Source organism: Streptomyces sp. NPDC088762, from assembly GCF_044750905.1.
Taxonomy (GTDB): domain Bacteria; phylum Actinomycetota; class Actinomycetes; order Streptomycetales; family Streptomycetaceae; genus Streptomyces.
In genome coordinates this window covers 57,672-288,357 of sequence record NZ_JBIVKT010000009.1, presented here as the reverse complement: position 1 = coordinate 288,357, position 230,686 = coordinate 57,672, and the positions used below count along the sequence as shown (strand labels likewise).

At 71.6% G+C, this 230,686-nt stretch carries 163 protein-coding genes, 2 pseudogenes and 1 riboswitch (2 of these 166 only partly in view); of the genes and pseudogenes, 61 read left to right on the top strand and 104 right to left on the bottom strand.

Annotated features, from left to right (window positions below):
* The 10 genes from ACIP5M_RS21925 to ACIP5M_RS21880 all read right to left on the bottom strand — a co-directional run.
* Window positions 1-1,224, bottom strand: the start of a protein-coding gene (locus tag ACIP5M_RS21925; protein WP_401199459.1) for an SDR family NAD(P)-dependent oxidoreductase. 13,284 nt of this gene lie to the left of the window's left edge; only the first 1,224 of its 14,508 coding nucleotides appear in the window; it begins with the start codon at window positions 1,222-1,224; its stop codon lies off the left edge, out of view.
* 210 nt (window positions 1,225-1,434) lie between these two features.
* Complete coding sequence (locus tag ACIP5M_RS21920; RefSeq protein ID WP_401199457.1) at window positions 1,435-2,541, bottom strand: NAD(P)-dependent alcohol dehydrogenase; 1,107 nt, start codon at window positions 2,539-2,541, stop codon at window positions 1,435-1,437.
* 171 nt (window positions 2,542-2,712) lie between these two features.
* Window positions 2,713-3,495: an SDR family oxidoreductase gene (locus tag ACIP5M_RS21915; protein WP_401199455.1), complete on the bottom strand. Its 783-nt coding sequence runs from the start codon at window positions 3,493-3,495 to the stop codon at window positions 2,713-2,715.
* A 14-nt stretch (window positions 3,496-3,509) separates the two neighbouring features.
* Entirely contained in the window at window positions 3,510-5,099 is a 1,590-nt protein-coding gene (locus ACIP5M_RS21910) for an FAD-binding oxidoreductase (protein ID WP_401199453.1), read from the bottom strand.
* A 207-nt stretch (window positions 5,100-5,306) separates the two neighbouring features.
* Window positions 5,307-6,776 (bottom strand): MFS transporter, encoded by a 1,470-nt coding sequence (locus tag ACIP5M_RS21905; RefSeq protein ID WP_401199451.1) that lies wholly within the window; start codon window positions 6,774-6,776, stop codon window positions 5,307-5,309.
* A complete protein-coding gene (locus ACIP5M_RS21900) occupies window positions 6,773-6,982 on the bottom strand; it encodes a ferredoxin (protein ID WP_401199450.1) in 210 nt (69 codons plus the stop codon). The genes ACIP5M_RS21905 and ACIP5M_RS21900 overlap by 4 nt, the downstream gene beginning before the upstream one ends.
* Before the next feature lie 11 nt (window positions 6,983-6,993).
* Entirely contained in the window at window positions 6,994-8,205 is a 1,212-nt protein-coding gene (locus tag ACIP5M_RS21895) for a cytochrome P450 (protein WP_401199448.1), read from the bottom strand.
* Window positions 8,206-8,257: 52 nt separating this feature from the next.
* The gene (locus ACIP5M_RS21890) at window positions 8,258-9,025 is read right to left on the bottom strand and encodes an SDR family NAD(P)-dependent oxidoreductase (protein WP_401199446.1); all 768 of its coding nucleotides are present in this window, start codon (window positions 9,023-9,025) and stop codon (window positions 8,258-8,260) included.
* A 76-nt stretch (window positions 9,026-9,101) separates the two neighbouring features.
* A complete protein-coding gene (locus ACIP5M_RS21885) occupies window positions 9,102-11,495 on the bottom strand; it encodes an AAA family ATPase (RefSeq protein ID WP_401199444.1) in 2,394 nt (797 codons plus the stop codon).
* Window positions 11,496-11,593: 98 nt separating this feature from the next.
* Window positions 11,594-11,773: a hypothetical protein gene (locus ACIP5M_RS21880; RefSeq protein WP_401199442.1), complete on the bottom strand. Its 180-nt coding sequence runs from the start codon at window positions 11,771-11,773 to the stop codon at window positions 11,594-11,596.
* 166 nt (window positions 11,774-11,939) lie between these two features.
* On the opposite strand from ACIP5M_RS21880, the gene ACIP5M_RS21875 reads away from it, so the two are divergent.
* The 3 genes from ACIP5M_RS21875 to ACIP5M_RS21865 all read left to right on the top strand — a co-directional run bounded on the left by ACIP5M_RS21875 (window position 11,940) and on the right by ACIP5M_RS21865 (window position 14,952).
* Window positions 11,940-13,016 carry a LuxR C-terminal-related transcriptional regulator gene (locus ACIP5M_RS21875; protein WP_401199440.1) on the top strand — a complete coding sequence of 359 codons (1,077 nt, stop codon included), beginning with the start codon at window positions 11,940-11,942 and terminating at the stop codon, window positions 13,014-13,016.
* Between the two features lie 109 nt (window positions 13,017-13,125).
* Window positions 13,126-13,773, top strand: coding sequence for an NAD(P)-dependent oxidoreductase (locus tag ACIP5M_RS21870; protein WP_401199437.1), 648 nt, complete (start codon window positions 13,126-13,128; stop codon window positions 13,771-13,773).
* A gap of 285 nt (window positions 13,774-14,058) precedes the next feature.
* Window positions 14,059-14,952, top strand: a complete 894-nt coding sequence (locus tag ACIP5M_RS21865; RefSeq protein WP_401199435.1) for an NAD(P)-dependent oxidoreductase — start codon at window positions 14,059-14,061, stop codon at window positions 14,950-14,952.
* 157 nt (window positions 14,953-15,109) lie between these two features.
* Here the strand turns inward: ACIP5M_RS21865 and ACIP5M_RS21860 are convergent, their stop codons facing one another.
* Entirely contained in the window at window positions 15,110-16,279 is a 1,170-nt protein-coding gene (locus ACIP5M_RS21860) for an acyl-CoA dehydrogenase family protein (protein WP_401199433.1), read from the bottom strand.
* 200 nt (window positions 16,280-16,479) lie between these two features.
* Here ACIP5M_RS21860 and ACIP5M_RS21855 point away from each other — a divergent pair, with 200 nt between their 5' ends.
* Entirely contained in the window at window positions 16,480-17,061 is a 582-nt protein-coding gene (locus ACIP5M_RS21855; RefSeq protein WP_401199431.1) for a maleylpyruvate isomerase family mycothiol-dependent enzyme, read from the top strand.
* Window positions 17,062-17,125: 64 nt separating this feature from the next.
* On the opposite strand, the gene ACIP5M_RS21850 is transcribed toward ACIP5M_RS21855, so the two are convergent.
* The gene (locus ACIP5M_RS21850) at window positions 17,126-18,595 is read right to left on the bottom strand and encodes a flavin monoamine oxidase family protein (protein WP_401199429.1); all 1,470 of its coding nucleotides are present in this window, start codon (window positions 18,593-18,595) and stop codon (window positions 17,126-17,128) included.
* Window positions 18,596-18,931: 336 nt separating this feature from the next.
* On the opposite strand from ACIP5M_RS21850, the gene ACIP5M_RS21845 reads away from it, so the two are divergent.
* Together ACIP5M_RS21845 and ACIP5M_RS21840 are read left to right on the top strand one after the other, a co-directional pair.
* On the top strand, window positions 18,932-20,155 hold the full coding sequence (locus ACIP5M_RS21845) for a cytochrome P450 (RefSeq protein WP_401199427.1): 1,224 nt from the start codon (window positions 18,932-18,934) through the stop codon (window positions 20,153-20,155).
* A 74-nt stretch (window positions 20,156-20,229) separates the two neighbouring features.
* Window positions 20,230-20,547 carry a winged helix-turn-helix transcriptional regulator gene (locus tag ACIP5M_RS21840; protein ID WP_401199425.1) on the top strand — a complete coding sequence of 106 codons (318 nt, stop codon included), beginning with the start codon at window positions 20,230-20,232 and terminating at the stop codon, window positions 20,545-20,547.
* A 68-nt stretch (window positions 20,548-20,615) separates the two neighbouring features.
* Here ACIP5M_RS21840 and ACIP5M_RS21835 read toward each other — a convergent pair whose 3' ends face one another.
* The gene (locus tag ACIP5M_RS21835; RefSeq protein WP_401199423.1) at window positions 20,616-21,791 is read right to left on the bottom strand and encodes an acyl-CoA dehydrogenase family protein; all 1,176 of its coding nucleotides are present in this window, start codon (window positions 21,789-21,791) and stop codon (window positions 20,616-20,618) included.
* A gap of 353 nt (window positions 21,792-22,144) precedes the next feature.
* On the opposite strand from ACIP5M_RS21835, the pseudogene ACIP5M_RS21830 reads away from it, so the two are divergent.
* The 3 genes and pseudogenes from ACIP5M_RS21830 to ACIP5M_RS21820 form a co-directional block, all read left to right on the top strand.
* Window positions 22,145-27,268, top strand: a pseudogene (locus ACIP5M_RS21830) (SDR family NAD(P)-dependent oxidoreductase); the annotation flags it as partial.
* A 44-nt stretch (window positions 27,269-27,312) separates the two neighbouring features.
* Window positions 27,313-33,558 carry a thioester reductase domain-containing protein gene (locus tag ACIP5M_RS21825; RefSeq protein ID WP_401199421.1) on the top strand — a complete coding sequence of 2,082 codons (6,246 nt, stop codon included), beginning with the start codon at window positions 27,313-27,315 and terminating at the stop codon, window positions 33,556-33,558.
* Between the two features lie 220 nt (window positions 33,559-33,778).
* The gene (locus ACIP5M_RS21820; RefSeq protein WP_401199419.1) at window positions 33,779-35,326 is read left to right on the top strand and encodes an aspartate aminotransferase family protein; all 1,548 of its coding nucleotides are present in this window, start codon (window positions 33,779-33,781) and stop codon (window positions 35,324-35,326) included.
* 107 nt (window positions 35,327-35,433) lie between these two features.
* On the opposite strand, the gene ACIP5M_RS21815 is transcribed toward ACIP5M_RS21820, so the two are convergent.
* Window positions 35,434-35,967, bottom strand: coding sequence for a flavin reductase family protein (locus tag ACIP5M_RS21815; RefSeq protein WP_401199417.1), 534 nt, complete (start codon window positions 35,965-35,967; stop codon window positions 35,434-35,436).
* Between the two features lie 172 nt (window positions 35,968-36,139).
* Between ACIP5M_RS21815 and ACIP5M_RS21810 the strand changes: the two genes are divergently transcribed.
* Entirely contained in the window at window positions 36,140-36,343 is a 204-nt protein-coding gene (locus tag ACIP5M_RS21810) for a ferredoxin (protein ID WP_401199415.1), read from the top strand.
* 73 nt (window positions 36,344-36,416) lie between these two features.
* Here ACIP5M_RS21810 and ACIP5M_RS21805 read toward each other — a convergent pair whose 3' ends face one another.
* The 7 genes from ACIP5M_RS21805 to ACIP5M_RS21775 all read right to left on the bottom strand — a co-directional run bounded on the left by ACIP5M_RS21805 (window position 36,417) and on the right by ACIP5M_RS21775 (window position 56,462).
* On the bottom strand, window positions 36,417-36,833 hold the full coding sequence (locus ACIP5M_RS21805) for a YybH family protein (protein WP_401199413.1): 417 nt from the start codon (window positions 36,831-36,833) through the stop codon (window positions 36,417-36,419).
* Between the two features lie 72 nt (window positions 36,834-36,905).
* Complete coding sequence (locus ACIP5M_RS21800) at window positions 36,906-37,286, bottom strand: YybH family protein (RefSeq protein ID WP_401199411.1); 381 nt, start codon at window positions 37,284-37,286, stop codon at window positions 36,906-36,908.
* Window positions 37,287-37,423: 137 nt separating this feature from the next.
* Window positions 37,424-37,972: a hypothetical protein gene (locus ACIP5M_RS21795; protein ID WP_401199409.1), complete on the bottom strand. Its 549-nt coding sequence runs from the start codon at window positions 37,970-37,972 to the stop codon at window positions 37,424-37,426.
* Between the two features lie 27 nt (window positions 37,973-37,999).
* Window positions 38,000-51,844: a type I polyketide synthase gene (locus ACIP5M_RS21790; protein WP_401199407.1), complete on the bottom strand. Its 13,845-nt coding sequence runs from the start codon at window positions 51,842-51,844 to the stop codon at window positions 38,000-38,002.
* A gap of 413 nt (window positions 51,845-52,257) precedes the next feature.
* Window positions 52,258-54,423, bottom strand: coding sequence for a BTAD domain-containing putative transcriptional regulator (locus tag ACIP5M_RS21785; RefSeq protein WP_401199405.1), 2,166 nt, complete (start codon window positions 54,421-54,423; stop codon window positions 52,258-52,260).
* 342 nt (window positions 54,424-54,765) lie between these two features.
* Complete coding sequence (locus ACIP5M_RS21780) at window positions 54,766-55,539, bottom strand: thioesterase II family protein (RefSeq protein WP_401199404.1); 774 nt, start codon at window positions 55,537-55,539, stop codon at window positions 54,766-54,768.
* Between the two features lie 176 nt (window positions 55,540-55,715).
* A complete protein-coding gene (locus ACIP5M_RS21775) occupies window positions 55,716-56,462 on the bottom strand; it encodes a BTAD domain-containing putative transcriptional regulator (RefSeq protein ID WP_401199402.1) in 747 nt (248 codons plus the stop codon).
* A gap of 321 nt (window positions 56,463-56,783) precedes the next feature.
* Here ACIP5M_RS21775 and ACIP5M_RS21770 point away from each other — a divergent pair, with 321 nt between their 5' ends.
* Entirely contained in the window at window positions 56,784-57,440 is a 657-nt protein-coding gene (locus tag ACIP5M_RS21770) for a 4'-phosphopantetheinyl transferase (RefSeq protein ID WP_401199400.1), read from the top strand.
* Between the two features lie 36 nt (window positions 57,441-57,476).
* Here the strand turns inward: ACIP5M_RS21770 and ACIP5M_RS21765 are convergent, their stop codons facing one another.
* The 4 genes from ACIP5M_RS21765 to ACIP5M_RS21750 form a co-directional block, all read right to left on the bottom strand.
* Window positions 57,477-58,448 carry an aldo/keto reductase gene (locus ACIP5M_RS21765; RefSeq protein WP_401199398.1) on the bottom strand — a complete coding sequence of 324 codons (972 nt, stop codon included), beginning with the start codon at window positions 58,446-58,448 and terminating at the stop codon, window positions 57,477-57,479.
* 108 nt (window positions 58,449-58,556) lie between these two features.
* Window positions 58,557-59,411, bottom strand: a complete 855-nt coding sequence (locus tag ACIP5M_RS21760; protein ID WP_401199396.1) for an SDR family oxidoreductase — start codon at window positions 59,409-59,411, stop codon at window positions 58,557-58,559.
* Between the two features lie 72 nt (window positions 59,412-59,483).
* Window positions 59,484-60,572 (bottom strand): ParB/RepB/Spo0J family partition protein, encoded by a 1,089-nt coding sequence (locus tag ACIP5M_RS21755; protein ID WP_401199394.1) that lies wholly within the window; start codon window positions 60,570-60,572, stop codon window positions 59,484-59,486.
* Between the two features lie 319 nt (window positions 60,573-60,891).
* Window positions 60,892-61,257, bottom strand: coding sequence for a YybH family protein (locus ACIP5M_RS21750; protein WP_401199393.1), 366 nt, complete (start codon window positions 61,255-61,257; stop codon window positions 60,892-60,894).
* Between the two features lie 103 nt (window positions 61,258-61,360).
* On the opposite strand from ACIP5M_RS21750, the gene ACIP5M_RS21745 reads away from it, so the two are divergent.
* Window positions 61,361-62,284: a LysR family transcriptional regulator gene (locus ACIP5M_RS21745; protein ID WP_401199391.1), complete on the top strand. Its 924-nt coding sequence runs from the start codon at window positions 61,361-61,363 to the stop codon at window positions 62,282-62,284.
* Window positions 62,285-62,354: 70 nt separating this feature from the next.
* Here ACIP5M_RS21745 and ACIP5M_RS21740 read toward each other — a convergent pair whose 3' ends face one another.
* From ACIP5M_RS21740 to ACIP5M_RS21705, 8 genes are all read right to left on the bottom strand, one after another.
* A complete protein-coding gene (locus ACIP5M_RS21740; RefSeq protein ID WP_401199389.1) occupies window positions 62,355-63,920 on the bottom strand; it encodes an MFS transporter in 1,566 nt (521 codons plus the stop codon).
* Window positions 63,921-63,943: 23 nt separating this feature from the next.
* Window positions 63,944-65,365, bottom strand: coding sequence for an FAD-binding oxidoreductase (locus ACIP5M_RS21735; protein WP_401199387.1), 1,422 nt, complete (start codon window positions 65,363-65,365; stop codon window positions 63,944-63,946).
* Window positions 65,366-65,540: 175 nt separating this feature from the next.
* The gene (locus tag ACIP5M_RS21730) at window positions 65,541-66,122 is read right to left on the bottom strand and encodes a hypothetical protein (protein ID WP_401199386.1); all 582 of its coding nucleotides are present in this window, start codon (window positions 66,120-66,122) and stop codon (window positions 65,541-65,543) included.
* A complete protein-coding gene (locus ACIP5M_RS21725) occupies window positions 66,115-66,966 on the bottom strand; it encodes an alpha/beta fold hydrolase (RefSeq protein ID WP_401199384.1) in 852 nt (283 codons plus the stop codon). Before ACIP5M_RS21725 ends, ACIP5M_RS21730 begins: the two co-directional genes overlap by 8 nt.
* A gap of 51 nt (window positions 66,967-67,017) precedes the next feature.
* Entirely contained in the window at window positions 67,018-67,857 is an 840-nt protein-coding gene (locus tag ACIP5M_RS21720; protein WP_401199382.1) for a hypothetical protein, read from the bottom strand.
* Window positions 67,857-68,099: an acyl carrier protein gene (locus ACIP5M_RS21715; RefSeq protein WP_401199381.1), complete on the bottom strand. Its 243-nt coding sequence runs from the start codon at window positions 68,097-68,099 to the stop codon at window positions 67,857-67,859. Before ACIP5M_RS21715 ends, ACIP5M_RS21720 begins: the two co-directional genes overlap by 1 nt.
* Window positions 68,096-68,974, bottom strand: a complete 879-nt coding sequence (locus ACIP5M_RS21710; RefSeq protein ID WP_401199379.1) for a diiron oxygenase — start codon at window positions 68,972-68,974, stop codon at window positions 68,096-68,098. Before ACIP5M_RS21710 ends, ACIP5M_RS21715 begins: the two co-directional genes overlap by 4 nt.
* Before the next feature lie 55 nt (window positions 68,975-69,029).
* On the bottom strand, window positions 69,030-69,728 hold the full coding sequence (locus tag ACIP5M_RS21705) for a class I SAM-dependent methyltransferase (protein ID WP_401199377.1): 699 nt from the start codon (window positions 69,726-69,728) through the stop codon (window positions 69,030-69,032).
* Between the two features lie 313 nt (window positions 69,729-70,041).
* Here ACIP5M_RS21705 and ACIP5M_RS21700 point away from each other — a divergent pair, with 313 nt between their 5' ends.
* The 13 genes from ACIP5M_RS21700 to ACIP5M_RS21640 all read left to right on the top strand — a co-directional run bounded on the left by ACIP5M_RS21700 (window position 70,042) and on the right by ACIP5M_RS21640 (window position 83,999).
* Window positions 70,042-71,253 carry an acyl-CoA dehydrogenase family protein gene (locus ACIP5M_RS21700; RefSeq protein WP_401199375.1) on the top strand — a complete coding sequence of 404 codons (1,212 nt, stop codon included), beginning with the start codon at window positions 70,042-70,044 and terminating at the stop codon, window positions 71,251-71,253.
* An 87-nt stretch (window positions 71,254-71,340) separates the two neighbouring features.
* Window positions 71,341-71,802 (top strand): PhzA/PhzB family protein, encoded by a 462-nt coding sequence (locus ACIP5M_RS21695; RefSeq protein ID WP_401199373.1) that lies wholly within the window; start codon window positions 71,341-71,343, stop codon window positions 71,800-71,802.
* A 65-nt stretch (window positions 71,803-71,867) separates the two neighbouring features.
* A complete protein-coding gene (locus ACIP5M_RS21690) occupies window positions 71,868-73,040 on the top strand; it encodes a 3-deoxy-7-phosphoheptulonate synthase (RefSeq protein WP_401199371.1) in 1,173 nt (390 codons plus the stop codon).
* Window positions 73,041-73,085: 45 nt separating this feature from the next.
* Complete coding sequence (locus tag ACIP5M_RS21685; protein WP_401199369.1) at window positions 73,086-73,709, top strand: isochorismatase family protein; 624 nt, start codon at window positions 73,086-73,088, stop codon at window positions 73,707-73,709.
* The gene (locus ACIP5M_RS21680) at window positions 73,706-75,601 is read left to right on the top strand and encodes an anthranilate synthase family protein (RefSeq protein WP_401199367.1); all 1,896 of its coding nucleotides are present in this window, start codon (window positions 73,706-73,708) and stop codon (window positions 75,599-75,601) included. The genes ACIP5M_RS21685 and ACIP5M_RS21680 overlap by 4 nt, the downstream gene beginning before the upstream one ends.
* Complete coding sequence (locus ACIP5M_RS21675) at window positions 75,598-75,933, top strand: hypothetical protein (RefSeq protein ID WP_401199365.1); 336 nt, start codon at window positions 75,598-75,600, stop codon at window positions 75,931-75,933. Before ACIP5M_RS21680 ends, ACIP5M_RS21675 begins: the two co-directional genes overlap by 4 nt.
* Window positions 75,934-75,980: 47 nt before the next feature.
* On the top strand, window positions 75,981-76,844 hold the full coding sequence (locus ACIP5M_RS21670; RefSeq protein ID WP_401199363.1) for a PhzF family phenazine biosynthesis protein: 864 nt from the start codon (window positions 75,981-75,983) through the stop codon (window positions 76,842-76,844).
* A gap of 10 nt (window positions 76,845-76,854) precedes the next feature.
* Complete coding sequence (phzG, locus tag ACIP5M_RS21665; RefSeq protein ID WP_401199361.1) at window positions 76,855-77,493, top strand: phenazine biosynthesis FMN-dependent oxidase PhzG; 639 nt, start codon at window positions 76,855-76,857, stop codon at window positions 77,491-77,493.
* Between the two features lie 104 nt (window positions 77,494-77,597).
* Window positions 77,598-78,023, top strand: coding sequence for a VOC family protein (locus tag ACIP5M_RS21660; protein ID WP_401199359.1), 426 nt, complete (start codon window positions 77,598-77,600; stop codon window positions 78,021-78,023).
* Window positions 78,024-78,072: 49 nt separating this feature from the next.
* Window positions 78,073-79,173 carry a phenazine antibiotic biosynthesis protein gene (locus ACIP5M_RS21655; protein ID WP_401199357.1) on the top strand — a complete coding sequence of 367 codons (1,101 nt, stop codon included), beginning with the start codon at window positions 78,073-78,075 and terminating at the stop codon, window positions 79,171-79,173.
* Window positions 79,173-80,582 carry an aldehyde dehydrogenase family protein gene (locus ACIP5M_RS21650; RefSeq protein ID WP_401199355.1) on the top strand — a complete coding sequence of 470 codons (1,410 nt, stop codon included), beginning with the start codon at window positions 79,173-79,175 and terminating at the stop codon, window positions 80,580-80,582. The genes ACIP5M_RS21655 and ACIP5M_RS21650 overlap by 1 nt, the downstream gene beginning before the upstream one ends.
* Before the next feature lie 56 nt (window positions 80,583-80,638).
* Window positions 80,639-81,463, top strand: a complete 825-nt coding sequence (locus ACIP5M_RS21645) for a class I SAM-dependent methyltransferase (protein ID WP_401199353.1) — start codon at window positions 80,639-80,641, stop codon at window positions 81,461-81,463.
* Window positions 81,464-82,109: 646 nt separating this feature from the next.
* Window positions 82,110-83,999, top strand: a complete 1,890-nt coding sequence (locus ACIP5M_RS21640; RefSeq protein ID WP_401199477.1) for a DNA/RNA helicase domain-containing protein — start codon at window positions 82,110-82,112, stop codon at window positions 83,997-83,999.
* Between the two features lie 176 nt (window positions 84,000-84,175).
* On the opposite strand, the gene ACIP5M_RS21635 is transcribed toward ACIP5M_RS21640, so the two are convergent.
* From ACIP5M_RS21635 to ACIP5M_RS21620, 4 genes are read right to left on the bottom strand one after another with little or no spacing between them, the layout of a single operon-like run.
* On the bottom strand, window positions 84,176-86,305 hold the full coding sequence (locus ACIP5M_RS21635; RefSeq protein ID WP_401199351.1) for a DEAD/DEAH box helicase: 2,130 nt from the start codon (window positions 86,303-86,305) through the stop codon (window positions 84,176-84,178).
* Window positions 86,302-87,591 (bottom strand): BREX system ATP-binding protein BrxD, encoded by a 1,290-nt coding sequence (gene brxD / locus ACIP5M_RS21630; RefSeq protein ID WP_401199349.1) that lies wholly within the window; start codon window positions 87,589-87,591, stop codon window positions 86,302-86,304. The genes ACIP5M_RS21635 and brxD overlap by 4 nt, the downstream gene beginning before the upstream one ends.
* 41 nt (window positions 87,592-87,632) lie before the next feature.
* The gene (gene pglZ, locus ACIP5M_RS21625) at window positions 87,633-90,428 is read right to left on the bottom strand and encodes a BREX-2 system phosphatase PglZ (RefSeq protein ID WP_401199347.1); all 2,796 of its coding nucleotides are present in this window, start codon (window positions 90,426-90,428) and stop codon (window positions 87,633-87,635) included.
* Window positions 90,428-94,396, bottom strand: a complete 3,969-nt coding sequence (locus ACIP5M_RS21620; RefSeq protein WP_401199345.1) for a PglY protein — start codon at window positions 94,394-94,396, stop codon at window positions 90,428-90,430. The genes pglZ and ACIP5M_RS21620 overlap by 1 nt, the downstream gene beginning before the upstream one ends.
* Before the next feature lie 231 nt (window positions 94,397-94,627).
* Between ACIP5M_RS21620 and ACIP5M_RS21615 the strand changes: the two genes are divergently transcribed.
* Window positions 94,628-97,921 carry an AAA domain-containing protein gene (locus ACIP5M_RS21615; RefSeq protein ID WP_401199343.1) on the top strand — a complete coding sequence of 1,098 codons (3,294 nt, stop codon included), beginning with the start codon at window positions 94,628-94,630 and terminating at the stop codon, window positions 97,919-97,921.
* Between the two features lie 11 nt (window positions 97,922-97,932).
* On the opposite strand, the pseudogene ACIP5M_RS21610 reads toward ACIP5M_RS21615, so the two are convergent.
* A pseudogene (locus tag ACIP5M_RS21610) lies at window positions 97,933-98,374 on the bottom strand (ATP-binding protein).
* Window positions 98,375-98,529: 155 nt separating this feature from the next.
* Between ACIP5M_RS21610 and ACIP5M_RS21605 the strand changes: the two are divergent.
* Together ACIP5M_RS21605 and ACIP5M_RS21600 are read left to right on the top strand one after the other, a co-directional pair.
* Window positions 98,530-99,375 carry a helix-turn-helix domain-containing protein gene (locus tag ACIP5M_RS21605; protein ID WP_401199341.1) on the top strand — a complete coding sequence of 282 codons (846 nt, stop codon included), beginning with the start codon at window positions 98,530-98,532 and terminating at the stop codon, window positions 99,373-99,375.
* On the top strand, window positions 99,372-99,557 hold the full coding sequence (locus ACIP5M_RS21600; protein WP_401199340.1) for a DUF397 domain-containing protein: 186 nt from the start codon (window positions 99,372-99,374) through the stop codon (window positions 99,555-99,557). The genes ACIP5M_RS21605 and ACIP5M_RS21600 overlap by 4 nt, the downstream gene beginning before the upstream one ends.
* 60 nt (window positions 99,558-99,617) lie before the next feature.
* Here ACIP5M_RS21600 and pglX read toward each other — a convergent pair whose 3' ends face one another.
* Window positions 99,618-103,349, bottom strand: coding sequence for a BREX-2 system adenine-specific DNA-methyltransferase PglX (gene pglX, locus ACIP5M_RS21595; RefSeq protein WP_401199338.1), 3,732 nt, complete (start codon window positions 103,347-103,349; stop codon window positions 99,618-99,620).
* Between the two features lie 148 nt (window positions 103,350-103,497).
* Between pglX and ACIP5M_RS21590 the strand changes: the two genes are divergently transcribed.
* Genes ACIP5M_RS21590 through ACIP5M_RS21580 form a run of 3 tightly spaced genes read left to right on the top strand, consistent with a single transcriptional unit; the run spans window position 103,498 to window position 106,846 of the window.
* Window positions 103,498-104,028: a hypothetical protein gene (locus ACIP5M_RS21590; RefSeq protein ID WP_401199336.1), complete on the top strand. Its 531-nt coding sequence runs from the start codon at window positions 103,498-103,500 to the stop codon at window positions 104,026-104,028.
* Entirely contained in the window at window positions 104,025-105,395 is a 1,371-nt protein-coding gene (locus ACIP5M_RS21585; protein ID WP_401199334.1) for a KGGVGR-motif variant AAA ATPase, read from the top strand. Before ACIP5M_RS21590 ends, ACIP5M_RS21585 begins: the two co-directional genes overlap by 4 nt.
* The gene (locus ACIP5M_RS21580) at window positions 105,392-106,846 is read left to right on the top strand and encodes a hypothetical protein (RefSeq protein ID WP_401199332.1); all 1,455 of its coding nucleotides are present in this window, start codon (window positions 105,392-105,394) and stop codon (window positions 106,844-106,846) included. Before ACIP5M_RS21585 ends, ACIP5M_RS21580 begins: the two co-directional genes overlap by 4 nt.
* Before the next feature lie 69 nt (window positions 106,847-106,915).
* On the opposite strand, the gene pglW is transcribed toward ACIP5M_RS21580, so the two are convergent.
* The 4 genes from pglW to ACIP5M_RS21560 form a co-directional block, all read right to left on the bottom strand.
* Window positions 106,916-111,337: a BREX system serine/threonine kinase PglW gene (gene pglW / locus ACIP5M_RS21575; RefSeq protein WP_401199330.1), complete on the bottom strand. Its 4,422-nt coding sequence runs from the start codon at window positions 111,335-111,337 to the stop codon at window positions 106,916-106,918.
* A gap of 106 nt (window positions 111,338-111,443) precedes the next feature.
* Window positions 111,444-112,598, bottom strand: a complete 1,155-nt coding sequence (locus tag ACIP5M_RS21570) for a hypothetical protein (RefSeq protein ID WP_401199329.1) — start codon at window positions 112,596-112,598, stop codon at window positions 111,444-111,446.
* A 1,917-nt stretch (window positions 112,599-114,515) separates the two neighbouring features.
* A complete protein-coding gene (locus ACIP5M_RS21565; protein ID WP_401199327.1) occupies window positions 114,516-115,847 on the bottom strand; it encodes a class I SAM-dependent RNA methyltransferase in 1,332 nt (443 codons plus the stop codon).
* Between the two features lie 124 nt (window positions 115,848-115,971).
* Window positions 115,972-118,026, bottom strand: a complete 2,055-nt coding sequence (locus tag ACIP5M_RS21560) for an APC family permease (RefSeq protein ID WP_401199325.1) — start codon at window positions 118,024-118,026, stop codon at window positions 115,972-115,974.
* A 230-nt stretch (window positions 118,027-118,256) separates the two neighbouring features.
* On the opposite strand from ACIP5M_RS21560, the gene ACIP5M_RS21555 reads away from it, so the two are divergent.
* Entirely contained in the window at window positions 118,257-118,925 is a 669-nt protein-coding gene (locus ACIP5M_RS21555) for a TrkA family potassium uptake protein (RefSeq protein ID WP_215142495.1), read from the top strand.
* Window positions 118,922-119,584 (top strand): potassium channel family protein, encoded by a 663-nt coding sequence (locus tag ACIP5M_RS21550; protein ID WP_401199323.1) that lies wholly within the window; start codon window positions 118,922-118,924, stop codon window positions 119,582-119,584. Before ACIP5M_RS21555 ends, ACIP5M_RS21550 begins: the two co-directional genes overlap by 4 nt.
* Window positions 119,585-119,751: 167 nt before the next feature.
* Here ACIP5M_RS21550 and ACIP5M_RS21545 read toward each other — a convergent pair whose 3' ends face one another.
* The 7 genes from ACIP5M_RS21545 to ACIP5M_RS21515 form a co-directional block, all read right to left on the bottom strand.
* A complete protein-coding gene (locus tag ACIP5M_RS21545; RefSeq protein WP_401199321.1) occupies window positions 119,752-120,489 on the bottom strand; it encodes a DUF3159 domain-containing protein in 738 nt (245 codons plus the stop codon).
* Window positions 120,490-120,492: 3 nt separating this feature from the next.
* Entirely contained in the window at window positions 120,493-120,912 is a 420-nt protein-coding gene (locus tag ACIP5M_RS21540; protein ID WP_078626234.1) for an OB-fold nucleic acid binding domain-containing protein, read from the bottom strand.
* 25 nt (window positions 120,913-120,937) lie between these two features.
* A complete protein-coding gene (locus ACIP5M_RS21535; RefSeq protein ID WP_401199319.1) occupies window positions 120,938-121,624 on the bottom strand; it encodes a response regulator in 687 nt (228 codons plus the stop codon).
* Complete coding sequence (locus tag ACIP5M_RS21530) at window positions 121,621-124,233, bottom strand: DUF4118 domain-containing protein (protein ID WP_401199317.1); 2,613 nt, start codon at window positions 124,231-124,233, stop codon at window positions 121,621-121,623. Before ACIP5M_RS21530 ends, ACIP5M_RS21535 begins: the two co-directional genes overlap by 4 nt.
* A gap of 206 nt (window positions 124,234-124,439) precedes the next feature.
* On the bottom strand, window positions 124,440-125,210 hold the full coding sequence (locus ACIP5M_RS21525; RefSeq protein ID WP_401199315.1) for a DUF3710 domain-containing protein: 771 nt from the start codon (window positions 125,208-125,210) through the stop codon (window positions 124,440-124,442).
* A gap of 1 nt (window position 125,211) precedes the next feature.
* On the bottom strand, window positions 125,212-125,757 hold the full coding sequence (gene dut / locus ACIP5M_RS21520) for a dUTP diphosphatase (protein WP_401199313.1): 546 nt from the start codon (window positions 125,755-125,757) through the stop codon (window positions 125,212-125,214).
* Window positions 125,757-126,341: a PaaI family thioesterase gene (locus tag ACIP5M_RS21515; protein ID WP_401199311.1), complete on the bottom strand. Its 585-nt coding sequence runs from the start codon at window positions 126,339-126,341 to the stop codon at window positions 125,757-125,759. The genes dut and ACIP5M_RS21515 overlap by 1 nt, the downstream gene beginning before the upstream one ends.
* Window positions 126,342-126,399: 58 nt before the next feature.
* Between ACIP5M_RS21515 and ACIP5M_RS21510 the strand changes: the two genes are divergently transcribed.
* Window positions 126,400-126,864, top strand: a complete 465-nt coding sequence (locus ACIP5M_RS21510; protein ID WP_401199309.1) for a DUF3093 domain-containing protein — start codon at window positions 126,400-126,402, stop codon at window positions 126,862-126,864.
* Between the two features lie 34 nt (window positions 126,865-126,898).
* Here the strand turns inward: ACIP5M_RS21510 and ACIP5M_RS21505 are convergent, their stop codons facing one another.
* The 4 genes from ACIP5M_RS21505 to ACIP5M_RS21490 all read right to left on the bottom strand — a co-directional run bounded on the left by ACIP5M_RS21505 (window position 126,899) and on the right by ACIP5M_RS21490 (window position 130,402).
* Window positions 126,899-127,807, bottom strand: a complete 909-nt coding sequence (locus ACIP5M_RS21505) for a hypothetical protein (RefSeq protein WP_401199307.1) — start codon at window positions 127,805-127,807, stop codon at window positions 126,899-126,901.
* Between the two features lie 12 nt (window positions 127,808-127,819).
* The gene (locus tag ACIP5M_RS21500; RefSeq protein WP_030008769.1) at window positions 127,820-128,116 is read right to left on the bottom strand and encodes a DUF4193 domain-containing protein; all 297 of its coding nucleotides are present in this window, start codon (window positions 128,114-128,116) and stop codon (window positions 127,820-127,822) included.
* Window positions 128,117-128,498: 382 nt separating this feature from the next.
* Window positions 128,499-129,743, bottom strand: coding sequence for a sensor histidine kinase (locus ACIP5M_RS21495; RefSeq protein WP_401199305.1), 1,245 nt, complete (start codon window positions 129,741-129,743; stop codon window positions 128,499-128,501).
* 5 nt (window positions 129,744-129,748) lie between these two features.
* Window positions 129,749-130,402 (bottom strand): response regulator transcription factor, encoded by a 654-nt coding sequence (locus ACIP5M_RS21490; RefSeq protein WP_030008767.1) that lies wholly within the window; start codon window positions 130,400-130,402, stop codon window positions 129,749-129,751.
* 246 nt (window positions 130,403-130,648) lie between these two features.
* Between ACIP5M_RS21490 and ACIP5M_RS21485 the strand changes: the two genes are divergently transcribed.
* On the top strand, window positions 130,649-130,822 hold the full coding sequence (locus ACIP5M_RS21485; RefSeq protein ID WP_401199303.1) for a hypothetical protein: 174 nt from the start codon (window positions 130,649-130,651) through the stop codon (window positions 130,820-130,822).
* A gap of 77 nt (window positions 130,823-130,899) precedes the next feature.
* Here the strand turns inward: ACIP5M_RS21485 and ACIP5M_RS21480 are convergent, their stop codons facing one another.
* Both ACIP5M_RS21480 and ACIP5M_RS21475 read right to left on the bottom strand, forming a co-directional pair.
* On the bottom strand, window positions 130,900-131,703 hold the full coding sequence (locus ACIP5M_RS21480; RefSeq protein ID WP_401199301.1) for an inositol monophosphatase family protein: 804 nt from the start codon (window positions 131,701-131,703) through the stop codon (window positions 130,900-130,902).
* An 11-nt stretch (window positions 131,704-131,714) separates the two neighbouring features.
* Window positions 131,715-132,863: a ferrochelatase gene (locus ACIP5M_RS21475; RefSeq protein ID WP_401199299.1), complete on the bottom strand. Its 1,149-nt coding sequence runs from the start codon at window positions 132,861-132,863 to the stop codon at window positions 131,715-131,717.
* A 169-nt stretch (window positions 132,864-133,032) separates the two neighbouring features.
* On the opposite strand from ACIP5M_RS21475, the gene ACIP5M_RS21470 reads away from it, so the two are divergent.
* The 3 genes from ACIP5M_RS21470 to sepH all read left to right on the top strand — a co-directional run bounded on the left by ACIP5M_RS21470 (window position 133,033) and on the right by sepH (window position 137,130).
* Window positions 133,033-134,286 carry an MFS transporter gene (locus tag ACIP5M_RS21470; protein WP_401199297.1) on the top strand — a complete coding sequence of 418 codons (1,254 nt, stop codon included), beginning with the start codon at window positions 133,033-133,035 and terminating at the stop codon, window positions 134,284-134,286.
* Window positions 134,240-135,565 carry a D-arabinono-1,4-lactone oxidase gene (locus ACIP5M_RS21465; protein ID WP_401199295.1) on the top strand — a complete coding sequence of 442 codons (1,326 nt, stop codon included), beginning with the start codon at window positions 134,240-134,242 and terminating at the stop codon, window positions 135,563-135,565. The genes ACIP5M_RS21470 and ACIP5M_RS21465 overlap by 47 nt, the downstream gene beginning before the upstream one ends.
* Window positions 135,566-136,104: 539 nt before the next feature.
* The gene (gene sepH, locus ACIP5M_RS21460) at window positions 136,105-137,130 is read left to right on the top strand and encodes a septation protein SepH (protein ID WP_401199293.1); all 1,026 of its coding nucleotides are present in this window, start codon (window positions 136,105-136,107) and stop codon (window positions 137,128-137,130) included.
* A 70-nt stretch (window positions 137,131-137,200) separates the two neighbouring features.
* On the opposite strand, the gene ACIP5M_RS21455 is transcribed toward sepH, so the two are convergent.
* The gene (locus ACIP5M_RS21455; protein WP_401199292.1) at window positions 137,201-138,046 is read right to left on the bottom strand and encodes a sulfurtransferase; all 846 of its coding nucleotides are present in this window, start codon (window positions 138,044-138,046) and stop codon (window positions 137,201-137,203) included.
* 176 nt (window positions 138,047-138,222) lie between these two features.
* Between ACIP5M_RS21455 and ACIP5M_RS21450 the strand changes: the two genes are divergently transcribed.
* Window positions 138,223-139,026, top strand: a complete 804-nt coding sequence (locus ACIP5M_RS21450) for a VOC family protein (RefSeq protein WP_401199290.1) — start codon at window positions 138,223-138,225, stop codon at window positions 139,024-139,026.
* Between the two features lie 6 nt (window positions 139,027-139,032).
* On the opposite strand, the gene ACIP5M_RS21445 is transcribed toward ACIP5M_RS21450, so the two are convergent.
* Both ACIP5M_RS21445 and ACIP5M_RS21440 read right to left on the bottom strand, forming a co-directional pair.
* Window positions 139,033-141,417, bottom strand: a complete 2,385-nt coding sequence (locus tag ACIP5M_RS21445) for an MDR family MFS transporter (protein WP_401199288.1) — start codon at window positions 141,415-141,417, stop codon at window positions 139,033-139,035.
* Between the two features lie 87 nt (window positions 141,418-141,504).
* Window positions 141,505-142,551: a M4 family metallopeptidase gene (locus ACIP5M_RS21440; RefSeq protein ID WP_401199286.1), complete on the bottom strand. Its 1,047-nt coding sequence runs from the start codon at window positions 142,549-142,551 to the stop codon at window positions 141,505-141,507.
* A gap of 128 nt (window positions 142,552-142,679) precedes the next feature.
* Between ACIP5M_RS21440 and ACIP5M_RS21435 the strand changes: the two genes are divergently transcribed.
* The 5 genes from ACIP5M_RS21435 (at window position 142,680) to ACIP5M_RS21415 (ending at window position 147,742) form a co-directional block, all read left to right on the top strand.
* A complete protein-coding gene (locus ACIP5M_RS21435; RefSeq protein ID WP_401199284.1) occupies window positions 142,680-143,447 on the top strand; it encodes an RNA polymerase sigma factor in 768 nt (255 codons plus the stop codon).
* Window positions 143,444-144,265: a hypothetical protein gene (locus ACIP5M_RS21430; RefSeq protein WP_401199282.1), complete on the top strand. Its 822-nt coding sequence runs from the start codon at window positions 143,444-143,446 to the stop codon at window positions 144,263-144,265. The genes ACIP5M_RS21435 and ACIP5M_RS21430 overlap by 4 nt, the downstream gene beginning before the upstream one ends.
* 73 nt (window positions 144,266-144,338) lie before the next feature.
* Complete coding sequence (locus tag ACIP5M_RS21425) at window positions 144,339-144,887, top strand: hypothetical protein (protein WP_401199280.1); 549 nt, start codon at window positions 144,339-144,341, stop codon at window positions 144,885-144,887.
* Window positions 144,888-144,939: 52 nt separating this feature from the next.
* Window positions 144,940-147,300 carry a bifunctional polysaccharide deacetylase/glycosyltransferase family 2 protein gene (locus ACIP5M_RS21420; protein ID WP_401199278.1) on the top strand — a complete coding sequence of 787 codons (2,361 nt, stop codon included), beginning with the start codon at window positions 144,940-144,942 and terminating at the stop codon, window positions 147,298-147,300.
* 85 nt (window positions 147,301-147,385) lie between these two features.
* The gene (locus ACIP5M_RS21415) at window positions 147,386-147,742 is read left to right on the top strand and encodes a hypothetical protein (RefSeq protein WP_401199276.1); all 357 of its coding nucleotides are present in this window, start codon (window positions 147,386-147,388) and stop codon (window positions 147,740-147,742) included.
* A 46-nt stretch (window positions 147,743-147,788) separates the two neighbouring features.
* Here the strand turns inward: ACIP5M_RS21415 and ACIP5M_RS21410 are convergent, their stop codons facing one another.
* From ACIP5M_RS21410 to ACIP5M_RS21395, 4 genes are all read right to left on the bottom strand, one after another.
* Window positions 147,789-148,439: a thymidine kinase gene (locus tag ACIP5M_RS21410; protein ID WP_401199274.1), complete on the bottom strand. Its 651-nt coding sequence runs from the start codon at window positions 148,437-148,439 to the stop codon at window positions 147,789-147,791.
* Between the two features lie 67 nt (window positions 148,440-148,506).
* A complete protein-coding gene (locus tag ACIP5M_RS21405; protein WP_401199272.1) occupies window positions 148,507-149,721 on the bottom strand; it encodes an alkaline phosphatase family protein in 1,215 nt (404 codons plus the stop codon).
* A complete protein-coding gene (locus ACIP5M_RS21400; RefSeq protein WP_327737837.1) occupies window positions 149,721-150,320 on the bottom strand; it encodes a DUF5998 family protein in 600 nt (199 codons plus the stop codon). Before ACIP5M_RS21400 ends, ACIP5M_RS21405 begins: the two co-directional genes overlap by 1 nt.
* A 51-nt stretch (window positions 150,321-150,371) precedes the next feature.
* On the bottom strand, window positions 150,372-153,116 hold the full coding sequence (locus ACIP5M_RS21395; protein WP_401199270.1) for a GNAT family N-acetyltransferase: 2,745 nt from the start codon (window positions 153,114-153,116) through the stop codon (window positions 150,372-150,374).
* Window positions 153,117-153,300: 184 nt separating this feature from the next.
* Between ACIP5M_RS21395 and ACIP5M_RS21390 the strand changes: the two genes are divergently transcribed.
* Window positions 153,301-153,582, top strand: coding sequence for an HPr family phosphocarrier protein (locus tag ACIP5M_RS21390; protein WP_401199268.1), 282 nt, complete (start codon window positions 153,301-153,303; stop codon window positions 153,580-153,582).
* A 271-nt stretch (window positions 153,583-153,853) separates the two neighbouring features.
* Here ACIP5M_RS21390 and ACIP5M_RS21385 read toward each other — a convergent pair whose 3' ends face one another.
* From ACIP5M_RS21385 to ACIP5M_RS21370, 4 genes are all read right to left on the bottom strand, one after another.
* Complete coding sequence (locus ACIP5M_RS21385; protein WP_401199266.1) at window positions 153,854-154,531, bottom strand: GntR family transcriptional regulator; 678 nt, start codon at window positions 154,529-154,531, stop codon at window positions 153,854-153,856.
* A 207-nt stretch (window positions 154,532-154,738) separates the two neighbouring features.
* Entirely contained in the window at window positions 154,739-155,536 is a 798-nt protein-coding gene (locus ACIP5M_RS21380) for a M23 family metallopeptidase (RefSeq protein WP_401199264.1), read from the bottom strand.
* 12 nt (window positions 155,537-155,548) lie between these two features.
* Window positions 155,549-155,708, bottom strand: a riboswitch (cyclic di-AMP (ydaO/yuaA leader).
* Window positions 155,709-155,938: 230 nt separating this feature from the next.
* Window positions 155,939-157,306, bottom strand: coding sequence for a M16 family metallopeptidase (locus ACIP5M_RS21375; protein ID WP_401199475.1), 1,368 nt, complete (start codon window positions 157,304-157,306; stop codon window positions 155,939-155,941).
* Between the two features lie 20 nt (window positions 157,307-157,326).
* Window positions 157,327-158,676 carry a M16 family metallopeptidase gene (locus ACIP5M_RS21370; protein WP_401199473.1) on the bottom strand — a complete coding sequence of 450 codons (1,350 nt, stop codon included), beginning with the start codon at window positions 158,674-158,676 and terminating at the stop codon, window positions 157,327-157,329.
* A 216-nt stretch (window positions 158,677-158,892) separates the two neighbouring features.
* Between ACIP5M_RS21370 and ACIP5M_RS21365 the strand changes: the two genes are divergently transcribed.
* Window positions 158,893-161,346: a DNA topoisomerase (ATP-hydrolyzing) subunit A gene (locus ACIP5M_RS21365; RefSeq protein ID WP_401199262.1), complete on the top strand. Its 2,454-nt coding sequence runs from the start codon at window positions 158,893-158,895 to the stop codon at window positions 161,344-161,346.
* Between the two features lie 101 nt (window positions 161,347-161,447).
* Window positions 161,448-163,514 (top strand): restriction endonuclease, encoded by a 2,067-nt coding sequence (locus tag ACIP5M_RS21360; protein ID WP_401199260.1) that lies wholly within the window; start codon window positions 161,448-161,450, stop codon window positions 163,512-163,514.
* On the opposite strand, the gene ACIP5M_RS21355 is transcribed toward ACIP5M_RS21360, so the two are convergent.
* Window positions 163,511-164,581: a CobW family GTP-binding protein gene (locus tag ACIP5M_RS21355; protein ID WP_401199258.1), complete on the bottom strand. Its 1,071-nt coding sequence runs from the start codon at window positions 164,579-164,581 to the stop codon at window positions 163,511-163,513. The two genes, ACIP5M_RS21360 and ACIP5M_RS21355, sit on opposite strands and share 4 nt — an antisense overlap.
* Window positions 164,582-164,770: 189 nt before the next feature.
* Entirely contained in the window at window positions 164,771-168,145 is a 3,375-nt protein-coding gene (locus ACIP5M_RS21350; RefSeq protein WP_401199256.1) for a BTAD domain-containing putative transcriptional regulator, read from the bottom strand.
* A 119-nt stretch (window positions 168,146-168,264) separates the two neighbouring features.
* On the opposite strand from ACIP5M_RS21350, the gene ACIP5M_RS21345 reads away from it, so the two are divergent.
* The 5 genes from ACIP5M_RS21345 to ACIP5M_RS21325 all read left to right on the top strand — a co-directional run bounded on the left by ACIP5M_RS21345 (window position 168,265) and on the right by ACIP5M_RS21325 (window position 172,475).
* A complete protein-coding gene (locus ACIP5M_RS21345; RefSeq protein ID WP_401199254.1) occupies window positions 168,265-168,987 on the top strand; it encodes a hemerythrin domain-containing protein in 723 nt (240 codons plus the stop codon).
* A 51-nt stretch (window positions 168,988-169,038) separates the two neighbouring features.
* Window positions 169,039-169,470, top strand: coding sequence for a DUF4267 domain-containing protein (locus tag ACIP5M_RS21340; RefSeq protein WP_401199252.1), 432 nt, complete (start codon window positions 169,039-169,041; stop codon window positions 169,468-169,470).
* 15 nt (window positions 169,471-169,485) lie between these two features.
* Window positions 169,486-169,983, top strand: a complete 498-nt coding sequence (locus ACIP5M_RS21335; RefSeq protein ID WP_401199250.1) for a cupin domain-containing protein — start codon at window positions 169,486-169,488, stop codon at window positions 169,981-169,983.
* A gap of 141 nt (window positions 169,984-170,124) precedes the next feature.
* A complete protein-coding gene (locus ACIP5M_RS21330) occupies window positions 170,125-171,750 on the top strand; it encodes an ATP-binding protein (protein ID WP_401199248.1) in 1,626 nt (541 codons plus the stop codon).
* Window positions 171,751-171,788: 38 nt separating this feature from the next.
* Window positions 171,789-172,475: a response regulator gene (locus tag ACIP5M_RS21325; protein ID WP_401199471.1), complete on the top strand. Its 687-nt coding sequence runs from the start codon at window positions 171,789-171,791 to the stop codon at window positions 172,473-172,475.
* Window positions 172,476-172,502: 27 nt separating this feature from the next.
* Here the strand turns inward: ACIP5M_RS21325 and ACIP5M_RS21320 are convergent, their stop codons facing one another.
* From ACIP5M_RS21320 to ACIP5M_RS21310, 3 genes are all read right to left on the bottom strand, one after another.
* On the bottom strand, window positions 172,503-174,095 hold the full coding sequence (locus tag ACIP5M_RS21320) for a cation acetate symporter (protein ID WP_401199246.1): 1,593 nt from the start codon (window positions 174,093-174,095) through the stop codon (window positions 172,503-172,505).
* Complete coding sequence (locus tag ACIP5M_RS21315; protein WP_401199244.1) at window positions 174,092-174,577, bottom strand: DUF485 domain-containing protein; 486 nt, start codon at window positions 174,575-174,577, stop codon at window positions 174,092-174,094. Before ACIP5M_RS21315 ends, ACIP5M_RS21320 begins: the two co-directional genes overlap by 4 nt.
* A gap of 138 nt (window positions 174,578-174,715) precedes the next feature.
* Window positions 174,716-176,836, bottom strand: coding sequence for a type IIA DNA topoisomerase subunit B (locus tag ACIP5M_RS21310; protein ID WP_401199242.1), 2,121 nt, complete (start codon window positions 176,834-176,836; stop codon window positions 174,716-174,718).
* A gap of 447 nt (window positions 176,837-177,283) precedes the next feature.
* Here ACIP5M_RS21310 and ACIP5M_RS21305 point away from each other — a divergent pair, with 447 nt between their 5' ends.
* Window positions 177,284-177,520: a hypothetical protein gene (locus ACIP5M_RS21305; RefSeq protein ID WP_330298965.1), complete on the top strand. Its 237-nt coding sequence runs from the start codon at window positions 177,284-177,286 to the stop codon at window positions 177,518-177,520.
* 186 nt (window positions 177,521-177,706) lie between these two features.
* Here the strand turns inward: ACIP5M_RS21305 and ACIP5M_RS21300 are convergent, their stop codons facing one another.
* The 7 genes from ACIP5M_RS21300 to ACIP5M_RS21270 all read right to left on the bottom strand — a co-directional run bounded on the left by ACIP5M_RS21300 (window position 177,707) and on the right by ACIP5M_RS21270 (window position 188,209).
* Window positions 177,707-178,633, bottom strand: coding sequence for a serine protease (locus ACIP5M_RS21300; protein ID WP_401199240.1), 927 nt, complete (start codon window positions 178,631-178,633; stop codon window positions 177,707-177,709).
* A 98-nt stretch (window positions 178,634-178,731) separates the two neighbouring features.
* Window positions 178,732-180,321, bottom strand: coding sequence for an RNA polymerase sigma factor (locus tag ACIP5M_RS21295; protein WP_401199238.1), 1,590 nt, complete (start codon window positions 180,319-180,321; stop codon window positions 178,732-178,734).
* Window positions 180,322-180,689: 368 nt separating this feature from the next.
* Entirely contained in the window at window positions 180,690-181,577 is an 888-nt protein-coding gene (locus tag ACIP5M_RS21290) for a FadR/GntR family transcriptional regulator (RefSeq protein WP_401199236.1), read from the bottom strand.
* Window positions 181,578-181,768: 191 nt separating this feature from the next.
* On the bottom strand, window positions 181,769-183,562 hold the full coding sequence (locus tag ACIP5M_RS21285; protein ID WP_401199234.1) for an ATP-binding cassette domain-containing protein: 1,794 nt from the start codon (window positions 183,560-183,562) through the stop codon (window positions 181,769-181,771).
* A gap of 155 nt (window positions 183,563-183,717) precedes the next feature.
* Window positions 183,718-184,464, bottom strand: a complete 747-nt coding sequence (locus ACIP5M_RS21280; RefSeq protein WP_401199232.1) for an NUDIX domain-containing protein — start codon at window positions 184,462-184,464, stop codon at window positions 183,718-183,720.
* A gap of 155 nt (window positions 184,465-184,619) precedes the next feature.
* Window positions 184,620-186,608, bottom strand: coding sequence for a glycogen debranching N-terminal domain-containing protein (locus tag ACIP5M_RS21275; RefSeq protein ID WP_401199230.1), 1,989 nt, complete (start codon window positions 186,606-186,608; stop codon window positions 184,620-184,622).
* Window positions 186,609-186,946: 338 nt separating this feature from the next.
* Window positions 186,947-188,209, bottom strand: coding sequence for a DUF4192 domain-containing protein (locus ACIP5M_RS21270; protein WP_401199228.1), 1,263 nt, complete (start codon window positions 188,207-188,209; stop codon window positions 186,947-186,949).
* A 464-nt stretch (window positions 188,210-188,673) separates the two neighbouring features.
* On the opposite strand from ACIP5M_RS21270, the gene ACIP5M_RS21265 reads away from it, so the two are divergent.
* On the top strand, window positions 188,674-190,290 hold the full coding sequence (locus ACIP5M_RS21265) for an alpha/beta fold hydrolase (RefSeq protein WP_401199226.1): 1,617 nt from the start codon (window positions 188,674-188,676) through the stop codon (window positions 190,288-190,290).
* Window positions 190,291-190,312: 22 nt separating this feature from the next.
* Here ACIP5M_RS21265 and ACIP5M_RS21260 read toward each other — a convergent pair whose 3' ends face one another.
* Window positions 190,313-192,472, bottom strand: a complete 2,160-nt coding sequence (locus tag ACIP5M_RS21260) for a RecQ family ATP-dependent DNA helicase (protein ID WP_401199224.1) — start codon at window positions 192,470-192,472, stop codon at window positions 190,313-190,315.
* Between the two features lie 373 nt (window positions 192,473-192,845).
* On the opposite strand from ACIP5M_RS21260, the gene ACIP5M_RS21255 reads away from it, so the two are divergent.
* A complete protein-coding gene (locus ACIP5M_RS21255; RefSeq protein WP_401199222.1) occupies window positions 192,846-193,475 on the top strand; it encodes a hypothetical protein in 630 nt (209 codons plus the stop codon).
* 213 nt (window positions 193,476-193,688) lie between these two features.
* Here ACIP5M_RS21255 and ACIP5M_RS21250 read toward each other — a convergent pair whose 3' ends face one another.
* The 3 genes from ACIP5M_RS21250 to ACIP5M_RS21240 all read right to left on the bottom strand — a co-directional run bounded on the left by ACIP5M_RS21250 (window position 193,689) and on the right by ACIP5M_RS21240 (window position 195,769).
* Window positions 193,689-194,378: a hypothetical protein gene (locus tag ACIP5M_RS21250; RefSeq protein ID WP_401199220.1), complete on the bottom strand. Its 690-nt coding sequence runs from the start codon at window positions 194,376-194,378 to the stop codon at window positions 193,689-193,691.
* Window positions 194,379-194,386: 8 nt separating this feature from the next.
* A complete protein-coding gene (locus ACIP5M_RS21245; protein WP_401199218.1) occupies window positions 194,387-195,097 on the bottom strand; it encodes a ribonuclease HII in 711 nt (236 codons plus the stop codon).
* Window positions 195,098-195,166: 69 nt separating this feature from the next.
* Window positions 195,167-195,769, bottom strand: a complete 603-nt coding sequence (locus tag ACIP5M_RS21240) for a TetR/AcrR family transcriptional regulator (RefSeq protein ID WP_401199216.1) — start codon at window positions 195,767-195,769, stop codon at window positions 195,167-195,169.
* Window positions 195,770-195,911: 142 nt separating this feature from the next.
* Here ACIP5M_RS21240 and ACIP5M_RS21235 point away from each other — a divergent pair, with 142 nt between their 5' ends.
* Window positions 195,912-197,465 carry an MFS transporter gene (locus tag ACIP5M_RS21235; protein ID WP_401199214.1) on the top strand — a complete coding sequence of 518 codons (1,554 nt, stop codon included), beginning with the start codon at window positions 195,912-195,914 and terminating at the stop codon, window positions 197,463-197,465.
* A gap of 71 nt (window positions 197,466-197,536) precedes the next feature.
* Here the strand turns inward: ACIP5M_RS21235 and ACIP5M_RS21230 are convergent, their stop codons facing one another.
* From ACIP5M_RS21230 to nrdR, 8 genes are all read right to left on the bottom strand, one after another.
* On the bottom strand, window positions 197,537-199,258 hold the full coding sequence (locus ACIP5M_RS21230; RefSeq protein ID WP_401199212.1) for a DUF4153 domain-containing protein: 1,722 nt from the start codon (window positions 199,256-199,258) through the stop codon (window positions 197,537-197,539).
* A gap of 174 nt (window positions 199,259-199,432) precedes the next feature.
* Window positions 199,433-200,347 carry an ADP-ribosylglycohydrolase family protein gene (locus ACIP5M_RS21225; RefSeq protein ID WP_401199211.1) on the bottom strand — a complete coding sequence of 305 codons (915 nt, stop codon included), beginning with the start codon at window positions 200,345-200,347 and terminating at the stop codon, window positions 199,433-199,435.
* A gap of 59 nt (window positions 200,348-200,406) precedes the next feature.
* Window positions 200,407-201,066, bottom strand: coding sequence for a histidine phosphatase family protein (locus ACIP5M_RS21220; RefSeq protein ID WP_401199209.1), 660 nt, complete (start codon window positions 201,064-201,066; stop codon window positions 200,407-200,409).
* 73 nt (window positions 201,067-201,139) lie between these two features.
* Window positions 201,140-201,745 (bottom strand): YdbC family protein, encoded by a 606-nt coding sequence (locus ACIP5M_RS21215; RefSeq protein WP_401199207.1) that lies wholly within the window; start codon window positions 201,743-201,745, stop codon window positions 201,140-201,142.
* Between the two features lie 136 nt (window positions 201,746-201,881).
* A complete protein-coding gene (locus ACIP5M_RS21210) occupies window positions 201,882-202,628 on the bottom strand; it encodes a DUF2071 domain-containing protein (RefSeq protein WP_401199205.1) in 747 nt (248 codons plus the stop codon).
* Window positions 202,625-202,966 carry a metalloregulator ArsR/SmtB family transcription factor gene (locus ACIP5M_RS21205; RefSeq protein WP_401199203.1) on the bottom strand — a complete coding sequence of 114 codons (342 nt, stop codon included), beginning with the start codon at window positions 202,964-202,966 and terminating at the stop codon, window positions 202,625-202,627. The genes ACIP5M_RS21210 and ACIP5M_RS21205 overlap by 4 nt, the downstream gene beginning before the upstream one ends.
* Before the next feature lie 134 nt (window positions 202,967-203,100).
* Window positions 203,101-205,989 carry a vitamin B12-dependent ribonucleotide reductase gene (locus tag ACIP5M_RS21200; RefSeq protein WP_401199201.1) on the bottom strand — a complete coding sequence of 963 codons (2,889 nt, stop codon included), beginning with the start codon at window positions 205,987-205,989 and terminating at the stop codon, window positions 203,101-203,103.
* A 138-nt stretch (window positions 205,990-206,127) separates the two neighbouring features.
* A complete protein-coding gene (gene nrdR, locus ACIP5M_RS21195; RefSeq protein WP_401199199.1) occupies window positions 206,128-206,640 on the bottom strand; it encodes a transcriptional regulator NrdR in 513 nt (170 codons plus the stop codon).
* A gap of 468 nt (window positions 206,641-207,108) precedes the next feature.
* On the opposite strand from nrdR, the gene lexA reads away from it, so the two are divergent.
* On the top strand, window positions 207,109-207,900 hold the full coding sequence (lexA, locus tag ACIP5M_RS21190) for a transcriptional repressor LexA (protein WP_401199197.1): 792 nt from the start codon (window positions 207,109-207,111) through the stop codon (window positions 207,898-207,900).
* Between the two features lie 169 nt (window positions 207,901-208,069).
* On the opposite strand, the gene ACIP5M_RS21185 is transcribed toward lexA, so the two are convergent.
* The 5 genes from ACIP5M_RS21185 to ACIP5M_RS21165 form a co-directional block, all read right to left on the bottom strand.
* On the bottom strand, window positions 208,070-210,040 hold the full coding sequence (locus ACIP5M_RS21185) for an ATP-dependent DNA helicase (protein ID WP_401199195.1): 1,971 nt from the start codon (window positions 210,038-210,040) through the stop codon (window positions 208,070-208,072).
* A 52-nt stretch (window positions 210,041-210,092) separates the two neighbouring features.
* Window positions 210,093-211,949, bottom strand: a complete 1,857-nt coding sequence (locus ACIP5M_RS21180) for an IucA/IucC family protein (protein ID WP_401199193.1) — start codon at window positions 211,947-211,949, stop codon at window positions 210,093-210,095.
* 116 nt (window positions 211,950-212,065) lie between these two features.
* Window positions 212,066-212,764: a GNAT family N-acetyltransferase gene (locus ACIP5M_RS21175; protein ID WP_401199191.1), complete on the bottom strand. Its 699-nt coding sequence runs from the start codon at window positions 212,762-212,764 to the stop codon at window positions 212,066-212,068.
* A 31-nt stretch (window positions 212,765-212,795) separates the two neighbouring features.
* On the bottom strand, window positions 212,796-214,817 hold the full coding sequence (locus tag ACIP5M_RS21170; protein ID WP_401199469.1) for an IucA/IucC family protein: 2,022 nt from the start codon (window positions 214,815-214,817) through the stop codon (window positions 212,796-212,798).
* Between the two features lie 1,198 nt (window positions 214,818-216,015).
* Complete coding sequence (locus tag ACIP5M_RS21165) at window positions 216,016-217,293, bottom strand: diaminobutyrate--2-oxoglutarate transaminase family protein (protein ID WP_401199467.1); 1,278 nt, start codon at window positions 217,291-217,293, stop codon at window positions 216,016-216,018.
* Between the two features lie 363 nt (window positions 217,294-217,656).
* Between ACIP5M_RS21165 and ACIP5M_RS21160 the strand changes: the two genes are divergently transcribed.
* Window positions 217,657-218,826 carry a trypsin-like serine peptidase gene (locus ACIP5M_RS21160; RefSeq protein ID WP_401199190.1) on the top strand — a complete coding sequence of 390 codons (1,170 nt, stop codon included), beginning with the start codon at window positions 217,657-217,659 and terminating at the stop codon, window positions 218,824-218,826.
* Window positions 218,827-218,947: 121 nt separating this feature from the next.
* Here the strand turns inward: ACIP5M_RS21160 and hflX are convergent, their stop codons facing one another.
* The 6 genes from hflX to miaA all read right to left on the bottom strand — a co-directional run bounded on the left by hflX (window position 218,948) and on the right by miaA (window position 227,078).
* Window positions 218,948-220,453, bottom strand: a complete 1,506-nt coding sequence (hflX, locus tag ACIP5M_RS21155; RefSeq protein ID WP_401199188.1) for a GTPase HflX — start codon at window positions 220,451-220,453, stop codon at window positions 218,948-218,950.
* Between the two features lie 154 nt (window positions 220,454-220,607).
* Window positions 220,608-222,053 carry a M1 family metallopeptidase gene (locus ACIP5M_RS21150; RefSeq protein ID WP_401199186.1) on the bottom strand — a complete coding sequence of 482 codons (1,446 nt, stop codon included), beginning with the start codon at window positions 222,051-222,053 and terminating at the stop codon, window positions 220,608-220,610.
* A gap of 222 nt (window positions 222,054-222,275) precedes the next feature.
* Window positions 222,276-224,357 carry a RelA/SpoT family protein gene (locus ACIP5M_RS21145; RefSeq protein WP_401199184.1) on the bottom strand — a complete coding sequence of 694 codons (2,082 nt, stop codon included), beginning with the start codon at window positions 224,355-224,357 and terminating at the stop codon, window positions 222,276-222,278.
* Window positions 224,358-224,497: 140 nt separating this feature from the next.
* Complete coding sequence (gene dapF / locus ACIP5M_RS21140) at window positions 224,498-225,373, bottom strand: diaminopimelate epimerase (protein ID WP_401199182.1); 876 nt, start codon at window positions 225,371-225,373, stop codon at window positions 224,498-224,500.
* Between the two features lie 76 nt (window positions 225,374-225,449).
* Window positions 225,450-226,013 carry a hypothetical protein gene (locus tag ACIP5M_RS21135; RefSeq protein ID WP_401199181.1) on the bottom strand — a complete coding sequence of 188 codons (564 nt, stop codon included), beginning with the start codon at window positions 226,011-226,013 and terminating at the stop codon, window positions 225,450-225,452.
* Between the two features lie 126 nt (window positions 226,014-226,139).
* Entirely contained in the window at window positions 226,140-227,078 is a 939-nt protein-coding gene (gene miaA, locus ACIP5M_RS21130) for a tRNA (adenosine(37)-N6)-dimethylallyltransferase MiaA (RefSeq protein WP_401199179.1), read from the bottom strand.
* A 253-nt stretch (window positions 227,079-227,331) separates the two neighbouring features.
* Between miaA and ACIP5M_RS21125 the strand changes: the two genes are divergently transcribed.
* Window positions 227,332-227,490, top strand: coding sequence for a gliding motility protein (locus tag ACIP5M_RS21125; protein ID WP_401199177.1), 159 nt, complete (start codon window positions 227,332-227,334; stop codon window positions 227,488-227,490).
* Window positions 227,491-227,514: 24 nt separating this feature from the next.
* Window positions 227,515-227,781, top strand: a complete 267-nt coding sequence (locus ACIP5M_RS21120; protein WP_401199176.1) for an antitoxin — start codon at window positions 227,515-227,517, stop codon at window positions 227,779-227,781.
* Between the two features lie 147 nt (window positions 227,782-227,928).
* Here the strand turns inward: ACIP5M_RS21120 and ACIP5M_RS21115 are convergent, their stop codons facing one another.
* Window positions 227,929-228,666: a hypothetical protein gene (locus tag ACIP5M_RS21115; RefSeq protein ID WP_401199174.1), complete on the bottom strand. Its 738-nt coding sequence runs from the start codon at window positions 228,664-228,666 to the stop codon at window positions 227,929-227,931.
* Between the two features lie 184 nt (window positions 228,667-228,850).
* The gene (miaB, locus tag ACIP5M_RS21110) at window positions 228,851-230,371 is read right to left on the bottom strand and encodes a tRNA (N6-isopentenyl adenosine(37)-C2)-methylthiotransferase MiaB (RefSeq protein WP_401199172.1); all 1,521 of its coding nucleotides are present in this window, start codon (window positions 230,369-230,371) and stop codon (window positions 228,851-228,853) included.
* A gap of 95 nt (window positions 230,372-230,466) precedes the next feature.
* On the opposite strand from miaB, the gene ACIP5M_RS21105 reads away from it, so the two are divergent.
* Window positions 230,467-230,686, top strand: partial view of a TAXI family TRAP transporter solute-binding subunit gene (locus ACIP5M_RS21105; protein WP_401199170.1) — the start only. The gene runs 776 nt beyond the window's last position; the window shows 220 of its 996 coding nt (coding positions 1-220); its start codon is at window positions 230,467-230,469; the stop codon falls past the right edge of the window.

Below are 230,686 nucleotides of genomic sequence, written 5' to 3'. Positions count from 1 at the left end.
GCCCGCCAGCAGCGGCCGGTCCGCCTGCGGCCAGGCGCCGGGCTCGGTCTGGACGTGGAGGTTCAGCTCGGTGAGGGGGATCTCGGGGTTCGGGGTCTCGTGGTTGAGACTGGCCGGGAGGGCGCGGTGCTTCATGGCGAGGGCGGTCTTGATCAGGCCCGCGATGCCCGCGGCGCCTTCCAGGTGGCCCAGGTTGGTCTTGACGGAGCCGACGTGCAGCGGCTGGTCCGCGTCGCGGGCGCCGCCGAGGACGGCGCCGAGGGCCGCGGCCTCGATCGGGTCGCCGACGGGGGTGCCGGTGCCGTGCAGCTCGACGTACTGGACCTGTCCGGGCTCGATGCCCGCGCGCTCGTAGGCACGCCGCAGCACGTCCTCCTGGGCCGTGCGGCTCGGGGTGGTGAGGGAGTCGTCGCTGCCGTTGTTGACGGCGCTGCCCTTGATGACGCAGTAGATGTCGTCACCGTCGGCGAGCGCGCGGGCCAGCGGCTTGAGCAGGACGGCGCCGCCTCCCTCGCCGCGCACGTAGCCGTTCGCCCGGCTGTCGAAGGTGTAGCAGCGGCCGTCCGGGGAGAGGCCGCCCCAGCGCGCGGAGAGCTCGGTGGTCTCGGCCAGGATGCTGAGGTTGACGCCGCCGACGATGGCGGTGTCGGCCTCGCCGTTGCGCAGGCTCTCGCAGGCCAGGTGGACGGCGACCAGCGAGGAGGACTGGCCCGAATCCACGATCAGGCTGGGGCCGTTGGTGCCGAGGAAGTACGAGATCCGGTTGGCGATGATGCTGCGGTGGATGCCCGTGGTGGTGTGCTGGGTGGCGCTGTCGACACCGTCGCGGTAGATGAGCTTGGCGTAGTCGTCCCAGATCGTGCCGACGAAGACGCCGAGCCGGCTGCCCTTGACGTCCGCCGGGATGACGCCGGCGTCCTCGAGGACCTCCCAGGCCAGTTCGAGCATCAGGCGCTGCTGGGGGTCCATGTAGACGGCCTCGCGGGGCGAGATGCCGAAGAACGCGGGGTCGAACTCGTCGATTCGGTCGAGGAAGGCGCCGTGGCCTTCGCCGGCCCAGCGGTCCGCCGGGATTCCGGTGACGGCGTTCCCGCCGTTCTTCAGCAGCTCCCAGAAAGACCCCGGAGTCGGCGCCTGCGGGAAACGGCAGGCAATGCCGACCACTGCGATCTCGTCATTCTGATCGACTGAGTCGCCATTTACGACGGATGCAGCGTCCATCATCTCTCAACCTCACCACTAACCAAATCGACGGCATTTTCAAGAGCTCGCGCATTGCTCGCTCTCGGGTTTGACCCTAACGATCAACGTCCCTCTTGAGAGCCCCTAAAGTTCCCCTAGCCGCACCGGAGACGCTCCCGGAAGCGGGCAAAAGCGGAGGGCGCGGCACCGTTGTTGCGGTGCCGCGCCCCGTGGGAAATGTGGCGGAAACATTCAGACGACAAGTACCGGCTTCACGGTGCGGCCGTCCTCGGCGTCCTTGACGGCCTGCTCGATGTCGTCGAAGCCGTAGGTCCGGATGAGCTTGTCGAACGGGAAGCGGCCTGCCCGGTGGAGCCGAATGAGCTCCGGGATGAGCAGGGCCGGCACGCAGTCGCCCTCGACGACCCCCTTGACCGTGCGCCCGAAGAGCTGGGAGATCCCGAGCGAGGCCTCCTGGCCGGCGCCGGCGGAGCCGACGACGGCCGCCGTGCCGCCGATGCCGAGGACGGCGACCGCGGTGCGGACGGTCTGCGGCAGGCCGACGGCGTCGACGGCGAAGTCGGCTCCCTGGCCGGTGAGCGCGAGGATGTCCTCGACCAGGGAGTCGGAGTCGGCACGGAAGGTGTGGGTGGCGCCGAGTTCCCGGGCCAGTTCGAGCCGGCTGTCGTGCAGGTCCACGGCGATGATCCGGCCGGCGCTGACGATCCCCGCGGCCATGACGGCGGCCAGGCCGACGGCTCCCGCGCCCAGGACGACGATGCTGCTGCCGGCGGAGGGCTTGAGGGAGTTCAGTACGGTCCCCGCTCCGGTCTGCAGGCCGCATCCCATCGGGCCGAGCAGTTCCAGCGGTACGTCGGCGCAGTCGTCGGGGATCCGCACGACGCTGCGCTCGTTGACGACGGCCTGCGTGCTGAAGGAGGACTGGCCGAAGAAGTGTCCGCGCAGTTCCCCGCCCGCGGCGTCGCGGTAGGCGGTGCTGCCGTCCCGGCGGCTGCCCATCAGGTTGACGCCGAGGAACGAGGAGCAGTGCATGGGGTGTCCGCTGTGGCAGCCGCGGCAGCGGCCGCAGCTCATGGGGGCCAGGACGACCCGGTCGCCGACGGCGACCGAGGTGACCGCGGCACCGACGGCCGTCACGACGCCGCTGCCCTCGTGGCCGAGTACGGCGGGGGCGCCGGGCGGCAGGACCTGGTCGCGGGCGAGCAGGTCGGTGTGGCAGAGGCCGGTTCCGACGATGCGTACGGCGACCTCGTCGAGGCGCGGTACCTCCACCTGGATCTCCTCGATCCGGAACGGCCCTCCCTTCTCCCTGACGATCGCCGCCTTGGTAACAGCCATGCGGTGGTTCCTTCCTGCGTTCACGGTGGATGAGACGGTTCGAACGGTCGGCACCCCCGGCGGATCCGCCGGTGTGTGCCCACGGTTCCGCCCGGGCCCGGCTGAGCCGGGCCCGGGCGGGCGTGGTCGCTCCGGGTGGAGCGGTGGAGCGGTGGAGCGCGGTGGCGGAGGTCAGGCCGTACGGACGGCGCGTACTCCGCCGTTCTCGAAGGCGAGGTTCCGCTCCTGCGGGACGGGCAGGTCCGCGAAGGCGAACGGGGCCAGGGGGCGGTCGGCCATGACCAGCCAGGCCAGTCCGGTGCGCGGGTCCGCGAGGACGGTTTCCAGGGCGTCCACGACGCTCTCGGCGCTGGAGACCGCCATCCCCGCACGGGTCAGCTCGGCCATGCGGTCCGCGATCAGCGGGGTGTCGACGAGGCCGGGGCACAGGGCGTTGACGGAGATCCCGTCGGCCTCGAGGACCGGCCCGAGGGAGCGGACGAGGCCCACGACGGCATGCTTGCTCGCCGAGTAGAAGACCTCGTACGAGGGCCGCATCCCGGTGGCGCTGGCGGTGACGACGATCTTGCCGCCGGTGGCCTTGAGCGGGGCGTGGGCCGCCTGGATCCCGTACACGACGGAGTCGAGGTTGATGGCCAGCAGCCGCCGGTACCTTTCGGGGTCGAACCCCTCCCCGATCGACGTGCTGCTGATGGTCCCGGCGTTGAGGTGGACGACGTCCAGCCGGCCGAACCGCTCGACGGCGACGGCCACCGCGGCCTCGTTGTCCGCGAGGTCACGGACGTCGGTGCGGACGAAGTGGGCGCCGGTCTCGGCGGCGAGGGCCGTTCCCCGCTCGGCGTCCACGTCCGCGATCACCACGGAGCTGCCGTTCCGGGTGAACCGGCGGACGGCCGCGGCGCCGATGCCGCCGGCTCCGCCGGTGACGAGGACGACGGGCTTCTCGGTGTTCACTGGCTGCTCCACGCTCAGGCCGGGAGCTGCACGGACAGCTTGTGGCGGAAGATGTCCTTCGGGTCGTACTTGGCCTTGACCTGCTGGAGCTTGGCGTAGTTGCCCTTGTAGTACAGGGTCGTCCACGGGACGCCGGAGGTGTTCCAGGCCGGGTCGGCCAGGTCCGTGTCGGGCCAGTTGACGAAGCAGCCGTCGTAGCGGTCGTTGGGGACCGGGACGCCGCCCGTGTCGGCGTACAGGTCGCGGTAGAACTCGCGGTTCCACGTCTGGTGCCTGGCGTCGTCGGCGGGAACGTCCCAGCAGCTGAAGACCGAGGCGAGCATGATCGCCGAGCGGTGCACGGAGGCGCTCGCGTTCTCGGCGACGGCGTTGATCTGGCCGCCGAAGGACCCGAGGCTGAAGCTCGACGCCGTGTGGGAGTACGTGGTCGACGTCAGCTTCGCGTAGATGAGCGCGGCCTGCTCGTCGGTGTAGCGCTTGCGCAGCAGCGCGCCCTTGGTGCGGGAGCGCGGCGGGCCCGTGACGCCCATGGCGACGGCCGTGTCGGCGGCGTTCACGGTGGTGTACTGCCACGGCTGGCGGCCGGTGTTGATCATGGTGGCGCGCGGGGTGACGTTGGCGGTGAGCGCCGTCATGAAGTCGTTCAGCAGCGTCTCGTTCGCCGGGTCGGCGGGGTCGGCCTGGGCGGAGACGAAGATCTTGCCGGCTTCCTTGCGGGGGGCGATCAGCGAGGCGTAGAGCTGGTTGCCGCGCTGGCCGGGGGCGCTGTACTGCTCGTGCCAGGTGCCGAAGTTCTTCAGCAGCTGGATGAACGACACCTGGTCCATGTCGGCCCAGTTCCAGATGGCGCGCGCGGTCATGATGGCCTGGGGGCGCCGGGGCAGCTGGTCCTGCGGCTTGGTGGAGGTGACGTTCGGGCTGCGCAGCCAGAAGCGGCTGACGACACCGAAGTTGCCGCCGCCACCGCCGGCGAAGGCCCACCACAGGTCGCGGTTGGCGTCGGCGGGGTCGCGGGTGGCGACGACCGTCTTGACCTCGCCGGCCGCGTTCACGTGGACGACCTCGACGGCGTAGAGGTGGTCGGAGACCAGACCGTGCTGGCGGGACAGCGCACCGACGCCGCCGCCGATGATGTGGCCGCCCGCGCCGACGGCGGGGCAGGTTCCGGCGGGGAGGGTGACGCCCCAGCCGTAGTCGAGGTTGCGGTAGATCTGGCCGAGCGTGGCGCCGGGCTCGATGCAGAAGGCCGCCATGGTGTCGTCGTACGTCACCGAGCGCATCTCGGAGAAGTCGATGACGACCTGGTTGGCCGGGTCCTCGACGAGGCCGGCGAGGCCGTGGCCGCCGGAGCGGACCGCGATCCGCTTTCCGGCGGCGTAGGCGTCGGCGACGGCCCGGTTCACCTGGTACGGCGTACGAACAATTCGGAAGTATTCCGGATTGGCCTTGTACAGCTTGTTCCAGTTGCGCAGCTGCAGTTCCCCATAACGGGGATCCGACGACGGGACGACGACCGACGGGCTGTTTTCGATCTTTCCCGAAGGCGGCGGCGACGTCGGGTCGATGGCGTGGGCCACCTGGGGCACGGCGAGGCCTGCGGCCACCGCTCCGGCGCCCACTATGACACTTCGTCTGGCGTAAACGGACACAGCAAAGTCCCCTTGATGCATGGAATGCGGGAAGGTTGGAGTGATTTCCTAGGGGAGGTTATCGGCCATCGCCGGCAAATAACTCCCCTAAGAAACCCCAACCGTCGCCCGGCAGACCACCGCGGACTTCACGCGTTCACGGCCGCCGGCGCCGGTGTGGCACTACTCCTGAGCGGCGGCCTCGGGCCGCTTGGGCCGCACGTTGATGAGCGTGCCCGCGACCACGGCGCCGACGAGGGCGACGCCCGCCGCGACCGCGCAGGCCAGGGCGAGTCCGTGGACCGCCGCCTCCTGCTCCGCCCCGGCCGCTCCCGCGTGCGAGGCGAGGTAGGTCGCGGCAGCGCTGGTCGAGACGGTGTTGAGCAGGGCCGCGCCGACCGAACCGCCCACCTGCTGCGAGGTGTTGACGACCGCCGAGACGATGCCCGCGTCACGTGGTTCGGCCGCGGCCATCGCCGTCTGGAAGACGGGCACGGCGAGGTTTCCGACGCCCAGCCCGAACAGGAGCAGGGCGGGGAAGACGCCGGTGAGGTACCCGCTGTCCGGGGTGAGCCGGGTCAGGACGAGCAGCCCCAGGGCGGAGATGACCAGCCCTGCCGCGATCATGACGTTCGGCCGCAGGCGCAGCAGGAGCTTGCTGGCCACCTTGGTGGAGTAGACGGCGGCGGTGATGATGTAGGCCAGGAAGGCCAGGCCGGTCTTGAACGGCGAGTACCCCATGACGGACTGGAGCTGGTACGTCATGCCGAGGAACATGCCGAGCATGCAGAAGGCCGAGATGCTCATGGCGAGGAACGCGCCACCGCTGTTGCGGTTGGTGAGCACCCGCAGGGGCAGCAGCGGCCGCTCCGACTTGTGCTGTACGAGGACGAAGGCGCCCAGCAGCACGACGGCCGCGCCGAGCGCCCCGAGGATGACGGGAGAGTCCCAGCCCTGCGAACCGCCCTCGCCGAGACCGTAGATGAGCGCCAGCATGCCCGCCGTGGCGAGGATCGCACCGGGGACGTCGAGCTTGGTGTCCGGGTTGCGTTCCGGGTTGACCAGGGCGAGGAAGCCGCCGATCAGGATGGCCGCGGCGAAGAGGATGTTGATGTAGAAGCACCAGCGCCAGTCGAGGTAGTCGGTGAGCGCGCCGCCCAGGATGAGGCCGGTGGCGCCGCCGGACATCGAGATGGCGGTGAAGATGCCGAAGGCCTTGGCGCGTTCGGCGGGAACGGTGAAGGTGCTGCTGATCAGGGAGAGGGTGGACGGGGCGATCAGGGCGGCGAAGACGCCCTGCGCGGCCCGTGCGCCGATCAGCATCTCCGGCGTGGTCGCCGCGCCGCCGAGGGCGGAGGCGAGGGAGAAGCCGATGACACCGATCATCAGGGAGCGCTTGAGGCCGAGGACGTCGCCGACGCGGCCTCCGAGGAGCAGCAGGCCGCCGAAGGTGAGGGCGTAGGCCGTCACCGTCCACTGGCGGGAGGAGTCGGTGAGGCCCACGGCCTCCTGGGCGGAGGGCAGGGCGACGGCGACGATCGTGGCGTCCAGCCAGACCATCAGCTGGGCCAGCGAGATGATCACCAGCCCCCACCAGCGGGTGTCGCGCCCGCCGGTCTTCGTGGCCGGGGCGCCGGCCAGGGTGTCGGTCACGTGTCGCTCGTCTCGGTGAAGGTGATGGCCCGCGAGGGGCACAGGTAGGACGCCTCGCGCACGAGTGCCCGCTGGTCCGTGGGGACCTCGTCCTCGAGGACGATGACGGTGCCGTGCTCCTCCTGGTCGAAGAGGTCGGGCGCGGTCATGACGCACTGGCCGGCGCCGATGCAGACGGCGGTGTCCGCCGTGATGTGAAGGGTCATGGTGGGCTCCGTTACCAGGCCACCGGCAGTTCGGCGAGGCCGAAGACCAGGCCCTGCTTGACCTCGATCTCCTCCACGGGGGAGGCGAGACGCAGGGTGGGGACGCGGTCGAACAGGGTGCGCAGGGCGACGTCGAGTTCGACGCGGGCCAGGTTCTGTCCGATGCACTGGTGGATGCCGAAGCCGAAGCTGAGGTGGTTGCGGACGTTGCGGTGGATGTCGAGCTCGTTGGCGCGCTCGAACTGGGCCTCGTCGCGATTGGCGGCGGGGTTGAGGAAGAGGATGCCGTCGCCCTCGCGGATGGTGACGCCGGCGATCTCGATGTCGGCGGTGGCCACGCGGGAGAGGCCGCCGGTGAGGGAGAGGAAGCGCAGCAGCTCCTCGACGGCGTTGCGCCACAGTTCGCCGTCGGCCTTGAGCTCGGCGAGCTGCTCGGGGTGCTCGAGGAGGGTGAGGACGCTGAGGGCGACGGTGTTGGCGGTGGTCTCCTGGCCGGCGATGACCAGCACCAGGGCGTAGCGGACGAGTTCGTCGCGCTCCAGGGTGCCGTCCAGGACCTGGGTGACCAGGTCGTCGAGGAGGCCCTCGCCGGGGGCGGTCTCCTTGGCGATCAGGAGCTTGCCGAGGTAGTCGGCCAGGTCGCTCATCGCGTCGACGACCTGCTCGGGGTCGAAGCGGCGGTAGGTGAGGTCCTCGAAGTAGTTGCGGTCCTCGTACGGGATGCCGAGGAGCTGCGAGAGCACCATGGCGATCAGCGGCTTGACGTAGACCTCGAGAAGGTCGGCTGAATTGCCGGAGGCAACCATCTCGTCGGCGAGCGCGGTCGCGGTCCGCTCGATCTCGGGCTTGATGTTGGCGATCTTCTTGAGGGTGAAGCTGGGCAGGACGTCGCGCCGCTGCTTGGTGTGCAGGGGCGGGTCGGTCCTGATGAGGGCGCCGATGGCCGCCGAGCGCGGGGTCTGGAGCTGGGTGAGCGCCGGGATCGGCATGGGGAAGTTGGGGTGGAACCGGTCGACCGACATGGCCGGGTGCGACATGAGTTCACGGGTCTCGGCGTGTCCGGTCACGGCCCACAGGGGGCGGCCGTCCCACTGGCGCACACGCGTCACGGGACCGATCGCGCGCAGGTCCTCGTACTCGGCCGGCGGGTGGTACGGGCACGTGCGGGTCATCGGCAGCTCGGGCAGCGCTTCCGTCGTTTCGGACGCGAGCGTCTCCGTCATCGGGAAAGGTCTCCAGTCTGGGTGGGTCGTGGTCGGGTCGAGGGCACGCCGCTCACGGGGCGGGCGTCAGGAAGTGGCCGTCGACGCGGACGAGTTCGCCGGTGACGTTGCTGTTGGCCGCGGAGCCGAGGAAGACGACGGTGTTGGCGACGTCCTCGGGGGAGGTGTTCCGCTTGGTGGCGGCGGCTTCGGCCGTGAAGTTGAGCAGGCCCTGCGACATGGGCTTCTCGCCCGGGGTGAAGCCCGGCAGGACGGCGTTGGTGAGGATCCCGGCGCGGCCGAGCTCGCGGGACATGACACGGGTCAGGCCGTGCAGTCCGGCCTTGGCGGCGGCGTAGGCGGAGCGGCCCGGGTAGCCGTCCTCGGCGAAGGTGGAGGAGATGTGCACGATGCGGCCCCACTTGTTGCGCCTCATGCCGCCGACGACGGCGCGGCTCAGCAGGTACGGACCGAGCAGGTTGGCCTGGAGGGAGGCCGCGAAACGCTCGGCGGGCTCGGTCTCGAAGAGTTCGCCGTGGCCGGGGAAGCCGGGCATGGCGACCGCGTTGTTGACGAGGACGTCGACGCTGCCCCAGCGGTTGTCGACGGCCGTCAGGAAACGCGTGATGGAGGCCTGGTCACCCTGGTCGAGCTGCTCGGCGACGACCTCGCCTCCGGCGAGTCCGGCCCGGCGCACGGTCTCCTGGGCCCCGCCCGGGTTGCTGTGGTAGGTGGCGACGACACGGGCGCCCTCGGCGGCGAAGGCCACCGCCGCGGCGCGGCCGATCCCCCCGCTGGCGCCGGTGATGACGACGACCTTGTCCTTGAGTCCGAATTCCATGAGTTTTCCTCTATTTGTTCTTTTCATCGGGACAGGCGTGAGCCGCCGCGGACGTCGCGGCGGCTCACGCCTGGGTTCAGCCCAGCCGGGAGCGGAGCTCCTGGCGGTCGGCGAGCTGGAGTTTGCGGTAGGTGCGGGTCAGGTGCTGTTCGACCGTGCTCACCGTCACCGACAGCTCGCGGGCGATCTTCTGGTTGGACACGCCCTTGGCGGCCAGCACGGCCACGCGCCGTTCCGAGGGGCTGAGCTGCTGGAGGCACACCGTGTTGCGGTCGTAGATCTTGTACCGCGGTACGTCGCCCTCCATCCCGGAGAGCAGCCCGCCGCTCTGCAGTCCGGCGGCGACCGTGGCCAGGCCCGGCGTGCCGATGGCCTCCCGCAGCTGTTCGAAGATCGCCTCCCGGGTGTCGAAGCGGCTCTCTCCCGCGTCCGTGGCGGCGGCGAGCAGCCCGGGCCGGTCCAGCGCCTGCACGATGTACTCGACGGACTTGCTGTAGTCCCCCATGGCCATGTAGGCGGCGGCCGCGGACAGCCGCCAGGGGATCCGCCGGTCGCGGTCGAAGCCCCAGTCGGCCAGGATCCGGCCGCAGCGCAGGAAGTCCGCGAGGCCGAGCAGGTGGTCCCCGGTGGCCAGGTGGTGGTGGCCTCGCGCGTACAGGTAGCCGAGCCCGTACCGGGTCTCGAACATGGACTCCGGCAGCCGGCGCCGCAACAGCACGGCCCCCTTGGCCGAAGCGCCGGTGAGGGTGTGCGCGTGCAGCAGGGTGGCCAGCGGTCCGCCGATCCGCACGCCCCACCGGGAGGCGGGCAGCATCCGCAGGGCGAGTGCCGCGTCGCTGACGGCTTCGGCGTGGTCACCCGTGCGCAGGGCCGCTTCCGCCCGCAGCGCGGTGAGCGACGCCCTCCACGGCATGACCTGGCGGTGCGTGGTGTCGGCCAGGAAGCGGTCGCACCAGGAACGGGCCTGTTCGGGCCGCCCCCCGAGCACGTGAGCCCAGAGGGCGGCGAGCGTGGCGGGCGCCATCTCGTCGGTGAAGATGCTGCGTTCGAGCGCCTGGTCGGCGAGCTGGGCGGCGTGCGCGGGGTCGGTGCGGCCGGTCAGCGTCCCGGCGAGGGACCAGGCGGCGGCGTACCGGGCCCCCTGGACCGAGGTGGTGTCGATCCGCTGGCGCGGGGCCCGCTCGTCGACGGCCTGGCGCAGCAGGCCCGGGAACTCGGCGGCGACCAGGAGTTTGCCGCCCTCCAGGTCCATCAGCCGCAGGTCCTCGCGGGCGGTCAGGTCGTGGATGCCCTGATCGATGCTGCCCAGGATGTCGCGGGCGTCCCACAGGGTTTCGAGCCGGCGGCCGGAGATCCGGAAGTCGTCCCCGGTGCTGCGCTGGGGCGCCGGCGGCGGCACGGGGCCGTTGTGGAAGGACTCCAACCACCGGGCGGCCTCTTCCGCCGATGCCCCGTCGTCCTTGAGCGCGACGGCGGTCTGCTTGCCCAGGGTCACCCGGCGCCGGCGCGGCATGTCGCCGAGGATGGCGCCGCGCGCCATCTCGTGGCGGAATCCGCCGGCCGCGAGCAGGCCCGCCGCGACGAGCTCGCACGTGGCCTCCTGGACGACGGCGATCTCGTTGCCCGAGATCTCGGCGATCAGACGCGCCGACTCGTGCTCGCCCGCGGCGGCGATCGCCTCCGCGATCTCCCGTATCTCGGGGTCGAGGCGGTGCAGAGTCTCCAGGACGGCGCGCGCGTACCCCGGCCCGATGGGGACCTGGGCTCCCTCGCCGGGAGCCGGGTAGCGGTCCCGGTCCGCCGCGAGGTCGCGCAGCAGCGCCGTGGTGACCAGCATGTTGCCGTTGGAGAGCCGCAGCAGCCGGGACGCGGTGTCCGCGTCGATACCCAGGCCGAACTCCGCCTCCGCCAGCGCCACGAGCTGCTCGGGCAGCAGCGAGGTGAGAGAGATCTTCCGGAACGTGGAGCGGCCGGTCAGCTCCTGGGCGAGCCAGTGGTAGCCGTGCGGCGAGCCGACCCGGTCGGTGGCCACGACGAGGACCGGCCGGTCACCGATGGCGGAGGCCAGCCGCGACAGGAAGCCGGCCGACGCCGGGTGCGCGTGGCGCAGGTCGTCGACGCACACGAGCACGGTGCTCCGGTACGACAGTTCGACGATGTGCGCGATGGCCTCGTCGGCCTCCAGCTCCTGGTCCTCGGGCGCGAGACCGGAGTCGTCCGTGGACTCGGGCTGCGTGCCGAGCAGCCGGCGCGCCAGGCCGAGCGGACCGGCCGGCGTGAAGCGCGAGCAGTCGGCCCGGAGCACCATCACCCCGCGCGCCGCGGCGTATTCGGCAAAGGAATTCAGAAGCGTCGTCTTGCCCGCTGCGACCGGACCGGTCACCAGAGCGGTTCTTCCGTACCCCGCGGTCGCGTCGGCAAGAATGTCGCGGAGCACTTTCCATCCGAATGCATTGTGGATGGAAGTCATCAGGTGTATCCCCCAGTTTGCGTCATTTCAGGCTGCGCCCCCTGCGCCCCCCGTGGCCTGCACAGCGTCGCGGGACCCGGTCCCGCGTGCGCGGTGGTTCAGCCCCACCCCTGGTCGTCCGGGTGCGTGTCACCCGGGCCCGCTTCCGCCCCGGCGACGAGCCCCGTCCGGTCCACGACGTGGTCGCCGCCCGCGCTCACTACGAACAGCCCGGCGAGGACGGCACCGACCAGAGCGAAGTTGGCGAAAGTACGCATGTTGAAATGCACGAGCGTCATCAGTTCCCCCAGAACAATGAGCGGTACGCATGGAAAGAACGGCGGGCAACTCGCTGGTCCGCGGCGTTCCCCCCGCTGTCGGCAATCATCACAGCCCCGGGGCGGCGGGCTCGTGAATGCGTAGGATCCACTTGGCGACTGGCTGAAAGTGGAGAGGATCCAAATCGTGGCAACCAATGACATACCGGACGCCTCCAGCGTTCCCCAAGCGGATACGGTCACCCACCGGGTCTACTCCTACGCGGTCCAGCGCGTGTGCATCGAGGTGTCCGCGTGCGCCGAGGACCTCAGCCTCCCCTTCGGCCAAGTCGAGTCAGCCGTAGGGGAATTGGCCAAGCTCCGGCTGCTCCGGCCCGCCGGGGACGGGCGCGGTCAGTTCGTCGTCGTCGACCCCGCCTCCGCCTCCCTCCAACTCCTCTCCCCGTACGACGAGGAACTGCGCGCCCGCCAGCACGCGGTGGAACAAGTACGCCAGCAGCTGCACAGCCTGCTGCCGCTCTACCGCTCCAGCACCTCGGACGGTTCGCGCACCTCGGGCATCGAGCGCATCGACGACCTCGACGCGGTGCGCGGGGTCCTGGGCCGGCTGGCGGACGAGTGCCAGTCGGAGGTCATCACCTCCCAGCCGGGCGGCGCCCGGAGCCCGGAGGTCCTCGAGGAGACGGCCCGCCGCGACAGCGTCATCCTGAACCGCGGGGTGCGCATGCGCACGCTCTACCAGCACACCGCCCGGTTCGACCAGCCCACCCGGGACTACGTCACCAGGATCACCGGCAACGGCGCCGAGGTGCGCACCACCGGCAGCGGCTTCGCACGGGCCATCGTGTACGACCGCACCACGGCCGTCATCACCCTGCCGGACAATCCGCACGGCGCCGCGCTCATCCGCAACCCCGACGTCACCCAGTTCGTGGTCCAGTCCTTCGAATACGCCTGGGCCACCTCCGAGCCGTTCAATCCCGAATTCGACCGGAGCGAGATCCGGTCCATTTCGGATTCGCTGAATGAAGCGGTGCTCCGGATGCTCGTGAGCGGCCACGACGACAAGTCCATCGCACGTCAGCTCGGCATCTCCCCCCGCACCTGCCAGCGCCGCGTCTCGGACCTGATGCAGCGCATCGGCGCCCGTACCCGCCTCCAGGCCGGCTACCTCATCCGCCACAACGACCTGGTGCCGCTCGTCGAGAGCGAGGAGGACGGGATCCCCGGCAGGCCCGCGGGGATTTTCGGAGGCACCCCCTAAAGAACTCTGGGGTCAACTCCCGTTGCTCGTCCAAATCTCTTTGACTACCGTCATTTTCGGGCCGGTTGACGTTCCCCCGCGGCCCTTCGGTACGAGAAAGGCATCCCAGATGAGCAAGGTTGTTGTGTTCGGAGCCGGCGGCAAGGCCGGTCGTGCGGTCGTGACCGAGGCCCTGTCCCGCGGCCACGAGGTCACCGCCGTCGTGCGCGACCCCGCCAAGTACGAGGACCTGGCGTCCGCCCGGGTCCAGGTCGTCGCCGGTGACATCACCAACGTCCGCAGCGTCGCCGCCGCGGCCGAGGGCCACGACATTGCCATCAGCGCGGTCTACGACGCCTCCTCCGCCCCGGAGCCGTTCTTCGTCGGCGCCGCCCACGCGCTCCTGGAGAGCCTGCCGCAGGCCGGCGTCCGCCGCGCCCTGATCATCGGCCTCGTCTCCAACCTGGAGTTCGCCCCCGGCCAGCGCATCATGGACGGCCCGGACTTCCCGGAGGCCTTCCTGGAGTTCTCGAAGGGCCACGCGGCCGGCCTCGAGGTCTTCCGCTCCGCCACCACGGACCTGGACTGGCTGGTCGTCACCCCGCCGATGGTCCTCGACGAGGCCGAGCGCACGGGCACGTACCGCGTCGGCGGCGACCAGCTGCTGACCAAGGAGGACGGCACCAGCCACCTCTCCTACGCGGACCTCGCCGTCGCCCTCCTGGACGAGGCCGAGACCCCGAAGCACCACAAGACCCGCATCTCCGTCGCCGACTGACGCGGAAGCGCACCCCCGCGCGCACTGCCTCCCGAGCCGGGTCCGGACACCTGGCGCGGGAGGCAGTGCCCCGTTCGGGTCCGCAGAGCACTTACAAACCGGTAAGTGGGCACTTGAAAGTAAGTACTTGAACCGAAATCCCCGGTCGACAAGGCTGAACAGGCTGAGCGCCGGAGGGGCGGGGTGATCACTCTTCGGCGCTGCCGGCGCGTCGAAACGATTCACGCGGAGGGCACGGGTGCGCACACATCGCGCCGGTCTTCCCGGTAATACAGAGGAGCTGCAATGGCGGGCAACGACCGCTCACCGGTTACGGTCATCGGACTGGGACTCATGGGACAGGCGCTGGCCGCCGCGTTCGTGAAGGCGGGCCACCGGACGACCGTGTGGAACCGCTCGCCCGAGAAGGCCGATGAACTCGTCCGGCAGGGAGCCTTACTCGCGCCCACCGCCGCGGACGCGGTGAGCGCCGGCGAGCTGATCGTCGTCTGCCTGTCGACCTATGACGTGATGCACGAGATCCTCGACCCGCTGGACGGTGCCCTGTCCGGCCGGGTCCTCGCCAACCTGACCTCCGGTTCCTCGGAGCAGGCCCGCGAAACGGCCGTGTGGGCCACCGAGCGGGGTGCCGAGTACCTCGACGGTGCGATCATGGCCATTCCCGCGACGATCGGCGCGGCGGAGTCCGTGCTCTTCCACAGCGGCTCGAAGGGCGCGTTCGACAAGCACGAGGCCACGCTGAAGGTGCTGGGCGGTGCCACCACGTACGTGGGTGAGGACCCCGGCCTCGCCGTGCTCTACGACGTCGCGCTGCTCGGCGTCATGTGGGGCACCCTGAACAGCTTCATCCACGGTGCGGCGCTGCTCAAGAGCGCGAACATCGACGCCAAGGCCTTCCTGCCGTGGGCCACCTCGTGGATCGACGCCGTCAAGCACTTCGCCACGGACTACGCGGGCCAGATCGACGCCGGTGACGGCAAGTACCCGGCGAACGACGCCAAGCTCGAAACCCACTTCGCGTCGATCGAGCACCTCCTCCACGAGAGCGAGGCCCAGGGCATCAACACCGAGCTGCCCGCTTCCGTGCACGCCCTGGTGAAGCGGGTCATCGCCAAGGGCTACGCCGAGAACAGCTACGCCGCCATGATCGAGCTGTTCCAGGACCCCAAGGCGTCGTAGCGGCACCGGCCCGGTCCTCGGGCACGGCGACGTCCCCACCCGATCCCGTCCGGTCACCCGACCGGACGGGATCGTGCTGTTCCCCGGCCCCCACGGCCCTACGACCGCGCCCCGCCGGAGGGTCCGGCGGGGCGCGGTGGCGTGGTGCGCGGGGCGGCTACAGGAAATCGGTCTCCGGGTCGAGGCCGAGCAGGACGCGTCCCTGCACCTCCAGGTTGGCGTTGAGCTGCACCAGCGCGTGCAGCGACAGGCCCTCGATGTCCCGGTGGAACCGCTGCAGGTCGACGTTGCGCTGGATGACCGAACCGCTGCTCGCCCGGAAGAGCAGCGCGACCGCCTCCCGGCACAGCTCCACCGCGAAGGCGGTCTGGCCCCGTATCGCGGCCTTCTCCTCGTCCGTGGGCTGTTCGCCGGCGTCCGCTCGCTTCTGGAGCACGTCGAGCCACCGGGTGGAGAGTGCCTCGGCGGCATCGATCTTGTTCGCCGCGGTGGCCACCTGGACCTGGGTGAGCGGGTACAGGCCCTGCTCGGTCCAGTTGGTGTAGGTGATGCCGCGGCCGGGCAGCCGCTCGACGAACAGCTCGTACGCGCCGCGGGCGATGCCGATGAACACCGACGCGACGTCCGCGAGGATGTACCCGAGGAGCCCGTAATTACGGCCCGTGGCACCGGTGTTGGAGCGGTTCGCGGTGGTGCCGATCATCGCCTCCTCGTAGGAGACCACGTGGTGCGCCGGCACGAAGACGTCCTTGGCCACCGTGGTCGCGCTTCCGGTGCCGGCGGCGGCCGAGACGTCCCAGTCGTCGACGACGGTCAGCCGGTCCATCGGCACCACGGCGATGACCTCTTCGGCCGAGCCGTCGGGCCGCTGGACCATCCCGGCGACCAGGTTCCAATGGGCGCCGCGGCAGCCGGAGTTGAACTTCCAGGTGCCGTTGAGGGTGTATCCCCCCTCGACGGGGACGAGCGTTCCGTTCGGAGCGAAGACGATGGAGACGCGCACCGAGCCGTCGGCGAAGACCTCCTCCTGGGCCCGGTCGGAGTAGAGCCCCGTCGCCCAGGCGCTGGTCACCCACACCATGGTCAGCCAGCCGGTGGAGGGGCAGCCCCGGGAGATCTCGGCGATGACCTTGCTCTGGTCGGCCACGCCGAGCTCGAGACCGCCGAACCGCCGGGGCACCGCCATGCGGAAGACCCCGGCGCTCTCCAGCAGCTCGATGTTCTCCTCGGGGATCCAGCGCCGGTCCTCCGCCTCGACACCGTTCTTGCGGAGCGTGGGAACGATGTCCCTCACCGCATCGAGCAGGGATATCAGCTCGTCATTCATGGGCACTCCGGCTCCTCGGCATTGCTGAATTTGTTCGGGGAACACGCTACTGACCGACAGGGAGTGCACAGTCATGTGACGGTAACTCCGAATATCGGCACGACCGGCCGGTGATCTCGATTACCGGTCGATTACCGGCCGGTGATTCCTCTGTGGGTGAAGCGGACATGGAAAAGACCCTCCGATGGCAGCATGAACCGGTGACTACCTTGTGGCCCGACCTCGTAAGCGAAGCGACCTCTTTCAGCACCGGCGTCCTCGACAAGTGCACGGACCAGGACTGGTCCCGCCCCGCCGGAGAACTGGAGTGGAGCTGCTATCAGACGATCTCCCACCTGTCCCAAGCCGTGTTCGGATACTCGGCTCTGCTCATCGCCCGGCCCACCGACCGCTACATCGGCGTGCGCTTCTCCGTCGAGGCCGGCACGCCGCCCGAGCTGGCGGTGGAGGGGATCCGGATCGGGGGCACGCTCCTGCGCTCTACCCTCCGGGAGACCGGCCCCGAGGTCCGCGCCTTCCACCCGTGGGGCACCGCCGACGCGGCGGGGTACGGGGCCATGCACGTACTCGAGGTCCTGGTGCACAGCCGCGACATCGCCCAGGGCTTCGGGCTGGACCAGCCGCTGCCCGACGACCTGTGCGAGCCGGTCGTGCAGCGGCTGTTCCCGCAGGCGCCGTCGGGCTTCCGGCCCTCCGAGACCCTGCTGTGGTGTACCGGCCGGGCCGCGCTGCCCGGCCTGGAGCGTCAGCGGGACTGGCGCTGGTACGCGGACGTCCGCTGAGAGGGAGCCCCGCCCGTGTACGGACGGCCCGGCCGCGCGCGTGCGCGGCCGGGCCGTCCGGTGATCAGGAGAGGTAGGGCTGCACCTGCTTGACGGCTCGCACGCCCGACTCGAGCGCCCCGTCGATGTAGCCGCTCCAGCCGTTGGCGGCGTCGCCACTGGCGAACACGACCCGCCCGGTGTCCGCCAGGACGTTCGGGTACAGCGAGGTCAGCTGGCCCGGGTTCCGGAAGCCCCAGGCACCGAGGGCGTACTCGTCCTTGCCGTAGTCGTGACCCTTGACGGAGATGATGTCGAGGTCGACACCGAGCTGCTGCACGGCCGCCTTGAGCTGGGTGACGTTGTTGACGTCGAGGTTCGGGTCGACGCTGAAGCCCACGTAGAGCTGTCCCTCGGAGGTGGCCGGTCCCGCCTGCAGCCACGGGATCGACGGGCCGCCCTCGGCGCCCTGCGCGTAGAACCGGCCCTGCCCGGTGCGGGCGTGGATCCAGAACTTCTTGCCGTGCTCCGTGCCGCCCGCGTTCTGCGTCGTCGCCGCGGTGTGCGCGGCGGGCATCGACGGACTGAACTTGATCGTCTTCCACACGTTGATGGGCGCCGCCACGATCACGGTGCGTCCGGCGTACCGCACGCCGGCCTTCGTGGTCACGTACTGGATCCCCTTGCCGCCGTCGGCGACCGAGGCGGCGGGCGAGTTGAGGCGCAGGGTGGCGCCGGAGTCCTTCATCATGGCGTTCAGCAGGCCGGAGGTGCCCTGCTTCATGCTCCAGCGCACCGTGTTGTTCCAGCCGGTTTCGGTCCCGCCCGCGAGCTGCCACTGCTGGGCCAGCATCGTCAGCGCGCCCTGCGCGCTGGTGCCGCCGGCCAGCAGCGCCGTCTCGCCGTTGATGAGGATCTCGTCCGCCGGCGAGAGCGCGAGCTGGTTCAGCCGGTCGCGCAGCGACAGCTTGTCGACGCTCTGCAGCAGGTCCAGCCGGTGCAGCGGCTCGAACGGTCGGTCGAAGTACTCGGCCGACCCCTCGAAGAGGGAGGCGCGCAGCGCGCCGATCTTCGCGAAGCCCGCGGCCACGTCGAACTCCTTGGGGCCGCCGGCGGTCGGCAGGATCAGGCGGTCGATCGACCCCTCCTCCTGGAGCTCGATCCCGTACCGCTTGATCTCCGCGCCGATGTGGGGCTGCGTGGCCGGGTCCACCCAGGTGCCGCCCATCTCCACCTGCTGCCCGCCCAGGGTGCTGGTCCAGGTCCGTCCGCCGATCCGTCCGCGGGCTTCGAGGACCAGGACCCGCTTGCCCTGCTTGCCCAGGTCGCGCGCCGCCGTGACGCCCGCGAACCCCGCCCCGATGACGATGACGTCGTACGTCCCCCCGGGCGCCTCCTCCAGGGCCCGCGCGGGAGCCGAGAGCCCGAGGGCCGCCGAGGCACCCACGGCGGCGGCTCCGGCCGCCTTGAGGACGGTGCGGCGGGACGTCGTGCGCGCGGTGCCCGATGCCGAGCCGTCATCGGCGGCATTGAATCGATCGCGTCGGATGTTCATGATGTACGGATTCCCCCATCGAAGTCTGAAATGAATGCCGACCGAAATGCGGAGCAGGGAGGCGAACCTTCGGAACCTGGCTCGGCAATTGGGCCACTGCCAGTGTCCAGCCAAACCCGAGCGAAGAGCCACCGATTGGCCACCGAATGGCCACCGAATGGCCACCGACCGGCAATGGGACGGCCACGGGTGCGTAACCGGTGGGCCATCGCGTGCCGAATCGGCGAATTACCATGCCATGGCCACTTCCTTGACGGCGCTGCATAGGATTCCACCCGGTCTCATTCAGGACCGCATCGGGAGTTCACTCCCATCCGCCAAGCAGGAGGCCGGCCCATGGTTACCTCGTCACCCCCGAGCGCGCTCTTCGAAAGCGACTACTACCAAAACCCCTACCCCGCGTTCGCATGGCTCCGCGACAACTCCCCGGTCCACGAATTCAATTTCCCCATCGGGGACTTCCGGTCCTGGATCGTCACGCGGTTCGACGATGTCCACGCGCTGCTCGGCGACCCGCGGTTCAGCACCAATGCGGGGGACTACGCGAGTCCGGAGTTCCAGAAGTCCGGAATGGTGCTCGGTGCGGGAACCGTGGTGGAGCGGATCCTTTCCACGCTCGACCCGCCGGACCACACCCGTCAGCGCAAGCTGGCCATGGGGTCGTTCACCCCGCGGCGCATCGCCCAATGGCGCGAGTCGACCGAGCGGATCGTCGAGGCCGCTCTCGACCGGCTCGGGAAGCAGGAGAATCCCGATCTCATGGATTACGCGGGCGCCGTTCCCGCAGAGGTGATCGGAAACATCTTCGGTATCTCACTGGACCGGTACAACGACATCATCAACGCCATCGACCGGGCCTTCCACCCCGATGACGAGACCGAGAACGTCACGAGCGCGTTCGAGGACATCGCGCAGTACGGCCGTGAACTGATCGTCGAGAAGCGCAATTCCCCGGGTGACGACCTGCTCACCAGCCTCATCGAGGCGCGTGACGGGAACGACCGCCTGACCGAGGACGAGCTGGTGGCCATGCTCGCCCAGATGATCATGGCCGGCCTCGACACCACCAGGAACCTGATCGGCTCCGCCGTCCTCGCCCTGCTGGACAACCCGGACCAGCGGCGCCTGCTGGCCGAGCGGCCCGAGCTGGCCCCGCAGGCGATCGACGAGTTCCTCCGCTACGAGGGCGCGTTCACGATGGGCCTGTTCCGGTTCGCCAAGGAGGACCTGGAGTTCGGCGGGGTGTCCCTGCCTGCGGGAGCCCCCGTCATCGCCACCATCCTGTCCGCCAACCGCGACCCCCGGCGGTTCACCGACCCCGACCGGCTGGACATCACCCGCGAGGGTCCGCGCAACCTCGGGCTCGGGCACGGGCTGCACAACTGCATCGGAGCCGCCCTCGCCCGGCTGGAGGCGGAGATCGCGATCCCCGCGGTGCTGCGCCGGTTCCCGCAGATGGAGCTCGCGATCCCCCGCGACGAGATCACGTACAGCGAGAGCTGGCTGCTGCGCGCCCTGACGAAGCTCCCCGTCGACCTGCATGCCGGCGGTTCGCGCTGAAGCGACGACCGAGCCCGCCGAGCCCTTCCCCTCCCGGACGCCAGTCGATCCGGGAGGGAACGGCTCCGTACGGCGTGATCGCCGCTCTCGGCCTCGTCGGGAGCAAATGGAAGGCGCTCATCCTCTGGGAACTCCACCCGGGCCACCGGAGGTTCGGTGAACTCAGGCAGCGGCTCCACGGGGTGAGCGACAAGGTGCTGAGCGAGAAACTGCGGCAGCTGGAAGCCGACGGCGTCATCCGGCGCGAGGTGTGCGCCACCGCCCACGGGCCCGTGCAGCAGCACGTCCGGTACTCGCTGACGCCCCTGGGCCGCTCCCTCGCCGACGCCCTGCGGCCGGTACGCGACTGGGGGGCCGCGCACCTCGCGACCGCCGGCCGCGACCGGCTCTGACGACGCTCGCCGGGCCCGGGGCCTGATCGCTCCCCGGGCCCGGCTTCTGCGCGTCGACGGACGTGTGCTCAGAGGATCGTGGTGTCCGGGCTGAGCCCGAGCAGTACCCGGCCCTGCAGTTCGTGGTTCACGTTGATCTGGGTCAGGGCGTGCAGGGAGAAGCCCAGGAGGTCGCGGTGGTAGCGCTGGAAGGGCACGCTGCGCTTGATGACCGACGCACCGCTCGCGGTGTAGAGGAGCTCCACCGCCTCCTTGGCCAGCTGCGCCGCGAAGGAGGTCTGCCCGCGGACGACCGCCTTCTCGGCGTCCGTCGGCTGCACGCCGGCGTCGGCGCGTTCCTGGAGCAGCCGCAGCCAGGTCTCGGAGAGGGCCTCGGCGGCATCGAGCTTGTTCGCCGCGGTGGCGACCTGCACCTGCGTGAGCGGGTGCTGGGCCTGGTCCTCCCATGAGGTGTAGGTGATCCCCCGGCCGGGAAGCCGGTCCAGGAACAGCTCGTACGCGCCGCGCGCCGCGCCTATGGCCATCGCGGCGTACAAGGACATGATGAACGAGACGACGCCGTAGTTGCGTCCGCTCTCCTCGCTGTTCCAGCGGTTGCCGGTGGTGCCGAGCATCAGCTCTTCGTAGCCGACGAGCCGGTGCGCGGGCACGAACACGTCCTTGGCCGTCGTGGTCGCGCTCCCCGTGCCGCTGCCCGCGGAGACGTCCCAGTCGTCGGTGATCGACAGTTCCGACAAGGGCACGAGCGCGAGGAACTCCTCGGACGTGCCGTCCGGACGCTCCAGCATCACCGCGAGACAGTCCCAGTCGGCCGAGTGGCAGCCGGAGTTGTAGCTCCAGCTGCCGTTCAGGAGGTAGCCGCCCTCGGTGGGGACGATCACGCCGGTCGGGGCGAAGCCGATGGAGACACGCGTCGAGCCGCCCGCGAAGACCTCCTCCTGGGCCTGGTCCGGGTACAGCGCGGCCATCTGGGCGCCGGTCAGCCACACCGTCATGTCCCAGCCGGTCGAGGGGCAGCCGCGCGAGATGTCCCGGACGACCTCGGCCTGCTCGGCCACGCCGAGGCCGAGTCCGCCGAAGCGGCGCGGCACAGCCATCCGGAACGCGCCGGCCTGCTCGAGGAGGGTGATGTTCTCGTCGGGCACCCGACGCCCCTCCTCGGCGGCCCGCCCGTTCTCCCTGAGCCGCCCCATGGCTTTCTGCACCGCGTCCACAACAGCCTGAAACTCTTCCTGCTCGGCCACTCTGCTCCTCCAGGGAATGCGTGATTCTCAACGCGGACACACTGCGCTGAAAATTACCACCGAATGCGAATTACCCGGCCTTCACCCGGTAACCGGCCGCCCCCGCTGCCGATGTGCGGTCGATTACCGGCCCCGAATGCCCGTCAAGAGAGCGGGATTACCGCTGCGTGAGCAGGTTTTAGACGCCCGGCCGGAGAGTCCACGTAAGGTAATTTGGCGGGTTTGTTGATGACTTTTTCGGGAGCTGAGATCTCGTGGCTGATGTATCGGACCTTCGTGAGTACCTCAAGCGGGCCATCGCCGATGCCCGGGACGCCCGGAGAAATCTGCGAGACGTCCAGGAGAAGGCGCGGGAGCCGATCGCCATCATCGGCATGGCCTGCCGTTATCCGGGCGGGGTGTCCTCTCCTGAGGACCTGTGGCGTCTCGTCTCCGACGGGGCGGACGCGGTCGGGGAGTTCCCCTCCAACCGCGGCTGGGACGTGGACGCCCTCTACGACACCGACCCTGCCCGGCCGGGCACCTCGTACACGCGCCAGGGCGGCTTCCTGCACGACGCGGACCTGTTCGACCCGGAGTTCTTCGGGATGTCCCCGCGGGAGGCGCTCGCCGTCGACCCGCAGCAGCGCCTGCTCCTGGAGACGGCGTGGGAGGCCTTCGAACGCGCGGGCATCACCCCGGAGTCGCTGCGCGGAAGCCGTACGGGCGTGTTCACCGGTCTGATGTACAACGACTACGGCTCACGGCCCCAGCTGCCGCCCGAGGGCAACGAGGGCTATCTCTTCAGCGGCAGCGCGGGCAGCATCGCCTCCGGGCGGCTCGCCTACACGTACGGGCTCGAAGGGCCGGCGGTCACCGTCGACACGGCCTGCTCGTCCTCACTGGTGGCCATGCACCTCGCCGCCACCGCGCTGCGCAACGGTGAGTGCGATCTCGCGCTGGCCGGCGGTGCGGCGGTGATGTCCACGCCGACCGCGTTCATCGAGTTCTCCCGGTTGCGCGGGCTCTCCGCGGACGGCCGCTGCCGCTCCTTCTCCGAGCACGCGGACGGCACGGGCTGGTCGGAGGGCGTCGGGATGCTGCTCGTCGAGCGGCTGTCGGACGCCCGGCGCAACGGCCACCGGGTGCTCGCCGTGATCCGCGGTTCCGCGGTGAACCAGGACGGTGCGAGCAACGGGCTGACGGCGCCGAACGGCCCGTCCCAGGAGCGGGTGATCCGGCAGGCCCTGGCGAGTGCGGGGCTCGCGCCGCACGAGGTGGACGCGGTCGAGGCCCACGGCACGGGCACGCGGCTCGGCGACCCGATCGAGGCGCAGGCACTGCTCGCCACCTACGGCCGGGACCGCGCCGCCGACCGGCCGCTGTACCTGGGCTCGCTGAAGTCGAACATCGGGCACGCCCAGGCGGCCGCGGGCGTGGGCGGCGTCATCAAGATGGTGGAGGCGATGCGCCACGGGGTGCTGCCGAGGACGCTGCACGCGCAGGAACCCTCGAGCCGTGTCGACTGGGACGCGGGAGCGGTCGAGCTGCTCACCGAGGCCAGGCCGTGGCCCCGGACCGGTGAGCCGCGCCGCGCGGGGGTGTCCTCCTTCGGCTTCGGCGGGACCAACGCGCACGTGGTGATCGAGCAGGCGCCCACGGCCGAGGCGGAGGCCGGGGAGAGCAGCACGCCGGACCCGGTGCCGCCGCCCCTGCCGGTGGTGCCGTGGGTACTGTCGGCGAAGGACGAGGAGACCCTGCGGCTCCAGGCGCGGCGACTGCAGTCGTACGCCGAGAGCTCCCCCGAGGCCGCCCCGGTGGAGGTGGGCCGCTCCCTGGCCACCGCCCGCACGCACTTCGAGGAGCGCGCCGTCCTGCTCGCGGAGGGGCCCGCGGAGTTCCTGGAGCAGCTGCGCCGGCTCGCCGAGGGCCGGCCGGGCGCGGGAACGGTGCGGGGCAGCCGCGCTGCGGGCAAAACGGCCTTCCTGTTCACCGGGCAGGGCTCCCAACGCGCTGGCATGGGACTGGAGTTGTACTCCGCCTTCCCGGTCTTCGCGGCCGCGTTCGACGAGGTGTGCGCACTGCTCGACCCGGCCCTGCGCGAGGTCATCGCCTCCGGCGAGGGCCTGGACCGCACCGAGTTCACCCAGCCCGCGCTGTTCGCGCTGGAGGTGGCCCTCTTCCGCCTCGTGGAGTCCTGGGGCGTACGACCCGACTACCTCGCCGGACACTCCATCGGCGAACTCGCCGCCGCACACGTCGCCGGAGTCCTCACCCTCCCCGACGCCGCCCAACTCGTCAGCGCCCGCGCCCGCCTCATGCAGGCACTGCCCGAGGGCGGCGCCATGATCGCCTTCCAGGCCACCGAGGACGACATCACCCCCCACCTCACCGACGGCGTCGGCATAGCCGCCGTCAACGCACCGCAGTCCGTCGTCATCTCCGGCGACGAAGCCTCGGCGCTGCGCGTACAGGCCCACTTCGAGGGCTCGGGGCACAAGTCGCGGCGCCTCAAGGTCTCGCACGCCTTCCACTCGCCGCTGATGGAACCCATGCTCGCCGAGTTCAGGGCGGTCGCCCGGTCCCTGTCCTACAAGGAACCCGCCATCCCGGTCGTCTCCACGGTCACCGGCCGGCTCGCCGCGCGGGAACTGACCTCGCCCGACTACTGGGTGGAGCAGGTGAGGCAGGCCGTGCGCTTCCACGACGCGCTCCGCACGCTCGACGACGCCGGCGTCACCACCTGCCTCGAACTGGGCCCCGACGGTGTCCTGTCCGCCCTGGCCGAGGGCGTGAGCGACGGCATGACGGCGGTGCCCGCCCTGCGCACCGGCCGGCCCGAAGCCCGCACCGCGCTCACCGCGCTCGCCGCCGCCTTCACCACCGGCTCCTCCGTCGACTGGGCGGCCCTCTTCCCGCCCGGCCACGCCGCGCACGGGGTCGACCTGCCCACGTACGCCTTCCGGCGGCGCCGTCACTGGCTCGAACCCGACACGTCGGCCGGGGCCGCGGGGGCCGGCGCCGGCGGCATCGGGCATCCCGTCCTGAGCGGCCTGGTGCGGGTGGCCGGCTCGGACGAACTGCTCCTCTCGGGTCGCGTGTCGGCGCGTACGCACCCCTGGCTCGCGGATCCGGCGGCCTCGGCCTCCGCCTGGGTGGAGCTGGCCGTGCGGGCCGGTGACGAGGCGGGCACCGGCGTCCTCGAGGAGCTGGCGGTACACGCACAGCTGGTGCTGCCCGAGCGCGGAGACGTGGAGCTCCAGGTCGGCGTGGGGGCGGCAGGAGACGGCGGGCGCCGCGGCCTGACCGTCCACGCGCGGCCCGCAGGGGACGACGCCCCGTGGACCCTGCTCGCGGAAGGCACCCTGGTGGCAGAAGGGACCTTGCCGGCCGAACGCGCCCTGCCCGCCGGCGCGGCCGGGACGGCCCCGGGACCGGGCGCGAGCGAGGAGTTCCGGCTCCCGGACGAGCTCGCGGAGGAGGCACCGGACTACGCACTCCACCCGGCGCTGCTCGGCGCCGCGCTCCAGGACGGCACGGCCCTGGCTCCCGCCCACTGGCGCGGGGTCCGGCTGCACGCCACCGGCGCTTCGGCGGTGCGCTCGCGCCTGACCGGGACCGGTGACGGAGCCTTCTCCGTGGTGCTGACCGACGAGACGGACGGCCCGGTGCTCTCCGTCGGGGCCCTGGAGTACCGGGCGCTCCCCGACGCCCCGTTCGCGGAGGCGGCCCAGACTCCGCTGTTCCGGATCGACTGGACACCGGTCTCCGCGGACCCCGCTGTCGCCACGTCCGGCACGGAACCCCGCGAACTGCTGCGGCACGAGCCGGGTACGGATCCGGAAACGGCGGTTGGGCGGGTGCTGGCCCGGCTCCAGGAACACCTCGCCGACGACGCCCTCGCCGACACCCCGCTCGTCGTCCTCACCCGGGGCGCCGTCTCCGTCGGCGGCGAAGACACCACGGACCTGGCAGCGGCAGCCGTCTGGGGCCTCCTGCGCTCCGCACAGACGGAAGCACCCGACCGCATCATCCTCATCGACACCGACACCGACACCGACACCGACCTGCCATCCGAAACACTCGCCGCCGCACTCACCCTGGGCGAACCCCAACTCGCGTTACGCCGGGACCGTTTCCACGCCCCGCGGCTCCACCGCATCTCCGCCCCCGCGCCCGCGCCCACCACCGCAGGCTGGAACCCCGACGGCACCACCCTCGTCACCGGCGGCACCGGCACCCTCGGCGCCGTCATCGCCCGCCACCTGGTGACCCGACACGGCGTACGCCACCTGCTGCTCACGAGCAGGCAAGGGCTTGCGGCACCGGGCGCCCAGGACCTGGCCGCCGAGCTCAGCGCACTCGGCGCCCACGTCACCGTCACCGCCTGCGACACCGCCGACCGCGACCAGCTCGCCGCCCTCATCGACAGCATCCCGGCACCACACCCCCTCACCTCCGTCATCCACACCGCCGGCACCCTCGACGACGCCCTGATCACCGCGCTCACCCCCCGGCAGCTCACCACCGTCCTGCGCCCCAAAGCCGACACCGCACGGCACCTCCACGACCTCACCCGCACCCACGACCTCACCCACTTCGTCCTCTTCTCGTCCCTCGCTGGCGTCATCGGCGGAACCGGCCAGGCCAACTACGCGGCCGCCAACGCCTACCTCGACGCCCTCGCCCACCACCGCATCCATCAGGGCCTGCCCGCCACCTCCATCGCCTGGGGACTGTGGGAGGCGGGCGGCCGGCTCACCGAGAGCGACCTCAGGCGGTTCGCCCGGGAAGGGCTGCGACCGGTTTCCGAGCAGGAAGGTCTCGCACTCTTCGACGCCGCGCTCGCGTCGGGTGCGGCCGCCCCGGTGGCGACGCCCCTCGACGTCGCCGCGGTACGGGCCTCGGGCCACGTCCCCGCGATCCTGCGCGGCCTCGTCGCGGCTCCCGTGCGCCGCAAGGCCCGGCAGGCCGGCGGTGAGTCGCCGGCCCGGCGGCTCGCGGGACTCACCGAGCAGGAACAGCACGAGCTGCTGCTGTCCCTCGTACGGACCGAGGTGGCGGGGGTCCTCGGCTACGCCGACGCCCAGGCGGTCGATCCCGAACGGGCCTTCCAGGAGCTGGGCTTCGACTCCATGACCGCCGTCGAGCTGCGCAACCGGCTCAACACCGCCGCCGGGATCCGGCTGCCCGCCACCCTGGTCTTCGACCATCCGTCGCCGGCCGCCCTCGCGGCCCACCTGCGGATCCGCCTCATGCCCGAGACGCCCGACGCCGCCCAGCCCCTGCTCGCCGAACTCGGCAGGCTCGAGGTGCTCCTGGAGACCGTCCCGGAGGACGAGGGCCTGCGCGGCACGCTGGCCGGGCGGCTCCAGGCGCTCGCGGCGAAGCTCGCCGCCACCGGGGGTGACGACGAGCTGTCCGACCGGATCGAGTCGGCGTCGGCGGACGAGCTCTTCGACTTCATCGACACCGCGCTCGGCCGCGCTGCCCGCTGACCGTTCCGCCCACGTCCACACCTCCAGGGGAGACTGATTTCCGCATGGCCAAGGCAGACAAGGCAGACACGGCCAACAAGGCCGACAAGGAAGAGAAGCTTGTCGAGTACCTCAAGTGGGTGACGGCGGACCTGCAGAAGGCCCGGCAGCGCATCGCCGAGATGGAGGCGGAGAGCACCGAACCCGTCGCCATCGTCGGGATGGCCTGCCGCTTCCCGGGTTCGGTCGGCTCGCCCGACGACCTGTGGCAGCTCGTCGCGGAGGGGCGTGACGCGATCACGGAGTTCCCCACCAACCGCGGCTGGGACCTGGAGCGGCTCTACGACCCCGACCCGAACCAGCCCGGCACCTCCTACACCAGGGAAGGCGGGTTCCTGCACGACGCGGACCGGTTCGACGCCGCGTTCTTCGGGATCTCACCGCGCGAGGCACAGTCGATGGATCCCCAGCAGCGCCTCCTGCTGGAGGTCGCCTGGGAGACGTTCGAGCAGGCGGGCATCGACCCGGCCACCCTGAAGGGCAGCAGGACCGGCGTGTTCGCCGGAGTCGTGGAGCAGAGCTATCTCGGCCTGGAGGGGCCCGAGGAGTTCGAGGGCTACCTGATGACGGGCAAGCTCAGCAGCGTCGTCTCCGGCCGCGTCGCCTACACCTTCGGCCTGGAGGGCCCCGCCGTCTCGGTCGACACCGCATGCTCGTCCTCGCTCGTGGCCCTGCACCAGGCGGCGCAGTCGGTGCGTCTGGGCGAGTCAACGCTGGCCCTGGCCGGCGGCGTCACGGTGACGGCGACCCCGGGCGGTTTCGTCGACTTCTCCCGGCAGGGCGGTCTGGCCCCCGACGGCCGGATCAAGTCCTTCGCCGCGGCGGCCGACGGCACCGCCTGGTCCGAGGGCGTCGGGCTCGTCCTGCTGGAGAAGCTGTCGGACGCGCGGCGCAACGGTCACACCGTGCTGGCCGTGATCCGCGGTTCCGCGGTGAACCAGGACGGCGCGAGCAACGGCCTGACGGCGCCGAACGGCCCGTCCCAGGAGCGGGTGATCAGGCAGGCCCTCGCCCATGCCCGGCTGGACCCGGCGGATGTGGACGTGGTCGAGGCCCACGGCACGGGCACGCGGCTCGGCGACCCGATCGAGGCGCAGGCGCTCCTCGCCACCTACGGCCGGAACAGGCCGGAGGGCCGGCCGCTCTACCTCGGGTCGCTGAAGTCCAACATCGGCCACACGGTCGCCGCGGCGGGCGTCGGCGGCGTCATCAAGATGGTCCAGGCGATGCGGCACGGGGTCCTGCCGAAGACGCTGCACGTCGACGCGCCCACGCCGATGGTCGACTGGGAGTCGGGTGCGGTCGAACTGCTCACCGAGGCCCGCCCGTGGCCCCGGACCGGCGAGCCGTACCGCGCCGCGGTGTCCGCGTTCGGCGTGAGCGGCACCAACGCCCATGTGGTGCTCGAACAGCCGCCCGCTCCCGAACCCGTGCCCTCCGAGGAGACCGGCGCCGCCCCGCTGCCGCTGCCCGTCGTTCCGTGGGTGCTCTCCGGCAGGACTCCCCAGGCGCTGGCCGCGCAGGCCGGGCGCCTCCGCTCCAGGGTCGAGGAGGATCCGGGGCTCTCCCCGGCCGATGTGGCGTACGCGCTGGCGACCAGCCGCTCGGCGATGGACCACCGGGCGGCGGTGACCGGCCGGGACCGCGGGAGCCTGCTGGCGGCGCTGCGCTCACTGGCCGAAGGGGAGCCGGCGCCGGGCGTCGTACGCGGCGTGCGGCGGGACGGCAAGACCGCCTTCCTCTTCACCGGGCAGGGCGCACAACGCGCCGGAATGGGACGGGAGTTGTACGAGACCCACCCGGTGTTCGCCTCGGCCTTCGACGCGGTCGCCGCCGAGCTGGATCCGTACCTGGACCGGCCGGTCGCCGAGGTGATCCGCACCGGCGAGGGCCTGGACCGCACCGGGTTCACCCAGCCCGCGCTGTTCGCGCTGGAGGTGGCCCTCTTCCGCCTCGTGGAGTCCTGGGGCGTACGCCCCGACTACCTCGCCGGACACTCCATCGGCGAACTCGCCGCCGCACACGTCGCCGGAGTCCTCACCCTCCCCGACGCCGCCCAACTCGTCAGCGCCCGCGCCCGCCTCATGCAGGCACTGCCCGAAGGCGGCGCCATGATCGCCATCCAGGCCACCGAGGACGACATCACCCCCCACCTCACCGACGGCGTCGGCATAGCCGCCGTCAACGCACCGCAGTCCGTCGTCATCTCCGGCGACGCGCAGGCCGCCGCGGAGGTGGCCGCCCGGCTCGCCGCCCAGGGCCGCAAGACCAAGCCGCTCGCGGTGAGCCACGCCTTCCACTCCGCGCACATGGACGCCATGCTCGGCGCGTTCCGCGAGGTCGCCGCCGGGCTGACCTACCACGCACCGGCCATCCCGATCGTGTCGACGCTGTCCGGAGAGCCGGCCACGGCCGAGCAGCTGGGCTCCCCCGACTACTGGGTGGAGCAGGTCCGCCGCCCGGTCCTCTTCGCGGCCGCCGTGCGGTCCCTGGCCGGGCTGCGGGTGACGAAGTTCGTCGAGATCGGTCCCGACGACGTGCTGACCGCCCTGACGCGGGCCACGCTCGACGGTGACGGGTACACGGCCGTGCCGCTGCTGCGCCGGGCGCGGCCCGAGACCGACACGCTGGTGACGGGCCTCGGCGAGCTGTACACCTGCGGCGGTCCCCTCGACTGGGAGGCGTTCTTCGCCGGGACCGGGGCCCGGCGGGTCGACCTGCCCACGTACGCGTTCCAGGGCGAGCGCTACTGGGTGGACGCGACCGCCCCCGGGGACGCCGCGGGTCTGGGTCTCGTCGAGACGGGTCACCCCCTGCTCGGGGCTGCGGTCCCGGTGGCCGGCGCGGACGAGCTGCTGTTCAGCGGCCGTCTCCTGGCCTCGGCCCAGCCCTGGTCGGCGGGGTCGATGGCGCCGGAGTCCGTCCTCGTGGAGCTGGCGGTCCGGGCCGGGGACGAAGCGGGTACCCCGGTCCTCGAGGAGCTGTCGGTCCGCACGCCGCTCGTGGTCCCCGCCCACGGCGGGGCGCAGCTGCAGGTCGCGGTGGGCCCGGCCGGCGACGCCGGTCTGCGGTCCCTGACCGTGCACGCCCGCCCCGACGGCACCGACGCGCCGTGGACCCTCGTCGCGGAGGGCAGGCTCGGACCCGAGCCTGGCGAGGCCCCGTTCGAACCGGACGGCGCGCCCTTCGCGGAGGTACGACTGCCGGACGACCTCGCGGCGGACGTGTCGGGTTACGGGCTGCATCCGGTCCTGCTCGACGCGGCCGTCCGTTCCGTGGCGGGGGCGCCCACGGACGGCGACCCGGCGCGGTCGGCCGCCGAGTGGGGCGGGGTCCGGCTCCACGCCGCCGGGGCGACCTCGCTGCGGGTGTGGACGGTGCCCGGTGCCGACGGCACGGTCTCGCTGCGGCTGGCCGACCAGGCGGGGCAGCCGGTGGCGAGCATCGCCTCCCTGGCGTTCCGTACGGTCGGTGCGGCAGAGCTCGCCGAGGCGCGGGTACGCAACCACGACGCCCTTTACCACGTCGAGTGGACACCGGTGCGGCCGGTGGACGGGCCCCCGGGCGCGCGGGACGCCGTACTGCTGCCGCTCGATCCGTCGCCGCCCGGCCCCGAAGCCGTCCACGCGGCGGTTGGGAACGTGCTGGCCCGGGCCCGGGAACACCTGGCGGACGACACGCTCACCGAAACCCCCCTCGTCGTCATCACCCGCGGCGCCGTGGCCACCACCGAGGGGGAGGACACGACCGACCTCGCGGCGGCCGCCGTCTGGGGCCTCCTGCGCTCCGCGCAGGCAGAGGCCCCCGACCGCATCGTCCTCATCGACACGGACACCGGCACCGAGCTCCACCCGGACACGCTCGCCGCCGCACTCGCCCTCGGCGAACCCCAACTCGCCCTGCGCAACGGCCGACTCCACACGCCCCGGCTCCAGCGCAGCCTCACCCCCCTCACCACGCCCACCGGCACCTGGAACCCCCACGGCACCACGCTCATCACCGGCGGTACCGGCACCCTCGGCGCCACCGTCGCCCGCCACCTCATCACGGAGCACGGCGTACGCGACCTGCTGCTCGTGAGCCGGCGCGGCCCGCAGGCCCCCGGAGCGGCCGACCTGGAGACCGAACTCACCGGCCTCGGCGCGCGCGTCACCCTCACCGCCTGCGACGTGGCGGACCGCGACGCGCTCGCCGGGCTGCTCGCCTCCCTCCCCGCGGACCGCCCCCTCAGCCACGTCGTCCACACCGCGGGAACGATCGACGACGCACTCGTCGCCTCCCTCACCCCCGACCGGCTCGCCGCCGTCATGCGCCCCAAGGTGGACTCCGCATGGCACCTCCACGAGCTCACCCGAGACCTGGACCTCTCCGCCTTCGTCCTCTTCTCCTCCATCGCCGGCGTCATCGGCGGACCCGGCCAGGCCAACTACGCGGCCGCCAACGCCTACCTCGACGCCCTCGCCCAGCACCGCACCCACCAGGGCCTGCCCGCGACCTCCATCGCCTGGGGACTGTGGGCCCAGTCCAGCGGCATCACCGCGGACCTGACGGAGGCCGATCGCAGGCGGATCGCACGCAGCGGTTTCAAGCCGGTCGAAACGGCACAGGGGCCGGAGCTGCTCGACGGCGCCCTCGGTCTGGGCAGGGCGGCGGTGGTCGCCACGCCGCTGGACGCGGCCGCGGTACGAAGGCAGCGGAAGGTCCCCGCACTGCTGGGCTCCCTGGTCCGCTCCCCCGCCCGCCCCGCGGCCCGGAACAGCGGCGCCGGCACCGGTTCGCTCGCCGAGCGGCTCGACGGGCTCCCGGCGCAGGACCAGCGGAGCGTCATCCTCGACGTGGTGTTCCACGAGATGGCCGGGGTGCTCGGGCACACGGGCCCGACCGGCTTCAGCGCCGAACAGCCCCTCGGCACGCTGGGCTTCGACTCGCTGACCTCCGTCGAGCTGCGCAACCGGCTGGCCTCGGCCACCGGGCTCCGGCTCGCCGCGACCCTGGTCTTCGACCATCCGACGCCGGCGGACCTCGCCGCGCATCTGCACTCCGAGGTGCTCTCGGCGGGCAGCGGGGAGGCGAACGCGCCGGGCGTGGACTTCGCCGCCGAGGTCCGGCTCGCCGACGACGTGCGTCCCGCGCCCGTGACCGTCCGGGCGGCGGTCGATCCGCAGGAGATCCTGCTGACCGGCGCGACCGGGTTCCTGGGCGCCTTCCTCCTGCGCGACCTGATGCGCACCACGCGGGCGCGCGTGCACTGCCTCGTACGCGGTGCGGACGAGGCCGAGGCGTGGGAGCGGCTCCAGGAGAACCTGCTCTGGTACCGGGTGTGGGAGGACATCGATCCCGACCGGCTGTCCCTCGTGGTCGGCGACCTGGCCCGGCCGCGCCTCGGGCTGGACGCCGCGGACTTCGACCGGCTGGCCAGGACCGTCGACGTGGTCTACCACAACGGCGCCCAGGTCCACTGGCTGCATCCGTACACGGCTCTGAAGGCCGCCAACGTCTCCGGTACCGAGGAGGTGCTGCGGCTCGCGGCCCTGCACCGCACGGTTCCGGTGCACTACGTGTCGACCGTGGGTGTCTTCAACGGGGTGGCGCAGGAGGGTGTGCCGCTGAAGGCGACCGACCCGACGGGCCCCGCGGAGTTGCTGCCGAGCGGCTACCTGCAGAGCAAGTGGGTCGCGGAGCAGATGATCGGTCTCGCCCGGGACCGCGGACTGCCCGTGTCCGTCTACCGCGTCGACGTGATCTCCGGCGATCAGGTCAACGGCGCCTGCCAGACGCGGGACTTCGTCTGGCTGAGCCTCAAGGGTCTGATCCAGGCCAAGGGGGTGCCCGCGGGCGTGGGGGGCCGCTTCCACCTGCTGCCGGTGGACTACGTCAGTGCGGCCATCACCGCCATCTCCCGGATGCCCGACAGGGCGGGCGGGACGTTCCAGCTCTTCAACGCGAGCTCGCTGAGCCTGGGCCGGTGCGCCGAGTACCTGCGCGGGCTCGGTTACCGGCTGGACGACCTGGACTGGGAGACGTGGAGCGAGCGGGTCGGGAACGACCGCGCGAACGCGGTCCAGCCGCTGCTGCACGCCTTCGAGATGATGACCTCGGACACGGACGCCTTCTACCCGCCGATCGACACCGGCGAGACGGACGCGGCGCTGGCGGGCAGCGGCATCGTCTGCCCGCCGCTGAGCCGGGAGCTCTTCGAGAAGTACGTGACCTTCTTCGTCGAGCAGAAGCACTTCCCCGCGGCCGGCTGAACCGGCCGGGCCGGGAACCGCGCGGGGCCTGCCGGTCCTGCGCGGTTCCCGGTCATCCGCCGCCCACGACCCGACCTCCACGGGAAATGACCCGGGGGTGGACGCGCACTGGAATGCGCGGAACTCACGGCCTTTAGGGTGCGGGGGCGAATCAAGAACGCACGAGAACGCAGCGGAACCGCCGGGCGGCGTTGCCTCACCCGGCCGACAAGGAGGCGACATGAATTCCGCATCCGCCCGGCTCGAACTTGCCGAGCCGTATCTGCGCGAGGTCCTGGCGAGTGCCGGGCTCGACGTCGAATACGTACGTTCCGAGGGAAACACGCTCTACCGGCTGGATGCGCAGGGCGAGGAGATTCCGGTGGCGGATTTCGCCGGCGGATACGGCTCGGTGCTGCTCGGGCACAACAATCCCGAGATCGTCGCCTACGCGAAATCGCTGCTGGACGCCGGGACTCCGATCCACGCCCAGTTCTCCCGGCACCCGTACGCCAACGATGTCGCGCGCGCCCTGAACGTGATCGTCCAGCGTGAACTCGGGGACGACGAGCCGTACTTCGCGATCTTCGCCAACAGCGGGGCCGAGGCGGTCGAGGCGGCCGTCAAGCACGCCGAACTCGACCGCGGGATGCGCATCGCGGCCATCAGGGCGGAGATCGCCGGGCACGTCGACAGCGCGCGGGCGGCGGTCCGCAGCGGCGCCGCGGTCCTGCCGGGCACCGAGGACTTCGAGCAGCTGGCTGCGGAGGTGGAACGGAAGAACGAGGAACAGTTCTCGCGGCCGCCGCTCTTCCTCGCCCCCGAGGGTTCCTTCCACGGCAAGCTGGTCGGCAGCGTCCAGCTGACGCACAACGAGGGCTACCGGGCCCCCTTCAGCTCGCTCGCCGCGCAGGCCAGGTTCGTACCGTGCGATCAGCCCGGAGAGCTCAAGCGGATCGTCGACGAGGAGCGTGCGACCCTGCTCGACCTGCACGTCGCCGACGGTGCGGTACGGGTCGTGGAGCGGGCCCTGCCGGTCTTCTGCGCCTTCGTCCTGGAGCCCATCCAGGGCGAGGGCGGCATCAGGGTGCTGAGCCGCGAGTTCACCCAGGAGATCCAGGCGGTGTGCGCCGAGATCGACTGCCCGATCGTCGTGGACGAGATCCAGAGCGGGATGGGCAGGTCGGGGGCCTTCCTCGCCAGCTCGTTCACCGGCCTGCGGGGCGACTACTACACCCTGGCCAAGAGCCTCGGCGGCGGAATCGCCAAGACGGCCGTGATGCTGGTCCGCCGGGCCCGCTACCGGCGGGAGTTCGAGATCGTCCACAGTTCCACCTTCGCGAAGGACAGCTTCTCGTCCCTGATCGCCCTCAAGACCCTCGAGATGCTGGAGGCCGACGGCGGCCGGGTCTACCGGCTCGCCGGCGAGCGCGGTGAGCGGCTGGCCTCCACCCTCGAAGCCGTCCGGGCCGAATTCCCCACCGTGGTGAAGGAGGTGCGGGGCCGGGGCCTGATGCTCGGGCTGGAGTTCCGGGACCAGTCGGATGCCGAGTCGCCGGTCATCCGGGAGATCGCGCGGGGCGGCTTCTTCGGCTACGTCGTCGCGGGGTTCCTGCTGCGGGAGCACCGCGTGCGGACCTTCCCCACGGCCAGCGCCGTGACCACCCTGCGGTTCGAGCCGTCCGTCGAGGTCTCCGACGCCGAGATCGACCGGCTGGGGGCGGCTCTGCGCGAGGTGTGCACGATCCTCCGCGACCAGGACGGAGCCCGTCTCGCGCCGCCCGCGTGATCCGGGAGCGGACCAGTGAGGGGGGCCGGCGGTATCCGCCGGCCCCCCTCTCTACTGCCGGGCGCCCTTCCTCTATGGCCAGGTGCCCTTCTCCGCCGCCCCGCGTCTCACGGGGAGCCGGGGCCGATCTGCTGGAACGCCCCGTTGAAGAAGAGCAGCGCGGACGAGGCGCGTGAGGTGGCGGCACGCACCACCCGGCCGATGAAGATGGAGTGGTCGCCGCTGTCGTGGGACTCCTCCAGTTCGCACTCCAGCCAGGCGAGCGCGCCCCGCAGCAGCGGAGCCTGCGTCAGCGGCCCCGGCTCCCAGTCCAGTCCGCTGAACTGCTCGGGGCCCAGGGGCCTGTTTTTGTCGGCGAAGTAGCGGGCCAACCGCTCCTGCTCCGCGTCCAGGACGGAGATGCCGAAACGGCGCCCCGCCGTGATCGCCTGGTGCATGACCGCGCTGTGGGACACCGAACACAGCACCGTCGGCGGTTTGAGGGAGACCGAACTGAACGCGTTGGCCGTCATCCCGTGGATGTTCTCCCCACCGACGCTGATCACGATGACGCCGGTCGCGAAGCGGGACATCGCCTCGCGCAATTCGACCGAGTCCATCGGGATTCGGTTGATGGTTTCCTCAGCGGACGCAGAATTCATGCCGGACCCTTCGAGAGACTCATGTAATGAACATAGGCTTCGCAATTCCTTGGGCACTCATCACCGAGTAACCGCTCCCTGTTCCCGGCCGGGAGTACCCGGCGATGACCGGCAGATGGAAGGCGCACGGCAAGGTGGGACCGACGGCACCCTCGACACCGAAGGAATCCACGTGACGACGCCCCTCAAGGTCGACAAGATGGCGTGTATGGGCTCCGGGCTCTGCGCCGCCATGCACCCGCGTCTGTTCCGGCTGGCGAAAGACGGCCGCGGCGAGGTCCTCGTCCGCGAACTCACCGATCCCCGCGACATCGAGTCGGCCCAGGACGTCGCCGAATGCTGCCCCGGCGGGGCCGTTCTGCTCGACACCCCCTGACGGCAGCGCGCCGCCGGCCGGCATGCACGTGCCCCCGTACCGCTTCGGTACGGGGGCACGTGTCCGTGCGCGGTTACTCGGGGAGCAGGCTGCCGGCGACCGGACGGTCGACCGCCATGAGCCAGCGGCCGTCCTCCACGCGGCGCAGCACGTCGGTGCACTTGCCCTCGATGTGCAGGGGCTTGCCGTCCGCGTCCGTGCCGTCGATGCGGAACTCGACGCCGATGAGCGCCACGTCGCCGGCGACGTAGGAATGGGTCACCTTCGCCTGGAGGGCCGGCTTCAGGGCGAGGAAATCCTTGAAGAACTTCAGGCGCTCCGCGCCGGTGAGCGGCGTGCCCGAGAAGTTCGAGATCGCGTCCTGCCGGTACAGGCGGTCGAACAGCTCGCCGTCACCCGAGTTGAACACCTGGAGGAATATCTCGTTCTGCTGGTCGGTGTCGTCGGTCAGATCCGGCTTGTCGTAGTCGATGTCAACGGTGATGGCCATGGAAAATGTCCCCTCCCACTTTCTTTGTTGTCGGCACGAGATTGACGGGTGGGCCCGGTGGGGCCGGCGGAGCTACTTCTCCTCGCCGTACGGGTCGTCGATGGCGTAGAGCCAGTGGCCGTCGGCGTTCAGGCGCAGGACGTCGACGCCGACGCCCTCCAGGTGCTCCGGGTTGCCGTCGGCGTCCTTGGTGTCGATGGTCCAGTCGACGATCAGCAGCGCGGTGTCCCCCGTGACGAAGGACTGCCGCGGCACGGCCGTCATCTTCGGGCCGCGGGCGAGGAACTCCTTGACCGCGTCGATCCGGTCCTGTCCGGACAGCGGAACTCCGGGCTCCCAGACCGCGACGGCCTCTTCCGTGTACATCGCGTTGACGGCGTCCGCGTCACCCCTGTTGAACGCCTCCACATAGATCGCGGTGTGCTGTGCGACGTCGGTGGTGAGTTTCGCCATGATGAGAATTCTCCCTTTTCCCGCCTGCCGGAATGCGCACGTCATTGTGTTGCGAAGGCAACTCCCGGGAGAATATCCGGGCCACGTCCACCGCCCACCCATTACGAAGTAATGCGATATTCGGCCGCGCGGGAAACTCAGGCCGTTCCCGCGGGGGCCGGCACCTGCCCCGCCAGGCGGCCCAGCGTCTTGATGAGATCGGCGGGCCGGCATTCCGGAGGCCAGGGCGATTCCTCGTTCAGGGCGGCGAGTACGGCGCACCCCATGAGCAGGCTGAGCACCATCGCCTCCTGGTCCGGCGCCAGGCGCCGGACCACCCGCGTCGCCGGGTGCCCCACGGGCCGGCCGGCCAGGAGCGAAGCCTGCGCGAGCACTTCGCCGCCGCGGCGCAGCAGCACCGCGCGCAGCTCCTGGTCGTGCCGTTCCCTGGGAGCGAGCGCCGCTCCCAGGGCCGTCTCGTAGCCCGCCATCACCGCGGCGACGAAGGGGTCGGAAGGCTCCGGGCCGCCGCGCCGCCCTCCGGACGTCCGCACCCTGGACTCCTGGCTCGGGGACGACGCCCGGGTGCGCAGCGCCGCGGAGCGGGACAGGCCCTCGTTGAGCACGTCGACGAATCTGCGCCCGACCGCTGCGGTTTCCCAGAGGCCGGCCTCGTCTTCCGTGCCCATGTCCATGCCCATGGCCATGGTTGGTCTCTCCTCATTCCATGTGGATCAGTCGAGGTCGTCGAGCAGTGCGAAGAGTTCCTCGTCGCTGGCCGAGTCGAGATCCGCGTCGCCGCCGGGGCCCTCGGCGCCGTTCCCGTCGCGGCCCTCCGCGAGCAGCAGCAGCTCCCGCAGCCGGGCCGCGACCCGGGTCCGCGCCGCTTCGTCCGAAGTCACCGTCTGGAGCGCGGACTTCACACGGTCCAGGTCGGCCAGCACCGGATCGGCCGCGGCCGCCCCCTGCTCCTCCTCGATCCGTTCCGAGAGGTGCCGGGCGAGGGTGGCGGGGTTGGGGTAGTCGAAGACGAGGGTGGCGGGCAGGCGCAGGCCGGTGGCCCGGTTGAGCTGGTTGCGCAGTTCGACCGCGGTCAGCGAGTCGAAGCCCAGGTCCTGGAAGGACCTGTCGGCGTCCACGGCACCGTGATCGGCGTGCCCGAGCACGGCGGCGACCTGGCCCCGGACCAGCCCGGTCAGCGCCTCTTCCCGCCCGGTCCGGTCCAGCAGGGCCAACTGCTCCACCAGGCCGGCACCTCGGCCCGGCCCCTCGGGCGCCGTCTTGCGCCGCGCTGCGGCCGGTGCGAGGTCGCGCAGGACCGGCAGGACCTCCTCGCCCTGCCGGCGCAGCGCCCCGGTGTCCAGGTACGTCGCGGCCAGGACCGGCCGCCCGGTCGTGAACGCCGCGTCGAAGAGGCCCAGTGCCTCGTCGGACGGCAGCGGCCGCAGGCCGAGGCGGGCCAGGCGCCGCAGGTCCGTGTCGTTCAGCTGCCCGCTGATCGTGCTGGCCTGCGACCACAGGCCCCAGGCCAGCGAGGTCCCCGCGAGACCGAGGGCCTGCCGGTGCTGCGCCAGCGCGTCCAGGAACGTGTTGCCCGCCGCGTAGTTCGCCTGACCGGCGTTCCCGATCAGACCGGCGACCGAGGAGTACAGCACGAAGGCCGTCAGGGGCAGGTCCCGCGTCAGCTCGTGCAGGTTCCAGGCCGCGTCGATCTTCGGCCGCAGCACGGCGTCCAGCCGCTCCGCGGTCAGCTCGCCCACCACGGTGTCGTCCAGCACGCCCGCCGTGTGCACCACCGCCGAGACGGGGAACTCCGCCGGAACCCGGGCGAGCACCTTCGCGAGCGCCTCGCGGTCCGCCGCGTCGCACGCCGCGAACACCACCTCGGCGCCCAGCGCCTCCAACTCGGCGCGCAGCTCACCGGCCCCCGGAGCGCCCTCGCCCCGGCGGCTCAGCAACAGCAGGCGCCGCGCGCCGTGCTCCGCGGCCAGGTGCCGGGCCAGGACCTGCCCCAGCGTCCCGGTGGCGCCCGTGATCAGGACCGTGCCCTCGTCCCACCGCGGCAGCCCCGCGCCGTCCGCCGCGCCGCCGCGCGTCAGGCGTGGCGTGAGCACCTTCCCCGCGCGCACGGCCAGTTGGGACTCACCGCCCGCCAGTACCGCGGGCAGCTTCCCGTACCCGTCCTCGTCTACGTCGACCACGACGATGCGGCCCGGGTTCTCGGTCTGCGCCACGCGCAGCAGCCCCCACACACCCGCATGGCGCAGATCCGGCACGTCCTCCCCGGGGACGGCGCCCACCGCGCCCCGCGTCACCACCACGAGCCGCGCCTCGGACAACCGCTCGTCGGTGAGGAACGTCTGCACGCCCTCCAGTACCCGCCCCAGGGCGGCACGGGCCGCCTCGGCGACCCCGGTGCCGTCGTGGCCGTCCTCGCGGCCGCCCGGTGTCAGGGGCCACAGGACGGTGTCCGCACCGGCCTTCGCCACCTCCTCCAAGTCCGCGTACGACGCCACCGACCGCACCGGCGGCACGCCCAGCACGGCCCAGCGCGAGGTGTCCGCCGGCCCGTCCGGCCACGGCACCTCCGACCAGACCACGGGGAACAGTCCGTCGCGTCCGGCACCGGCCGCGGCCCGCACCGCGTCCTTCGACAACGGCCGCAGCACCAGGGAATCCACCGAGGCCACCGGCACACCCGCGCCGTCGGCCACCAGCAGCGAGGCCTCCAGGGTCTCCGCCCGCGGATCCGACAGGGCCAGGCGGACCCGCAGCACCGAGGCCCCCGCCGCGTGCACCCGGGCGCCCGTCCAGGAGAACGGGAGGCGCGCCACGCCGGACGCCTCGGCGACCCCCGGCAGGAGCGTGTGCAGCGCCGCGTCCAGCAGGGCCGGGTGGAGCAGGAACCGGCCCGCGTCGTCCCGCGGCCCGTCCGGCAGGGCGACCTCGGCGAAGACCTCGCCCTCGCCGGCACCGCGCCATACGCGGCGCAGTCCTCGGAAGGCGGCGCCGTACGCGTACCCCTGGTCCGCGAGCCGCTCGTAGGCGCCGTCCAGAGCGACCTCGACCGCACCGGTGGGCGGCCACACCACCAGGCCGGCGCCCGCCGCGTGCGGCTCGGCGGGGGCCAGGGTCCCGTGGGCGTTGAGCAGCCACCCCTGTTCCTCGTCCTCGCCGGCCCGCGAGTGGATCTCGATCGTCCGGGTTCCGCCGTCGTCGGCGCCGACGGCCACCTGGATCCGGACGCTGCCGCGTTCGGGCAGCACCAGCGGCGCGGCGAGCGTCAGGTCCTCGATCCGCTCGCTGCCCGCCCGCTCGCCCGCCAGGGCCGCGAGTTCGAGGAGCCCGGTGGCCGGCAGGAGGACCGTCCCGGCCACGGCGTGGTCCGCGAGCCACGGGTGCGTCCGCAGGGAAAGGCTCCCGGTGAACAGGTACTCGTCCCGGCCCGCCCGGCCCACGGAGGCACCGATGAACGGGTGCTCCACCGCGGTCAGCCCGAGGCCCTCGGCGTCGGCGTCCGCGGTACGGGGGTCGAGCCAGTAGCGCCGGTGCCGGAACGCGTAGGTGGGCAGCGGCACCGTTTCGGCACCGGGGAAGACCGCCTCCCAGTCGGGTTCGGCCCCCTGCGTCCGCAGCAGGGCGAGCGCCGCCATGACGGTCTCGTGCTCCGGCCTGCCCCGGCGGAGGGCCGGTGCCAGTGCTCCGGCTTCGCCGGTGAGCGAGTTCTGCACCAGGGCGGTCAGCACGCCGTCCGGCCCCAGCTCCACGAACCGGGTGACGCCCTGCTCCTCCAGGTGGCGCACCCCGTCGTGGAAGCGGACGGCCTGCCGGATGTGCCGGGCCCAGTAGTCGGGCGAGGTCAGCTCGTCGTCCGTCGCGAGGGTGCCCGTCACATTGGAGACGACCGGGATGCGCGGCGCACGGAAGGCGAGCTTCCCCGCCAGCTCCCGGAACGCGTCCAGTACGCCCTCCATGTGCGGGGAGTGGAAGGCGTGGCTGACCGTGAGCCTCTTGGTCCGCACCCCCCGCTCCTTCCAGAAGGCCACCAGCTCCTCGACGGCGGGCGCGTCCCCGGAGATCACCACGGCCCTGGGCCCGTTGACCCCGGCGACGGCCACGACGCCGCCGTCCTCGCCGCGGGCGTCGAGGACCTGCCGTACCTCGTCCTCGCTCGCCTCGACCGCCGCCATGGCTCCCCCGGCGGGCGCCGCCTCCATCAGCCGGCCCCGCGCCGCCACCAGCGCCGCGGCATCGGCCAGGTCCAGCACCCCGGCCGCGTGCGCCGCACTCACCTCGCCGATGGAGTGGCCCAGGAGGAAGTCGGGTGTCAGGCCGTGGTGCTCGAACCAGCGGAACAGCGCCACCTCCACCGCGAACAGCGCCGCCTGTGTGAAGACCGTGCGGTCCAGGAGCCCTGCGTCGGCCGATCCCTCCGCCGCGAAGAGCACGTCCTTGAGCGGGCGCGGCAGGGCCGTGTCGAGGTGGGTGCACACCGCGTCCAGGGCGCGGGCGAAGACCGGCGAGGACGCGTACAGTTCGCGCCCCATGCCGAGGCGCTGGCTGCCCTGCCCGGTGAAGAGGAAGGCCGTCTTGCCGGGCCGGTCGGCGCGGCCGCGTACGACGGCGGGAGCGGAGCCGCCGCGGGCCAGGACCTGCAGCCCCTCCAGGAGCGCCGTCCGGCCGGTGGCGACGACGGCCGCGCTGTGCTCCAGGAGCGCGCGCCCGGTCGCCAGCGAGTAACCGATGGCCGCGGGCGTGAGGTCCGGGTTCTCGGTGACGTACGCGTGCAGCCGCGCGGCCTGGTCCCGTACCGCGTCCTCGCTGCGGGCCGACACGATCCACGGCACCGCGCCCGCCTCGGGGGCGGTGCGCACGGGGGCCGGCGCGGCCGGCGCCTGCTCGATGACGACGTGGGCGTTGGTGCCGCTGATGCCGAAGGACGAGATGCCGGCCCGGCGCGGACGGTCCCCGGCGGGCCACTCCCGCGCCTCGGTCAGCAGCGAGATCGCGCCCGGCTCCCAGTCCACGTGGCCCGAGGGCTCGTCGGCGTGCAGCGTGCGCGGCAGCACCCCGTGCTCCATCGCCTGGACCATCTTGATGACGCCGCCCACCCCGGCCGCCGCCTGGGAGTGGCCGATGTTCGACTTCAACGAGCCCAGCCACAACGGCTGTCCGTCGCGGCGTTCCTGTCCGTACGTGTTCAGCAGCGCCTGCGCCTCGATCGGATCACCGAGGGTCGTGCCGGTGCCGTGCGCCTCCACCGCGTCCACGTCCGCCGCGCCCAGTCCCGCGTTGGCCAGGGCCTGCCGGATGACCCGCTCCTGCGAGGGGCCGTTCGGCGCCGTCAGACCGTTGCTCGCCCCGTCCTGGTTGACCGCCGTGCCCCGCACCACCGCGAGGACCCGGTGGCCGTTGCGCCGGGCGTCCGACAGACGCTCCACCAGCAGCAGTCCCACCCCCTCCGACCAGCCGGTGCCGTCCGCCGACGCGGAGAACGCCTTGCACCGGCCGTCGGCCGACAGGCCGCGCTGCCGCGAGAACTCCACGAAGGTCGTCGGCTGCGACATCACGGTCACACCGCCCACCAGCGCCAGGTCGCAGTCGCCCGAGCGCAGGGCGTTGGCCGCCAGGTGCAGGGCGACGAGCGACGAGGAGCAGGCGGTGTCGACCGTGACGGCCGGGCCCTCCAGTCCGTAGGTGTAGGCGACGCGCCCGGAGATGACGCTGGAGAGGTTGCCCGCGAGCAGGAAGCCCTCGTACTCCCCCGGGGAGGTGATCGCGCGGGCCGCGTAGTCGTCGTACATGGCGCCGACGTAGACGCCCGTGGCGGTGCCGCGCACCGACGCGGGGTCGATGCCGGCGCTCTCGAAGGCCTCCCAGGCGGTCTCCAGGAGGAGCCGCTGCTGCGGGTCGGCGGCGGTCGCCTCCCGCGGCGACATCCCGAAGAACTCCGGGTCGAAGAGGTCGGCGTCGTGCAGGAACCCGCCGTGGCGCGTGTAGCTGGTGCCCGCGCTCTCCGGGTCCGGGTCATACAGCGCCTCCAGGTCCCAGCCGCGGTTCGTGGGGAACTCGCTCACCGCGTCCACGCCGCCCGCGACGAGCCGCCACAGGTCCTCCGGCGACGACACCCCGCCCGGATAGCGGCACGCCATGCCCACGATCGCCATCGGCTCGTCCGCCCGCACCGTGCGCCGGGACGCGGCGGCCGCGGGAGCCTTCTCCGCGACGGCCCGGCTCAGCAGGTAGGCGGCGAGCGCGGAGGGCGCCGGGTGGTCGAAGACGAGGGTGGCGGGCAGCCGCAGGCCGGTGGCCCGGGTGAGCTGGTTGCGCAGCTCGACGCTGCTCATCGAGTCGAAGCCGATGTCGTTGAACGCCCGGTCGGGGGCGACGGCCGCGGCGCCGGCGTACCCGAGGACGGCGGCGGCCTTGGCGCGGACGAGGTCGAGCGCCGCCTCCTTCCGCTTGTCCTCGGGGAGGGCGGCGATCTGCCGCGCCCAGGCGGAACCCTCGCGGCCGTCCCGCCCTGCCGGTGCGGCGCGCCGGACCCGGGCCGGGACGAGGCCCTTCAGGAGGGGGTGCGGCTCCTCCGGCCCGATCCCGGCCGGCTTCAGCGGTACGGGGACGAGCAGCGCGGCGTCCGTGCCGAGCGCCCGGTCGAAGAGGGCGAGGCCCTGCTCGGCGGCGAGCGGCGGCATCCCGGCCCGCTCCCAGCGGGCCGTCTCGGCGGCGGTGAGCGTGCCGCCCATGCCGCCCGGCACGTCCCACAGCCCCCAGGCGAGCGAGGTCGCGGGGAGGCCCTGGGCGCGGCGGTGCTGGGCCAGGGCGTCCAGATAGGTGTTGGCGGCCGCGTAGTTCGCCTGGCCCGCGGTGCCCATGAGGCCGGAGACCGAGGAGAACAGGACGAAGGCCCGCAGGTCGAGCCCACCGGTCAGCTCGTGCAGGTGCCGGGCCGCGTCCGCCTTCGGACGCAGAACGGTGTGCAGCCGCTCGGGGGTCAGCGACAGGACGGTCGCGTCGTCCAGGACACCGGCGGTGTGGACGACCGCGGTCAGCGGGTGGGCGTCGGAGACGGAGCCGAGGACCGCGGCGACGGCTTCCCGGTCGGAGACGTCGACGGCCTCGATGCGCACCTCGGCGCCCGACCGGGTCAGTTCGGCCGCCAGTTCGCGCGCACCGGGGGCGTCGGCGCCCCTGCGGCTGGTCAGCAGCAGGTGCCTGACGCCGTACGCGTCCACCAGGTGGCGGGCGAAGAGCGCGCCGAGTCCGCCGGTGCCTCCGGTGACGAGGACGGTCCCGTCGGGGTCGAGCCCGACTGGGGCGCCGTCCGGGCGGCCGGTGTCCGCTGCGGTGAGCAGGGGCACCCGCAGCTCTCCGGCGCGCACCGCCAGCTGGGACTCCCGGGTGGCGAGCGCCGCGGACAGCAGGTCGTCGGCGGCCTGCGGATCGGCCGCGGCGTCGGCGTCGAGGTCGATGAGGACCAGGCGGTCCGGGTGCTCGGACTGCACCGAGCGGACCAGTCCCCACACCGGGGCGGTGTCGAGGTCGGTGACGTCCTCTCCGGGCAGGGCGGCGACCGCGCCCGAGGTCACGACGGCCATCCGGGAGTCGGCGAACCGCCCGTCGGAGAGGAACTCCTGGACCAGGCGCAGCACGCGCAGGGTCGCCGCGTGCCGCCCGTCGGCCGACGGGGCGGTGTGCGGGCCGTACTGGCGGACGGTGATCACATCGGCCGCGTCCAGCCCGCCCAGGCCGTCCCCGGCCTCGGCCAGGGTGGGGGCGGAGTCCGGCCGCGGGGCGGTGACGACCCGCCACTGGAGCGCGTACAGCGCCTCGGGCGCACCGCCGCTGCCCGCCGTTGCCAGCTTCTCCTTGGCCACGGGGCGCAGGGTCAGCGACTCCACGTCGGCGACGGGGGCACCGGTCCCGTCGGTCAGCGCGATGCCGACGGTGTCCGTGCCCTTCGGGCTGATCCGGACCCGGAGCTCGGTGGCGCCGGAGGCGTGCAGGGTGACGCCGGACCACGCGAAGGGCAGCCGGATGCCGTCGTGTTCGCCCGGTGCGGCCGCGGCGAGGACCAGCGGGTGCAGGACCGCGTCGAGCAGGGCGGGATGCAGGCCGAAGCGGGCGCCGTCCTCGCCCGCGGCCGCGGGCAGCCGCACCTCGGCGCACAGGTCGTCGCCGTCGCGCCAGGCCTGCGCGAGTCCCCGGAAGGCGGGGCCGTAGTCGTAGCCCAGGGCGGACAGGCGGTCGTACGCGTCCTCGACCGGCTCGGGCCCGGCGTCCGCGGGCGGCCACTCGGCCGGCGGTCCGGCGTCCGGCACGGCGGGTGCCGGCGCGCCGAGGGTGCCCGCGGCGTGCCGGGTCCACCGGCGCGCCCGGTCGTCGGCCAGGTCCGGGCCGGCGTGGATGGTGAAGGGCCTGGCGCCGGCGCCGTCGGGCGCGCCGACGGCCACCTGGAGGCGCACGGCCCCGTCCGCCGGGAGGGTGAGCGGCGCTTCGAGCGTGAGGTCGTCGAGGTACGGGACACCGAGGTGGCTGCCCGCGGCGAGGGCCAGTTCGAGGAAGGCGGTGGCGGGCAGCAGCACGGCGCCCGCGATGGTGTGGTCGGCCAGCCACGGGTGGCTGCGCAGCGAGATGCGGCTGGTGAGGACGGTGTCCTCGCGTTCCGCGAGCTCGACCGCGGTGGCCAGCAGCGGATGGTCGGCGGATTCGAGCCCCAGGCTCCGTACGTCCGTCGCCGGCTGCGGGGCCAGCCAGTAGTGCTCCCGCTGGAAGGCGTACGTGGGCAGGGCGACGGGTGTGGCGCCGGGGAAGAAGCTCGCCCCGTCCAGGGGCGCGCCCGCCGTGTGGGCGCGGGCGATGCCCCGGGCGAAGGTGTCGGGCTCGGGGCGGCCCGCACGCATCAGCGCCACGGCCGTGACGTCCTCCGCGGCGCTCTGGGCGAGGGCGGTGAGAACGGCGTCGGGACCGACCTCGACGAAGACGGTGGCGCCTCGACGCTCCAGCTCCCGTACGGCGTCCAGGAACCGGACGGTGGCGCGGATCTGTCCGCTCCAGTAGTCGGGGGAGGTCAGCTCGCCGGCGGTGGCGAGCTCGCCGGTCACCGTCGAGACGAGGGGGATGGCCGGCGGGTTGAACGTCAGGGAGGCGGCGACCTCGCGGAACTCGTCGAGGACGGCGTCCATGTGGGGCGAGTGGAAGGCGTGGCTCACCTTGAGCCTGCTGGTCTTGCGGCCCCGGGCGCGCCAGCCGGCGGCGATCTCCTCCGCCGCGGACTCGTCGCCCGATACGACCACCGCGCGCGGGCCGTTGACCGCGGCGATGCCCACGGCGTCCTCGTGGCCCGCCAGCGAGCGGCGGACCTCGTCCTCCTCCGCCTGTACGGCGATCATGGCGCCGCCGGGGCGGGCGGCCTGCATCAGCCGGGCGCGGGCGGCCACCAGCGTCGCCGCGTCCTCGAGGGAGAGCACGCCCGCCACGTGCGCGGCGGAGAGCTCGCCGATCGAGTGCCCGGCGAGCAGGTCGGGGGTCGTGCCGTGGTGGGCGAGCAGCCGGAACAGCGCGACCTCGACGGCGAAGAGGGCCGGCTGGGCGTACCGGGTCAGGTGGAGCAGCTCCGCGTCGGGGCCGTCCGGTTCGGCGAACACCACCTCGCGCAGCGGGCGCTCGAGCTTGCCGTCGAACGCGGTGAAGACGGCGTCGAGCGCGGAGGCGAACACGGGCGACGAGGCGTACAGCTCGCGGCCCATGCCCAGGCGCTGTGCGCCCTGGCCGGTGAAGAGGAAGGCGGTGCGGCCCGCGGCGACGGCGCCGCCGGCGACCACGTCCGGGATCCCGTCATACGGGGCACCGCCGGCCAGCGCCGCCAGTGCGTCGAGGCGGTCCGCCATGCTGCTGCCGAAGACCGCGGCCCGCTCCTCGAAGGCGGTGCGGTGGGTGGCGAGCGCGATCCCGACGGAGGCCACGTGGGCGGACCCGACGGTTCCGGCTCCGGCATCCGCTCCGGCTCCGGATTCGGCCTCGGCTCCGGCTCCGGCATCCGCTCCGGCCTCGATCAGGTGGGCGCGCAGCCGGGCCGCCTGCGCGCGCAGTGCCTTCTCGTCCCGGGCCGACAGCAGCCAGGGCGCGGGCACACCGGCCCGGGACTCCGGTGCCCCGGCCGCGGGCTCGCCGGCGGCCTCGGCCCCGGCCGTGGCGGGGTCGTACTCGAGGACCACGTGGGCGTTGGTGCCGCTGATGCCGAAGGAGGAGACCGCGGAGCGCCGCAGCCCCGTGTCCGCGGGCCAGTCCCGGGACTCGGTGAGCAGCTCCACGGCGCCCGCGGACCAGTCCACGTGCGGCGACGGCGCGTCGACGTGCAGGGTCCTGGGCAGGACCCCGTGGCGCATGGCCTGCACCATCTTGATGACGCCGCCCACGCCCGCGGCGGCCTGCGCGTGCCCGATGTTGGACTTGAGCGAGCCCAGGTACACCGGGTTCGCGCCCTCGCGGCCGCTGCCGTAGGTGGCGATGATGGCCTCGGCCTCGATGGGGTCGCCGAGCCTGGTGCCGGTGCCGTGCGCCTCCACCGCGTGGACGTCCGCCGCGGTCAGCCGGGAGTCGGCGAGTGCCTCGCGGATGACGCGCTGCTGGGCGAGCCCGCTGGGGGCGGTGAGGCCGTTGCTCGCGCCGTCCTGGTTGATCGCGGAGCCGCGGATGACGGCGAGGACCCGGTGTCCGTTGCGACGGGCGTCCGAGAGCCGCTCCACGAGCAGCATGCCGACGCCCTCGCCCCAGCCGGTGCCGTCGGCGGCGGCCGCGAAGGACTTGCAGCGTCCGTCCTGGGAGAGCCCGCGCTGCCGGGAGAACTCGACGAACATCCCGGGCGAGGACATCACGGCCGCGCCGCCCGCGAGGGCCAGGTTCGTCTCGCCCGACCGCAGGGAGCGGATCGCCAGGTGCAGGGCGACGAGCGAGGAGGAGCAGGCGGTGTCGGCCGTCACGGCGGGCCCGATGAGGCCGAGCTGGTAGGCGATGCGGCCCGACATCACGCTGGCGGTGGAGCCGGTGAGCACGTTGCCCTGCACGCTCTGCGGCGCGTCCTGCATCCGGGGTCCGTACTCGAGGGCGGTCGCCCCCACGAAGACTCCGGTGCGGCTGCCCCGCAGCGTCTCGGGAAGCACGTCGGCACGCTCGACGGCCTCCCAGGCCGTTTCGAGGAGCAGCCGCTGCTGGGGGTCCATGGCGAGGGCTTCACGGGGCGAGATCCCGAAGAAGGCGGCGTCGAACTCACCGGCCTCGTGGAGGAATCCGCCGTACCGCACCGAGCTCGTGCCCGGCCGGTCCGGGTCGGGGTCGTACAGGTCCTCGCCCCAGCCGCGGTTCTCCGGGAAGGCGGAGACCGCGTCGGTCCCCTCGGCCACCAGGCGCCACAGGTCCTCCGGGGAGGCGACGCCTCCCGGGTAGCGGCAGGCCATGCCGATGATGGCGATCGGCTCGCCGTCCTGGGCCGTGGTGGTCCGGGCTTCGGGCCCCGCGCCGTCGCCCCCGAGCAGCGCGGCCCCGACGTACTCGGTGAGGGCCCGCGGGGTCGGATGGTCGAAGAGCAGCCCGATCGACAGGCTCAGCCCGGTCGCCCGGGCGAGGGCGGCACGGAGTTCGGTGGTCATCAGGGAGCTGAAGCCCAGCTCCTGGAACGTCGTGTCCGGGTCTGCGCGCTCACCGTTCCGGTACTCGAGGACGGCGGCGATGTGCTCGTCGACCAGCTCGGCCACGGCGTGCTTGCGGGCGGAGTCGGACAGGCCCGCGAGGCGCGCGCCCAGTGCACCGTGCGGTGGCGCGGAGGACGCATCGTCCGTGCTGTACGCCGCTTCGGCGGCGACCGCCTCCTGGTCTTCCGGCCGCACCGCGGCCGGGCCCGCCGCCCGGCCCGCCGCCGTACGCTCCGGGCCTTCGAGCCAGTGGTGGCGGCGCTGGAAGGCGTAGGTGGGCAGGTCGACGCGCCGGGCGCCGAGGCCGGCGTAGAGCGCGGCCCAGTCCACGTCGGCGCCCCGGGTGTACGCCGTCGCCACGGCCGTGAGCAGCGACTGCGCCTCGGGGCGCTCGCGCCGCAGCGCGGGTACGGCCGTCACCGCGGCGGGATCCGCCAGCGTGTCCGCGGCCAGTGCGGACAGCACGCCGTCGGGGCCGACTTCGAGGAGGGTGGTGACGCCCTGTGCCTCCAGGTACCGGACGGTGTCGGTGAAGCGGACCGCCTCGCGGATGTGGCGCGCCCAGTAGTCGGGGGAGGTCAGCTGCTCGTCGGTGGCCAGGGTGCCCGTCACGTCGGAGACGACCGGGATGCTCGCCGGGTGGTAGGTGAGCCGGGCCGCCACCTGCCGGAACTCGTCGAGCACTTCGTCCATGTGCGGCGAGTGGAAGGCGTGGCTGACCGTGAGCCGCTTGGTCTTGCGGCCGCGCTGCCGCAGCTGCTCCGCCACCTCCTCCGCGGCGTCCGCGTCGCCGGAGATCACCGTGGAGTACGGGGAGTTCAGGGCGGCGACGGTCACCTGCCGCTCCCGCCCGGCGAGCAGGGCGGCGACCTCCTCCTCCCTCGCCTGCACGGCGATCATGGCGCCGTCGGACCGCGCCGCCTGCATGAGGCGGCCCCGGGCCGCCACCAGGGACGCCGCGTCCGGCAGGTCGAGTACCCCGGCCACGTGCGCGGCGGCCAGCTCGCCGATGGAGTGGCCGGCCACGATGTCGGGACGGAGCCCGAGGGATTCGAGCAGCCGGTAGAGGGCCACTTCCACGGCGAACAGCGCCGGCTGGGTGCGCACGGTGTCGTCGAGGCCGTGGCCGGTGGCGATGGTCTGGGCGAGCGGCCGGTCGAGGTGCGGGTCGAGGGCGGCGGCCACCGCGTCGAAGGCGGCCGCGTAGACGGGGAACGCCTCGTACAGCTCCTGCCCCATGCCGAGGCGTTGGGCGCCCTGCCCGGTGAACAGGAAGGCGGTGGGGCCGGGTTTGGCCGGCGCGCCCGTCACCACGCCGGAAGCGGCGCGGCCCGAGGCGAGGGCGTCGACCCCGTCGAGCAGCCCCGCTGCGTCGGGGGCCAGGACGACGGCCCGGTGCCGGAAGGAGGTCCGGTGCGCGGCCAGGGACCAGCCGACGTCCACCGCCGACGGCGGGGCGCCTCCGGCGAGGTGGGCGTGCAGGCGCGCGGCCTGCCCCCGCAACGCCGCCTCGCCCGCGCCGGAGAGCACCCACGGGAGCACCGCGGGGGCGAGGGACGTCTCCTCGGCTGCGGTGGCCTGCGCAGTCGCGGGCGCCTCGGCGAGCACGACGTGGCAGTTGGTGCCGCCCATGCCGAAGGAGCTCACGCCCGCGATCAGCGGGCGGTCCGGGCGGGGCCACCCGGTCAGTTCGCGCTGTACGGCGAGCCCGAGCTCGGCCAGCGGGATGGCCGGGTTCGGCGTCTCGAAGTTGAGCGTGGCGGGCAACTGCCGGTGGTGGATGCCGAGGAGGGTCTTGATGAGGCCGGCGATGCCCGCCGCGCCCTCCAGGTGGCCGATGTTGGTCTTGACCGACCCGACGCGCAGCGGCTCCCCCTCGGGGCGTCCGGCGCCGAGCGCGGCCCCGAGGGCGGCGGCCTCGATCGGGTCGCCCACGGGGGTCCCCGTGCCGTGCAGTTCCACGTACTGCACGGCGCCGGCGTCGATGCCCGCACGCTCGTAGGCGGTCCGCAGGACCTGCTCCTGCGCCTGGGCGCTGGGCACGGTGAGCCCGTCCGTGGCGCCGTCGTTGTTCACCGCGCTGCCGCGGATGACGCCGTAGATCCGGTCGCCGTCGGCGACGGCCCGCCGCAACGGCTTGAGGATGACGACACCGCTTCCCTCGCCGGGTACGAAGCCGTTGGCGCGGGCGTCGAAGGTGTACGTGACCCCGTCGGGGGACAGCGCGCCGAACCGCTCCTCGGTCACGGTGTTCTCGGCGAGGAGGTTGAGGTTGACCCCGGCGGCGATCGCGGCGGTGGACTCCCCGTTGCGCAGACTCTCGCAGGCCAGGTGCACGGCGACGAGGGAGGACGACTGGGCCGCGTCCACGGTCATGCTGGGACCGCGCAGGCCCAGGTGGTACGAGACGCGGTTGGCGATGACGCCCCGGTTCACGCCGGTCATCGTGTGCTGGGTGACGGCTTCGGCGCCCCGCTGGTAGAGCAGGTTGGTGTAGTCGTCCCGCAGCGTGCCCACGAACACGGCGGTGGGGGTGGACCGCAGGGACGCCGGGACGATCCCCGCGTCTTCGAGCGCCTCCCAGGCGAGTTCGAGCACCAGACGCTGCTGGGGGTCCATGGTGGCCGCCTCGCGGGGCGAGACCGCGAAGAAGGCGGCATCGAACTGGCCGACGGCGTCGAGGAATCCGCCGCGCGTGAGGGCAGCCTGTGCGTCGGCACCCCACCGGTCCTCCGGCACGTCGGTGATGGCACTCGTGCCGCCGCTGAGCAGCTCCCAGAAGGCCGCGGGGCTCTCCGCTCCGGGAAGCCGGCAGGCCATTCCGACGACAGCGATCGGCTCATAGTGTTCGGTACGGCTGTCGACCGCCGGAGCATGCTCACTCATCATGAATTTCCGCTGCCCTTTCGTAACCGGGTTCCCCATGGCACAGGCCCCATACGCTCATTCGAGGGGAATGTGACGCAATCCCAGAAATCCGACCCTACGGGCACCCGGGAACCCATTCCCCAATGCCCGGCCACGGGTCGGTAACTGGAAAATGCGCGGGCGCACACCGCCCCGTACGAGCCCACTGCCCGGTCCGCGGCAGGGCGGACCGGGCAGGGTGGGCACACAGGGCAGGGCGCGGCGGGGGGGGCCCGCTTCTTCCGCGCGGCACGAAAAGAGCGGGCGTTGATTCCACACGCGGAATTCCGGTGTGCGTCACGGAGGTGCCGTACACCTCCCGCACACCGGCGACCCACCGGAGATGGAGGGGCGATTACCCGCAGATGAGCGCCCCGGAATTTCCGCCCCACCGGTCATCCGGTGAAGCTTTCCGTGTCCTCGCTGCGCGCGGCCGAGAGCAGGAGTTCCACGAGCTGCTCATTGCTGACCCGCTCCGGCCGGCCCAGGGTCACCGTGGTCGCGTGGCTCTTGCCCCCGGACCAGCTCGGACGGCGCAGCAGCAGCTCGGGGCCGGCTCCGGCGACCACCAGCAGCGGCCCGGAACCGGCCGTCTCCGCGAGTTCCTCGACCGCGTCGAGCACCACGTCGTCGGCGCGGTGCAGATCGTCGATGCACAGCACGAGGGGCTCCTGCCGCGCCGCCTCCTGGAGGAACTGGCCCCAGGCGTCGAGCACTTCGGTCGGGCACAGCTCCCCGTAACGGATGTCGAGGTCGGCGTCGCCCGAGGCCACCAGCGGGCGGAGCCGGGAGATCAACAGCTCCGAGGTCCGTTCCGAGTGGAACAGCGACCGCACGGCGCGGGCGAGCGCGGCGTGCGCCGTCCCCTGGTCGTCACCGGGCGCGATGCCGCAGTAGGCGTCCAGGATCTGGGCCGGGGCCCGCAGCAGACAGGCGTCCTCCCCGGGCGCGGGGACGCGAGCGGTGAGGACCCGGGATCCGCCGGCCCGCACCGTGACCCAGCGCTCGAAGTCCCGCAGCAGCCTGCTCTTGCCCGTGCCGGCCTCACCGAGGACCGTCACCAGGTGGGGCACGCCCCGGTGCTGGCCGCGCTTCACCAGCCCCCGCAGGATTTCGAGTTCGTACGCCTCGCTGCCGTCGGCCTCGGCGTGCTCCTCGTCCCGCCCGCCCAGCGCCTGCCAGCCCGCCGACGCGGGGTCGGAGAGCCAGTAGAGAACGGCGTCCTCGCTCGCCCTGCGGACGGCGTCACTGACCCGGACCGCGCCCGCGGGCACTTCGGACAGCAGCGCCTGGGATTCGTCGAGCACGGTGCCGACCACGGTCGGGGCATCCTCCGGGCTCCTGCGGCGCAGCAGCACCTCCCCGTTGGTGACCGAGCAGTGGACGGTCAGCTGCGCCGCCTCGGGCCCGGACCCGGCGGAGACGTCGAGGACGTCGCGGATCGCGAGCGCCGCGAGAACGGCCTGTCGCGCGTCGTCGTCGCCCGGCTTGTCGAGCCCGAACAGGGCGAGGGAGACGGAGCCGATGGTGGCCATCACGGTCCCGCCGAACCGCTCGACCTGCTCCCTGACCAGCTGCCCCGCACCCTCCAGCAGGGCGTCGAGGTCATGGACCGCGCCGCCGGCGAGCGAGGGGGCGAGCCGGGTGCGCACGGAGACCACGCTGACCCGGCGGCGTTCGGAGCCGGTGCGCTGCTCGGGCACGGTGATGCCGCCCCCCGGCGCCGTGACCAGCAGGCCCGGGGAGCGCCTCTCCTGCGGGCCGGCCGGGGTCACGGCCGCGACGGCGAGTGGGCCGCGCGGACCCGGCTCGGCCAGGGTGAGGGCGGGGTCCTGGACGAGGATCGCCTGTTGCAACTGCTGCAGGGCGTGGCCGGGTTCCAGACCCAGGCTCTCGACCAGGACGGACCTGACCCTGCTGTACGCGTTGAGCGCGTCCGCCTGGCGCCCGCACCGGTAGAGGGCGAGCATCAGCTGACCGCAGGACCGCTCCCGGAGCGGCTCGGCCTGCACCATCGTCTCCAGTTCCACGAGAACCGAGTGGTGGCGGCCGCAGGCCAGCTGCGCGTCGAAGTAGTCCTCCATCACTTCGAGCCTGGTGTTCTCGACCGCGGCCAGTTCGGGCCACTGGATCCCCGCCTCCACCAGGTCGGCGAGGGCGGGCCCGCGCCACAGGGCGAGCGCGTCGCTGAGCAGCGACGAAGCGGACTCGGCGGCTCCGGCGGCGAGTTGCTCGCGCCCCTGGCCCACCCACTTCTGGAACAGGTACAGGTCGACCTGGTCGGGGTCCACCCGCATCATGTAGCCCGGTGGCTGGGTCAGTAGTGCCGCGGCCCCTGGATCGCGCTCCGTCTGCCCTAAGAACAGGGCTCCGCGCAGGCCGTAGACCGCGTTCTGCAGAATCTTGCGCGCCGTGGTGGGGGCGTCGTCGACCCCCCACAGCGCGTTCATCAGCTGGCTCGTGGCCACCACCTTGTTCGCCTGAAGCAGCAGGAAGCCGAGTGTGGCCCGCTGCTTCGTCCCCCCCAGTCCGATCGTTCTTCCGTTGTCGACGACTTCCATCGGACCCAGCATGCGGAACTGCATCAAATCCCCCAACTCGATACACGAGCAATGAACGGACTCCCCAGCACGGCCTGCGATGCGCGCCGGCGCCGCGCCTGCCATATCGGCCAAGATCCGGTCACCATGGTGCACGTCGGCGGTCCAAGCACAAACAAACCCCAGGTACGAAAGGTGCGGGCACCTGCGACGTTGCTCGGATCGGGCGTTTTTTCCGCCCCCACCGCGACCGCTCCGGCGATGACCGACCAGCCAATGACGGCCGGTCATATCGGGGTCGTGGCGGCGGGGCTCCCAGGCCCTGTAGGGGGACGGGCCGGGGGAAGGCCCGTCCGGCCGCCCTCAGGTCCGTACGGGAACCTGCACTCCCAGGGCCTCGGAGACGGTCCTCGCCACGTCCTCGATGTGCGAGTCGAGGTAGAAGTGCCCGCCGGCGAAGACCTTCTTGCGGACGGGGGCGGTGGTGAAGTCCCGCCAGGCGTCGGCCTCGGCCACGCTGACCACCGGATCGCTGTCCCCGATCAGCACGGTGAACGGGATGCCGAGCGGCTCGCCCGGCTCCCACGCGTACGCTCCGGTCGCCCGGTAGTCGGCGCGCAGCGCGGGCATGACCATGGCCCGCAGCTCGGGGTCCTCGACCGCCTTGGGCGCGGTTCCGCCGAGGCTGCGTATGGTGGCGATGATGTCGGCGTCGGTCCGCAGCCGGTCCCGCGGGCCGGGTGCCGCGGCGGGGGCACCCCTGCCGGAGAGGAAGAGCCGTACGGGCGCCGCCACTCGGCGCCGCACGATGCGGCGGGCGGTCTCGTAGGCGAGCACCGCTCCCATGCTGTGCCCGAAGAAGGCGTACGGTTCCTCCCCGCTCTCCCCGAGCACCGCGTCGGCGAGGGCGTCGGCCAGCCGCCCGATGTCCGCCACGGGCTCCTCGCGCAGGCGGTCCTGCCGGCCCGGATACTGGGCGGCGAGTACGTCGACGCTCTCCGCCAGCTCCCTGGACAGGGGTATGAAGGAGCTGGCCGCGCCGCCCGCGTGCGGGAAGCAGAACAGCCGCACCCCGCCCCGCCCTGCCCTGTGCTCCTCCCCCACCGGGGCGAACCTGCGGAACCACTCACTGCCCATGCCACTCCCCGATCAACGTCACACCGTGCGGCCGGCCCGGGCCGCCGCCTCCATCCTGCGGGCCGCCCGGCAACACCCGCCCCACCCTCCGGGCACCCCCGCCCCCACTCGCCCACCACTCGCCCACCACCCGTCCACCACTCGCCCACCATCGGGCGACCACGGGCGCGGGCTGTTCACGGGGCGCAGGCGGGGAACTGCCGGGGGGTGGCGGCGGGGGGCTGCACGAGTTTCAGAGGCTCGTCACACCTGGCGGGGCTGAGGATCTCGGACTGCAGGCGCTGGAGGTCCTCCGAGGGTTCGAGGCCCAGTTCCCGCTTGAGGATCTGATAGAGCGTGCGATAGGCCTGCAGGGCCTCACCTCGGCGTCCCGCGTGATACAACGCCATGATGAGGTGGCCGTGGAACCGCTCGTGGAGGGGGAACTCTTCGACCAGACTCCGCAGGTCGGGCAGCATCTCGCGCAGCCTGCCGAGCCAGCTCTCGATCTCGATGCGCAGCTCGAGGGCGTTGATCCGCAGCTCCTCCAGCCGCGAGATCCGGCCGGCGAGCACCGTCCCGACCGGCACACCGCTCAGCACGGGCCCCCGCCACAGGGCCAGCGCACGGCTCACCTGGCGGCCCGCGCTCTCCAGCTGCCCGGCCTCGACCTCGCGTCGGGCCTGGCGGACCATCGACTCGAACCTGCTCACATCGATCTCGTCGTCTTCCACCCGGAACTCGTAGCCGGGCGCCTTGGTCACCAGCAGTTCCCGGCCCGCAGCGCTGACCTTCTGCTCCTCGAGCAGCCTGCGCGCGTGGTAGACGTGCGTCTGCAGCGTTTTGCGGGCGCTGCGCGGAGGGGGCCCCTCCCCCCACAGCTCCTGGATCAGCAGATCGGCGGGCACCAGCGCACGGGGTTGTAACGCGAGCACCGCGAGCATTTGGCAGATTTTCGGGGCGTTCGGCATGTGCGCTCTGCCGTCGTCAGCGATGATTTCGAAGGGACCGATGAGATTGAACTGCATGGCACAGACCCCAGTTCCCGGTGCTCGACACTCCATGTACATCACAGTCAACACCGCTGTCAGGACGTGTCCAACTGCTCCCGAGCAGGGCTCGACCCGGGCCAAAGCACCACAACTCGCCTACGACGACGGCACTTTCCGGCCAGCGGACGAAGAACCCGTACCGCACCCTCACCTAAGGCGAACGCCCCGAGCCGGTTCCCTGCCGCAGAAGCTCCGGGCCTTACGGCGGCCCGCGTGATCGAGACGATCCTCCCCCGCGTCGCGGTGTCCGCCGAAGCCTTCGGGGACCCCCCGGAGGCCACCCTGTACCCGGGCGAGGAGGCGATCGTCGCCCGCGCCGTCGCGAGCCGGCGCCGCGAATACACCACGGCCCGCCACTGCGCCCGCCTGGCCCTACGGGACCTGGGCCACGCGCCCGTCGCGATCCCGACCGGCGAAAAGGGCGAACCCGTATGGCCCCCGGGCGTCGTGGGGGCCCTTACACACTGCTCCGGCTACCGCGCCGCGGCCCTGGCCCCCGCCGCCCGCATCACCGCCCTGGGCATCGACGCCGAGCCCCACGTCCCCCTGCCGGACGGCGTCCTGGAGGCGGTGGCCCGCCCCGAGGAGCTGTCGCACCTCGGGGCCCTGCGGCGCTGCGCCCCCGAAGTGCACTGGGACCGCCTGCTGTTCAGCGCGAAGGAGTCCGTCTACAAGGCCTGGTTCCCCCTGGCCCGCCGCCGGCTGGATTTCACCGACGCCACGCTGCTGTTCGACTGCGCCTCGCGCACCTTCCGCGCCACGCTCCACCAACAGGGCCCCACCGTCCACGACCGCCCACTCACCTCGATGACCGGCCAATGGCTGGTGACCAAGGGCCTGATCACCACGTCGGTCGCCATCACCCCCTGAAAGGCGCCTGCCCGCTCGTCTCCGGACACGCCGGTGTCACCAGGCGTACTCCTCCGGGGCGGGCCGGTAGCCCGGGAAGATCTCGTCCAGCCGGGCCAGCACCTTCGGGTCCAGGGTCAGCTCCAGCGCACGGACGGAAGTGTGCAGCTGGTCCACGGTCCGGGGGCCGACGACGGGGGCGGTGACCGCCGGCTGGGCCAGCAGCCAGGCGAGGGCGATGTCGCCCGGCTCGTGGCCGATCTCCGCGGCCAGGTCCTCGTACGCCTGGATCGCGTCGCGTCTGGCCGCGAGCGCCGCGGCGGCCCGGGCGACGGTCCGCCGGACGCCCTCCCGCTCCTTGCGCAGCACGCCGCCGAGCAGCCCGCTGTGCAGGGGCGACCAGGGCATCAGCCCGATGCCGTACCGCTGCACGGCCGGGATGACCTCCAGTTCGAGCTTGCGTTCCAGGAGGTTGTAGAGCGACTGCTCACTGGCCAGGCCCAGGAAGTTCCGTGCCTTGGCGGTCTCCTGGGCCTGGGCCAGGTGCCAGCCGGCGAAGTTGCTGGAGCCGACGTAGACGATCTTGCCCTGGGCGACCAGGACCTCCATGGCCTGCCAGATCTCCTCCCACGGAGTGTCCCGGTCGACGTGGTGCATCTGGTAGAGGTCTATGTAGTCGGTCTGCAGGCGCTTCAGGCTGGCGTCCACGGCGCGGCGGATGCGGAGGGCCGAGAGCTTCCCGTCGTTGGGCCCGTCACCCATGTCCATGTACAGCTTGGTGGCGATCACCGTCTTCTCGCGTCGGCCGCCGCCCTGGGCGAGCCAGTTGCCGATGATCGTCTCGGTCAGTCCGCGTTGTTCCGGCCAGCCGTAGACGTCGGCGGTGTCGAAGAGGTTGATCCCCAGCTCCGAGGCGGTGTCCATGATGCGATGGGCGTCGGCCTCGTCGGTGTGCACACCGAAGTTCATGGTGCCGAGGCAGAGACGCGAGACGGTCAGGCCGGTACGGCCGAGGCGGGTGAACTCCATGGCCGCCACCTTGTTGCATCCGCTGCCGACCTGTCCATCGACGGACCGCACACGTCGGGTTCCGGCCGGGCGCCACCGGTCCGGCCGGCCCCTCGCCTCCCGCCGCCGTCAGGCGAAATCGGCGGCGTGATCGGCGGCCCACTCGGCGATGGAGCGGGCCGGCCGACCCGTGAGCTCCTCGACGGTCTTCAGCACGGGCAGCGCGCGGGAGGGGTCCGCCGCCGTCTCGGACCACTCCCGCAGCAGGTCACTGGCGATGCCCGGCCGCAGGAACTTCCCCGTGGTCGCCCGCCACTGTTCGGCAGTCAGCTCCTCGAAGCGGACCTCGCGCCCGATCGCGTCGCCGATCGCCGCGACCTGTTCCGTCTGCGAGACGGCCGCGGGCCCGGTCAGCGTGTACCGCGCCGCGTGATGGCCGCCCTCCGTCAGGGCCAGGGCGCCGACGGCCGCGATGTCGGCTTCGTGGATCAGCGGGCACGTCGCCGCCGGGTAGGGCGCCCGGACCACGCTCTCGGCGCGGACCGAGGACGCCCACCACAGCATGTTCGTCTGGAACGGTGCGGGCCGCAGGACGGTCCACTCCGCCACGCCGCTGTTCTCCAGCGCGGCCTCGGCGGCCCGGTAGCGGGGGTAGACCCACGACCCGCGATCGCGCTCCGTGTGGCCCGCCGCCCAGGCGCCGGTGAACAGGACGACCCGCTGGACGCCTGCCCGCTTCGCCGAGGCGGCGAAGTCCGGGATGGCGTCGAGGACGGGGAAGAGGAAGGCGCTCTCCACCCCGTCCAAGGCCGCCGCCAGGCTCTCCGGCACGGTCAGGTCACCCTCGACCACCGTGACCTCGGGCGGCAGGCCGGCCGTCTGCGGCTGCCTGCTCAAGGCGCGTACGTCCTTTCCCGCCGCGAGCAGGTCCTGCACCACGTGCCGGCCGATCTTTCCGGTCGCACCCGTTACCAGAATTGTCATGGCCAGATCATATGGCTCGAGGGGCGAGAACCACATGTCATCGCATTCAGGCCAGTCCGATCAACGGGCCCGTCAGACGGCCCTCTGCCCCCGTAACGCCCGGCGCGATTCCGCCACGACCGTTTCGGCCTCGGCTTTTCCGTCACCCACGGAACGGGCGCGTTCGTCCATCTGCTGAGCCGCGGTGCGCCAGCCCTCCGCAAGCTCGCGCGACACGGCCGCAACCGTGGACACCCAATGACTCGGGATGTTCTCGACCAGCTGCCTCCACTGCTCCGTGGTGAGTGAATTGAAATCCAGCAGCCGCAGCAGGAGGCGCCCCTGGTCGGTGAACCTGACCGCCGGATCGCGCTTCAGGTTCACCAGGGCCTCCCCCACCGAGGGGGAGGCGGTGCCCCTGTCGCGGATCGGCGTGGCGGCCCGCTGTTCATGGGGCTGCCGGGGCTCCGGCGGCCTGGGCGCCAGCGGGTTCTCGCTCCGCTGGACCGCGGCCCTGACGTCCCGCGCGGTCGCCAGGGACACTCCCGCACCGGCGGCGATCTCCCGCAACGTCGCGCCGGGGTGCTCGACGACGTACTCGTGGGCGAGTCGACGGGCCTTGGCGATGTCGACCGTCCGGGAGCGCCCGTCGCGGCCGACGCGCGCGTTCAACTGAGGAATGGTCTCACCTGAACGCTTGCGTATCGCGCCCACGGTCTTGGGCGAGAGACCCGCGGCGGCGGCGATCATCCGGTCCGACCATTGGGGATGCGAGTGGATGATCCGCGTTGCCGCCGCATTTCGCTCGGCCCGGGTCAGCAGCAATCCGTGACGGGCATTTTGTTTTACGGCGAGGAGGAAGGCTTCCTTTTCGCTGCCGTCGAAGTACTGGACATCGATCTCCTTTTGATGTCTCAGCGCGGCCGCTCGCCATCTGTGCGTTCCGTCGACGATACGCATCGTGGATCGGTGTACGATGACCGGAGGCAGCGGGGCATTCGACCGGGACAGTACCTCTATGTGATCGGCACTCTCACCCTCCAGTCGCGGTGAATCACCGGCCACAATGGCGTCAATAGGAACACGGACGACCGGAAGCCTGCCGACTTGGACATCCCACAGTTCGGCGGATACGCACTGTCCTTCGAACTCGACGAGGGCCTCAGGCCCGGTTTCACCCATTCCCAACAACCTCTCTTGGTGAGACGAGATAAGTCGCCTTGCGAAGACGACCGGCGCTGAACCATCGTGGACCGGCGGGGGGACACCCCTCGCGCATGCGGAATAACCGGCTCGGTCGACACCCAGCCGGACGGTTTCACCGTGTGGCAAGCCTGTGCGGCACCCTCCCCGTTCCGATCAACGCCATCGCGCCATGCTAGGCAGGTCAACTTCCTTGGCAACAGCCGCAGTTGACTCTTCATGACAGTCCGCCGGCCGCAGACCGCGCGAGCCGGCCACGGCCCCTCGCGGGCCGCGACCGGCTCCCACCGCCGTTCGATCAGCGCGTGGGCGGGTTGAACTCCGGCTGGTCGAGCAGGCGCAGCCAGGTCCCGTCGGGCTGGCGGCGGACCACCTGCGCCCGGGCACCCGAGCCGTCCTTGGGAGGCGTGGAGGTCAGGGCGATGTCGCCGCTGATCAGAGTCGGAAGCGGAGCCTCCTGCTCAAATTTCGGGGCGTGCGTCAGAACCTTCTCCCAAAGCTGGCGAATTGCCTCACGCCCCACCGTGACACTGCCCGGAGGGTAGGCCATGACAGCGGTTTCCTCGTAGAGGGCGGCGATACCGGCCGCATCACCGGCATTGGCGCGCTCGACGAACAGACGGGTGAGGTCTTCCGGCTTCAACGCCTTCTCGTTCTCCGACACAGGGGTCCTTCCGTGCATGGCTGGCTTTCGTCCATGCCAGTCTCCAACGCCGCATCTCCACAAGTCCAATCAATCAACCTGATCGGCGTTATAATGAGCAGCTATGGAGCTCAGGCAGTTGAGGTATTTCATCGCGGTTGCAGAGGAATCCAACTTCACCCGGGCCGCGGAACGGCTGCGAATCAGCCAGCCCGGGATCAGCGCGCAGATCCGCCAGCTGGAACACGACCTGGGTGCGACCTTGATCGATCGATCCGGTCGCAGCGCGAGCCTGACCTCCGTAGGAGAGGCGGTTCTCGGCCACGCCCGGGCAGCTCTGGCGGCCGCCGAGGCGGCGCGTCACGCGGTCGCGGAGGTGAACGGACTGCTGCGGGGCCGGCTCACCGTGGGCATGGTCACCGCGTGCATGGTGACCCCGCTGTTCGACGCCCTCGCCTCCTTCCACCGGGCCCATCCGGGAGTCGAGATCGCGCTGGTGGAGGACAACTCCGACGAGCTCATCGAACAGATCCGAAGCGGTGTCGCCGACCTGGCCCTGATCGGTACGGCCGACGAGCCGCCGCAGGGCCTGGAAGCCATGCCGATCACCAGTGAACGCCTGGTCGCAGCCGTTCCCTTCGGCCATCCCCTGGCCGAGCCCGTACGGGTCACGCTCGACGACATCAGCGCCTACCCGATCGTCTGCCTGCCCCAAGGCACCGGTATCCGGGCCGTGTTCGACCAGGCCTGCGCGGCCCGGGGAATCAGGCCGAACATCGCGCTGCAGGCCAGTGCGCCCAGCACGGTCGCCCATCTCGCCCAGCGCGGCCTCGGCGTCGCCGTCCTCTCCGAGTCCATGGCGGTCCAGTACGAAGGTCTGCAGACGCTCGTCATCGACGATATCCAGACACTGGCGGTGCTGTCCGTCGTCTACAACGCGGGCCAGAGCGCGGCGCTCCTGGAGCTGGTGGCCCACTGCCGCCAGGCCTTCCTCGGCGAGCCTGTCAAGCGGCAGGTTCCGGTCACGGCCGACCTGGCCGCCGGCTGAGCGGTCCCCGTACGGGCAACGCGGCCGGCCCCGGCTCGGTGAGCCGGGGCCGGCCGTACGGAACGCCGTATCAGCCCTCGGCTGCCACGGGCTGTCCCGGGGAGTCCGCCGCCGGAGCGGGCTTGGGCTGCTGGTAGGCCACGAAGTCCTTGGCGCGGATCAGCAGCAGGGCCAGCACACCGCCGATCAGGGCCAGTCCGGCCCCGATCACCAGCAGGGTGTTGATGCCGTCCACGAATCCGGACACGGCCAGCTCGTTGACCTGCTCGTGGAACCGCTCGGGGGTGGAGGCGACCGCGGCTTCGATGTCGCCGCCCCGGACCTGGGCGGTGAGGTCGGCAGTGCGCCCCGCGAGCTCCGGGGTGCCGCGCAGCCCGTCGGTGAGCTTGTCCCCGATGATGGCGGCGAAGATGGAGCCCAGCACGGCGACGCTCGCCGTGACGCCGAGCTGGCGGAAGGTGCTGTTCGTACCGGCGGCCATCCCGGACCTGGACATGTCGACCACGCCCATCGCGGTGGAAGCCAGCGGCGGGTTGACGAAGCCGGCGCCGATGCCGCCGAGGACGAAGCCGGGGATGAAGTGGGTCCAGCCCGTTTCCGCGTCCACGTTGCCCATCAGCAGGAGGCCGACACCGACCACGATGAGGCCGCCGCCGATCAGGGCCCGCGCCGGAAGCTTGCTGCTGAGCCTGCCGGCGACGTTCGAGGCCAGCAGCATCGCCACCGAGGCGGTGAGCAGCCGGAGCCCGGTCTCCAGCGAGGAGTACTGGAGCACTTCCTGGAAGTAGATCGCCAGGAACAGGAACATCGCGAAGAGCGAGCCGTTCATGGCGAATGCCGCGACGGCCCCGCCGAGGAACGTGGGGATCCGGAAGAGTCCGAGGTCGAACATCGGCTGCTCGACCCTCGACTCGACGACGAGGAAGGCGATCAGCAGGACTGCGCCGGAGATCAGGAAGGTCAGCGCGTTCGAGTCGCTCCAGCCGGCCTCACCGGCCTGGATGAGGCCGTAGACGAGCGCGGCCAGACCACCGGTGAGCAGGATGAATCCGGGCCAGTCGAGCTTGCGGGCGAAGGGGGACTTCGCCTCGTCCACCCGCAGCATCACGATCGCGGCGACCGCGATGCCGATCGGCACGTTGATGAGGAAGATGCCCCGCCAGCTGATCCCGGCGGTGATCAGACCACCCGCGACCGGGCCGATGGCGGAGGCGAGGCCGGTGACCATGCCCCAGGTCCCGAAAGCGGTGCCGAGTTCCCTGCCGCGGAACGCGCCCGCCAGCAGGGCCAGGCCGGTCGCGAACATCACGGAGCCGCCGATGCCCTGCACGATGCGGGAGAACACCAGCATGAGGGGCGACTGGGCCAGTCCGCAGAGCAGTGAGCCGAGGGTGAAGACGACCACGCCGATGCCGTACAGCCGCTTGCGGCCGAACCGGTCGGCGAGCGTTCCGCTGGTCAGCAGCAGGGAGGCGAGTGCCAGTGAGTAGCCGTCAATGACCCATTGCAGATCGGCGAAACTCGCGTGCAGATCCTCTTGGATGGGGGGCATCACGACGTACACGATCGTCGTGTCCAGCAGGAGCATGAAAGTGCCCCCGCACACCGCTAACAGTGTCCACCACTTCTTTTCCATGTCATTTCCTTCTGCCGGCCGAGCTAGCGGATGCTCTGGACATTGATCGGCGGGATGTTGTGCGTGAGGCGAAACAGGTTCGCGGGGTCGTACACGGCCTTGATTTCCGTCAGGCGCAGGTAGTCCTTGGGGTCGTAGGCCATGCGTACCTGGTCGGCGGTGGCGTTCTCGCCGTACAGGAAATTCAGGGAGCGCCCGGTCGTGACGGGTTCCAGGGCTGCGATCAGCCGGGCGTGCGCGGCGCGCGTGGCCTCGAGGTCGTCGGGAGTCACCCGGTTCAGCACGGCGAGCATGTACGCCGCGTCCCGGTTGCCGACCGCGTTGGGCACCGCCGGAGGCTGGGCCAGGGCGCCGCCGAGGTGGCGGATCTCCACGATGCAGGTGACCGGGGCCCCGGGGCCCGTCAGCTCGAGCACCGTCTTGACGGTGTCCTCGCCGAGGTCGCGGGTCATGGCGTTGGTCCCGATGTACGGGGCCGGCTGGACCGGGTCGTTGTGGATCGTGCCGGACTCCGCGTACGGCAGTTCGCGCACGGAGTCGGCCAGGGCCGGGCCGAGCGCCCGCAGCGGCTCGACCAGCCGCTCGCCGGTCGCGGCGTCGCCCAGGTACGCCACCCGCACGTGCACCACGTACCGTCCCCGCAGCGGCGGGGGCAGTGCCGGGACGTCGGGGAGCGGAACGAGCGCGATGGAGGAGGTCATCTCGTCCGGGACGGTGGCGGTCCAGCGCAGATAGCCGTTCACGACCTGTTCGGCGAGGCCGCCGTCGAAGTAGAGGCCGCCGCCGTAGAGCCGTTCGACGGGAAACAGGTCCACTTCGAGGGCGGTGACCACGCCCAGGCTGCCGCGGCCGCCGCGCAGCGCCCAGAACAGGTCGGGTTCGCTGTCGGCGGTGACGCGGCGCAGCCGGCCGTCGGCGGTGACGGCGTCGATGGCGCGGATGTGGTCGGCGGCGTACCCGTGGCGGCGGGCCATCAGGCCGAGTCCGCCGCCGAGCATGTAGGAGACGGCTCCGACGCCCGGGGCGCTCCCGTTGAGCGGGGCGAGCCCGTGTGGGGCGGCTGCCTCGATCAGCTGCCGGGAGGTGACTCCGGCGGCGAACCGCGCGGTGCGGGCCGCGGGGTCGATCCGTACGTCCGTCATCCGGCGGGTGGTGATCAGCAGTCCCCCCTCGGCGGTCTGAGCGGGGCTGTGCCCGGTGGCCTGGACCGCTACGGGCAGGTCGCGGGCGGCGGCGAACTCCACGGCGGCGCGTACGTCTTCGGCGCAGGTGGCGCCGACGACCAGGGCCGGGCGGTGGACGCCGAAGGTCTGGTACCCGGTGCGTTCCCCGTCGTACGCCTCGTCACCGGGCAGCAGGACCGGGCCGCTCACGCGTCCGGCCAGTTCCCCGGTCTCCGGTCCCGCGCCGGCGGTGGGGTCAGGCACGTCATGCCCGGTGTCCATGGTCGTTTCCTCTCGGTGGGCGCGCAGCGTGGGGCCCGGTGGCGGAGGGGGGTACCCGCCCTCCGCCAGCGGGGGATGGTGTCGGAGGGCGGGCGCACGGTGTCGCACCTGCATGCTCGCCCAACCGGACACCAGAAGTCCAAGACCTGGTTTTTGTGGGTTCCAGAACCGTTGGTTATGCCTGAGGGGTCGTCGGATGCCGCAGGGCGACCGCGAAGGCGAACGCCCTGGTCCCGCCCTCCACCACGAGAGCCCGCTCTGTTCCCGCCCGGGCCCACAGCAGGCCGTCGGACCGGCTGAGGCGGACCCGCCAGAAGAGACCGCCGTGGGACTGCCGGCAGTCGGAGAGCGCCTTGAATCCGGCCTCCTTCGCGACGAACAGGCGGCGCAGCGTCTCCCGGCTCCGGTCCGGCCACAGCAGTGCCCGCTCGGCGTCGTCCAGGAGGAAGCGCTCCCGCCCCGGGGCGAGGTGGTCCGTCTCCAGGTCCACCCCGATGCCGCCGGCTCCCGGGGCGACGGCCGCTATGGCGAAGGACCGGGTGTGCGTGATCGCGCCGGCGAACCCGGCGGGGAACAGCGGAGCTCCGTCGCAGCGGCGGCCCACCGTCAGCACGGCGGAGCCCGCACGCCGGAGCGCCGTGCCGGCCGCGGCACGGCCGGCACGGCGCTGTTCGGCAGGGCCGTACGGTGGGTCGACCCGCGCGACTTCCAGCAGGATGCCCGCGGGCCGGCCGTCGCTCGGGGCGGACTCAGTCATCCGCTCCGAGGACCCGGGATACAAAGGCCACGACCTCTTTCTGGAACCACTCGGGTTCTTCCAGGAAGGCGAGGTGCCCGCCGCGGGGCACGGTGACGGTTTCCGAGTCCGGCAGCAGCCGGGCCAGTTGCTCCGCCCCGTCGGACCCGAGGGAGAAGTCGTCGCCGCCCACGAACAGCAGGGTGGGCTGCGTGACCTTGGTGAGCAGCTCGGGTTCGAGCGGTGCCTTGACGGACACCGCCAGTCCGGCCCGCAGCGACTCCTGGGTGTGGATCCCGAGGAAGTTCTGCTTGCGGCCGATGAAGCCGGTCGGGCCGGCGGTCTCCACCGCGTAGTCGCCCGAGACCAGGGGATAGAGCTGGTCGTACATGACCCCCAGTCCCCCGGTGTCCAGCGTCTTCAGCCAGGACTTGGTGATGCGGCGCAGGCGCTGGCCACCGTAGGGGCTCATGGCCGGACCGGCGAAGATCAGGCCGTGGACCCGGTCCGGGTACGCCACCGCGAAGTCCCGGCAGATCAGGGTGGAGAAGGAGGTGCCGAGCAGGAACGCCTTCTCGATCCCCAGGGAATCCAGCAGCGCCTTCAGGTCGGTGACGTGGTCCTCCCAGACGGGCTCGCCGGTCTGCGGGGTCGACTCGCCCTGACCGCGCAGGTCGTAGGAGAGGAGCCGGGCGCCGCCGGCCAGGTTCGCGGTGTACGACCGCCAGGACTTGCGGTCCATGAAGAAGTTGTTGATCAGGACGATGTCGGGGCCGTCTCCGCGGCGCTCGTAGGCGATTTCGATGTCGTCGTTCACCCGGACCGTGCCGGTCTCGATGGAATCGTGGACGGTCGTGTCTGTCATCGGTTCATCTCCAGCTGGAAGACCGGCCGGCGCATACGGGGCCGGCTGATGTCACTGCGCTTCGAGAACCGCCTCGGTGGCGGACCTCGGGTCCCCGAAGCGGGCGGTCAGGATGTGCACCCAGCGCTCCAGCCCGAAGGCGAGGCAGCTGGTGTGCGCCGGCCCGCCGTCCGGGAGGCTGATCTCACAGCGTTCCCCGAAGAAGTTGCGGTGGTAGTTCACCGAACCGACGGCCAGGCCGTCGACGACGAACTCCTCCTTCACCGGGAACAGCAGCTGCATCTTGGCCCGTGAGCCGTTGCTGTCGAAGAAGGGGTCGGTGGCCACCTCGGTCTTCATGTCCAGTCCGAGCTTTCCGGCGAGGCCGAGCACCAGCTCCTTGGCACCGGACAGATGCTCCTTCGCGCCGTCTCCGTCGCCGACGAAGACGATCTCCCGCATGGAGAAGCCGAGGAGGCGCCGCAGGCCCTCGTACCGGGTCTCGTTGCGGTAGCAGGTGGCCACCGTGGTGAACCGGTTGGCCTCGGAGGGCAGGGTCTGTCCGCGCAGGTCGAAGTAGACCGAGTAGCAGGCAGCGGACGGCAGGCCGAGCCGTGCCTCGTTCAGCACCTCGGCCGGCAGTGCGGTGAGCGGCCGGTCCGTGGCCGCCCGCAGCGCGGTGAGCCGCTCCGGGTCGGCCGTCGCGACGGCCAGGCCCAGGTGCGGGAAGTTCTCGTAGTAGTCGATCCCTTCGAGGTCCTCCGCCCGCAGCAGCACCGGGTAGCGACGCTCATCGGCCCGCAGCCGCTCGGCCCAGGAGAGGATCAGCGCGTCGAACGCCCGGATGAGCCGCAGTTCGTCGGCGCCGAGCACCCCGAGCCCGCTGTCCGTCCGTCCGGTGGCGGTCCCCATCAGTTCGCAGCGCGCGCGAGGAAGCGCGCGTCGATCTTGCGGAGCGTCCGGAAGTCGTCCACGTCGATGTCTTCGGGGTCGATCGGCTCACCGCCGAGTTCCTCCAGCAGGTAGAGGAATTCGACGAACGCCAGCGAGTCGATCGCCCGGCGGTCGATCAGGTCGTCGTCGAGACCTATCTCGCCCACAGCGGGATTGCGCGTCGTGATGAATTCCAGCACCGCAGTGATCTTGTCGCTCATGCCTTTGCCCCCTGGACTCCGAGACCGGACCGCTCGAGGAATTTCCGAGTACGGTTGAGGATGCGGTCGTGCGCGAGCCGGCGGGCCGGGTGCTCGAGCAGCTGACGCCGCAGTTCGAGCGGATCGTCCAGCCCTGCGTCGCGGTAGACCGCCGGGTTGTACAGACTCCGGATGCTGTAGTCGAGGTACGCATCCAGGTACTTGGCGAGGACGGGAATGTCCTCGGGGTGGTTCTCCTTCACCTGCTCCAGCAGCTGCGTGAAGATGTACCGGCCGAAGGCCACGTGCCGGCTTTCGTCCTGGTGGTGGACCCTGTTGATCTCCCGCGCGATGTGCGGCAGGGCCTGATCGGTCGCCATCCTCGCGTTGAAGTAGTCGACGATCTCTTCGAAGATGAGGATGCGGGCGAAGATGACCAGCTCGCCGGCGGCCTCGCCGACTCCCTCGATCCGGTTGACGCCGACGGCCGGACCGGCCGGGTAGACCTTCTTGCCGTAGCGCAGGCAGAAGGCGGCGAAGAACCACATGTGCTCGTTCTCTTCACCGATGAAGTGGTGGAGGAACTCCGAGGCGTCCGCGTAGGTCTTGGTGTGGATGCGCAGCACGACCTCGCTCAGCAGCTCACGGATGCCGTGGATGTTGAGGCTGAAGAAGTTGACCGCCTCGAACCGGGTGAGCGCGAGCTGCTGTTCACGCGTCAGCGCGTCCCAGTGCTCGGTGCCGGCGAGCGTGACCAGGTCCTCGCTCATCCAGGGGCGGTCCTCTTCGAGCGCGTCGGGCCACTCGAAGATCGTGTACGGGTTGTAGTAGTCCGACTCCGCCATCGCCTCGAGCCGGTCGAGTTCGAGGGTCAGCGGCTTGATCGTCTTTGGCATCGGCAGGGCCTTCCTTCAGAAGTCACTCGGTGGGAGCACGGGCCGCGCCGGCTCTCTAGACCCGCTCGGCCTGGACCGTCCACACGGGAAGCTGGGTCCGGCCCCTGTCGTCGATCGCGACCTTCGACCCGACCTTGGCCAGGAACGTCTTCGTCGCGGCGGCCACGCCCCAGTACACGGTCCGGCGCAGGTCCGTCACGGCCCAGCCACCCTCGGCCAGGACCTCGCGCACGGTCGCCTCGGAGACCGACAGCGGCGCGGGCATGCCCCCGGGAACGTCGGCGAAGCACAGCATGTCGAGCCAGGCACCGGGCTTGGTGGCGCGGTGCAGGGCGGCGACGTAGCGGCGCCGGGACTCCGCGTCCAAGGTGTGGAACAGCGCGCTGTCGAGCACGGTGTCGAACCTGCCCTCGTACCCGGCCAGGCTGGTGGCATCGGCGACGGCGAACTCGATGTCCGTCCCCTTGGCGCGCTCGGCGGCCTGCTCGATCGCCGCCGAGGCCGCGTCGACGCCCGTCACCCGGTAACCACGGCCGGCCAGGAACACGGCGTTGTCCCCGAGACCGCATCCGATGTCGAGTACCTCGCCCCGAATGCGTCCCAGCGTCTCGAATTCAATCACGCCCGGCTGGGCCTCGCCTATGTCCCACGGAACACTGCTGATCTCCGCGTCCGCGAGCAGCTCCCCGCCTCGGTAGACGGCGTTGAAGTCCGCGGCGGCGAAATCATAGGGCTTGTCGGTGCTGCTGCTCATACGAACTCTCCTCCGGTGAAGAAATGCCGGGAACGCGGCACCGGCACGTAGAAGGTATGCACGGATAGCGGGGTCACGTTAGCGCCGCGGTGCCCGCTTGGTCTCGTCCCGGGCGCCGACGTTCGACTGAGGAAATCCTCAGTCGAACGCGACGGGGCACGGGGCCGGTGTGCACCGGTCCGACGCGGGTGGCTGCGGTCGGCAGGAGGACGTAACCTTCCGGTCGGCCCGGGAAAGTACGGGCCGGAAACCTCCGGAGCATCCCTTTCATCGGGCCCCCTTGCCCCGATCAAGCCGGAAGGAATTAAGGGGAATGAACAATTCTGTTCTCAGCACCGCTGTCCCCGACGACGTCCTGCACGACGAGCTGGTGGCCCGGGCGACCGCGCTGCGGGACGATCTGCGCAGGGACTCGCCGGGGAGCGAGCAGACCCGCCGGCTCTCGGACGACGTCATCGGGAAGATCACCGCGGCGGGCCTGACCAGGCTTCTCACACCCCGGCGGCTGGGCGGCCACGGGACCGGCGTGCGTACCCTGCTGGACGTCGCCACGGAGCTGGGCCGCGGCTGCTGTTCGGCCGCGTGGGTCACCGGGGTGCTCAATGCCGGAAACTTCGTGGTCTCGCTCTTCCCGGACCGGGTCCAGGACGAGGTCTGGGGCGACGACGCCGACGCCCGTACCGCGCAGATCCTGGGGCGGCCGGCGTTCTCCGTGGAGGAGACCGACGGCGGCGTCCTGGTCAGCGGGGAGTGGGGCTACGCCTCGGGGTCGCTGCACGCGGAGTGGGTCGGCGCCCTCATCGCGACCGGCGGCGAACCGGGCAGGCCCGAGACGTACTTCGCGCTGATGCCGGTGGCCGACGTGAGCATCAAGGACACCTGGCACTTCGCCGGTATGCGCGGTACCGGCAGCAACACCGTGGTGGCGGACCGGATCTTCATCCCCGAGCACCGCCTGCTGCCCTACCTGCCCGTCCTCAACGGCGAGACGGACGGTCTGGTTCCCGAGAGCCACGCCTACCGCAACAGCATGACCGGGGTGTTCTCGATCGGACTGATCGGAGCGCTCATCGGCGGCGCGCAGGCGGCACTGGAATACGTACGGGAGCAGGTCCACACGCGTCCCGTGGCCGGCTCCACCTACGCCCACCAGGCGGACTCCCCCACGACCCAACTGGACCTGGCCGCAGCCGCGGTCAAGGTCGACACCGCCCTCCTGCACGCACGGCGCCTGGCCGACACGGTTGACAGCCACGCCCGGGCGGGCGAGAACCCCGACCTGGCCACCCGGGCCCGGGGCCGGATGGACTCCACCCACGTGGCGCAGCAGTGCCGGGAAGCGATCGACCTGCTGGTCACCGTCTACGGTTCGTCGGCCTTCAGCGAGTCGAACCCGCTCCAGCGGATCTGGCGCGACATCAACGTGGGCAGCCGGCACGCCGGCTTCGGCATGGGCATCCCCGAACAGGTCTACGGCCGCGCGCTGGTCGGCAAGAACCCGCGCGACATCAGCCTCCTGGTCTGACCGGCCCCCACCACGCCGGCCCCACCCCCTTCCTTTGCTCTTTCCCTGACAGATCCTCGGCAGAACCTCACGGAGGCGAGACTTCCCATGTCCGATGACAACGAGGTACGCGAGCAGAACCGCGCCGTCGTGGCGCAGTACATGAACACCCGCGGCCAGGACCGCCTGCGGCGCCACCTCCTCTTCACCGAGGACGGAATCGGCGGTCTGTGGACCACGGAGACCGGCGAGCCCATCGTCATCACCGGCCGTGACCGACTGGGCGACCATGCCGTATGGTCGCTGAAATGCTTCCCGGACTGGGTCTGGACGAATGTCGAGATCTTCGACACCCAGGACCCCAACCAGTTCTGGGTGGAGTGCGATGGCGAGGGTCAAATCCTTTTCCCCGGATACCCGGACGGGCACTACCGGAACCATTTCCTGCACTCGTTCCTGTTCGAGAACGGGAAGATAAAGCGGCAGCGTGAATTCATGAACCCGTGCCAGCAGTTCCGGGCCCTGGGTATCGACGTGCCGACGGTCCAGCGGGCCGGCATTCCGACCTGACGGAACCGCGGCCGGCACCGGCGAACCGCCGGCTCCATTCCGCCATTCATCTCGCGGGGGACATCGTGAGGCAGCTCGTCCCGAATCTCCACGAACTGAAAGCCTTCCAACAGCCCGAATGGGAAGACGCCGCGCAGGTGCGGCGCGTACGGGAGACCCTGGCGTCCCTCCCGCCCCTGGTCACGGCGGACGCCGTGGGGGAACTGCGGACCCTGCTGGCCGGCGCGGCCGCCGGCGAGGCCCTCGTACTCCAGGCAGGGGACTGCGCCGAGGATCCGGCGGAGTCCTCGCGGGCCGACGTCCACAGGAAGACGGCGCTGCTCGACCGGCTGGCGGACATCCTGGGCGGCGCCGCCGGCAAGCCCGTGGTCCGGGTCGGCCGCATGGCAGGACAGTTCGCCAAGCCTCGCTCGGAGCGCTTCGAGCAGATCGGCGAGCTCACCCTGCCGGTCTTCCGTGGCCACATGGTCAACGCTCCCGAACCGGACCCGCACCGGCGCAGGCCCGACCCGGGGCGGATGCTCACCGGCTACCGGGCGGCGGCCGGCATCACCCGCGAACTGAACCTGCGCGACGCCGCCCGGCCGCCCACCAGAAGGGTGTGGACCAGCCACGAGGCCCTGCTGCTGGACTACGAGGTCCCGATGGTCCGCGAGAGCCCCGGCGGCGACCGCTGGCTCGGTTCGGCCCACTGGCCGTGGATCGGCGAGCGGACGCGGCAGACGGACGGGGCACACGTCCGACTGCTCGCCGACGTCGTCAACCCGGTCGGCTGCAAGATCGGCCCCGGTACCACCCCGGCCGAAGTGACCGCCCTGTGCGAGCAGCTCGACCCGGGGCGCGATCCCGGCCGCCTGACCCTCATCAGCCGGATGGGGGCCCACGTCCTCGCCGACCGCCTCCCGCCGCTCGTCAGGGCGGTGCGGGCGGCGGGCCACCCGGTGATCTGGCTGTGCGACCCGATGCACGGGAACACGATCACCGCTCCCGACGGCAACAAGACCCGCCTCGTGGAGAGCATGCTCATGGAGCTCCACGGCTTCCTGCGGGTCATGGCCGTCACCGGCGCGGTCGCCGGCGGACTGCACCTGGAGACCACGCCCGACGACGTCACCGAATGCGTGGCCGACGTCTCCGAAATCGGCTCGGCCGGCGGCCGGCGCACCACCTTCTGCGACCCGCGGCTCAACCCCCGCCAGGCCGCCGCCCTCGTATCGGCCTGGTCCGACTCCCTCTGAACGCCGCCGTCCACCGCGCTCCCGCCTGGAAGGAACCGACGACCCATGGCCGGCATACCCGCCATCGCGCCCTACCCCCTGCCAACGAGGGGCAGCCTGCCCGAGAACACCGCCGACTGGACCTTGCGCCCGGAGCGTGCCGTGCTCGTCATCCACGACATGCAGCACTTCTTCCTGCGGCCGGTCCCCGAACCGCTGCGGTCCGCGGTGGTCCACAACACGGCGTTGCTGCGCAAGCGGGCCGCGAGCCTCGGCGTACCGGTGGCGTACACCGCGCAGCCGGGCGGCATGACGGAGGATCAGCGGGGGCTGCTGAGGGATTTCTGGGGGCCCGGCATGCGCACCGCGCCCGACGACCGGGAGGTGGTGCCCGAACTCGCCCCCCAGGAGGGGGACTGGACGCTGACCAAGTGGCGGTACAGCGCCTTCTTCCGCTCGAACCTGCTGGAGCGCATGCGGGCGACGGGCCGCGACCAGCTGGTCATCTGCGGCGTCTACGCGCACGTCGGGATCCTGGCGACCGCGATCGACGCGTTCACCCACGACATCCAGCCCTTCCTCGTGGCCGACGCCGTCGCGGACTTCAGCGCCGACGAGCACCGGCTGGCCGTCGACTACGTGGCACGGCGGTGCGGGATGTCCGTCCTCGGTGAGGAGGTGTTCGCGTGACCGGGCAGGTCCCCACGGCCCGCCGTGACCTCCTCGAGCGGATCCTGGCCCTGGAGACGCCCTCCTTCGCGCTGCTGTACCGGCCGGAGAGCGGCACGCCGGGTGTCGTCGACGTCCTGGTCGGCGAGGTGAGCAGGCCGGGCTCGCTGGCACAGGTCCCGCTGCCCGCGGGGCCCGTCGACCGCGCGGACACGGTCCACGACGTCCTCGTCGTGGTCCCGTACCGGCAGCTCGCCGAGCGCGGGTTCGCCGCACCCGACGACGGTGCGCCGCTGCTCGCCCTGGCGGTGACGGAGCAGGCGAGCCTGCCGCTGTCGGAGGTCGTGCGCCGTGTCCCGGACTGCGCGATCACCCTGTCGGGACAGCACTTCGACGTCTCGGACGAGGAGTACGCCGAGACCGTGCGCCGAGTCGTCCGCGACGAGATCGGCACCGGTGAAGGCGCCAACTTCGTGATCAAGCGCACGCTGCTGGCCGACATCGGCGACTACACCCCGCACGCCGCGCTGTCGCTCTTCCGCCGGCTGATCGAGCGCGAGCAGGGCGCGTACTGGACCTTCGTCATCAGCGTCGACGGCCAGACCTTCGTCGGCGCCACCCCCGAGCGGCACATCTCCGTGAACGGCGGGACCGCGGTGATGAATCCCATCAGCGGCACCTACCGCTATCCCGAGGGCGGCCCGACACTGCGGGGCATCACGGAGTTCCTGGAGGACCGCAAGGAGACCGACGAGCTCTACATGGTCCTCGACGAGGAACTCAAGATGATGTCCCGGATCTGTGGCGCGGGCGGCCGCGTCGTCGGCCCCTACCTGAAGGAGATGGCGCAGCTCGCCCACACCGAGTACTTCATCGAGGGGCGGACGGACCGCGACGTACGGGAGATCCTCTACGAGACGCTGTTCGCCCCGACCGTCACGGGCAGCCCGCTGGAAAGCGCGGCCCGGGTCATCCACCGCTACGAGCCCCAGGGCCGGCGCTACTACAGCGGGATCGCCGCCCTGATCAGCCGGGACTCCGCGGGCGAGCGGGCACTCGACTCCGCCATCCTGATCCGGACGGCCGACATCGACGAGGCCGGCCGGGTCCGGATCGCCGTGGGGGCCACCCTCGTACGGCACTCGGACCCCGTCTCCGAGGCCGCGGAGACCCGGGCCAAGGCGGCGGTCCTGCTCGGCGCCCTGGAGACGGGCGGGCCACGGCGTTTCGGCGCACATCCGGAGGTGCGGACCGCCCTGCAGCGCCGCAACGCGGGGATCGCGGACTTCTGGCTGAAGGAGCGCGCGGCCGGCGATTCGGCGGTGGCCGGGCTGACCGGGCGGAAGGTGCTGATCGTCGACGCGGAGGACACCTTCACCGCGATGATCGTCCAGCAGCTCGCCGCGATCGGCCTCGCCGCCGAGGTCCGCCGCTACGACGAACCCTACGGCTTCGACGGTTTCGACCTGGTCGTCATGGGGCCGGGCCCGGGCGATCCCCGGGCGGCCGACGACCCCAAGATCGCCTCCGTGAACACGGCGCTGGAGACCCTCCTCGCCGGCCGCGTGCCCTTCCTCGCGGTCTGTTTGAGCCACCAACTGCTGTGCCTGCGCCTGGGGTTGGAGCTCGTTCGGCTGCCGGTGCCCAACCAGGGTGTCCAGCGGGAGATCAGTCTCTTCGGGACGCGCGAGCGGGTCGGCTTCTACAACACCTATGCGGCCGTCAGTACGGAGGACAAGCGCGAGGTGCCGGGCATCGGCCTGGTGGAGGTGAGCCGGGACGGGGAGAGCGGGGTGGTGGACGCCCTGCGGGGACCGCACTTCGCCTCCATGCAGTTCCATGCCGAATCGGTGCTCACCGTCGACGGCCCCCGGCTCATCGCCGAGGCGGTGCTGGGGGTGCTGGGCCGGTGAGGGTCGACATCGCCTGGTGGGACCTGGACGGCGCGCCCCAGACCATCGACTCCCTGCGGGAGCACTTGCGGGACGGCACCGTGGACGCCTGGGCCGAAGTACCCGGCCTGCGCCTGAAGTTCTGGATCGCGGACCGCGAGCGCAACCGCTGGGGCGCGGTGATGGTGTGGGAGGACGACCGGCCCGCCGGTGAGGCACTGCCGCCCAACCGGGCGGCCGAACTGATCGGCCGCCCGCCCGGCCACCGCCTGCGCTTCGAGGCCGAGGCCGTGGCGGAAGGGGCGCACGCGTTCACCGCCCTGCACGGTCTCGGCGCCGCACTCGCCGACTGAGGCACGTCCGCACCACCTTCCGCACCAACGACCAGGGGGTACCGCTCATGCACGACTACATGGTTGTGGACGCTTTCGCCCGCACACCGCTGGAGGGCAACCCGGTCGCCGTCGTCTTCGACGCGAGCGACCTGAGCGCGGAGCGGATGCAGCGCATCGCCCGTGAAACGAACCTGTCCGAGACCACCTTCGTCCTGCCTCCCGAGCAGGGCGGTGATGCCAGGATCCGGATCTTCACCCCGGTGAACGAACTGCCCTTCGCCGGGCATCCGCTGCTGGGCACCGCCGTGGCGCTGAGCCTGACCATGAAGCAGGACCGGCTGCGGCTGGAGACGGCCATGGGTGTCATCCCCGTCGCCGTCGAGGCCCCGGAAGGCGCGGTCGGCGGCGCCGCCGGCACCGAAGGGGCCCTGTCCGTCCGCATGCGGCAGCCGATCCCCGTCTGGGAACCGTACGAGCACGCCGACGCGCTCCTGGCGGCGCTCGGCCTGGACTCCTCCACCGTGCCGGTGGAGGCGTACCGCAACGGCCCCCGCCACGTGCTCGTCGGGCTGGGGAGCGTTCCGGCGCTGTCGGCCCTGCACCCGGACCACCGTGCGCTGTCCGCCTTCCCCGACATGGCGGCCATCTGCTTCGCGGGCGAAGGCCTGAACTGGCGCATGCGGATGTTCTCCCCGGCCTACGGAGTGGTGGAGGACGCCGCCACGGGCTCCGCGGCCGGACCTCTGGGCATCCATCTCGCCCGGCACGGACTCGCCGCGTACGGACAGCACCTGGAGATCCTCCAGGGAGTCGAAATGCGCCGCCCGTCGCTGATGCTCGCCACCGTCGACGGCGCCGGCGACGACGTGCGGACCGTACGGGTCGGCGGACACGGCATCCTCGTCGCGCGCGGCACCCTCTACGTCTAGGAAGACTCGTATGTCGGCCAGCAAGTTCGAGAGCCTGACCGGGGAGACCGATCTCGAATTCCCCGAGTACGAAGACCCACCGGCCGGGCCCATGGAGCTCGTCCAGAGCTGGTTGAAGACAGCCGTCGAGCGCGGCGTCCGCGAACCGCGCGCGCTGGCGCTCGCCACTGCGGACGGGCGGGGGCGGGCCTCCAGCCGGATCGTCGTCATCACGGAGGTGGCCGGGCGCGGGCTGTTGTTCACCACGCACAGCACCAGCCGGAAGGCTCGTGACCTGGCCGCGAACCCATGGGCGTCCGGGCTGCTCTACTGGCGCGAGACCGGCCGGCAGATCATCCTCTCCGGGCCGGTCACACCGCTCGCGGACGAGGAGTGCGAGGCGATCTGGAACGCCCGTCCGATCCCGCTGCACTCCATGTCGACCGCGTCCCGGCAGAGCGAGGAGCTGCCCGACCCGGCGGCGCTGCGGGCCGAGGCCGAGCGCCTCGGCGCGACCGGGGCCGCGCTGGAGCGGCCCGCCCGGTTCGTCGGTTACGTACTGCAGCCGGCGGAAGTGGAGTTCTGGTGCGCCCGCTCCGACCGGCTGCACCAGCGGCTGCGCTACGACCGGGACGGTGCCGGGTGGCGCACCTCCCGCCTCCAGCCCTGAGGCTCCGCCGTGCGGCGCCTCCCGCGGGACTCCCGCCTCCGGAAGCCCGTACCCCCGTCCCTCGAGACCCCTCGACATCCCTTCGATCACGTTCGGTGGACCAGATGACCGCAGCACCCGATCGCGGCGAGCCCGCAGCCGTTCCGGAGCGTGCCTTCCCGCTGATCTTCGCGGAGCGGGTGTCCGACACGGCCGCCTTCTACGAGAAGCTCGGCTTCACCCGGCACAGCCGCAACCCGCCCACCGGCGAGCCGACGTACGTCGGACTGCGCCGCGGTACCGCGGAGATCGCCGTGGTCAACGCCTCCTGGCCGGCCGACCAGTACGGCGGCACGGCCGGCGGCCAAGGGCTGCGGTTCGAGATGTTCGTACTCGTCGGCGATCTCGACACCACCCTCGAAAAGCTCGCCGCCGACGGGACGCCCCGGCTGCGCGGACCCGTCGACATGCCCTGGGGCGAACGGATCGCCTACGTGGCCGATCCGGACGGCAACCCCGTCGCGCTGGCCTCCTCCACCCACACCGCCTGAGCACGGCGGGCCGTCCACCACTCCACCTCGCACTGGGACTTGGGAGATCATGACGCTCGACCTGACTCGGATCCTCGACCTGCCCCACGACGTCCGGCCCGACCCGGACGAGCTGGTCCGTGCCGCGATGGAGTGGCACTTCCATCCCGACACCGGCTCCCGCTTCTGGCTGGAGCGCGCCGCGACCCTCGGCTTCGACCCGCGGCACGACGTCAGAACCCATGCGGACCTCACGCTCTTCCCGAACGTCGCCGCCGAGCTGCGCGACGTGCCCGTCGAGGACCTGATCCCGCGCGGCTACGGCAAGAACCCCGATGTGGTCGGCGTCTTCGAGAGCGGCGGCACCACCGGCGCCCCCAAGCGGGTCGTCCTGCTGCGCGACTGGCTCGACCGCATGGTGGCGTGGAGCAACACCCAGCTCGACGCCCACGGCTTCCGGCGCGGCGCGCATTGGCTCGGCGTGGTTCCCTCCGGGCCGCACATCGTCGGCGAGTACTTCCGCCGCTCCGCCACCACGCACGGGGTCCACGGATTCTCGGTCGACCTGGACCCGCGCTGGGTCAAGCGGGTCATCGCGGAGGGCCGGGCCGGCGAGGCCAACGCCTACGCCGAGCACCTGGTGGACCAGGCCGCCGAGGTGCTGCGCTCGCAGCGGATCGAGGTCCTGACCATCACCCCGCCACTGCTGGAGCGGCTGGCCCGGCGCGAAGAGCTCGTCGACCTCGTCAACGCCAAGGTGCACGCCATCCGCTGGGGTGGCACGCAGATGGACGCCGACTCCCGCTTCCTCTACAAGAGCGAGGTCTTCCCCGACGTCGTGCTCAGCGGAAACTACGGCAGCACGATGATCCTCGGCTTCGCCGGGGAGCGGCCGGGACTCTCCGATGCGGACCCGTGCGTGTTCGACCCGCTCAGCCCGTACGTGACCTTCTCCGTCGTGGACCCGCAGAGCCTCAAGCCCGTCGACCACGGGGAACGCGGCCGGGTCCTCGCACACCACGTCAGCAAGTCGTTCCTGCTGCCCAACAACCTCGAACGGGACCTGGCCACCCGGGTGGAACCGCTCGACGGCGCCTTCGGGGATTCCGTCGCCGACATCGCGCCGGTCCTGCGGTTCGAGAACGAGCCCGTGATCGAAGGGGTCTACTGATGGCGGGCGACCCTGCCGCGACCGAACCGACCGACCCGACCGACCCCATCCACCTCGACGCTCTGGGCGCCAAGGGGGCCTTCCGGGCCCGCAACCGCGAGGCGATCACCGACGTGTCGGGCGCGGTCGTGGCCGAACTGAGCCTCGTACCATCCCTGTTCGTCAACCGTACGATGACCGCACTGCGCGGGGCGGTCGGCCGACCGGTGGACGAGCGGATCGACTCCATCGCCCGCGCCGCCGAGATCTTCTCCACCGCAACGGTGAACGGCCAGTCGGTCGCGCAGTACGAGCACGCGGTCAGCCGGGTCGGCGGCATCCCCCTCACGGTGGTCCGCACGGCCACCGGGTCGATCGCGACCCGGCTCAAGATGGCCCACTACAGCGTCCGGCAGGCGCAGCCCCGGGGAGCCGCGGACGACTGGCGCGACCCGCTCACCCGCACGGGACACGCCGTCTGGACCCGGCGCGGGGACGTCTTCGCGGTCCACGCCGCCGGCAACCATCCGGGCACCCACAGCCTGTGGCCGGAGGCGCTCGCCCTGGGCTACCGGGTCGCGGTCCGCCCGTCGCGCCGTGACCCGTTCACCCCGCACCGGCTGATCACCGCCCTGCGGACGGCCGGCTTCGGCGACGACGAGGTGGTCTTGCTACCCACCGACCACGAACGCGCCGACGACGTCCTGCGCGGCGCCGACCTCGGCATGGTCTACGGCGGCGCGGACGTGGTCCGCAAATACGCGGCCGACCCGACGCTGCTGCTCCAGGGGCCGGGGCGCTCGAAGATCCTGCTCACCTCCGACGTCGACTGGCGCGAGCACCTGGACACCATCGTCGCCTCCGTGAGCCACCACGGAGGCACCGGGTGCGTGAACACCACCGCGGTCCTCGTCGAAGGCGACCCCGCGCCGCTCTGCGCGGCGCTCGCCGAACGGCTGGCGGCGCTGCCCACCCTCCCGCCCGAGGACGAGAAGGCGGTGCTGCCGGTCCAGTCCGCGGCCGGCGCACGGGCGATCGCCGCGTACCTCGGCCGGCGGGCCGAAGGCACCCGGCCGTGGCTCGGCAGCACCGGTGTCGTGGCCGACCTCGGTGACGGCAGCGCCGTGCTGCGCCCCGCCGTCCACCAGGCCGACCGCGCCGACGCCCCGCAGTTGGGGATCGAGCTGCCGTTCCCGTGCGTGTGGGTCGCCCCCTGGACCCCGGAGGACGGACTGACCCCCCTGCGGGACAGCCTCGTCCTCACCGTGATCACCCACCGGGACGAGCTCGTCGACCGGCTCCTCGCGGAACCGGGCATCGGCAACCTCTACGTGGGCGACCAGCCGACGTACCAAATAGCGCCGGGGCTCCCGCACGACGGGTTCCTCGCCGACTTCCTCATGCGCAGCAAGACGGTGATCAGGAACTGACGCCGTCCGCGACCCGTACGCCTTGTTCAGTCCGACCCGAGAAGGGACATCCCACGATGCATGCAGTTTCCTACACGGCCCAGTGGATGGCAGCCGCCCGTGCGCTGGAATCGGAGCGCGAGGACGCGCTGTTCGTCGACCCCTTGGCGCGCGACCTGGCGGAGCCCAAGGGCTTTGAGCTGATCGACCGTTACGTGGGCGGTGGCCTGCTGCCGTTCATCTCCATCCGCACCCGCTTCCTGGACGACGCGATACGCGACCTGCTCGCCGACGGCGGCATCCAGCAGGTCGTCCTGATCGCCGCGGGCATGGACACCCGGGCCTTCCGGCTCGACTGGCCCGAGGGCACCGAGGTCTACGAGGTGGACCACGGCCCCCTCATCGCGGAGAAGCGGCGCCGCCTGGACGCCCTCGGCGCCAAGCCCACGACCGACCGCCGCGAGGTGTCCGCCGACCTCACCCAGGAGTGGCTGCCCGACCTGGAGAAGGCCGGCTTCGACCCCACCCGCCCCACCCTGTGGATCGCCGAGGCCCTCACCTTCTTCCTGACCGAGGAGCAGGCCTCCGGCCTGCTGCGGCTCCTCGCCTCCGCCTCGGCACCCGGCAGCCGGCTCGCCTTCGACATCCTCGGCAAGGCGCTGCTCCGCAGCCCCTTCTCGAAGCCGTTCCTCGACACCCTGGCGGCCGACGGCACCCCGTGGATCTTCGGCACCGACCAGCCGGAGGAGTTCCTCACCGCCAACGGCTGGAACATCACGGACCTCAAGGAGCCGGGCGAACCCGGCGCCGGCGAAGGCCGCTGGCCCTACCAGGTCCAGCCCCGCGACCGCCGCCACGCCAACCGCCTGTGGCTCATCCGAGCAGAACTCACCACCCCCTGACCCCACCCCCCCAAGGCGGGGACGGCCGAGCCCAACTCCCCGTCCCCGCCCACAACCCGGACAGACTACGTCCGCCGCCCTTTACCACTGGCTCAAGGATCGCCGTGCACTCCACGCAGTGCGTCATCGAAATAAGGTCTAGCAAAAACAGGTTAAGGAAAACCGCAGGTCAGAGGCCATGATTGCGCAAATCAGACAGGCTGCCGGTGTGCATTACATGCGGAGTGGGCGGTGTGAGCAGCGTACTGACGCTGATTGTCACCTCAAGCCCGGGCGAAAGGGGCCCCCGCACCAGTCGGGAAGTGAGCCACGCACGGGCACGACACCCCAGGTCCGACCCGCACGACGTCGGTACCGCGACCGTCAGTGCCGGACCGGCCCGCTGGAGTCGGCACGAGGATAGAGAGCTCAGCGAATCCGCAGCTCAAGCCATCAACCATCCATCAGAGTCGGCAGCATGCGTCGAAAGAGCGTCACCAGTCCTCACACACATGTTGCCGCCAGCTCAGGGCACGTGATCCGCGGCCTGTTCTAGGATGGCGATGACAATCTCAGCGGCCCGCCGGGCTTCCGCTCCACTTCCGTGGAAACTGAAGGACATGCCCCCACCCGCACGAGCTACTTCGTGCTGCCTGGGGGCATTTTCTTGCTGTTCCGTGAGTCCGCGGCGTCGTTGGCCACCCGCACCCACCTTGAAGGACGGCTGGCACAGCTCCTGAGCGAGAACTTCCTGCACAAGCACCGCCACCGGCCCCACCCATCCGAGGTGCGCTCCTGGGAACGCAGCATCCCGGCGCTCACCAACGCGCTGGTCGAAGCGGGACTCGGAGAAGTGGAGATGCTGCTGGAGTACGGACTGCCCCTGACCAGCAAGCGCGCGGACGTGATACTGGCCGGCGTTCATCCGGCCACCGGCGGGCCCTCGTACGTGGTGGTCGAACTCAAACAGTGGAGTAACGCTCACCCGGAGGACGGAGACCCCCTGCGGTGCCGCATCGACGCGTACCCAGGGCCCGTTCTGAACCCGATCGAACAGGTGCGTGGTTACTGCGACTACCTGGTCTCATTCAACGGGGCGTTGGAGCAGTCACCGGAATCGATCGCCGGCGTGGCATACCTGCACAACGCGACTGAGTTCGGAGTGGCGGGCCTTCGGGGCGTCACGGAAGACCGTCGAGGCCGGATGTTCACCGGTGAGCAGCGCGGCGCTTTCCTGGACTACCTGTGCTCGGTGCTGGCACCGAAGCCTGGTGCCGATGCGGCCGACGCCCTGCTCCAGGGCAAGGTCAGACCGTCCAAGCAGCTGATGGCCGTTGCCGCCGAAGAGGTCCGCAACCGGGAGCAGTTCGTGCTGTTGGGCGAGCAGCGACTCGCCTACGAGACGGTGATGTCCGCAGTCCGAAAGGCTCGGAGGTCCAACCACAAACAGGTGGTCGTGGTGGCCGGCGGTCCGGGCTCCGGCAAGAGCGTGATCGCCCTGTCCCTGCTGGGCGATCTCTACCGGCGCGGGGTGCCCGCCCTGCACGCCACCGGATCACAATCTTTCACCAAGACGATGCGCAGGGTCGCAGGAGCCCGCAAGCCTGAGGTCCAGAAGCTCTTCCGCTATTTCAACAGCTTCATGGAAGCCGAGCCCAACGACCTGGACGTGCTCGTCTGCGACGAGGCACACCGCCTCCGCAAGACTTCCGCCAACCGCTACACCAAGGCCGCCCTGCGCACCGGCCGCGCGCAGGTGGCGGAACTGATCGACGCCGCCAGGGTGCCGGTGTTCCTCCTGGACCAGCACCAGGTGGTACGTCCGGGCGAGATGGGGACGGTGGAAGAGATCCGGGAGGCGGCTGCCGAACAGGGGCTGGAGTGCACAGTGGTCGAGCTGGACAGCCAGTTCCGCTGTGGTGGCAGCGACGCCTACCTCCGCTGGGTGGTCGACCTACTGGGCCTCGAGGGGAACGCACCCACCGTGTGGGAGCCGGACGACAAGGTGTGCCTGCTGACGGCTGACACTCCGCAGGAGTTGGAGGACTTCCTGTCCGCGCAACGGACCCAGGGCTATGAGGCGCGGATGTCAGCGGGCTACTGCTGGAAGTGGACGACCAAGATCACTCCGAGCATGAACTCACTGCCGGAGGACGTCATTGTCGGCGACTGGGCGAAACCCTGGAACCTGTACGGGGACCGCTCGCTGCTCGGTGCACCTCCGGCGCCGCTCTGGGCCACCGACCCCGCGGGCTTCGGACAGGTCGGCTGCGTCTACACAGCGCAGGGCTTCGAGTACGACTGGTCCGGCGTGATCATGGGCCCGGACCTCGTCTGGCGGACCGACCGCTGGGTGGTCGACCGTATGGCGTCCAAGGACCCATCCTTCACCAAGGCCACCCCCGACGAGGATGTCGACCGCCTGATCCGCAATACCTACAAGGTGCTGCTGACCCGCGGCATGATCGGAACGATCATCTACTCGACCGACCCGGAAACCCGCGAAAAGCTCCGCTCGCTGGTCAGCCCTGCCACAGAGGTGCGGACCTCAGGGTGAGCCAGGTGGAACGGCGCACGGGTCTGCCGTTCGCCCTGCCCTGACGAGGCACACACGCCGAGCTGCGCCCCGGACCTGCTCACCAGGATAGTCACCGATCCTGACGGCTGCCCTTTTGGCGCCCTTCATGCTGAGCCCACAGGGCAGCTCGTCATGCCCCGCACGATCCCTGCCGCTCAGACAGCAACGAATCGCACAGGCTCGTCCAGTACGGCTGCGGCCTGCTCCAGGTTCGCCAAGCGGGCCGAAAGCGTTGCTTCCGCCAGCCTTGGAGGCAAGGCCTCGGCAAACTTGAGCCCCTGCACAGCGCGCTCGTCCACCGCGGGAAGGCAGAGCTTGGCAGCGGCTCCCGCAGTCCGCGCCTTCCAGACCACCGGAGTGACATCCTCACGCAAGCGAATCCAGTGGTCGTTAATGCGCTGCCCCGGCACCGTCAATTCGTCGAGCGTGGCCGCCAGAGTCGCATTGGCCCGGTGGCCGGCCCATGTCCACCAGCGCGTACGGCCATCCGTATCCCTGATGACGAGGGTGCCACCTGGGTGCACGCGCTCCAGGAAGTGGTCACGTGCCTGACTCAGAGCCCTCGTCGCCCTTGGAGTCAGCTTCACGGGCGGATCGGTCCCCAGAAGCACTGCACGCGCGGCGCGCGACACCTCGAAGGATGCCCCCATTCCGAATCCGGCGCCGCTCCACTTCGCCTTCCCCCCACCTTCCACGGGTTCCACGAAACAGCGCTTGCGCTTCCAGTCGATGTAGGTGACGAGCCAGCTCCGGCCGCCCAGCAGCAGCCGTCGGGGCCCATCGACCCGCTCAGTCAGCAGGCTGGGATCGGTCCGGCCGATCTCCGACCTGCCGTAGAGCACGGTGAACTGCGGAGGCGCAGTGAACACCGCGGTGAGGTTCATGAAATGGCGTTGTCCGAAGCGCCGTTCGGCTTCGGGTCCGATGAAGAGCAGACCGCCGTCACGGTCGAGATAGCCCTCATCGACCAGGTGACGCACGATCGGTTCGGCCCCGCCCCCGAAGGGGCCGAGGCCGCCCCACCACTCCTGCCAAAGGTTCTCGCCGACCCTGTGCTCCTGAAGACAGAGCGCCAGCAGTTGTTGCGCAACGATATGCCGCGGTTCCGGCGGCGCCGTCACCGGCTCCACCCAGCCACGCGACCACTGAAGCAATAGCCCCGCCGCTTCCAGCAGACCGGGCTCGTCCAGGGCCAGGAACAGGCAGTTGCGGGAGGTCCCCGGTCTGCGCCCCGTCCGGCCCAGCCTCTGTAGAAAGGACGCAACCGAGGACGGGGCATCGATCTGGATCACCCTGTCGAGATCCCCCACGTCGATGCCGAGTTCGAGCGTGCTCGTGGAGACGATGACGCAGTCGCGTGCCTCCGCGAACGCTGCCTCCGCCCGCCGACGTTCGTCAAGTGACAGGGAGGCGTGGGAGAGGAAGGTGGTGATGCCCTTCGCGCGAAGCTTCTCGCCGACCTCCTCGACGAAGCGCCTCGACTCGCAGAACACCAGGCGCTTCTCTCCCTTGTGCAACGCGGCAATGACAGTGGCCGCATTGTCGAGGGAGCCCACGTAGTCAAGTTGAATGTCGCCGGGAGGCATGGGCGCAGCCGCTCCGCCACCGGCCTCTGCCGGCTCCGTCAGGTGCGGGGCCACAACTCTGGCCGGGCGCTTCCCTGCGCCTGAGCCCTGGAGCCAGGTCAGCAGCTCCTCCGGGTTGCCCACCGTCGCCGACAGCCCCACCCTCTGCAGTGGTCGGCCCACGACCCGCTGCATCCGCTCCAGTACGGAAAGCAGGTGCCAGCCACGATCGTCGCCGGCAAAGGCATGCACCTCGTCGATCACGACGGCCCTCAGCCCGGAGAAGAACGCTGCGTGGTCAACGTTCGCGCTGACCAGCATGGCCTCCAGGGATTCCGGCGTCGTGAGCAGCACGTCGGGACGGGCCGCCAAGATCCGTTTCCGGGCACCGGCGGTGGTGTCACCGTGCCACAGGGCTGCGCTGCGCCCGAGCCAGGAGGTGTAGGCCTCTAGCCGTGGAAGGAGGTTGTTGAGCAGTGCCTTGAGCGGGCAGACGTAAAGAACCGAGGTGCCGGTCCAGCGGTTCTTCGCCATCCTGGACAACAGCGGAAAGCAGGCCGCTTCGGTCTTGCCACCTGCGGTGGGGGCGAGGAGGATCGCATCGTCACCTGCGATCAGCGGGGAAATCGCCTCCTGCTGGAGGGGCCGCAGCCCACTCCAGCCCAGCGTGTTGACGACGTGGTGGGCCAGGACGGGTTCCAGCTCGTCGAAGGCGCTCATGGCAGTTCCAGGTGGACGTCGCCTGCGTCTCCCGCTGCCGCGTTGCGTTCGGTCTCGGTGAGCTCGGAAGCCTTCAGAGTGAGCGCGTAGTGCTTCCGCGGGTCGAAGTCGGCGAAGTCATCCACGCGGTCAAGCACATCGGCGACCAGCTTGCGCAGGAAAACGCGGGGTGCCACACCGACCTTGCCCCCGAGGCCTCCGGTGACGGCCGCGGCCAGCTCGTCCACGTACGCGTCGTCCACCCGCTCTTGGACTCGCTCCGGGTGACGGGCCTCGTCCCGGTACAGCCCCCGTACCTTGCGACCCAACTCTCCAAGGTGAGGCAGGTCGAATCCGGGTAGGCGGAGCTGGACCGCGCGAGGCGAGTCGAAGCGGGAGTCAGTGGTGAAATCGGTCGCCAGGCGCTGGGCGAGAGGGGCGAGCCGCTGCGCGCCCTGCTGCCCGTCGTAAAAGGCGGGCGTGCCGGTGATGACGAGGAACAGTCCCGGGAAGCGTCCGGCATCGATCTCGTCGAGCAGCTGGCGCAGGGCGTTGAGACCCTTCTCGCGTACGTCGCCCCTCACCCGCTGGAGAGTTTCGATCTCGTCGAGGACGAGGAGCAGGCCGGGATGCCCGCAGTCCCGCAGCACGGTGAGCAATCCCTGAAGGAATCCGAGCGCGGCAAAGTGGTCGAGATCCCCGCGAACGCCCGCCGCCCTGCGGGCGGCGGCAGCCACGGATTTCTGCCCGCCGAGCCACGCGATCAGTGCTTCTGCGGTCGCGCCATCGCCGGCCGCGACAGCTGCACGGTAGCCGCGAAGAGCTGCGGCGAAGGCCGGCGTGGTCCGGGCGACATCGGCCAGCCGCCGCTCCATGAGCGTGTCGACTGCAGCACCGAGCGCCGTCTCATCGTCCTCGTCGACCTCACCCGCGTCGAGAACTTCCTCTTCAAGCGTGTAGAACCACGAGTCGACCACCGCCCGCAGCGCGCTCGGCTGGTGCGTCGCCGTGGTCAGTCTTTCCGTGAGCCGGCGGTACACGGTCTCCAGCCGGTGCAGCGGCGTTTCTGTCTCGGAGATCTGCACCTCGGCCACGGCCAACCCGGCCCGCTTCGCCCGTTCGGCCAGCCACCGGGCGAAGAAAGTCTTGCCCGACCCGTATTCGCCGCGGATGGCGTGAAAGGCCGCACTGCCACGGGCCACGGTCGAGAGGTCGTCGTCGAGCGCCTCCTCAAAGCGCCCGAGTCCGACGGCGAGGAGGTCGAGGCCGGCTTGGGGAACAGTGCCGCGCCGGAGCGCGTCGATCACCTCACGCCGGCGGACCACGCTCCCAGCGGCCGGACCGGCGGTCACCGGGCGTCCCGTTCGGCCGGAAGGAACTGCGCACGCAGCAGTGCCTCGTCGAGTTTCACCGTGTGTCCTCCGTCGATGAAGCCGAGGACGGGGTATCCCTCGACGTTCAGCAGTCGCTGGACGGTGGCGACGAAGCCCTCGATATTGCGCCGCACCCGGCCTGTCGCGGAGATCGCCGCGGCCAGAGCAGCCGGGGACATGGTGCCGCCTGCCCCGACCAGCTCGTTGATGACCGCAGCCACGACCGCCGCTTCCGGTGCCTTTCGGACGTACGCCTTCTGCGCCTCGTAGACCTCGCTCGCCACCACGCGGTCGCCGAGGCTGTCCCTCGCAGCAACAGACTGCGCACCAGCGGAGTTCTCCGATGTCACGACATCGGCGTCGGTGAAGAGTTCCTCGGACTGCTGTCGCGGCTTGGCCGTCTTGGTCTTCGCCTTGATCCCAGTTTCTGCCGGAGCCACAACCAGGTGCGCCGCTTCCGTCGATGCTGCGGACGTCGCACTCCACCATGAAGGTGCCGCTTGTTCCCTGGGCAACAGGTCCCAGTCATCAGGTACCTCGCCGACCGAGGGTACGAGGACCAGCACCGGCACGGTGACTTCAGCGAGGGCTGCGCCGCCGTGGTAGCCGGCTCGTCGGCCCGAGTACCGGATGTTCTCGCGCCATGGCACGGTGATCGATCCGTTTCCAGCCAGGACTCGGGGGCCCTGCAGGGACACCTCGCCCGGTCCCGCATCCGTGCCGGTCCGCCAACGCGCGGACTCGACGGGTCCCGCCACTTCCGCCGCGGCCCTCCCCGGTTCGCGATCGAGTACATGACCGTGGTCGGAGACCAGCACGACGGGCCGACCATAGCTGCGGGCCGCGGCCAGCAGCTCGCGCAGGTATGTCACGTCGTGCAGGGACCAGGCAGTTCGTTGGCCTTGCTGGCCGGAGTCAAGGGCGTCATCAATGGTGTTGAGTACGACTCCGACAACGGCGTCCGAGGCGAGTGCGAGCAGCAGCTCCGGAGCGAGGAAATGGCCCGCCTCCCCTCCGATGGACGCCTTGTGGAACAGCCGGGCGCCCTTTCGCTTCTTGCGCCAGAAAGCCTTGAAGCCCGCCTCCTCAACCGACTGACCGCCAGAGGTGGCTGCTCCGGTGAGCAGAGAGGCCCGGCTCGTCTGGGTCACCGAGGGGAATGCCGACACCGCAGCAAGCCGTCTCGGCCCTGCACCGAGCCTGGGGCGCGGCACGACCTCCCGCCAGCCCTCGCGTTCCACGTCCTCACCGAGCTGTGCGGCGACCGCGCTGCTCATGCCGTCGAGCACGATCAGAAGAGGGGACGCTCCTGCCGCCAGGGGACGCGCGACGGTCTCCATGACCTTCTCTACGACCAGGCAATCACCGGGCTGCTGGGCGGTGGCATGGACTGCCCAGTCCGCCAGGTGCCGTGCGAACTCCGCATCCAGCGCTTCGCGACGGGCCCGGCCGTCCTCGTACAGCGCCCTCAGGTGCCGTGCCGCCTCCGGATCACCCCCGGGGTCGCCGGCCCAGAGCACCGTCAGCGCCCGGTCCACCCACCCCCAGTCAGCGGCATGCTCAGCCACTCCGCCAGCCACACTCGGGACGGTTGGGGTGGGCAGGCGCAGCCAGCGGGCGAGGCGGACGGCCATCTCGGCCACCCGCACCCGGTCGGGGTAAAGAGAGACCAGCGCATGCCCGGTCAGTTCGGCCAGTTCCGCTTCGCCGCCGTCCGGCGCCTGCCGGGCCGCCTCGATCGTCGCACTCAGATGCGCAGCGAAACCGGCGGGAAGGAAGCGGCTCGTGGCCAGGGCAGCTGTCAGTCCGGCGTCACGAGCCAGTTCATCAGCCCGGTCGAGGATGGCGAACACACGCTGCCTGGCGCTGTCGTTACCACGTACTTCGGCGATCCAGCGGAGCATGGATCCTTCCACCGCGTCGGTGAAAGCCGTCAGTTCGGCACGACGCGGCCGCGCTTGCCCGAAGAGGCCACCAACGGCAAGGACGGTGTCTGGACTGACAGCCGGATCACGCAAGGTCGCACCGAGCAGCCCGAGTGCCATCGCATCTGCGCCACGGCCCGCCTCGGCCAGCGCGAGCAAGACGGGTACGGCCGGACCCGCGATCTCGCCAAGCCACTTCTTCAGCTCCGAGCGCTCGGTCTCGCCCAGTTCGGCGAAGCGCTGAGGCCCCGCGCCCGTACGGGACCAGGCCAGCAGCGAGTCGGGGTCGAGTGCTGTCTCTCGGCCAGGGGCTGTGCCGCCTTCGCGGTGCAGTCCGAGACGTTCGACGACGAGGGCGCGCACCGCCGTGTCGCGGGTGAGCACTCCGGCAGTCCGCGGCCAGCCGCGGTCTGCTGGTTCGGCATCGACGAGTGCATCCAGCAGCCAGTCCTCGCGGTACATCCGCATGTCGAGCCCGGCCGCGCCGAACCGCTGCAGGACGATCTCGGCCTTGTTCACCGTGAGCGTGCGCCTGCGGACGGCGTGGCCGCGCAGGTCCCAGCCGAGCTGTGCGTCGTCGACTCCCGTGGTGAGAACGAGCAGGCTGCCGGGTACCTCCTGGGCACGGTGCTCGCGCCATGCATTGAGCAGCCCGAGCACGGACGACTCGTCTCGCACCCTGACCCTGCGCGGCTGCCCGGCCACGGTGGCTGTGAACTCGGCGGCCGCCCCCGTCGCGTACGTGCCGTGGACCAGCACCAGCGAGCGGTCGCGCAGTGCAGAAGCATTCCGTTCCAGAAGCGCTTCGACGGTGCGCCGTCCGACCTGTGGCAGGGATGGGGCCATCAGTACTGGGTCTCCTCGGTGTCGGCCCCGGTGGACCCGGCCTCGACGACCCGCCAGGAAATCTGGACCTGGGCACCGGGGTGGTCTGCGAGATAGGTCCGCAGATCGGCGCTGAGGTCCGCGACGGTCGCGGCGAGGCTGGCTTCCAGCCGGGTCGGCTCGACCAGGTAGCTGGCCCCGGCGAGGGGCGCAACCGGTCCCTGCGGGCCAGCGTGTTGTACGGGTCCGGCGTTGGTTACGGCCGCCTGCTGGCCCCCGCTCTGCTGCTCCACAGCGGGGACAGACGGGTTGCCGTGTGTCGTTAGCCGAACGTCCTCTGCAGTCGGCTCCGCGGGGCTTGGCGGCATGGTGGCGGGCGGCTGGGGCGCGGCCGGCTGCGCCGCCTGAGCGAGGCGGGTGGCCTCCCGCATCAGGAGCATGGCCGAGCTCTGGATACCACCGAGAACCGGCGCCAGCGGCTCGTCCGCGGTCTCGTGGCGGTTGGCCGTCTGCTGAACGTTGGTCACCAGGGCGCGAGCCCGGTCACCGACGGAGTCGTCACGGGTCGCCAGCTCATGCACGGTGTCGAGCAACGGCGGCCATTCCCCATCAGCAAGGGCATCCCGGACCGCGGGAGCCTGCTTGAGAGCGGCGCCGATCTCATCATCGGCCACCGTGTACGTGGCTCGCGCGAGGTCCTGGAGCACGAGGGTCGGGTCACTGCCTGGGCGCACCACGCGCGCGATCACGTCGGCCGCCGCCTTCAGGGACTGCATGCGTGGCGCCTCTGCACCACCCGGGCCGGCCAGACCCAGCCGGCCGGCGTGGCGCTGCAGCAGGTCGCGGGCGTCTGCCACGGCCTTGCTGTGCCCTTCAGCGACCTCGCGGATCTGGGTGGTGAGCTGGGCAACGTTCCTGGCGAAGAGGACCGGCGGCACCTGCTTGCCGAAGATGACCGCGGCGCGCCGCAGCGCCGTGTGGAAGGTCTCATCGTCCGGCAGCACGACCGCCCGCAGCCCGTAGCCTGCGCCGATCTTGTCGAGTTCGGGCGCCTTGGGGAGGGTGGAGGTCTGGTAGATCCAGGTGCGGTCGTCGAGCAGGGCATAGGTGGCGATGAGCAGGTTGGCGACGTGGCGGTCGAGCCCCTCGAAGCCCATGTCGTCGATCCAGCCGCGGATGGTCTCCACGGCGAGGTCGTCACTGGGGTCCTGGGTCTCGGCGGCGCGCTTGTTGATGCGCAGCCGCCAGTCGTTGCTGACGTTGAGCGGCCCGTCGTGTACCTCCCCAAGGCGCAGGCCGTGGACGATCTTGCGGACCCTCTTGATGTGGTGACTGTCGACCACTACGCGGCGTGAACCGTCCGCCATGGCCCGGGTGATCCACTCGAGAGTGATCTTCAGATCGCCAAGGGTGATGGCCTCGCGCTTGCCCAGCGGATCGAAATCGGGGTGCTTGGGGAAGCGCGCGGCGTACATCTCGTCTGCGAGCACGAAGAGGTTCTGTTCGAAACCGACCGCCGGCTCCGGCTTGGTCCGCTCGAAGCCTCGCTGGAGCGAGACCAGGTGCTGCCCCTCGTGTACCTGGGCACCGACGACTCCCGGCTCGGCCTTGTTGATGCCGTACAGCTGGAGGAGCGCCTCGGTGAGGCGTTCGGTGAGGCTGTCGCGGGACGCCTTGAGCTGGTTGCGGATCTGGACGCGCTCCTCGGCCGGCCGGGTGGCCGTGTGGTCTTCCAGTCGGTCCCGCTCCAGCAGATAGTTGATCTTCAGCAGGCGGCCGAGCTGCCGTCCAGTCTGCTCGGAGAAGAAGTCCGGCACCCAGACGAGAACGGGTTCGTTGCGTCCCGCCCGCAGGAGCTTGTCGACGCGGTCGAGGTCGTCGTTCGGCCCGTGCTCGCCGTCATCGAAGGGGTAGTCGAAGATGAAGCGGATGTGGGCCCTCTGCTCGGGGCTGAACTCCTCGTCCGGCAGGTGCCGGTCGCGTACGTTGCCGAAGACGAATTCCACCGTTCGCTTGGTACCGCGCCAGACGATCTCCCGCTCGCAGACGAACGCCTGGGTGTCCTGGATGCCGAGTGCCCGCCACAGTTGGTCCTTGATCCACTGGCGCCTGTAGCCGAGCTGGTCGGCGACTCCCTGAACCTCTTCGAGGAGGGGTTCCACGTCCAGGTCAGACAAGTGGAGGTGGAAGACGGGGTCGCCGCTGTCGCCCTCACTCCTCAGCTCGCCGTCGTAGTCGACCTGCAGGTCCCTCAGCCGCTTGACCGCGACCGATCCGGCGTCACCAACGCGGGTACGGATCTCGCCGTGGTTGAGGGCTGCGAGCCGCCCGCCGGTGAGCCGGGTCAGCGCCGGGACATGAGGGGCCAGGGCGGCCAGCAACAGCGTCTTGACGAGCCGGTCGTCGGTCTTGAAACGCTTGTCGTCCGTCGACTGGTACTTCTCCAGCAGAGTGTCGCGCACCCGCTGGTGGAAGCGGTGCGCAATCTCCGACTCGCGGCGCAGTTTCGGCGTGAAGGCCGCGCCGGTACGGTCCGCGATGACGTCGTAGAGGTCGCCGAGCGGGATCAGTTCGCCCAGCTTGAGGTCCTCGCGGCGCCGTCGCAGGAGCTCCTGTACGAGCTTCAGTCCCGTGCGCTCGCGCTGAAGGGCACCCGACAGGTCGACGAGTACGTTCAGGAGGGCCGGCGAGAGCGGGTAGAGCTCGCGGAAGTCGTCCCAGGTCGCCTCGGTGCGGCCCTGGGCGTCGAGCAGCACCTGGCGCACCTCGTCATTGGACGACTCGACGATCTTGAAGGCGTCGTCGCGTACGGACTCCATGCCCGGCTTGGGCGCGAGGACGCGGTGCTTGATGATCTCGACGAGGTTACTGTCCTCCAGGTCGACCACGTCGAACCGCTCGGCAAGGTACTCGATCTGCTGCTCGAGGTTCTCGATGTCGGCTCCCGCGACATCGGTGCCGATGAGCTGGGACAGGTCGCGCTGGCGGGAGATGAACGACACGATCGGCACGGGGCGTCCGCTGTCCCCCGACTCGATCAGCTTGACCAGTTGCTGGACCTGGCTTCGGACGAAGTCATGCCGTCCCATGTTCGCCTGGAGCCACAGCACCAGCTCGTCCAGGAAGAGGACTACGCCGGTGTAGCCGAGCGACTGCGCGTGCTCGGAAATGATCTTGAGGCCGTTCTCCAAGGGCACGAAGGCCCCTGCCTCGCCGCGGACACCCTGCGCGTACGAAGCCATGGGCCCCGCCAGCAATGCGGAGACCAGCTTCATCCGGTCGGGGTCGTCCACGGCCGTCGCATTGAACGCCCGGTCGAAGTCCGCGCCGGTCCAACCTCCGCCCGTGGGGGCCGCCCCCTCCCCGGCGTCGAAGGCGGGAATGTCGTCGGGATCCGTCTCCGCCGGTGCTGCGTCGGTGACACCGAGGGCTACGGCGCCCTTCCCGAGCCACTGGAGGAACTTCGCATCATCGCCGAGGAATTCCCGTTGCGTCTGGGCATCGGCGAGCAGCGCGTCGGCCCGGTAGACCGGAGGCAGCGGCTCGTCGGGGTGTAGCTCGCGCACCGTGTGCACGTAACCGCCCAGCAGAGCCGAATCGAGGTCGGTGGAGCCCACCAGGTGGTACGGGACCATCAGGAACCTGCTGTGGTCCAACCACTCCTTGTGGGGCGCGACGACCTCCATCAGGCGCGGCTTGGTCTTGACCGCCTCGTGGTTGTTGAGCACCGCGTGCAGTACGGACAGGAAGTGGCTCTTACCCGCGCCGAAGGAGCCGTGCAGGTATGCAGCGTGCGAATTACCGGTCCGGACCGCGTTCGAGACGATACTCAGGGCGTGCCGGAAGGCCCCCTGGAGCTGCTCGGTAACGACGTACTCGCTGACCCGCGCGTCGGTCTCGCTGAATCCCTGGGAGAGCTCGATCTTGAAGTCGCCGGCGTGGACGTCTTCCTTGATGTCGATGACATCCTTCAGAAAGAGCTCGCTCATGGGCATCAGGCGATCAGTCCCTCGGTCGGTGGCGGCACGGTCGAATGGCGTGCGCCGTTTGGCGCACCTCAATCTTGCCAGGTCGTCGGTGCCCTGAACCCGGACCCGGCAAGATCCACACCATCCCCGTCCCCGCACACCCGGTCACGCCTCCTTGCCTGTGTGTCACTTCATGGCGCTGGGTAGATTTGCCGCTCCGGATGCGGGGGCCGCAGACAGGGGGACGCGTACGTGGGGTGGCGCGAGGAGATCGTCACGGCGCTCGGCGAATGGATCAGCGTCGAAGGCGGCGCGGGCAAGCAGCCCCGCTGGCAGCGCGTCGGCCGGGCAGCCCGCACCGGAGAGGCCGGCCAATACTCGATCGACCTCCGCGGCTCTGACATCGGGCCCGACCAGCTCGACAGCCTGCGGCTCGCCGGACCGGAGAGCGACAACATCGATGCGGGCGGTTTCGCGGTCTCGGAGACGGTACAGAACGGCTCCCTGCTGACCTTACGAGTAGCCGAGTTCGCAGATATCGCCGACCCTCACCTGTGGATCCTCAAACAGCCGCCCACCTTCCTGATCGAGGCGCTGCGCGACGGCATCTCCGGCTTGGGCGAGCACCCGCTGGCCGCCGCGCTGGCGGCCGGGAGCATCGGCGGGCCCCCGGGCAGGGCTGTGGACCCGCCCGGTTTCCACCCCGCGCAAGGAGACGCCTACCGCGCCTGCCTCGGCGAGGGCGTGCACCTGGTGTGGGGCCCGCCGGGGACGGGGAAGACCACGGTTCTCAAGCGAGCCATCGGCGATCTGATCGCCCGGGGCGACCGGGTGCTGCTGGTATCGGCCACCAACATCGCCGTGGACAACGCCCTGCTCGGGGTGGTGCGGGAGAAACGGCACAGCCCCGGTGACATCGTCCGGGTGGGCCCGCCGCACCTGCGGGAGGTGGCCGAGGACCCCACGGTGTCCCTGCCGCTGATGGTCAGAGCGCGGCTGGCGGATGCCGCCGGTCGGCGCAGTGCAGTCGAAGCCGAGCTCGTCGCGGTGAAGCACCGGGCGGAGCAGCTCGCCGCCCTGGACAGTACTTTGGCTGGTTTCGACTCCTCCTCCTACTTCGCGGCCCTGAAGTTGCTGCGCACGCCCGGCGAGGATCTCGCGTCGACGCAGTCGCGGGCGGAGGACGCCCATCGGCGGCTGGCTGAGGCCGATGAGCAGTTCTGGGCCGCATTGTCGGCGGCCGAGACAGCCGCGGCGCGCCACAAGGCGGCCGAGTCGTCCCAGGCGCAGTGGCAGCAGGTGGACCGACTGTCCGAGGAAGTGGTCCAGGTACGGAAGGCAGCGGAGCTCCGCGAGGCCGCCGCCCTGCTGGCGGAAGGCCGCTGCCACCCCCTGCGCAGTGAGCTGGCAGAGCTCCAAACCAAGGGCTCGATGGCGAAGTGGCGGCTGCGCGAGAAGATCGTCACGCTCCAGCAGCGGCTGGACGACGCCGAGCGATCTGCCTCATCGGCCAAGCAAGCAGCACTGGAAGCCCGCTCTACGGCCACCACCCACGTCGCGACGCTAGGCGCCCGCATCACAGCCCTGGTCGACGCCATCCCGCTCACCCGGGAGCAGATCAGCAGCCTGGAAGCCGACGCAGCCGCCCGGGCAGCGGCGGAGCAGGAGGCAGCGCACCACTGGGACAACTGCAAACTCCATGTGACCCGCGCGACCGAAGCCGCGGAGCGCGCCCAACAGACCAGCGACCTGACCCAGCAGGCCGAAAGGAAGGGCTGGCCCGCCCAGTACGACCTGGCCCGCCGCCTGCGTCCGGCCGTCACCTCCGACACCGCCCGCCGCCCCGCCCTGGAGAAGCAGTACCAAGAGGTCCAGGAGGAGTACGAGCGCCTGGCCCGCGACGCCCAGAGCGAGATCATCAAGGGCGCCAAGCTGGTCGCCACCACCCTGGCGCGGTTCCGGACGAACCGTGCGGTCTTCGAGGGCCCCTACGACGTCGTACTCGTCGACGAGGCCGGCGCCGCCACCCTGCCGGAGGTTCTGCTCGCCACCGGAAAGGCCGGCCGGGCCGCCGTCCTGCTCGGGGATTTCATGCAGCTGGGAGCAGTCATCCCGCGCGAGCTCAAGGATCAGAAGCGCCCGGACATCACACGCTGGTTGCTCCCGGACGTCTTCCAGCACGTAGGGATCGCCGAACCCGCCGACGCCCAAGCGCACCCAGCCTGCGTCAGCCTCACCGAGCAGCACCGCTTCGGCCCGGCCGTGATGCGGCTGGCGAACGACCTCGCGTACGGCGGCGTGCTCACGGGAGGCGGCCAGACGCTTGCAGGGCGCCCGGCCGACGATCCCGAGATCGTGCTGATCGACACGGACGGGCTTCACGAACTCGCCAGGGCCCACCTGACCGGCCGCCGCAGCGGCTGGTGGCCTGCGGGTTCGCTGATCGCGCGGGCCCTGGTGGAGCTGCACCGCGAGCAGGGCGAGACGACGGGCATCGTCACGCCCTACCGGGTCCAGTCCGACGCCACCCTGGAGGCACTGCGGGACGCCGAAGGACCGGGAGGGCGCGCGCTGGCCGAGGTCGGCACGGCGCACAAGTTCCAGGGCCGGGAATTCGACATCGTCGTCTTCGACACGGTGGAGGGCGACAGCGGCAACCGCGAGCTGTGGATGGCCAACGCCCATCGCCAGCCAGCTGCCAGTAGCTGGCCACGCGACGGCCTCCGCCTCTTCAACGTCGCCGTCACCCGGGTCAAGACCCGGCTCTACGTCGTCGCCAGCGGAGAACGCGTCAAGAACGCGAAGCCGGGGACCGCCCTGGCCCAGCTCGCCGCGCTCATCGGCACCGCGGGCGTGCGGGTCCTGCACGCCAAGACGCTGATCACTCCGCCGCACGCGCCTACGACCTTCCGGGGCGAATTCGGCCAAGCGCTCGCCGAGGTACTGAGCCGGCACGTCGAGGTAACGGAGATCGACGACGAACGCGATTTCTACCGCACGTTCACCGGGGAGATCCGCCAGGCGCGGCAGTCCCTGTGGCTCTGGGCACCCTGGGTCGCAAAGCGGGTCAACTCCCTCCTGCCTGAGCTGCAGGCAGCGGCCGACCGGGGCGTGCGGATCACGGTCTTCATCCGCGACAACACGGACCAGCTCCAGAAGAAGCCGGCCAACCAGGCACTGATCGCCGACCTGCGCGCCGTGGCCCACACGGTCGTGCCGATGAACGTCATGCACCAGAAGATCGCGGTGATCGACGAGCGGACGGTCATGCTCGGCAGCCTCAACGCCCTCTCCCAAAGCTGGACCCGGGAGGTCATGCTGACGATGCGGGGCACGCACTTCGCCCGGAAGCTGCTGGAGCACCAGCACGCGGAGACCTTCGCGACCCCGCCGAAGTGCGGACGCTGCAACGGTTCGGAGATCGAGATCCGGCGCAGGCAGAACGACACCTGGTTCTGGCGTTGCTACGCCACCGCATGCAAAACCACGCCGAAGGGCGGGACGAACGCCTGGACGCAGAACATCCGCCTGGGGCGGGGGCGCTGAGCAGGCCGCTCTCATCGGCGGCGCACCGGGCACTCCGCCCAGACGGTCTTCCCCGGGCCGACCCGGTCCCGTACTCCCCACCGGGTGGCGAGCGCCTCGACGAGCACCAGCCCCCGGCCGCCGTCGGCATCGCCGGCGGCCGCGGCATCCGGCGCGGGCCGCCGGGGGTGGGTGTCGGACACCTCGACCCGCACCTGAACAGCCTCGGCATCGAGGAGCAGCCTCAACTCGAAGTCACGGCCGGGGACGCGGCCGTGCAGCACGGCATTGGCGCTGAGTTCGCCGACGACGAGCGTGAGCGCGTCAAAGGCCGCAGAGCCTCGCGGAATGCCCCAGTCGGCAGCCTGTTGCGAAGCGAGCAGCCGGGCGAGGCGCGCGCCCGCGCCGGGTGGCGGAAAAGCGCTGGGTGAACGTACGTACGGTGACGGGCACTTGGGTGGCGGAATGCGTCATGGAAGTCAGCGTTCCGGGCGCGGGTACTGGTCGGCAGGGCCGACACTGGTACAGATCGCCCTGTACTGGTTCACGCGCTGGACTGGGTATGTCACTGGCCGTGACTATGGGGTGTCGGGTGGGTGGGTGGCGTGTGTGCGGAGGGCGGCTGTGTCATGACCTTGGACAACGGCGGCGGCATCAACGGTGAACCGGAACTCTCGGACAGCCTCAAGACCTTCGGGGCGGTCTTGAAGGCCCTGCGAGACGAAGCGGGACTGACACAGGAAGAGTTCGCGCCCCGGGTGAGGTACTCGGCGCACTACATCGCCAAGATTGAGCAGGGGAAGCGCTTCCCGCCAGGCGACTTGGCGCAGCGGGCGGAGGAGCCGTTGGGGGTCGCAGCGGGGCGGGTACTGGGGGCGGCGGCGCGGAGTCTAACCCGGAAGGCGGGGTTGGCGTCGCGGTTCCACCAGTGGGCGGGTATCGAGGAAGAGGCGGTGTCACTGTACGCGTACGAGTGCCGAGTGATTCCTGGGCTGTTGCAGCCAGAGTCGTACATTCGTGCCGTCTTCGATCGACGCCTCCCGCCACTGGCGGAGGATCAGCTCGAACTTCAGGTTGTCGCGCGACTGGCGCGGCAGCAACTGCTGGTGGAACGGCCCAACACCGCATTTTGCTTCATGATCGAGCAGGCGTTGCTTGAGCGTCGTCTCGGCGGAACCGAAGTGACACGGGATCTGCTGGACTGCCTGCTGGAGCATGGAAGGCGACGCAATGTGGAGATCTTGGTCATGCCCCTTCGGCAGGAAGACCATTCGGGCTACGACGGCTCCATGTATCTCGCTGAGACCACCTCACACCAGTGGCTCGGATACGTCGAAGGGCACAGCAGTAGCACCGTCATCAGCGACACCAAAGCTGTCAGCTCGATGCTTCAGCGCTATGGCAAGATGCGCTCACAGGCTCTGAGCCGTCAGGCCACTGCGAGCCTGTTGGAGCAGATGCGAGGAGCGCTATGAGCACCACTGAACTTGCCTGGTTCAAGAGCAGCTACAGCGGCGGGGACGGCGACAACTGCGTGGAGGTTGCCGTTTGCTCTGAAGCCGTCCTCGTACGGGACTCCAAGGACGCCGAACTGCAACCGCTTGCGGTGTCCCACGAGTCTTGGTCGGCCTTCACCGCGCACGCACGCATCTCCTGAAGACGCTCCGCCGGGGTGAGGAGCACGCAGACGGCGCCTCCCCACCCACTCCCGCGGAAACTATTCGTCGAGCGACGCCTGGCGCACGGCCTTCCGCCCGCCGGCCTTCTTCACCGGACGCCAGGCAATCAACTCGGCTTCGCTCACCTGGTGCTTACGCAGCTGCCTGTCGTACTCCGCCGTCAGCTCCTCCGCCGGGGAGGCACCCCACTCCTCGTCCTCCTCGCTGTGCCACTGGACGACCCACGGCATCACCTCACGCAGGCCCGCCAGCAGCGGGACGAGGCGCTCGGTGTCCCAGGCGTCGCGGACGTCACGCGCCTTGAGCAGGTCGAACAGAGCCTCCGCCTGGTCCTTGTGATCCCACCCGGCCCAGCCGAGCATCAGCGTCGAGTCGGCGTCTGGACCGGCCTCGGGGTACGAGATGAACCGCTCCTTGGGCACGTCGAGCTTGCCGCGGTTCGCCCAGTAGGACGGCTTGAGGAAGTCAGAGGACTTGTACTTGGCCGGCGGCTCGATGTCGAGACGCTGCCCGGTCCGGTCCTCCTTGCGCTGCAACTCCCAGACGTCCTCCCACTCCTTGCGCGTACGCAGACCGGAGTCCTTGTAGCGCATGGCGGCGAGGTACGGCACGTGCTCATCCGCGACGACCTCTGACAGCACCTGTGTGAGCGGCAGGTCCGGCTTCTTGAGGTGATCGCGGGCATAGAGGGCAGCCACGGAGGTGAAGTCCTCATCCGCGCTGAGCCGGTCGGCCAGGTTGTTGACAGTCATGGGCCGCGGTCGCCTCAGCCCGTCGCGCACCTCATACCAGACGTCGGTGCTCTCCATCCGGTCCAGCAACCAGGTCCGGAGTGCGGCCTTTTCCTTCTTCTCCCATGGCTCGGCGGACCAACGCCGCTTATGCTCGGGCCGCTCGATCATGCCGATGCCCTTGGGGTAGCGGTTGATAACGTCGATCCGGGCCTGGACGATCTCGCGGTACCAGTCGGGCCAATGGGCCGGGATCTCGACGATAGACACGGATCCGTGACGCTTGAACCACTCCCGTACGGCCGAATCCGTCTCGACTCGCTTCGCAATCACGATCTCGAAGGCGCGCTCTCCGAGCTGAATTTCGGGAGTTGCGGCGAGCTTGACCTCTGGCACAGTGGTCCGCGCAACTTCCGCACTGCTCAACAGCCCGTAAAGGCCGTACGTCTGCCAGTCCAGCTCCTCTTGCATCGCGATCATTTGACGGCGGGCGCGGGAGTGCCGAGCACGGGCCTCATCAAGAGCTGGGCGTGTAGGCACTATCGATCCCAATACGGCAGATGGCTCTTCTGCTGCTACCTGCTGCCCGAGCCGATCAAGCTGCCTGCCGAGATCGCTCGGCAGCGCTCCAGGCAATGGAAACTCCTGGACCTTCGTCCCGGTGAACTCATAAAAGCGCTCCCACGCCGAGCTCGTGATCCCTCCGCCCTCGCCACGATTACCCTTATCATGGCTAACCTGCTTCAACCAAAAGCAGCCGGCTGATGAGTTGAGGATCCCCAGCAACGCAAGGTGCTCATCCTCTCCAGCAGTTGCCGGAAGCTTGATGACCGGAGCAGACTGCTTGAATACCCTTCCACCCCGGTCCAACGCAAAGTGGTTATGTGTCGCCACGAAAGCGAAGGTGATCGACAACTCCGACCGAAGCTTATTGGGGTAGAGTTCCTGCCATTCATGCCACTGCATTCCCCGCTCAAGCATCGGGATTCCGAAGCGTCGACGCTTTGAGATTGCCGCTCTGTACGACCCAAGCAGGCGAGCCGAATCGCCAATCGCGTCTAGCGCCAGCGTCTCAAAATCATCGCCGTAGACCCATACAGCTTCGAGCTCTGGCCTGGCCGAGTAGTCACGGATGACATCACCCGTGACCATGGGCCGCGTCGCCGTCACGTGGAGTCGCCGAGCCGCCCCATTGGCAGGCAGAAGAAAGAGGTCATCCTCTCCAGTAACCGCCGTGATCCCCGCCGAGTCAGAGACCTTCGCGAGCCGCTTCGACGCCGCATTCTCAATCTGAGCCAAGAGCGCACCAGCACCACCGCCGCTCAACGACCAAGGATGGGTTGCAAAACCTAGGGCTTGGGAATCCTCAACCGAGACCCAGTCGGACTCGCTTCCGGGGTCCGCTACCTGTGTCACAATCGCTCGCCAAACTGCGCCCTGCGCGGCGTCCTCAGGCTGGGACGGCTCTCCACTAACACCCAGAACGGCACGGACAGTCCGATCAGGGTTCGGAATCCTGTTCCGACCGATGAGAATCACCGTTGGCGTCCCATGCCCGGGAATGTGTGCGCCAGACGAGTCGATCACGTGCGAAAGCTCAACCCTTCCAGCGAAGAACTTCTCGATGAGCTTTTTTCCGAACTCTCGCTTCATGAAGGAGTTGGCGGTGATCTGACCGACGAACCCGCCACCGCCCCTCGCGCCGCCCGCGCCCTTCACGGCCAGCTCGAACAACCGCTGCGCGAAAGGAACCGACAGCGCATACTTGCCTGAGCATGCGTCGAAGGACAGCCGGTAATTCTCGTTCTCCTGCTTGTCCTTCACGGTGATGTACGGCGGGTTTCCCACCACCACGTGGTACGAGCCCCGCCCCAACAGGTCCGCACGCTGCGCGTAATCCCGGACATCCTCCGTCGAGTATGCGAACGCCCCCTCTTCTCGCCCGTCCGACATTTCTGCGAACAAGGTGTCCATGTCCGTCTGGATACCTGCCGCATCCCGCCCGTGCAGCAGCGAGTCCCCCACAGCCACGTTGATCGGGAACGGCGGTGCGTCAGCCAAGCGCCGCTCGCCAGCGGCCCGCATCGCCGCTACCAGCAGCCGGAACCGGGCGATGCTCACGGCGAACGGGTTCTTGTCGCAGCCGTGGACCGACTCCAGGGAGCGGCGGACCAGGGTCCACACCGGGGTGCCGGGCTCGGCAGCGCGCCACTTCGCCATCAGGCGGTGGAAGATGCCCAGCAGGAAGTGCCCCGAGCCGCATGCCGGGTCGATCGTGCGGAGGCCCCTGCGCTCCTCGCCGTCCGGGCCCGTCCACGCCGGGTCAAGACCAAACTCGTGGTCCGCGACTGCCGGCTCCAGCGTGAGGTCGAGGATGAACTCCTCTACGAACTCCGGAGTCTGGAGCAGCGCGTACGTCTTGCGCGCGTGCTCGCTGAGGTCCTGGTACAGGTCGCCCAGGAAACGGGTGTCCCACTCGGGGTCGGTGAAGTCGTAGCGGATCTCGCCGTCCGCGCCCCACCGACGCCAGAAGGACAGCAGCTCCGTAGCCGCCTCGTACCCGGGGGTGATGTCCCACAGCGGGTTGTGCGCAGGGTCGAACAGACCGGCCGTCGTCTTGTTCGTCTTCGCCAGGTGCTCGAAGGCCGCGAACAGCCAGTCTCGGTTGTTCTTCTCTGGGTGCTCGCGGAAGTACGCCTCGTGCCGAGCCTCCGCCAGCGCCAGCCGCTCCCCCGGGCCGGCAATGAACGGATCGTCGATCAGGCCGTTGTCCTCACAGAAGCGCACGAACACACACGCCAGCACCCACGCCGCCGCAGACTGAGTGACCCGCTCATCGCGCCAGGACTCGTACCGTGCCGCGGTACGCCGAGACTCCAGCGCCTGCTGGTACTCGGCCTTCAGCCGCCCACGGATCTCGGACTCGGACTCGGTGCGCTCCCGCAGGTCGTCTTCCAGGCCCACGACCAGCCGCTTCAGATCCTTGACGAGATCCTTCAGGCGCTCCGCCCGATCCCCACTGGCCGCGATATCCGTCACTGTCCGCTTCCTTCTCGCCCCACTGCGTCACCCAGTCGCATGGCCTGCGCTGGGGATACCAATCCTGCCAGCCTACGGCCCGCCTCCAGGGCCCACGCTCACCGCGAAACTCCCCCACCCCGTTGATCACGTAGATAAGGTGATCAACGTGACGGCTGCCACCTCTACGCCCCCGCGCCCTCCCGCGTTCCTCGCGGCCAGCAGGCACCACTTCGACACGGCGAAACTCGCCAGCGATAGGCAGCTCCGCATATCCGCCGATCACTTGGCAGGGATCGCGGCAGAGTGCGCGATCAAGGCCATCCTCGTGGACTACCTGGGATCCGTGATCAAGCAGTCCGGCAAGGCGTACCACCCGGACCTGAAGGCCGACGCGAAGAAGCGGATGGAGAGCGAAGGCCTGGAAAAGATGCCCGAGAAGGACTACTGGCATGGCCACCTGCCTGATGTGTGGGGCCACTTCACCTCCGTGATCCAACGACGCCACGCCCGCAGTGCCGGTCCGGACTTCAGCACCTTGCTCGGGCAGAACCCGTTCGACGGCTGGGACGTTGCGCACCGGTACTGCGATGATGCCGAGATCACCGAGGCACTCCTCGCCCAGCACCTCCAGGCGGCCCGCATCCTCATCGCCGCCCACGAACAAGCCCGCAAACTAGGAACCGGCAGAATCGCATGAGCACACCAGCCAACCGCTTCGACACCGCGTGGCAGGCAGCGCTCACGCACGCCGCCCAGTTGGCGGCCGAGCACAACAGGGACGTCGTCCTCACCCGTGACCTGCTCGGCCGGGCCTCGCTCCTGATCGACGACCGCGAGGCGCCCCTGCCGGCCGACGCTCCCGGGCTCGCGGAGGCGGCGACAGCCTTCAGTGAGGCCACCCACCCCTTCACCGGTCTCGACCCGCTCCAGACTGCCAGTGAGCTGTTCGCACCGGAGCTGTTCTTCGATGTTCCCGAGCTCGTCGAAGTGACCGCCCCGCACGAGGGCTCAGGGCGCGTCTCGACCCTGGAGCGGACGGTCGTCGGCGGCGACTGGGCCACGGTCACGGGTACCGAGTCCGAGCCGCCCCAGACCCGCCAGACTCGCCGCATCGCCCTCTACGGTTTCAAGGGCGGCGTCGGACGCTCCACCGCCACCACCGTGCTCGCCCGCAGCCTGGCCGAGCGGGGCCTCTGCGTACTCGTCGTGGACCTCGACCTGGAATCCCCCGGTGTGTCGAACCTGCTCGCCGAGCCTGGCGCCACTCCCGCGTACGGCGTCGTGGATCACCTGGTGGAGTCTGCCGTCGGCAATGCGGAGGACCTGGAGCTCGTGGCACGAGCCTCCCTCGACTCCCCCAAGCTCGGCAACGGCGACATCTGGCTCGCTCCGGCCGCCGGCACCACGCGGCCCGGGTACGACTACCTCGCCAAGCTCAACCGGATCTATACCGACCTGCCGGCAGCCGTCCTGGGCGGAGCACCCACGCCGTTCGCCGCCCGCCTTGAGCAGGCGATCGCCGCCTGCGAGGCGCAGGTGGAGGAGAAGGCGCGGCGCCCCGATGTCGTCCTGCTCGACAGCCGGGCCGGAATCCACGACATCGCAGCAGTCACCTTGACCAGGCTCTGCGACCAGGCACTGCTCTTCGCGGTGGACAACCCGTCCACCTGGGAGGGCTACCGGATGCTCTTCGAGCAGTGGCGGCGCCAGCCCGCACAGGCCCGGCTGCTGCGCGACCGTATCCGGATCGTGGCGGCTATGTTCCACTCCGCCGGTGACATAGATCGCCTGAGCATCCTGCGCCGCAACGCCTACGACATCTTCATGAAGACGCTCTACAACCTGCCTGGCGACGAGGACGAGGAGCCCTTCCTCCCCACTAAGGGCGACGTCGACGACAAGCCGTACGCCCCGATCCCTATCCTGTTCGGCAATGACCTGGTCGGCCTCGACCCGCTGCGCAGCAGGAAGTGGCCTGAGCTGCCGTTCGTGCGTGCCGCGTACCGCGAGTTCGTCGACACAGTGGAGACCCTGGTGCAGGACATGTACAAGGAACAGTCATGAACGACCCGGCCGTCCAGGCAACCCGGAACCTGCTGAAGGAGGCTCTGGCGCCCGCGCCCGACGCGGACACGAGCACGCCGGACCTGCGCACCATGTTCACGCCGTCCTCGCACCGTCTCGCGCTGGACCCTGATGTGACCGTGGTCCGTGGTGCACGCGGCACCGGCAAGACGTACTGGGCGAAAGCCCTCACTGATCCCGACCTTCGCAGGGTCGCCGCCAAGTCGTACATGATGCCGCGCCTGGAACGCACCGATGTGATCACCGCGTTCGGAGGCACCGATCCGGTACTCGGCGGCAAGCGGACCATCGCCGACCTTGTCAAGGCCGGTGTCGAACCCCGCGACTTGTGGTCCGCCGTTGTCCTCATGGCGCTCGGCCAGCCCGAAGTCCAAGGACTGGAGACGTGGACCGATCGCATCGAATGGACGCGACACAACGGTGAGAAGTACGAAGCTGCGCTCCGCCGAGCGGACCGCGAGGCACGGGACCAGAAGCAGACCCTGATCCTTCTGTTCGACACGCTCGATCACCTGCACCACGACCGCCGACAACTCGATCTCTTGCTGGCAGGACTGTTCGAGGTCGCCCTGGAGCTGCGGCTGACGACGGGCGCCCTGCGCGCGAAGATCTTCGTACGGCCCGACATGTACGACAGCGCGCCGCGGGACTTTGCGGACGCTTCGAAGCTGGGCGCCAATGCGACCGACCTGAGCTGGAGCCGGGAAAACCTGTACGGGCTGCTTTTCCACCGACTCGGCAACCACACCAGCAAGCAGGCGGAGGAATTCCGTCGCGACACCGGCACCTGGAGCCTCGAGGGGCCCGGCCGGTATGTCGCGCCCGTTGACGTAATCGCTGACCAGAAGCGCCAGGAACAGGAGTTCATCAAGCTGGCCGGCCAGTTCATGGGGACCGACCGCCGCAAGGGCCACACCTACACCTGGGTCCCGAACCACCTCCAGGACGGCCTGGGACGCGTCAGCCCGCGGACCTGGCTCCTCACCCTGTTTCGGTCCGCGGAGCTCACTGCCGAGAAGTGGGCCAGTCACCCGACCCCGCTGCACTACGACGCCATACGCGAGAGCCTCAGCAACTCGGCATCCCTCAGGGTAGATGAGCTGAAGGACGACATCGGTTGGGCAGCGGCCGCTGTCGAAGCTCTCTCCGGAACACAAGTGCCGATGGAGCGCTCCGCCGTTCGGTTTGCCTGGGACAGCAAAGGGCTGCGGACGGCCATCAGCCAGTTGGTGGCCGACGGTGAACGAGGCAGCGGTCCCCGAGGGCGCGATGGGGAAGGGGCACTCGTCCATGCGGAGGTCATCCGTGAACTCCTGGACCTTGGTGTCATGACCGAGCGGACCAACGGGGCGATCGATCTGCCGGACATCTACCGACTCGCCTTCAACATCGGCCGCAAGGGCGGCGTGGCCCGCAAGCCCGTCATCTGACCGGCTTGATGTGCAGAACGACGGAGGTTCTCTCATCGGCCGTAGGCCGAGGAGAGAACCTCTCTCGTCTCACACCCTGCCCAGCGCCTCCAGCAAAGCCCCGTCCAGGTAAGCCAGTTCTCCGTCCCCGGGGATCACCTCCACCGTGCGTCCGTCCAGCAGCGGCTGCGCCGCACGGGCCTCCATCGGGCAGAGCAGCCACAGGCCGTGCGGGTTCTCTGCCGGCCGGCGGGCCGCGCCCTGAAGGGCGACGAGGAAGGCTCGGCCGCCCTCATCCCAGTAGCGCGCGATCAGACCAGCGTCGTGCAGGAAGAGGACCGTACGCGGGGCCGCGCAGCGGTCGCGCAGTTCCTCGGCGACGCGCTGCCAGACGACGCGGACGAAGCTGGCCAGGCCAGGCTTGATGCGGCCCGGTTCCGAGGCTCCGTCGGCGCGCAGTACGGCCTGCCAGTCGAAGCCCTTCTCCGCGACCAGCTGCTGGAACTCGGCCAGGAAGACCTCGCCCAGGTCCACCGCCAGGACGGGGAAGGCCGCGGCCACCGCCTCGGCCGTGCCGGGCAGCCGGACGCCCTTGACGGTCAGCGCGAGGAAGCCGCCTCGCCGGACCCGCTCCTCGAGCCGTTCACGGACCGCGCCGTGCGGGTCCGCCCGGTCGGCGCGGCTGGCACGCGGCGGCGGCAGGAGGCTGGTGAGACCGCCCGAGCCGGTTGACGTGTGCGCGGTCCGGGCTGTGGGCAGCCGGAACGTGTCGGTGTCCAGGTCGTAGCGCAGCTCGAACCGGGCGGCGCGTAGGGCGTCCTCCAGCTCGACGTGTGTGGGCTCACGTCCCCCGGCGAGGGCCTGGAGCTCGGGGAATCGGGCCCGGATCCGGGCCACCAGTTCCGCCGGGCTGATTCCGCGCTCGGCCCGTACCCCTGCGCCGGCCTGGGAGATGCGCAGGGCGCGCTCCAGTCCCAGCTCACGCGGGTACAGCTCGAGGCGCTGGGTGATGGCGACCGCCGGAGCCATGGCGGCGGCAAGGGTGACGAGGCGGGTGTCGGCGAGCGGCACGAACCCTTCCGGGGGCGGCACGGCCCGGAGTTCCCTGACCACTTCGGCGTGGCCGGGCAACGGCTCCTGTACCGCGAGCTTCTCAGCTGCGTCGCCCAGCGCGGAGGCGTAGTCGGCCAGTTCACGCGGGCTGGGGTCGTCGGTGCCGGGCAGGGATTCGGCAGCGATGAGGACGGTGTCGCCGCGGCGGTGGACGGCGAGCCGCGGCTCATGTCCCTCGGCCTCGTCACCGGTCTCCGCCTCCACAGCGGCACGTACGACGGCCAGGGCGCGGGCCAGGGTCCGAGGCGGGGTGTCGTCGGCGGCTCCGTGGCGCGCTCGCAGCTCGGCCGCCGCTTCGGTGGCGGTCATCACCCGCCCGCCCGGCGCCGCGACGATCTCTGCGAGTTCGGTGCGCACGGCCTTGAGCCATTCCGCCTCGGCCCACTGCTTGATCTCGATGCGGTGGTGTCGGGAGACAGGCGGCTGCTTGATCCCCAGGTGCTCGGCGACGCGTGCCTGCACGGGCCAGGAACCCAAGGGGGACAGCCCACCCTCCTCGGGAGGAAGGCCGAGAGTGAGCCGGATGACGGGCTCTCGGTTCGATCCCTTACGCCCGGGACCGGGGGCCAGCAGGGCAGCCATGTCATCTATCGACAGGAGGCGCAGTCCCTCCGTACCTGAGTCATCTGCGCCGCCCTGAGCTGCCACAGCTCCGGCGACCGACGCAGCCTGGCGGCCTGCCGGTGTTCCGGCGCTCGGCTTGGTGCGCAAGGCAGTGGCCCACTGCTTGCGCCGCCGGTTCAGCTCCTTGCGGACCAAGGCTCCGGCGCCCCGGGCTTTGGAGATCGCATACGGCTGGACGCTGAGCAGCTGCCCGACCGTCGTGGCGCCGAGACCGTTCGCCACGGAGACCGCCCGGGGGGAGAGCCCGGCGGCTTCCAGCAAGGTCTCTTCGTCCGCCGCCTCGGCTGCGCCGTCGCGCGCCTCCTCGGTGTCCTCTGCCGCGCTGCCGACCGTCGACGGAGTGGTGGTGGGGCGGGTGGCGTCGGCGGCCCGGAAGATGTCCTGCCAGGTGTCCTTCATCTGGCGCAGCGTGTCGAAGCGCCGCTCGATCTCCCGGTGCAGCGCTCGCTCGAAGAAGGACCGCAGGCCATCCCGGAGAGCCGGCTCGAAGAGGTCGTCGGCGATGTGGAGTTCAGCGGAGTCGTTGGTGACCGGATCGACCTGGCCGTCTCCCCATAGAGGCCGTTCTCCGCCGGCCATCTCGTGCAAGGTGACGGCAGCCGCGTAGTACTCGGCGTGGTCGTCGTAGTGGGGTCGGCGCACCGAACCGAGGAACGGGTCGAGGTAACCGCGGGTGCCCGCCTTTACATCCCTGTCGGAGGCATCGGTCAGGGAGAAGTCGAACAGCTTCAGCTGCCAGGTGCGGTCTTTACGGCGATGGATGCCGAGGTTGTCGGGCTTGATGTCCCGATGGCGCACCCCGTGGGCGGCGAGCTGGTCGAGTGCCTGGAAGAGGTCCTCGCCGAAGCGTTCAAGTTCGTGATAGGTGAGCCGCCCCTGGCCGCGCAGGCGTGCTCCGAGGGACTGCTCTCCTGCGTACTCCAGCTCCAGGACCGTCCGGCCGCCGATCTCCCGCAGCTCCTGTCCGCGCAGCTGGACCACGGCGCCACCACCGACGAGTTTCAGCGCACGGGCCTCGGCGCGCAGCCGTTCTGCCTTCTCCTCGTCGAGGGCGACCTTGAAGACGTGCTCGTCGATCCGGACGTCGCCGTCCTCGTCCTCGACCGCGCGCTCCACGAGCAGGGCGCGGGCGGTGGCACCAGTACCGAGAACCCGTCGGACCAGCCATTCCTCGTCGAGGGCCTGACCCGGCATGGCCTCCAGCGGATCCGCGGCAGCCGTGTCCGCGGAGTCGGGCAGGACACCTACCCGTTCCGCTTCGTCCAGCAGGTCGAGAAATGCCTCTGCCGAGCTCAGCCGGTCGTTCACATCGGAGCGCGTGGCCTGGAAGATCAGATTGTCCAGAGCCTCGGACACTCCGTCCGCGACGGCGAACAGACGCAGCCCGGAGTCGACGCGGAGGCGCTCGACGAGAACGCTGCGCTGCGGCGCGGGTGCCTGCCCGGACAAGACGAGGTGGGCGACTGCACCCAGGCCGAAGATGTCGAGATCGGCCGGGTCGGCGTAGGGCTGGTCCGTCTCGGGCGCGAGGTAGACGAGTGCCTCGTCCTCGATCAGGGCCGCGTCGAGAGCCGAGCCGCCGATCGAGCGGAAGAAGGTCGCGTTGCTGTCGAAGTCGCGGGCGGCGGTCTGCCAGTCCGTGATCCGCAGCTCAGGGGCAGCGCCGTCGCCCCGGAAGGAAACGTAGACGGAACGCGCGGCAAGGGCACGGTGGTACAGGGACCTGTTGTGGGCGTAGCGGACGGCCTCGGCGAGCTGACGCACCAGGTCGAGGCGAGTCTCGGGGGTGAGCTTGCCACCGTAAGTATCCAGGTACTGGTCCAGGCGCAAGTCCGTCTTGCGGTGCCGGAAGAGGATCGCCGGGCCCGCCTCATGCTCACGGAACTCGACGGCATCGACGATGCCGCGGTGGGTGATGCCCTGGAGGACCTGGTACTCGCGCCGGGCGGCGCGCTCGGTGGACTTCCGGGCGGCCTCGGTCGCACCCTGGCTGACCAGGTAGATACGGACTCTGCCCTCCTCCTGCACGAGGCCGTCGTCGCGGACGGCAAGACGGTCCTCCCACGTGGTTCCGGCGTCCAGGGGGTGTGGGCGCAGCTTCCAGGCGTCGCCGAAGCGCAGATGCCCGGTGGACTGCCGGATACCGATGGCCCGCAGCAGCCGCGGCAGGGTGTTCTTCGAGAACTCGGGGGTGATCCGGCGGTCGGGGCGGTCCGGGGGAAGACCGAGGAAGTCCTGCCAGACACGGCTCAGCCCGCTGGCGCCGTCATCGCGCCCGTAGACCCGGATGCGCTGGATGGCGTCCAGGTGGCTGACCAGCTCAGGGGACGACAGGAAGACCGCGGGCTCGATCCGCGGCACCTCCCGCTCGTCGATCTTGAGTTTGCGGGCGGCCCAACGCAGCTGGCTGCGGAGTTCTTTCGACTTGACGTCGTTGAAGTGCAGCGGGTTGTTGAGCGTCCGGGTACGGTCGGTACCCCGGAAGCTCCAGGTGGAGCCAGTGTTGTGCAACTCCCCCGGGTGGCTCTTGATCTCGATCAGGAACAGGCCGGCCGGCACGGCGACGAGGAGGTCGCACTCGTTGATGCGGCCGGACTGCGCGGTGAAGGAGAACGTGGCCCAGGCCCGGTAAGGCTCGGCGGCGGGCAGCAGGCGCCGGACGTGATCCAGCGCGTCCTGCTCCCACGGGTAGGGCGAGGGTCTCTCCTGGAACCACTGCTGTGCGGGTTTCGGCGGGGCAGGCTTCGGTGCGGGCTTTCCCCCTGCTGTTGTCACGCTCAAGCCTCCATCACACCCCGTACCCGTCCCTACGGGCAAAAACCACCTGGTAGACCCTACCGCTCATGGCAGACCGGTGCGGTTGGCGAAGGAGGGCAGCCGGTCAGCCCTCACCGCCGTCCATCAACCGCTCCACGGCCGCGCACACCTGTCGCAGGGCTTCGGGCTGCGCAGACAATGCAGACAGCGGCACAGACGGCCAGCCTGTGAAGCCTTTCTCCCGCTGGACTGCGAGTTTCTGCCCGAGTCCGCCGACATCCGGGAGGGCATCGGCGAATGCGGATGCCGCATCGCGGCCCAAGTGGTGGGTGATCGATTGGAAACTAAAGGCAAGATCGTCCTTCCCCGGGCTGTCTCGCAGGGACAGCGTCCAGACCGGCACCTGCTTCCCTGTGGCTGGGAAGTACACCGAGATGCTGGGATACGCAGCCTTGTTGGCCACCGGTCGTCCCAGAGCGTCCGCGTGCTCAAGCAGGGTGAGGCCCGCTTGCCGATCCTCGGAACTGCGGCTCCCCAGGGCTGCGTCCACGTCCGCCCGCGTCCACTTCTGGCCGGCCCCAGCGGACCGGGACCGCGTCTTTGCGGCCGTGGCCACCTCACCGTGAACCCTCGGGACGAGCACACGGTGATCACCTCTCCCCCGGTACTGAGTCAGCTCAACCGCGTACACGTCCACTTGACGCATCTGCCGGTTCAGGAACTCGACGACAGCCCTCAGTTCCATCGGTACCCGGTCGGCTACGAACAGCAGGCGCATCCGGCCCGCCCCCAGCCGCTCCTCCACCGTCGCCCAGAACTCGTCGGGCGACTGGCCGTCCAGCAGCTCCCCGTACACATCCGAGATGGCGGCGCCGTCATCGGCGCACGTCTCTTCGAAAGTCCGCTGAAGTAGTGCGGCAGGCCAGTAGCGCGCGCCATTGGCCGCGTAGTCGAGCATCTGCCCCACGACCTCCCGGCGTATGCGGGTATCGCTGGCACGCTTCACCTCTACCAAGGTCGGTACGCCATCGGCGTCCACAAACAGGTGGTCGAGCCAGAAGGCAGACGCGCTCTCGCCCTCGGTGGGCACCTTCATCTCTCGGGCCACCAGAAAGAGCCGGAGCGGTCGGCCGTCCGCCAGCGTCCCGAAATCCAGGATCCGCGGGTGCCGTGCCAGCAGGTCCTGGAACTCGACCTCGGTGTCGAACGCCGCGGGCTCCAGCGCATTCAGCTCCTCGCCCAGCAGAAACACAGGCTGCCCGGTCATGTCGATCCCCATCCCCTTGCGGTGATCGCGTGCCGGTCACCGCCACCCACAGATCTACCAAACCGCTCTGACAATCACGCCCATGGGGCACGCAAGGTCGCGAGGTGTCCAAACGCTAGCCCGCCCAGGGCCATCGCCTCCGACGATCGAGAAGATCAGTCGTCGTCACGTGCGGACAACGCCTCATCGAGAGCCCTCTCAGGCACCCAGCGCCGGAAGCACGAGCGACCCACATCCACATGATCCACTCGCCAATCCCCTCTTGGGTGCAACCGAGCGGCCCGGCGGCCACCAACGGATGCCTGCGAGCCTAGGCACCGCAGGCGGCCACGCCTGCGCCTGTCCGAAGTTTCGTCGCTGCCTGCAACCCTTTGACGTCTTCCACTCCCGTAAGGCGGATGGCGGCTGAGAGCATGTCCGTGAGACTTTTCGAACGGTCGGGAGTTCAGGTGCCGTGGGAGCTAAACGAACGGCAGCCACAGGTGCTGCAATGGGTCGGGCAAGGCTGCCCTGACGGCGTGTGGGAGGGGACCGCACACAAGCTCAGCTGCCAAGCCCTTCACAGTCGGGGACTGGTCAAAGTCTCTAGGCGTCAGGGGCAGTGGTCCGTCGCCCTCACCAAGGCCGGCCAGCAATACCTGGACCCCGGACCGCCTCCGCCCGATCAGCCTGGCAGCAGAGACACCGTGCCCGCGCCACGGGCTGGAATCCATTTACCTGATGTGCCCGAGGTCGAGAAGTCCAGGGTCAAGACAGCCGCGCCTGAGTCATCGCCGGGAACCAGCACGCTCCCGCGAAAAAGACCAAGACCGTCACCGAGCAGCTCCTGGAGGAACTCGCCGAAGCCAGCGGCCGAAACGTGAAACGGGAAGCCACAGGTCGGGAGACCGAGAAATGGCCGATCCGTGTTGCCGCAGCACGGCGGTCGGGGAAGACTTCTGCAACCAAGGAACTGCACGCAGGGTTGTGCCGCGACGGATACGAAATCCGGCTAGTCGACACCCCAGCCTGACGCTTGGCCGTGCTGTCGCCCGTTCCCATACCGGCACGGCTCTCCACTCCACACCCCGTGGTCAAAGCTCTGCAGGCTCATCCCCAGCCATGGCACTGACCAAAGCCGTGCAGGGCGGAGCCTTCCGCCTCATCCACGCGCTGCTCACCGCCACGCAGAAGCTGGGGTATGCCAGCGCGTTCGGTACGGCCGATAGTGCCCCCGCCCCGCATCGCCGGCGAGGCGGCTCTCCCACTTCACCATCACAGCCCAGGGTCAGCGATGCGATTGCCTGATCTTGCAGGAACAAGACCGGGCCGACCACATCCCCACGAAGAAGGAACTCTCGGACGCCGAGAAGCACTCATGGGTCCGGATTCCTCGGTACAACTACTCCCCCGCTGAACGTCTGAGGATCTGCCTCAGCGGCGGGTCACGGCACCGGGCTGACCAGTGGGCCGACACGGCCGCGCGACCTCTTGAGGACCAGCTCGCCGAAATCGTGCAGGAGGTTGGACTCCGAGGGGGAAGCTGCCGAACGCAAACGGCTGGCCGACCTGGAGGCGGCACAGGAGAAGCGGCTCCGGTGAGAAGCCGCGATGGAACAGGCAAAGATCGCCTACGCCGAGGCAGTCCGCATCGAGCGACGGGAAGCGCAAGAAAAGACTTGGCGTCGCGCAGCGGGCCTCGCCGAGCGGTCACAGAGCGTGGTCGGAGGAGAAAGGTGGAGCGCTGGGGCTGACAGAGCCAGACCCAGTCGCCCATTGCAAAGAGGAGCGCCTCCCGCGGCAAGATCACGATTTGCCGTGCGAGGCGCCCCTCCATGACTGATGACCCATCAGGAGTCTGCGACCGTGTGCGTCAAAAGTGCGTCACGAGCGTCAAGATATCGCCCACAACACACAGGGCCCATAACGCACCTTGACCTAACTTGCAGATCAGAGGCCCTTTGCAGCGGGCTCAAGGATCGCGACGCACTCGACATGGTGCGTCATCGGGAAGAGGTCGAAGACGCGCAGGGTGCGGGGCTTGTAGCCGGCCTCTCGGAAGTAGCCCAAGTCGCGGGCCAGGGCCGCCGGGTCGCAGGCCACGTAGGCGATGCGGCGGGCCGAGAGGCCCGCGATGTGGCGGACCGTCTGCTTGCCGGCGCCTGCGCGGGGCGGGTCCAGGACGACCAGGTCGCATTCCGTGATGCCGGTCTTCGGGAGGATCTGCTCGACCTTGCCCTGTTCGATGCGGACCCGAGGGAAGTCGGCAAGGTTGTGCCGGGCGTCCTCGACCGCGCGCTTCGTCGTCTCGATGCCGAGCACCGCGCCCGTCTCGCCGAGGCGTTCGGCCAGGGCGCCCGCGAAGATGCCGACGCCGCAGTAGAGGTCGAGGGCCATCTCGCCCTTGCGCGGCATCAGGCCCTGCATGACGGCCTTGATCAGGGTGTCGGCGGCCTGGGGGTGGACCTGCCAGAAGCCGCCCATGCCGACCCGGTAGGTGCGGCCGTCCGCGCGCTCGCGGACGAACGGGCGGCCGTGGACGCGGTGGACGCCGCCGTCCTTCTCCTCGACCCGGAGGACCGAGACCGGCTTGTCCAGCTCGACCAGGGGCAGCCGGCCGCCCGGGCGGGGGGTGAGGACGACCTGGCGGTCCTGGGAGCCGGTCGCCGCGATGGCCTCGACCGTCGCCATCTGGGGCCAGTCCTGCTTCTCGATGCCGAGTTCCGAAACGCCCTGGGCGGCGATCATGCAGTGGTCGATCGGTTCGATGTCGTGGGAGCGGTGCTTGCGCAGGCCCGCACGGCCCGTCTCGTCGATCGCGTACTGGACCCGGGTGCGCCACTGCGGGACCTGGCCCGCGGGCAGCTTGTCGCCCTCGGCCGGCATGACCGTGCCGTCCCAGCCGGCCTCCTCCGGGGTGAGCCCGGCGAGCCGCTTCAGCTGTTCGGCGACGACCTCGCCCTTGAGCCGGCGCTGGGCACCGGGCTTGGCGTGCTGCCAGTCGCAGCCGCCGCACTTGCCGGGGCCGGCGTACGGGCACGGGGCCTCGACGCGGTCCTTGGAGGCCGTCAGGACCGTGATCGCGTCGGCGCGCAGGAAGCGGGAGTCCGTCTCGCCCTCGGTGACGCGCGCGACGACCTTCTCGCCCGGCAGGGTGTGGCGGACGAACAGGACCCGGCCGTCGGCGGTGCGGGCGATGCAGTGCCCGCCGTGTGCGACGGGACCGACCTCGACCTCGTACTCCTCCCCGACCAGTGACTGCTTCTCGTTCTGCTCGGTCATGGTGGGGAGGCTCCAAAGTCAATGGAAATGGAAAAGAAAGAGAGAAAGAAAAGAACGGCCGGACGACCGACCCACCAGTTTACGTGGATCTCGTCCGGCCGTTCACCACCCGGGGCAGCGGGGCTCAGCCCTTCGCGGCGGGGTCCTTCGGCGGCCGCGGGGTGTTCACGGGACCTCGGCGCACCGCGCCCGGAGCGTTCCACTCCTGGCGCTTCTTGGCCCGCTTCTTGGCGATCTCCGAGGACTCCAGCTGGTAGGGCACCGAGGTGACCATCACGCCGGGCGTGAAGAGCAGCCGGCCCTTGAGGCGCAGCGCGCTCTGGTTGTGCAGGACGTGCTCGTACCAGCGTCCGACGACGTACTCGGGAATGTAGACGCTGACCGCGTCGCGCGGGTTCTCGCTGCGCAGGCCCTTGACGTACTCGACCACCGGGCGGGTGATCTCGCGGTACGGGGAGTCGAGGATCTTGAGCGGAACGTTGATCCCGCGCCGCTCCCACTCGTCCCGCAGGGCCTTGGTCTCGGCCGGGTCGACGCTGATGCTCAGCGCCTCCAGGGTGTCCGAGCGGGTCAGCTTGGCGAAGGCCAGGGCGCGCAGGGTGGGCTTGTGGACCTTGGAGACGAGGACGATGGAGTGGACGCGCGAAGGCCGGATGCTGTCCTCGGAGGGGCCTTCGGCGGCGGCGATCTCGGAGGCGACCCGGTCGTAGTGCTTGCGGATCGCGGTCATCGTTCCGTAGAAGATCACCATGCCGAGCAGGGCGACCCACGCGCCGTGCGTGAACTTGGTGGCGAGCACGACGACCAGGACCAGGCCGGTGAAGAAGGCGCCGAAGGTGTTGATGGCCCGGGAGCGGATCATCTTGCGGCGCACCGCCGGGTCCCGCTCGGCCTTCAGGTGCCGGTTCCAGTGCCGGACCATGCCGATCTGGCTCAGGGTGAAGGAGACGAAGACGCCGACGATGTAGAGCTGGATCAGCTTGGTGGAGTCCGCGTCGTAGATCCAGACCAGCAGGATGGCCGCGCCCGCCAGCAGCACGATGCCGTTGGAGAAGGCGAGCCGGTCGCCGCGGGTGTGCAGCTGGCGCGGCAGGTAGCGGTCCTGGGCGAGGATCGAGCCGAGCAGCGGGAAGCCGTTGTAGGCGGTGTTGGCGGCCAGGAAGAGCACCAGCGCGGTGGCGGTCGCCAGCAGGATGAAGAGGAAGCTGCCGCTGCCGAAGACGGCCTCGGCGACCTGCGAGATGACCGGGTTCTGGACGTATCCGGGACCGACCGGGGTGCCGTTCTGCAGCAGGTCGACGGCCGGCTTCTCCGCCATGCGCACGTTGGTGGTCATGGCCAGGCCGATGATGCCGCAGAACATGGTGACGGCCAGGGCGCCCATGAGTGCCAGCGTGGTCGCCGCGTTCTTGCTCTTGGGCTTGCGGAACGCGGGGACGCCATTGCTGATCGCCTCGACGCCGGTGAGTGCGGCACAGCCCGAGGAGAAGGCCCTGAGCAGCAGGAAGACCAGCGCGAAGCCGGCCAGTCCCTGATGTTCTGCCTTGATCTCGAAATCGGCCGTGGGGGCCTTCATGGTCTCGTCGAGGACGATTCCCCGCCAGGCACCCCAGGCGATCATGATGAACACGCCGGCGACGAAGACGTACGTCGGAATGGCGAAGAGTTTTCCGGACTCCTTCACACCGCGCAGATTCATCAGCGTCAGGAGAAGGATCATCACGATCGCCGAAAGCACCTTGTGCTCCACGACGAAGTCCACGGCCGAGCCGAGGTTCTCGACTCCGGAGGCGATCGAGACCGCGACCGTCAGGACGTAGTCGACCAGCAGGGCGCTCGCCACGGTGAGACCGGCTCGGGGCCCGAGATTGGTGTTGGCGACCTCGTAGTCGCCGCCGCCGCTCGGGTAGGCGTGGACGTTCTGCCGGTAGGAGGCGACCACCGTGAACATCAGCACGACGACCGCGACGGCGATCCAGGGGCTGAAGTGGTACGCCGACACACCCGCGATCGACAGGACCAGCAGGACCTCGCCGGGGGCATATGCCACGGAGGAGAGCGGGTCGGAGGCGAAGACGGGAAGGGCGATCCGCTTGGGGAGGAGTGTTTCCCCGAGGCGGTCGCTGCGCAGCGCCCTGCCGATCAGGATCCGTTTGGGCACGTCGGTCAGTTTGGACACGCAGAGGATCGTAAGCGTTCGAAATCAGGCTGACGAACCCCCCACCCCCTCACACTGCAATCCCGCCGCAATTCCTCCCCGACTGGACCCCGACTGGACCCCGGCTGCACCACAAGAGGTCACACTGGTGACCGCCCGTGTGTAGCTTGGGCCATGGTCTGAGACCCTGTTAAGCCAGAGCATGCAATGAGGCTGGGACCAGCGAGTCGCTGACAGCCGGAAGGACGGCCGTGCACATCGTCATCATGGGCTGTGGAAGAGTGGGTTCCGCCCTCGCCCAGACCCTGGAACAGCAGGGGCATACAGTCGCCGTCGTCGACCAGGACCCCACCGCATTCCGCCGGCTCGGAGCCGGATTCGGCGGTCGCCGCGTCACCGGGGTCGGCTTCGACCAGGACACCCTCCGGGAAGCCGGAATCGAGGAGGCGGGCGCCTTCGCCGCCGTCAGCAGCGGTGACAATTCCAACATCATCGCCGCCCGCGTGGCCCGCGAGATGTTCGGCGTCGAGAACGTCGCCGCCCGCATCTACGACCCCAAGCGCGCCGAGGTCTACCAGCGCCTCGGCATCCCGACGGTCGCCACCGTGCGGTGGACCGCCGACCAGATGCTCCGCCGGCTGCTGCCCTCGGGCGCGGAGCCGCTGTGGCGCGACCCCAGCGGCGGCGTCCAGCTCGCCGAGGTGCACACCTCCGCCGCCTGGATCGGGCACAAGGTCAGCAAGCTCCAGGAGGAGACGGGCGTGCGGGTCGCTTTCCTCACCCGCCTGGGCGAGGCCATGCTGCCCACGTCGGCGACCGTCCTCCAGGAGGGCGACCTCGTCCACGTGATGATGCGCACGGACGAGATCGACAAGGTGGAGGCCGCCTTCGCCGAGGGGCCCGAGGAGGCACACGCATGAGGGTCGCGATCGCCGGGGCAGGCGCGGTGGGACGTTCCATCGCGGGCGAACTGCTCGAGAACGGCCACGAGGTGCTCCTGGTCGACAAGGCCCCGACCGCCATCTCGGTGGAGCGGGTGCCGCAGGCCGAGTGGCTGCTGGCCGACGCTTGCGAGATCACCTCGCTGGACGAGGCGGCGCTCCAGCGCTGCAACGTGGTCATCGCGGCCACGGGCGACGACAAGGTCAACCTGGTCGTCTCCCTCCTGGCCAAGACCGAGTACGGCGTCCCGCGCGTCGTGGCCCGCGTCAACAACCCGAAGAACGAGTGGCTCTTCAACGAGTCCTGGGGCGTCGACGTCGCGGTCTCCACGCCGCGCCTGATGTCGGCCCTGGTCGAGGAGGCCGTCAGCGTCGGCGACCTGGTACGGCTGCTGCGCTTCAGCCACGGCGACGCCAACCTCGTCGAGCTGACCCTGCCGGCCGACTCCTCGGTCGCGGGCACCCAGCTCAGCGAGATCACCTGGCCGGAGGACACCTCCCTGGTCACGATCATCCGCGGCAACCGGGTCCTGACCCCGCACGCCGAGGAGACCCTGGAGCCGGGCGACGAACTCCTCTTCGTGGCCGCCCAGGCCCGCGAGGAACAGCTGGAGGTCCTCCTCCAGGCCCGCCGGTAGCCCTGCGGGCACGCTTCGACGGGTGCCCGGGCAGGGTCCGTTCGGCAGGTGCGGCGCCGCTGCCGGGGCTCCGCCCCGGACCCCGCGCCTCAAACGCCGGCGAGGCTGGATGCTGCCGCCCGAGGGGCGGGGTGACCAACTGGTCACCCCGCCCCTCGCTCGCTCCGTCAGGCCTTGCGTTCCCCCGCGGCAGCGGCCGCGGCCTCGGCGGCCTCCTTGGCCTCCCACTCCGCGATCACGTTGATCGGCGGCGGCGCCTTCGCCAGGAACACCCACGTGAAGTACACCGCCAGCACCATCGGCGGCAGCTTCAGCGCGATCAGCACCCAGCCCAGCTGCGTCGCGTCACCCCACCAGTACAGCGGGAACAGGATCGCGTACTTCGCGAGGAAGATGATCCCCCAGGCCAGGCTGGCCTTGGTGTACGCCTTCTTGCGCCCGGGGTTGCGGGTCCGCCAGGACAGGTTCTCCTTGAACACCGGCCCCAGGATCACCCCCAGCAGCGGGAACCCCACCAGCGCCGAGATCGTGAAGGCGGCCCCCAGGCCGACCCCGTAGATCATGCCGGGCAGGTAGAAGCCCTTCGCGCTGCCCGTGAAGAGGGCGAAGGCCACGCCCACGCCCACCCCGAAGACGCCGCTGAAGGCGTGCTTCACCGTGTCCTTGCGCAGCAGCCGCACGATCACCAGCAGGACCGCCAGGGCGCCCGCCGCGATGGCGGACATCTTCACGTCCTTGTTGATCGTGTAGATCATGACGAAGAGCAGCCCGGGGAGCATCGTCTCCACGGTGCCCCGGATACCACCGAAGGCGTCGAACAGCGCCGCCTGCGTCACCGCCTTGTGGTCCTCGGAGGGGGTCGCGGCGGGGTCGGGCGGGGTGGTCGGTCTGTCGAATGACGTCACCGGTCAATGCTCCTGTCCGAGCGGGCGGAGTTCGTACTTCGGGTTGAAGAGCACCCGACGGCCGTGGGTCATGGAGATACGCCCTGAGGCGATCATGCGGCGACCGGGCTCGATTCCCACGATCGAGCGACGCCCGAGCCAGACCACGTCCAGCGCGGCGGAGCCGTCGAAGAGCTCCGCCTCCAGAGCGGGTACGCCCGCCCGCGGCCGCAGGGTGACGGTACGCAGGGTCCCGGTCACCTTGACTATCTGGCGGTCGTGGCAGTCGCAGATCCGCGTGCACCCCGCGGCTTCTGCGTCCTCCTGCAGCTCCGCCGAATGCAGCTCCTCCTGCGAGGTGGACAGCCGCTCGATCATCCGGCGGAACCGGCCCGCCGGCCGGGCCGGCTTCGCGGGCTTCTCGGGACGCGGTTCAGCACTCATAACAGGAAGCGTACCGGCGCGCCCGCTACCTCTCGAAGCGGTATCCCATGCCCGGTTCGGTGATGAAGTGCCGCGGATGCGAGGGGTCCGCCTCGAGTTTGCGGCGCAGCTGCGCCATGTAGACCCGCAGGTAGTTCGACTCGGTGCCGTAGGAGGGCCCCCAGACCTCCTGGAGCAGCTGCTTCTGGCTGACCAGCTTCCCGCTGTTGCGGACCAGGACCTCCAGGAGGTGCCATTCGGTGGGCGTGAGCCGTACGTCGCGCCCCTCGCGGACGGCCTTCTTGGCGGCCAGGTCCACCGAGAAGGCCGGAGTCTCCACGATCACCTCGCCCCCGCCCGGGCCAGCGGCGGGCTCGGCCCGGCGGACGGCGGCGCGCAGCCGGGCCAGCAGCTCGTCCATGCCGAAGGGCTTGGTGACGTAGTCGTCGGCGCCCGCGTCCAGGGCCTCGACCTTCTCGTCGGAGGTGTGGCGGGCGGACAGGACGAGGATCGGGACCCGGGTCCAGCCGCGCAGGCCCTTGATCACCTCGATGCCGTCCATGTCGGGGAGGCCGAGGTCCAGGAGGACCACGTCGGGGTGCCGGGCGGCGGCCAGCTCCAGGGCGGCCGCTCCGTCGGCGGCCGCGTCGACCTCGTACCTGCGCGCCTTCAGATTGATCACGAGGGCTCGCACGATCTGCGGCTCGTCTTCCACCACGAGCACCCGGGTCATTGAGGTCCTGCCTTCTGTCGTATCCGGTCGAGATCGAGATCCACGGGTTCGTCACCCGCGGGGCGGCGGCCTTCGCCGTCCACCGTGTCCCGGGGCGGCGCCCCGCCACGGCTCACCGCGCGCAGGGTGAGGACCATGGTCAGCCCGCCGCCGGGGGTGTCCTCGGCGGTCAGGGCTCCGTCCATGGCCTCGGCGAAGCCGCGGGCCACCGCGAGCCCGAGGCCCACGCCGGCTCCGCGCGGGGCGTCCCCGTGCCGCTGGAAGGGGGCGAAGATCCGCTCCTTGGCCTCGTCGGGCACGCCCGGCCCGCGGTCGACGACCCGCACCTCGACGCGGTCGCCGAGGAAGCTGGCGGCGACCAGCACCCGCTGCCCGGGCGGGCTGTACTTGACGGCGTTCTCCACCACGTTGGCCACGGCGCGCTCCAGCAGCCCCGGGTCCACCGACACCATCGGGAGCGTCTCCGGCACCTCCATGTCCACGCTGCCCTCCGGTACGCCGCCGAGCGCCATCGGGACCACCTCGTCCAGGTCGATCTCGCGGATCAGCGCGGTGACGGTGCCGGTCTGCAGCCGGGACATGTCCAGCAGGTTGCCCACCAGGTGGTCGAGGCGGTCGGCGCCGTGCTCGATGCCCTCGAGCAGCTCGGCCCGGTCCTCCTCGGACCAGTCCACGTCCTCGGAGCGCAGGGAGCTGACGGAGGCCTTGATGGAGGCCAGGGGCGTACGGAGGTCATGGCTGACGGCGGCCAGCAGAGCGGTCCGGATCCGGTTGCCCTCGGCCAGCCGGCGGGCCTCCTCGGCCTCCCCGACCAGCCGCTCGCGGTCCAGGACCACGGCGGCCTGGGCGGCGAAGGCACCGAGCACGCGGCGGTCCTCCGCGGGCAGCACCCGCCCGGACAGGGCCAGCGCCATGTGGTCCCCGATCGGCATGTCCACGTCCGCGTCCTCGGGCCGCCCGGCGGGCCGCGGTCCGACGCTGCCGGCCGGCTGCCAGGGCTCGAGCTCGCTCGCACGCTCCAGCAGGGCCACGGACTCCATGGCGAAGGTCTCGCGCACCCGCTCCAGGAGCGCGTCCAGCGTGGCCTCCCCGCGCAGGACGCTGCCCGCCAGGAAGGAGAGGATCTCCGACTCGGCGCGCAGCCGCGCGGCCTGGTGGGTGCGCTGGGCGGCCAGGTCCACCACCGAGGCCACCGAGACCGCGATCGCGAAGAAGACCGCGATGGCCACGATGTTCTTGGGGTCGGAGATGGTGAACCGGTGCAGGGGCGGGGCGAAGAAGTAGTTCAGCAGCAGGGAGCCGAAGGCCGCGGAGGCCAGGGCCGGCCAGAGCCCGCCGAGCAGTGCGGCCGCCACCGTCAGCGCCAGGAAGAGCAGCATGTCGTTGGCGAGGCCGGGGTCCGCCTCGATGTGGGTGAGCAGCAGGCACAGCAGCACCGGGAAGACCACGCCCACCAGCCATCCCGCCGCGATCCGGGGCCGCCCGAGCCGGGACGCCGAGCGGACCACGGGCAGGCCGCGCCCGCGGGCCACCTCCTCGTGCGTGACGATGTGGACGTCGAGGTCGGGCCCGGAATCCCGGGCGACGGTCGCGCCGACGCCGGGGCCGAAGACGTACTGCCAGGCTTTGCGGCGACTGGAGCCGAGCACGATCTGGGTGGCGTTGACCCCGCGCGCGAACTCCAGCAGGGCGTCGGGGACGTTGTCGCCGATCACATGGTGAAACGTTCCGCCAAGGTCCTCGACGAGGGTCCGCTGGATCGCGAGCTCCTTCGGCGAGGCGGCGGTCAGGCCGTCGCTGCGCGCGATGTAGACGGCGAGGATCTCGCTGCCCGAGCCCTTGGCCGCGATCCGGGAGGCGCGCCGGATGAGCGTGCGCCCCTCGGGACCGCCGGTGAGGCCGACGACGATCCGCTCGCGCGCCTGCCAGGTGGAGCGGATGCCGTGCTCTCCCCGGTACTGCTGGAGGTACTCGTCCGCGCGGTCGGCCACCCACAGCAGCGCGAGCTCGCGCAGGGCGGTGAGGTTGCCGGGGCGGAAGTAGTTGGACAGGGCCGCGTCCACTTTGTCCGGCTGGTATATGTTCCCGTGCGCCATCCGCCGGCGCAGTGCCTGCGGGGACATGTCGACCAGTTCGATCTGGTCGGCCCGCCGCACCACCTCGTCGGGCACGGTCTCCCGCTGCCGCACCCCCGTGATCGACTCGACCACGTCCCCGAGCGACTCCAGGTGCTGGATGTTGACGGTGGACACGACGTCGATGCCGGCCCGCAGCAGCTCCTCCACGTCCTGCCAGCGCTTGGCGTTCCGGGAGCCGGGGACGTTGGTGTGCGCGAGCTCGTCCACGAGCGCGACCGCGGGCCTGCGGGCGAGGACCGCGTCCACGTCCATCTCGGTGAAGGCCGCGCCGCGGTACGCCAGCTCCCGGCGGTCCACCTGTTCCAGGCCGTGCAGCATGACCTCGGTGCGCGGTCGCCCGTGGTGCTCGACGAAGGCGACGACGCAGTCGGCGCCCCGCTCCACCTTGCGGTGGCCCTCGGAGAGCATCGCGTACGTCTTGCCGACACCGGGTGCCGCGCCGAGATAGATCCTTAGCCTGCCGCGTCCCATGCGCCCATTCTCTGGGACGTCCGCCGTGACCACGCACCGATGCGGGCCCGCGCAGAGATCCCTGACGCATCCCTGACGCATCCTGGCGCCGCCCGTGCGAAAGCCGGTGGGCCCCACCCCCGAAGGAGTGGGGCCCACCGGCCGAAAACGTACGCCTGCCGGCGCCGGGCACTGCCTGCGCCCGGCGCGAGGGGGCCGGAGCCGGGTCAGCGGACCTCGGTGATCTCCGGGCCGCGCTCCAGCTGGCCCATGCCGCCGCCGAAACGGGAGCCTTCCTGGTCCTCCGTCTGCACGCCTTCCGGCACCATCTGGGCGTCGTTCGGCAGCTTCAGGACGATCGGGTCGCGGGGGGCCATCGGGCCGTCGCCGCGGACCACGACGGTGTCGCGGAAGATCTGCTCCAGGAGACCCGCCGACTCGGGGCGCACCGCGCCCTGGCCGGAGATGACCCCGCGCAGGAACCAGCGCGGACCGTCGACGCCGACGAAGCGGACCAGCTGCTCGCCGATCTGCCCGTCCGGGAGCTGTCGGGGCACCCGTGCGCGCAGCTCCCAGCCCAGCGGGCCCTCGGCCTCGTCGATGATGCCGCCCTGCTGGATGATGCCCGCGGCGATCTCCTCGCGGACCTCGCCCCAGATGCCTTCCTTGCGGGGCGCGGCGAAGGCCTGCAGCTGCACGGCACTGTCGCCCAGGACGACGGTCGCGGCGACGATGGCGTCACCGGCGACCTCGACGCGCAGTTCCATGCCCTCGACACCCGGTACGAGGATGCCGCCCAGGTCGACCCGGCCGTCGGCCGGGTTGCCGGGCACCTCGGAAACGTCCCAGGGGCCGTCGGGACGCGGAGCCGGAGGCAGGTTCACGCGGCGCGGCAGCTCCTCGGCGGCGTCGAGTTCGTCCGTACCGGCGCTGTCGACGACCTGCTCGGCCGCGCCGCCGTCCTTGGCGGAGTCGTTCTTCTTGCGACGTCCGAACACGTCACTGTCCTTCCCGGTCGGTTACGACCGAAGCGTAGCCATTCCCACCCTGCTGACCAGCGCCTGATCCGGCCACGGCCGCATGACCGCCGGTGGAGCCGAAACCCCCCTCGGCCCGGGCCGAGCCGGGAAGTTCCGCCACCTCGTGGAAGCGCACCTTCTCGACCCTCTGGACAACCAGCTGGGCAATGCGGTCGAAACGCTCGAACCGGACGCTCTCGCGAGGGTCGAGATTGACCACGATCACCTTGATCTCTCCACGGTACCCGGCATCCACCGTCCCCGGGGCATTCACGAGCGCGAGCCCGCAGCGGGCGGCCAGGCCCGAGCGCGGGTGCACGAAGGCGGCGTACCCGTCGGGCAGTGCGATGGACACGCCGGTGGGCAGCACGGCGCGTTCGCCGGGCTCCAGCTCGGCGGCCTGCGTGGTGACCAGGTCGCAGCCGGCGTCGCCGGGGTGACCGTAGGCGGGGACGGGCACCTCGGGGTCGATCCGCTTGATCAGCACGTCGACCGGCGCCGGGTTGTTGGGGTTGTGGACAGCCATCAGGGGTTCACCTCGAAGGCGCGTGCGCGCCTGACCTGGTCCGGGTCGGCCATTGCCGCCCGGATCTCCTCGGGCCGACCGTTGTCGATGAAGTGGTCGACCTTCACCTCGATGAAGAGCGCGTCGGCGCGCACGGCGATGGGGCCCTCGGGCCCGCCTATGCGGCCGACGGCGGTGGAGTAGATCTTGCGCCCGGCGACGGCGGTGACCTCGGCCTCGAGGTACAGCACGGTGTCCACGGGTACGGGCCGCAGGAAGTCGGTCTCCAGCCGGCCCGTCACGGCGATGACGCGCAGCAGCCAGTTCAGCGAGCCCAGCGTCTCGTCGAGCGCGGTGGCCAGGACGCCGCCGTGCGCGAGGCCGGGTGCACCCTGGTGCGCGGGCTTGACGGTGAACTCGGCGGTGACGCGCACGCCGTCGCCCGCCCGGGCCTCCAGGTGGAGTCCGTGCGGCTGGCCCTCACCACAGCCCACACAGTGCTCGTAGTGCGCGCCGAGGAGCTCTCCGGGTGCCGGGGCATCGGGGTGCCGGACCGGCGCGGCGGCATCGGCCGGGGGCGTCAACGCTGTGTTTCGTCCACTCACAGGCGCAGACCTTACCCGCGCGGCTACCCGCCGGTCGCCTCGTGGCAGGCTTGACCGCATGCAGCTCTCCCCCGCGCACCACGACGAACGTCTGACCGCCCCCCGCTCCTGGTGGGGCATCGCCGTACTGGTCGGCCTGGCCTGCGCGCTGATGCTGCTGCCGCTGGGCACGCTGCCGCTGCTGGCCGGCCTGGTCGGCGGCGCCGCGCTGTCCGGGCTGCTGGTGAGTTCGTACGGTTCCGCGCGCGTGCGCGTGGTGAACGGGGCGCTGGCGGCCGGTGACGCCCGCATCCCGGTGGCGGCGCTGGGCGAGCCCGAGATCCTGGACGCCGAGGAGTCGCGCGCCTGGCGCACGTACAAGGCCGACCCCCGCGCCTTCATGCTGCTGCGCAGCTACGTCCCGACCGCGGTGCGCATCGAGGTCACCGACCCCTCGGACCCCACCCCGTACGTCTACGTCTCCACGCGCGAGCCCGAGGCCCTGGCCGCCGCCCTCCGCGCGGCGCGCGGGCAAACGGTCTGAGTCCCGGATCCCGGGCCGGAGCCCCCGCAGGGGCTCAGCCCTCGTGCTTGCCGGTCTCCGGCCCCTCGAGCGCGGCCCTGGTGGCCTCGGGAAGGGGCTGGGTGGGCTGCTCAAGCCCCGGCAGCTCCGAAAGCCGGTCCCACGCCACGGCTCGCCTCCGCAGGTCGCCACGGACCTTCTCGGCGAGTTTCCTGGTGTCCCGGCGGTTCATGACCGCCCCCACGGCCGCGCCCACCATGAAGGGCATCAGGCTGGGCAGGTTGCGGAACATCCGCTTCGTGATCTGCTGGCGCAGTTCGCGCTTCATCTGACCGCCGAGCGCCGCGTTCAGCGTCGTCGGCTTGGTCAGGTCGACCCCGCGCTCCTCGGTCCAGGAGGTGAGGTAGGAGAGGGCGCGCTCCCTGAGGGAGCCGGGCGGACGCAGTCCGTAGACCTCGTGGAGCTCGGCGATGAGCTTCAGCTCGATCGCCGCGACCCCGGTGATCTCCGCGGCCAGTTCGGCCGGCATCGCCGGCGGGACGGGCAGCATGGCCGCCGCTCCGACGCCCGCACCGACGGCGGACGTGGCGTGGGCGGCGCCGGCGATCAGCTTGTCGGCGAGCTGCTCGGGATTGAGGCCCGGGAACTGCGCGCGCAGCGTCGCGAGGTCCCGAACCGGAACGCGCGGTGCGTTCTCGATGACCATGTCGGTGATGTACAGGGCGGCGTCCCTGACACTTCCGCCGCCCTTGCGTACACCGTTCTTGACGGCTTGCAGCCGACGAGCCCCGGACCGCTGCCGGGACACCTCGTCGACTTCTGTGGAGGGCACGGCACTCTCCTCGAAGGCGGGGCCGCCGGGGGCTCCAGGACCCGTTGCCGGGTCCGTGGTTCCCGCCTGCGTCTCCGCCGGATCACCCGATGTCCGGAAGCGGCGCTTCCGGAAAGGTGTCGAGCCAGCCACGGCCAGCGCCTCTCAGTCGCAGTCGCGACAGATCGGCTGGCCGTTCTTCTCGCGTGCCAGCTGGCTGCGGTGGTGCACCAGGAAGCAGCTCATGCAGGTGAACTCATCGGCCTGCTTGGGCAGGACCCGGACGGCGAGCTCTTCGTTGGAGAGGTCCGCGCCCGGAAGCTCCATGCTCTCGACCGAGTCGAACTCGTCCATGTCCGCGGACGAGGTGGACTTCTCGTTACGCCGGGCCTTCAGCTCTTCGATGCTGTCGTTGTCGACGTCGTCGTCCGTCTTGCGTGGGGTGTCGTAGTCCGTTGCCATTGTTCGCTCTCCCCCTCTGGGTGTTAGCGGTGTCTCAGCGCACGTAACGCGCGAGAGGCCGGACTTGTGCCCGACCTGAGGCGGAGATTTTGCCTCACATCAAGGTCTGTTACTCAATCGACACCCAGCCGCCCGCCTGAGGCGGCGATTGGCTGGGATGACGACCGGGACCGTACACGGTCCGGGGGCCGTCTTGCACAAACGCCACCCCGTGTATTTCCCGCCATCCGAGGGGCCGGAAACCCGGACTTCCCGGGCGTTCCGACCGCGAAGGAGTCACTGAACGCACATGCACCGACACTCGGCACTGTGATCGATCACACAGGCCCGACTGTCTTCATGAGCCAAGTATTCAGCCGAAAGCGAACACGGGGTGGCGGCCTCACAAGGGAAGAGTGACACGCATCACGAGGCCACCGCCTTCCCGGGGGATCGCCTGGATCCTGCCGCCGTGTGCGCGGGCCACGGAGCGTGCGATGGAGAGCCCGAGCCCGACACCCTTGTCGCTGCCCGTTCGCTCCGTACGCAGCCGTCTGAAGGGCTCGAAGAGGTTGTCCACCTCGTACGCGGGAATGACGGGACCCGTGTTCGACACCAGGAGGACCGCCTGGCCGTGCTGGACCTCCGTGGTCACCTCCACCCAGCCGTCCTCGGGCACGTTGTACCGGACGGCGTTCTGCACCAGGTTGAGGGCGATCCGCTCCAGCAGCACGCCGTTGCCCTGCACCACGGCGAGGGCCCGCTCGCCCCTGATCTCCACCCCCTTGGCCTCGGCCTCCTCGCGCACCTGGTCGAGGGCGCGCGAGGCGACCTCCGCCAGGTCCACGGGCTTGCGTTCCACGATCTGGTTCTCGCTGCGGGCGAGCAGCAGCAGGCCCTCGACCAGCTGCTCGCTGCGTTCGTTCGTGGCGAGCAGGGTCTTGCCCAGCTGCTGGAGCTCGACCGGGGCACCGGGATCGGAGAGGTGCACCTCGAGCAGGGTCCGGTTGATGGCCAGCGGCGTCCGCAGCTCGTGCGAGGCGTTCGCCACGAACCGCTGCTGGGCGGTGAAGGCCCGCTCCAGCCGGTCGAGCATCTCGTCGAAGGTGTCGGCGAGCTCCATCAGCTCGTCGTCCGGCCCGTCCAGCTCGATCCGCCGGGTCAGGTCCGAGCCGACCACCCGGCGGGCGGTCCGGGTGATCTTGCCGAGCGGCGAGAGCACCCGTCCGGCCATCGCGTAGCCGAAGGCGAAGGCGATGATGCTCAGCCCCAGCAGGGCCATCAGCGAGCGGCTGAGCAGGTCGTCCAGGGCGTGCTTGCGCTGCTCCAGGATGCACTGGGTGATCGCGGAGTAGAACTGGTCGTACGACTGGTCGTTGGCCACGCCGGCGCAGGTCGTGGAGCTGACCTGGATGTTCTGCCCACCGACGATCTTGAACGGCAGTGCGTTGCCCTCGCGCAGCGCCTGCGCCGCCAGCAGGTAGATGATCGACAGCAGGAGGATTCCGGCGATCAGGAACATTCCGCCGTACAGCAGGGTGAGACGTATGCGGATCGTCGGCCGCAGCCAAGGGAAGGGACCCTCGGGCTGGCCGGGGTCCCAGGTCGGTTTCGGTGGCGCCGCCGGTGGCGCCGGGGTCGGGGCCACGCGCGTCAGATCCGGTATCCCGAACCGGGCACGGTCACGATGACCGGCGGCTCCCCGAGCTTGCGCCGCAGGGTCATGACCGTCACCCGCACCACGTTCGTGAAGGGATCGGTGTTCTCGTCCCATGCCTTCTCCAGCAGCTGCTCGGCGGAGACGACGGTCCCCTCGCTGCGCATGAGGACCTCCAGCACCGCGAACTCCTTGGGCGCCAGCTGCACCTCCTTGCCCTCCCGGAACACCTCGCGCCGGTTCGGGTCCAGCTTGATGCCGGCCCGCTCCAGTACGGGCGGCAGCGCGACCGTGGTGCGCCGCCCCAGCGCCCGTACGCGGGCGGTCAGCTCGGTGAAGGCGAAGGGCTTGGGCAGGTAGTCGTCCGCCCCCAGCTCCAGGCCCTCCACGCGGTCGCTCACGTCCCCGGAGGCGGTCAGCATCAGCACGCGCGTGGGCATGCCGAGTTCGACGATCTTCCGGCACACGTCGTCGCCGTGCACGAGCGGGAGGTCCCGGTCGAGGACGACCACGTCGTAGTCGTTCACCCCGACCCGCTCCAGGGCGGCCGCACCGTCGTACACGACGTCCACCGCCATGGCCTCCCGGCGCAGTCCGGTGGCCACCGCATCGGCGAGCAGCTGCTCGTCCTCGACGACGAGTACGCGCACGTCGTTTCCTTCCTCCGAGCCCGTCAGGGCACACGTCTGTTGCGTCGTCCATCCTGCCCGTTTCGGCCGTAAACCGGCTGTAAGACGGCGCTCGCACGGTGCTGCCGGGGCGGAAGTGAGGATTCCCCGGCTTCCCGAGGTTTCTGCGCACAGAGGGCCGGGGAGGACGAGAGAACACCCCATCCACTCCCTGACGGCGGTCTGCCACGTGCCGCCGCCGACCCACGAAGAGGGGGCGAACCCACCATGGACGCATTCACCGCGGGTCTCCTGCAGCGCATCAGGGCCACGCAGTCGGACCTCGAGCAGGCCCGCCAGTCGGGCGACGACTTCCTCGCGGAAGTGGAACAGGCGGAGCTGGAGGACCTCCAGCGCCTCGCCGCCGAGCACGGGGTACCCGTGTCCGTTCCGGTCTGCTGACCCGGCACCACCCACCTGCACACCGAACCCCGGCCGCCCCTTCGGGCGGCCGGGGTTCCGTCATGTGGCGCGGGAGCTCAGTCGTGCCAGGCCCCCGCCTCCTCCAGCAGCGGCTGGAGGGAGGCGAAGACGGCCGGCGTCCCGGCCAGGGCCAGCTCCCCGGAGGCCGCCGTCCCCGGCCGGCCACCGGTCACGGCGCCCGCCTCGCGGGCGATCAGCTCGCCGGCCGCCAGGTCCCACGGGTTGAGCCCGCGCTCGTAGTACGCGTCCAGCCGCCCGGCCGCCACGTCGCACAGGTCCAGCGCCGCCGACCCGCCGCGCCGGATGTCCCGTACCAGCGGGATGATCCGCTGCGCGACATCGGCCTGGTGGGCCCGCCGCGCCTGCACGTACGCGAAGCCGGTCGCGACCAGCGCCCGGTCCAGCGGCGCCGCCGCCCGGCAGGCGAGCCGCGCCGTACCCAGCCACGCCCCGCCCCCGAGCACGGCGTGGTACGTCTCCCCGCGCATCGGCGCCGCCACGACGCCCACCACCGTCTCGCCCCGGTACTCGGCCGCGATGGACACCCCCCAGCTCGGCAGCCCGTAGAGGTAGTTCACCGTGCCGTCCAGCGGGTCGACCACCCACCGCACCCCGCTGGTGCCTGGGGCGTCCGCCCCCTCCTCGCCCAGCAGACCGTCCTCGGGCCGCCGCTCCGCGAGGATGCCGGTGATCAGCTTCTCGGCCGCGATGTCCATCTCGGTCACCACGTCGATCGGGCTGCTCTTGGTGGCGGCCACCGACAGGTCGGCCGGCCGACCGTCCCGCAGCAGGGCTCCGGCCTGCCGGGCGGCCTCCAGGCCCACCTCCAGCAGTTCGGCCTTCAGTTCCTCGGAGATCACGGTCCCCCTCCCTACGCGTACGGGCTGTCGGCGCCGGCGGCCGCCGGCCGGGGCGCGCGCGCCGGGCAGCAGCCCACGGCGCACAGGTCGTGGCTCGCGCCCAGCAGCCCCAGCGCGCACCGCTCGACGGGCTCGCCGCGTTCGGCCGCGGCCCGCTCCAGCACGAGTTCCCGTACCGCCGCGGCGAACCGGGGGTCGGCCCCGACCGTCGCCGAGCGGGCGACCGGCAGGCCCAGCTCGGCCGCCTTCGCCGTCGCCTCGGTGTCGAGGTCGTACAGGACCTCCATGTGGTCCGAGACGAAGCCGATGGGCACCATCACCGCCGCCGGGGCCCCGGCCCCGTGCAGGGCCTCCAGGTGGTCGCAGATGTCCGGCTCCAGCCACGGGACGTGCGGGGCGCCGCTGCGCGACTGGTAGACGAGCTCCCAGGGCAGCTCCGTGCCCGTCTCCGACCGCACCGCGTCCGCGATCACCTTGGCGACGTCCAGGTGCTGCTTGACGTACGCCCCGCCCTCGCCGTGCTCCTCGACCGGCCCCGAGGTGTCGGCGGCGGCGTTCGGGATGGAGTGCGTCGTGAAGACGAGGTGCGCTCCGGCGCGCACCTCCTGCGGCAGCGAGTCCAGCGAGTCCAGCACCCCGTCGATCATGGGCTGCACGAAGCCGGGGTGGTTGAAGTAGTGCCGCAGCTTGTCCACCTTCGGCAGCTCCGCGACGCCCTCCTCGGCGAGCGCGGCCAGCGCGTCGGCGAGGTTCTCGCGGTACTGGCGGCAGCCCGAGTACGAGGCGTAGGCGCTGGTCGCGAGCACCGCGATCCGGCGGCGCCCGTCGGCGGCCATCTCCCGCAGCACGTCGGTCAGGTACGGGGCCCAGTTCCGGTTGCCCCAGTAGACGGGCAGGTCCAGCCCGTGCTCGGCGAAGTCCTTGCGCAGCGCGTCCAGCAGTTCGCGGTTCTGCGCGTTGATCGGGCTGACCCCGCCGAAGCCGAAGTAGTGCTGTCCGACCTCCTTGAGCCGCTCGCGCGGGATACCGCGCCCGCGCGTGACGTTCTCCAGGAACGGCACGACGTCGTCGGGTCCCTCGGGGCCGCCGAAGGACAGCAGCAGGAGGGCGTCGTAGGGGGCGGCGGGCCCGCCTGCGGGCGGGAGGAGCTGGTCTGACATGCATCGAATCCTGCCACCCGGCCCCCGCCCGCGGGAACCGGACCGGCCCGGGAGCGGCACCGCGCCACAGGTAAGGTAAACCTAAGTTCCGTGCGGAACTTTCCACGTGCGGGTGCCCGGTCGGCGGTCGTAACCTGTACTGGCCGATGACGTCCCTTACGGAGAGCCCTTGCCCAGTCCCTACCGCGCCATCTTCGCGGCCCCTGGCACCAAGGGGTTCAGCGCCGCCGGCCTCATAGGCCGACTGCCGATCTCCATGGTCGGCGTCGGCATCCTGACGATGATCTCCGAGATCACCGGCCGCTACGCGATGGCGAGCGCCCTCACCGGCACCCTCGCCCTGGCCGCCGCAGTGATCGGCCCGCAGGTCTCGCGCCTGGTCGACCAGTACGGCCAGCGGCGGGTGCTGCGCCCGGCGACGGCGGTCTCCGTGGCCTCGGTGGCGGTGCTGCTGGTGGCCGCCGCCAACGGGTGGCCGGACTGGACCCTCTTCGCGTGCGCGGCGATCGCGGGCTGCGTACCGAGCGTGGGCTCAATGGTCCGTGCCCGATGGACCGTGATCTACCGGGAATCCCCGCGCGAGCTGCACACCGCCTACTCCTTCGAGTCGGTGATCGACGAGGTCTGCTTCATCTTCGGCCCGATCATCGCCATCGTCCTGTCCACCACCTGGTTCCCCGAGGCCGGCCCGCTGATCGCCGCCCTCTGCCTGGCCACCGGCGTCTGGCTGCTCACCGCGCAGCGCTCCACCGAGCCCGCACCGCACCCGCGCGGCGAGCACACGGACCGCACCTCGGCGCTGCGCTCACCCGGACTCCAGGTGCTGACGGCCACCTTCGTGGCCACCGGAGCGATCTTCGGCTCCATCGACGTGTCCACCCTGGCCTTCGCCGAGGAACAGGGCCACAAGTCGTACGCCAGTTACATCCTGGCCATCTGGGCCCTCGGGTCCTGCATCGCCGGGATCGTCTTCGGCCTGCTCCATCTCAAGGGCCGGACAGAACGCCGGTGGGTACTGGGCATTTGTGCGATGGCCGTGAGTATGATCCCCCTCCTACTGGCCGGGAACCTTCCGTTTCTGGCCGTGGCGCTCTTCGTCTCGGGCCTCGCCATCGCTCCCACGATGATCACCACGATGGCCCTGATCGAGGCGCACGTACCACGCGCGAAGCTGACCGAGGGCATGACCTGGATCAGCACCGGCCTCGCGGTCGGCGTCGCGATCGGCTCCTCCGTGACCGGACTGGTCATCGACGCGGCCGGCGCGCAGCGCGGGTACGTCGTCTCCATCGCGTCGGGGGCGGCCGCGGCGGCGGTGGCGTTCGCGGGTTACCGCCGGCTGACGAGGCCGGCGCAAGGGGAGGAGCGAGCTACCGATGGGGACGGCGACAGCAGGAACGAACAGCCGGACCGCGTGGCGTAACTGGGCGGGCAACGTGTCCGCCCAGCCCACGCGCATCGTGACCCCGGCCTCGGTCGGGGAGCTTCAGGAGGCGGTCCGGCGGGCCGCCGAGCAGGGCCTGCGGGTGAAGGCGGTCGGCACCGGTCACTCCTTCACCGCGGCCGCCGCGACCGACGGGGTGCTCGTTCGCCCGCAGGCGCTGGCCGGCATCCAGGCCGTGGACCGGGCCGCGGGCACGGTCACGGTGGCTGCGGGCACGGTCCTCAAGGACCTGAACGCGGCCCTGGCACAAGAGGGCCTGTCGCTCACGAACATGGGCGACATCATGGAGCAGACGGTCTCCGGAGCCACCAGCACGGGAACCCACGGCACCGGCCGCGACTCGGCCTCCATCGCCGCCCAGATCCGCGCCCTGGAGCTGGTCACCGCCGACGGCCGGGTGCTGACGTGCTCGGAGAAGGAGAATCCCGAGGTCTTCGCGGCGGCCCGGCTCGGCATCGGCGCGCTCGGCATCGTCACCTCGCTCACCTTCGCCGTCGAGCCGATCTTCCTGCTGACCGCCCGTGAGGAGCCCATGGCCTTCGACCGGGTGACGGCGGAGTTCGAGCAGCACTTCGCGGAGAACGAGCACTTCGAGTTCTACTGGTTCCCGCACACCGGCAACTGCAACACCAAGCGGAACAACCGCAGCCAGGGCCCCGCCGCCCCGCCCGGACCGGTCAGCGCGTGGATCGAGGACGAGCTGCTCTCCAACGGGCTCTTCCAGGCGGTCAATTCACTGGGCCGCGCGGTCCCCGCCACCATCCCCTCCATCGCCCGGGTCGCCAGCCGCGCCCTGTCGGCGCGCACCTACACGGACATCCCGTACAAGGTGTTCACCAGCCCCCGCCGGGTGCGGTTCGTGGAGATGGAGTACGCACTCCCGCGCGAGCGCGTGGTCGAGGCGCTGCGGGAGCTGCGCGCGGTGGTCGACCGCTCCCGCCTGCGGATCAGCTTCCCGGTGGAGGTGCGGACGGCCCCGGCGGACGACATCCCGCTGTCGACGGCCTCCGGGCGCGATACGGCGTACATCGCGGTGCACATGTACAAGGGCACCCCGTACCAGGCCTACTTCACCGCGGCCGAGCGCATCTTCACCGAGCTCGGCGGCCGGCCGCACTGGGGCAAGGTGCACACGCGGGACGCCGAGTACTTCGCGCGGGTCTACCCGCGCTTCGCCGAGTTCACCGCGCTCCGGGACAGGCTGGACCCGAACCGGGTGTTCGGCAACGACTACCTGCGGCGCGTCCTGGGAGAGTGAGCGACCCGGCGGCCGGGTCCGCCCGGCTCCGGCCGCCGCCGCCGGGCGGGTGCGAGGGGCCGGGAGGTCCGGGGCCCGGAGGGATGGTTCCGTTTCCGGGGATTGCGTGAAGCAAGACACCACGAATCGGGCGAGAGTGCCGATGGTGCCCGTCCGAGGGCAGCCCAAGTCCCGCCGTCCGGGAGAACTTCGGCGGCGCGGCGGTCCACCCAGGTGGCCCGAATGGAGTACTGTGGCGAGCCCTGGGGCCGTCCTTCCTTACGGATGTCCGGACTCGGGAGAGGGGGCCGACGGATGGAAAACGGCACTCAAAGACCGGTGATGCCGCGGTATCGCACGGGCTCCTGCTGCGCACAGTAACCGTTCGGTCACTGTGCGTGCCCAACAGGTAACCGTGCCATAACGGCGATCAAGGGCGCATGCCCGACACGCCGGTTTAACTCGGCAAGGTTGTGGCAGGCTGCACCCGGGCAGGCCACACTCGACTAGCGGAAGCAGCGACGCACGTGACGTCGGCAGGCACCACCCGGGAGGTCCCCATGCCCGAACTGCGTGTCGTGGCCGTCTCAAATGACGGCACACGACTGGTGCTCAAGGCTGGGGACAGCACGGAGTACACGCTTCCGATCGACGAGCGGCTGCGCGCTGCCGTGCGCAACGACCGCGCGCGCCTGAACCAGATCGAGATCGAGGTGGAGAGCCACCTCCGCCCCCGCGACATCCAGGCCCGCATACGGGCCGGTGCCTCCGCGGAGGAGGTCGCTCAGATGGCCGGCATCCCCGTCGACCGCGTCCGCCGTTTCGAGGGCCCCGTGCTCGCCGAGCGCGCGTTCATGGCCGAGCGGGCCCGCAAGACCCCCGTACGCCGTCCCGGCGAGAACACCGGGCCGCAGCTCGGCGAGGCCGTGCAGGAACGGCTGACCCTGCGCGGGGCCGAGAAGGAATCCGTCCAGTGGGACTCCTGGCGCCGCGACGACGGGACCTGGGAGGTCCTGCTCGTCTACCGGGTCGCCGGTGAGCCGCACTCGGCGAGCTGGACGTACGACCCGCCGCGCCGGCTGGTCGTGGCCGTGGACGACGAGGCCCGTTCCCTGATCGGCGAGGCGGACGACCTGCCGGCCACGCCGGAGCCGAGCTTCCCCTTCGTACCGAGGATCGCGCGGCTGCCGCGCGACCGGCCGCTGGACCGCGCCCTCGACCGTCAGCTGGAGCGGGCCGCGCCGCCCCCGCCGGAGCCGGAAGAGGAACGGGACACCCTGACCAGCCTCCTGGAGGCGGTTCCGAACTTCCGCGGCGACATGGTGGTCCCGGACCGGACGGACCGGACCGAACCCCCGGCGGACGAAACCGAGGTGGAGGAACCGCCGGCCCCGGCCGCCTCCGCGGGGGCGGGCGCCGCCTACGCCGACGTCCTGATGCCGCGCACCGTGGCGGGACACCGCGACCGGCTGACGGGCACCACCGACCGGCAGGCCGAGGCCGACGGCGTCCGCCCCGGCCGCCGCGCGGCGGTGCCGAGCTGGGACGAGATCGTCTTCGGCACGCGCCGCAAGAAGCAGGAGTAGCGCGCGGGCGGGTGACCGCCCGCGCGGGTCCCGCGCGGACCGGTGACCGCCCGCCCAGCCGGCCCGGTCGCTACTGCGGCAACGGGCCCGTGGCCACCGGGCGGTCCGGGTCGGCGGACCACTCCGACCAGCTGCCCGCGTAGAGGTCCGCGGAGATGCCCGCCACCTCCAGGGCCAGCACCTCGTGCGCGCCGGAGACCCCCGACCCGCAGTAGACGCCCACCGGGCTCCCGGCGGACACGCCGAGTGCGGCGAAGCGCTCCCGCAGGGCGTCCGCCGGCAGGAAGCGGCCGTCCGGGCCCACGTTCTCCGTGGTCGGCGCGGAGACCGCGCCCGGGATGTGGCCGCCGACGGGGTCGATCGGCTCGACCTCCCCGCGGTACCGCTCCCCCGCCCGCGCGTCCAGGAGGACCCCCTCGCGCGCCCGCGCCGCCGCCCCGTCCGCGTCCAGCAGCCCGGCCGGTCCCGAAGTTGGCTTGAAATCACCCTCCGCAGGAGTCACCCCCTCGGCCGACAGCTGACCCGCCTCGGCCGTCCACGCGGCCAGGCCCCCGTCCAGCACGCGCACGTCCGGATGGCCCGTCCAGCGCAGCAGCCACCACGCCCGGGCCGCCGCCCATCCCTGGCCGCCGTCGTACACGACCACCGGCACGTCCGCCGAGACCCCCGCCCGCCGCATCACCGCTCCGAAGGCCTCCGGGTCCGGCAGCGGGTGCCGGCCGCCCGACCCGGGCGGACCTGCCAGTTCGCGGTCGAGGTCGACGTACACCGCGCCGGGCAGGTGCCTGGCCTCGTACGCCGGCCGCTGGTCGGGGCCGCCGAGCTGCCAGCGGACGTCCAGCAGGACCGGCGGCCGGGAACCGGCCAGCTCGCTCTTCAGATCGGCGACGGAGAGGATCGCAGGATTCGCAGTCATGTGGGCCATCTTCCTCCCCGCCCACACCCCCCGTAACAAGACCGTCATCGGCGGGCCGCACCGATCCGGTCATCTCTGTCCCGGGGCCCGGCGATCCGGCGCGGTCCGGGCGCGGCGAGCCCTCCGGAGTGGAAGCATCAGCACCGGCAGGCGAGGCGACGGAGGAGACGGCTGACATGACCGAGGCAGCGGAAGCAATGCGGCGCACGCCTGGTACCCCGTGCTGGGTGAGCCTCATGGTGCACAGCCTCGGGACGACCGAGGACTTCTACGCGGATCTGTTCGGCTGGGAGTACGTGCCGGGGCCCGAGCAACTGGGTCCGTACGTCCGCGCCCTGCTGGACGGACGCGAGGTGGCCGGCATCGGGGAGATGCCGCCGGACCGGCATCTTCCGGTCGCCTGGACCACCTACCTCGCCACGGACGACGCCGACGCCACGGCCGAGACGATCCGTTCGTGCGGCGGGACGGTCGCGGTGGGGCCGCTCGACGCCGGCATCGCGGGGCGGGTGGCGATCTGCTCCGACCCACTGGGCGCGATCTTCGGGCTGTGGCAGGCGCAGACCCACATGGGGACCCGGCTGCACGGCGCGCCGGGCACCCCGGTCTGGAACGAGCTGGTCACCCAGGACACCTCGACCGTCGGCAAGTTCTACGAGCACGTCTTCGGCCACGAGGCGCAGACCCACGCGACGGCCTCCGACGACTTCGACTACCTGACGCTCCGCCTCGAGGGCCGCCCGGTGGCGGCCGTGCACGGTGTCGGCCGCTCGCTCCCGCACGACCGGGGCCCGCACTGGATGACGTACTTCGAGGTCGAGGACACCGACGAGGCCGCCGGCCGCGTCACCGACCTGGGCGGGCGGATCATCGATCCGCCCCGGGAGGGGCCGAGCGGCCGGGTGGCCACGGTCGCCGATCCGGAAGGGGCGGTCTTCGCCCTCGTCAGGTCGACCGACCGGGGGCCTGACGCGGCATGACGCCGGTCACCAACCCCCCTTGAGCACCGGCGCTGCGTCGGCCTCGGGAGCCCTGGCGGTGACCATCAGGCCGCCGATCAGGCCCGCGAGCAGCAGGGCGCCGACCGCCCACCAGGGCGAGGCGTCCAGGCCTTCGTGGGCGAGCAGGCCCGGGCCGATCGCGCCGCCGACGTGCTGGGCGGCGGTGACGGTCGCGGAGCGCACCCCGGAGTGCTGAGGATCGGCGGTCGCGGTGGCGAAGAGCGGCACGAAGGCGAGCCCGGTGCCGAAGCCGGTGAGGAGCATGCCGGGCACCACCACGGCCGGGCTGCCGGGCCCGAAACCGGTGAGGACCGCCAGTCCGGCGGCCGCGCACACCAGCCCCGCCGCGATCGGCGTACGGGGCGCCGCGCGGCGCAGCAGCCGGGCGGACTGCGCGGAGCCGATGACGATCGCGGCGACGAAGGGCAGGAAAAGGAGGCCGTTGTCGATGGCGAAGAACAGATGCGGGAACGCGGCGGTGATGCCGAGGCCGGCCAGGAGCAGGGCGAGGAAGCAGCCGACGCGGTCCCGGCCCCGGACCGCCGACAGCGAGCGGAACGGCCCCGACGTCCTCGTCTGCGACCACAGGAAGGCCGCCAGCAGGCCGGCGCCCGCCAGGAACAGGACCAGGGTCAGGGGGTCGATCCAGCCGCGCCAGCCCGCCTCGGTGGCGCCGTAGGTGAGCGCGCCGAGCCCGCCGGTGCCGAGCAGCAGTCCCGGTACGTCGACACGGGCGCCGACGGGTCCCGGACGGTCGTGCAGCAGGGTGAGCGCACCGATGAGGGCGATCACGGCGAGGAGGACGCCGGTGTACAGCGACACGCGCCAGGACAGGAATTCCATGAGCAGGCTGCCCGTGAGCTCCCAGAGCGCCACACCACCGCCGGCGATCCCGCCGTAGATCGCGAAGGCCCGGCCGCGTTCCTTCGGATCCGTGAAGCCCCCGGCCACCAGGGCCAGCGCGGACGGCGTGACCAGCGCGGCGAAGACGCCCTCGAGGGCGCGGGCCGCGACCAGCGTGCCGGAATTCGGCGCCAGGCCGCCGAGCGCGGAAGCCGCCGCGCATCCGGCCAGGCCGATGATCAAGGTGAGTCTGCGTCCCACGAGGTCGGCGAGGTAACCCCCGAGCAGCAGCACGCATCCAAAGGCGAGCGCGTAGGCCTTGAACGAGAGGACCACGTCATCGAAGTCAAGATGCAGGTCGCTCCGGACGAACGGCGCCGCCATGGTGAAGGAGATCGCGTCCAGCAGCACCATCAACTGGGCCACGGCGATGACCGCCAGTCCCCACCACCGCCTCGGATGCGGGGAACCGGCGTCCGGTGGCGGGCCGAAGCCCTGGCCGGGCACGAAGTGGGCCGGGGCCGTGGGGGCGTACGCGGGCGGTGGGGGCGGCGGCGCGGTACGGGGCTGCGGCGGCGGCTCGGCGGGCGTCCCGGCGGGGTCTCCCGCCAAGGCCCCTGCGGGCACTTCCGGGGCGTAGTCCAGCAACTGCGCGGCGTGGCGGCCCAGTTGTGCCAGCACCGCGCCCGGCAGCCACTCCCCGGCCTGGTCCGCCGCCGTACGCTCGGCGATCTGCTCGGGGGTGGGCCGCCTGGCCGGGTCCTTCTCCAGGCACGCGCGTACGAGGTCGACCAGCGTCTCCGGTACGCCGGTCAGGTCCGCCTCCTCCTCGGCGACCCGGAAGAGATGGGCGTTCAGGCCGGTGTCCCCGGCCCCGAACAGCAGCCGCCCGGTGGCCGCGTAGACGAGGACGGCGCCCAGGCAGAAGACGTCGCTGGCGGGGGTGAGTTCGAGGCCGCGGACCTGTTCCGGCGACATGAAGCCCGCCGAGCCGATCAGCGTGCCCGTCCGGGTGAGCAGGCTGTCCCCGCCGAGGCTGTCCATCGCCCGCGCGATCCCGAAGTCGATGACGCGCGGGCCGTCGACGGTCACCAGGACGTTGGAGGGCTTGAGGTCCCGGTGGATCAGACCCGCCCCGTGCACGGCCTGGAGGGCGAGGGCGAGGCGGTTGGCGAGGGTGCGGACCGAGTGCTCGGGCAGCGGCCCGAAGTCCTTCGCGACCACGGTCTGCAGATCGGGCCCCGGGATGTACTGGGTCGCGACCCACGGCACGGCGGCCTCGGGGTCGGCGTCGAGCACATCCGCCGTCCAGCTCCCGCCCACCCGGCGCGCGGCGGCCACTTCGCGCGCGAAGCGCCTGCGGAACTCCGCGTGTCCGGCGTGTTCGGCCTGTACGACCTTCACGGCCACGGTACGGCCGCCCTCGGACCGGCCCAGGTAGACCAGGCCCATTCCCCCCGCGCCCAGCCGGGCGATGACACGGTAGGGGCCTATGCGGGTCGGGTCCCCGGCGATCAACTGGTCCACGTCAGCAAGATAGGCGAACCATCCCCTTGACGTGAGCCCATCGGCCGAATCGCACGGGGACCCCGCCGCCCGTTACCGGGGCGGGTGTTACTGGATGCCCGGAATCTGCCGGGCCTTGAACGCCTGGCGCACCGCGTCCGCGGCGCTCTTGCCGTACATGCGCTGGGCGGTGGCGATCGTCGTCAGTGCGGCGTCCTGGAAAGTGGTGTCGGGCGCGAAGCCGAACTGCGCGTTCACGATGATGCGGTCGGCGGTCCGCGCACCCAGCGCGCCCCGGATGTCGAAGAGGGCGCGGGACCAGATCTCGCCGTCGGCGTGGACCTCGCCGACCCGGTCCGCGTAGACCTTGTTCCCGTCGACGCGGCGCAGGCAGTGCGGGGCGGGGCTGTAGGTGACCGAGTCCCAGTCGGCGACGCAGGCCGGGTCGGCCTTGGCCGGCCACCCGTAGGCGGCCTGCGCGTGCGAGCCGACCTCGACGGCCAGGTAGTCGCCGAAGGCCTCACCGATCGCGCCGGCCTCCGGGGAGGTGCCGAAGCCGGGGACCTGGGCATTGTGCACCGCGTGCCCGTATTCGTGGACGATCACCTCGGCGTCCTCGGCGTCGTCGACTCCGCCCTTGCCGAAGCGGATCTCCGCCTTCTTGTCGGTGAAGAAGGAGTTGTCGGCGCCCCATTGGTTGATACGGACGGGCTGCGCCCGGTCGTTGGCGCCGGGCAGTTCGGTGCCGAAGCCGAGGCCCTGCAGGTACTCCTGCGCCTCGTTGACCCAGAAGTAGGCCATGACCTGCTCGAACTGGTCGTCGGCCCGGGTGAGGGCGCCCACGCCGGCGACGTTCGCCGAGGCGCCCGTGTCCGATCTGACGTAGGCCCACTTCCCCGAGAGCCCGCCGCTCGCGTCCAGGTTGCGCAGCGCGGCGGTGGTGTAGGCGGACGACGGGACGGCGTCCGCCGCGTCCTTGGCGTCGGTGAGGGTCTGGTCGCCCGAGGACTGGACGGGGTTGACCATGAAGATACGGGCCTGGGGCAGAGCCCCGGTCGCGGCCGAGCCCGAGGCCGTGGCCGGTCCGGCCAGGGCGAACAGGGCCACGGTGGCGGTGGCGGTGGCGGCGAGGCCGCGGGGTGTGCGGCGGTCCATGGACATCCTCCGGGTTGGGATGTGGTGCGCATGACAGGTGATGGGGCGTGATCATTGCGTACGCCCCCCCGCCTTGGCCAGGCCTCGTACGCACCCGCTTCGGGCGGGCCGTACCGCATGATGACCCGGTGCAGAATGCGGAGCGGTCCGGCGAGGCCGCGGACGAGACGGAGAAACCCGAAGTGACCGCCCCACACGGCGCCGCGGAGATGTCCGAGCAGGTCGAAGCGGCCCGGAACGGGGACGAAGCCGCCTTCGGGGCGTTGTTCCGCGCCGTGCAGCCCGGCCTCCTGCGCTACCTCACGGTGCTGGTCGGTGCGGACGCCGAGGACGTGGCCTCGGAGACGTGGCTGCAGATCGCCCGGGACCTGGGTTCGTTCCGGGGGGACTTCGACGGGTTCCGCGGCTGGGCGGCGACGATCGGCCGGAACCGGGCGATGGACCTGTTGCGCGCGCAGCGCCGGCGGCCGGTCAGCGGGGTGCCGGCGGAGGACCTGCTCCGCGACCGGCCGACGGACGACGACACCGAGGCCTCGGCCCTGGCGACGGTGGACACGACGGCCGCGCTGGCTCTCATAGCCACGCTGCCCCGCGACCAGGCCGAGGCCGTGCTGCTCAGGGTGGTCATGGATCTGGACGCGGAAACCGCCGCTCGGGTGCTCGGCAAGCGGGCGGGCGCGGTACGGATGGCCTCCCACCGGGGCCTGCGCAAGCTCGCGGCACGGCTCGCAGGACCGCGGCGGCGGAGGGGAACGGCCCCGGAACCGGACCCTGTTCCCGGCCCGGAACCGGCCACAGGAGCGGCGACGGCGGCGGATCCGCCGGCGACGCCGGAAAAGTTTTCCGCACAGGGAGTGACACCGACGACGGCACGAACGCTGAAGGGCATGAGATGAGCACCAACCGTCCCCGTCGGATCGACCAGCGCACCGCCGAGCAGCTGCTCGGCCGGGGCCCTGCCACGTCAACGGGCGGCCACGACGCCCTCGCGCGCCTGCTCAGCGCCGCCGCCGCTCCCGCCGCGGAAGGCGAGCTGGCTGGCGAACGGGCGGCGCTGGCCGCCTTCCGGGCCGCTCGCCTCGCACGTGACCCTGTCCCTCAGCCCCACCCCCGGAGGCGGCCGATGCGAACGCCCACGGCGAAGCTCCTGGGTGCGAAGGTCGCGGCCGTCGCCGCCGCCACCGCGCTCGGCGGCGTCGCCGTCGCGGCCGGCACCGGCCATCTGCCCGCCGGGCTGGGCGGCGGTCCCGCCCGCAGCGAGCCGCGGCCGGCGGTGACCTCCTCCCCGGCCCCGTCCGGCGCCGTGCCGCCCGCCGTCACCGGGAGGTCCACCACGTCCGTACCCGCGGATCTGGTGGAGCTGTGCCGCGCCTACCTCCAGGCGATCGGCGACGATCCCGGGCGCACGCCGGCGCAGGAGCGCTTCGCCGTTCTGGTCGCGGCGGCCGGAAACCCGGAGAACGTGCCCCGCTACTGCGCGCCGGCGCTGGACGCCACCACGGGTGGCCAGAGCCCCGGGCCGACGGCCCCGACGGGCCGTCCCCCGGCCGGGCGGCCGAGCGGCCATCCGACGCCCGGAGCCGGGACCGGCAACCGGCCCACCACTCCGGCGGGTTCGGCCCAGACCCACACGCCGAACGGCCCCGGCAGCCACCAGACCGTCCCTCCGGACCGCCGGCCGGACGCCCCGGCCGCCACGCACCCGAAGGGGTGACCGGCACCCCGCCCCACCCCACCGCTCCCCGACCGCCCGGCCCTGAACCCGCTACCCCTTGAGGCCCCCACCGATGCAAGAGCGCCTTGGCAGCACCCTGAGCGAGGACACCGTGCCGATCCCGCGCGCCACGGAAGGCGACCCGGGCCGGGCAGGGACGGCTCCGCCGCACGCTCCCGACCCGAGCCCCGTCTTCGTCGACGCCTCCGGTCGCAGGCAGCGCCGGGTGCGCCGGGCCGGGCGCCTGCTCGTCATACCCGCCGCCGCCTACGTCGTTCTGCTCATCAGTACCCTGCTCGGCGGCCCCACGGTTCGCTCGCCGTTCCTCCCCACGGCCCCGGCACCGCACACCCCCGCCTCCCCGGCCGCGGAGCGCGCCCCGAGCCCGTCCTCCGGCACGGCGGGGGCCGCGAAGCCCACCCGGTCCGGCGCCCCGTCCCCGGCGGCGGCCCCCGCGGCCGGCCCGACGGCCGTGCCAGGTCCGACCGGGGCCCCCGTCACCGCCCCGACGCCCGCGGCGACCCAGGGGAACGGCGCTTCCCCGGCAGCGGCGAACACCGCGCGCGGCCGCCCCACCACCGCACCCGGCCACGGCGGCGGCAAGCCCACCTCCCACCCGTAAGCCCACCGCCCCCGCCCCTCCCCCCGAGCGCAGCAGGCAGGAAACACCTTCGTTGTCCAAGAACCGTCGCCGCCCGGCGCCGTCCCACGGCCGGCGCAGCACCGTGCGCAACGTTCCGCTGCGCACGCACTGGCTGCTGCTCACCACGCTCGTGCTCACCCTCTCGGCCGCCCTGCTGCTCCAGGGCTACACCCGGCACATGTTCGACACCACCGCCGACGGCGCGCCTCGGGGCCGGGGCCCGGCCTCCTCCGTACCCGCGCAGATAGCCTCCGGCGGCCCGGTGGTCGAGGGAGCCGCGGGCCGCACCGCCGGTCCGGCAGCTCGTACGATCGCGCTGACCTTCGACGACGGCCCCGACCCGGTGTGGACTCCGAAGGTCCTCGACGTCCTGCGGCGCAACGGCGTCCGCGCCACGTTCTTCACCGTCGGCACCCGGGTCGCCGAGAACCCGGAGCTCGCCCGCCGGATCGTCGAAGACGGCCACCAGATCGGACTCCACAGCTTTACCCACACCGATCTGGGCACCGCTTCCCCCTGGCGGCGCTCCCTCGAGCTCCGCGAATCGCAGCTCGTCATCGCCGGCGCCACCGGTGTCACCACCCCCCTGCTGCGGCCCCCGTACTCCTCCGGCAACAGCGCACTCACCGACGCCGACTGGGAGGCCGTCGTACAGGCCGGGCAGGAGGGCTACCTCACCGTCCTCACGTCCCTGGACAGCGAGGACTGGCGCCGGCCGGGCGTCGAGCGGATCGTCGCCAACGCCACCCCGAAGGGCACCGGCGGACAGATCCTGCTGATGCACGACGCGGGGGGTGACCGCTCGCAGACCGTCGCCGCCCTCGAGCAACTGCTGCCCCGGCTCAAGGCCGCCGGGTTCACCTTCGCCACGGTCGGCGACGCGGTCTCCCTCCCCACGGCGGTGCAGCCCGCGGGGACGGCCGAGCACTGGCAGGGCCTCGCGCTGATCACCGCGCTCCGGACCAGTGACGGGATCCTCGAAGCCCTGTCCTGGCTGCTGTGGGCGGCGGGCGCGATCAGCCTGCTGCGTGCCGTCGCCGTGTTCGTCGCGGCCCGGCGCCACGTACGGATGCGCCGCAGGCCGTGGGGGGCGCCGGTGACCGAGCCCGTCAGCGTCATCGTCCCCGCCTACAACGAGAGCGCCGGCATCGAGGCGGCCGTCCGCTCCCTCCTGGCCTCCGACCACCCCGTCGAGGTCATCGTCGTCGACGACGGCTCCACCGACGGCACCGCCGACCTCGTCGAATCCCTCCGGCTGCCGGGAGTCCGGGTCATCCGGCAGCAGAACGCCGGCAAGCCCGCCGCGCTCAACACCGGCATCACCGCCGCGTCCTGCAACCTGCTCGTCATGGTCGACGGCGACACCGTCTTCGAACCGGACGCCGTGCGCATGATCGTCCAGCCCTTCGCCAACCGCCGCGTCGGCGCGGTCTCGGGCAACGCCAAGGTCGTCAACCGGGGCGGCCTGCTGGGGCGCTGGCAGCACATCGAGTACGTCGTCGGATTCAACCTCGACCGCCGCCTGTTCGACCTCGCCGAGTGCATGCCGACCGTTCCCGGCGCCGTCGGCGCCTTCCGCCGCGAAGCGCTGCTGCGCGTCGGCGGCGTCAGCGACACCACCCTCGCCGAGGACACCGACCTCACCATGGCCCTGTGCCGGGGCGGCTGGCGCGTCGTCTACGAGGAGCGCGCCAAGGCCTGGACGGAGGCGCCCGCCTCGCTCGGCGCGCTGTGGAAGCAGCGCTACCGCTGGTGTTACGGCACCCTGCAGGCGATGTGGAAGCACCGCGGCGCGCTCACCCAGCGCGGGCAGGCCGGCAAGCTCGGCCGCCGCGGTCTGGTCTACCTGCTGACGTTCCAGGTCCTGCTGCCCCTGCTGGCCCCCGTCGTGGACGTCTTCGCGGTCTACGGCCTGGTCTTCCTGGATCCGCTGCGGATCCTCGGCCTGTGGACCGCGTTCCTCCTTCTCCAGGCGCTGATGGGGCTCTACGCCTTCCGCCTCGACGGGGAGCGGCCGGGACCGCTCTGGAGCCTGCCCTTCCAGCAGTTCGTCTACCGCCAGCTCATGTACCTCGTGGTCATCCAGTCGGTCTTCACCGCCATCGCCGGCTCCCGTCTGCGCTGGCAGCGGATGGAGCGCTACGGCAGCCTCCAGGTCCCGGCCGGCGCGACGGAGTCCGCTCCGCCCGCCCCATCCCCGCACGGCCCGGCCCCCGTACCGCCGGGCCTGGAACTCGCCCACAGCTGGACCGAGGAAGCCCGCCAGGCCGCGGCCCTCACCCCGGACGCCGGCTACTACTCGGACCTCCGGCGACCTGCCCACCCCACGCCACACGAGCACCCCCGGGAAGCACCCCCACCGGAATTCCACGGCGAAACCCGATGGCCCTGAGCCCAGGGCCCCCAAGAGGCCGCCCCGGCTCCGACAAGAGTGCGCTGCGCGGCGCCTCCGCCCCATCGGCCGGCCAGGGAGAGAGATGCACACCACCACGGCGCCGTTCGTACTGCACGTCTGGTCCGAGGCTCACCGGGGGCGCTCGCTGCGTCTGGGGTACGGCGGAGACCGGTACCGGCTGACGGCGGTCAACGGCAAGGAATACACCCTGACCAGGGCTGCGGACACGGAGGACCCGGGAGTTGCCGTCAGGGTGAAGCAGTCCGGCCTCGGGAAGGGCAAACGGCTGTCGGTGAGCGTGGCGGGCCGGGCACTCGGCGCCGACATCACGCTCGCGGCGCTCTTCGGCGGCGTCGACAGAGCCACCCTCACCCGGCGCGGCGCCGTGCGGGCAGGTCTGTCACGGGCGTTCGGGTTCTACGCGGAGTCCCAGTACTGACCGGGCTCCGGCCGGATCGCGGCGGTTCACACCACGAAGCCGGTGGTCAGGAGTGGTTGACCGGGAGGACGTCCGGGGAGAGGGCGCCCGCGTGGGCGGCGGCGCTGGTCATGTGGCGGCGGTGGTGGCGGCGGCAGAGGACCTCGTAGCCGATCTCCTCCGCCGGGCGGTTCACATCGCCGACGACGACCTGTTCGCCTTCCACGACCATCACGCCGCCCACCGTACGGGCGTTGTGCGTGGCCCGGGCGCCGCACCAGCACAGGGCCTCGACCTGCAGTTGTTCGATGCGGTCGGCGAGTTCGATCAGGCGCTGGGAGCCGGGGAAGAGCTTCGTGCGGAAGTCCGTGGTGATGCCGAAGGCGAAGACGTCCATGTCGAGGTCGTCCACGATCCGGGCCAGCTGGTCGATCTGCTCCGGGGCGAGGAACTGGGCCTCGTCCACGATCACATAGTCGGCCTTGCCGCCCTTGGACAGCTCGTTCACCAGGTACGCGTACAGGTCCATGCCCACGGCCGCCTCGACGGCCTCCGTCACCAGGCCGAGACGGGAGGAGAGCTTGCCCTCGCCCGCCCGGTCGTCGCGGGTGAAGATCACGCCCTGCAGACCGCGCGCAGACCGGTTGTGGCCGATCTGGAGCGCCAGGGTGCTCTTTCCGCAGTCCATCGTTCCGGAGAAGAACACCAGCTCGGGCATGGGAAGTACGGGACCTTTCGGGTCATGGGCTGCGGGGCGGGGAGAGGGGGACGGGACCGAGGGCGGGTCAGGTGCGGATTTCGAGCAGCGGGACGAGCTGTTCGGCCGCGGTCATGGAGCCGTGCATGCCGACGAGGGCGGACTCGTTGGGCTCGCTCCGCGAGGCGGTGACGGCGACGTCGGCCTGGGCGGCCGCGACGACGTCGCCGATCCGGCCGAGGACGCGCTCGTCGCACTCCCCCGGCGCGCCGAACCAGCCCAGTTCCAGGGCCTCTTCGCGGCTCGCGATCCAGAACCGGTCGCCGAGGACCTCGCGCCACACCGTCAGGACATCGGCCTCGGCGCCCGGGACGGCGTACACGTGCCGGGCCCGGCCCTCGCCGCCCAGCAGCGCCACGCCCGCGCCCAGTTCCCAGTCCTCGTCGTAGTCGATGCGCGCGTCCTCGTCGAAGGGGACGTCGACCATGCCGTGGTCCGCGGTCACGTACAGGGCCGTGCGCGGCGGGAGTTGCTCGGCGAGCCGCTGGACGAGCCGGTCCACGTACATGAGCTGGCCGCGCCAGGCGTCGGAGTCCACGCCGTGCCGGTGGCCGGCCCCGTCGAGCTCGCTGTAGTACGTGTACACGAGCGAGCGGTCGCCGGCCGCGAGGCGGTCGGCCGTGAGGTCCATCCGCTCCTCGCCGGTCATCCGGCCGAGGAACGTTCCGCCGCTCAGTGCGATCTTGGTGAGCGGGGTGGTCTGGAACGCGGGCGAGGACACCTGCGCGGTCGCCACACCGGCCTTGTCGGCCAGCTCGAACACGGTCGGGTACGGCTGCCAGGGCTTGAGCGGGGTCCACGGCTGCCAGCGGAGCTGGTTCATCAGCTCGCCGGTGGCCGGGTTGCGCACCGCGTAGCCGGGCAGGCCGTGCCGGGCGGGCGGCAGGCCGGTGCCGACGGAGGCCAGCGAGGTGGCGGTGGTCGCCGGGAAGCCGGCGGTGATCGGGCGGCCGGTGCCGCCGCGCGAGGTGCCGAGGAGGGAGGTGAGGTACGGGGCCTCGTCCGGGTGGGCCTTGATCTGTTCCCAGCCCATGCCGTCGACGAGGAACACGCAGTTCCGGTCGGCCGGGGTCAGCTCGGCGATCGAGGCCTCGAAGCCGGGTACGCCCTGGCCCGCCACCAGCGTGGGCAGCAGGTCGGCGAGCGAGCCGGTGCCGTACTCGGGGACGGGCACGGCGGCGAGGTCCAGCAGCTCCGGCTCGTCCTGCCAGTCCTGCCAGTTCTGCGCCGCAGGGTGTGCCATCAGCGGGCGGAGGGGGAGGAGGTGGCCGCAGTGGCTTCACTGAGTGCCTGCGCGAAGGCCAGGGTCTGGCGCACTGCCTCGGGGCCGTCGCCCGCCTCGCTGACCCGCAGGCTGAGGTCGTCGGCGGTGGAGTTGCCGGTGTAGCCGTGGTCGGAGTCGCAGTTCGGGTCGCCGCAGGCGGCCGGCTCCAGGTCGATCCGGGAGACCGCGCCCCAGCCGATGGTCAGGACGACCTCGCGGGGCAGGGTGCCCGGTGTGTAGGACTCCGGGTTGGCGACGACACGGCTGAGCACCACGGAGGAGATGCTGGAGAGCTTGACCGACTCGGTGGAGGTGGTCGCGTACGGGGACGGGGACCCGGCGTCGGCGGCCTGCTCGTCGGTGTGGCTGACGATGAACCGGTTCCCGGTCAGGACCAGCACGGTGACGTGACGGCGCACCTCGTTGGAGTCGAAGGTCGTCTCCTGGTGGACCAGGTACGACGAGATCGGCTCGCCGCCCACCGCGGCCTCCACGGCCTCGGCCACGAGGGCGGGGTAGTAGCCGCTGCGCTCGATCGCCGTGCGCAGCCCCTGGGTCGTCGTACCGGATTTCGCCATGAGGTCCATCCTAAGGCCCGTACGGGGCACCCCGGCCTTCGCCGTACCCGCTCAGTAACTGGGGAGGGTCCGGGGCCCGAGGTCACCGCGGGCGGGCGGGTGGGCGACCCGGACGGTGGCGCTGAGCACGGAGAGGCCCTCGGTGGCGACGACCACCGGCTCCAGGGAGACGCCGACGACCTCGGGGTGGTCGTCCACGAGCCGGGAGAGGCGCAGGAGCAGCTCCTCGAGGGCCGGGGTGTCCACGGGGTCGCTGCCGCGCCAGCCGAAGAGGAGCGGGGCGGCCCTGATGGACCGGATCAGCCCGGCGGCGTCCCGGTCGGTGGCCGGGACCAGCCGGTGGGCGGTGTCGCCGAGCAGCTCGGAGGGCACGCCCGCGAGCCCGAAGGACAGGACGGCGCCGGCCGCCGGGTCGATCACGGAGCGGATGACCGTGTCCACCCCGCGGGGCACCATGGGCTGGATCACCGGCTGGAGCTCCGCCGGCTTCCCGAGCGCGTCGGTGAGCTCCTCGTACGAGAGCCTCAGCTCGGCCTCGTCGCGCAGGTCGAGCCGTACGCCGCCCAGGTCCGCGCGGTGGCGCAGGTGGGGGGCCGTGGTCTTGAGGGCCACGGGGTAGCCCAGGATCCCGGCGGCCCTGACCGCCGCGTCGGGGCTGGGCGCGGGCAGGGTGGGCTGGACGCGGATCCCGTACCGCCCGAGCAGCTCGCGGGCGTCCCAGTCGGTCAGGGTGTGGACGGCTTCGCCGTCGACGCCGGCGAGCAGCGCGGTGAGCTGGGCGGCGGCGCCGGCCTCGTCGATGTCCTCGTACTCGGGCACCTGGCCGGCCTCGGCGTTGGCCCGCCGCCACTGCCCGTAGCGCACGGCTTCGGCGAGGGCGCGGACGGCCCGCTCCCCGGCGGGGTAGCTCGGGATCCTGGTGCGGGGGCGCGGCTCCGCCCCGACGAGCGCCTCGATCGCCGTCGGGGCCGGGAACCCGGACAGGGCCTCGACCAGGTCGTCGAGTTCCACGTGCACGACGGCCACCGGCTTGCCCGGCACCTCGGCCACGGCCTCCCGCAGGGCGTCGGCCAGGTCGTCCGCGGGAGCCTGCTCGTTCACCCACGGGATCGCGGTGACGACGACCGCGTCGTTGTCGTCGGAGGCGAGCGCCGTGGTCAGCGCCTCGCGGAAGTCCGCCGGGGCGGCCGCCGTGGTCAGGTCGATCGGCGGCAGCGGCCGCAGGCCCTGCGTGAGGCAGGCGTCGTAGGTGAGGACTCCGAGGGACTCGGAGTTGCCGAGGATCGCGATGCGGGGTCCGGCGGGCAGCGGCTGCGAGGCCAGCAGGAGGCCGACGTCCACCAGCTCGGTCACCGTGTCGACCCGGATCACGCCGGCCTGGCGCAGCAGGGCGGAGACGGTGGCGTCCGGCAGCCGGGTGTCCGGGACGACGTGGCCGGCCGGCGTGTGGCGGCCGCCCTTGGCGACGACCACCGGCTTGACGGCGGCCGTGCGGCGGGCGAGGCGGGTGAACTTGCGCGGGTTGCCGAGCGTTTCCAGGTACATGAGGGCGACGTCCGTCGCCTCGTCGTCGTACCAGTACTGGAGGATGTCGTTTCCGGAGACGTCGGCCCGGTTCCCCGCCGAGACGAAGGAGGACAGTCCTTCCCCGCGCCGCACCAGGGCCGAGAGCAGGGCGATCCCGATCGCCCCGGACTGCGTGAACAGGCCGGTCCGGCCGCGCACCGGCATCGGTGCGGGGGTCAGCGAGGCGTTGAGCTCCACCTCCGGCGCGGTGTTGATCACCCCGTAGGCGTTCGGACCGATCAGCCGCATCCCGTACGAGCGCACCTGGCGCACCAGTTCGCGCTGGCGGGCGAGCCCCTCCGGGCCGCTCTCCCCGTAGCCGGCGGACAGCACGACGAGCCCCTGCACCCCGTGTTCGCCGCAGGCGGCGACCGCCTCCGGGACGCGGTCGGCGGGGACCGCGATCACGGCGAGGTCGACGGGGGCGCCGATCGCGCCGATGGCGGGGTAGGCGCGCACGCCGTCGAGCAGGTCGCGGGTGACCGCCTCGTTGACGGCGTAGAGGTGGCCGTGGAAGCCGCTGTCGCGCAGGTTGCGCAGGGCCGCCGCGCCCACGCCCGCGAGCGAGCGGCTGACGCCGATCACCGCCACCGAGCCGGGGGCCAGCAGCCGCTGCACCGAGCGGGCTTCGGCGCGCTGTTCGCGGGCGCGCTGGACGGCGAGGGACTCGGCGGTGGGTTCGAGGTCGAGGGTGAGGCGGACGGAGCCGTCCTCGAAGCTGCGCTTCTGCTGGTAGCCGGCGTCCGTGAACACCTTGATCATCTTGGTGTTGGCGGGGAGCACCTCGGCGGCGAAGCGGCGGATGCCCCGCTCCCGGGCCACCGCGCCGATGTGTTCGAGGAGCGCGGAGGCCACCCCGCGGCCCTGGTGGGCGTCCTGGACGAGGAAGGCGACCTCGGCCTCGTCGGAGGGTCCGGTGGCGGGCCGGCCGTCCGCGCCGATGCGGTCGTAGCGGACGGTGCCGATGAACTCCTCGCCGATGGTCGCGGCGAGGCCGACGCGGTCCACGTAGTCGTGGTGCGTGAAGCGGTGCACGTCGCGGTCGGAGAGCCGGGGGTAGGGGGCGAAGAACCGGTAGTACTTCGACTCGTCCGAGACCTGCTCGTAGAAGCTGACCAGCCGGCCCGCGTCCGCGGGGGTGATGGGCCTGATCCGGGCGGTGCCGCCGTCGCGCAGGACGACGTCCGCTTCCCAGTGGGCCGGGTACGAGGGATCCGACTCGATGGTCATGCGGCGATCTTAAGGCCATGACCGGCCGGATAGCTCCTGCGCGGCGCATGAGACAAGCTGGAGCAAATCAGTGCAAGCTGGGGAAGGCCGAACGGCGGACGGTCCGGGCCGAAGGTCGGTCGGAGCATTCGGAGCGTCGTGAGAGACTGGTCTAGACAACCGTAAGAACCTGAAGGGCATCACCATGGCAGAGCGCCGCGTCAACGTCGGTTGGGCCGAGGGCCTGCACGCTCGTCCCGCCTCGATCTTCGTCCGTGCGACGACCGCTTCCGGCGTCCCGGTGACCATCTCCAAGGCCGACGGGAGCCCCGTCAACGCCGCGTCCATGCTCGCGGTGCTGGGCCTGGGCGCCCAGGGCGGCGAGGAGATCATCCTCGCGTCCGACGCCGAGGGTGCCGAGGTGGCGCTGGACCGCCTCGCGAAGCTGGTCGCCGAGGGTCTCGAGGAGCTCCCCGAGACCGTCTGACCCTTCGGGTCGGGTTCGACCCCACGCAGTGCGGGCGGCGGAGCCGTGGCCCCGGGAACTCCGGGGACCACGGCTCCGCTGTTTCCGCGACGGAATGGGGCCCGAGGATCCGGTCGGGCAGAAATACTGCTCGCGTCATATCCGGCCGGGCGGGACGCAGGCGGTGCCGGAATTCCGCCGGATACGGCCGCGGGAATTCGCGCCCTTCAGGAACAGGGCAGGGCCGGGCGGCGAATTCGCACCGATACCGGTCCTTTGTATACGGCCTTTGTTAATGCCGGCCGCCCGACGTGTTTACGGCAGGTTGCGAAGTGCTCACCACCGGCCGGAGCCGCGGCCGGTGCGCCCCCGCCGCCCGGTCCGCGTGCACGGCCGTCAGCGCCCGGGCCCGTTCGGCGTCCCCGCGCGCCACCGCGTCCACGATCGCGCCGTGCTCCGCCCAGGACTCCACCGGCCGGGCCGGCGCCTCCACCACGTACATCCACGCGACCTTGTGCCGCATCTGGGTCAGCAGCGCGATCAGCCCGGGGCTCCCGGAGGCCTGGGCGAGGGTCTCGTGGAACCAGCCGCCCAGGGACCGCAGGTCCTCCCCCTGCCCCCGCCTGGCCCGCTCCTGGCCCAGCCTGACCAGCCCGCGCAGCACTTTGAGGTGGGCCTCGGTGCGCCGCCGGGCGGCCCTGGCCGCGGCGAGGGGTTCCAGCAGCATCCGCAGCTCCAGCAGGTCGGCGGCCTCCTGCTCCGTCGGCTCGGCCACGCAGGCACCGGCGTGGCGCCGCGTGGTGACGAAGCCCTCCGACTCCAGGGTGCGCAGTGCCTCGCGGACGGGTACGCGGGAGACGCCGTAGCGGCGGGCCAGCACCTCCTCCGTGAGCCTGCTGCCCGGCTGGAAGACCCCGGAGACGATGTCATCGCGAATTGCCGTGCATACCGCGTGCGCAGGAATACGCAAGACCGAACCTCCGCCTATTTCCGACTCTCACCCTCATTGGTCACGCGTGCGCGTGCTGCGACTCTATTGCAACACACGACAATTTCCGAGAGCGGTCGAAAATACGAAACATTTGCACGCGGACAACGCCCAAGGCCCCGGCTCGGGGAGCCGGGGCCTTGGGTGGAGACGGGGGCGGTGCCGTGCGCGTACGCGGGCGCCTTCGGGTCAGAGGCTGACGCCGTGCGAGCGCAGGTACGCGACCGGGTCGATGTCCGAGCCGTACTGCGCGCCGGTGCGGGCCTCGAAGTGGAGGTGCGGGCCGCTGGAGTTGCCGGTGGAGCCCGACAGGCCGATCTGCTGGCCCGGGGTGACCTGCTGGCCGACGGAGACGCTCAGCGAGGACATGTGCCCGTACTGGGTGTAGGTGCCGTCGTTGTGCTTGATGACGACGTTGTTGCCGTACGCGCCACCCCAGCCGGCCTCGACGACCGTGCCGGCGCCCACGGCGTGCACGGAGGTGCCGGAGGCGGCGTGGAAGTCGATGCCGGTGTGGCTGCCGGAGGACCACATGCCGCCGCCCGCGTGGTACTGCGTGCTGACGTACGAGCCGTCGACCGGGGCGACGAAGGTGTTGAGGCGCTTGCGCTCCTCCTCGCGGGCGGCGCGCTCGGCGGCCTCGCGCTCGGCCTTCGCCTTGGCCTCGGCGAGGCGCTTGGCCTCGGCGGCCCGCTGCTTGGCGTCGGCCTCGGCCTGCGCCTGGGCGGCGGCGTGCTCGGCGGCGCGCTGCTGGGACGCGGCCTGGTCCTCGATGTCACCGGCGAGCTCGTCGGCGACGACGACGGCGCCGAGCGCGTTGTCCTGGGTGGAGTTGCCGCTGCCGCTGTCCGCGGCGAAGGCCGGGGCGGCCAGGGTGCCGACGACGCCGGTGGTGGCGAGGGCGGCGATGCCGGCGTAACCGGCGGTCTTGCGGCTCAGACGACTGGAACCACGGTGCTTACCGGCGGCACGACTGCCAAACGCCATGAAGGGGCTGATCCTTTCCTTCCCTCTCGCCTACCGGGTTAGCTGACGGGTTCGGAGCAGGAAGGTCTCCTACGGGCCTCCTCTTGCGAGGCGGTCCGATTCACCCCAGGGACTGATGTGGGTCCCCGGCTCCCCAGGCTCGCGCCTGACGGGGACTCGGCGATCGCTGCCCGGTGCCGCGGATGCGGCTGGCACAACTGACGGACAGCACGGCCGACGCTAGGCGGATCATCAGTCAATCGCCAAACAGAGACGCGCTTTTGTTGCGTACGCCACACCCCATACGATCAACCATGCCGCCAAACGGACAAAAGGGGTTCCGGTGGAGCAAGCCACCGGAACCCCTCACGCCGAACGCCAATTGGCCTTCGGAGGTACGTCAGTTGGACGCCCGTCGGTACGTCAGTTCGTGACGACGCTCACGTCGCCGATCCCCAGCGCCCGCACCGGTGCCTCGATCTGCGAGGCGTCGCCCACGAGGATCGTGACCAGCCGGTCCGCGGGGAAGGCGGCCACGACCGCCGAAGTCGCCTCCACCGTCCCGGTCGCGGCGAGCTGCGCGTACAACCGGGACTGGTAGTCGTCCGGCAGCTCCTGCTCGACCTGGTCGGCCAGCGTGCCGGCCACCGAGGCGGCCGTCTCGAACTTCAGCGGGGCCACGCCCACCAGGTTCTGCACCGCCACGTCCCGTTCGGCGTCGGTCAGGCCGCCCTCCGCGAGGGTGCGCAGCACCTTCCAGAGGTCCTCCAGCGCCGGGCCGGTGTTCGGCGTGTCCACCGAGCCGCTGATGGCGAGCATCGAGGCGCCCTTGCCGTCGGCGGTCGAGCGGAGCACCTGGCCGAAGGCGCGCACGCCGTAGGTGTAGCCCTTCTCCTCGCGCAGCACCTTGTCCAGGCGGGAGGTGAGGGTGCCGCCCAGGCAGTAGGTGCCGAGCACCTGGGCCGCCCAGACCCGGTCGTGCCGGTCGGGCCCGATGCGGCCGATCAGCAGCTGGGTCTGGACCGCGCCGGGCCGGTCCACGATGACCACGCGGCCGGTGTCGTCGGCGGTCACCGGCGGCACGGGCAGGGCTTCGGCGGAGTTGCCCGTCCAGGTGCCCAGGGTGTCGGCCAGTACGGCGTCCAGGTCGATCCCGGTCAGGTCGCCGACGACCACCGCGGTGGCGGTGGCGGGGCGCACGTGGGCCTCGTAGAAGGCGCGTACGGCCGCGGAGTCGATCCGGGAGACCGTCTCCTCGGTGCCCTGGCGCGGGCGGGACATCCGCAGGGAGGCCGGGAAGAGCTCCTTGGAGAGCTGCTTGGCGGCGCGGCGCTGCGGGTTGGCCAGCTCGTGCGGGATCTCGTCGAGCCGGTTGCGCACCAGCCGGCCGACCTCGGCGTCGGCGAAGGCGGGGGCGCGCAGCGCCTCGGCGAGCAAGCCCAGCGCCTTGTGCAGGCGGGAGGCCGGCACCTCCAGGGAGACCCGGATGCCCGGGTGGTCGGCGTGCGCGTCGAGGGTGGCGCCGCAGCGCTCCAGCTCGGCCGCGAACTCCTCGGCGGAGTGCTTGTCGGTCCCCTCGGACAGCGCGCGGGCCATGATGGTCGCGACGCCGTCCAGGCCCTCGGGCTCCGCGTCGAGCGGGGCGGCGAGGTTGACCTCGACGGCGACGACCTGCTGGCCGGGGCGGTGACAGCGCAGCAGGGTCAGGCCGTTGGGCAGGGAGCCGCGGTCGGGGGCCGGGAAGGCCCACGGCTGCGGCTCGCCGGCCTGCGGCCGCGGGTGGAAGGTCATCGTGACGGCTGCGGTGTCGCTCACTGCTCCGCCCCCTCGTTCTCGTCGTTCTCGGCGTGCTCGTCGGCGGCGCCGGCCAGCGGCTCGTACACCAGCACCGCGCGGTTGTCCGGGCGCAGCCGGGCCGCGGCCACGGCCTGCACCTCCTCTGCGGTGATGTCCAGGACGCGCTGCACTGCGGTCAGCGCCAGCTGCGGGTCGCCGAACAGGACCGCGAAGCGGCAGAGTTCGTCGGCGCGGCCGGCCACCGTGCTCAGCCGGTCCAGCCACTCCCGCTCCAGCTGCGCCTGGGCGCGCTCCATCTCCTCGGCGGTGGGGCCCTCGGCGGCGAACCGCGCGAGCTCCTCGTCCACGGCCGCCTCGATGTCGGGCACCTCGACCCCGCCGGAGGTCTTGACGTCCAGCCAGCCCAGCGAGGGCGCGCCGGCCAGGCGGAGCATCCCGAAGCCGGCCGCGACGGCCGTCTGGTCGCGGCGTACCAGGCGGTTGTGGAGCCGCGAGGACTCCCCGCCGCCCAGGATGGTCAGCGCCACGTCCGCGGCGTCGCATTCGCGGGTGCCGTCGTGCGGGAGCCGGTAGGCGGCCATCAGCGCACGCGCCGGGACCTCCTCGACGATCTCCTGGCGCAGCTGCTCGCCGATGATGTCGGGCAGCGCACCGTCGCGGGGCGGCTGCTTGCCGTCGTGCGCGGGGATGGTGCCGAAGTACTTCTCGACCCAGGCGAGCGTCTTCTCCGGGTCGATGTCGCCGACCACGGACAGCACCGCGTTGTTCGGCGCGTAGTACGTACGGAAGAAGGCGCGCGCGTCCTCCAGCGAGGCCGCGTCCAGGTCGGCCATGGAGCCGATCGGGGTGTGGTGGTACGGGTGGCCCTCGGGGTACGCCAGCGCGGTCAGCCTTTCGAACGCGGTGCCGTAGGGGACGTTGTCGTACCGCTGGCGGCGCTCGTTCTTGACGACGTCGCGCTGGTTCTCCATGGACTCCTCGTCCAGGGCCGCCAGCAGCGAGCCCATGCGGTCCGCCTCCAGCCAGAGCGCGAGCTCCAGCTGGTGCGTCGGCATCGTCTCGAAGTAATTGGTGCGCTCGAAACTGGTCGTGCCGTTGAGGGAGCCGCCGGCGCCCTGGACCAGTTCGAAGTGCCCGTTGCCCGGGACGCTCGCCGAGCCCTGGAACATCAGGTGCTCGAAAAGGTGAGCCAGGCCGGTACGGCCCTTGACTTCGTGACGCGAGCCGACGTCGTACCAGAGGCAGACCGCGGCGACCGGGGTCAGGTGGTCCTCGGAGAGCACCACGCGCAGGCCGTTGGCCAGCCGGTGCTCGGTCGCTGTCAGGCCGCCGGAGCCGGCCTGGGCGGTGGCCGTGTGACCCATGGGCATGTGGTCCCTTCGATCGCGATGCAGAGATTTCTGTCAGACCTGCCACTGTATGCAAGCGCGTCGGTTGCCGGATAAGTTCCCGGGTCACTCCCCCAGAGTCCGTCTGGGGGGACCCCCGGGGTCGGAGTCGGCGTTGTCGGTGCCTCGGGCCACAATGGTCCGCAGTCAGACCCCCAGCACACCCATTCTTGGTTAAGGAGCCGCGCAGCGATGGCCCGCCGCAGCACGAAGACCCCGCCGCCGGAGGATTTCGAGGAGAAGATCCTCGACATCGACGTCGTCGACGAAATGCAGGGCTCCTTCCTCGAGTACGCGTACTCGGTGATCTACTCCCGCGCCCTGCCCGACGCCCGCGACGGCATGAAGCCGGTGCACCGGCGCATCGTGTACCAGATGAACGAGATGGGGCTGCGCCCCGACCGCGGCTACGTGAAGTGCGCCCGTGTCGTCGGCGAGGTCATGGGCAAGCTGCACCCGCACGGCGACGCGTCGATCTACGACGCCCTCGTGCGCATGGCCCAGCCCTTCTCGATGCGGCTTCCGCTGGTCGACGGCCACGGCAACTTCGGTTCGCTCGGCAACGACGACCCGCCGGCGGCGATGCGTTACACCGAGTGCAAGATGGCCGACGCCACGTCGCTGATGACGGAGTCGATCGACGAGGACACCGTCGACTTCACCGCCAACTACGACGGCCAGGAGCGGGAGCCGGTGGCGCTGCCCGCCGCCTACCCGAACCTGCTGGTCAACGGCGCTTCCGGGATCGCGGTCGGCATGGCCACGAACATGCCCCCGCACAACCTCGGCGAGGTCATCGCGGCCGCCCGTCACCTGATCCGCTACCCGCACGCGGACCTCGAGGCGCTGATGCGCTTCGTGCCGGGTCCCGACCTGCCCACTGGCGGCCGGATCGTCGGCCTGTCGGGCATCAAGGACGCCTACGAGAACGGCCGCGGCACCTTCAAGATCCGCGCCACGGTGACCGTGGAGAACGTGACGGCGCGCCGCAAGGGCCTGGTCGTCACCGAACTGCCCTTCACGGTCGGCCCCGAGAAGGTCATCGCGAAGATCAAGGACCTGGTCGGCTCGAAGAAGCTGCAGGGCATCGCCGACGTCAAGGACCTCACCGACCGCTCGCACGGCCTGCGCCTGGTCATCGAGATCAAGAACGGCTTCCACCCGGAGGCCGTCCTGGAGCAGCTGTACAAGCTGACGCCGATGGAGGAGTCCTTCGGCATCAACAACGTGGCGCTGGTGGACGGGCAGCCGCTGACGCTGGGGCTCAAGGAGCTGCTGGAGGTCTACCTCGACCACCGCTTCGAGGTCGTCCGGCGGCGCAGCGAGTTCCGCCGCGGCAAGCGCCGCGACCGCCTGCACCTGGTCGAGGGCCTGCTGGTGGCCCTGCTCGACATCGACGAGGTCATCCGGCTCATCCGGGACAGCGACAACTCCGCGCAGGCGAAGGAGCGGCTCATCGAACGCTTCTCGCTGAGCGAGATCCAGACCCAGTACATCCTGGACACCCCGCTGCGCCGGCTCACCCGCTTCGACCGGATCGAGCTGGAGTCCGAGCGCGACCGGCTGACCGGCGAGATCGACGAGCTGACCGGGATCCTGGAGTCGGACACCGAGCTGCGCAAGCTGGTCTCCACGGAACTGGCGGCGGTCGCGAAGAAGTTCGGCACCGAGCGCCGTACGGTCCTGCTGGAGTCGGCGGGCACCACGGTGGCGGCGGTTCCGCTGGAGGTCGCGGACGACCCGTGCCGCGTCCTGCTGTCCTCGACGGGCCTGCTGGCACGCACCGTCACCGGTGAGCCGCTGCCCGAGGCCGACGGCAAGCGGGCCAAGCACGACCTGATCGTCTCGCAGGTCCTGGCGACGGCGCGGGCCGAGGTGGGGGTGGTGACCTCCGCGGGGCGCCTGCTGCGGCTGTCCGTGATCGACCTGCCGCAGCTGCCGGACACGGCGGCCGCTCCGGCCCTGGCGGGCGGAGCTCCGATCACGGAGTTCCTGACCGGCCTGGAGGCGGACGAGAAGGTGATCTGCCTGACCACGCTGGACGAGACCTCGCAGGGGCTGGCGCTCGGCACCGAGCAGGGGGTGGTCAAGCGCGTCGTGCCGGACTACCCGGCGAACAAGGACGAGCTGGAGGTCATCACCCTCAAGGAGGGCGACCGGATCGTCGGCGCGGTCGAGCTGCGCACGGGCGAGGAGGACCTGGTCTTCCTCACCGACGACGCCCAGCTGCTGCGCTACCCGGCGGGCCAGGTGCGCCCGCAGGGCCGCCCGGCGGGCGGTATGGCGGGCATCAAGCTCGCCGAGAACGCCAAGGTGATCCACTTCTCGGCGGTGGACCCGGCCCGGGACGCGATGGTGTTCACGGTGGCGGGCTCGCACGGGACGCTGGACGACTCGGTGCTGTCCGGGAAGCTGACCCCCTTCGACCAGTACCCGCGCAAGGGCCGGGCCACCGGTGGTGTGCGCTGCCAGCGGTTCCTGAAGGGCGAGGACGTGCTGGTGCTGGCCTGGGCGGGCAATGCGCCGGTCCGGGCGGCGACGGCGAACGGCGCTCCGGCCGAGCTGCCTGCCGTGGACCCGCGCCGCGACGGCTCGGGGGCCGCGCTGCCCGCGGCCGTGGCGGCGCTGGCGGGGGCCGCGCTGTAGGACGTACGAGGGCATTCGGGTGGTGCGACCCCGGGGACGTACCACCCGAATGCCGACTAGTGTTTTCCCTCTTGGTGTTGGTGGGGGGGAGTACACAGCTGATGAGTCGTCGAGCGGGCAGCGGACTGATCGGGAACTGGGCGGAGGCGCAGCGCCGTCAGCAACAGACGCAGCTGATCCAGCAGCGGGAGGCCGAGCGTCGGCAGCACGCGTACGAACGGGACGCTACCCGGAGCCACCGGCAGTACCGCGAAGCCGAGGCCCTACGTCGTACCGCGCAGCTCGATGCCGAGGTCGACGCTCTCAAGGGCCTGTTGGCCACGGGATGCCGGGCACCGGCGTTCCGGATATCCGCCCTGGCCCGACCCGACGAGCTGCAACCCTTTGACCCCGGGGCTCTGGCGCACCCGGTGCCGATGCCCCGCATCGAAGACTTCCAGCAGCAGAGCAGCGGCTGGACGCTCGGCTCGAACCACCGGGCGCAGGCGGAGCGGGAGGCACACGCCCGGTACACGCAGGCCTGGCAGGCCGCGAACGCCGCGGAGGCGCAGCGCCGACAGCAACTGGCCGCGTACCGACAGCAGTACGACCGGTGGGCAGCGGAGCAGGTCGCCGGGGTACGAGCACACAACAGCGGGCTCACCGAGCTGGCCCACGCACTGCGCGCGGGCGATCCCGAGGCGGCCGTGGAGTACTTCTCGGCCGCTCTGTACGCCTCGACGGCGTGGCCCGAGGCGCTGCCGAGGCACGTGGCGGCCGCGTACGACCCGGTAGCGCGACAGCTGGTGCTGGACTGGGAGCTGCCGGGGTACGCGGTGGTGCCCGAGGCCCGGGCGGTGCAGTACCTGCCGAGCACGGATCAGGACAAGGTGAAGCCCCGCCCCGTCACGGAACGACGGGGGCTGTACCGGGACCTGCTGGCCCAGTGCATGTTGCTGGTGGTGCACGAGCTCTACGCGGCGGACGAGTTCGGCGCACTGGACTCGGTTGTCGTCAACGGCTTCGTGGACTGCCACGATCCGGTGACGGGGCAGGAGGCACGGTTCGTGCTCGCCACGGTGCCGGCGGCTCGCGGCGTCTTCGCCGGTCTGCGGCTGGAGCAGGTCAGCGCGGTGGACTGTCTGATTTCGGGGTTGGGCGGGCAGTTGTCGACGCGCCCCGACCAGCTGACGGCGGTGCGCCCAGCGCGCCGGCCCGAGGAGGTCGGCTGCGGGGTCGTCAGCCACGGCGGACACGCGGGCGGCGACGAGGACGAACCTGACCTGTTCGAGATGGACCCGATCGCCTTCGAGAACCTGGTGGCGGAGCTCTTCCGGGCGATGGGCATGGAGGCGCTGACCACCCAGCGGTCGGGCGACGGCGGGGTGGACATCGAGGCGAACGACCCCTCCCCGATCACGGGCGGACGGATCGTGGTGCAGGTCAAGCGCTACCGGAACACCGTGTCGCCCACGGCGGTACGGGACTTGTATGGCACGGTCCAGGACAAGGGGGCGAACAAGGGGGTGCTGGTCACCACCGCGTCCTTCGGGCCGGGCTCGTACACCTTTTCCAACGGCAAGCCGTTGGAGTTGGTTCCCGGGGACAAGCTCGTGGAACTGCTCCACCAGTACGGGCTGCGGGGCCGACTGGGCGGCGGCACGGCGGCCCCCGCCCGGCGGGCCCCCGAGCCGGCTCCCCCTGCGGACCACAACGTGCTCGGCATGTCCTGGTCCGGTTCGGTCGCCCTGGACGTGTGCGCCCTCGTCTGCACGGGCAACAGCGTGCTGAGCGAGGACCACTTCGTCTTCTTCAACAACCCGCGGACCCCGGATGGTTCGGTTCGGTCCCGCGACCACGCGGCGCCCGACAAGGCAGCGCTGGAGGTCTCCTTCGACGCCCTGCCCACGTCCGCGGACCGCTTGGTCCTCGTGGCCGCGATCGATCCGGAAGTCGATCCCCATGCCGATCTCGCCGGGTTCACGGACGCCCACATCCGACTGCTGTCCGCCGGCGGCGAGGAACTCGGCCGACTGGACGTGTCCGACGGCCGGGCCGGGGAGACCGCCCTGGTGCTCGGCTCGTTCCGGCGCCGGGCGAACGGCGACTGGGACTTCGTGATCGGCGGCAAGGGCTACCGGGGCGGCCTGGAGGCGCTACTGAGGGAGTACGGGGTGGAGGTGGCCTAGGGGGTGTCCGAGGTGTCGTCCTCGGCACCGGCGGGCCGGGCCACGTACCGCAGCACGCCCCACATGCTTTCGGGGCCCAGCAGGTGCGGGGCCGGTTCGCGGCAGGCCTCCAGCTCGCGCAGCAGGGCCGGTCCGTCGGTGCCGGAGCCGATCAGGACGAGCCGCGTCAGGCGTGCCTCCCCCCGCCCCCAGGGCTGCGGCGCGAAGCGGAGGAACCGGCCGACCGCGTGGATCTCGTACCGCTCCTCGTGCCCGGGGACGCCGAAGTGGACGAAGCCCTTGACGCGGTAGAGCCCGGCGGGCCTGCGGTCGAGGAAGTCGATGAACCGGCGGGGGGAGAGGGCCTGCTCCGAGACGAACTCGGTGCTCTCGTACGCCGCGTGCGCGTGTGCGGAGTCCTCGTGGTCCTCGGCCTCGGCGATCAGGTCCTCGAAGGAGAGCTGCCCGCGGGTCTCGGTCCACGGGCGGCGGTCGAAGAGCAGTTCCGGGTCGATCCGTCCGTGGTCGGCGCCGACCACGGGGATCCCCGGCGCGCACAGCGCGGCGAGCTCCCCCTCGATGCGGGCCCGTTCCGCGGCGTCGACCCGGTCGGTCTTGTTGAGCACCACCAGGTCCGCGACGGCCAGGTGGCGGTCCGTCTCGGGGTGCTTGGTCCGGGTCGCGTCGAACTCGGCCGCGTCCACCACCTCGACCAGGCCGCCGTAGCGGATGTCCAGGTTCTCGCTGGCCATGAGCATCCGGATCATCTCCTGGGGCTCGGCCAGCCCGCTCGCCTCGATGACGATCACATCGATCCGGTGGACGGGCGCGGAGAGCTTCTCCAGGTACGCGTCCAGCTCGCTGCCGTCGACGGCGCAGCACAGGCAGCCGCCGCCGAGGGAGACCATGGAGTCCCCCACCTGGCCGGCCACCGACATGGCGTCGATCTCGATCGACCCGAAGTCGTTGACGACGACTCCGATCCGGGTGCCCCCGCGGTTTTTGAGGAGGTGGTTCAGCACGGTGGTCTTGCCGGATCCGAGGAATCCGGCGAGGACGACGACGGGGATGGGCTGCCTGCTGTTCACCCGGTCGATCGTAGCCAGGCCGGCCGGCCGGGTGAGCGCCAGTCGGCGGGCCGGCGCAGCCGCGGGTCGTTCTCACGGCGCCCTGCTGGGCGAGGGCACCGCCGATGACCTCGGTGAACGCCGGGTAGCGCAAGAAGTGCCGGTTCGAGGGCGGCCTGTTTGGCCCACGAAGACGCCCTGGCCAAGAGGTCACGCACGGGGCCACGGGGCGGCGGCCCAGGGGCTGCGCCACCGTTCGGCGATCTCCGCCGCGCGGGCGAAGTGCGCCGCCGCCTCCTCCTCGCGGCCCAGCAGCGCGGCCAGCTCGCCGAGGGTCCGGGCCGCCGGCCGGACGGCCACCGTGAACCCCGAAGTCGGCGGCGGGGCGTCCCGGTAGGGCAGCAGCGCTGCGTAGAGCTCCTCGGCGCCCTGCCGCTCGCCGAGCAGGACCAGGGTCATGGCACGGAAGGTCGCGAAGACCTTGAAGAGGTAGTCCGTACGCAGCGGTCCCGCCAGGCGGAGAACCTCTCGGGCCTCCCGCTCCTCCCCCGCCGCGGCCAGCGCGACCGCGAGCAGGTCCCCCGCCTGCGGCCCGAACGCCGCGTACACCCGGCGGGCCCACGGCAGGGACTCCGCGAGCCGCCCCTGGCTCGCCCGCAGCGTGGCGGTCGCGATCGCCAGGTGCCCCTCGGCGTGCGGCGATCCCTGCCGGGCCATCTGCGCCGCCGCCTGCGCGTACCGGCGTTCCGCTTCCTCGACCCGCCCCTCCACATGCGCCATGGTCGCTGCCACCCCCTCGCCGACCGCCGACGGACCGGGCATCCGGTACGCCCGCGCGAACTCCGTCCACTGCGCGATGAGGCGCTGGGCGCCGGCCACGTCCCCCTCGGCGGCCAGGGCGGTGGAGCGGATGAACATCCCGTACCACCGGTGGGCGGGCAGGTCGTGCGCGGCTCCGAGCCGTTCCAGTTCCCGCCCGAGCACGGCCCGTTCGCGCCATTCCCGGTCGGCGTCGAGCTCCTTGGCCAGCGTCGCGAGCGCCCCGGCCCGCAGTACGGGGTCACCGAGGCCCTCGGCCAGGGCCAGCGCCTCGCGGGCCGCGGCCCGTACGCTCGCCAGCTTCGCGTCGGACAGCTCGGCGGCGTACGCGCCCAGCAGGCGGCACCGTACGGCTGGTGGCAGATCGGTGCTTGCGAGGAGCCGCTCCAGCAGGTCCACCACCGGCCGGTCGACCATGCCGTAGGGCCGGGTCTGCCAGGGCGTCGGCTCGGTCCACGCCGTGAACGCCCGGATCAGCAGATCGTCCCGGCCCGCGCCGACCGCCCGGTCGATCGCCCTGCGCCGGGTCTCGCGGGCCGCCGTGACGGCCCCCGCCCGGACCTGCGCCCGCGCCAGCCGGCCCAGCAGTTCGACCTGTTCGGCGTCCCGGTCGGCGCCGGGGTCCGCCGGGACGCGTCCGGCACAGGCCACCGCATCGGCCAGCGCGCAGACCGCCACGTCATGCGCGTAGCGGGCCTCGGCCAGCGCGGCCCGCCGCAGGCAGTAGTCCACGGCCTTGGCGGCGGTCGCCGAGGAGGCCGCGTGCACGTGGTGGTGGGCCAGCGCCGACACGTCGTCCGAGCCGAGCCGCTCCAGGCTCGCCCCGATCCGGCCGTGCATCCGCGCCGAGCGCAGCCGGCTGAGATCGGCCAGCAAGGTGTCGCGGACCAGGGCGTGCGCGAACCGGATCCGCCCGGGCGCCGGTTCGACCAGCAGCCCGGCGAGCAAGCCGGCCTCCAGGGCGTCCAGTACGGCGTCCTCGTCGGTGTCGGCCGATTCGACGAGGACCTCGACGGACGCCTCCCGTCCCGCGACGGCGGCCAGCCGCAGGACGGAGACCACGGGCTCGGGAAGCCGGCCGAGCCGCCGGCGCAGCACGTCCCGTACGCCCTCGGGCACCTCGGACAACGCCACGAGCGACCCCTCGCTGCCGAGCAGCCGCGCACTCTCCCGTACGTAGAAGGGGTTCCCACCGGTGCGTTCGGCCAGCGCCGCCACCGTTTCGGGGTCCACCGTGCCGCCGCCCACCGCCCGGACCACCTCAGCCACGGCCTCCTCCGCCAGCCCGCCCAGGGCGACCCGGGCCGGTGAGCGCCGCGCCAGACCGGCGAGCGTGTCGCCGAGGCGCCGTTCCACCTCGTCCGGCCGGTAGGCGCCGACGAGGAGCAGCGGGGTTCCCGGGGACAGGTCGGCCACCCCCGCCAGCAGTGCGAGGGTCTCGGCGTCGGCCCAGTGCAGGTCGTCCAGTACGAGCGCCACGGGCCGCCCGCGTGCGGCGTCGGCCAGCCACTCCCAGACCGCCCGGTGCAGCCGGAACCGCCCGGCGGCGACGTCCTCGCCGGGAGCCGGCGGGACGGGGGCGGGCGCACTCTCGGAGAGGAGCGGCGCCAGCACGGCCGAGGCCGCGGGTGCGGGCGGGACGGCGGCGGCGACGGTGCGCAGTGCCTCGACCCAGGCCCACGCGGGCGGCGCGCCCTCGGCGCCGGTGGTACGGCCGAGGGCGACGAGCCAGCCCTCGGCCCGCAGCCGGTCACCGAGCCCGTGCAGCAGCGCCGACTTGCCCAGCCCGGCCTCGCCGGTGACGAGGGCGACGGCGGGGCCGGCCGTCAGCGCCCGGTCCGCCGCCGCCACCAGTACGGCCAGTTCCTCCTCGCGGCCCACGAACAGCTCGGCCCCGGCGTCCGATGGCGCGACGGGCGCGGCCGGCGGGGGCGGCGGGGCCGGCGGCGAACCCGGCCGGGACGGTGCGCCGGGGGCGGACGGCGCACCGTCCGTGGCCTCGCGCAGCAACCGGTCGTCCTGGGCCAGAACCGCCCGTTCCAGCTCGACCAGCGCGGCGCCGGGATCCAGCCCCACCTCGTCGGCCAGCACCTCCCGGGCCCGGCGCAGCGTGGACAGCGCGTCGGCCTGCCGCCCGGCGGCCCACAGCGCGAGGGCGTGCAGCCGCCAGCCCTCCTCCCGCAACGGCTCCTCGCGGGTCAGCAGCACGGCTTCGGAGACAGCCCCGGCGATGTCGGCGACCCGGAGCCCGGCGGCGATGTCCAGTTCGCGGGCGGCCAGGCGGAGCTCCCCGAGCCGCATGATCTCCGCGTGGCTCCACGGTTCGTCGGCCGTGTCCGCGTACGCCGGCCCCTGCCACAGGGCCAGCGCCTCGCGCAGCAGCCCTCGGGCGGTGTCCGGTTGCCCGGGGAGCAGCTCGCGGGCCCGGCCCAGCAGCCGCTCGAAGCGCCAGGCGTCGACGGCGTCCTCGGCCGGCCGCAGCGCGTACCCGGGCGGCGCGCTCACCAGCAGCCGCGCGGGGGTGCGCGGGGCCCGGCCCGGCTCCAGGAGCCGGCGCAGGTTGGAGACGTAGGCCTGGAGCGAGGCCACCGCACGGGCGGGCGCCGCCCCCTGCCAGAGCTCCTCGATCATCCGGTCGACCGACACCACCCGGCCGCGGGCCGACACCAGCAGGGCCAGGACGGAACGCTGGCGGTGGCCTCCGAGGGGGACCGCCTCGCCGTTCCGCTCGGCGGCGAGGGAGCCGAGTACGCGTATGTACACCATGACGCGCCCAACGTAATCGATGACGATCAACTTCGGTCCGTGGACGGCGGGATGGCGAGGGCGCCGAGCTCCAAGTGGGTTCCAAGAGCGTTCCATGAGCCCGCGGCGAGTCTCTTCCCATGAAGACGACGAAGACGACGAAGCCGACCACGACGCCGAAGACGGCGCGGGCCGCGCGGACGCAGACCCGCAGCTCCGGGCCCGACACCCACGAGATGGTGGTCGTCCACCGGGGCCTGCGCCGAGAGGCGCGCCTGCTGGTCGAGCTGATCGCCGCAGTGGCCCCCGGCGACAGGGCACGGGCGCGGGTCCTGGCGGACCACTTCCGCGACTACCGCCTCGGTCTGCACAACCACCACCACGGCGAGGACGAGCACATGTGGCCGCCGCTGCTCTCCCGCGTCGACCTCGAGGCCGACCTGGTCCTGCGGATGGAGGCCCAGCACGAACGGGTGGCCGCGACCCTCTCGGCGGCCGAGGCGGCCGTTCCGGCCTGGGAGGCCACGGCCGGGGAGGCGGAGCGCGACGCGCTGGTGGCGGTGCTCGCCGAGCACCGGTCGGTCCTGGTGGAACACCTCGACGACGAGGAGGAGTCGCTCCTTCCGCTCGCCGCACGGCACCTGTCCGCCCGCGAATGGGACGCGATGGGCGAGCACTTCATGAGGAGCACGCCCAAGCCCAAGCTCCTGTTCTTCCTCGGCATGGCCCTGGAGGAAGCCGACCCGGCCGAACGCGCCTCGATGCTGGGCGGCCTGCCGCTCCCGGCGCGGCTGCTCTGGCACGCCGTCGGGCACCCGGCCTACCTCCGCAGGGTGCGCGCCATCCGCCAGGGCGCGCGCTGACGGTCCCCCGCCTTCCCCCCTTCCTTGATCACCGTCCTCTGGAGAGCTCCCATGTCCCTCAAGCACGTCACCACCGCGCTGGCCGCGATCGGCGCCGCGTTCATCCTCTACATCGGCTGCAGCTACCTCCTCGCGCCGCAGGCCATGGCCGCCGATTTCGGCATCCCGTCCTGGCCGCGGAACGAGGGCGCCGCCTTCCTCTACGTCAAGGGCGTACGGGACATCGCGACCGGCCTGGTCATCCTGGCGCTCCTGTTCACCGGACACCGGCGGGCGCTGGGCTGGGCGATGGCGGCGATCACCTTCGCCCCCGCCGGCGACATGGTGATCGTCCTGACCAGCGGAGGACCGGCCGGCACCGCGTACGGGGTCCACGGATTCACCGCGCTGGCCGTCGCCGTCACCGCCGGTCTGCTGCTGCGGGAGCGCCCGGTCGTGCCCGCCCCCGCCCCGGCTTCCCCTTCCGCCGTCCCCACCCGCTGAGAGAGCGAGACCCCGATGTCCCTGATCGTGCCCTCCTTCGACGCATCCGTGATCGTGCGCTCGGCCGAGGCCGAGACGATCGGCGCCGCCCCGAACACCATCCGCCTCCTCGCCGACAGCAGCGCCACCGGTGGGGCGCTCTCCACGCAGCGCGTGAGCCTGTTGGACGGTGCGGACGGCGCCGCGCCCCACCATCACGCCGGGTCCGCCGAGATGTTCTACCTCCTCGACGGCACCGCACAGTTCCTGTCGGGCGACCGGGTCGTGACCGCCGACAGCGGCGACCTCGTCGTCGTGCCGCCCGGCACCGAGCACGCCTTCGCGGCCGCGCCCGGCGAGAACGCCGACATCCTCATCGTGATCACCCCGGGCATCGAGCGGTTCGAGTACTTCCGCCACCTGGAGCGGATCGCCTACGGGAAGGTGCCGCCCGAATCCCTGCTGGACGTACAGGAGCTCTACGACACCTACTTCACCCGCAGCGAGGCGTGGGCCCGGGCACGGTCGCGATAATCCCCCAGAACGGGTGGAATACCCGTAAATCAGCACGCCCCCTAGGCCCTCGTCTCTCAGTACGGGCTTCCCGAACACGAAGCCTTTTACCTGGAAGAGGGACGTTCCGCTTGTGCCCGATCCGACCTACCGTTGCTCCTCATGCGGTTCCTCCTCATGAGCGCTCGGCGCCTCGGGCTGCCCAGACGGGCCGTCTCCCAGATCCTCCTGACCCAGCTGGCCATCGCCGGCGGGGTGGTCGTGCTGGCCACGGGGCTCTTCCTGGCACCGCTGAGCGCGCAGCTCGACGACCAGGCCATGCGGCGCGCCCTGGCCATCGCCCAGAGCGCCGCGGCGGACCCGTCGCTGGCCGCCGACCTGCTGGATTCCGGGGCCTCGCCGGACAGCCCGGTGCAGGCCTCGGCCGAGCGGATCCGCCGGGCCACCGGAGCCGAGTACGTCGTCGTCATCGACCTGGACGGCATCCGCCGCTCGCACCCCAGCCCCGCACGGATCGGACTGCCGGTCTCCACCGACCCGGGCGACGCCCTGGCGGGCCGCGAGGTCATGGAGATCGACGAGGGCACCCTCGGCCGCTCGGCCCGGGGCAAGGTTCCGCTCCTGGCGGCCGACGGGGAGATCGTCGGCGCCGTCTCGGTCGGCATCGCCTACGACAGCGTCCACGACCGGCTGCTGGGCGCCATCCCCGGCCTGCTCGCCTACGCGGGCGGCGCTCTGGCCGCGGGCGCCCTGGCCGCCTACCTGGTGTCCCGCAGGATCCAGCGGCAGACCCGGGACCTGGCCTTCTCCGACATCGCGGGCCTGCTCGCGGAGCGCGAGGCGATGCTGCACTCCATCCGCGAGGGCGTGATCGCGCTCGACCGGGCGGGCCGGGTCCGGCTCGTCAATGACGAGGCCGCCCGGCTGCTGGGCCTCACGCCCGACGCGGCGGGCCCCTCGGGCATCCTCGCCGGACGCCCGCTGGACGAGGTCCTCGGCGCGGGGCGCACCGCCGACGTCCTCGCCGGCCGGGTGAGCGGCCGCGACCTGGTCACCGTGCAGGGCCCCCGGGTCCTGGTCGCCAACCGGATGCCCACCGAGGACGGCGGCGCCGTGGCCACCTTGCGCGACCGCACCGAGCTCGAGCACCTGGGCCGCGAGCTCGACTCCACCCGTGGCCTGATCGACGCCCTGCGCGCCCAGGACCACGAACACGCCAACCGCCTCCACACCCTCCTCGGCCTGCTGGAGCTGGGGCTGCACGAGGAGGCGGTGGAGTTCGTGACGGAGGTCGTCGGGGTGCACCGCACCACCGCCGAACAGGTCACGGAGAAGGTCCACGACCCGCTGCTGGCGGCTCTCCTGGTGGGCAAGGCGACGGTCGCGGCGGAGCGCGGCGTCCCCCTGCGGCTGGCCGGGACCACCCTTCTCCCCGACCGCCTGGTGGACCCGGGCGACCTCGTCACGATTCTCGGCAACCTGGTGGACAACGCCCTGGACGCCGCCGCCGGCTCGGCGGCACCCCTGGTGGAGGTGGAGCTGCGCGCCGAAGGCCGGACCGCTGTGCTCCGCGTGCGCGACAGCGGCCCTGGCGTCCCCGTCGATCGCCGCGAGGAGATCTTCACGGAGGGCTGGTCGACCAAAGAGGCCAAGGCCCACCGCGAGCGCGGGCTGGGCCTCGCCCTCGTACGCCGCCTCGCGGAGCGGCAGGGCGGCAGTGCCCGGGCCGGCGGGACAGCGGACGGAGGGGCGGAGTTCTCCGTCGTACTCCCGGAGGCCCTGCGGTGAACGAGACCCCGATCCGCGTATTGGTCGTCGACGACGACATGCGCGTTGCCCGGATCAACGCGGCGTACGTGGCGAAGGTTCCCGGTTTCCGGGTGGTCGCCCAGACCCATTCCGCGGCCGAAGCCCTGGACTTCCTCACCACCCGACCCGTGGACCTGATCCTCCTCGACCACTACCTCCCGGACGAGAACGGCCTGGACCTGGTGCGCCGCCTGCGCCAACTCGGCCACAGCACCGACGTGATCATGGTCACCGCCGCCCGCGACCTGGCCACCGTCCAGGCCGCCATGCGCCTCGGCGCCCTCCAGTACCTGGTCAAGCCCTTCACCTTCGCCGGCCTGCGCTCGAAGCTGGAGGCGTACGGGACGCTGCGCCGCACCCTGGACACCGGGGGCGAGGCCGAACAGGCGGACGTGGACCGGATCTTCGGCGCCCTCGCCGCCGCCGGCTCCCCGAACGAGCTGCCCAAGGGGCACTCCCCCACCACCGCGGAACTGGTCCGCCAGGTCCTCCGCTCCGCCGAAGGCCCCCTGTCCACCCAGCAGATCGCCGACCGCGCGGGCATCAGCCGCCAGACCGCCCAGCGCTACCTGAAGCTCCTCGAACGCTCGGGCCGCGTCACCCTCGCCCTCCGCTACGGCGAGACGGGCCGCCCGGAGCACCGCTACACCTGGCTCCCCTCGGAGGGACCGGCTGAGGACGCCGGGCCGAGGACGCCGGGCTGAGAAGACCGGAGGGAAGCCGAGGCGCGCTCAGACGGCCCCGGCCCCCGTGAGCGACCGGACCTCCGTCTCGGCGTGCTTGCGCTCGTCCGCCTCCTCTCCCGAGACGACGGTGCCCAGCCAGCCCGCCAGAAAGCCCAGCGGAATGGAGACGATCCCCGGGTTCTGGAGCGGGAAGTACTGGAAGTCCACCCCCGGGAAGAGGGATTCGGGGCTCCCGGAGACCACGGGCGAGAGCAGCACCAGCAGCACCGCCGGGACCAGGCCGCCGTACACCGCCCAGACGGCGCCCCGCGTGGTGAACCCGCGCCAGAAGAGCGAGTACAGCAGCACCGGCAGATTCGCCGAGGCCGCCACCGCGAAGGCCAGTCCCACCAGGAACGCCACGTTCAGGTCCTGGGCGAGCAGCCCGAGGGCGATCGCGACCGCCCCGATGCCGACAGCCGCGGCCCGGGCCACGGTGACCTCGCTGCGCTGCCTGGCGTGCCGCCGCTTGAGGGAGGCGTACAGGTCGTGCGCGACGGAGGCCGACGACGCCAGGGTGATCCCGGCGACCACGGCGAGGATGGTGGCGAAGGCGATGGCGGCCACGAAGGCGAAGAGCACCGCGCCGCCCGTGGTCTCGGCGCCGCCGCCGAGGAAGGCGGCGAGCAGCGGAACCGCCGTGTTCCCGGAGGCGTTGGAGGCCCGCACCGCGTCCGGGCCCACCAGCGCCGCCGCTCCGAAGCCGAGCACGATGGTCATCAGGTAGAAGCCGCCGATCAGCGCGATCGCCCACACCACCGACCGGCGCGCGGCCCTGGCGGTGGGCACCGTGTAGAAGCGCGACAGGATGTGCGGCAGCCCGGCGGTCCCGAGGACGAGCGCGAGACCGAGGCTCATGAAGTCGACACGGGCCGTCCAGTCTCCGCCGTACTTGAGGCCGGGACTCAGGAACCGGGGCCCCTGCCCGCTGCGTTCGGCGGCGCTGGTGAGCAGCTGGTCGACGTTCCCGTGGAAGCGCAGCAGCACGAGCACGGTCAGCGTGATGGCCCCTCCCATGAGCAGCACTGCCTTCACGATCTGGATCCAGGTGGTGGCCCGCATCCCGCCGAAGGACACGTACACCACCATCAGCGCTCCGACGCCGATCACGGTGAGCGTCCGTGCCGCGGTGCCGGAGCTCCCGAGCAGCAGGCCGACCAGACTGCCCGCCCCGACCATCTGCGCGACGAGGTAGAGCACGGAGACGACGACCGAGGAAGTGCCGGCCGCGATCCGCACCGGCCGCTCGCTCATCCGCGCGGCCACCACGTCGGCGAGGGTGAAGCGCCCGCAGTTGCGGACCAGTTCGGCGACCAGGAACAGCACCACCAGCCAGGCGACCAGGAAGCCCACCGAGTACAGCATTCCGTCGTAGCCGAAGAGGGCGATCAGCCCGGAGATGCCGAGGAAGGAAGCGGCGGACATGTAGTCGCCCGCGATGGCGAAACCGTTCTCCAGAGGGGAGAACAGCCGCCCGCCGGCGTAGAACTCCTCCGCCGAACCGTGCCGGTTGCGGCTGACCCAGGTGGTGATGCCCAGGGTCACGGCGATGAAGACGCTGAACAGGATCAGCGCGAGGGTCTGGTGCTCGGTGGTCACCTGCCGCTCCCCCTCGCCCGGTGGCGCTCCTGGCCGCGCTCCTGCTCGAAGACGGTCCAGCGCAGGTCGAGCGCGGCGCGGTCCCGGCGCAGCCTCGCGTGCCGGGCGTACGCCCACGTCAGCAGGAAGGTGCTGAGGAACTGTCCGAGGCCCGCCAGCATGGCCACGTTGACGGCGCCGGCCACGGGCCGGGCCATGAGGCCCGGTGCGGCGGTGGCGGCGACCACGTAGGCGACGTACCAGAGGAAGAAGCCGACGGTCGCGGGAACGACGAACCCGCGGTAGCGGCTGCGGACCTCCTGGAAGGCGGCACTGCGCTGCACCTCGAGGTAGATCTCGGATGCGCCGGGCGCGGGACGGTCGTCGGGGACCGGGGACGACGGGGACGCTTCCCCGCCCTCGCCCCAGCCGACGGCCAGCGCGTCGTACCAGGGGTCGTCCAGCCGGATCGTTCCGGCATCACGACCTTCGTGCTTGTCCACCGAACTCTCCTTGTCCGCTGCCGCATTGGCCGCGTGCCCACAAGGATGTGCGGAATGGCCCCTTTCCGGACTGGTGTCCCGGGACTGTTCACCCCTTCAGGTGATGGAGTGAACAGCCCGGGTGTGCCGGTCGCGGGGTCAGGCGTCGATGCGCGAGCGGTCCAGGGTGGCCGCGGAGCCCGTGATGAACTCCTTGCGCGGGGCGACCTCGTTGCCCATGAGCAGGTCGAAGACCTGCTCGGCGGAGTCCAGGTCGCCGATGTTGATCCTGCGCAGGGTGCGGTGGCGGGGGTCCATGGTGGTCTCCGCCAGCTGGTCCGCGTCCATCTCGCCGAGGCCCTTGTACCGCTGGATCGAATCCTTGTACCGGATGTTCTTGCGCTGGTACTCCAGGAGCGTCTGGCGCAGTTCGTTGTCCGAGTACGTGTAGACGTACTTGTCCTGGCCCTTCTTCGGCTGGACCAGCTCGATCCGGTGCAGCGGGGGCACGGCCGCGAAGACCCGGCCCGCCTCGACCATCGGTCGCATGTACCGCTGGAAGAGCGTGAGCAGCAGGCAGCGGATGTGCGCGCCGTCGACATCGGCGTCGACGAGCAGGACGATCTTCCCGTAGCGGGCGGCGTCGATGTCGAAGGTCCGGCCCGAGCCGGCTCCTATGACCTGGATGATCGCCCCGCACTCGGCGTTCTTGAGCATGTCCGAGACGGACGACTTCTGGACGTTGAGGATCTTGCCGCGGATCGGCAGCAGCGCCTGGAACTCGGAGTTCCGGGCGAGCTTCGCCGTACCGAGGGCCGAGTCGCCCTCGACGATGAAGAGCTCGCTGCGCTCCACGTCGTCGCTGCGGCAGTCGGCCAGCTTCGCGGGCAGCGAGGAGGTCTCCAGCGCGGTCTTGCGACGCTGCGCCTCCTTGTGCTGGCGGGCCGCGATACGGGTCCGGGCGGCCGCGACGATCTTCTCCATCACGGCGCGGGCCTGCTGCTTGTCGTCGCGCTTGGTGGAGGTCAGGAAGGCCTTGAGCTCCTTGGCCACGACGGCGGAGACGATCCGGGTGGCGGCCGAGGTGCCGAGCACCTCCTTGGTCTGGCCCTCGAACTGCGGCTCGGCGAGGCGGACGGTGACGACGGCCGTCATGCCCTCCATCGCGTCGTCCTTGACCACGTCGTCCTCGGCGACGCGCAGGAGCTTCGTGGAGCGCAGGACCTCGTTGACGGTCTTGGTCACCGAGCGTTCGAAGCCCGAGACGTGCGTGCCGCCCTTGGGGGTGGCGATGATGTTCACGAAGGACTTGACGGTGGTCTCGTACCCCGTGCCCCAGCGCAGGGCGATGTCCACGCCGAGCTCGCGGGTGACTTCGGTGGGGGTCATGTGGCCGCGGTCGTCGAGGACCGGGACGGTCTCCTTGAAGGTTCCCGTGCCGGTCAGGCGCAGCACGTCGCAGACGGCCTTGTCCTGGGCGAGGTAGTCGCAGAACTCGCTGATGCCCCCGTCGAAGCGGAAGACCTCCTCCGTCTTGCCCGCCCCGTCGATGCCGCGCTCGTCGCGGACGACGAGGGTCAGGCCGGGGACGAGGAAGGCGGTCTGGCGGGCGCGCTGGTAGAGCGTGTCCAGGGAGAGCCGGGCCTCCTTGAGGAAGATCTGGCGGTCGGCCCAGTAGCGGATCCGGGTGCCGGTCTTGCCCTTGGCGATCCGCTTGACCTTGCGCAGGCCGTTGGCGGGGTCGAAGGGGCTGTCGGGACCCTGCTCGGTGAACATGCCCGGCACGCCGCGGCGGAAGCTGATCGCGTGGGTGGAGCTGCCCCGGTCGACCTCGACGTCCAGGCGGGCGGAGAGCGCGTTGACCACGGAGGCACCGACGCCGTGCAGGCCGCCGGAGGCCGCGTAGGAGCCGCCGCCGAACTTTCCGCCGGCGTGCAGCTTGGTCATGACGACCTCGACGCCGGACAGGCCGGTCTTGGGCTCGACGTCCACGGGGATGCCGCGGCCGTTGTCACGGACCTCGACGGAGGCGTCCTCGTGGAGGATCACCTCGATGTGGTCGCAGTAGCCGCCCAGGGCCTCGTCGACGGAATTGTCGATGATCTCCCAAAGGCAGTGCATCAGGCCCCGGCTGTCGGTCGACCCGATATACATGCCGGGACGCTTGCGGACGGCCTCCAGCCCTTCGAGGACGAGCAGGTGCCGCGCGGTGTAGTTGGAACCGTCCCGGTCTGCTCCGGACAGCAGCGCGCTGGAAGGCACGGACGTGTCGGCGGTCACGCAGTTCGCTCCTCGCTGAATTTCTTTTCTGGCCCGCTGGGGCGCAGGGGTGGCTCGGTTGCCGGTCGAAGGGTACCGAGGCCAGGTAGAGCCGATGCAACGCCACCCTCGCGCGTTCCTCAGCCTAGTCCAGATCCGCACGGATGTTCGATCCCCCGTGGGGGTGACAGAAACATCACGTTCCCTTCCACGCATGAACCATTTAGGGTTCGGGCACGTCCTCATGAACAACCTGGCGCTCACGCCGGGGAGGATGTAACTGCAAGAAGCGAACGACTGACCATGCGAAACCGTAAAGCAATGCAATACGGCTCCTTCGCCGCCAACCGGCAGCAGCCGGCCAGCTTCGGAAGGAAGTTTCGAGGAAAAGCCGCGAGCGGGAACGTTTTCGGCCTGGTTGGATGTTGACCCTGGTACGACAGCTCGTCGAGCTAGAGAAGAGGCGACGTGACTACTGTTCTGACACCCGCGACCCCGCTGACGGCCGCTGACCGATGCGACCGTTGCGGCGCCCAGGCATATCTGCGCGTCGTCCTGCTGAGCGGCGGTGAACTGCTCTTCTGCGCCCACCACGGACGCAAGTTCGAGCCGGAACTCAAGAAGATCGCCGCGGAAATACAGGATGAGACCGAGCGGCTTACGTCCGCTCCGGCTGCCAATGCCGCCGACCCCGAGGACCGCTGACACAGGCCTGCACCTCGACATCCGACGAGCCAGGACCGGCCAGGCCGGTCGACGGGCGGCACCCCTGCGACCCAGGGGTGGCCGCCCGTCCTCACGTCCGGAACCGCCCCTCTCCCGGTCCAGGGCGGTTTCCGCTCTGCTCCGACACCGTCCACCGGATCCCTCCCGCGCCGCCGGACTCGGGCACTAGTCCGTACGGTGCCCCCATACGGGCCCTGCGGCCGGTCCGAGGCCCCTGCGGGCACCGGCCGCGGCCTCCGGGCCCCCGGCCGGCTGCGCGTCCTTCTCCGGGGCTGTCACGAAGCCGACGAGGGGCGCGACCCGCGTGTACACCCCCGGGCTGTCGGCCCGGCCACAGCCGCGGCCCCACGACACCAGCCCGATGAGCCGGCCCTGAGCCACCAGCGGACCCCCGCTGTCGCCCTGGCAGGCGTCCTTGCCTCCCCCGCCGTCCCCGGCGCAGACCATCGACTCGGCCTGGTACTGCCCGTCCGCGTCCCCGGGGTAGGCACGCCCGCACACCTCGTCCGCCAGTACGGTCACGCCCGCGGCCCGGAGCGCGTACGCGTAGTCACCGAATCCGCTCGTGTCGCCCCACCCGTACACGGCCGCCTCGGTGCCTGGCTCATACGCCGGGTGCCCCGCCTCGGCCAGCGGGAGGACGTGGTGGGCGGGCACGGGCTCGGCGAGTTCCAGCACGGCCATGTCCCCGGAATTGGTCTTCGGGTCGTAGGCCGGGTTCACGCGGGCCCCGCGCACCGCGATCTCGCGACCGTCGCCCGCCCGCAGTTCCGTACGCCCCGCGATCACCCGGAGGTCGGCGACCGATTCGACCGGGCCGCCGAGCACCTCGCGGCCCAGGCAGTGAGCCGCGGTCAGCACCCTGGTCGGGGAAACGATCACACCCCCGCAGAACTGGCCGCCCCGCGTACCCCCGAACCGGTCACGGCTGGCCAGGGCCACGACCCACGGGCTGTCGGCGACCTTCACCGGCTTCCCGCCGATCACCACGCTGTCCGCGGCCGCCTGCGGCATCTGGGCCAGCGGCGCGGCGGCCGCTCCCGCCGCGAGGGTCAGCGCTCCCGCCAGAGCACGGGCAAAGGGACGACGCATGAGGCCTCCTGACTCCGAGTGTGCATGACTCCACCCAGAGTGGGATGCCCGGTGGCCGGGCGCACCCGCGCGGCCACCCGCCGTCGCCCGCGTACCGGTCAGTCCAGGTAGTCGCGCAGCACCTGGGAGCGGGACGGGTGGCGCAGCTTCGACATCGTCTTCGACTCGATCTGGCGGATCCGCTCACGCGTGACGCCGTAGACCTTGCCGATCTCGTCGAGGGTCTTGGGCTGGCCGTCCGTGAGGCCGAAGCGCATGGAGACCACGCCGGCCTCGCGCTCGCTCAGGGTGTCGAGCACCGAGTGCAGCTGCTCCTGGAGGAGCGTGAAGCTGACGGCGTCCGCCGGGACGACCGCCTCGGAGTCCTCGATCAGGTCGCCGAACTCGCTGTCGCCGTCCTCGCCGAGCGGCGTGTGCAGGGAGATGGGCTCACGGCCGTACTTCTGGACCTCGATGACCTTCTCGGGGGTCATGTCGAGTTCCTTGGCCAGCTCCTCCGGCGTGGGCTCGCGGCCCAGGTCCTGGAGCATCTGGCGCTGCACGCGGGCGAGCTTGTTGATGACCTCGACCATGTGCACCGGGATGCGGATGGTGCGGGCCTGGTCGGCCATGGCGCGGGTGATCGCCTGCCGGATCCACCACGTCGCGTAGGTGGAGAACTTGTAGCCCTTGGTGTAGTCGAACTTCTCGACCGCACGGATCAGACCCAGGTTGCCCTCCTGGATCAGGTCCAGGAAGAGCATGCCGCGGCCCGTGTAGCGCTTGGCCAGGGAGACCACGAGGCGGAGGTTGGCCTCCAGCAGGTGGTTCTTCGCGCGGCGGCCGTCCTCGGCGATGATCTCCAGCTCGCGCTTGAGCTTGGGCGCCAGCTTGTCCGAGTTCGCCAGCTTGTCCTCGGCGAACAGGCCGGCCTCGATGCGCTTGGCGAGCTCGACCTCCTGCTCGGCGTTGAGGAGGGGGACCTTGCCGATCTGCTTGAGGTAGTCCTTGACGGGGTCGGCGGTGGCGCCGGCCACGACGACCTGCTGGGCGGGGGCGTCGTCCTCGTCGTCGGAGATGACGAAGCCCTTGTTCTCGCCGCCTTCCTCCTCCTCGTCGGCCTCCGCCTTGACGGCGTCGGGACCCTCGTCAGGGGTCGCCTCGTCACCGGCCTCGTCGGCGTCCTTCTTGGCGGCGGTCTTCTTCGCCGCCGTCTTCTTCGCGGCGGTCTTCTTCGCGGGCGCGGCCTTCTTGGCCGCCGTCTTCTTCGCCGCCGTCTTCTTCGCGGGGGGCTCGGCGCCGAGCTCCTCCACCGGAGCGTCCACGGTGTCGGGGTCCGCCGTCCCGGCCGCCGGGGCCGCAGCGGCGACGGGCTGCGCAGCCGTCGTCTTCGCCGCTGTCTTCTTGACAGGCTCGGTGGCCGTCCGCTTGGCCGGGCTCTTCGCTGCGACGCTCTTGCGGGTGGCGCGCTTGGGCGACTCCGCGGCACTGACCATCAGCGTCACACCCTCTTCCTCGAGGATCTGGTTGAGGCTGCGCAGAACATTCTTCCACTGGGTCGCAGGAATCTGGTCAGCCTCGAAGGCCCGACGCACGTCATCGCCGGCGATCTGCCCCTCGGCCTTGCCCCGCTCGATGAGCGCCATCACAGACTCGGAATCGGCGATCTCCGGCGGGAGCGTACGGGATGTGCTGGCCGACACGAACAACCTCTCGGAACGATGGAAACGGCTTCCGACCCCGGGCCTCGTGGTGCTGGACCGGAGCCGACGACCACCGACTGGGGATGGGCCGGGGGCGCGGGCAGGGGCCGGGGAGCTGCACAGCACCCGCAAGGGCTGCTGTATTCCCTCCGTCGGCCATCACCTCTTAGGTCATCGCGTGACCTCGCTCAGCGTTACGCCCAATCTTCGTGGCCCGAGTCACACCCCGTATGCACCAATGCCGGTCATACGGCCATACGCGTGTGTCCGGCGGCACCGACACGCCGGGAACCGGCCCCGCACGCCGGTGTCGCCGGGCCCCACCGGGCCCGGCGACATGTCGTGCACCCCCGCGCCCCCCGCGCGTCCGCCCGTCAGTGCTCGCGCGGGGCGGGCACCACGCGCTCGACCTCCGGATGCACCGTCAGAAGTTGGCGCATGGCGCTCTCGGCCCCGGCCGCGTCACCGGCGGCGAGGGCCTCGACCATGCGCGCGTGGTGAGCGACGGACGCCTCGCTCGGCCGGTCGCAGGCGGTGACCGGGCTGCCGGAGACCTGGAGGGCGGCCGAGACGATGCCGGAGAGGTGCTCCAGCATGCGGTTGCCGGCGACCTGGATGAGGAGCGCGTGGAACTCGTTGTCGGCACGCGCGAAGGTGAGCGAGTCACCCTGGCCGAGGGCGTGCCCCATGATCTCGACCATGTCGGCCAGGCGCTGCTGGACGTCCGGGCGGCCGTGGCCGGCGGCGAGGCGGGCGGCGAGCGGTTCGATGGTCCAGCGGAGCTCGCCCAGCTCGCGGCGCTGGTCGTCGCGCTGGGGGCCAAAGGCCCGCCACTCGATGATGTCGGGGTCGAGCAGGTTCCAGTCGGCGACCGGGCGGACCCGGGTGCCGACGTTCGGGCGGGCGCTGACGAGGCCCTTGGCCTCCAGGACCCGCAGGGATTCGCGGACGACGGTACGGGAGACCTCGAAACGCTGGCCGATCTCCTCGGGGACCAGCGGACGGTCCGCTCCGAGGTCGCCGGAAACGATCATCTGGCCGAGCTGCTGGACGAGTTGGCCGTGCAGTCCGCGGCCCCGGCTGCCGGCGGCGCGGCGGCCGACCCGGCTCAACTCCACGTCGGCGCCGTCCCAGTGGGGCGCTGCGACGCGGTCGGGCCCGGGGGTCTCCGCGTAGGGGTAGCGGTCGAGTTCGCCCGGGCCGGCGAGGCCGGAGTCGGCATGGCGGGCGGCGGTCATCATGGTGTGCGCAAGGGTACTCACGAATCCTTTGTCGGCCGTGTCTCCACCGCCCTTGAGGTCTTTGGTGAAAAGCACACGAAAGGGTGATCGGTGCCACCTGCGCAATTGACGACTTATCGTAAAGAACCGCGCCTTTTGCGGGGAGTTGCGGTCCGCTTCACGCGAGGCGGACCGCAACGGTCGTCCCCGGTACATCTCCGGTACCGGAACGATCACCAACCGACCCGGCTGCGCAATCCGGTGAACCCATAGGCGCACAACAGGACCATCAGCGACAAGACCAGCGCGGTGCCGACGGGTTGGGCCATCACCCGCAAGGCCCCCAGGACCAGACGGTCCGCCTCCGGAGGCCACTGCACCCAGGTGAGCCCCCGCAGCCGGGCGGCAAGCCCGGTCACCGGGTACGCGGACGGGCCCTCCAGCACCTTGCGCACCAGCGGAACCACCATCACCGGAACGGCGATCACGGCGGCCAGGCCGGCGGTGGCGGAACGGAAGACGCCGGAGGCGAGGACACCGGCCCAGGCGCAGCCGATGAGCAGCCCCGCCCAACTCGCGGCCGGGGAGAGCCACTCCGCCGGGGTGCGCAGCGGGCCGCTGTCGAAGACGACCGCGAGGGTCGCGGCGTCGGCCGCCACCACCAGGGCGCCGATCAGCAGGGCGAGCACGGCGCAGACTCCGAGCTTGGCGATGAGCAGTCCCATCCGGCGCGGCACGGTGCCGCGGTCGGCGGCGAGCGCGGGGTAGCGGTACTCCTCCCCGAAGGCCAGGGCACCGAGCAGGCCCGCGCCGAGGGCGGCGGGCGGCAGCGGCAGGATCTCGGGCCAGGCGGCGAGCAACCGGTTCTGCGGGGTGTGCCCCGCCTTGGCCAGCACCAGCGCGGTCAGGACGGAGACGACCACGAGGAGCGCGGCGGTGAGGAGGGGCGTGGCGGTGCCGAAGACCCGCAGCAGTTCGTAGCGCAGCGGACGCAGCGGGCCGCCGACGCGGCGCACCGACGAGGCGGGCCGCCGGAAGCGGGCGCGCCGGGGCCGTCCGGCTGCGGCCTCTTCGGAAGCGCTGCCTGCGGCGGCTGCGGAGGCCTCCGAGGGCGCGGTCGCGGCACGCGCGTGCGTGACCGGTGGCGTCGGAGCGCCGCCGTCACCCGTCTCGTCGGCGAGCTGGTGGACCAGCACCCCGTGCCGGAACGCCGCTTCGCCCACCTCGGCGCAGTTGCTTCCGTACACCGACAGCCGGGTGCCGCTCTCCTCGACGATCTCCACCGCGCGCTGGGCGGTCCGGGCCTCCCGCCCCAGTACGTCGGCCAGCCGGGCCGCGTGCGGGGTGCGCACGACGACCCGCGGGCGCCGCCGGGTCCGGACGAACTCGGCCGCGTCCTGGTCGGCGACGATCCGGCCCGCCTCGAGGCTGACGACGCGGTCGGCGCTGCGGGCTGCCTCCTTCGCGTCGTCGGTGGTGAAGAGCACCACTCCCCCCAGGGAGGCGTGTCCGCGCAGTAGCCCGTGCAGCCAGCCTCGGTCGCGCGGGGAGAGTCCTGCGCCGGGCTCGTCCAGGAGCAGGGTGCAGGGGTCGGCGAGCAGCGCCGCCGCCAGTGCGACCCTGCGCTCCATGCCCAGTGAGAGCGAGCCGAGCCGGTGGTCCCTCAGGCCCGCGATACCGACGACCTCCATCATGGTGTCGGCTCGCGAGGTGGGAACCCCACCGGCGGCACAGAGCATCCGCAGCTGGTTGCGAACGGTCCGCGACGGGTTGCCGGGGACGTCGCCGAGCACCACGCCCACCTCACGGGCGGGGTGGGGGATCCGGTGCAGGGGGCGACCTCGGAAGTAGGTGACGCCGCGGCCCGGCTCGAGTTCGAGCATCAGCCGCAGTGCGGTGGTCTTGCCCGAGCCCGGCTCGCCGAGCAGGGCGGTCACGCTCCCGGGGTGGGCCTCGAAGGTGAGGTCGTCCACCAGGGGCGGGGCGTTGTGGCGGGGGGCGCTGGTGAGTCCGATGGCCTGGAGCATCGCTTCTCTCGCGGGGGGTGAGACCGCTCTGCGGCAGGGTGAGTACCGCAAGCAAGATAACGCGATATGTCCGATTTACTGGGCAACCGGTCCGATGGGATGCCGATATCCGCACCGACCTCGCCACCGGTGGCGGCGGGGCCGGTGTCGGGGCGTCAGACCTCCGGGCGCAGCATCGGCGGGTTGAGCAGGGTGGCTCCGCCGGCCCGGAACAGCTGGGCCGGGCGGCCGCCCTGACGGGTCGTCGTGCCGCCGGCGGGTACCAGGAAGCCGGGGGTCCCGGTGACCTTGCGGTGGAAGTTCCGCGGGTCGAGGGCCACGCCCCAGACGGCCTCGTAGACCCGGCGGAGCTCCCCGACGGTGAACTCGGGCGGGCAGAAGGCGGTGGCCAGAGAGGAGTACTCGATCTTCGAGCGGGCCCGCTCGACGCCGTCCGCGAGGATCCGGGCGTGGTCGAAGGCCAGGCCCGCGGACGCCTCATCGGTGACGGCCAGCAGCTCGTCGACGGGGGCCCAGCGCGCGCTGTTGGCGTCCCCGCCCGCCCGGGGCGCAGGCAGGTCCGGAGCCAGCACCAGGTGCGCCACGCTGACCACGCGCATCCGCGGATCACGCTTGGGGTCGCCGTAGGTCGCCAGCTGTTCGAGGTGCGCCCCGTTGCCCACGCCGGGTATGGCCGGGTCGTGCGCGCACAGTCCGGTTTCCTCGGAGAGCTCGCGGGCCGCGGCCCCCGCCAGGTCCTCGTCGCCGCGGACGAATCCGCCGGGCAGCGCCCAGCGACCCTGGAACGGCTGCTCACCCCTCCGGACGACCAGCGCGCAGAGCGCGTGGCGCCGTACGGTGAGCACGACCAGGTCGACGGTGACGGCAAAGGGCGGGAAGGCCGACGGGTCGTAGGGCGACATGACGCGATCATAGTCGTCTCCCTGACGATAAACAGCGCTTTGGTGACCTTGAAGGCACCGATCCGGCGGCCGGGGCCGTCTTGGGCCCCGGCTCGCGCCCCGGCCCGTGCTCCGGAGCCGGCCGCCCCGGTCCGCCGTGGACCCCTGGACATCCTTCAGCCCCCCAGTTGGAGCGCATCCGCGGCCTCCTCCACCATGCCGAGGCCGAGCCGGCTGACCCGGACGGCGAAGGGCTCCCCCGCCACTCTCAGGCCCGAGAGCCGGAGTGCGCCGAGGGGTGCGCCGGGCAGGGGCGTGAGGGCGACCGTGCCGGCGGGGGCGTCGGGCCGGATTCCGGCGAGGGCCGTCAGGACGTGCACCGCGGCGGCCGCGGCCACCGCGGCCGGGCGGCAGGCCGCGGGGTGCGGGAGCGGGGCGCTGCCGGAGGTCCGCTGCTCGGCCGCGTACATCTCCGGGAGCCGGTAGCCGAAGCTCTCCGCCGCGTCCAGCAGGCCCCGCAGCAGGCCGGTCGCCTCCTTTTCGAAGCCCGCCTGGGCCAGGCCGGCCACGGCGACGGCCGTCTCGTACGCCCGCACCGCCCCCGAGCGGTGACCGAACGGGTTGTGCCCGGGCTCCCTCGCGGCCATGCTCCGCAGCCCCCAGCCGGAGTCCATGGCGGGGGCTCCGAACAGCCGGGCGAGCTGCTCGGTGCGGACGGGGTCCAGGATCCCCGGAGCGAGCCTGCCGCCGCCGAGCAGCCCGGTGTCGAGCAGGTGTGCTGCGGCCCCGGTCAGGCGGGGCAGCGGCCGGCCGTTGGGGTGCAGGGCCGCCGCGGGACGGCCGCCGTCGGGGCCGTCGATCCAGAATCGGGTCCGGAACCGCTCGCGCAGTGCGGCCGCCCGCTCCCTCCACTCCTCGGCGCCGGGCCGCCCGCACCCGGCCAGGAGGTCGGCGCCGAGCAGCGCGGCCCGGTGGGCGTGGGCCTGGGTCTCGCAGCGCCGCGGCCCCGGGTCCGGATCGGCGACGAAGCCGTCCTCCCCGAACGCGCCGCGCAGCCAGTCCAGACACCGCTCCGCGGCGGGGAGCAGCCGGGCCACCTCCTCCTCGGGCATGCCCCACAGCCGGGCTTCGGCGAGCACGGCCGGGAAGGCCAGGGTCACCTCCGTGCCGGTGCAGCCCGGCGGGAGCTGTGGGCCCGCCCCGCGCAGCGGACCGGGGATCTTCCCCGCACCCGGGTCCCGCCCGCCGGCCTGGCTCCGCGCCAGGATCCGCAGGGTGGCCGCGGCGAGCCCGGTTCCGAGCGGCAGGGCCATCCTGGCCGCCCAGAGCGACTCCGCCGGGGCCAGTCCCAGCCGCCACGGCACCCCCGCGGCCGCGAAGGCGTCGCCCGGCTCGCCGGGATCCCGCAGCAGCAGCGCGCCCAGGTCCTCGACGCCGGTCCGGAACCAGACTTCGACGCGCGGGTCGTCCCCCTCGGCCCGGGCTTCGGCCAGCGGGTTGGCCACCTGGCCCGCGGAAGCCCGGGCGACGCGGTCCTGCGTGGTCCGCAGCTCGATCGTGCGGGACTCGCCGGGACCCAGTTCGAGCTGCCAGCGCAGCAGCCCGGAGGAGGCCAGGGCATCGTCCGGCGGCGGCTCGGCGACGGTGACGGCCTGGGCCTCGCCGGTGCTCCAGCGCAGCCCGGCGGCGTGCACCCCGGCGGGCAGTTCGGGACCGGCCCGTCCGGCGGCCACGGCTGCCAGCTCCGCCAGGTCGGTGCCGAGCAGGACCTCCACGGAGAGGCGGACCGGCCGGGCCGCGAAGCTGCGCAGGGTGACCCGCTCGGTGCCGTCGGCGTGCCGGACCCGTTCCACTCCGATGTCCGGGTCGGGGCCGGGGTCGGCGCCGGTGCGTACCGTCGCGGTGAAGGCGGCCCGGTCCGCACCGAGGCTGCGCCCCTGGACGGCCACCGGGTCCCGCCCGCCCACGCGCAGCACGCAGCGGGAGAGCAGCCGGCGCCCTGAGCGGTAGATCCCGTCGATCCCCCGCCCGGTGAGCTGGCCGTGCTCCGGCGAGATGGCCAGGCAGGGCGCGGCCACGCAGATGACGGCGCCGTGCACGGGCGGCAGTTCGGGCCTGCGGGCGGCCGGGACGCCGGGTGGTCGGGGAGGTGCGGGGTGAGACATGTGTCGCCTTGTCTGCGCTCCGGTCGGTTCAACTGGGCGGCGGCGCGGCCGGGGCCCCACCTCCCCCCAGCTGAACGCCCCCGCCCCCGCCCGGGTCACGGGCCCGGGCCCCGGCCGCGCGCGCCCGGGGTGACGCGGGCGCCGCAGCGCCGCGCCCAGGGCGCACCACAACCGCCGCGCCGGGGCACCACAGCGGGGCGGTCCCGAAGGCGCACACGGCCTCGTACGCGGACTCAGCACCAGACCGATGCCGAACCCCAGACGCAGGCCCACGCGCGCACCCGGACGCGGCCCCCGACGACGCAGGCCCGAACCTCGATCCGGGCCCCGGCGCGGGCTCACTGACCGCTCCCGCTGGTGCGCCGGGACTCGCGGCGGGCGCCCGTCCTGCCGGGGCGGCCCGGAGGCCGGTTCCCCGCCTTCGGCCGCCCCCGCCGGGGCTCGCGGCGCCGCCGCTCCTCCCGCAGGCACTGCCGCAGCCCCTCGGGGTCGATGCCCTCGTTGCAGGCGTGGTGCAACAGCTGGGCGAAGCGGTACTCGGCGTCCGCGCGCAGGGCCAGACCCAGCACGATCCGGGCCGTCGGCTCGTCCCCGGTGGACCAGGAGACCCAGCCGGCCAGGGTGAGCGGTGCCGCGGCGTGCTCGCCGTAGGCCCCGACGCAGCGCCGGGCGAGCGCCCGCCACAACCGCAGGGCGGGCGCCGCCTCCTCGCCCTCCATCCACTCGGCGGCGATGTCCCGGATCTCCCGGTCCTGGAGGCCCAGGATCAGCGAGGCGGCCTCCTCGTGGCCGAGCAGCGCATCGTCCCAGTCGTCGGCGTGGGGGCCGGCCTCGGCGGGCGGGGCGAGGGTCAGCCGCGTCATCAGGGACCGGGCCAGGGTGAGGGTTTCGGCGCCGACCTCCTCACGGGTGGCTCCGTCGAGGATCTTCGGCACGAGCGCGGTGGCGGCCCGGTCGAGGGCGCGTTCCATCTGCGCCGCCACCTCACCGCGCAGCGGTGCCAGCCGGCCCTCGATGTCCTGGAGGGAGCCCCGGACCTGGAGCCCGGCGAAGGTGGCCGCGGCGGCCATCACCGAGGTCCCGACCGCGGCCAGCGGGCTGCCCTCGGCCGGGCAGCAGCGCTCGTCGGGGCACACGTAGGACCAGAACCGGCCGGAGGAGAGGCACAGGGCCTCCAGGACGGGCACGTCCAGAGCCCCGCAGGCGAGGCGGATCCGCTGGGCGAGCGGCCGCAACCGGGTCATCACCCGCTGGCCGCTCTCCTCGCCGCGCGGCTCCTGGCAGAGGAAGACCACGATGCCGTCGGGCTTGCCGCCGCGCCGCTCGCTGCCCCGGATCAGGCAGTCGGCGGCCTGCCGGGCGGTGTCCTCCCACTCGGCAGTGGTGGCCGGGATGCCGACGCGGAGCCGGCCGCCGAAGCGCCCGCCCTCGCCGTGGACGGCGACCATGACGAGGGAGTCGGTCGGGTGGAAGCCGAGCATGTAGGGCAGCGCGTCGGCCAGTTCGGCCGGGCTGCGCAGGGTGATCTGGGGGTCGGTGGTTCCGGCCGCGCTGATGGACGGCCGGTCGGACGGGGTGCGTGCTTCGTGGTTGTTCGTCATGTCACGAAGGTCCCGTGCACGATCCGATCCGGAAACCCCTGTGGATAACTTCGAGAAGGCGCAGCCCGCGGACGCGGACCACAGCCGCAGACCACGGAGAACACGCAGAACGCGACCGGCCACGTGACGGTTCGACATCCACAGACCAGGGGCGGCATCGGCGCGATGTCACAGGCCCCCGGCATGCTGGCAACTGTCCACATGCGCACGCACGTCCCGCCCGGTAACGTCGGAAACGTGCGTTCCGCCCCATGCGCTGCGGCAGGGCCCGGCCGGGCAACTGCCGATCGCCGGCAGAGGAACGGGACCATATGCCAAAGCACAGGATCCACGCGGTGACTGCCGCGGCAGCTCTGGCCTGCCCGACATGATCGGTTCGGCACCGACCGCGCGCCCGAGACTGGTTGCGCTGCCGTCTCGAGCCCGCGCCGTTCGCGTTCGTCCCGAAGTGACAGGGAGGGCACATGGCTCCCCACCCCGCGCCGCGTCGCAGGCCCACTGCGAGACGGCTCCACGCCAGGTCGGCCGCGGTGGCCGCCGGCGTCCTCATCACGGGCCTGATCACCACACCCGCCCACGCGCGGCACGGCATCGACGCGGGTTCCGGCAGCGCCGCCGGAGCGGCGATCGGAACAGTCGCACGGACGGTGGGCGATGCCCGCTTCGAGCCCGGCCCCTGTCCCAGGACTCCCGAACCGATCGCCGCCCTCGAAGGGGCTCGCTGCGGCACGCTCACCGTGCCCGAGAACCGCAGCAAGCCGGACAGCCGGAAGATCACCCTCGGTGTCGCGATCGTGGCGGCGGCCGCCGACGAACCGAAACCCGACCCCATCGTGTGGCTGGCCGGCGGACCCGGCGACGACGCGGTCGGGGAGGCGAAGATGGCGATCGACGGCGGCCTGAACCGCGACCGCGACGTGGTCTTCATGTCCCAGCGCGGAACGTACTCGGCCGACCCGGCGCTCACCTGCCCCAACGTCGACGAGTTCAACGCGCGCGTGATCGGCCTCGTCTACGACGCCCCGTCCACCGAGCGCGCGCACGTCGACGCGACACGGGTCTGCCGCGAAAAACTGGCCGCCGGCGGAGCCGACCTCAGTGCCTACAACGACACCGAGAGCGCTGCCGACTACGCGGACCTGCGCACCGCGCTGGGCCTCGGGGAGTGGAACCTCTTCGGCATCTCCTACGGGACCCACCTGGCGCTCACGTACATGCGCCTGCACCCGGAAGGCATCCGCTCGGTCGGCATCGACGGCATCCTGCCGCCCTCCAACGCCGGCTCGGCCACGGCCTGGAGCAGCGCCCGGCAGGGCTTCGACGGGCTGTTCAAGGCCTGCGCGCAGCAGCCTGCGTGCAACCGCCGCTACCCGAACCTGTCCGCCACCTTCGAACGCCTCGTGCGTGACCTCGAAGCCAAACCGGTCACCACCACGGTCACGGTCCCGGGCCGGCCGAAGCCGGTGAAGGTCGTCCTGGACGGCGGAGCCCTGGTGACGTGGCTGGCCACCGCCACCCACGTGGCGCCCGGGGTGCCCCGCTCGCTGGACGAGCTGGCCCACGGCAAACCGCAGCGGATCGCCCAGCAGTGGGCGGGCTGGAGGCTCAACCCGCAGGCGATCGGGAGCGTCTCCCACGGTCTCGCCTACGGCATCTTCTGCAGTGAGTGGACGCCGTACGAGAGCCAGGCGCAAGCGCTCAAGGGCGGGGAGGACGCCTACCCGTCGTTCCCGCGCTCGGTACTGGAGCAGGCCCCGCAGCTCACCTTCCTCCGCCCTGACTGCGAGGTCTGGAACGTCCCCGCGGCGCCGCGCTCGATCCGGGACGCCACGCGCAGCGACATACCCACGCTCGCCCTGTCGGGCGGGTTCGACGCCCAGACCGGGGCGGACAACGGGCCGTACGTCGCCCGCACGCTGAGCCGCGCCACCGTCGTCACGGTCCCGTACGAGCCGCACGTGGTGTTCGCCTCGTCGAAGTGCGGCCGGCAGATCACCCTCTCGTTCTTCGACACTCCGACCGCGCCGAAGAAGGAGTGCCTCGGCCGCCTCGAGCCGCCCGAGTTCGAGATCGCGCCCTGAAGGCCGGTGCCGGCCGGCGTGCTCAGCCCGCCGCTGCCAGGACCAGGGGCAGAACCCGGTCGCTGCCCGCCCGGCGGAGCAGCCGGGCGGCGACCGCCAGGGTCCAGCCGGAGTCGGTGTAGTCGTCCACGAGCAGGACGGGGCCGGGAGAGCGCCGAAGGGCATCGGCCAGGTCCTCGGAGACGGTGAAGGCGCCGGACAGTGACCGCAGGCGTTGGGCGGAATTGCTGCGCCGCGCCGCATGCGGGCCGTCCGGCCCGGTGTACTCCAGGGTGCCCAGGAAGGGGATGCGGCCGATGGTCGCGATCCCCTGCGCGAGGGAGCCGACCAGGTGCGGACGGCCAAGCGACGGCACGGCGACGACTCCCACCGGCCGGGCGGAGGCCTCCGGCACGTTCGGCGCCCAGCCGCCCGGTGAGCGCGCCCAGTCGGCGAGAACGGCCACCGCGGCCCGCAGGACGTCGTCGGGGACCGGGCCGTCGGGCGCGTTCTCCGCCAGGAGGGGGCGCAGCCGGTTGCCCCATCCGATGTCCGAGAGCCTGCCCAGGGCGCGGCCGGTGGAGCACTGCTCGCCGGCGGGGATGCGGCCCTTGAGGTCGATGCCGAGGGCGGGCATGCCGGTCGGCCACATCCGGCGCGGCTCGACTTCCACACCCGGACGGTCCAGTTCCTTCGCGGCGCCCGTCAGCGCCTCGGCCGAAACGGAGGAGTCGATCCACACGCCGGCGCAGTTGTCGCACCGGCCGCAGGGGACCGCTCCCTCGTCGTCGAGCCTCCGGCGCAGGAACTCCATGCGGCACTGGGAGGTGCTCACGTAGTCGCGCATGGCCTGCTGCTCGGCGGCCCGCTGCCGGGCCACCCAGGCGTAGCGTTCCGTGTCGTACACCCAGGGCTGTCCGGTGCTCTCCCAGCCCCCCTTCACCCGCTTGACCGCCCCGTCCACGTCGAGGACCTTGAGCATCGTCTCCAGCCGGGTGCGGCGGAGGTCCACCGCTGCCTCCAGGGCGGGCACGGACAGCGGCCGTCCCGCATCGGCGAGGGCGGAGAGGGTCTGGCGGACCTGCGCCTCGGGCGGGAAGGCGGTGTCGGCGAAGTAGCGCCAGATGGCCTCGTCCTCCTTGCCCGGCAGCAGCAGCACGTCGGCGTGTTCCACGCCGCGGCCGGCCCGGCCCACCTGCTGGTAGTAGGCGATCGGGGAGGACGGCGAACCGAGGTGCACCACGAAGCCCAGGTCCGGCTTGTCGAAGCCCATGCCGAGCGCGGAGGTCGCCACGAGGGCCTTGACCCGGTTCGCCTGCAGATCGGTCTCGGCCTGCAGCCGGTCCGCGTTTTCCGTGCGCCCCGTGTACGAGGCCACCGTGAAGCCGCGCTGCCGCAGGAAGGCGGTGGCCTCCTCGGCCGCGGCCACCGTCAGCGTGTAGATGATCCCGGAACCGGGCAACTCGTCCAGGTGCTCGGCGAGCCAGGCCAGCCGGTGCGCCGCGTCGGGCAGCCGGACGACTCCGAGCCGCAGGCTCTCCCGTTCCAGCGGGCCGCGCAGCACCAGGGCCTCGTCGGCGCCGGTGCCCAGCTGATCGGCCACGTCGGCCGTGACCCGCGCGTTGGCCGTCGCGGTCGTGGCCAGTACCGGCACCCCGGGGGCGAGGTCGCCGAGCATCGCGCGCAGCCGGCGGTAGTCGGGGCGGAAGTCGTGGCCCCAGTCGGAGATGCAGTGGGCCTCGTCGACCACGAGCAGTCCGGTCGTGGCCGCGAGCTCGGGCAGCACCTGCTCGCGGAAGTCCACGGAATTGAGGCGCTCCGGACTGACGAGGAGGACGTCGGTTTCCCCGCGCTCGACCTCCTTGTAGATGGCGTCCCATTCCTCCGGGTTGGCCGAGTTGATCGTCCGCGCCCGGATCCCGGCCCGCTCCGCCGCCTCGACCTGGTTGCGCATCAGAGCGAGCAGCGGCGAGACGATCACGGTGGGGCCGGAGCCGCGGCGGCGCAGCAGGGCGGTGGCCACGAAGTACACGGCCGACTTCCCCCAGCCGGTGCGCTGCACCACCAGCGCGCGCCGGCGTTCCTCCACCAGAGCCGCCACCGCCTGCCACTGGTCCTCCCGCAGCCGCGCCGAACCCCCCGCGGCGCCCACGAGCTCGGCGAGGACTGCATCGGCTTCTGCGCGGAGCTCCAGGTTGTCCATGCCTCCATGCAACCCGATGCACCGGGCAATCGCCCAATTCACCCAGCGTGACGGACCTCCTTCACAAGGTGTTCGCGCCGGAGGCCGGCCGATCGCGGCGGCCGGCTGTCGGCAGGCGCGACGAGACCGTCCGCGCCCGTGCCGGCGCCCCAGCAGAAGCGGAATGCGTCATCTCCGGCGTGGCGGGGCAAGGATATGAACGGCATACCGGCGAATTCCGGTCGGCGGCTTCAATTGCTCGTTGCCGCATGCTCGGACGCCACGCGAGAATCGGAGTGCTCCCGCTCGGCTCCCCGGCACTCCCCTGGGCCGCGCTGCGGCGCGCCCAACTCCAGCCGTGCCCGCTCGCGGGCGTGTACCCGAAGGGAGGACCGTGACCTTCGGATTCGCCCCGCCTTCCACCACGTCCCTGACAACGGCCGTCGGCGGCGCCAGCCGGCACGGCCGACTGCTGGAACCCGCCGCGTGGACGGCGGCGGGCATTCCGCTGCTGCGCAACCCGCGCGAGGTCGTCAGCGGACTGCACTCGCGGCACAGCCCGGTGCCGTCGACCGCGGTCATCGCCGTCCTCGGTCCGGAGGAACAGCTCGTCGCGAGCGCCTCGTTCGTGCAGCGGTCCGTCTCGGCCGACGGCTGGGAGTACCGCAACGCCCTGCTGTCCCGGCTCCGCCGGGTCCTGCCGCACGACCTGCGGCGCAGGACCCCGGTCCGCACCGCGGTACTGCTCTACTGCCGCGAGGGCGACGAGCGGTGGACCGAGGAGGACGGCGCGTGGATGTGGGGTCTGCGCGACGCCTGCACCCTGCACGGCCTGCGCTGCGGCGCCTACATCACCCTGACCCGCGGCGGCTGGCAGGTGCTGGGCGAAGGCAGGGGCGGCCGGCGGCCCAGTTCGGAATCGCGGCCCCAACGACTCGGCGACACGGTGGCCGAGTTCGCTCCGCTCGCGCTGCACACCGGCGGCGGGGCGGCCGAGGCCCTGCGCCGGACCGCCGCGCGCTGACCCTCGTACGACTGCACGTTGGTCCTGGTACGGCCGCACGCCGACCCTCGTACGGCCCTGCTCTGGCCCTCGTCCTGCTCTGGCCCTCGTAAGGCCGCGGGCAGGCCTCACGGCCGTACACCCCGGAACGGCGTACGGCGGATCAGCCCCCGGGCTTCAGCGGGGCCGGCCCGAGGCCCGCCCCGCCCCTCGCCCGTGCGGGGGTACGGGGCGTCAGACGCCCGCACCCAGCACGGAGTTGATCTGCTTCGGGTCGCCGCACACGATCAGCAGCGCACCGGCCCGCGCGAGCGCGACCGGCAGGGCGCCTGCGACGGACTCGACCGGTCCGCCGTTGACCGCGAAGACCACGACCGGGCGGCCGGCGGCGCGCTGGACCTGCGCCGCGTCCGCGTAGAAGACGTCGTCCCCGGCGTCGTGCAGGGCCCAGTAGGCGGCCTCGCCGAAGGACAGCTCGTGCGCGGCCCACGGGTGCGGGTCGCCACTGGTGAGAACCAGGATGTCGCCGGGCGCGCGCCCGGTGTCGAGCAGCAGGTCGACGGCCTCTTCGGCCGCGTCCAGGGCGCCCTCGGCGGAGGCCGGGATCAGCTGGATCTGCGGCACGGCCGCCGACACGGACGGTGCGGTGGGGGCTGCCGGGGCAGCGGGAACGGGTCCGGGGGTGGCCTGCGGCGCACGCTGTGCGGGCGCGGGCCGGACAGGACCGGGGCGCCCGGGCCGCGGTACGGCTACGGGACGCGGACCAGGTACGGGGCGGGGGGTCTGCGCGGTGCGGCTCGCGGCCGGCGTGACGCGGGGACCCTGGGCACTCTCGTGAATCTGAGGCTCCTCGATGGCGGGGGTGAGAGGCGTGACGTGATGTCTATCAAACACCGGTACGAAACGTACCGGTCGGTGGCACATGGGTGCGATCAGAAATCGAAGCCGAGTTGGCCTCCGTTTTCCAGCTCCAATGCCTCCTCGCTGCGGCGCACCTTCTTCAGATGGCGCCACCGGGGCAGCGCGTCGAGGTACGCCCACGAGAGCCGGTGGTAGGGGGTGGGCCCCAGCACCTCCAGCGCCGCCCGGTGTACGGGCGAGGGGTATCCGGCGTTGGCACCGAAGGCGAAGTCCTCGATCCCGCCGCCCTGTTCACCGAGCACGGCCATCATGCGGTCGCGCCGGACCTTGGCGATGACCGAAGCCGCGGCAACGGCCACGCACGACTGATCGCCCTTGATCACCGTACGGACCCGCCAGGGCGAGCCGAGGTAGTCGTGCTTGCCGTCGAGGATCACCGCATCGGGGCGGACCGGCAGGCCGCCCAGGGCGCGCTCCGCCGCGAGGCGCAGTGCGGCGGTCATCCCCAGCTCGTCGATCTCCTCCGGGGAGGCGTGCCCGAGGGCGTACGCGGTGACCCAGTCCTCCAGGACGCCGACGAGAGCGTCGCGCCGCTTGGGAGTGAGCAGTTTGGAGTCGGTGAGCCCGGCGGGCGGCCGGCGCAGACCGGTGATCGCCGCGCACACGGTGACGGGACCGGCCCAGGCCCCTCGTCCGACCTCGTCGACCCCGGCGATGACCTTGGCGCCGGTGGTTGCACGGAGGGAGCGTTCGACGGCGTGGGTGGGTGCTTCGTACGGCATGGCGCCAGCAAGGTTACGCCGCCCCGCGCCGCCTGCACACCCCGCCCCGGGTAGACCGGCGGCCGCGTCTCACCCCCTGAGCAGCGGGACCATCACCTCGTCGATCAGCTCTCCGATGTCCGGATCCGTCCATTCGCTCCCGCACACCTTCGCGCGGTACATGAGCATCGCGGGAATGACATCCACGACAAACGGACCAGTAGCGTCCGCTCGCACGTCGCCCCGCACGATTCCCCGCCGCACAAGCTCCCTGATCAGCCGCTGCGCCGGCTCGTGCAGGCCGGACCAGATGACCCCCTGGAAGCGGTCGGCATGCTCGTGGTCACATTCGTGAAGGACGGACCGCAGGGCCTGCCCGGCGCGCGAGTGCATGACGTCCCGCATCCGCACGCACAGCAGGTACAGGTCCTCGCGGATCGATCCGCGGTCCGGGATCTCCCCGATCTCGGGCAGGCGGGTGCGCAGCGCATCGGCCACCAGGTCCGCCTTCGAGGGCCAGCGCCGGTAGAGCGCGGCCTTGCCGGTCTGGGCGCCGGCCGCTACGCGCTCCATGGTGAGCGCGTTCCAGCCGACCGTGCCCAGCTGCTCCAACGCGGCGTCGAGAATCGCCCGTTCGAGTTCGGGACCCCGCCTGCGCCCCGGTGACGCCGCCGACCAGCGCGAACCCACCATGTCCCCATCCTCCGACCGATCCACACGGCCCCCGCGCTCGTTTTCAGCCTTAGTGAACGCTTGCGTTCCCTAAGGGCCCGCTCCTACCGTGGGACCCACAGTGAACGGATGCGTTCACTATTTCACTTTGGGGGGATCCTCAGTGACAAGCTCTCAACTCGCCACACCCCGGATACCGGGCGCGGCCCGCCGGGAGGGGCGCCCCGGAGTGGCGCTCACCGTCATCGCCGCCTGCCAGCTCATGGTCGTCCTGGACGCGACGATCGTGAACATCGCCCTGCCGCACATCCAGGACGCGCTCGACTTCTCCACCACCGACCTCTCCTGGGTGCTCAGCGCCTACACCCTCACCTTCGGCGGCCTGCTGCTCCTCGGCGGCCGCGCCGGCGACATCCTGGGCCGCCGCCGCGTGTTCATGGCCGGAATCCTGCTGTTCACGCTCGCCTCCCTCCTCGGAGGCTTCGCCCAGGAGCCCTGGCAGCTGCTCGCCGCACGCGCCCTACAGGGAGTCGGCGGCGCGATCGCCTCCCCGACCTCGCTCGCCCTGATCACCACGACCTTCGCCGAAGGCCCCGAACGCAACCGCGCCTTCGGGGTGTTCGCCGCCGTCTCCGCGGGCGGCGGCGCGATCGGCCTGCTCGCCGGCGGCATGCTGACCGAGTGGCTCGACTGGCGCTGGGTCCTCTTCGTCAACGTCCCGATCGGCGTGCTGATCGCGGTCCTCGCCCCGCTCTACATCACCGAGTCCGAACGCCACCCCGGCCGCTTCGACATCGCCGGAGCCCTCACCTCCACCGGCGGCATGGCCTCGCTCGTCTACGGGTTCATCCGCGCCTCCGAGGACGGCTGGCGCGACTCCCTGACCCTCGGCTCGTTCGCCGCCGCGGTCGTCCTGCTCGGGCTCTTCGTGGCCATCGAGTCCGGGGCCCGCGAACCGATCGTCCCGCTGCGGATGTTCGCCGACCGCAACCGCGCCGGCACCTACGTGATCATGCTCGGCCTGGCCGCCGCGATGTTCGGCATGTTCTTCTTCATCGTCCAGTTCGTGCAGAACGTGCTCGGCTTCTCGCCGATCCAGTCCGGACTCGGCTTCCTGCCCGTGACCGTCGCCATCGTCACGGCCGCCGGCCTCTCACAGCGCTTCCTGCCGCGTTTCGGGCCCAAGCCGTTCATGGTCACCGGCACCGCCCTCGTCGGCGCCGGCCTGACCTGGCTGGGCTTCATCCGGACCGACAGCTCGTACGCGTCCGGGGTGCTCGGGCCGATGCTCCTGTTCGGCTTCGGCATGGGCCTCAACTTCGTGACCCTCACGCTCACCGCCGTCTCCGGGGTGGCGACGAAGGAGGCGGGCGCGGCCTCGGGGCTGCTCAACGCCAGCCAGCAGGTCGGCGGTTCACTCGGCCTGTCCATCCTGGTGACGGTGTTCGGAACGGCGAGCCGGGAGGAGGCCGAACGGCAGGTCCCGGCCTTCATGGCGCAGGCCGATCCCAGCGCGCTGGCCGCCTTCAAGGAGAGCGGACGGCTGCCCGACCCCTGGGGCGACCTCGTGCTCACCCAGGGCATCTCGACCGCGTTCGCCGCCGCGGTGGCCATGGCGGGCCTCGCCCTGGCCACCGCGCTGCTGGTGATCCGGGTGCGCAAGAGCGACCTGGCTGCCCTCAACGGCGCCGCCGAGAAGGCCGGTCCGGTGGCCTGACCTCCGCCGCCCGTACGGGGGCCCGGGCTCGGGAGCACCTCCCGAGCCCGGGCCCCCGTAAGGCGGTTCCGTCAGAGCTCGCTGCGGTCGGCGAAGACGCCCAGGCGGGAGCAGACCTCGTACGGGGCCGTCACCGGACGCTCGCGCAGGATCTGCCGGGCCCGGTACTCGCCCAGGCTCATCGCGTACCAGGGGACCTCGCCGGCCCTGGACATCTCGTCGTTGATCCCGCGCAGGGCGCAGGACCTGCGGGGCTCGGGCAGCTTGTCCAGGGCGGGAACGGCGTCCGCCGACAGGGACTGGAAGTAGGCCAGGTCGATCTTGCCGTCCGCCTCGAACCGCGCCACGTTCCGCTCGGCGATCATGCCGTCCGGGGACAGCAGGCCGAAGGCCAGGACCGCTGCCGCCGCACTGCCGGCGACCGCGCGCGGCAGCCAGCGGGCTCCGAAGACCCCGGCCGCCATGATCAGTACGATGACCAGCCCGAGCCACATTTCCATGGCGGTCACCGACAAGCGCAGCCTGGTCAGCCCGTACGCGTCCACGTAGAAGTCCATCCGGCGCAGCGCGGAGGCGACGACGACCAGCGTCAGCGCGCACAGCACCCCGAGCACGACGCGGACGAAGCGGCGGTCGCCGGCGCCGGAGCGCGGGGCCCAGCGCAGGGCGAGCGCGATCACGGCCAGGGTGAGCAGGGTGGCCCAGAGCAGCTGCCAGAAGCCCTGCCTGGCGTACTCGGCGTGACTGAGACCGGTGCTGGCCAGGACCTTGTCGTAGCCGCCGAACAGGACCGCCAGCTGGACGGCGTTGAAGCCGGCGAAGAGCAGGTTGAGCACGACGAGCGGAAGCGCCCATTCGACGCGGGACCTGGCCTTGCCGGGGGCCACCTTGATCCGGTCCCAGCGCAGCGGGGCGGCGGCGGCGCGGGCGGCGGCCAGCGCGAGGAGGGTGCCGACGAGGAAGAGCAGGACCCGGACGGGGCCGTCCCCGACGGAGACGTCGGGGGTCAGGCCGCCCAGCAGATCGGCGAATGCGGCGTCGGCGGACGCGAACAGCGCCCCGAAGAGCACCAGGAGGCCCACGGCGACGGCGGCCGCCTTGGCCAGCGGGAGCCAGCGGTCCTTGCTCAGGCCCCCGCTGCGGGAGCGCAGTCCGCTCCAGCCCCAGCCGGCCCCGGACACGGCGGCTGCGAAGAAGCCGAGCGGGCTGAGCAGCACGCCGGGCCAGGTGCGGCTGCCGTGCAGGGCCAGCGCGCCGAGCAGGACGGCGGAGAGGAGCGCGAGGGTGGCGGGCCACGCGGAATCGCGCAGGGCGGGCACGGCCAGGAGGGCGAGGCAGCCGATCGCCCAGACCACGGTCCAGGGCCGGGCCCTGCGCCGGGCCGCGCGGGCGGCGACGTACGCGGCGACGGTGGCGGGTACGACGGCGAGAAGCAGGCCGAGGCCCAGGCCGTCGGCGAGGAGCAGGGCGGCCGCGAGCCCGGCCGCGAGCGCCGCGACGAGGGTGCCGGTCCGGATGGGGACGGCCTCGGCGGGCCGGACGAGCACGACCCAGGCGGCCGGCTGGGCGGCCTGGGCACGGGCGGTGGCGTAGCTGCGCTGCCGTTCCTGCCAGGCGGCGACGTCGGGAACGGGCCGCCCGCCGGCCGGCGCACCGGAGCCCGGGGCAGCGACATCTGCGGCGGCAGGCGCTCCGGGCCCCGACCCGGCAGCCTCCGCCCCGGCAGCCCCCGCCCCGGCTTCGGCCCCCGCTCCGGCCTCCGTACCGTCCACCCCGTCGGTGTGCTCTGACATCGGTTCCCTCCCCTGTCGGCCGCCCCCGGCGTTCCGGTGGAGGCGGCGAAGCGGACAGCGTAGGCCGATGCCAGCCGGTTTTGAACAGGATCAAAAGCCCTCTGTGGCAGGACCGTGACAATCGGAACGGGACCCTTCGCCCCGCCCCGCCACGGACGGCGCAGCCGGCAACCCCTAACGCGCCACCGACTCCGGCACCCAGGCCGGCAGCGGCTCGGTGCGCGCCAGCCACGCGGCCGGCAGCACCGCCTCGCCGCGCGCCCCGAGCACTCCGCCCACGATCGCGCAGGTGGTGTCGACGTCCCCGCCCACCTGCGCGGTGGTCCAGAACGCCCGCTCGAAGTCGTCCAGCGCCCGGGCCGCCGACCACAGCGCGAAGGGCACGGTGTCGTGGGCGCTCGTGCGCCGCCCGCAGCCCAGTACCGCCGCGACCGTGGTCGCGTCGCCGTAGTCCAGCATGTCCCGCGCCCGCCGCAGCCCGGCGCCCACCGCGCTGCGCGGCACCAGCGCGATCACCCCGTCCAGGAGGTCGGCGGCCTTCGGCGGGCCGTCCGCGCCCGCTGCGAGCGCGGCCGCGGCGGCGACGGCCATCGCCCCGCACACCGCTTCGCGGTGCTGGTGGGTGGTGTAGGCGGAGATCTCCGCCTGGTGCGTGGCCTGCTCGGGGTCGTCGGCGTACCAGGCGCCGAGCGGCGCGATCCGCATGGCGGCGCCGTTGCCCCACGAGCCCTGCCCGTTGAACAGTTCGGCGGCGAGCGTGCGCCAGTCCTCGCCCTCCCGGATCAGGCGCAGCATCCGGTTCACGGCGGGCCCGTAGCCCCGGTCGAAATCGTGGTGGTGGGCGAAGGAGCTCGCGAGGGCGTCCTGGTCGATGCGTCCGTGCTCGGCGAGCACGGCCACCACCGAGCAGGCCATCTCGGTGTCGTCGGTCCACTGCCAGGTCTCGGCGGCGGGCAGTTCGCGCCGCTTGAGCAGCGGGTAGTTCACGGGGACGAAGTACTGGGAGCCCAGGGCGTCCCCCAGTGCCAGCCCGCGCAGGCTGGCCAGGGCGCGTGCGTAGCGCCGTTCGGGAGTGGAGTCAGGGGTCATCGCGGGCCACTCTAGTCGTCCGGGTCTAGGGGAGCCCGGCCTGATCCGTAAGACACCCCCTAGCCGTCCAGGTCATAAGGCTCGGGTGTGGTCCACCGCTCAAACGGGCGGTCCATCCGGTACCGGCCGTCGGGGCCCAGCATGAGGACCCGGAATTCGCCGTTGCCCGGGTTGGACAGGGCCTCGAACTCGGCCACCGACCAGTGGAACCAGCGCATGCAGAACAGCCGCATGGTCAGCCCGTGCGTCACCAGCAGCACGTTCTGGGGGTGGTCGGCGGCCTCGAAACTGCGGTAGAGGCTCTCCAGGAAGGCCCCGACCCTGTCGTACACGTCCGCCCCCGACTCGCCCTGCGCGAACCGGTAGAAGAAGTGACCGTAGGCGTCCCGGTACGCCTTCTGCAGCCGTACGTCGTCCCGGTCCTGCCAGTTGCCCCAGTCCTGCTCGCGCAGCCTCGGCTCCTCGCGCATCCGCACCCGCGAGGGGTCCAGGCGCAGCTCCCGGAAGGTCTGGAGGGTCCGGCGGTAGGGGGAGACGTACGCGCTGATCGTTTCTTCACCGAAGAGCTCGCGCAACCGTACGCCGGTCGCCGCGGCCTGCTCGCGCCCCGTCGGCGTCAGCCGCAGGGCGTGGTCGGGCTCGCGCTCGTACACCGAATCGTCGGCATTGCCTTCCGATTCCCCGTGCCGGACAAGGACGATGCGTCGTGGTCGAACCATCCCACGACCCTATTCGGCCACCGCAGGGCCTGCGGACCGGGCACGCCGGTCGGGCCCAGCGATCGTCGTACGGTCATACCGTCCAGGAGGGTTCGAGGTCGACGACGTCACCGGTGAGGGCCTCGACGTCGGCCTGGAGCTGGGCGCGCAGGGAGAGGCGCTCGACCCGCTCCTGCCGGTACTTGCCGTGTTCGGCGGCCGCGTGCCACATCGACAGGACGAGGAACTCCCGGCCCGGGGCCTCTCCGAACAGGCCGCGGACCATGCCGGGCGAGCCCGCCATGGCCGGATTCCACACCTTCTCCTGCATGAGGGCGAAGTGCTCGACCCGGCCCTCCCGGACCCGGGTGTGCGCGACCCGGACCACGTCGGCGTCGGTGAAGCGCGGCTCGAAGCCGGTCTTCACGTCGAAGCGGTGGTCGAAGAGGGTCACCCGCAGATCGGTGTAGGTGCCGTTCTGGGCGGCGGCCAGCCGGTCGTGGGCGCGGGCCATGAAGGAGTCGTAGAAGGAACGGCTCTCCCAGAAGGTGAAGACATGCGCGACCCCCTGCCGGCCCCGGCTCCAGCCGCCGCCCTGCCCCCGGAATCCCGGCTCGCCCGGCAACCCCGCCCATTTGCGCTGTCCACGCTCGAACCCGCGTCGGTCCGTCACCGTGCAGCGAATCCACTTGACCAGCACGGCGCCATCGTACGGTCCCGGCGCGGCCCGGGTCAGTCCCCGGCGCGGCGGATCCGCACCGGTTCGGCCGCATCCCGCTCGCTCGGCCGAAACCCGAACTCCCGCTCGTCCGCGGCGAACTGCCGCTGGGGGCGGGTCACGCGGCCGGCGCGGCGCATTCCATACCGGAGGCGGGGTCCAGCGGATGCCATTCCACGGGTACGCCGCGCATCAGCAGGGCGCAGTCGAGGTGCGCCGTGCCGGGCGGGAAGCGCCCGGAATCCTCGAAGAAGGAGGACTCGGCGCGGACGACCTCCGTGGCCTCGACACGCCAGGCGTCGGTCCGCAGTTCCATCCCGTCGAGCCGGCCGGCGGCCCGCGCGGGCGAGTAGCCCCGCGCGCCCCGGCGGAAGAACTCGGAGGCCTCGGCGAGGTCGCCGAAGAGCCGGCTGCCGCGCAGTTCGCCGGCGACCCGGGCCACGACCCGTACGCGCGTGGAGGCGTCCTTCGTCTCGTACGCCACCCCGATCTCCTCCGGGCTCTCGCGTACGTCGAAGACCGCGGAGCCGTGCGCACCGGGGAACATCCGGCCGCCGGCAAGGACGTTGACGCGGGAGCCGCTGTCGCGGCGCGGGATCCAGACCCCGGTCTCGACCCCGTCCGGCCCGTCCCACTCGACGGAGATCCGGTGCGCGGCGTTCTCGCTGCGCATGCCGGTGCCGGCGGGCGCCCAGCGCGGCCGGGTGTCCCCGAGCCGGATCAGACAGATCCCCGCGACGGCCCAGCCGCCCGCGAGCTGCGGCCGCATTCCGGCCGGCAGCAGCCGCGCCGCCACCTCCGGCTCCACGCGGTAGTTCACGAGCAGCCTTCGCTCGATGACGCTCGCCATCTTCGGACTGATCATTGCCCGCTCTCCCCCGAATCGCCCTTGCGCCGCTGGTGCCGGAGCACGATCTGCTCCGGGCACACCATGCTGAGGAACCGGCCGACGCAGGCGGCCAGCCGCTCCTCCACGAGTGTGTAGAGGATCCGGTTGCCGTCGCGCCGCTCCCGTACGAGCCCCGCGGACTTCAGCACCCCGAGGTGCCGTGACACGGACGGGGCGCTGATGGGGAAGCGGCCGGCGATCTCCCCCGCCGCCATCTCGCCGCCGCGCAGATCCTCCAGAATCTGTCGCCGCGTGGGATCTGCGAGCGCGCGGAAGACGCCGGCCTCGTCGTCGGTCTCGATGCTCTCGGCCATACGACCTTTTTAGCACATGAGCTAATTAGCTAAATACACAGGGCGCCCCCGGCCTCCGCCGGGGAACGGCAAAGGGGAGGCCACCGAGGGTGGCCTCCCCTTCGGGTGAGGCGTCAGTGCCTCACCGCCGTTCGTCAGCTGCAGCCGCTGGTGGAGCCGCAGCCCTCGCAGATGTAGCAGGAGCCGGCGCGCTGCATCTTCGTACCGCAGGAGAAGCAGAGCGGGGCGTCAGCGGAGACGCCGAGCTGCATCTCGACCAGTTCGGCGTTGCTGTGCGCCGTCTTCGGGGCCGGGACCGAGGCGGCCGCGACCGGCTTCGGCTCGGAGGGAACCGCGGTCAGCGGGGCCGACTGGGCCAGCGACTCGGTGTCCAGCTCGTCCTCGAGGGGCTCGTAGGAGCCGGTCTCCAGGTGGCGCTGGCGCTCCTCGGCGGTGTGGATGCCGAGGGCCGAGCGGGTCTCGAAGGGCAGGAAGTCCAGCGCCAGGCGGCGGAAGATGTAGTCGACGATCGACTGCGCCATCCGCACGTCCGGGTCGTCCGTCATACCGGCCGGCTCGAAGCGCATGTTCGTGAACTTCGAGACGTACGTCTCCAGCGGGACGCCGTACTGCAGACCGACCGACACGGCGATCGAGAAGGCGTCCATCATGCCCGCCAGGGTCGAACCCTGCTTGGACATCTTCAGGAAGACCTCGCCGAGACCGTCGTCCGGGTAGGAGTTCGCCGTCATGTAGCCCTCGGCGCCACCGACCGTGAAGGAGGTGGTGATCCCCGGGCGGCCCTTGGGGAGGCGCTTGCGGACGGGGCGGTACTCGATGACCTTCTCGACGGCGGCGCGGATGGTGTCCTCCGCCTTGGCGGTGACCTCCTCCTTCTCCTCTTCCTTCTTCTTCGCGGAGAGGGGCTGGCCGACCTTGCAGTTGTCGCGGTAGATCGCGAGCGCCTTGACGCCCATCTTCCACGCCTCGAAGTAGATCTCCTCGATCTCCTCGACGGTCGCCGACTCCGGCATGTTGACCGTCTTCGAGATCGCGCCGGAGATCCAGGGCTGGATCGCGGCCATCATGCGGACGTGGCCCATCGCGGAGATGGAGCGCTCGCCCATGGCGCAGTCGAAGACCTCGTAGTGCTCGGTCTTCAGGCCCGGGGCGTCGACGACCACGCCGTGCTCGGCGATGTGGGCGACGATCGCCTCGATCTGCTCCTCCTGGTAACCCAGGCGGCGCAGGGCCTGCGGAACGGTGCCGTTGACGATCTGCATCGAGCCGCCGCCGACGAGCTTCTTGAACTTGACCAGGGCCAGGTCCGGCTCGACACCGGTGGTGTCGCAGGACATCGCGAGACCGATGGTGCCGGTCGGCGCGAGGACGGAGGCCTGGGAGTTGCGGAAGCCGTTCTTCTCGCCGAGGCGCAGGACGTCCTGCCAGGCCTCGGTGGCCGCGGCCCAGATCGAGTTGTCCAGGTCGTCGGTGCGCGGCGCGACGGCGTTGGCGTCGGCGTGCTGCTTCATGACGCGCTTGTGCGACTCGGCGTTGCGGGCGTAGCCGTCGTACGGGCCGACGATCGCGGCCAGCTCGGCGGAGCGCTTGTAGGCGGTACCGGTCATCAGCGAGGTGATCGAGGCGGCCAGGGTGCGGCCGCCGTCCGAGTCGTACGCGTGGCCGGTGGCCATCAGCAGGGCGCCGAGGTTGGCGTAGCCGATGCCCAGCTGGCGGAAGGCGCGGGTGTTCTCGCCGATCTTCTGCGTCGGGAAGTCCGCGAAGCAGATGGAGATGTCCATCGCGGTGATGACGAGCTCGACGACCTTGGCGAAACGCTCGGCGTCGAAGGACTGGTTGCCCTTGCCGTCGTCGTCGAGGAACTTCATCAGGTTCAGCGAGGCGAGGTTGCAGGAGGTGTTGTCCAGGTGCATGTACTCGCTGCACGGGTTCGACGCGGTGATGCGGCCGGACTCGGGGCAGGTGTGCCAGTTGTTGATCACACCGTCGTACTGGATGCCCGGGTCGGCGCAGGCCCACGCGGCCTCGGCCAGCTTGCGGAAGAGCGCCTTGGCGTCGACCTCCTCGATGACCTCGCCGGTCATGCGGGCACGCAGGCCGAACTTGGTGCCGTTCTCGACGGCCGTCATGAACTCGTCGTTCACGCGGACGGAGTTGTTGGCGTTCTGGTACTGGACGGACGTGATGTCGTCGCCGCCCAGGTCCATGTCGAAGCCCGCGTCGCGCAGGGCGCGGATCTTCTCCTCCTCCTTCACCTTGGTCTCGATGAAGGCCTCGACGTCCGGGTGGTCCACGTCCAGGACGACCATCTTGGCCGCGCGGCGGGTGGCACCGCCCGACTTGATCGTTCCTGCGGACGCGTCGGCGCCGCGCATGAAGGAGACCGGGCCGGAGGCGTTGCCGCCGGAGGAGAGGAGCTCCTTGGAGGAGCGGATGCGGGAGAGGTTCAGGCCGGCGCCGGAGCCGCCCTTGAAGATCATCCCCTCTTCCTTGTACCAGTCGAGGATCGACTCCATGGAGTCGTCGACGGCCAGGATGAAGCAGGCGGAGACCTGCTGCGGCTGCGGGGTGCCGACGTTGAACCACACCGGGGAGTTGAAGCTGAAGATCTGGTGCAGCAGGGCGTAGGTGAGCTCGTGCTCAAAGATCTCCGCGTCGGCGGGCGACGAGAAGTAGTCGAAGTCCTCGCCGGCCTTCGTGTACGTCTTCACGATCCGGTCGATGAGCTGCTTCAGACCGGTCTCGCGCTGCGGGGTGCCGACCGCACCGCGGAAGTACTTGCTGGTGACGATGTTGACGGCGTTCACCGACCAGAAGTCGGGGAACTCGACGCCACGCTGCTCGAAGTTGACCGAGCCGTCGCGCCAGTTGGTCATGACGACGTCACGGCGCTCCCAGCTCACCTCGTCGTAGGGGTGCACGCCGGGGGTGGTGTGGATGCGCTCGATCCGCAGGCCGCCCTTGGCGGCCTTGGTCCCCTTGGCGCGGGAACCACGTGCCGAGCTGCTCGCCGTCTCTGTCATGCCAGGCCTCCCATATGCGGGCAAAAACGCCCTAAAGTGCCAGCGTTATTCCGCGGCACGGTGCTGTGTCTCTGTATCTACGTCTTCTTCGCCGGGCCGACCGGCCGCTCCGAACGCCGTGCGGAGCGGGCCGTCCGGTCAGTCGGCGGCGGAGGCGGGCACGGGGACCGAACCGGTCCCCCCGGGCCCGCACTCTTGGGGATGAGGCCGCCGCTCGCGCAGTTCCGCGATGGCGGTCTCGAAGTCTTCAAGGGTGTCGAAAGCTTTGTACACGGACGCGAAGCGCAGGTACGCGACCAGGTCGAGCTCCTGCAACGGGCCGAGTATGGCCAAACCCACGTCGTGGGTGGTCAGCTCGGCACTCCCGGTGGCGCGCACCGCCTCCTCGACCCGCTGGCCGAGCTTGGCGAGGGCGTCCTCGGTGACCGGCCGCCCCTGGCATGCCTTGCGCACGCCCGAGATGACCTTGGTACGGCTGAAGGGTTCGGTCACCCCACTGCGCTTGATCACCATCAGCGAGGCCGTCTCCACCGTCGTGAAGCGACGGGAGCAGTCGGGGCACTGACGGCGCCGGCGGATCGACGTGCCGTCGTCCGTGGTGCGGCTGTCGACGACGCGGCTGTCGGGGTGCCTGCAGAAGGGGCAGTGCATGGTTCCCTCACCCTCCCTCTTGGCACGACTGAATCACCCCACGGGGCACCGGAACGACAGAGACAGGCTCTGTCGGGGGCTCGTGAAGCAGGCCCCAGCATATGCGATCCCGGGAGCCTCGGCAGACCGGGGACCACAACTTCTGGGTGGCAGCGCTCATCCAACCACTAGATCTTGGGTTGCGGTGGATTTGCGCGGCTCTGCGTGTCGCGGCGTCCGATAGCCGGATGTGAGGCTCCGCGGTGCCACACTGGCCGGGGACCCGGCAGGTGGCGACCCGACCGGGAAGGGTACCGTAAGCAGCGGATGCCGAGCCGAACCCGCGTTCGGTCATCCGATCGCCCATACACCCCCTGCTGTGCCCACACAGGACGATCTGCGATTTTTCACTCGAACGTGTGTTTGGCGCAACCTTTCGAAAGCAACTACCGTTGTCCAGCTAGGGAGAACATTTCGAGAGGGGCCGACGTGACCACGACCGCAGACAGTGCCACCATCACTGCCCAGAACCGCTCCCAGAGCCGACTCGAGCCGGTGCATGCCATGAACGACGCAAACCTGAACCCGGAGGCGGAGCCGGTACGCCCCGCACGCTCGCTGCCAGGTCGACCTCCAGGCATCCGCGCCGACAGCTCGGGGCTCACGGACCGGCAGCGGAGGGTCATCGAGGTCATTCGCGATTCCGTGCAGCGGCGGGGTTACCCGCCGTCGATGCGCGAGATCGGCCAGGCGGTCGGCCTGTCCAGCACGTCCTCGGTCGCGCACCAGCTGATGGCGCTCGAGCGGAAGGGCTTCCTGCGGCGCGACCCGCACCGCCCCCGGGCCTACGAGGTGCGCGGCTCCGACCAGCCCAGCTCGCAGCCCACGGACACCACCGGCAAGCCCGCCGCCTCCTACGTTCCCCTCGTCGGCCGGATCGCGGCCGGCGGCCCGATCCTCGCCGAGGAGTCGGTCGAGGACGTGTTCCCGCTCCCCCGCCAGCTCGTCGGGGACGGCGAGCTCTTCGTCCTCAAGGTCGTCGGCGACTCGATGATCGAGGCCGCCATCTGCGACGGCGACTGGGTCACGGTCCGCCGTCAGCCCGTCGCGGAGAACGGCGACATCGTCGCCGCCATGCTCGAGGGCGAAGCCACCGTCAAGCGCTTCAAGCGGGAAGACGGCCACGTCTGGCTCCTCCCGCACAACGCCGCCTACCAGCCGATCCCCGGCGACGAGGCGACCATCCTCGGCAAGGTCGTCGCGGTCCTGCGCCGCGTCTGACCGTCCGGCGGGTCAGACCGTTCGACCCTGCCGCCACCATCCAGCCCTCGGGACCCACTGCGCCGGTCCCGGGGGCTGTATTTTGCGCCTAAACCGGCGCCGCTCTCGCGGATGTGGTTGCTCGCCGTTGGGGTTGCTCAATTAATGGTGCCGTTCGTACCCCCAAAAGCTAATTGCCGTCGGCCTTCGCGGAGGCGTCAATAGCGGCCAGGGAGCGGCGGGCCTGGTTGCGGTCCGTGGTGTACCAGAAGTCCGGCAGCGTTGCGCGCAGGAAGCTCCCGTACCGCGCCGTGGCCAGGCGGGGGTCCAGGACCGCGACGACGCCCCGGTCGCCCGTGGCGCGTACGAGACGGCCCGCGCCCTGGGCCATCAGCAGGGCCGCGTGCGTGGCCGCGACGGCCATGAAGCCGTTGCCCCCGTGCTCCTCGACCGACTTCTGCCGGGCGCTCATCAGCGGGTCGTCGGGACGCGGGAAGGGAATCCGGTCCATGACCACGAGCTGGCAGCTGGGGCCGGGAACGTCCACGCCCTGCCACAGCGACAGCGTCCCGAACAGGCAGGTCTTCGGATCGGCGGCGAACGCCTTGATCAGCTCGCCGAGCGTCTCCTCGCCCTGGAGCAGGATGGGGTTGTCGAGCCGGCCGCGCAGCTCCTCGGCGGCCGCCTTGGCGCCGCGCATGGAGGAGAAGAGCCCGAGGGTGCGGCCGCCGGCCGCCTCGATCAGCTCGGCGAGCTCGTCCATCATGTCGCCGCGGGTGCCCTCACGGCCGGGTGTGGCCAGGTGCTTGGCGACGTAGAGGATGCCCTGCTTCGGGTAGTCGAACGGGGAGCCGACGTCCAGGCCCTTCCAGGCAGGGGCGTCGTCCGCCTCCACTCCCTCGGGGGACAGGCCCAGGGAGGCCGCGACCCCGTTGAAGTCGCCGCCGAGCTTGAGGGTCGCCGAGGTCAGGACCACCGAGCGGTCCTCGAAGAGCTTCTCGCGCAGCAGGCCCGACACGGACAGGGGGGCGACCCGGAGCGTGGCGCCGAAGCGGTCGTGGCGCTCGTACCAGACGACGTCGTACTCGGAGAGGTTGGTGATCCGCTCCGCCACGCCGTGCACGCCCTCCACCGCGGCCAGGGCCTGCTTGCGGACCGCGTCCTCGTCGTGGACCGACTTGTCGCGGGTGGCACCGATCGCCGAGATCACGTTGCGCGCGGCGTCGCGCAGCGCCATCAGCGCGTAGCCGAGGTCCTCGGGGATCTGCTCGAGGCGACCCGGGAGCGCCAGCTCCATGACCCGCTCGAAGGACTCCGCAGCGGTCTGGAGCGAGTCCGCCGTCTTCTCGTCGACCAGCTTGGCCGCACGCTTCACGGCGCGGTTGACCTGCCCCGGGGTGAGCTCGCCGGTGGCGACCCCGGTGACGCGGGAGACCAGCTCGTGGGCCTCGTCCACGATCAGGACCTCGTGCTGCGGCAGCACCGGGGCGCCCTCGATGGCGTCGATGGCGAGCAGCGCGTGGTTGGTGACGACCACGTCCGCGAGTTTGGCCCGCTCACGGGCGGCCTCGGCGAAGCACTCGGCCCCGTACGCGCACTTCGTGGCGCCCAGGCACTCGCGGGAGGAGACGGAGATCTGCGACCAGGCCTTGTCCGAGACGCCCGGGGTGAGGTCGTCGCGGTCGCCGGTCTCCGTCTCGTCCGCCCAGTCGCGCAGACGCAGCAGGTCCTTGCCGAGCTTGCTGGTGGGAGTGGCCGCCTCGAACTGGTCGAAGAGGCCCTCCTCCTCGTCCTGCGGCGCGCCCTCGTGCAGCCGGTGCAGGCACAGGTAGTTGGAGCGGCCCTTGAGCATGGCGAACTGCGGGCGGCGGCGCAGCTGCGGATGCAGTGCCTCCACCGTCCGGGGGAGGTCGCGCTCGACGAGCTGGCGCTGGAGGGCCAGGGTCGCGGTGGCCACGACCACGCGCTCGCCGTGGGCGAGGGCCGGCACCAGGTAGCCGAGGGACTTGCCGGTGCCGGTACCGGCCTGGATGAGCCGGTGGGAGTTGTCGTCGATCGCTTCGGCGACGGCTTCGGCCATGGCCACCTGGCCGGGGCGCTCCGTGCCGCCGACGGCGGAGACGGCGGCGTGCAGCAGGTCGGGGAGGGAGGGCTTCGTCATAGCACTCCCAACCCTACGGGGCTCCACCGACAGTGACGGCACCGGCGAGGATTCATGGCCGGTACAAGGGGTTGGGCACGGTGCCGTGCAGCACGGCGTGCGGGCGGTCGGGCCGGTCGCGGTAGCCGTCCTCGTAGAGCCGGTTCCGGTTCAGGCACAGCCGCCCGATGCGCTCGCCGAGCAGGTCGAAGAGCTCGTAGCGGTCCTTGAGCTCGGGGAAGCGTGCCTGGTGGCGGAGGATCTCCGCGCGTACGAGGTTCCAGAACTCCTCCTCGGGGACGCCCAGGCGGTCCTCGCACAGGGCGGAGAGGTAGCGGAAGACGCCGACGAAGAGCCCGGAGTGGATGAACTGGGGCAGGAAGTCGGCGGGCTCGGAGAGCAGGACGGCGCGCACCGCCTCGGGGAGGGATTCCAGCTCGGGCAGCGCTTCGGCGCTGATGTTGATGTCGTCCACGAAGTCCTTGACCGCGAGCCGGACCGGCACCTCGTGCTCGTCGAAGATCACGATGGCGTTCTCGCCGTGCGGGGAGAAGACGGTGCCGTAGCGGTAGAGGAAGTGCAGGAGCGGGGGCAGGAGCGCCGCGAAGAGGCGCTGAAGCCAGACGGTGGGGGTCAGTCCGGACCGGGCGACGAGTTCGGCGGTGAAGGAGCGGCCGCGCGGGTCGGTGTGGAGGAGGGAGGCGAGCGTACGGGCGCGCTCGCCGGGTGCGAGGCGGCCGGTCAGGGGCTCGCGCCAGATCGCGCCGAGGAGCTCCTTGTACTGGTACGGGACCTCGGGGAGCTGGTCGTAGACGGGGTGGCGGATGGTGACGGAGGCGACCTCGCCGAGCAGGATGACCCGGCATTCGTCGCGCAGGAAGGGGTCGGAGTCGCGCAGGGAGTGGATCCAGGCGGTGACGGCGGGGGCGGCGAGGGCCAGGTCGCTGGGCAGGCCGCGCCACACCATGGTGTTGAAGACGGAGAGCGGCAGCTTGACGCTGTGCCGGTCGGGGCGGGTGAGGTTCAGGAACGTGCGGATGGACTGCTGCGGCAGGCGCACGTCGGGATCGGCGGGGAGCGGGACGAGGGCGCCCGAGGCGAGGGCCGGGGCGAAGAGGGGGAGGACGACCTCGTCCCACTGCCAGGGGTGGACCGGCAGGTAAAGGTAGCCGCGCGGGTCAAGGCCGCGGTCGCGCAGGGCCTGGTCGAAGGCGGCGCGGGTGACGGGATCGAGCTCGGCGGAGTAGAGGCGGGCGGGGTCCTCCAGGCCGGCGGTGCCGCGGTAGCTCGCGAGGGAGGTGTGGGCGGCGAGCCAGGGCAGCCGCTGGCGGGTACGGGCCTCGGGGGCCCAGGCCGTGGTGTCGGAGGCGGAGAGTCCGATGCGGCCCTTGTTGAGGACGAGCCAGGGGTGCCCGGTCTGGTGGCCTTCGAGGGCGGCGTAGTCGAGGTCGGCGAGGACATCGGCGGTGAGTGCGGTGTGTTCGATCCGGGCGTCGGCGGCGAGGGTGGCGCTGAGCTCGCGGACGAGGTGGCCGAGGGTGGGACCGTCGAGGCGCAGGAGGCCGCGGGAGCGGATGAGGAAGGCGTACGGGTCGCCGAAGGCCGTCGCTGGTTCCGTGGCGGGGGGCGGCGGGGTGAGGGTGATCGTGTCCGGGGCGACGTGCCAGCTGCCGTAGGCGCGGCGGCGGGCCCGGAAGCCGAGGCTGCTGCCGTCGTCGAGGGTCAGGGTCCACGCGTCGCCCGCGGCGGCCGGGGCGGGGACCGGTACGACGATCTCCTCGTAGGCGAACTCGGCAAGCATCTTGGCGAGCAGTCGGCGGGCGGCGAAGTCCCAGGTCGCACCGTTCAGTTCGGGCGGTGTGCAGGGGTGCTGGGGCGACGGGGGCACGGCGGGGTCTGCGGAGTCGGGGGCTGCGGCGAAATTCTGCACGGGACTCCTCGGAGATCGGGAACTTTGCTGCGTGACGCAGAGTTTTCGAAGGGAGAGGTGCGGATCGAAGAGGCGGACGGAGCGTCGGGGCCCGGCGGTCGGCTGTGGGGCGGCAATCAGAGGAGATTGCGCAGCGCCCGCTCCCGGATCATCAGGGCGGCGCGCTTCTCGGGAAGGTCGATTTCCGCGTGCCAGCGGAAACCGGAGCTGAGAAAGGCCGATACGGAGGGGGTGTTGCGGATGTCAGGTTCCGCGATGACGCGTGTGCAGCGGGGGCGGTTGTCGAGCACCAGGTCGGCGACGGCGCGCAGCAGGGTGGTGCCGAGGCCGCGGCCGCGGTTCGTGCCGTCTCCGATGAGCAGGTGGATACCCGTGTCGTGGGGGCGCGCCGAGTAGTGGCGGGAGAGCGGGTCGAGGTCGGCCCGGTAGATCTCCCAGTAGCTCACCGGGGTGCCGTCGAGGAGGCCGAGGCAGGGGATGCTGCGGCCGTCCCCGTCGAGCTGTGCCCGCAGATGGGCGGCCGTGACGGCGGCGGGGCCGGCGAGTTCCCAGTAGGCGGCCACCTCGGGGTCGTTCATCCAGCCGGTGAGGAGCTCCAGGTCGCGTCCCGGTCGTACGGGTTCGAGGCGGAAGGCTCCGGCGGCGGTGTCGGCGCTGCCCCAGTTGGCCGGGGAGTCGAGGAGGTCGGCCTCGGCGAGGAGCGGCAACAGCTGGGCGGTGAGTCGCAGTTCTGCGGTGTGGTGGAGGGCGTGGAGCGCGTCGGTGGCGTCGGTCGCGAAGCCGGCGGCGTCGGCGGGGGCGTCTGTGGTGGGCATGGGGGCTCTCCTCCGGGTCGGGGCCGGCACGTCAGTCGTGAAGGGGGTTGGCGATGGTGACGTAGACGGACTGGGTGTCGACGGGGCCGACGAGTTCGTCGAGGCCGCCCAGGCGGGTGAGCAGGTTGGCCTTGCAGCGCAGGGTGGGCGAGTCGAGCAGCTTCGCAGGGAGCGGGCCGAGGCCCGCGGCCTTGCCGAGGAAGCGGCGGAAGGCGGCGAGGAGGACGCGTTCGTCGGCGAGTCGCTGGGACCCGAAGGCGCCGATGAGACCGAGCACGTTGTTGATGCCGAGGTAGTAGGCGAAGCGTTCGTCGGTGACGGCGTCGGAGACGAAGGTGTCGCTGGCGCTGCCGATGCCGGGGAGCCGGTGCTCCAGTTCCGCGCGGCGGGATTCGCGGAAGTAGTAGCCCTGGTTGTCGCGGTACCGGCCGCCGATGGGCCAGCCGGCCGGGTCAAGGAGGACCAGGGTGTTCTGCTGGTGCGCTTCGAGGGCGATACCGGCGAGCGCGTCGAAGGCGAGGACCGGCAGGACCACGTGGTCGAGGTAGCGCAGGAACCACTCGGCGGCGACCGCTGAGGTGGTGTGCCCGGTGGCGGCGGCGAGAGCGGTGACGATCTCGGTGAGCCGGGAGCTCATGGTGGTCCGGCCGGGCCACGGGCGGGGTGCGGTGAGTGCGGCGACGCAGACGGCGTCGTCGCCCGAGCGGAAGGGGTTGTGGCGCAGCAGGACGTCGAGTCCGGGGACGGGGGTGCCGTCCGGGGACTCGACGGCGACCCAGGCGGGGTCGCGGACGATGTCGAAGCCGGGGTGGGCCGCCTGCCACTGCTCGGCGAGACCGGTACGGAGGAGCCGGTGCACTTCCACTCCGCGGCGGAGTTCCTTGCGCAGGTTCTCCCGGCGGGAGTTGGTGATGCGCAGGCCCAGGGAGAGCTTGAGCATCGCGGGTGCGCCCGGGCGGTGGACCGTGCGGACGGAGGAGGTGGGGTACCAGGGTGCGCCGTAGGGGCCCAGGTCGTGCAGGAGTCCCGCGTCGCGGAGGGCGGTGACGGCGGGGCGCTGGAGCAGGTCGCGGGCCTGCCACGGGTGAAGGGGAAGGGGGGTGGTGCCGTCGGGGATCGGGATCCCGGGGGCGAGCCGGCCCAGGAGGTGGGCGGCGGAGACGGGGCGGCCGCGCTCGGTCCAGGCGGAGTCGGTGGCGAGGACGGCTGGGTCGACGGCGAACCAGTGCAGGGGGAAGGAGCCGTGCAATTCGGGTGAGTAGAGGCGCGCCTCGGCCTCGGAGAGTCCCTCGCGGCTCTTCGGGTCGGGCTGGAGGGGGTGTCCGAGGAGGAGGGACTGCTCGGCGGTCAGAAAGCGGTCCACACCGATGCGGGCGGGAGCGGCCGGGCGTTGGCGGCGGTCGGCGATGAACTCGGCGGTGCGGCGGGCCGAGTCGGCGACCCGGGCGACCAGATCGGCGCTGCCCTGGCCGTTGGCGGGGGCCGTGCGGAGGCCCTCGCGGGCGAGCAGGGCGGCAAGGGTCACGGCGTCCACGGCCGGGGCGGTGGTGGGTGCTCCGGCCAGGCGGACGGGACCGAAGCGGTGCCAGCCGGCCAGGGACCAGTGGCGGACGGCGACGAGCAGGGCTGCGCCGGATGCGGGAAGGGAGATGCGCAGCAGGGTCCCGGCGGGCCCGTCGGGACGGCGGATACGGGCTTCGCGGACCCAGCACCGCAGCAGGTTCTCGACGGCCGCGGCGTCGGCGGCGACGGCCGCGTCGGGGTGGTCCAGGAGGTCGGGCAGCGCGTTCGGTCCGGGTACGGCGGACCCGCCCCGTGCCGACCGGGATCCGGGCGTGCCGTCCTTCTGCCGAGGCACCGTGGCGGCCGCCTCGGCCGCGGGGTCGACGGCCGGCTGCGCCTGCGCTGCCTCCGGTGCTCCGGGACGGGGCGCGGGGGCGGGGGCGGCTGAACCCCGGTCGTCCGGATCGTCCCAGGGCTCGCCGGCACCGGGCCCCGGGGCGGCCGCCTGCCCCGGTTCCGTCCCCCGAGGCAGGCCGGAGGGAACCGCCACCGTCCAGGCCGGCGGCACTGTGGGGGGTTCCTCCCCGCTACCGGCCGCGAAGGCGGCGGCCGGGCCGGCCTGCGGCTCCGCGTGTCCCGGCGCCGGGGAGCGGAACCCGTCGGCCGGTCTCCGCTCGGCGGGGCCGTCCTGCGCTCCGTCGGCCCCGGCCGCGGGAGCGGGTTCCGAAGCCGCGGCCGGGGGCGGCTGGGCCCCGGCCACGGCATGGGAGGGGACCACCGACCGACCTGCCGCGATGCCCGGCAGCGGCTGGGCGGCGGACGCGCTCCCCAGCCGGGTCCGCGTGCCCGACGGAGCAACCGGAGCGCCACCCGGGGCAGCCGGGCGGTGGCCTGCCGGAGTGTCGGGCAGCGGCTGGGGCACGGGCGAGGTCGCCGACAGCGACTGCCCACCCGGCTGGCCCGGATCGCCCCCCGGCACCGGCGGGCGATGGCCATCCCGGGCATCCGGCAGCGGCTGGGGGGCGGGCGCGGTCGCCGGCAGCGGCCAGGAGGTGAGGCCGGTGGGTGGGAGCGGCTCGGCGGCGGGCGCGGACGCGGGCAGCGACCGGAGACCAGGCCGCGTCTCCGGCGAGGCTGGGCGCTCGCTGCCCGGCGCGTCCGGGCGGTCGTCGGGCCGGGCCTCCGGCAGCGGTTGGGGAACCGGCCCAGTCGGCGGCGGCTCCAGGCCGGGCCACGCACCAGGCTGGGCCGGGTCGCCACCGGGGACCGGCGGGCGATGGCCATCCCGAGCATCCGGGCCCGGCCAAGGCGCCGGGCCGGCGGCCGACAGCGGGCGGGGGGCCGCGTCAACGGCCGCCGGGAGCGGCCAAGAGGTAAGGCCGGCGGGTGGGAGCTGCCGGACGGCAGGCTCGGCCGCCGAGAGTGAGCCGGGGGCCGGGCCGGTAGGTGGGAGCTGCCGGGCAGCAGGGTCGGCGGCCGAGAGTGGTCGGGGGGCCGGGCCGGTGGGTGGGAGCTGCCGGGCAGCCGGGTCGGCCGCCGAGAGGGGGCCGGGGGTCGGGTCGGCGGCCGGGAGCGGCCAGGAGGTGAGGCCGGTGGATGGGAGCTGCCGGTGGGCCGGGCCGGTGGGTGCGAGCGGCCGGGGGGCCGCGTCGGCGACGGGTGGGAGCGGCCCGGGGGTGGTGGGGAGGGGGTGGTGGGGAGGCGGGGGCTGGGGCGCGTCGGGCATCGCGGGTCCTTGGGGTGGCGGGTCAGCGGGGCCGGTGGGCGGCGGCCGGGATGGCGTCGGCCAGGCGGTCGAGGACCGCTGCGGCCTGCTCGTCGGTCAGGGTCAGTGGCGGGAGCAACCGGACGACGGCCGAGTGGCGGCCGCCGAGTTCGACAATCAGGCCGCGGTCGAGGCACTCCTGCCGGACGGTCGCGGCGAGGTCCGGTGCGGCGGCGCCGGTGGCGGGGTCGACGAGTTCGATGCCGATCATCAGGCCGCGGCCCCGGACGTCGCCGATGCAGGGCTGGTCGGAGGCCAGGCCCCGCAGGGCCGTCAGCATGCGCTCGCCGAGCGCGCCGGCGCGCTCGGCGAGCCGGTTCTCGCGGACGAAGGCGAGCGTGGCGGTACCGGCGGCCATGGCCAGCTGGTTGCCGCGGAACGTGCCCGCGTGGGCGCCGGGGGCCCAGGCGTCCAGGCCCGCCCGGTAGACGATCACCGCGAGCGGCAGGCTGCCGCCGATCGCCTTCGACAGGACCATCACGTCGGGTACGACGCCGGCGTGGTCGACCCCCCAGAAGGCGCCGGTCCGGCCGACGCCCGTCTGCACCTCGTCCGCGATCAGTGGGATGCCCCGCGCCGCGGTGATCTCGCGCATCCGGCGGAGCCACGCGTCGGGGGCCGGGATGACCCCGCCCTCGCCCTGCAGCGGTTCGACGATCATGCCGGCGGGGGCGGGCACGCCGCCCTTGGGGTCGTCCAGGAGGTTCTCCGCCCAGCGGGCGCCGAGTTCGGCTCCCTCGGGGCCGCCGACTCCGAAGGGGCAGCGGTAGTCCTGCGGATACGGAAGCCGCGTCACCCGTACGTCGGGGGCGCCGCCGGAGACGTCCAGGGCTCCGGCGGTCATCCCGTGGTAGGCACCGGTGAAGGCCAGCAGCCCGGAGCGCCCGGTCGCGGTGCGCACCAGCTTGAGGGCGGCCTCCACGGCGTCCGTCCCGGCCGGCCCGCAGAACTGGATGCGGGCGTCGGCGGCCAGTTCGGGCGGCAGGTTGGCGAACAGCTCGGTGGTGAAGGCGTCCTTGACCGGGGTCGCCAGGTCCAGCACGTGCAGCGGGGCGCCCGAGTCGAGGACTCCCCGGATGGCTTCGAGGACGACCGGATGGTTGTGGCCGAGGGCGAGGGTGCCGGCGCCGGAGAGGCAGTCGAGGTAGCGCCGCCCGTCGGCGCCTTCGATGGTCAGCCCGCGGGCGCGCACCGGGACGATGGGCAGGGAGCGCGCGTAGGTCCGGGCGGCGGACTCCCGCTGCGCCTGCCGCCGCAGGATGCCGTCCGGTGCGGCGGCGGCCCCGCCGGGAGCGCCCGGCCCCGGTGCACGGCCTCCCTGCGCCGGTACTTGGTGGGGGATCTGCTCCGCGGCTGCAGCCGCGGCCGGCTCGGTCAAAGCCACGAGTGTCGTCCTCCCGCACGGATTTCTCTTCCGGATTGCGCCTCGAACACGAACGCTGCTCCCCCATCCCCCGTACGTACCAACGACGGTGACGGCACGGGATCACGGGTGGGCCCAAGATCCTTGCCCGCCAAGGGACGAGACGCAGGAACCGCCGCCCCGGCCTGTGCCGTCCCCAACCTCAGCGGCATAGTGGGGGGCTGCACTCCACGCCTCGAAAACACCAGGGGGACGAACGACATGCGACCGAACCGACCGGTCACCGCGCTCCTGTGCGCGGCCGCGCTCGCGCTGACCGCCTCGGCCTGCGGCCCCGGCGACGGGGAGGCCGGCGGCGACGCCAAGCCCACCGTGGCGGCGAGCCTCCCGGGCACGGACGGGGTCAAGATCCCCGACCAGCTCAAGGACAAGCTGAAGGCACACGGCTTCGACCTGGAGAAGTGGAAGGGGGGCGAGTGGAAGAACTGGAAGCGGGAGGACTGGCTCCGCGAGGCGGGCGACTACATCAACCCGATCATCGAGGGCCTGTGGGACCCGGACCGCATGCGTGACGCCGAGCAGCCCAAGCGCCCGTCCGTCGACCCCGACGCGGGCAAGGACCAGGGCGTCACCGACCCGACGCCGGCGCCGGTGAGCGCCAAGGCGGCCAACGCGCCCTACCACAAGAGCGTTCCGGAGTCCGGCAAGGTGTTCTTCGACGGCCCCGAGGGCTCGATGGTCTGCTCGGCGACCGTGGTGAAGGACCCGGCCCACCCGGGCAAGTCCAACATGGTGTGGACGGCGGGCCACTGCGTGCACGCGGGCAAGTCCGGCGGCTGGTACCGCAACATCGCCTTCGTGCCGTCCTACAACAACGCGGCCAAGCCGGCGGCGCAGCTCAAGGGTGCGCCGCGGGAGCAGGTCGCCCCGTACGGCGTCTGGTGGAGCGACTGGGCTCAGACCTCCGACCAGTGGATCGCGACCGGCGGTCCGACGGGCGGCGCGGGTGCCCCGTACGACTTCGCCGTGCTGCACGTGACGCCCGAGAAGGGCAGCGGCAAGTCGCTGGAGGAGACGGTCGGTTCGGCTCTTCCGGTGGAGTTCAACGCGCCGGCGGTGCAGAAGCTCACGGGCATGACGGCGACCGGTTACCCGGCGGCGGCTCCGTTCGACGGCCAGAAGGCCTACCAGTGCACGGACAAGCCGGGCCGGCTGTCGCTGAACGCGACCGACCCGGTGATGTACCGCATCGGCTGCACCATGACCGGCGGTTCCTCCGGCGGCGGCTGGGTGGCCGCGGGCGCTGACGGCAAGCCGGCGCTGGTGTCGAACACCTCCATCGGTCCCGCCAAGGCGGGCTGGCTGGCCGGTCCGCGGCTCGGCCCGGAGGCGAAGGGCGTTTTCGACGCCGTGAGCGCCAAGTTCAAGTAGTCACGGAACGACGGTGAACGACCGAGGGCCCCCTGCACCGCAGGGGGCCCTCGGTCATTCGTTCTCCGTCACCGCTTGCCGCTCGGCGCGCGATGACGGCTTACCGCTTGCCGCTTGCCGCCTACCGCTTCGCCAGCGCGTACGGAGCCAGGTCCGACGCCAGTTCCTGGTGGACCCGCGCCTTGAGCAGGGTGCCCTCCGGGGTGTGCTCCTCGGAGATCACCTCGCCCTCGGCGTGCGCCTTGGCGACCAGCGAGCCGAGGGTGTACGGCACGAGTGCCTCCACCTCCACCTCGGGCCGCGGCAGCTCGGTGTCGATGAGCGCGAGGAGTTCCTCGATGCCCATGCCCGTGCGTGCCGAGACGGCGATGGAATGCCGCTCGATGCGCAGCAGCCGCTGCAGGACCAGCGGGTCCGCGGCGTCGGCCTTGTTGATCACGACGATCTCGGGCACGTTCACCGCGCCGACCTCGCGGATCACCTCGCGCACCGCCGCCAGCTGCTCCTCCGGCGCCGGGTGCGAGCCGTCCACGATGTGCAGGATGAGGTCGGAATCGCCGACCTCCTCCATCGTGGAGCGGAACGCCTCGACGAGGTGGTGGGGCAGGTGCCGGACGAAGCCGACGGTGTCGGCCAGGGTGTAGATCCGGCCGCTGGGCGTCTCGGCCCGGCGCACGGTCGGGTCGAGGGTGGCGAACAGTGCGTTCTCCACCAGCACGCCCGCGCCCGTGAGGCGGTTGAGCAGCGAGGACTTGCCCGCGTTGGTGTAACCGGCGATGGCGACCGAGGGCACCTTGTTGCGGCGCCGTTCCTGCCGCTTGATGTCGCGGCCGGTCTTCATCTCCGCGATCTCCCGGCGCATCTTCGCCATCTTCTCGCGGATCCGTCGCCGGTCGGTCTCGATCTTGGTCTCACCGGGGCCTCGGGTGGCCATGCCGCCACCGCCGCCGCCACCCATCTGCCGGGACAGCGACTGACCCCAGCCTCGCAGGCGCGGCAGCATGTACTGCATCTGCGCGAGCGCGACCTGCGCCTTGCCCTCTCGGGACTTGGCGTGCTGGGCGAAGATGTCCAGGATCAGGGCGGTCCGGTCGACCACCTTCACCTTGACGACGTCTTCGAGGGCGATGAGCTGGCCGGGGCTGAGCTCGCCGTCACAGACGACGGTGTCGGCGCCGCTCTCCATGACGATGTCGCGCAGTTCCCGGGCCTTGCCGGAGCCGATGAAGGTGGCCGGGTCCGGCTTGTCGCGGCGCTGGATCACGCCGTCGAGTACGAGGGCACCTGCCGTCTCGGCGAGGGCGGCGAGCTCCGCGAGGGAGTTCTCGGCGTCGTTCACCGTGCCGGAGGTCCAGACGCCGACGAGGACGACGCGCTCCAGGCGCAGCTGTCGGTACTCGACCTCGGTGACGTCTTCGAGCTCGGTGGAGAGGCCGGCCACGCGGCGCAGGGCCGCGCGCTCGGAGCGTTCGAACTGCTCGCCGTCGCGGTCTCCGTCGATCTCGTGGCTCCAGGCGACGTCCTCTTCCATCAGGGCATCGGCCCGAAGGCTCTCGGTGAAGCTCTGCGCCTCGCGCACGTCCTGTGCGTCCCGCGCGTCCTGGGAAGGGGAAGAAGAGGAGGTCATTGGATCCTTACGTCGATTCGAATAGCACGGGCACGTGAGCTGCCATGTGAGCCGCCACGTCACCTGTCACGTTAGCTGTCATGTCCAACGTGTCACATCGTCCGGGGATTCCCCGAACGGCCCCGTCGATGGTGACATGCCCGTTCCCCGGAGGTCACACGCTTTTCCCGCCCCACTCCGGGTGCCCGGGCATCGGCGGGGTGGTCTTCCCGTAGAGCCAGGGCTTCAGGAAGGGCTCGAGGTCCCGTCCCGCCTCCTGCGAGGCGAGGCGGACGAAGTCGGCCGTGCCGGCGACCCCGTCCCGGTTCTGCTCCACCCAGCGCCGCTCGACCCGGTCGAAGGCCGGGGCGCCGATCTCCTGCCGCAGCGCGTAGAGGATCAGTGCGGCCCCGTCGTAGACCACGGGCCGGAACAGCCCGATCTTCTCGCCGGGGGCGGCGGGCTTCGGGGCGGCCGGGGGGCCGCCCGCCGCCCTCCACTGGTCGGAGCGCTGGTACGCCTCGCGCATGCGCCGCTCCAGGGAGTACTTGCCGAGGCCGTCCGCGTACAGGGCTTCGTACCAGGTGGCGTGTCCCTCGTTGAGCCACAGGTCGGACCAGGTGCGCGGGGTGACGCTGTCGCCGAACCACTGGTGGGCGAGCTCGTGGACCATGACGGCTTCGACGTACCACTCGGGGTAGCCCTCGCCCGAGAACAGGCTGTGCTCGAAGAGCGAGAGGGTCTGCGTCTCCAGCTCGAAGCCGGTCGTGGCCCGCGCGATCAGCACGCCGTAGTTCTCGAAGGGGTAGCGGCCGACCCGCTCCTCCATCCACGCGATGTGTCCGGCGGTCTTCTTCAGCCAGGGGTCCAGTCGCTGCCGGTCGGCGGCGGGCACCACGTGGCGCAGCGGCAGCCCGTGCGGGCCGGTGTCGTGGACGACGGCGGAACGGCCGACCGAGACCTGGGCCAGCTCGGTGGCCATCGGGTGCAGGGTCTTGTACGTCCACGTGGTCGAGGGGCCCGTGCGCAGGGCCGGGAGGGCCGGGACGGGGACCCCGTTGGCGACGACCGTCAGCCCCTCGGGGGCGGTGACCCGGAAGGTGAAGTAGGCCTTGTCGGCGGGGTGGTCGTTGCAGGGGAAGACGCGGTGGGCGGCATCGGCCTGGTTGGCCATGGCCAGGCCGTCGTCGGTGGGCACCCAGCCGCCGTCGCCGCGGCCGCGCGGGTCGCTGGTGTGCCGGACGGTGATGTGCAGCGGCACGTGGGCCGTGACGGGCTGCGCCGGGGTCAGGACGAGGTCCTCCCCGGCGCTCTCGAAGCGGGCGGGCTCGCCGTTGACCTCGACGGACGCCACCTTGCCATGGGTGAAGTCGAGGTTGATCCGCTCCAGCGGCCGCAGGGTGCGGGCGTCGATGACGGTGACCGCGTCGAGGGGGGTCAGGTTGTCCTTGTACGTGAGGGAGAGGTCGTACGAGAGCACGTCGTACCCGGGGTTCCCGAGCTCGGGGAACAGCGGGTCGCCGATGCCCAGCGCCTTCGGCGGGGGCAGCACGGCGGCGACGAGGGTGAGGGAGGCCGCGGCGAGCAGGGAGGCGCGCAGGCGCGGGGAGGTGAGCTGCATCCACCACCGCTTACCAGGGGCCGGCTCGCGGCCGCGCACGGCGCGCGACGGGTCCACCCGAACGGGACCCTCCGGAGCCGACCGGGCCTACGCACCGCAGCCACCGGCAGTGCGCCCCGCGGGCCGCCCGGGAGACCGCGGCGGGCGGCCGGGAGACCGCGGCCGGCGGCCGGCAGACCGCGTCGGGCCGGCCGAGGGCCGGGGGGACAGGCCGCCCGAGGGCTACGCCCTCTTCACGTCGTACACGCCCGGCACGTCCCGCATCGCCCGCATCAGGGCCGGCAGCCCGGCTGCGTCCGGGAGCTGGAGGGTGTAGGTGTGCCGGACCCGCTGCTCGACCGGGGGTTCCACGGTCGCGGAGACCACCTCGACGCCCTCGCGGGCGATGGCCTCGGTCAGGTCGGCCAGCAGGTGGGGGCGGCCGAACGATTCGGCTACCAGCGTGACCCGGCAGTCCGCCGTCGCCCGCCAGTGCACGGCGACCGGGGTGCGTCCCACCGCGCGCATCTGTGCCACCGCCGCGCAGTGGATGCGGTGCACGGTGACGGCTCCGCCCCTGACCACGAATCCGGCGACGGCGTCCGGCGGTACGGGGGTGCAGCACCCGGCGAGCCGCACGGTGGCGTTCGGCAGGTCGACGACGGCGTTGCCCCCGCCGCCCCGGGCTCCGACCACGGACAGCGGGGCCCGGGCGGCGGTGGGGGTGGTCATCGCGCGGTCGGGGTGGGCTTCGAGCCAGGTGCTGATGGCGATCCGGGCGGCGGGGGTCCGCGCGTGGTCCAGCCACTCGGCGGCGGGGCCCGAGGAGGCGTCCTGCGCGAGCAGCAGCTGCACGGTGTCCCCGTCGGACAGCGGGGAGGAGAGGGAGGTCAGGCGCCCGTTGACGCGGGCGCCGATACAGCCGTGGGCCGCCTCGCCGTGCTGGGCGTAGGCGGCGTCGATACAGCTGGCCCCGGCGGGCAGGCCGAGCGTGCCCCCGTCGGCCCGGAACACGGTGATCTCCCGGTCCTGGGCCAGTTCCGCGCGCAGCACGCTCCAGAAGGTGTCGGGGTCGGGCGCGGACTGCTGCCAGTCGAGCAGCCGGGACAGCCAGCCGGGCCGCGTCGGGTCCACCCGCTCCTCGTCGGGATCCGCGGCGGTGTCCGCCGTCCCGGTGGCGTACGGATTGCCGAGCGCCACCACGCCCGCCTCGGCGACGCGGTGCATTTGCCGGGTGCGGACGATGACTTCGGCGACGTGGCCCTCGGGCGTGGCGACCGCGGTGTGCAGCGACTGGTAGAGGTTGAACTTCGGGACGGCGATGAAGTCCTTGAACTCCGAGACGACGGGGGTGAAGCAGGTGTGGAGCTCCCCGAGCACGGCGTAGCAGTCGGCGTTCTCGCCGACGAGGACGAGGACGCGGCCGAAGTCGGATCCGCGCAGCTCGCCGCGTTTGAGGGCGATGCGGTGGACGGAGACGAAGTGCCGGGGCCTGATCTGCACTTCGGCGGCGATGCCGGCCTCGCGCAGGACGGTCCGTACGGAGTCGGCGATGGCGGGCAGCGGGTCGCGTTCCCCGGCGTGGGCCGCGATGAGCGCGCGGGTCTGCTCGTATTCCTCGGGGTGGAGGATGGCGAAGACGAGGTCTTCCAGCTCCGTCTTGAGGGCCTGGACGCCGAGCCGTTCGGCGAGCGGGATGAGGACGTCGCGGGTGACCTTCGCGATGCGGGCCTGTTTCTCGGGACGCATCACGCCGAGGGTGCGCATGTTGTGCAGCCGGTCGGCGAGTTTGATGGACATGACGCGGACGTCGTTGCCGGTGGCGACGAGCATCTTGCGGAAGGTCTCGGGTTCGGCGGCGGCGCCGTAGTCGATCTTCTCGACCTTGGTGACGCCGTCGACGATGAAGCAGACCTCGTCGCCGAACTCCTCCCGGACCTGATCGAGGGTCACATCGGTGTCCTCGACGGTGTCGTGGAGGAGAGAGGCCGTCAAGGTGGTGGTTTCCGCGCCGAGTTCGGCGAGGATCAGGGTGACGGCGAGCGGATGTGTGATGTACGGCTCACCGCTTTTGCGCATCTGGCCGCGGTGCGAGGTCTCCGCGAGCAGGTAGGCGCGCCGCAGAATGGACAGATCGGCGTCCGGATGGTGGGCGCGGTGGGCCTCGGCGACGTGGCCGATGGCGTCCGGCAGCCGGTCGCGGGACGTGGGCCCGAGCAGGGCGGCGCGGCCGAGCCGGCGCAGATCGAGCCTGGTCCGGCCGCGTCTGCGGAGCTCAGGGCGCGCTTCGGGGTGTGCTTCTGGGTTCGTGGCCTCTGCACTCATGGGCACCTCCGGCGGCTTCGACCGGCGGTGGCGGGCATGGGGTGAGCCCTCAGGGCCGGTGCCTGATGTTACCGACCCCACCACGTGGCGCAGTCCACCTCTCGCACAGCGTGAAACGGATCACCCATTAGAGGGAAGCTTCACGCGAAAGCCGTTTCGGTGAGCCAGGACGCGTCGAACTCGCCCGCGGCCACGATCACGGCCGGTCCGGTCATGTCGATGCGGCCGTCGGGGTGTTCGGTGATGACGAGGGTGCCGCCGGGCAGGTCGACGGTGTACGTGACCGGCTCGCCGGTGGTCGCCGGGTCCACGCCGTCGCGGCGGATGGCCGCCACGGCGACGGCGCAGGCGCCGGTGCCGCAGGAGCGGGTCTCGCCCGAGCCGCGCTCGTGGACGCGCATGGCGACGTGCCGGGGGCCGCGGTCGACGACGAACTCGACGTTGACACCCGTCGGGTAGGCGGACGCGGGGCTGAACGGCGGGGCGGTGTACAGGTTCCCGGCGTCGTCGAGGCTTTCAACGAACGCCACCGCGTGCGGGTTCCCCATGTTCACGTTGCGTGCGGGCCAGCTGCGGGACCCGACGCTGACGGTGACCTCGCCCTCCGGGAACGTGGCGCGGCCCATGGAAACGGTGACGTCGCCGGTCTTGTCCAGGTGGACGCGCTTGACTCCGCCACGGGTGGCGATCGCGAGGTCACCGGGCTCGACGTGGCCGGCGTACTCGAGGTAGCGGGCGAAGACGCGCACGCCATTGCCGCACATCTCGGCGATCGAGCCGTCGCTGTTGCGGTAGTCCATGAACCACTCCGCCTCGCCGGCCAGGTGAGCGGCATCGGGGTGCGCGGCGGACCGGACGACGTGCAGGACGCCGTCCGCGCCGATCCCGGCGCGCCGGTCGCACAGCTTCGCGACGGCGGACGCGGGCAGCTCGATGGCGTTGTCCGGGTCCGGGACGATCACGAAGTCGTTCTCGGTGCCGTGGCCCTTGAGGAAGGAGAGGGGGGTGTGCGTCACCCGTCCATCGTATCGAGCCCCTGCTCAGAGGCGCCGATCGGTCCGCGGGCCGGACATCCCGGGCGGCGCGGCCCGCTCAGCGCAGGCGGGCGACCCGGTACACGGCGAGCGCCACGACGGCCAGCGCGGCCACCGCGTACAGCGCGGCCATGCGCCAGTCGGGGCGGCGGCCGCTGCCCCGGGCCGGGAGTCCGGGCCAGGTGTAGCCCACCCGCCGGGCGGCCATCATCCCCCAGCCGCCCGCGCAGCAGCTGATCAGGAAACCGAGCATGGCGACGACGGCTCCGCCGTCCCCGAACTCGAAGGCGAGCGGGAAGGCGAACATCAGCGAGCCGGCGGCGGCGAGCAGCACGATGGGGGCGATCTGCCACAGGCGCAGGCGGCGCTGCGGACGCAGTTCCACCTCGAACTCCGGTCCGGCGGCGGCCTCGGCCTCCGCGGAGTCCGGTGTGTCCGGGCCGTCGGGGGTCAGGCGCGCCGGCTCGGCGGGCAGCCCGAGAACGGCGGAACCGTCGGGGCCCTCAGGGCCTCCGGGGCCGCCGGCTCGGCCGGGGCCTTCCGGCCGGTCGAGAAGCTTCGGGTCCGCTTCCCGCCGGGTGTTGTCCCGCCCGGTGTCACGAGGGCCGGCCTCCATCGCCACGCGCCCTCCCCACTCGGACTCAGTACGCCGCCATTCACTGCCGGTGACCGCACCGTCAGGAGTTTGATGATGGCACGCCCGGAGCCCCCGAACGGGCGCCCGGGGCGTCCCGATGCCATCACGTGATCAGGCTGTGACCGCTCGTTCGACCAACGACTGCGCGAATCCGGGGAGTTCCCCGCGGTCGGCGACGCCCCCGCTGAGCCAGTGCACGCGGGGGTCGCGGCGGAACCAGGAGTCCTGGCGGCGGGCGAACCGCTTGGTGGCCCGGACGGTTTCGGCCCTGGCCTCCTCCTCGGTGCACTCGCCGGCGAGCGCGGCCAGCACCTGCTGGTAGCCGAGCGCCCTGGAAGCGGTGATTCCGTCGCGCAGGCCGCGGGCCTCCAGCGCGCGGACCTCGTCCACCAGCCCGGCCTCCCACATGCGGTCCACGCGCAGCGCGATCCGCTCGTCGAGCTCCGGCCGGGCCACGTCGACGCCGATCTGCACGGTGTCGTAGACGGACTCGTGGCCGGGCAGGTTGGCCGTGTAGGGGCGGCCGGTGATCTCGATGACCTCCAGCGCACGGACGATGCGGCGGCCGTTGCTGGGCAGGATCGCCCGGGCCGCGGCCGGGTCGGCGGCGGCGAGCCGGGCGTGCAGGGCGCCGGAGCCGCGCAGGGTGAGCTCTTCCTCCAGGCGGGCCCGGACCTCGGGGTCGGTGCCGGGGAACTCCATGGCGTCGAGCGCGCCGCGTACGTACAGGCCGGAGCCGCCGACGAGGACGGGCGTACGGCCCTCGGCGAGCAGCTTGTCGATCTCGATGCGGGCCAGGCGCTGGTACTCGGCGACGCTCGCGGTCTCCGTGACGTCCCAGATGTCGAGGAGGTGGTGCGGGACCCCTCCGCGCTCGGCGGTCGTCAGCTTGGCGGTGCCGATGTCCATCCCCCGGTACAGCTGCATGGAGTCGGCGTTGACGACTTCGCCGTCGAAATGACGGGCCAGGTGGACGCCCAGATCGGACTTTCCGGCCGCGGTGGGTCCGACGACGGCGATGACCCGCGGTGCGGGGGCTGCTTTCCTCACCGCCCCAGTCTCTCAGCCCCAGGTCAAGACGCGGACATGTACCCGATCGGGTTACGTGACGGGATGGGGGCGGGGTCGTTGCCCTGGCGAGGTTCCGGCCCGGCGTGTGCCCGGCGCACGTCCGGCCCCAATCCGGTGGAGGCCGGTCCGGCCAAGGCGGAACTTCACTCGCACGAGTAACGTTATGGGAGTAGACATGGGCGTTTTTGATCGGTTTTTTCGTCGTAAGGGCGAGGTTGCGACCGAGGAGGCCGTGGCCGAGACCCTGACGGCGGAGTCTGCCGAGGCCGAAGGAACCGAGGCCGCGCCTGCTGTCGAGGAGACTCCCGCGGTGGAAGCCGTGGACATTCCGAAGCAGCAGTCGGCCGAGGTGGCCGCGGACAGTGATGCCGGCGAGGGCGCCCGTACGTAGCCACCCGCCATTGGAAGGTGACCCATGGGCCTGCTGGACAATCTCAAGGCCAAGCTCGCTCCGGCGAAGGAAAAGGTCGGCGATCTCGCCCAGAAGAACGAGGGCAGGATCGGCGAAGGTCTGGACAAGGTCGCCAAGGTCGTGGACACCAAGACCAAGGGCAAGTACAGCGACCGCATCACCAGCGTCGAGGGCAAGGCGAAGGACGCCCTGGGCAAGATCGCGCACAAGGACGCCCCCGGCGGGCAGACGCCACCGGCGCCGCCGACAACGCCGCCGATGGCTTCCTGACGCGGTCCTTCGAAGGGGCGCGGAACCGGCACCGGCCGGTTCCGCGTCCCTTCGGCGTTGTCCCGGACCGGGCTGCTGCGGCCCGCCGGGTGCCCAAGGGCGTGTCGTCCCAGTACCGCCCGGCCGGCGCTGCCGTGACGACAGGCCCTAGGACCAGGCCGCCACGAAGTACCCCACGCCGTACGGTGCGTCCTCGTACAGAAGCCGGCCGTCGAGGCCCGCGCCCTCGGCGGCCCCGGCCAGTACCTGCCAGGGGGCCCGGCCGGCGGCCAGGAGCTCGGCCGCGAGTTCTGCGTCGAGGGCGGCGAGCGCGGACGCGTCGGCGGAGGCCAGCGCGCGGGCGGCGGCCGCGTCGAAAGCGGCGGCCCGCTCGTCGAGATAGCCGGGGGCCTTCAGGGTCCGGCAGGCGCTGCCGTCACCCATCACGAGCAGGGCCACACGGGACGCGCGTGCGGCGATCTCCCGGCCGGCTTCCAGGCACCGTGCGGTGTCCAGCGGCTCCCCTACCCCGAGCCCCTCGACGGGGGCGGCGGCCCAGCGTGCCTGCCGCAGCAGCCAGGCGGCCACGGCGAGCGCGGGCGGCAGCGGGCGCGCGCCCTCCGGGCCCTCGCCCTCGCCCTGGCCCACGCCCTGGCCCTCGCCCAGCCGTACGTCGGCCTCGACGCCGAATCCGCGGAAGCTGCCGCGGGCGCCTTGTGGGTAGGGCCCGCGGTGGTCCCGGTCGGCGGCCCCGACGACGACCAGCAGGTCGGGCCGGGAGGCGGCGAGCACGGCGAGCGCGTCCGAGCAGGCGGTGCGGGCATCGCCCAGCTCGGCGGCGGCGCCCGCGGCGACCTCGGGCACGAGGAGCGGCGGGGCGGGGCAGACGGCGGCGGCTACGAGCATGATCCGCAGCCTAACGCTGCCGCGGGGCGGGCGGGGGTGCCGGGCCCGTGGCTCCGCCGGTTCCTGGGGCCGTGGTGCGGCGCCGTGGCGCAAGCGGCCCCGGCTGCGCCGGCTTTCCGGGGCTCCGCCCCGGACCCCGCGCCTCAAACGCCGGCGAGGCTGGAGGGGGCCGCGGTCCCCCCGGTCAGCCCTGCGGTGCCGCGCAGCCCGACGTGGCGGCCGGGAGGGGGGCCGGGACGCCCAGGGTGGGGATGCCGAGCATGACGCCTGCCGGCTGGGACGGGGCCGCGTTGCGCTTCTCCCAGGCGTCGCCGGCACGGGTGCGGCGGACGGTCAGGGTCGGGCCCTCGGCCAGGAGGTGGTGCGGGGCCGCGTAGGTGATGTCGACGGTGACCACGTCGCCCGGGCGGACCTCCTCGTCCGGCTTCGTGAAGTGGACGAGGCGGTTGTCGGGGGCGCGGCCGGACAGCCGGTGCGTGGCGCCGTCCTTGCGGCCCTCGCCCTCCGCGACCATGACCTCCAGGGTGCGGCCGACCTGCTTCTTGTTCTCCTCCCAGGAGATCTCCTCCTGGAGGGCGACCAGGCGCATGTAGCGGTCCTGCACGACCTCCTTGGGGATCTGCCCGTCCATGTCGGCCGCGGGGGTGCCGGGCCGCTTGGAGTACTGGAAGGTGAAGGCGCTCGCGAAGCGGGCCTCGCGCACCACGTGCATCGTCTGCTGGAAGTCCTCCTCCGTCTCACCGGGGAAGCCCACGATGATGTCGGTGGAGATCGCGGCGTGCGGGATCGCGGCGCGGACCTTCTCGATGATGCCGAGGAAGCGCTCCTGCCGGTACGAGCGGCGCATCGCCTTCAGGATCGGGTCCGAGCCCGACTGCAGCGGCATGTGCAGCTGCGGCATCACGTTCGGGGTCTCCGCCATGGCGGCGATCACGTCGTCCGTGAAGTCGCGCGGGTGCGGCGAGGTGAAGCGGACCCGCTCCAGGCCCTCGATCTGGCCGCAGGCGCGCAGCAGCTTGCTGAAGGCCTCGCGGTCGCCCAGGTCGGAACCGTAGGCGTTCACGTTCTGGCCGAGCAGGGTGATCTCCGAGACGCCCTCGGCGACCAGGGCCTCCACCTCGGCGAGGATGTCGCCGGGGCGGCGGTCCTCCTCCTTGCCGCGCAGCGCCGGGACAATGCAGAAGGTGCACGTGTTGTTGCAGCCGACGGAGATCGAGACCCAGGCGGCGTACGCGGACTCGCGGCGGGTCGGGAGCGTGGAGGGGAAGGCCTCCAGCGACTCGGCGATCTCGACCTGGGCCTCTTCCTGGATGCGGGCGCGCTCCAGCAGCACGGGCAGCTTGCCGATGTTGTGCGTACCGAAGACGACGTCGACCCAGGGGGCCTTCTTGACGATCGTGTCGCGGTCCTTCTGCGCGAGGCAGCCGCCGACGGCGATCTGCATGCCGGGGCGCTTCGTCTTCATGGGGGCCAGCCGGCCGAGGTTGCCGTACAGCTTGTTGTCGGCGTTCTCGCGGACCGCGCAGGTGTTGAAGACCACCACGTCGGCGTCGCCGTCCGAACCCTCGGGCGCCCGGACGTAGCCGGCGTCCTCCAGCAGACCGGAGAGCCGCTCCGAGTCGTGCACGTTCATCTGGCACCCGTAGGTGCGCACCTCGTAGCTTCGCTTCACGTCCACTGCCTGGCTCCGGTCGCTGCTGGTCATGCACCAAGGGTAGGCGGTACCCGGAAGCGCTCCGGCCGTGCGGGCCCGGGGGACGGGCCGTGACAGGACGGCGGCCGGGTGGCAGGATCGCGGCCATGCCTCTCGTACCGCCCCGGATCAGCAGGCGCCGTGCCCTGCGGGCCCTGGTGGCCGTACTCGCCGTACTCGGCGCCCTGGTGTGGTGGCTGAGGCCCTTCGGGGAGCCGGAACTCACGGGCAGCCTGACCTTCAGCACGGGCGTGCGCAGCGGGGTCTACCACCGCTACGGGCTGCTGCTGGAGCAGCAGCTGCGACGGGACATGCCCGGGGTCAAGG

Excerpts from the sequence above, each read along its gene's own strand:
- ACIP5M_RS21455 (WP_401199292.1), bottom strand. The coding sequence starts at position 138,046 with ATGACTGCGAATCCTGCGATCCTCTCCGTCGCCGATCTGAAGAGCGAG.
- ACIP5M_RS21685 (WP_401199369.1), top strand. The coding sequence starts at position 73,086 with ATGGCCGGCATACCCGCCATCGCGCCCTACCCCCTGCCAACGAGGGGC.
- ACIP5M_RS21880 (WP_401199442.1), bottom strand. The coding sequence starts at position 11,773 with ATGACGCTCGTGCATTTCAACATGCGTACTTTCGCCAACTTCGCTCTG.
- ACIP5M_RS21645 (WP_401199353.1), top strand. The coding sequence starts at position 80,639 with ATGCATGCAGTTTCCTACACGGCCCAGTGGATGGCAGCCGCCCGTGCG.
- ACIP5M_RS21885 (WP_401199444.1), bottom strand. The coding sequence starts at position 11,495 with ATGACTTCCATCCACAATGCATTCGGATGGAAAGTGCTCCGCGACATT.
- ACIP5M_RS21845 (WP_401199427.1), top strand. The coding sequence starts at position 18,932 with ATGGTTACCTCGTCACCCCCGAGCGCGCTCTTCGAAAGCGACTACTAC.
- ACIP5M_RS21570 (WP_401199329.1), bottom strand. The coding sequence starts at position 112,598 with ATGGGGATCGACATGACCGGGCAGCCTGTGTTTCTGCTGGGCGAGGAG.
- pglZ (WP_401199347.1), bottom strand. The coding sequence starts at position 90,428 with ATGGCCCCATCCCTGCCACAGGTCGGACGGCGCACCGTCGAAGCGCTT.
- ACIP5M_RS21220 (WP_401199209.1), bottom strand. The coding sequence starts at position 201,066 with ATGGTTCGACCACGACGCATCGTCCTTGTCCGGCACGGGGAATCGGAA.
- ACIP5M_RS21205 (WP_401199203.1), bottom strand. The coding sequence starts at position 202,966 with ATGGCCGAGAGCATCGAGACCGACGACGAGGCCGGCGTCTTCCGCGCG.
- ACIP5M_RS21895 (WP_401199448.1), bottom strand. The coding sequence starts at position 8,205 with ATGACGGAGACGCTCGCGTCCGAAACGACGGAAGCGCTGCCCGAGCTG.
- ACIP5M_RS21865 (WP_401199435.1), top strand. The coding sequence starts at position 14,059 with ATGGCGGGCAACGACCGCTCACCGGTTACGGTCATCGGACTGGGACTC.
- ACIP5M_RS21475 (WP_401199299.1), bottom strand. The coding sequence starts at position 132,863 with ATGTCAGACCAGCTCCTCCCGCCCGCAGGCGGGCCCGCCGCCCCCTAC.
- ACIP5M_RS21705 (WP_401199377.1), bottom strand. The coding sequence starts at position 69,728 with ATGAGCAGCAGCACCGACAAGCCCTATGATTTCGCCGCCGCGGACTTC.
- ACIP5M_RS21755 (WP_401199394.1), bottom strand. The coding sequence starts at position 60,572 with ATGGGTGAAACCGGGCCTGAGGCCCTCGTCGAGTTCGAAGGACAGTGC.
- ACIP5M_RS21240 (WP_401199216.1), bottom strand. The coding sequence starts at position 195,769 with ATGGTGGGTTCGCGCTGGTCGGCGGCGTCACCGGGGCGCAGGCGGGGT.
- ACIP5M_RS21185 (WP_401199195.1), bottom strand. The coding sequence starts at position 210,040 with ATGACGAAGCCCTCCCTCCCCGACCTGCTGCACGCCGCCGTCTCCGCC.
- ACIP5M_RS21920 (WP_401199457.1), bottom strand. The coding sequence starts at position 2,541 with ATGGCTGTTACCAAGGCGGCGATCGTCAGGGAGAAGGGAGGGCCGTTC.
- dut (WP_401199313.1), bottom strand. The coding sequence starts at position 125,757 with ATGGCTGTCCACAACCCCAACAACCCGGCGCCGGTCGACGTGCTGATC.
- ACIP5M_RS21510 (WP_401199309.1), top strand. The coding sequence starts at position 126,400 with ATGCAGCTCTCCCCCGCGCACCACGACGAACGTCTGACCGCCCCCCGC.
- ACIP5M_RS21380 (WP_401199264.1), bottom strand. The coding sequence starts at position 155,536 with ATGGCGTTTGGCAGTCGTGCCGCCGGTAAGCACCGTGGTTCCAGTCGT.
- ACIP5M_RS21800 (WP_401199411.1), bottom strand. The coding sequence starts at position 37,286 with ATGGCGAAACTCACCACCGACGTCGCACAGCACACCGCGATCTATGTG.
- ACIP5M_RS21825 (WP_401199421.1), top strand. The coding sequence starts at position 27,313 with ATGGCCAAGGCAGACAAGGCAGACACGGCCAACAAGGCCGACAAGGAA.
- ACIP5M_RS21260 (WP_401199224.1), bottom strand. The coding sequence starts at position 192,472 with ATGGACAACCTGGAGCTCCGCGCAGAAGCCGATGCAGTCCTCGCCGAG.
- ACIP5M_RS21300 (WP_401199240.1), bottom strand. The coding sequence starts at position 178,633 with ATGCGTCGTCCCTTTGCCCGTGCTCTGGCGGGAGCGCTGACCCTCGCG.
- ACIP5M_RS21725 (WP_401199384.1), bottom strand. The coding sequence starts at position 66,966 with ATGACAGACACGACCGTCCACGATTCCATCGAGACCGGCACGGTCCGG.
- ACIP5M_RS21565 (WP_401199327.1), bottom strand. The coding sequence starts at position 115,847 with ATGACCGAGCAGAACGAGAAGCAGTCACTGGTCGGGGAGGAGTACGAG.
- ACIP5M_RS21395 (WP_401199270.1), bottom strand. The coding sequence starts at position 153,116 with ATGACCATCGAGTCGGATCCCTCGTACCCGGCCCACTGGGAAGCGGAC.
- ACIP5M_RS21695 (WP_401199373.1), top strand. The coding sequence starts at position 71,341 with ATGTCCGATGACAACGAGGTACGCGAGCAGAACCGCGCCGTCGTGGCG.
- nrdR (WP_401199199.1), bottom strand. The coding sequence starts at position 206,640 with ATGCACTGCCCCTTCTGCAGGCACCCCGACAGCCGCGTCGTCGACAGC.
- ACIP5M_RS21815 (WP_401199417.1), bottom strand. The coding sequence starts at position 35,967 with ATGAATTCTGCGTCCGCTGAGGAAACCATCAACCGAATCCCGATGGAC.
- ACIP5M_RS21775 (WP_401199402.1), bottom strand. The coding sequence starts at position 56,462 with ATGCTCGCGGTGCTCGCGTTACAACCCCGTGCGCTGGTGCCCGCCGAT.
- ACIP5M_RS21650 (WP_401199355.1), top strand. The coding sequence starts at position 79,173 with ATGGCGGGCGACCCTGCCGCGACCGAACCGACCGACCCGACCGACCCC.
- ACIP5M_RS21550 (WP_401199323.1), top strand. The coding sequence starts at position 118,922 with ATGAGGGTCGCGATCGCCGGGGCAGGCGCGGTGGGACGTTCCATCGCG.
- ACIP5M_RS21345 (WP_401199254.1), top strand. The coding sequence starts at position 168,265 with ATGAAGACGACGAAGACGACGAAGCCGACCACGACGCCGAAGACGGCG.
- ACIP5M_RS21670 (WP_401199363.1), top strand. The coding sequence starts at position 75,981 with ATGCACGACTACATGGTTGTGGACGCTTTCGCCCGCACACCGCTGGAG.
- ACIP5M_RS21660 (WP_401199359.1), top strand. The coding sequence starts at position 77,598 with ATGACCGCAGCACCCGATCGCGGCGAGCCCGCAGCCGTTCCGGAGCGT.
- ACIP5M_RS21605 (WP_401199341.1), top strand. The coding sequence starts at position 98,530 with ATGACCTTGGACAACGGCGGCGGCATCAACGGTGAACCGGAACTCTCG.
- ACIP5M_RS21350 (WP_401199256.1), bottom strand. The coding sequence starts at position 168,145 with ATGGTGTACATACGCGTACTCGGCTCCCTCGCCGCCGAGCGGAACGGC.
- ACIP5M_RS21340 (WP_401199252.1), top strand. The coding sequence starts at position 169,039 with ATGTCCCTCAAGCACGTCACCACCGCGCTGGCCGCGATCGGCGCCGCG.
- ACIP5M_RS21275 (WP_401199230.1), bottom strand. The coding sequence starts at position 186,608 with ATGTCTCACCCCGCACCTCCCCGACCACCCGGCGTCCCGGCCGCCCGC.
- ACIP5M_RS21735 (WP_401199387.1), bottom strand. The coding sequence starts at position 65,365 with ATGGACACCGGGCATGACGTGCCTGACCCCACCGCCGGCGCGGGACCG.
- ACIP5M_RS21620 (WP_401199345.1), bottom strand. The coding sequence starts at position 94,396 with ATGAGCGAGCTCTTTCTGAAGGATGTCATCGACATCAAGGAAGACGTC.
- ACIP5M_RS21655 (WP_401199357.1), top strand. The coding sequence starts at position 78,073 with ATGACGCTCGACCTGACTCGGATCCTCGACCTGCCCCACGACGTCCGG.
- ACIP5M_RS21370 (WP_401199473.1), bottom strand. The coding sequence starts at position 158,676 with ATGGGTCACACGGCCACCGCCCAGGCCGGCTCCGGCGGCCTGACAGCG.
- ACIP5M_RS21360 (WP_401199260.1), top strand. The coding sequence starts at position 161,448 with ATGAGTCGTCGAGCGGGCAGCGGACTGATCGGGAACTGGGCGGAGGCG.
- ACIP5M_RS21890 (WP_401199446.1), bottom strand. The coding sequence starts at position 9,025 with ATGGAATTCGGACTCAAGGACAAGGTCGTCGTCATCACCGGCGCCAGC.
- ACIP5M_RS21530 (WP_401199317.1), bottom strand. The coding sequence starts at position 124,233 with ATGGGACGCGGCAGGCTAAGGATCTATCTCGGCGCGGCACCCGGTGTC.
- ACIP5M_RS21900 (WP_401199450.1), bottom strand. The coding sequence starts at position 6,982 with ATGACCCTTCACATCACGGCGGACACCGCCGTCTGCATCGGCGCCGGC.
- ACIP5M_RS21850 (WP_401199429.1), bottom strand. The coding sequence starts at position 18,595 with ATGAACATCCGACGCGATCGATTCAATGCCGCCGATGACGGCTCGGCA.
- ACIP5M_RS21540 (WP_078626234.1), bottom strand. The coding sequence starts at position 120,912 with ATGAGTGCTGAACCGCGTCCCGAGAAGCCCGCGAAGCCGGCCCGGCCG.
- ACIP5M_RS21250 (WP_401199220.1), bottom strand. The coding sequence starts at position 194,378 with ATGTGCCACCGACCGGTACGTTTCGTACCGGTGTTTGATAGACATCAC.
- ACIP5M_RS21400 (WP_327737837.1), bottom strand. The coding sequence starts at position 150,320 with ATGGCGAAATCCGGTACGACGACCCAGGGGCTGCGCACGGCGATCGAG.
- ACIP5M_RS21115 (WP_401199174.1), bottom strand. The coding sequence starts at position 228,666 with ATGCTCGTAGCCGCCGCCGTCTGCCCCGCCCCGCCGCTCCTCGTGCCC.
- ACIP5M_RS21765 (WP_401199398.1), bottom strand. The coding sequence starts at position 58,448 with ATGGAGTTCACCCGCCTCGGCCGTACCGGCCTGACCGTCTCGCGTCTC.
- ACIP5M_RS21415 (WP_401199276.1), top strand. The coding sequence starts at position 147,386 with ATGCACACCACCACGGCGCCGTTCGTACTGCACGTCTGGTCCGAGGCT.
- ACIP5M_RS21150 (WP_401199186.1), bottom strand. The coding sequence starts at position 222,053 with ATGCAGCTCACCTCCCCGCGCCTGCGCGCCTCCCTGCTCGCCGCGGCC.
- ACIP5M_RS21325 (WP_401199471.1), top strand. The coding sequence starts at position 171,789 with ATGCGCGTTGCCCGGATCAACGCGGCGTACGTGGCGAAGGTTCCCGGT.
- ACIP5M_RS21120 (WP_401199176.1), top strand. The coding sequence starts at position 227,515 with ATGGGCCTGCTGGACAATCTCAAGGCCAAGCTCGCTCCGGCGAAGGAA.
- ACIP5M_RS21245 (WP_401199218.1), bottom strand. The coding sequence starts at position 195,097 with ATGCCGTACGAAGCACCCACCCACGCCGTCGAACGCTCCCTCCGTGCA.
- ACIP5M_RS21225 (WP_401199211.1), bottom strand. The coding sequence starts at position 200,347 with ATGACCCCTGACTCCACTCCCGAACGGCGCTACGCACGCGCCCTGGCC.
- ACIP5M_RS21500 (WP_030008769.1), bottom strand. The coding sequence starts at position 128,116 with ATGGCAACGGACTACGACACCCCACGCAAGACGGACGACGACGTCGAC.
- ACIP5M_RS21710 (WP_401199379.1), bottom strand. The coding sequence starts at position 68,974 with ATGCCAAAGACGATCAAGCCGCTGACCCTCGAACTCGACCGGCTCGAG.
- ACIP5M_RS21700 (WP_401199375.1), top strand. The coding sequence starts at position 70,042 with ATGAACAATTCTGTTCTCAGCACCGCTGTCCCCGACGACGTCCTGCAC.
- ACIP5M_RS21230 (WP_401199212.1), bottom strand. The coding sequence starts at position 199,258 with ATGTCAGAGCACACCGACGGGGTGGACGGTACGGAGGCCGGAGCGGGG.
- ACIP5M_RS21600 (WP_401199340.1), top strand. The coding sequence starts at position 99,372 with ATGAGCACCACTGAACTTGCCTGGTTCAAGAGCAGCTACAGCGGCGGG.
- ACIP5M_RS21280 (WP_401199232.1), bottom strand. The coding sequence starts at position 184,464 with ATGTCGCCCTACGACCCGTCGGCCTTCCCGCCCTTTGCCGTCACCGTC.
- ACIP5M_RS21785 (WP_401199405.1), bottom strand. The coding sequence starts at position 54,423 with ATGGAAGTCGTCGACAACGGAAGAACGATCGGACTGGGGGGGACGAAG.
- sepH (WP_401199293.1), top strand. The coding sequence starts at position 136,105 with ATGCCCGAACTGCGTGTCGTGGCCGTCTCAAATGACGGCACACGACTG.
- ACIP5M_RS21635 (WP_401199351.1), bottom strand. The coding sequence starts at position 86,305 with ATGAGCGCCTTCGACGAGCTGGAACCCGTCCTGGCCCACCACGTCGTC.
- ACIP5M_RS21210 (WP_401199205.1), bottom strand. The coding sequence starts at position 202,628 with ATGATCAGTCCGAAGATGGCGAGCGTCATCGAGCGAAGGCTGCTCGTG.
- ACIP5M_RS21870 (WP_401199437.1), top strand. The coding sequence starts at position 13,126 with ATGAGCAAGGTTGTTGTGTTCGGAGCCGGCGGCAAGGCCGGTCGTGCG.
- ACIP5M_RS21145 (WP_401199184.1), bottom strand. The coding sequence starts at position 224,357 with ATGAGTGCAGAGGCCACGAACCCAGAAGCACACCCCGAAGCGCGCCCT.
- ACIP5M_RS21430 (WP_401199282.1), top strand. The coding sequence starts at position 143,444 with ATGAGCACCAACCGTCCCCGTCGGATCGACCAGCGCACCGCCGAGCAG.
- ACIP5M_RS21175 (WP_401199191.1), bottom strand. The coding sequence starts at position 212,764 with ATGCCCACCACAGACGCCCCCGCCGACGCCGCCGGCTTCGCGACCGAC.
- ACIP5M_RS21330 (WP_401199248.1), top strand. The coding sequence starts at position 170,125 with ATGCGGTTCCTCCTCATGAGCGCTCGGCGCCTCGGGCTGCCCAGACGG.
- ACIP5M_RS21200 (WP_401199201.1), bottom strand. The coding sequence starts at position 205,989 with ATGACAGAGACGGCGAGCAGCTCGGCACGTGGTTCCCGCGCCAAGGGG.
- ACIP5M_RS21425 (WP_401199280.1), top strand. The coding sequence starts at position 144,339 with ATGCAAGAGCGCCTTGGCAGCACCCTGAGCGAGGACACCGTGCCGATC.
- ACIP5M_RS21790 (WP_401199407.1), bottom strand. The coding sequence starts at position 51,844 with ATGATGAGTGAGCATGCTCCGGCGGTCGACAGCCGTACCGAACACTAT.
- ACIP5M_RS21375 (WP_401199475.1), bottom strand. The coding sequence starts at position 157,306 with ATGACCTTCCACCCGCGGCCGCAGGCCGGCGAGCCGCAGCCGTGGGCC.
- ACIP5M_RS21740 (WP_401199389.1), bottom strand. The coding sequence starts at position 63,920 with ATGGAAAAGAAGTGGTGGACACTGTTAGCGGTGTGCGGGGGCACTTTC.
- ACIP5M_RS21720 (WP_401199382.1), bottom strand. The coding sequence starts at position 67,857 with ATGGGGACCGCCACCGGACGGACGGACAGCGGGCTCGGGGTGCTCGGC.
- hflX (WP_401199188.1), bottom strand. The coding sequence starts at position 220,453 with ATGACCTCCTCTTCTTCCCCTTCCCAGGACGCGCGGGACGCACAGGAC.
- ACIP5M_RS21410 (WP_401199274.1), bottom strand. The coding sequence starts at position 148,439 with ATGCCCGAGCTGGTGTTCTTCTCCGGAACGATGGACTGCGGAAAGAGC.
- ACIP5M_RS21535 (WP_401199319.1), bottom strand. The coding sequence starts at position 121,624 with ATGACCCGGGTGCTCGTGGTGGAAGACGAGCCGCAGATCGTGCGAGCC.
- ACIP5M_RS21335 (WP_401199250.1), top strand. The coding sequence starts at position 169,486 with ATGTCCCTGATCGTGCCCTCCTTCGACGCATCCGTGATCGTGCGCTCG.
- ACIP5M_RS21715 (WP_401199381.1), bottom strand. The coding sequence starts at position 68,099 with ATGAGCGACAAGATCACTGCGGTGCTGGAATTCATCACGACGCGCAAT.
- ACIP5M_RS21465 (WP_401199295.1), top strand. The coding sequence starts at position 134,240 with ATGGGGACGGCGACAGCAGGAACGAACAGCCGGACCGCGTGGCGTAAC.
- ACIP5M_RS21760 (WP_401199396.1), bottom strand. The coding sequence starts at position 59,411 with ATGACAATTCTGGTAACGGGTGCGACCGGAAAGATCGGCCGGCACGTG.
- ACIP5M_RS21860 (WP_401199433.1), bottom strand. The coding sequence starts at position 16,279 with ATGAATGACGAGCTGATATCCCTGCTCGATGCGGTGAGGGACATCGTT.
- ACIP5M_RS21730 (WP_401199386.1), bottom strand. The coding sequence starts at position 66,122 with ATGACTGAGTCCGCCCCGAGCGACGGCCGGCCCGCGGGCATCCTGCTG.
- ACIP5M_RS21820 (WP_401199419.1), top strand. The coding sequence starts at position 33,779 with ATGAATTCCGCATCCGCCCGGCTCGAACTTGCCGAGCCGTATCTGCGC.
- ACIP5M_RS21485 (WP_401199303.1), top strand. The coding sequence starts at position 130,649 with ATGGACGCATTCACCGCGGGTCTCCTGCAGCGCATCAGGGCCACGCAG.
- ACIP5M_RS21580 (WP_401199332.1), top strand. The coding sequence starts at position 105,392 with ATGAACGACCCGGCCGTCCAGGCAACCCGGAACCTGCTGAAGGAGGCT.
- miaB (WP_401199172.1), bottom strand. The coding sequence starts at position 230,371 with ATGACCAGCAGCGACCGGAGCCAGGCAGTGGACGTGAAGCGAAGCTAC.
- ACIP5M_RS21405 (WP_401199272.1), bottom strand. The coding sequence starts at position 149,721 with ATGGCACACCCTGCGGCGCAGAACTGGCAGGACTGGCAGGACGAGCCG.
- ACIP5M_RS21440 (WP_401199286.1), bottom strand. The coding sequence starts at position 142,551 with ATGGACCGCCGCACACCCCGCGGCCTCGCCGCCACCGCCACCGCCACC.
- ACIP5M_RS21795 (WP_401199409.1), bottom strand. The coding sequence starts at position 37,972 with ATGGCCATGGGCATGGACATGGGCACGGAAGACGAGGCCGGCCTCTGG.
- ACIP5M_RS21780 (WP_401199404.1), bottom strand. The coding sequence starts at position 55,539 with ATGGGCAGTGAGTGGTTCCGCAGGTTCGCCCCGGTGGGGGAGGAGCAC.
- ACIP5M_RS21365 (WP_401199262.1), top strand. The coding sequence starts at position 158,893 with ATGGCCCGCCGCAGCACGAAGACCCCGCCGCCGGAGGATTTCGAGGAG.
- ACIP5M_RS21160 (WP_401199190.1), top strand. The coding sequence starts at position 217,657 with ATGCGACCGAACCGACCGGTCACCGCGCTCCTGTGCGCGGCCGCGCTC.
- ACIP5M_RS21285 (WP_401199234.1), bottom strand. The coding sequence starts at position 183,562 with ATGCTCCAGGCCATCGGACTCACCAGCGCCCCCCGCCACAACGCCCCG.
- ACIP5M_RS21805 (WP_401199413.1), bottom strand. The coding sequence starts at position 36,833 with ATGGCCATCACCGTTGACATCGACTACGACAAGCCGGATCTGACCGAC.
- phzG (WP_401199361.1), top strand. The coding sequence starts at position 76,855 with ATGTCGGCCAGCAAGTTCGAGAGCCTGACCGGGGAGACCGATCTCGAA.
- ACIP5M_RS21390 (WP_401199268.1), top strand. The coding sequence starts at position 153,301 with ATGGCAGAGCGCCGCGTCAACGTCGGTTGGGCCGAGGGCCTGCACGCT.
- ACIP5M_RS21585 (WP_401199334.1), top strand. The coding sequence starts at position 104,025 with ATGAGCACACCAGCCAACCGCTTCGACACCGCGTGGCAGGCAGCGCTC.
- ACIP5M_RS21270 (WP_401199228.1), bottom strand. The coding sequence starts at position 188,209 with ATGACGAACAACCACGAAGCACGCACCCCGTCCGACCGGCCGTCCATC.
- ACIP5M_RS21265 (WP_401199226.1), top strand. The coding sequence starts at position 188,674 with ATGGCTCCCCACCCCGCGCCGCGTCGCAGGCCCACTGCGAGACGGCTC.
- ACIP5M_RS21450 (WP_401199290.1), top strand. The coding sequence starts at position 138,223 with ATGACCGAGGCAGCGGAAGCAATGCGGCGCACGCCTGGTACCCCGTGC.
- ACIP5M_RS21745 (WP_401199391.1), top strand. The coding sequence starts at position 61,361 with ATGGAGCTCAGGCAGTTGAGGTATTTCATCGCGGTTGCAGAGGAATCC.